Origin of the sequence: Rhodospirillum sp. A1_3_36 (assembly GCF_047263945.1) — a bacterium.
GTDB lineage: Bacteria > Pseudomonadota > Alphaproteobacteria > Rhodospirillales > Rhodospirillaceae > Rhodospirillum.
Genome location: NZ_JBLAVB010000009.1, coordinates 1 through 173,884, shown reverse-complemented (window position 1 = coordinate 173,884; position 173,884 = coordinate 1). Strand labels below are relative to the sequence as shown.

164 protein-coding genes, 2 tRNA genes and 2 pseudogenes are annotated in these 173,884 nt (G+C 61.8%); 123 read left to right on the top strand and 45 right to left on the bottom strand.

The window, feature by feature from the left end; translation table 11 throughout:
* Nucleotides 1–51: 51 nt before the first annotated feature.
* On the bottom strand, nucleotides 52–3,324 hold the full coding sequence (locus ACLIRY_RS18335; protein ID WP_413206870.1) for a hypothetical protein: 3,273 nt from the start codon (nucleotides 3,322–3,324) through the stop codon (nucleotides 52–54).
* 839 nt (nucleotides 3,325–4,163) lie between these two features.
* Here ACLIRY_RS18335 and ACLIRY_RS18330 point away from each other — a divergent pair.
* Nucleotides 4,164–5,822, top strand: a complete 1,659-nt coding sequence (locus tag ACLIRY_RS18330) for a methyl-accepting chemotaxis protein (RefSeq protein WP_413206872.1) — start codon at nucleotides 4,164–4,166, stop codon at nucleotides 5,820–5,822.
* A 28-nt stretch (nucleotides 5,823–5,850) separates the two neighbouring features.
* Here the strand turns inward: ACLIRY_RS18330 and ACLIRY_RS18325 are convergent, their stop codons facing one another.
* The 5 genes from ACLIRY_RS18325 to ACLIRY_RS18305 all read right to left on the bottom strand — a co-directional run bounded on the left by ACLIRY_RS18325 (nucleotide 5,851) and on the right by ACLIRY_RS18305 (nucleotide 11,853).
* On the bottom strand, nucleotides 5,851–6,465 hold the full coding sequence (locus ACLIRY_RS18325; protein ID WP_413206869.1) for a CDP-alcohol phosphatidyltransferase family protein: 615 nt from the start codon (nucleotides 6,463–6,465) through the stop codon (nucleotides 5,851–5,853).
* A gap of 4 nt (nucleotides 6,466–6,469) precedes the next feature.
* Nucleotides 6,470–7,138, bottom strand: a complete 669-nt coding sequence (locus ACLIRY_RS18320; protein ID WP_413206868.1) for a sarcosine oxidase subunit gamma — start codon at nucleotides 7,136–7,138, stop codon at nucleotides 6,470–6,472.
* Complete coding sequence (locus ACLIRY_RS18315) at nucleotides 7,131–10,163, bottom strand: sarcosine oxidase subunit alpha family protein (protein ID WP_413206867.1); 3,033 nt, start codon at nucleotides 10,161–10,163, stop codon at nucleotides 7,131–7,133. The genes ACLIRY_RS18320 and ACLIRY_RS18315 overlap by 8 nt, the downstream gene beginning before the upstream one ends.
* 1 nt (nucleotide 10,164) lies before the next feature.
* On the bottom strand, nucleotides 10,165–10,425 hold the full coding sequence (locus ACLIRY_RS18310) for a sarcosine oxidase subunit delta (RefSeq protein ID WP_413206866.1): 261 nt from the start codon (nucleotides 10,423–10,425) through the stop codon (nucleotides 10,165–10,167).
* 180 nt (nucleotides 10,426–10,605) lie between these two features.
* The gene (locus ACLIRY_RS18305) at nucleotides 10,606–11,853 is read right to left on the bottom strand and encodes a sarcosine oxidase subunit beta family protein (RefSeq protein ID WP_413206865.1); all 1,248 of its coding nucleotides are present in this window, start codon (nucleotides 11,851–11,853) and stop codon (nucleotides 10,606–10,608) included.
* Between the two features lie 135 nt (nucleotides 11,854–11,988).
* Here ACLIRY_RS18305 and ACLIRY_RS18300 point away from each other — a divergent pair, with 135 nt between their 5' ends.
* The 5 genes from ACLIRY_RS18300 (at nucleotide 11,989) to ACLIRY_RS18280 (ending at nucleotide 17,299) form a co-directional block, all read left to right on the top strand.
* Complete coding sequence (locus tag ACLIRY_RS18300) at nucleotides 11,989–12,789, top strand: glycosyltransferase family 2 protein (protein ID WP_413206864.1); 801 nt, start codon at nucleotides 11,989–11,991, stop codon at nucleotides 12,787–12,789.
* A gap of 264 nt (nucleotides 12,790–13,053) precedes the next feature.
* Complete coding sequence (locus ACLIRY_RS18295; RefSeq protein WP_413206863.1) at nucleotides 13,054–13,734, top strand: hypothetical protein; 681 nt, start codon at nucleotides 13,054–13,056, stop codon at nucleotides 13,732–13,734.
* A 224-nt stretch (nucleotides 13,735–13,958) separates the two neighbouring features.
* On the top strand, nucleotides 13,959–14,909 hold the full coding sequence (locus tag ACLIRY_RS18290; RefSeq protein ID WP_413206862.1) for a cation diffusion facilitator family transporter: 951 nt from the start codon (nucleotides 13,959–13,961) through the stop codon (nucleotides 14,907–14,909).
* An 858-nt stretch (nucleotides 14,910–15,767) separates the two neighbouring features.
* Entirely contained in the window at nucleotides 15,768–16,259 is a 492-nt protein-coding gene (locus tag ACLIRY_RS18285; protein ID WP_413206861.1) for a hypothetical protein, read from the top strand.
* 89 nt (nucleotides 16,260–16,348) lie between these two features.
* Nucleotides 16,349–17,299, top strand: a complete 951-nt coding sequence (locus ACLIRY_RS18280) for a peptidoglycan-binding protein (protein ID WP_413206860.1) — start codon at nucleotides 16,349–16,351, stop codon at nucleotides 17,297–17,299.
* A gap of 77 nt (nucleotides 17,300–17,376) precedes the next feature.
* Here ACLIRY_RS18280 and ACLIRY_RS18275 read toward each other — a convergent pair whose 3' ends face one another.
* A complete protein-coding gene (locus tag ACLIRY_RS18275; protein ID WP_413206859.1) occupies nucleotides 17,377–19,776 on the bottom strand; it encodes a transketolase in 2,400 nt (799 codons plus the stop codon).
* Nucleotides 19,777–19,953: 177 nt separating this feature from the next.
* On the bottom strand, nucleotides 19,954–20,973 hold the full coding sequence (locus ACLIRY_RS18270) for a 1-aminocyclopropane-1-carboxylate deaminase (RefSeq protein WP_413206858.1): 1,020 nt from the start codon (nucleotides 20,971–20,973) through the stop codon (nucleotides 19,954–19,956).
* Nucleotides 20,974–21,408: 435 nt separating this feature from the next.
* On the opposite strand from ACLIRY_RS18270, the gene hppD reads away from it, so the two are divergent.
* Entirely contained in the window at nucleotides 21,409–22,485 is a 1,077-nt protein-coding gene (gene hppD / locus ACLIRY_RS18265; RefSeq protein WP_413206857.1) for a 4-hydroxyphenylpyruvate dioxygenase, read from the top strand.
* A gap of 237 nt (nucleotides 22,486–22,722) precedes the next feature.
* Here hppD and ACLIRY_RS18260 read toward each other — a convergent pair whose 3' ends face one another.
* The 3 genes from ACLIRY_RS18260 to ACLIRY_RS18250 form a co-directional block, all read right to left on the bottom strand.
* On the bottom strand, nucleotides 22,723–23,826 hold the full coding sequence (locus ACLIRY_RS18260; protein ID WP_413206856.1) for a DUF2218 domain-containing protein: 1,104 nt from the start codon (nucleotides 23,824–23,826) through the stop codon (nucleotides 22,723–22,725).
* 65 nt (nucleotides 23,827–23,891) lie between these two features.
* Nucleotides 23,892–25,049 carry an ABC transporter substrate-binding protein gene (locus tag ACLIRY_RS18255; RefSeq protein WP_413206855.1) on the bottom strand — a complete coding sequence of 386 codons (1,158 nt, stop codon included), beginning with the start codon at nucleotides 25,047–25,049 and terminating at the stop codon, nucleotides 23,892–23,894.
* A gap of 13 nt (nucleotides 25,050–25,062) precedes the next feature.
* Nucleotides 25,063–27,219 carry a TonB-dependent siderophore receptor gene (locus ACLIRY_RS18250; RefSeq protein ID WP_413206854.1) on the bottom strand — a complete coding sequence of 719 codons (2,157 nt, stop codon included), beginning with the start codon at nucleotides 27,217–27,219 and terminating at the stop codon, nucleotides 25,063–25,065.
* Nucleotides 27,220–27,606: 387 nt separating this feature from the next.
* Between ACLIRY_RS18250 and ACLIRY_RS18245 the strand changes: the two genes are divergently transcribed.
* From ACLIRY_RS18245 to ACLIRY_RS18235, 3 genes are all read left to right on the top strand, one after another.
* Nucleotides 27,607–28,248, top strand: a complete 642-nt coding sequence (locus ACLIRY_RS18245; RefSeq protein ID WP_413206853.1) for a TetR/AcrR family transcriptional regulator — start codon at nucleotides 27,607–27,609, stop codon at nucleotides 28,246–28,248.
* 163 nt (nucleotides 28,249–28,411) lie between these two features.
* Nucleotides 28,412–29,920, top strand: coding sequence for a PLP-dependent aminotransferase family protein (locus ACLIRY_RS18240; protein ID WP_413206852.1), 1,509 nt, complete (start codon nucleotides 28,412–28,414; stop codon nucleotides 29,918–29,920).
* 118 nt (nucleotides 29,921–30,038) lie between these two features.
* Nucleotides 30,039–31,421: an aspartate aminotransferase family protein gene (locus tag ACLIRY_RS18235; protein ID WP_413206851.1), complete on the top strand. Its 1,383-nt coding sequence runs from the start codon at nucleotides 30,039–30,041 to the stop codon at nucleotides 31,419–31,421.
* A 439-nt stretch (nucleotides 31,422–31,860) separates the two neighbouring features.
* Here ACLIRY_RS18235 and ACLIRY_RS18230 read toward each other — a convergent pair whose 3' ends face one another.
* Genes ACLIRY_RS18230 through ACLIRY_RS18215 form a run of 4 tightly spaced genes read right to left on the bottom strand, consistent with a single transcriptional unit; the run spans nucleotide 31,861 to nucleotide 39,379 of the window.
* A complete protein-coding gene (locus tag ACLIRY_RS18230) occupies nucleotides 31,861–33,600 on the bottom strand; it encodes a hydantoinase B/oxoprolinase family protein (RefSeq protein WP_413206850.1) in 1,740 nt (579 codons plus the stop codon).
* On the bottom strand, nucleotides 33,597–35,717 hold the full coding sequence (locus tag ACLIRY_RS18225) for a hydantoinase/oxoprolinase family protein (protein ID WP_413206849.1): 2,121 nt from the start codon (nucleotides 35,715–35,717) through the stop codon (nucleotides 33,597–33,599). Before ACLIRY_RS18225 ends, ACLIRY_RS18230 begins: the two co-directional genes overlap by 4 nt.
* Nucleotides 35,718–35,732: 15 nt before the next feature.
* Complete coding sequence (locus ACLIRY_RS18220; protein WP_413206848.1) at nucleotides 35,733–38,519, bottom strand: molybdopterin-dependent oxidoreductase; 2,787 nt, start codon at nucleotides 38,517–38,519, stop codon at nucleotides 35,733–35,735.
* Nucleotides 38,520–38,521: 2 nt separating this feature from the next.
* Nucleotides 38,522–39,379: an FAD binding domain-containing protein gene (locus tag ACLIRY_RS18215; protein ID WP_413206847.1), complete on the bottom strand. Its 858-nt coding sequence runs from the start codon at nucleotides 39,377–39,379 to the stop codon at nucleotides 38,522–38,524.
* A gap of 246 nt (nucleotides 39,380–39,625) precedes the next feature.
* Between ACLIRY_RS18215 and ACLIRY_RS18210 the strand changes: the two genes are divergently transcribed.
* The 10 genes from ACLIRY_RS18210 (at nucleotide 39,626) to ACLIRY_RS18165 (ending at nucleotide 49,638) form a co-directional block, all read left to right on the top strand.
* A complete protein-coding gene (locus ACLIRY_RS18210) occupies nucleotides 39,626–40,459 on the top strand; it encodes a ferredoxin--NADP reductase (protein ID WP_413206846.1) in 834 nt (277 codons plus the stop codon).
* Nucleotides 40,460–40,822: 363 nt separating this feature from the next.
* Nucleotides 40,823–42,349, top strand: a complete 1,527-nt coding sequence (locus ACLIRY_RS18205) for a 6-hydroxynicotinate reductase (protein ID WP_413206845.1) — start codon at nucleotides 40,823–40,825, stop codon at nucleotides 42,347–42,349.
* Entirely contained in the window at nucleotides 42,346–43,242 is an 897-nt protein-coding gene (locus ACLIRY_RS18200; protein ID WP_413206844.1) for a UPF0280 family protein, read from the top strand. The genes ACLIRY_RS18205 and ACLIRY_RS18200 overlap by 4 nt, the downstream gene beginning before the upstream one ends.
* Nucleotides 43,235–43,819 carry an amino acid synthesis family protein gene (locus ACLIRY_RS18195; protein ID WP_413206843.1) on the top strand — a complete coding sequence of 195 codons (585 nt, stop codon included), beginning with the start codon at nucleotides 43,235–43,237 and terminating at the stop codon, nucleotides 43,817–43,819. The genes ACLIRY_RS18200 and ACLIRY_RS18195 overlap by 8 nt, the downstream gene beginning before the upstream one ends.
* Nucleotides 43,816–44,400: an amino acid synthesis family protein gene (locus ACLIRY_RS18190; protein ID WP_413206842.1), complete on the top strand. Its 585-nt coding sequence runs from the start codon at nucleotides 43,816–43,818 to the stop codon at nucleotides 44,398–44,400. Before ACLIRY_RS18195 ends, ACLIRY_RS18190 begins: the two co-directional genes overlap by 4 nt.
* A gap of 108 nt (nucleotides 44,401–44,508) precedes the next feature.
* On the top strand, nucleotides 44,509–45,711 hold the full coding sequence (locus ACLIRY_RS18185; RefSeq protein WP_413206841.1) for an ABC transporter substrate-binding protein: 1,203 nt from the start codon (nucleotides 44,509–44,511) through the stop codon (nucleotides 45,709–45,711).
* Nucleotides 45,712–45,821: 110 nt separating this feature from the next.
* Nucleotides 45,822–47,684 (top strand): ABC transporter permease, encoded by a 1,863-nt coding sequence (locus ACLIRY_RS18180; protein ID WP_413206840.1) that lies wholly within the window; start codon nucleotides 45,822–45,824, stop codon nucleotides 47,682–47,684.
* Nucleotides 47,681–48,454 carry an ABC transporter ATP-binding protein gene (locus ACLIRY_RS18175; RefSeq protein WP_413206839.1) on the top strand — a complete coding sequence of 258 codons (774 nt, stop codon included), beginning with the start codon at nucleotides 47,681–47,683 and terminating at the stop codon, nucleotides 48,452–48,454. The genes ACLIRY_RS18180 and ACLIRY_RS18175 overlap by 4 nt, the downstream gene beginning before the upstream one ends.
* Nucleotides 48,447–49,148 (top strand): ABC transporter ATP-binding protein, encoded by a 702-nt coding sequence (locus ACLIRY_RS18170; RefSeq protein ID WP_413206838.1) that lies wholly within the window; start codon nucleotides 48,447–48,449, stop codon nucleotides 49,146–49,148. The genes ACLIRY_RS18175 and ACLIRY_RS18170 overlap by 8 nt, the downstream gene beginning before the upstream one ends.
* Nucleotides 49,149–49,185: 37 nt before the next feature.
* Nucleotides 49,186–49,638, top strand: coding sequence for a MarR family winged helix-turn-helix transcriptional regulator (locus tag ACLIRY_RS18165; protein ID WP_413206837.1), 453 nt, complete (start codon nucleotides 49,186–49,188; stop codon nucleotides 49,636–49,638).
* Nucleotides 49,639–49,895: 257 nt separating this feature from the next.
* Here ACLIRY_RS18165 and ACLIRY_RS18160 read toward each other — a convergent pair whose 3' ends face one another.
* Nucleotides 49,896–50,693 (bottom strand): DeoR family transcriptional regulator, encoded by a 798-nt coding sequence (locus ACLIRY_RS18160; RefSeq protein WP_413206836.1) that lies wholly within the window; start codon nucleotides 50,691–50,693, stop codon nucleotides 49,896–49,898.
* 283 nt (nucleotides 50,694–50,976) lie between these two features.
* Here ACLIRY_RS18160 and deoC point away from each other — a divergent pair, with 283 nt between their 5' ends.
* From deoC to ACLIRY_RS18120, 8 genes are all read left to right on the top strand, one after another.
* Complete coding sequence (gene deoC / locus ACLIRY_RS18155; RefSeq protein ID WP_413206835.1) at nucleotides 50,977–51,651, top strand: deoxyribose-phosphate aldolase; 675 nt, start codon at nucleotides 50,977–50,979, stop codon at nucleotides 51,649–51,651.
* Between the two features lie 165 nt (nucleotides 51,652–51,816).
* Nucleotides 51,817–52,863 carry an autoinducer 2 ABC transporter substrate-binding protein gene (locus ACLIRY_RS18150; RefSeq protein ID WP_413206834.1) on the top strand — a complete coding sequence of 349 codons (1,047 nt, stop codon included), beginning with the start codon at nucleotides 51,817–51,819 and terminating at the stop codon, nucleotides 52,861–52,863.
* A gap of 90 nt (nucleotides 52,864–52,953) precedes the next feature.
* A complete protein-coding gene (locus ACLIRY_RS18145) occupies nucleotides 52,954–54,456 on the top strand; it encodes a sugar ABC transporter ATP-binding protein (RefSeq protein WP_413206833.1) in 1,503 nt (500 codons plus the stop codon).
* A gap of 12 nt (nucleotides 54,457–54,468) precedes the next feature.
* Entirely contained in the window at nucleotides 54,469–55,461 is a 993-nt protein-coding gene (locus tag ACLIRY_RS18140) for an ABC transporter permease (RefSeq protein WP_413206832.1), read from the top strand.
* On the top strand, nucleotides 55,458–56,450 hold the full coding sequence (locus ACLIRY_RS18135) for an ABC transporter permease (RefSeq protein ID WP_413206831.1): 993 nt from the start codon (nucleotides 55,458–55,460) through the stop codon (nucleotides 56,448–56,450). The genes ACLIRY_RS18140 and ACLIRY_RS18135 overlap by 4 nt, the downstream gene beginning before the upstream one ends.
* A gap of 19 nt (nucleotides 56,451–56,469) precedes the next feature.
* Nucleotides 56,470–57,585: an aldose 1-epimerase family protein gene (locus ACLIRY_RS18130; RefSeq protein WP_413206830.1), complete on the top strand. Its 1,116-nt coding sequence runs from the start codon at nucleotides 56,470–56,472 to the stop codon at nucleotides 57,583–57,585.
* A 13-nt stretch (nucleotides 57,586–57,598) separates the two neighbouring features.
* The gene (rbsK, locus tag ACLIRY_RS18125) at nucleotides 57,599–58,546 is read left to right on the top strand and encodes a ribokinase (protein WP_413206829.1); all 948 of its coding nucleotides are present in this window, start codon (nucleotides 57,599–57,601) and stop codon (nucleotides 58,544–58,546) included.
* A gap of 237 nt (nucleotides 58,547–58,783) precedes the next feature.
* Nucleotides 58,784–59,527: a GntR family transcriptional regulator gene (locus ACLIRY_RS18120; RefSeq protein ID WP_413206828.1), complete on the top strand. Its 744-nt coding sequence runs from the start codon at nucleotides 58,784–58,786 to the stop codon at nucleotides 59,525–59,527.
* A 165-nt stretch (nucleotides 59,528–59,692) separates the two neighbouring features.
* On the opposite strand, the gene ACLIRY_RS18115 is transcribed toward ACLIRY_RS18120, so the two are convergent.
* From ACLIRY_RS18115 to ACLIRY_RS18105, 3 genes are all read right to left on the bottom strand, one after another.
* Nucleotides 59,693–60,928 (bottom strand): NAD(P)/FAD-dependent oxidoreductase, encoded by a 1,236-nt coding sequence (locus tag ACLIRY_RS18115; protein ID WP_413206827.1) that lies wholly within the window; start codon nucleotides 60,926–60,928, stop codon nucleotides 59,693–59,695.
* Nucleotides 60,928–61,251 carry a 2Fe-2S iron-sulfur cluster-binding protein gene (locus ACLIRY_RS18110; RefSeq protein WP_413206826.1) on the bottom strand — a complete coding sequence of 108 codons (324 nt, stop codon included), beginning with the start codon at nucleotides 61,249–61,251 and terminating at the stop codon, nucleotides 60,928–60,930. Before ACLIRY_RS18110 ends, ACLIRY_RS18115 begins: the two co-directional genes overlap by 1 nt.
* Nucleotides 61,252–61,431: 180 nt before the next feature.
* Nucleotides 61,432–62,601: a cytochrome P450 gene (locus ACLIRY_RS18105; protein WP_413206825.1), complete on the bottom strand. Its 1,170-nt coding sequence runs from the start codon at nucleotides 62,599–62,601 to the stop codon at nucleotides 61,432–61,434.
* A gap of 137 nt (nucleotides 62,602–62,738) precedes the next feature.
* Between ACLIRY_RS18105 and ACLIRY_RS18100 the strand changes: the two genes are divergently transcribed.
* Nucleotides 62,739–63,656 carry a helix-turn-helix domain-containing protein gene (locus ACLIRY_RS18100; protein WP_413206824.1) on the top strand — a complete coding sequence of 306 codons (918 nt, stop codon included), beginning with the start codon at nucleotides 62,739–62,741 and terminating at the stop codon, nucleotides 63,654–63,656.
* A gap of 193 nt (nucleotides 63,657–63,849) precedes the next feature.
* Here the strand turns inward: ACLIRY_RS18100 and ACLIRY_RS18095 are convergent, their stop codons facing one another.
* Nucleotides 63,850–65,013 carry a GGDEF domain-containing protein gene (locus ACLIRY_RS18095; protein ID WP_413206823.1) on the bottom strand — a complete coding sequence of 388 codons (1,164 nt, stop codon included), beginning with the start codon at nucleotides 65,011–65,013 and terminating at the stop codon, nucleotides 63,850–63,852.
* A 211-nt stretch (nucleotides 65,014–65,224) separates the two neighbouring features.
* Nucleotides 65,225–65,617: a hypothetical protein gene (locus ACLIRY_RS18090; protein WP_413206822.1), complete on the bottom strand. Its 393-nt coding sequence runs from the start codon at nucleotides 65,615–65,617 to the stop codon at nucleotides 65,225–65,227.
* 408 nt (nucleotides 65,618–66,025) lie between these two features.
* Between ACLIRY_RS18090 and ACLIRY_RS18085 the strand changes: the two genes are divergently transcribed.
* Nucleotides 66,026–67,156 (top strand): GNAT family N-acetyltransferase, encoded by a 1,131-nt coding sequence (locus ACLIRY_RS18085; protein WP_413206821.1) that lies wholly within the window; start codon nucleotides 66,026–66,028, stop codon nucleotides 67,154–67,156.
* A 250-nt stretch (nucleotides 67,157–67,406) separates the two neighbouring features.
* Here ACLIRY_RS18085 and ACLIRY_RS18080 read toward each other — a convergent pair whose 3' ends face one another.
* From ACLIRY_RS18080 to ACLIRY_RS18055, 6 genes are all read right to left on the bottom strand, one after another.
* Complete coding sequence (locus ACLIRY_RS18080) at nucleotides 67,407–68,249, bottom strand: class III extradiol dioxygenase family protein (RefSeq protein ID WP_413206820.1); 843 nt, start codon at nucleotides 68,247–68,249, stop codon at nucleotides 67,407–67,409.
* A 4-nt stretch (nucleotides 68,250–68,253) separates the two neighbouring features.
* Nucleotides 68,254–68,607 carry a protocatechuate 4,5-dioxygenase subunit alpha gene (locus tag ACLIRY_RS18075; RefSeq protein ID WP_413206819.1) on the bottom strand — a complete coding sequence of 118 codons (354 nt, stop codon included), beginning with the start codon at nucleotides 68,605–68,607 and terminating at the stop codon, nucleotides 68,254–68,256.
* Between the two features lie 182 nt (nucleotides 68,608–68,789).
* A complete protein-coding gene (locus ACLIRY_RS18070; protein ID WP_413206818.1) occupies nucleotides 68,790–69,662 on the bottom strand; it encodes an amidohydrolase family protein in 873 nt (290 codons plus the stop codon).
* A gap of 16 nt (nucleotides 69,663–69,678) precedes the next feature.
* Nucleotides 69,679–70,737 (bottom strand): 4-oxalomesaconate tautomerase, encoded by a 1,059-nt coding sequence (locus tag ACLIRY_RS18065; protein ID WP_413206817.1) that lies wholly within the window; start codon nucleotides 70,735–70,737, stop codon nucleotides 69,679–69,681.
* Nucleotides 70,730–71,404, bottom strand: coding sequence for a 4-carboxy-4-hydroxy-2-oxoadipate aldolase/oxaloacetate decarboxylase (locus ACLIRY_RS18060; RefSeq protein WP_413206816.1), 675 nt, complete (start codon nucleotides 71,402–71,404; stop codon nucleotides 70,730–70,732). Before ACLIRY_RS18060 ends, ACLIRY_RS18065 begins: the two co-directional genes overlap by 8 nt.
* Entirely contained in the window at nucleotides 71,404–72,138 is a 735-nt protein-coding gene (locus tag ACLIRY_RS18055; protein ID WP_413206815.1) for a PIG-L deacetylase family protein, read from the bottom strand. Before ACLIRY_RS18055 ends, ACLIRY_RS18060 begins: the two co-directional genes overlap by 1 nt.
* A gap of 135 nt (nucleotides 72,139–72,273) precedes the next feature.
* Between ACLIRY_RS18055 and ACLIRY_RS18050 the strand changes: the two genes are divergently transcribed.
* From ACLIRY_RS18050 to ACLIRY_RS18005, 10 genes are all read left to right on the top strand, one after another.
* Complete coding sequence (locus ACLIRY_RS18050; RefSeq protein WP_413206814.1) at nucleotides 72,274–73,551, top strand: LysR family transcriptional regulator; 1,278 nt, start codon at nucleotides 72,274–72,276, stop codon at nucleotides 73,549–73,551.
* Nucleotides 73,552–73,757: 206 nt separating this feature from the next.
* On the top strand, nucleotides 73,758–74,708 hold the full coding sequence (locus tag ACLIRY_RS18045) for a DUF1932 domain-containing protein (RefSeq protein ID WP_413206813.1): 951 nt from the start codon (nucleotides 73,758–73,760) through the stop codon (nucleotides 74,706–74,708).
* The gene (gene ligA / locus ACLIRY_RS18040) at nucleotides 74,705–75,112 is read left to right on the top strand and encodes a protocatechuate 4,5-dioxygenase subunit alpha (protein ID WP_413206812.1); all 408 of its coding nucleotides are present in this window, start codon (nucleotides 74,705–74,707) and stop codon (nucleotides 75,110–75,112) included. Before ACLIRY_RS18045 ends, ligA begins: the two co-directional genes overlap by 4 nt.
* Nucleotides 75,102–75,947 (top strand): class III extradiol dioxygenase subunit beta, encoded by an 846-nt coding sequence (locus ACLIRY_RS18035; protein WP_413206811.1) that lies wholly within the window; start codon nucleotides 75,102–75,104, stop codon nucleotides 75,945–75,947. The genes ligA and ACLIRY_RS18035 overlap by 11 nt, the downstream gene beginning before the upstream one ends.
* A gap of 44 nt (nucleotides 75,948–75,991) precedes the next feature.
* Nucleotides 75,992–76,936 carry a Gfo/Idh/MocA family oxidoreductase gene (locus tag ACLIRY_RS18030; protein ID WP_413206810.1) on the top strand — a complete coding sequence of 315 codons (945 nt, stop codon included), beginning with the start codon at nucleotides 75,992–75,994 and terminating at the stop codon, nucleotides 76,934–76,936.
* A 21-nt stretch (nucleotides 76,937–76,957) separates the two neighbouring features.
* Nucleotides 76,958–77,950: an aldo/keto reductase gene (locus ACLIRY_RS18025; protein ID WP_413206809.1), complete on the top strand. Its 993-nt coding sequence runs from the start codon at nucleotides 76,958–76,960 to the stop codon at nucleotides 77,948–77,950.
* A 122-nt stretch (nucleotides 77,951–78,072) separates the two neighbouring features.
* A complete protein-coding gene (locus tag ACLIRY_RS18020) occupies nucleotides 78,073–79,107 on the top strand; it encodes a TRAP transporter substrate-binding protein (protein ID WP_413206808.1) in 1,035 nt (344 codons plus the stop codon).
* A gap of 89 nt (nucleotides 79,108–79,196) precedes the next feature.
* Nucleotides 79,197–79,706 carry a TRAP transporter small permease gene (locus tag ACLIRY_RS18015; protein WP_413206807.1) on the top strand — a complete coding sequence of 170 codons (510 nt, stop codon included), beginning with the start codon at nucleotides 79,197–79,199 and terminating at the stop codon, nucleotides 79,704–79,706.
* Nucleotides 79,703–80,989, top strand: coding sequence for a TRAP transporter large permease (locus tag ACLIRY_RS18010; RefSeq protein ID WP_413206806.1), 1,287 nt, complete (start codon nucleotides 79,703–79,705; stop codon nucleotides 80,987–80,989). Before ACLIRY_RS18015 ends, ACLIRY_RS18010 begins: the two co-directional genes overlap by 4 nt.
* A gap of 10 nt (nucleotides 80,990–80,999) precedes the next feature.
* On the top strand, nucleotides 81,000–81,404 hold the full coding sequence (locus ACLIRY_RS18005; protein ID WP_413206805.1) for a bacteriohemerythrin: 405 nt from the start codon (nucleotides 81,000–81,002) through the stop codon (nucleotides 81,402–81,404).
* Nucleotides 81,405–81,447: 43 nt separating this feature from the next.
* On the opposite strand, the gene ACLIRY_RS18000 is transcribed toward ACLIRY_RS18005, so the two are convergent.
* Nucleotides 81,448–81,627, bottom strand: a complete 180-nt coding sequence (locus tag ACLIRY_RS18000; RefSeq protein WP_413206804.1) for a type II toxin-antitoxin system HicB family antitoxin — start codon at nucleotides 81,625–81,627, stop codon at nucleotides 81,448–81,450.
* A gap of 41 nt (nucleotides 81,628–81,668) precedes the next feature.
* On the opposite strand from ACLIRY_RS18000, the gene ACLIRY_RS17995 reads away from it, so the two are divergent.
* Nucleotides 81,669–81,824 carry a hypothetical protein gene (locus tag ACLIRY_RS17995; RefSeq protein ID WP_413206803.1) on the top strand — a complete coding sequence of 52 codons (156 nt, stop codon included), beginning with the start codon at nucleotides 81,669–81,671 and terminating at the stop codon, nucleotides 81,822–81,824.
* Here the strand turns inward: ACLIRY_RS17995 and ACLIRY_RS17990 are convergent.
* From ACLIRY_RS17990 to ACLIRY_RS17980, 3 genes are all read right to left on the bottom strand, one after another.
* Nucleotides 81,817–81,951 carry a hypothetical protein gene (locus ACLIRY_RS17990; RefSeq protein WP_413206802.1) on the bottom strand — a complete coding sequence of 45 codons (135 nt, stop codon included), beginning with the start codon at nucleotides 81,949–81,951 and terminating at the stop codon, nucleotides 81,817–81,819. The two genes, ACLIRY_RS17995 and ACLIRY_RS17990, sit on opposite strands and share 8 nt — an antisense overlap.
* Nucleotides 81,952–82,029: 78 nt before the next feature.
* Nucleotides 82,030–83,391 (bottom strand): IS66 family transposase, encoded by a 1,362-nt coding sequence (tnpC, locus tag ACLIRY_RS17985; protein ID WP_413206801.1) that lies wholly within the window; start codon nucleotides 83,389–83,391, stop codon nucleotides 82,030–82,032.
* A gap of 500 nt (nucleotides 83,392–83,891) precedes the next feature.
* Nucleotides 83,892–84,854 carry a HEPN domain-containing protein gene (locus tag ACLIRY_RS17980; protein WP_413206800.1) on the bottom strand — a complete coding sequence of 321 codons (963 nt, stop codon included), beginning with the start codon at nucleotides 84,852–84,854 and terminating at the stop codon, nucleotides 83,892–83,894.
* Nucleotides 84,855–84,999: 145 nt separating this feature from the next.
* Here ACLIRY_RS17980 and ACLIRY_RS17975 point away from each other — a divergent pair, with 145 nt between their 5' ends.
* The 10 genes from ACLIRY_RS17975 (at nucleotide 85,000) to ACLIRY_RS17930 (ending at nucleotide 95,123) form a co-directional block, all read left to right on the top strand.
* The gene (locus tag ACLIRY_RS17975; protein ID WP_413206799.1) at nucleotides 85,000–85,221 is read left to right on the top strand and encodes a type II toxin-antitoxin system RelE family toxin; all 222 of its coding nucleotides are present in this window, start codon (nucleotides 85,000–85,002) and stop codon (nucleotides 85,219–85,221) included.
* On the top strand, nucleotides 85,214–85,567 hold the full coding sequence (locus ACLIRY_RS17970; protein ID WP_413206798.1) for a helix-turn-helix domain-containing protein: 354 nt from the start codon (nucleotides 85,214–85,216) through the stop codon (nucleotides 85,565–85,567). Before ACLIRY_RS17975 ends, ACLIRY_RS17970 begins: the two co-directional genes overlap by 8 nt.
* A 326-nt stretch (nucleotides 85,568–85,893) precedes the next feature.
* Nucleotides 85,894–87,378 carry a SulP family inorganic anion transporter gene (locus ACLIRY_RS17965; protein WP_413206797.1) on the top strand — a complete coding sequence of 495 codons (1,485 nt, stop codon included), beginning with the start codon at nucleotides 85,894–85,896 and terminating at the stop codon, nucleotides 87,376–87,378.
* 146 nt (nucleotides 87,379–87,524) lie between these two features.
* On the top strand, nucleotides 87,525–88,379 hold the full coding sequence (locus ACLIRY_RS17960) for a universal stress protein (RefSeq protein WP_413206796.1): 855 nt from the start codon (nucleotides 87,525–87,527) through the stop codon (nucleotides 88,377–88,379).
* A 36-nt stretch (nucleotides 88,380–88,415) separates the two neighbouring features.
* Nucleotides 88,416–89,243 carry an IclR family transcriptional regulator C-terminal domain-containing protein gene (locus ACLIRY_RS17955; protein WP_413206795.1) on the top strand — a complete coding sequence of 276 codons (828 nt, stop codon included), beginning with the start codon at nucleotides 88,416–88,418 and terminating at the stop codon, nucleotides 89,241–89,243.
* Between the two features lie 136 nt (nucleotides 89,244–89,379).
* On the top strand, nucleotides 89,380–91,554 hold the full coding sequence (locus ACLIRY_RS17950) for a malate synthase G (RefSeq protein ID WP_413206794.1): 2,175 nt from the start codon (nucleotides 89,380–89,382) through the stop codon (nucleotides 91,552–91,554).
* Between the two features lie 260 nt (nucleotides 91,555–91,814).
* Entirely contained in the window at nucleotides 91,815–92,258 is a 444-nt protein-coding gene (locus tag ACLIRY_RS17945) for a GlcG/HbpS family heme-binding protein (protein WP_413206793.1), read from the top strand.
* A 98-nt stretch (nucleotides 92,259–92,356) separates the two neighbouring features.
* A complete protein-coding gene (locus ACLIRY_RS17940; protein WP_413206792.1) occupies nucleotides 92,357–92,689 on the top strand; it encodes a DHCW motif cupin fold protein in 333 nt (110 codons plus the stop codon).
* A 126-nt stretch (nucleotides 92,690–92,815) separates the two neighbouring features.
* Entirely contained in the window at nucleotides 92,816–94,120 is a 1,305-nt protein-coding gene (locus ACLIRY_RS17935; RefSeq protein WP_413206791.1) for a glycosyltransferase, read from the top strand.
* Nucleotides 94,113–95,123, top strand: coding sequence for a lysylphosphatidylglycerol synthase transmembrane domain-containing protein (locus ACLIRY_RS17930; protein WP_413206790.1), 1,011 nt, complete (start codon nucleotides 94,113–94,115; stop codon nucleotides 95,121–95,123). The genes ACLIRY_RS17935 and ACLIRY_RS17930 overlap by 8 nt, the downstream gene beginning before the upstream one ends.
* Before the next feature lie 9 nt (nucleotides 95,124–95,132).
* Here ACLIRY_RS17930 and ACLIRY_RS17925 read toward each other — a convergent pair whose 3' ends face one another.
* A complete protein-coding gene (locus tag ACLIRY_RS17925) occupies nucleotides 95,133–96,644 on the bottom strand; it encodes a helicase HerA-like domain-containing protein (RefSeq protein ID WP_413206789.1) in 1,512 nt (503 codons plus the stop codon).
* Between the two features lie 694 nt (nucleotides 96,645–97,338).
* On the opposite strand from ACLIRY_RS17925, the gene metK reads away from it, so the two are divergent.
* The 3 genes from metK (at nucleotide 97,339) to ACLIRY_RS17910 (ending at nucleotide 102,126) form a co-directional block, all read left to right on the top strand.
* Nucleotides 97,339–98,517 (top strand): methionine adenosyltransferase, encoded by a 1,179-nt coding sequence (metK, locus tag ACLIRY_RS17920; RefSeq protein WP_413206788.1) that lies wholly within the window; start codon nucleotides 97,339–97,341, stop codon nucleotides 98,515–98,517.
* Between the two features lie 648 nt (nucleotides 98,518–99,165).
* Nucleotides 99,166–99,732, top strand: coding sequence for an SIS domain-containing protein (locus tag ACLIRY_RS17915; RefSeq protein WP_413206787.1), 567 nt, complete (start codon nucleotides 99,166–99,168; stop codon nucleotides 99,730–99,732).
* A gap of 363 nt (nucleotides 99,733–100,095) precedes the next feature.
* A complete protein-coding gene (locus ACLIRY_RS17910) occupies nucleotides 100,096–102,126 on the top strand; it encodes a putative bifunctional diguanylate cyclase/phosphodiesterase (RefSeq protein WP_413206786.1) in 2,031 nt (676 codons plus the stop codon).
* 265 nt (nucleotides 102,127–102,391) lie between these two features.
* On the opposite strand, the gene ACLIRY_RS17905 is transcribed toward ACLIRY_RS17910, so the two are convergent.
* A complete protein-coding gene (locus tag ACLIRY_RS17905) occupies nucleotides 102,392–104,353 on the bottom strand; it encodes a methyl-accepting chemotaxis protein (RefSeq protein WP_413206785.1) in 1,962 nt (653 codons plus the stop codon).
* 337 nt (nucleotides 104,354–104,690) lie between these two features.
* On the opposite strand from ACLIRY_RS17905, the gene queA reads away from it, so the two are divergent.
* From queA to queG, 3 genes are read left to right on the top strand one after another with little or no spacing between them, the layout of a single operon-like run.
* Nucleotides 104,691–105,743 carry a tRNA preQ1(34) S-adenosylmethionine ribosyltransferase-isomerase QueA gene (gene queA / locus ACLIRY_RS17900; protein WP_413206784.1) on the top strand — a complete coding sequence of 351 codons (1,053 nt, stop codon included), beginning with the start codon at nucleotides 104,691–104,693 and terminating at the stop codon, nucleotides 105,741–105,743.
* Nucleotides 105,740–106,867 (top strand): tRNA guanosine(34) transglycosylase Tgt, encoded by a 1,128-nt coding sequence (gene tgt, locus ACLIRY_RS17895; protein ID WP_413206783.1) that lies wholly within the window; start codon nucleotides 105,740–105,742, stop codon nucleotides 106,865–106,867. Before queA ends, tgt begins: the two co-directional genes overlap by 4 nt.
* 9 nt (nucleotides 106,868–106,876) lie before the next feature.
* A complete protein-coding gene (gene queG / locus ACLIRY_RS17890; RefSeq protein WP_413206782.1) occupies nucleotides 106,877–108,055 on the top strand; it encodes a tRNA epoxyqueuosine(34) reductase QueG in 1,179 nt (392 codons plus the stop codon).
* Nucleotides 108,056–108,358: 303 nt separating this feature from the next.
* Here the strand turns inward: queG and ACLIRY_RS17885 are convergent.
* From ACLIRY_RS17885 to ACLIRY_RS17875, 3 genes are all read right to left on the bottom strand, one after another.
* A tRNA-Ala gene (locus tag ACLIRY_RS17885) sits at nucleotides 108,359–108,434 on the bottom strand.
* 202 nt (nucleotides 108,435–108,636) lie between these two features.
* Nucleotides 108,637–108,712: transfer RNA gene (locus ACLIRY_RS17880), tRNA-Ala, on the bottom strand.
* Nucleotides 108,713–108,944: 232 nt separating this feature from the next.
* Nucleotides 108,945–109,280 (bottom strand): TIGR02300 family protein, encoded by a 336-nt coding sequence (locus tag ACLIRY_RS17875; RefSeq protein WP_413206781.1) that lies wholly within the window; start codon nucleotides 109,278–109,280, stop codon nucleotides 108,945–108,947.
* 301 nt (nucleotides 109,281–109,581) lie between these two features.
* Here ACLIRY_RS17875 and aroA point away from each other — a divergent pair, with 301 nt between their 5' ends.
* From aroA to ACLIRY_RS17850, 5 genes are all read left to right on the top strand, one after another.
* The gene (aroA, locus tag ACLIRY_RS17870; protein WP_413206871.1) at nucleotides 109,582–110,967 is read left to right on the top strand and encodes a 3-phosphoshikimate 1-carboxyvinyltransferase; all 1,386 of its coding nucleotides are present in this window, start codon (nucleotides 109,582–109,584) and stop codon (nucleotides 110,965–110,967) included.
* Nucleotides 110,968–110,993: 26 nt separating this feature from the next.
* Complete coding sequence (cmk, locus tag ACLIRY_RS17865) at nucleotides 110,994–111,641, top strand: (d)CMP kinase (protein WP_413206780.1); 648 nt, start codon at nucleotides 110,994–110,996, stop codon at nucleotides 111,639–111,641.
* A 310-nt stretch (nucleotides 111,642–111,951) separates the two neighbouring features.
* The gene (rpsA, locus tag ACLIRY_RS17860; protein WP_413206779.1) at nucleotides 111,952–113,667 is read left to right on the top strand and encodes a 30S ribosomal protein S1; all 1,716 of its coding nucleotides are present in this window, start codon (nucleotides 111,952–111,954) and stop codon (nucleotides 113,665–113,667) included.
* Between the two features lie 192 nt (nucleotides 113,668–113,859).
* On the top strand, nucleotides 113,860–114,162 hold the full coding sequence (ihfB, locus tag ACLIRY_RS17855; protein ID WP_413206778.1) for an integration host factor subunit beta: 303 nt from the start codon (nucleotides 113,860–113,862) through the stop codon (nucleotides 114,160–114,162).
* Between the two features lie 100 nt (nucleotides 114,163–114,262).
* Nucleotides 114,263–114,598, top strand: coding sequence for a LapA family protein (locus tag ACLIRY_RS17850; protein ID WP_413206777.1), 336 nt, complete (start codon nucleotides 114,263–114,265; stop codon nucleotides 114,596–114,598).
* Between the two features lie 6 nt (nucleotides 114,599–114,604).
* Here the strand turns inward: ACLIRY_RS17850 and rtcR are convergent, their stop codons facing one another.
* Nucleotides 114,605–116,200 carry an RNA repair transcriptional activator RtcR gene (rtcR, locus tag ACLIRY_RS17845; RefSeq protein ID WP_413206776.1) on the bottom strand — a complete coding sequence of 532 codons (1,596 nt, stop codon included), beginning with the start codon at nucleotides 116,198–116,200 and terminating at the stop codon, nucleotides 114,605–114,607.
* Between the two features lie 271 nt (nucleotides 116,201–116,471).
* Here rtcR and ACLIRY_RS17840 point away from each other — a divergent pair, with 271 nt between their 5' ends.
* From ACLIRY_RS17840 to ACLIRY_RS17830, 3 genes are all read left to right on the top strand, one after another.
* A complete protein-coding gene (locus ACLIRY_RS17840) occupies nucleotides 116,472–118,019 on the top strand; it encodes a vWA domain-containing protein (RefSeq protein ID WP_413206775.1) in 1,548 nt (515 codons plus the stop codon).
* Nucleotides 118,020–118,484: 465 nt separating this feature from the next.
* On the top strand, nucleotides 118,485–119,717 hold the full coding sequence (locus tag ACLIRY_RS17835) for an RtcB family protein (protein WP_413206774.1): 1,233 nt from the start codon (nucleotides 118,485–118,487) through the stop codon (nucleotides 119,715–119,717).
* Between the two features lie 37 nt (nucleotides 119,718–119,754).
* Nucleotides 119,755–120,540, top strand: coding sequence for a DNA polymerase beta superfamily protein (locus ACLIRY_RS17830; RefSeq protein WP_413206773.1), 786 nt, complete (start codon nucleotides 119,755–119,757; stop codon nucleotides 120,538–120,540).
* Between the two features lie 412 nt (nucleotides 120,541–120,952).
* On the opposite strand, the gene ACLIRY_RS17825 is transcribed toward ACLIRY_RS17830, so the two are convergent.
* The 3 genes from ACLIRY_RS17825 to ACLIRY_RS17815 form a co-directional block, all read right to left on the bottom strand.
* A complete protein-coding gene (locus ACLIRY_RS17825) occupies nucleotides 120,953–121,750 on the bottom strand; it encodes a hypothetical protein (protein ID WP_413206772.1) in 798 nt (265 codons plus the stop codon).
* Between the two features lie 134 nt (nucleotides 121,751–121,884).
* Nucleotides 121,885–122,817 carry a response regulator gene (locus tag ACLIRY_RS17820; RefSeq protein WP_413206771.1) on the bottom strand — a complete coding sequence of 311 codons (933 nt, stop codon included), beginning with the start codon at nucleotides 122,815–122,817 and terminating at the stop codon, nucleotides 121,885–121,887.
* Nucleotides 122,804–126,244 carry an ATP-binding protein gene (locus tag ACLIRY_RS17815; protein ID WP_413206770.1) on the bottom strand — a complete coding sequence of 1,147 codons (3,441 nt, stop codon included), beginning with the start codon at nucleotides 126,242–126,244 and terminating at the stop codon, nucleotides 122,804–122,806. The genes ACLIRY_RS17820 and ACLIRY_RS17815 overlap by 14 nt, the downstream gene beginning before the upstream one ends.
* A 349-nt stretch (nucleotides 126,245–126,593) precedes the next feature.
* Here ACLIRY_RS17815 and urtA point away from each other — a divergent pair, with 349 nt between their 5' ends.
* The 9 genes and pseudogenes from urtA to ACLIRY_RS17770 all read left to right on the top strand — a co-directional run.
* On the top strand, nucleotides 126,594–127,895 hold the full coding sequence (gene urtA, locus ACLIRY_RS17810; RefSeq protein WP_413206769.1) for an urea ABC transporter substrate-binding protein: 1,302 nt from the start codon (nucleotides 126,594–126,596) through the stop codon (nucleotides 127,893–127,895).
* A 158-nt stretch (nucleotides 127,896–128,053) separates the two neighbouring features.
* Complete coding sequence (urtB, locus tag ACLIRY_RS17805; RefSeq protein ID WP_413206768.1) at nucleotides 128,054–128,980, top strand: urea ABC transporter permease subunit UrtB; 927 nt, start codon at nucleotides 128,054–128,056, stop codon at nucleotides 128,978–128,980.
* Between the two features lie 130 nt (nucleotides 128,981–129,110).
* Nucleotides 129,111–130,235, top strand: a complete 1,125-nt coding sequence (gene urtC / locus ACLIRY_RS17800) for an urea ABC transporter permease subunit UrtC (protein ID WP_413206767.1) — start codon at nucleotides 129,111–129,113, stop codon at nucleotides 130,233–130,235.
* A gap of 12 nt (nucleotides 130,236–130,247) precedes the next feature.
* Nucleotides 130,248–130,994, top strand: coding sequence for an urea ABC transporter ATP-binding protein UrtD (urtD, locus tag ACLIRY_RS17795; protein WP_413206766.1), 747 nt, complete (start codon nucleotides 130,248–130,250; stop codon nucleotides 130,992–130,994).
* A gap of 11 nt (nucleotides 130,995–131,005) precedes the next feature.
* The gene (urtE, locus tag ACLIRY_RS17790) at nucleotides 131,006–131,695 is read left to right on the top strand and encodes an urea ABC transporter ATP-binding subunit UrtE (protein WP_413206765.1); all 690 of its coding nucleotides are present in this window, start codon (nucleotides 131,006–131,008) and stop codon (nucleotides 131,693–131,695) included.
* A gap of 182 nt (nucleotides 131,696–131,877) precedes the next feature.
* Nucleotides 131,878–133,110: a formamidase gene (fmdA, locus tag ACLIRY_RS17785; RefSeq protein ID WP_413206764.1), complete on the top strand. Its 1,233-nt coding sequence runs from the start codon at nucleotides 131,878–131,880 to the stop codon at nucleotides 133,108–133,110.
* Between the two features lie 88 nt (nucleotides 133,111–133,198).
* Nucleotides 133,199–133,576 carry an FmdB family zinc ribbon protein gene (locus ACLIRY_RS17780; RefSeq protein ID WP_413206763.1) on the top strand — a complete coding sequence of 126 codons (378 nt, stop codon included), beginning with the start codon at nucleotides 133,199–133,201 and terminating at the stop codon, nucleotides 133,574–133,576.
* 63 nt (nucleotides 133,577–133,639) lie between these two features.
* Nucleotides 133,640–134,098, top strand: a pseudogene (locus tag ACLIRY_RS17775) (transposase); the annotation flags it as partial.
* Nucleotides 134,099–134,237: 139 nt separating this feature from the next.
* Nucleotides 134,238–134,959: pseudogene (locus ACLIRY_RS17770) on the top strand (IS701 family transposase); the annotation flags it as partial.
* A gap of 106 nt (nucleotides 134,960–135,065) precedes the next feature.
* On the opposite strand, the gene nadC reads toward ACLIRY_RS17770, so the two are convergent.
* Genes nadC through nadA form a run of 3 tightly spaced genes read right to left on the bottom strand, consistent with a single transcriptional unit; the run spans nucleotide 135,066 to nucleotide 138,596 of the window.
* Nucleotides 135,066–135,974, bottom strand: a complete 909-nt coding sequence (gene nadC, locus ACLIRY_RS17765) for a carboxylating nicotinate-nucleotide diphosphorylase (RefSeq protein WP_413206762.1) — start codon at nucleotides 135,972–135,974, stop codon at nucleotides 135,066–135,068.
* Complete coding sequence (locus ACLIRY_RS17760; RefSeq protein WP_413206761.1) at nucleotides 135,971–137,602, bottom strand: L-aspartate oxidase; 1,632 nt, start codon at nucleotides 137,600–137,602, stop codon at nucleotides 135,971–135,973. Before ACLIRY_RS17760 ends, nadC begins: the two co-directional genes overlap by 4 nt.
* A gap of 1 nt (nucleotide 137,603) precedes the next feature.
* Nucleotides 137,604–138,596 (bottom strand): quinolinate synthase NadA, encoded by a 993-nt coding sequence (nadA, locus tag ACLIRY_RS17755; protein WP_413206760.1) that lies wholly within the window; start codon nucleotides 138,594–138,596, stop codon nucleotides 137,604–137,606.
* Nucleotides 138,597–138,807: 211 nt separating this feature from the next.
* Between nadA and ACLIRY_RS17750 the strand changes: the two genes are divergently transcribed.
* The 3 genes from ACLIRY_RS17750 (at nucleotide 138,808) to ACLIRY_RS17740 (ending at nucleotide 144,205) form a co-directional block, all read left to right on the top strand.
* On the top strand, nucleotides 138,808–142,086 hold the full coding sequence (locus ACLIRY_RS17750; protein WP_413206759.1) for a tetratricopeptide repeat protein: 3,279 nt from the start codon (nucleotides 138,808–138,810) through the stop codon (nucleotides 142,084–142,086).
* 1,283 nt (nucleotides 142,087–143,369) lie between these two features.
* Entirely contained in the window at nucleotides 143,370–143,663 is a 294-nt protein-coding gene (locus ACLIRY_RS17745; RefSeq protein WP_413206758.1) for a helix-turn-helix domain-containing protein, read from the top strand.
* Complete coding sequence (locus ACLIRY_RS17740) at nucleotides 143,663–144,205, top strand: hypothetical protein (RefSeq protein WP_413206757.1); 543 nt, start codon at nucleotides 143,663–143,665, stop codon at nucleotides 144,203–144,205. The genes ACLIRY_RS17745 and ACLIRY_RS17740 overlap by 1 nt, the downstream gene beginning before the upstream one ends.
* An 87-nt stretch (nucleotides 144,206–144,292) precedes the next feature.
* On the opposite strand, the gene ACLIRY_RS17735 is transcribed toward ACLIRY_RS17740, so the two are convergent.
* Nucleotides 144,293–144,544, bottom strand: coding sequence for a hypothetical protein (locus ACLIRY_RS17735; protein ID WP_413206756.1), 252 nt, complete (start codon nucleotides 144,542–144,544; stop codon nucleotides 144,293–144,295).
* 156 nt (nucleotides 144,545–144,700) lie between these two features.
* Here ACLIRY_RS17735 and ACLIRY_RS17730 point away from each other — a divergent pair, with 156 nt between their 5' ends.
* Nucleotides 144,701–145,162, top strand: coding sequence for a hypothetical protein (locus ACLIRY_RS17730; RefSeq protein WP_413206755.1), 462 nt, complete (start codon nucleotides 144,701–144,703; stop codon nucleotides 145,160–145,162).
* Between the two features lie 18 nt (nucleotides 145,163–145,180).
* Here ACLIRY_RS17730 and ACLIRY_RS17725 read toward each other — a convergent pair whose 3' ends face one another.
* Nucleotides 145,181–145,609, bottom strand: a complete 429-nt coding sequence (locus ACLIRY_RS17725) for a hypothetical protein (RefSeq protein ID WP_413206754.1) — start codon at nucleotides 145,607–145,609, stop codon at nucleotides 145,181–145,183.
* A gap of 85 nt (nucleotides 145,610–145,694) precedes the next feature.
* On the opposite strand from ACLIRY_RS17725, the gene ACLIRY_RS17720 reads away from it, so the two are divergent.
* From ACLIRY_RS17720 to ACLIRY_RS17500, 45 genes are all read left to right on the top strand, one after another.
* Nucleotides 145,695–147,833 carry a Mu transposase C-terminal domain-containing protein gene (locus ACLIRY_RS17720; RefSeq protein ID WP_413206753.1) on the top strand — a complete coding sequence of 713 codons (2,139 nt, stop codon included), beginning with the start codon at nucleotides 145,695–145,697 and terminating at the stop codon, nucleotides 147,831–147,833.
* Nucleotides 147,834–147,905: 72 nt separating this feature from the next.
* Nucleotides 147,906–148,646: an AAA family ATPase gene (locus ACLIRY_RS17715; RefSeq protein ID WP_413206752.1), complete on the top strand. Its 741-nt coding sequence runs from the start codon at nucleotides 147,906–147,908 to the stop codon at nucleotides 148,644–148,646.
* Between the two features lie 2 nt (nucleotides 148,647–148,648).
* On the top strand, nucleotides 148,649–149,281 hold the full coding sequence (locus ACLIRY_RS17710; RefSeq protein ID WP_413206751.1) for a hypothetical protein: 633 nt from the start codon (nucleotides 148,649–148,651) through the stop codon (nucleotides 149,279–149,281).
* Nucleotides 149,274–149,612 (top strand): hypothetical protein, encoded by a 339-nt coding sequence (locus ACLIRY_RS17705; RefSeq protein WP_413206750.1) that lies wholly within the window; start codon nucleotides 149,274–149,276, stop codon nucleotides 149,610–149,612. Before ACLIRY_RS17710 ends, ACLIRY_RS17705 begins: the two co-directional genes overlap by 8 nt.
* Nucleotides 149,605–149,802 carry a hypothetical protein gene (locus ACLIRY_RS17700; protein ID WP_413206749.1) on the top strand — a complete coding sequence of 66 codons (198 nt, stop codon included), beginning with the start codon at nucleotides 149,605–149,607 and terminating at the stop codon, nucleotides 149,800–149,802. Before ACLIRY_RS17705 ends, ACLIRY_RS17700 begins: the two co-directional genes overlap by 8 nt.
* The gene (locus tag ACLIRY_RS17695; RefSeq protein ID WP_413206748.1) at nucleotides 149,792–150,031 is read left to right on the top strand and encodes a hypothetical protein; all 240 of its coding nucleotides are present in this window, start codon (nucleotides 149,792–149,794) and stop codon (nucleotides 150,029–150,031) included. Before ACLIRY_RS17700 ends, ACLIRY_RS17695 begins: the two co-directional genes overlap by 11 nt.
* The gene (locus ACLIRY_RS17690) at nucleotides 150,028–150,264 is read left to right on the top strand and encodes a hypothetical protein (protein ID WP_413206747.1); all 237 of its coding nucleotides are present in this window, start codon (nucleotides 150,028–150,030) and stop codon (nucleotides 150,262–150,264) included. The genes ACLIRY_RS17695 and ACLIRY_RS17690 overlap by 4 nt, the downstream gene beginning before the upstream one ends.
* Before the next feature lie 116 nt (nucleotides 150,265–150,380).
* Complete coding sequence (locus ACLIRY_RS17685) at nucleotides 150,381–150,902, top strand: host-nuclease inhibitor Gam family protein (RefSeq protein WP_413206746.1); 522 nt, start codon at nucleotides 150,381–150,383, stop codon at nucleotides 150,900–150,902.
* A 1-nt stretch (nucleotide 150,903) separates the two neighbouring features.
* Entirely contained in the window at nucleotides 150,904–151,155 is a 252-nt protein-coding gene (locus ACLIRY_RS17680) for a hypothetical protein (RefSeq protein WP_413206745.1), read from the top strand.
* 88 nt (nucleotides 151,156–151,243) lie between these two features.
* Nucleotides 151,244–151,441, top strand: coding sequence for a hypothetical protein (locus ACLIRY_RS17675; RefSeq protein ID WP_413206744.1), 198 nt, complete (start codon nucleotides 151,244–151,246; stop codon nucleotides 151,439–151,441).
* A gap of 52 nt (nucleotides 151,442–151,493) precedes the next feature.
* Complete coding sequence (locus ACLIRY_RS17670; RefSeq protein ID WP_413206743.1) at nucleotides 151,494–151,664, top strand: hypothetical protein; 171 nt, start codon at nucleotides 151,494–151,496, stop codon at nucleotides 151,662–151,664.
* Nucleotides 151,661–152,284 carry a hypothetical protein gene (locus ACLIRY_RS17665; RefSeq protein WP_413206742.1) on the top strand — a complete coding sequence of 208 codons (624 nt, stop codon included), beginning with the start codon at nucleotides 151,661–151,663 and terminating at the stop codon, nucleotides 152,282–152,284. The genes ACLIRY_RS17670 and ACLIRY_RS17665 overlap by 4 nt, the downstream gene beginning before the upstream one ends.
* Nucleotides 152,284–152,721, top strand: a complete 438-nt coding sequence (locus ACLIRY_RS17660) for a regulatory protein GemA (RefSeq protein ID WP_413206741.1) — start codon at nucleotides 152,284–152,286, stop codon at nucleotides 152,719–152,721. Before ACLIRY_RS17665 ends, ACLIRY_RS17660 begins: the two co-directional genes overlap by 1 nt.
* Nucleotides 152,714–153,412 (top strand): hypothetical protein, encoded by a 699-nt coding sequence (locus ACLIRY_RS17655; protein WP_413206740.1) that lies wholly within the window; start codon nucleotides 152,714–152,716, stop codon nucleotides 153,410–153,412. Before ACLIRY_RS17660 ends, ACLIRY_RS17655 begins: the two co-directional genes overlap by 8 nt.
* Before the next feature lie 312 nt (nucleotides 153,413–153,724).
* Entirely contained in the window at nucleotides 153,725–153,943 is a 219-nt protein-coding gene (locus ACLIRY_RS17650) for a hypothetical protein (RefSeq protein WP_413206739.1), read from the top strand.
* 3 nt (nucleotides 153,944–153,946) lie between these two features.
* Entirely contained in the window at nucleotides 153,947–154,492 is a 546-nt protein-coding gene (locus tag ACLIRY_RS17645) for an ORF6N domain-containing protein (RefSeq protein WP_413206738.1), read from the top strand.
* A complete protein-coding gene (locus tag ACLIRY_RS17640) occupies nucleotides 154,485–154,673 on the top strand; it encodes a hypothetical protein (RefSeq protein ID WP_413206737.1) in 189 nt (62 codons plus the stop codon). Before ACLIRY_RS17645 ends, ACLIRY_RS17640 begins: the two co-directional genes overlap by 8 nt.
* Before the next feature lie 18 nt (nucleotides 154,674–154,691).
* Nucleotides 154,692–155,063 carry a hypothetical protein gene (locus tag ACLIRY_RS17635; RefSeq protein ID WP_413206736.1) on the top strand — a complete coding sequence of 124 codons (372 nt, stop codon included), beginning with the start codon at nucleotides 154,692–154,694 and terminating at the stop codon, nucleotides 155,061–155,063.
* A 125-nt stretch (nucleotides 155,064–155,188) separates the two neighbouring features.
* The gene (locus ACLIRY_RS17630) at nucleotides 155,189–155,767 is read left to right on the top strand and encodes a glycoside hydrolase family 108 protein (RefSeq protein ID WP_413206735.1); all 579 of its coding nucleotides are present in this window, start codon (nucleotides 155,189–155,191) and stop codon (nucleotides 155,765–155,767) included.
* Between the two features lie 25 nt (nucleotides 155,768–155,792).
* Entirely contained in the window at nucleotides 155,793–156,002 is a 210-nt protein-coding gene (locus ACLIRY_RS17625) for a hypothetical protein (RefSeq protein ID WP_413206734.1), read from the top strand.
* Entirely contained in the window at nucleotides 155,959–156,204 is a 246-nt protein-coding gene (locus tag ACLIRY_RS17620) for a TraR/DksA family transcriptional regulator (protein WP_413206733.1), read from the top strand. The genes ACLIRY_RS17625 and ACLIRY_RS17620 overlap by 44 nt, the downstream gene beginning before the upstream one ends.
* Nucleotides 156,201–156,512: a hypothetical protein gene (locus tag ACLIRY_RS17615; protein ID WP_413206732.1), complete on the top strand. Its 312-nt coding sequence runs from the start codon at nucleotides 156,201–156,203 to the stop codon at nucleotides 156,510–156,512. Before ACLIRY_RS17620 ends, ACLIRY_RS17615 begins: the two co-directional genes overlap by 4 nt.
* The gene (locus tag ACLIRY_RS17610) at nucleotides 156,505–156,810 is read left to right on the top strand and encodes a hypothetical protein (RefSeq protein ID WP_413206731.1); all 306 of its coding nucleotides are present in this window, start codon (nucleotides 156,505–156,507) and stop codon (nucleotides 156,808–156,810) included. The genes ACLIRY_RS17615 and ACLIRY_RS17610 overlap by 8 nt, the downstream gene beginning before the upstream one ends.
* A 3-nt stretch (nucleotides 156,811–156,813) precedes the next feature.
* Nucleotides 156,814–157,407, top strand: a complete 594-nt coding sequence (locus ACLIRY_RS17605) for a phage protein Gp27 family protein (RefSeq protein ID WP_413206730.1) — start codon at nucleotides 156,814–156,816, stop codon at nucleotides 157,405–157,407.
* Nucleotides 157,382–158,803: a phage terminase large subunit gene (terL, locus tag ACLIRY_RS17600; RefSeq protein WP_413206729.1), complete on the top strand. Its 1,422-nt coding sequence runs from the start codon at nucleotides 157,382–157,384 to the stop codon at nucleotides 158,801–158,803. Before ACLIRY_RS17605 ends, terL begins: the two co-directional genes overlap by 26 nt.
* A complete protein-coding gene (locus ACLIRY_RS17595) occupies nucleotides 158,800–160,242 on the top strand; it encodes a DUF1073 domain-containing protein (RefSeq protein ID WP_413206728.1) in 1,443 nt (480 codons plus the stop codon). Before terL ends, ACLIRY_RS17595 begins: the two co-directional genes overlap by 4 nt.
* Complete coding sequence (locus ACLIRY_RS17590; protein ID WP_413206727.1) at nucleotides 160,232–161,515, top strand: phage minor head protein; 1,284 nt, start codon at nucleotides 160,232–160,234, stop codon at nucleotides 161,513–161,515. The genes ACLIRY_RS17595 and ACLIRY_RS17590 overlap by 11 nt, the downstream gene beginning before the upstream one ends.
* The gene (locus ACLIRY_RS17585; RefSeq protein WP_413206726.1) at nucleotides 161,499–161,759 is read left to right on the top strand and encodes a hypothetical protein; all 261 of its coding nucleotides are present in this window, start codon (nucleotides 161,499–161,501) and stop codon (nucleotides 161,757–161,759) included. The genes ACLIRY_RS17590 and ACLIRY_RS17585 overlap by 17 nt, the downstream gene beginning before the upstream one ends.
* 249 nt (nucleotides 161,760–162,008) lie before the next feature.
* Entirely contained in the window at nucleotides 162,009–163,286 is a 1,278-nt protein-coding gene (locus ACLIRY_RS17580) for a DUF2213 domain-containing protein (RefSeq protein WP_413206725.1), read from the top strand.
* Nucleotides 163,287–163,290: 4 nt separating this feature from the next.
* A complete protein-coding gene (locus tag ACLIRY_RS17575) occupies nucleotides 163,291–163,743 on the top strand; it encodes a hypothetical protein (protein ID WP_413206724.1) in 453 nt (150 codons plus the stop codon).
* 10 nt (nucleotides 163,744–163,753) lie between these two features.
* Entirely contained in the window at nucleotides 163,754–164,707 is a 954-nt protein-coding gene (locus tag ACLIRY_RS17570) for a DUF2184 domain-containing protein (protein ID WP_413206723.1), read from the top strand.
* 3 nt (nucleotides 164,708–164,710) lie between these two features.
* The gene (locus tag ACLIRY_RS17565) at nucleotides 164,711–165,037 is read left to right on the top strand and encodes a hypothetical protein (protein ID WP_413206722.1); all 327 of its coding nucleotides are present in this window, start codon (nucleotides 164,711–164,713) and stop codon (nucleotides 165,035–165,037) included.
* Nucleotides 165,038–165,244: 207 nt separating this feature from the next.
* Nucleotides 165,245–165,643: a DUF4054 domain-containing protein gene (locus ACLIRY_RS17560; RefSeq protein WP_413206721.1), complete on the top strand. Its 399-nt coding sequence runs from the start codon at nucleotides 165,245–165,247 to the stop codon at nucleotides 165,641–165,643.
* The gene (locus tag ACLIRY_RS17555; protein WP_413206720.1) at nucleotides 165,640–166,197 is read left to right on the top strand and encodes a hypothetical protein; all 558 of its coding nucleotides are present in this window, start codon (nucleotides 165,640–165,642) and stop codon (nucleotides 166,195–166,197) included. The genes ACLIRY_RS17560 and ACLIRY_RS17555 overlap by 4 nt, the downstream gene beginning before the upstream one ends.
* Nucleotides 166,194–166,550, top strand: a complete 357-nt coding sequence (locus tag ACLIRY_RS17550; RefSeq protein WP_413206719.1) for a hypothetical protein — start codon at nucleotides 166,194–166,196, stop codon at nucleotides 166,548–166,550. Before ACLIRY_RS17555 ends, ACLIRY_RS17550 begins: the two co-directional genes overlap by 4 nt.
* A complete protein-coding gene (locus ACLIRY_RS17545; protein ID WP_413206718.1) occupies nucleotides 166,547–167,104 on the top strand; it encodes a hypothetical protein in 558 nt (185 codons plus the stop codon). Before ACLIRY_RS17550 ends, ACLIRY_RS17545 begins: the two co-directional genes overlap by 4 nt.
* Nucleotides 167,105–167,112: 8 nt before the next feature.
* Entirely contained in the window at nucleotides 167,113–168,576 is a 1,464-nt protein-coding gene (locus ACLIRY_RS17540; RefSeq protein ID WP_413206717.1) for a DUF3383 domain-containing protein, read from the top strand.
* A 13-nt stretch (nucleotides 168,577–168,589) separates the two neighbouring features.
* On the top strand, nucleotides 168,590–169,048 hold the full coding sequence (locus ACLIRY_RS17535) for a phage structural protein (protein ID WP_413206716.1): 459 nt from the start codon (nucleotides 168,590–168,592) through the stop codon (nucleotides 169,046–169,048).
* Nucleotides 169,049–169,064: 16 nt separating this feature from the next.
* On the top strand, nucleotides 169,065–169,505 hold the full coding sequence (locus ACLIRY_RS17530) for a phage tail assembly chaperone (RefSeq protein WP_413206715.1): 441 nt from the start codon (nucleotides 169,065–169,067) through the stop codon (nucleotides 169,503–169,505).
* Between the two features lie 2 nt (nucleotides 169,506–169,507).
* Nucleotides 169,508–169,678, top strand: coding sequence for a DUF6889 family protein (locus ACLIRY_RS17525; protein ID WP_413206714.1), 171 nt, complete (start codon nucleotides 169,508–169,510; stop codon nucleotides 169,676–169,678).
* Nucleotides 169,679–169,689: 11 nt separating this feature from the next.
* Nucleotides 169,690–171,639: a hypothetical protein gene (locus tag ACLIRY_RS17520; RefSeq protein WP_413206713.1), complete on the top strand. Its 1,950-nt coding sequence runs from the start codon at nucleotides 169,690–169,692 to the stop codon at nucleotides 171,637–171,639.
* Nucleotides 171,636–172,181, top strand: coding sequence for a phage baseplate protein (locus tag ACLIRY_RS17515; RefSeq protein ID WP_413206712.1), 546 nt, complete (start codon nucleotides 171,636–171,638; stop codon nucleotides 172,179–172,181). Before ACLIRY_RS17520 ends, ACLIRY_RS17515 begins: the two co-directional genes overlap by 4 nt.
* Nucleotides 172,178–172,492: a phage baseplate plug protein gene (locus ACLIRY_RS17510; RefSeq protein WP_413206711.1), complete on the top strand. Its 315-nt coding sequence runs from the start codon at nucleotides 172,178–172,180 to the stop codon at nucleotides 172,490–172,492. Before ACLIRY_RS17515 ends, ACLIRY_RS17510 begins: the two co-directional genes overlap by 4 nt.
* Nucleotides 172,489–173,406, top strand: coding sequence for a phage protein (locus ACLIRY_RS17505; RefSeq protein WP_413206710.1), 918 nt, complete (start codon nucleotides 172,489–172,491; stop codon nucleotides 173,404–173,406). The genes ACLIRY_RS17510 and ACLIRY_RS17505 overlap by 4 nt, the downstream gene beginning before the upstream one ends.
* Nucleotides 173,407–173,452: 46 nt before the next feature.
* A partial coding sequence (locus ACLIRY_RS17500; RefSeq protein WP_413206709.1) for a Gp138 family membrane-puncturing spike protein occupies nucleotides 173,453–173,884 on the top strand: 432 nt, incomplete at its 3' end.

Sequence of the window (173,884 nt, the reverse complement as noted above, 5' to 3'; positions counted from 1 at the left end):
TGATCGGACAAACCCCGCTTACGTCACCTCGTCCGGTGGCCGTTCGGAGGCTCACATGGCCTTGGCGTCAGAGGCAATTTCGATCTTCCAGCCGCTCACCAGGGTTTTGTCCACGTTCAACCGTCCGGCCAGGTAGAATAAGCGGTCTGTTTCTGGTGTCGAATAGCCTGCGGCCTTGGCTTCGTTGGCCAGTTGGAAGCGCTCGTAGAACCAAGCCGGCATGAAAGACTGGTAGTACAGCTTCGCCTCTATGCTTGCGACCTTGCCTTTGCCCAGGGCGTCGGGGGAAATCCGGTATTGGACATGGTCGGCCCCGTCGCTTGGACTGCGGGCGAAGTCCGGATCCCCCTCCACTCCGGTTGGGTCGGTGGAAGCCATGAACTCCCGAATCATCTCGCCCTGATTTCCAATGCCGGAGTCTGTCTCCATCCCAGCGAACTCCTTTGCCGGGACCCAGCCCGGAGCCAGCAGCCGGTTGTCCTTGATGTGTGTTACCCGGTGGATGAAGCTGGTGGTGAACTCACCGGAGGCATTCTTCACCAGTTCCTCATAGATCTGGACCTGGTTGTCCTGGGTGATGACCTGGTGGTTGGGTTGGTAATCCTCGCCCGTCAGCAGTTCAGAGGGCAGGGGATCGCCATGGCTATCGGTGATCAACCCGCCTTCGTTGACCGCACCGGAGCTCCAGAGGACGGAGCCGTCCTCGCCGAAGGCGGTCAGGGCCACCCAGGCCCGACGGAAGGCGACGCCGCTGGGGAAGCGATGGCCGGTCTTGTTGACCACCTCGACATCGACCACCAAGGTGCCATCCTTGGGATCAAGGACCGTATCGGTGATCGCCACCGTTGCCACCCGCCCTTCCTTGATGGACAAGGCCATGTTGTCAATGGCCAGGTCAGACCCGTTGGTGGCTCCGCTTTCATAGTCGGCTTGATCGACCCCCAGGATACTGGGGAACTGCTGGGTCATCTCGATCATGAAGGCGTTTAGGCCGACCAGTTGGTGGCGCCGGTAGTTGGGGCGGAGGGGGATGTCAATGTCTTCTGCGGGCAGTTGGTGCTCTGCCTGGGCATAGGTGGAATCCTGGATGGTGGCGATCTGGCTGACCAGGGGATCAATGGGCTCGGGCAAGGTCTTGCCGTCCAGTTCGGTGAACTGGTTGGGCATGTGGCAGTCCTGACAGCTTTTGAAGTTGGGATTTTGGGCCGCCGTCAGGTTGTTCTTACCCGGGCCGGAGAGGGAATTGACCCATTCCAGATAAGTGGCCTGCTCGATGCCATGGGGAATGCCCTGGAAAGTGGTGTTGGGTTCCATGGCCGTCAGGACCGGATACTTGTCCTCCGTCGCGCCTATATTGGGCAGGTTGATGGTGTGGCAGGTGCCGCACATGGCGGAATCGGCGGTGAAGGGTGGGGCGCCCGCTTCCATCGGCGGAGCACCCTTGGGTGTGGTGCCCATGGCGTGTTGCATGGGCTTGGGCTTGACGTCATCGAAGGGGCCAAGCAGGTCCGTGGCTTCGGACCGTTGGTAGATGCCCGTGTTGGTCTTGGCCATGGAGTAGAGGAGGATATCTGACCGAACCATATCCTTGCTGTCACCGATCCACTTGGGGTGGTCAGCCCGGATGCCATCGGCCCAGGCAGAGGCCTCACCTGCGTCGGGCGGGGCGATGTGGTGGCAGACCGCGCAGCTGATGCCGTCCCGCGCCAACTCGCCATAGTCATGCTGGGCATAGTTCAGGGGGCCGACCGGCGGGTTGGGTTGGTTGGGCGGCGGGATGTAGGAAGGGGTTTTTTGCTCCTCCGCCGTCAGGGGTTCGGTTAGATAGAACAGGCGCGGATCAAAATGGGGGTTGAGGATGCTTCCCCCCTCGTCCAGACCCATTTGGCGCAGGCCCATGGCGCCGTGGCAGCGCAGACAGGTGTCGACCACCGCCTGTTGGGTCGTGGCGACGGCCTCTGTCGAGGCGGGCTGGCCCCCCTTGAGTTGGCCGTTCTCCTTGAGCAGGATGATCATTTCCGACTCGAGTTGGGCGTGGAAAATGGGATCCCGTCCCGCCAGTCCCATGGGGGACCAGCGCCATTCGCCGAAGGGCGAGAGGTTATAGCCCTCGCCATAGGACTTGCCCGTAGATACGAACATGGACACGCCCGAGGGCGCACCTCCCAAGCCCCCGTGACAGCCATAGCAATTGCTGGCGGTCATGTAGTGTTTGGGATCCACGCCGGGATAAACGTGATCGGTATATTCCGATGGCAGGGTGAAGGCTGTCTTGTCTGTCTCGTTGGGGTTGACCGTCATGTGCTTCAGGTCAGAGAAGGCCGCAAGGAAGGCGTCATTTGGGGCGTTTTTGGAGGGGATGGGCGCCGCATTGGTGACCGGTGCCCCATGCTCGCCATGGGCGGCGTCCACCGACAGGGGAGGCGTGAACAGGGGGCGTTGCTGGGGCGGCAGATTGAGTTGGGCGAACAAGGCCTTCCGTTCCGCCTCGGGCCACTTTTTGCTGTGTTTTTCCAGAACGGCCCAAACGGTGGTGGATGGGCCCACGGATCCGTCGGGCAGGGTCACGCCAATGGGAGACCCCTTCTCCAAAAACTCCCGGGAGCGCCAGGACTCATCGGTCTTGAACTGAAGCGCTTGCTTCCCGGGCATGAAATTGTTCAGGGACGAGAAGGTGTTGTTGTCCTCCGCCGAGGCATGGCAGCGGATACAGGTGCCCGAACCAAAGCCGGAGACGGGCACTTGCACTCCGTTGTCCACGCTGGTGGACGTGGCGTTGGGGTCCGAAAAGGAGGATCCCTTGAACGGTCCCCCATAGAACCAGCCGTCGTGGGACTCGCCGCCGCTATCGCGGATCATCACGGTCCAGCCAACCAGCAGATCGGCCAACAGGGCCTCGTAGGCTTTTGGGTCGTTTTTGAGGGAGGGCGTATCGGCCAAGACCCCATAGAGGGCCGCAGGTGGGTTGAACATTTCTTTAATGACGATGGCCCCGTTGGGGACAGGGCCCGTCCGACCGCCCTCCAACCAGTCGACCATTTCGGGGGAGTAGTGGATCCGTACCGCAGGGTGGGTGCCGAAATACTGGGATTGGATGAAGGGGCCGGTGTCGCGCACGGTTCGGTCCATTTTCCACCCTGGTGCACCAGCATACTCCCTTGCGTTGAGCCAGGGGTAAAAGACCTTAACCTCGTAATCCTGCAAGGCCATGGTGCTGGGAAGCGGAATGCTTCCCCCGGTCTGCGGCTGGGCTATGGCTATGTCACAAAAGGAAAAAACTGTAAGAAAAGCGGCACCTGACAGACTTATGAATGATGTTTTCATCTAGCCCTCCCTCTTCCTGGTTCCCAAAAGTGCACCACTTTTCTGGGGAGTGGTCAAGGAAAGAAATTAAAAGTTGTGTTCCTCTGGAATTTTTACTGCTGATATTGTTCTGTTCTGATCGTTTTCAGGACATTCATAGATTGCATTCTTATAGTGAATAATATTTTTTGTTATGAATAAGTATATCGTCCACTTAAGGGAATGTGCTCCCTAATTTTATATTTCTGATTAGGCATTGATTTTTTTATAAGTGCCATTTCTTGTGTTTCTGTTTCCTTTTGTTTTATGACTTTTTTGATTTTGAATTATTGAATTTTCGGAATTGCCAGATGGATTAAAGAATTAATGAAATGAATGTTTGGAAAATATTGTGTTTTAATGCATCGGGAAGGTTGAATTTTTTTTCTGAAAGGAGGTTGTCCCTCGCGAAATCAGTGCCTACTTTTTACTCGTGACTTGAAAAACGGTCTAGAGTGCTCCGAGATCTATAGAATGAGAGTGAAACGGGGCCAGCTTGACTCAAGCTGATCCAGTTTTACTCTAAGAATTCCAAGAAACCGTATTTTTTCAGTTTTCCAAAAATTCTCTCTTTTAAATCTTAGAGCCTAAACCGAGATAACTCTCATTATTTCAATAATTTATCCGTCATTCCCGCGCAGGCGGGACTCCAGGGTGGGAGCAGGCAACGGAGGCAAATCCCGCAACGCCAATGCGTTTGAGCACCGACACCGAAATCAACTCTGGATGCTCGTTTCCACGGGCAAGACGGACACCTTGATTTCACGGCATGGCTTTTGGGTGGGCTCTTCGTCAAGCAAAAGAAGAAGAGAGGCGTGAAAATGAGTATTTTAAATCGACTCCGAATTCGCTCCCGAATTTTAATGGGATATGGTTTGCTTCTTTCCATCATATTGGCCATGTCGGGAATTTCTTGGTATGCGATGGACGCCATTGATGATCGGGTTGCGAAAAGTGATGACGCAAACAAGCTTGTCAAGCTGGTGTTGGAAATTCGCCGAAGTGAGAAGAATCTCCTCATCCGAGGACATGAAAAATATGCCTTGGATGTAAAAGATAAATCGAAACAGCTCAAGGATGTCGCAGACGATTTAAAAAAACGTTTGGGTAAACCTAAAAATAAAGAAATAATGGATGATATATTTGTTGCGCTAAAGACATATCAAGAGAGTTTTCAGAATTTCGTAAACCTTGGAGGAGAATCAAACGCAATGATGGCGCTTCAGGATGCGGATGAAACCAGTCCCTTGGATGTCGCTGTAAAAGAAATGACCGAGGCGGCTGCTGTCATTGAGGAAAAATCAACACTAGCCCGTCAGGAATTGAAGAAGCAGATGCTTGATGTCATGTCTCTAAGCAAGACATCTTTAATCGGGATGCTCGTCGGTGGCTTGTTGTTGGGAATCATTATGGGATGGATCATTGCGCGCTCCATCACCGACCCCGTAGGTCTGATGACGGTGGTGATGGGCAAGTTGGCGGAGGGAGAAAAAGGCGTCACAGTTCCCGCCACGGAGAATACCGACGAGATCGGGGAGATGGCCCGGTCGGTTCTGGTGTTCAAGGAAAACATGATCAAGGCCGACCAACTTGAAGCCGAAGCGCGGGAGAAGTTGCGGCGGGACTTGGAGCGCAATCAAAAGAGGCAGACGTTGACGGAGGATTTTGAAGGCCAAATCATCCAAATGCTGGAAAAGGTGAGCTTGACGGTTCAGCAGGTGCACGAGGCATCCAATGGCTTGCAAGCCTCGGCAGACCAAACGTCTCGTCAAAGCTCTCTTGTCAACTCTGCGGCGACGGAGGCGTCGAGCAATGTCCAGACCGTGGCCGTTGCAACGGAGGAACTGAGTGGGTCGATTCAGGAAATCAGCCGTCAAGTTCAAGATACCACTCGTATTACCCGAACGGCCGTGGAGAGGATTGGTGACGCCAACGGCACGATGGATGGCCTTGCCGCCGCAGCCAATAAGATCGGCGAGATCATCAATCTCATCAACGATATCGCCAGCCAGACGAATCTTCTTGCGCTCAACGCCACCATTGAAGCCGCCCGGGCAGGGGATGCGGGGAAAGGATTCGCGGTCGTTGCCAATGAGGTGAAGAGCTTGGCCAACCAGACGGCCCGGGCGACGGAAGAAATCAGTGCGCAGATCGCGGGGGTTCAGACATCGACCCAACAGGCGATTTCCGCCACCAAGAAGGTCCAGGATATCATTGGCCAAGTGGACGAGGTGGTGGCCACCATCGCCTCTGCGGCTGAGCAGCAGGGCGCCGCGACACAGGAGATTTCCCGCAATGTCGCCCAGGCGAGCGATGGGACAACCGAGGTCACAACGAACATCTCCCGGGTTTCCACGGTGGCTCAGGAAACGGGCGTTCTGGCGAGCCAAATGTTCACCGTCGCCAATGAATTGCAAACGGAAGCAAAGTCTCTGCGGGATGGCGTGGATACGTTCCTCCATAATATGCGTGCCGCCTGATGGGCGGCCTTATGGGCGGTCGGGTGGGTTATCGGTCCTTGAAGGTCCAATACCCCACCCATAACCGGGTCGCGACCGTGATCAGGCAGAGGATGCCGAAGGCCGTCGCCAGCCAGGGATAGGCCTCTGGGACCAGGCAGAAAAGCGACAGGGCCGCAATGGTCTCGGTGCCTTCTGTCAGCCCACCCAGGTAGTGGATTGCCTTGGATCCCTGGCGGCTGTCGGGGTCGAGGCCTTCCTTGGCGGCCAGGGCGGCGAAGGACAGGAAGCTCGATCCGGTGCCGATGAAGGCGAACAACAGGAAAGCCGAGGGCAGGCCGTTGCGCAGGGGGTCGGCCAGGGCGAAACCCAAGGGGACAGCTGCGTAGAACAGGAAATCCAGGGTAATGTCCAGGAACCCGCCCAGGGTTGTGGGGGTCGTCGCCCGGGCCAGGGCGCCGTCCAGGCCATCCAGGATGCGATTGACGAGAATGGCGCCGAGGGCTGCGCCATACATCTGGGCCGCCAGCAGCGGGACTGCGGCCATGCCGACCAGGAATCCCAGGACCGTGACCTGATTGGCGGTGAGGCGGCGGGCTGCCAGCCATTGGGCGGTTTGGTTCAGGGCCGGGTCGACTTTGGGGCGGATATGCCGGTCCAGCATCCCCTTAGATCCGGGATCGACGGAATTCGGCGAGGGCGTCCACCAACCACCAAGCCAGATGCCGAACCATGGAGGTTCGGGCGAAAACCCGCAGACAGGGGTGGTTCGCCCCGTTGCGCCGGGGCAGGTGGGCGATCAGAACGGGAATCCCCGCAAGCAGGCTCTGGGCGCAACGCCCGATGGGGAAGGCCCGGGGGTGGAGGTCCAGGGCGCAGCCGCGCTCAAGCAACTGAATGGCATCGGGTCCCCAGACATCAACCGCGCGGCGGGATTCGCTGGTGTCGAGGGCCAAGGCATTGGTCTCTGGGGACAGCGCGGCGAAAGCCGCTTTCAGCCCGGCGAGCAGGGAGGCCCCCTGGTCCTGTGGGGCGAGCAACAACCCCTCGTCGGGACCGAGCCAGAGCAGTCGCTTCTGCTCGTCTGCGGTTAAGGTATTGGCGACCGACGGTGGGCGCAGACCGGTCACCGCCTCCACTGCCTGGGCGAAGGTCCGGTCTTCGGGGGCTCCCCGCAAGGTCAGTTGGGCCTGCCAGGGGGCTGCGTCCACCTGAATGGTCGCCGTACTCGACTGGAAAAGGCGGTCGCGCCAGTCCGCAGCCAGGGGATCGAAGCCCCTGTCTTTCCCTGACGTGCCTTTTGACCTGCGCTTTTCCGTTTCAGTCTCGTCAGCCATCGCGGCGTTGTCCTTCCGGATCCCAGAAAATCGGCTCTACCACCTGGACCTTGGCCACGTCGCCATCCGCCAGGGGGACCTGGAGCGCTTGGCCCATGCGGTCCCGCCCCCCCTTGACCAGGGCCAGGGCGATGGCGCGGCCCACCATGGGCGAGGCATAGCTGGAGGTCACATGACCCAGCATGGGCAAGGGGCGCGCGGAGGACAGGGCCTCCACGATAGGGCTGCCTTCGGGCAGAACCTGGGCCGGATCGTCGGTTCGCAAGCCCACCAGTACCTTGCGGTCGGCCCGTTGGAGGTCGCTCCGCGCCATGCCTCGCTTGCCAATGAAATCGCGTTTTTTCTTGAGCATCCCCGCCATCCCCAAATCCAGGGGCGTCACCGAGCCATCCGTCTCTTGCCCGACCAGGATGAAGCCCTTTTCCGCGCGCAGCACATGCATGGCCTCCGTCCCATAGGGGGTCAGGCCCAAGGGAGCGCCCTGGTCCATCAAGGTCTGCCACAGGGCCGGGCCGCTGCTCCAGGGGACGTTGATCTCGAAGGACAACTCCCCGGTGAAGGAGACGCGGAAGAGGCGGGCGGGGATGCCTGCCACGGCGCCCTCCCGCCAGGTCATGAAGGGGAAGGCTTCGGCGGTGAGGTCCATCTCGGGGGCCAGGGGGGCGAGAATTTCCCGGGCCTTGGGGCCAGTGAGGGCGAGGACGGCCCATTGCTCGGTGACGCTGGTCAGGCGGACCCGCAGGTCCGGCCATTCGGTTTGCAGCCATTCTTCCATCCAGTTGAGCGTCCAGGCGGCGTTCCCGGTGGTCGTGGTCAGATGGAAATGGGTCTCCCCCAACCGGGCAATGGCGCCGTCATCGGCGAGCATGCCATCGTCCTTGCAGATCAGCCCATAGCGGACCTTGCCGATGGCAAGGGAGGCGATGGGGGTTGCGTAGATCCGCTCGAGGAATTCCACCACATCGGGTCCCTGGGCGTCGATTTTGCCCAGGGTTGAGGCGTCGAGCAGACCCGCGTCCTGGCGCGCCGCCCGGCACTCCCGGGCCACGGCCTTGTCCATGCTCTCCCCAGCTTGAGGGTAATACCGCGGGCGGAGCCATTGACCGACGGGTTCGAATGCGGCTCCCTGATCCCGGTGGATATCCTGAAGGGCGGTTTCCCGGACCGTGTCGAGCAGGCCTCCCACCCGGCGCCCGGCCAGGGTGCCGAAGGTGAGGGGGGTATAGGGGGGACGTTGGGCGGTCAATCGGGCGGCCTCTGGCCCTTTGCCGTCGGCTCGGGCGAGGATCACGGCGCCATTGAGCTGGCTGGTCTTGCCCTGGTCCGTACCAAAACCGGTCAGGGTGTAGCGCTTCATATGTTCCACGCTGGTCAAGCCCTCGCGGTGGGCCAGATCGATATCCGCAGCGGTGGTGTCGTTTTGCAGGTCGACGAAGGACAGGTGGCCCGGTCGCCCGATGGGGAGCCCCCCTTTGCCCGGTTGGTCGGGGACCCGCCAGAGGTCCATGCCGTCCAGGGCGTCCGCTTCTGTCACGATTGGTGTGGGCGGTGGACCTCCGTCACCGAAACCCGCCTCCTGCGCGGCCTCGGCTCCGGCTTTCAGAGCCAGCTCCAGGGTCTGGGACAGGGCATGGGTTCCGGCTGCGGAGCCCACCACCCGGGGCAGGCCGGAACCAGGTACAGGCGTAAAGCCCCGCACGGCGGCGTTCCATGCCAGTTGGCCTCCGGCATGGCGGTACAGGTGGGCGACGGGGGACCAGCCCCCGGAAACGCAGAGCAGGTCGCAATCGATCACTCGGCGGGGGGACTGGACGCTCCGGAGATCGGGACTCAGTTGCATGACCTCCAGGCAGTCCAGGCGGTGTCTGCCGTCGGTGGCGATGACGGCGCAGCCCTTGTGGATGCGGATGCCAAGGGCTTCGGCCATGTCAACATGGGGACCGGTGGGATCGGGGCGGGCGTCGACGATGGCCTCGATCCGGACGCCCCGGCTTTGCAGGTCGATGGCGGTTTCATAGGCGGCGCTGTTGGTGGTGAACAGGACCATCCGCTGGCCTGGAACCGCCCCATAGCGCAGGGCATAGGTCCGCGCCGCCGAGGCGAGCATGATCCCCGGACGGTCGTTTTGCGGGAAGACGATGGGCCGCTCATGGGCGCCGGTGGCCAGGATGACGGTCTTGGCAGTGAACCACCACAGCCGCGCCCGGGGGCCATGGCCCCCGTGGGAGGTCACATGGTCGGTGAGCCGTTGCTCCGCCACGACGGTGGTCCCGTCATCATAGAGGCCCGCAGCGGTGGTCCGGGTCAGCAGCAGCACTTCGGGCAGCTGGCACAGCTCCTCCACCACCTCGGCCACCCAGTGGTCAGCAGGGCGGCCGTCCAGGGCGCGGGTCTGCCCCAGGAGAGACCCGCCGGGCTCGGAGCCCTCGTCGATCAAGGCCACCCGGGCGCCGGCTCGGGCAGCGGCGAGGGTGGCGGCCAATCCCGCCGGTCCGGCGCCGACGACCACCACATCCCGGTGGAGGTGTTGGTGGGTGTAGACGTCGGGATCCGGATCCTCCGGCATGCGGCCCCAGCCTGCGGCCCGACGGATCAGGGGTTCGAAGACATGGCGCCACAGGTGACGGGAAGACAGGAAGGTTTTGTAATAGAACCCCGCAGGCATGAGCGGCGCCGCGAGTCCCAGGCCCGCCAGGACATCCCGACGGACATTGGGCCAGCAGTTGACCGGATCGGCCTCCAGCCCGTGGATCAGGTCGACCTGGGTGGCCCGGGCATTGGGGACGAGGCGGGGTTCCAGGCCCAGTTGAACGAGGGCGTTGGGCTCCTCCGCCCCGGCGCTCAGGATCCCCCGGGGGCGGTGGTATTTGAAGGAGCGGCCGACCAGATGGACCCCGTTGGCGATCAGGGCCGAGGCCAGGGTGTCCCCCGGGTATCCGGTGTACCCCTTGCCATCGAAGACGAAGCGGAGGGGACGGGTCCGGTCGATGCGGCCCCCGGTTTTCAGGCGGAAGGGTTGCTCCATATCAGACCTCGTCGCCTCGGAATGGGCTGTCCAGGACCCGGTGGGTGGCGGTGTCGCGGGTCAGGGTGAACCAGCGGCGGCAGCCGTGGACATGGACCCAGCGCTCGGTCAGGGGACCTTTGGGGTTACTGCGGGTATAGAGGTAATCCCCCCAGGCGGCATCATCGGCTGTCGCCGGATCCGGTCGGGTGACGACTTCGCTTCCGTAGGAGAATTCTGCCAGCGGCCGGAGGCCGCAATGGGGGCAAGGGATCCGTTCCATGATTGAAGTCCATCCGACCTTTTGAATGACGCATTTGACTGCGATAAACGAGGACAGAATGCTTTCTGCCTTCTGTCCGAGAACGGCCGACCGGCCGCCGCGCCTTATGGCGCGTAAAAGCCTGCCTGGCGTTTGAACGCAATAAAGGAAGAAGCGGGTTCTCCCGTTTCTTCTTTTCAACTAATGCGCCACCCCTGCGGCGCCGTGTTCGTCGACCAGGGCACCGGTGGTGAAGCGCTCCAGGGAGAAGGGGGCGGCCAGAGGGTGGGGCGCGTTCCGGGCGATGGTATGGGCGAAGACATGGCCGGAGCCCGGTGTGGCCTTGAAGCCCCCGGTTCCCCAGCCGCAATTGAGGTACAGGCCCTCCACCGGGCTTTTGCCGATGATGGGCGAGGCGTCCGGCGTCGTGTCCACGATGCCCCCCCAGGAGCGCATCATCCGCAGCCGGGAGAACCGGGGGAAGAGGCTCACCAGGGCGCCCATTTGCTCGGTGATGAGGGAGAAAGAGCCCTTTTGCGCGTAACCGGCATAGGGGTCGATGCCCGCGCCGATGACCAGTTCGCCCTTGTCGGACTGGCTGACATAGACATGAACGGCGTTGGACATGACCACGCAGTCCAGCAGGGGCTTCATGGGTTCGCTGACCAGGGCCTGGAGGGGGTGGCTGACCAGGGGCAGGCGGAACCCGGCCATGGCTGCGAGGGTTCCGGCATGACCTGCGGCAACGATGGCGACCTTGGGCGCCTTGATCACGCCCCGGGTGGTCTCCACGCCGGTCACCTTGCCGCCCTCCCGAAGAATGTCTGTGACCTCGCAGTGCTGGAGGATATCGACCCCCAGGCGGTCCGCAGCCCGGGCGAAACCCCAGACGACGGCGTCATGTCGTGCCGTGCCGCCGCGCTTCTGGAGAGTGGCGCCCAGGACCGGATAGCGGGCCTCGGACGAAACGTCGAGCAGGGGGCAATAGGAGGCGAGCTTGGCCGGGTCCAGCCATTCGGCGTCGATGCCATTCAGGTCGTTGGCGCGGATCCGCCGGTGGGCCTCGCGGATGTCATGGAGGGAATGGGCCAGATTGAGAACGCCGCGTTGGCTGAACATCACGTTGAAATTCAGCTCCCGGGACAACCCTTCCCAGATCTTCAGGGAATGCTCGTAGAGGTGGGCGCTGGCATCCCACAGATAATTGGACCGGACAATGGCGGTGTTGCGGGCGCTGTTCCCGCCACCAATCCAGTCCTTTTCGACCACGGCGATTCGTTTCAGGCCGTGCTCCTTTGCCAGATAATAGGCGGTGGCCAGCCCATGGCCACCGCCACCGATGAGGATCACATCATAGGCGGCCTTGGGATCGGGGGCACGCCACAGGGGCGGCCAATTCCGGTGGTGACCCAGGGCATTGCGGATGAGGGAGAAAAACGAATGACGCATGCATGGGGCCCATCATGACGCAGGGGCGGGACAGGGGAGCAGAAAAGGAGTTTCGCCATGGTGGTGCCCTGTTGGCAAGGGGGATTGAATGGGACACTCTGAAAGCTTCCGATTTATTGCTCGCATAGGTCTTCCATGTCGGACACGCCCATCGCCGCCTCCATCATCATTCCCGTCTACAACGGCGCCGATTTGATCGGCCCCGCCGTGGCCAGCGCGACCATTTCCATCGACCATTGTGTCAAGGCCCTGGGGGCCGTTCCCCGGGAGGGTTACGAGATTGTTCTGTCCGACGATGGCTCCACCGACGACACCCTGGCCGAGGCTCACCGGGCGGCTGCGGCCAATCCCCTCGTCCGGGTGGTGGAGACCCCCGAGAACCGGGGCGCGGGGCCGGCGCGCAACCGGGGCGTGAAGGCGGCCCGGGGAGAGATCCTGTTTTTCCTGGACGCCGATGACGCCTTCCTGCCCCCCCATGTGCTGGTCTGCATGGCGGAATTGCTGCGCCATCCGGAAGCGGGATTGGTCAAGACCGATATTGACGTCGATGCCCCCCTGCATGAGGACTGGCGGCGGGCGATCATCAATACCGTGGTGTTCAACATGGCGGTCTGGCGCCATGCCCACGACGCGGTGGGCGGCTTCATGGAAGATCCGGAGTTGAAGACTTTGCGCTGCGAAGATGTGTTCTATTGCGATCATCTGATGCGCTGCTTTCCAAGCCGTCTGGTCCAGGCCCGGACCGTGCGCCACACCGTGCGCGAAGGTGGCGCCTTCGAAGGGCAGGTCTTGAAATTCTCCGTGGCCCGGTCCGAGGCGCGTGACAGTCTGACCGAAGCCCAAAGGGCGGTCTTGCCCGGTCTGCGTGCCCGCCATGAGGCCCGGGTGGCGGCGACAGGTGAAGGGAGCATCGCCCTCCCTGTCCCCCCGTGCTAGACTGCCTTCGGGGCCAACCCAAAACTTATGCGGTGACTTCAAAGGCTTCCGTCATGGCCGTGGAAACGGGCATGACGGATTGATTTCGGTGTCGGCGTTCAAACACAGGGGTGTCGCGGGATTGGCCTCCGTTGCCTGTCCCCACCCCTGGAGTCCCGCATGCGTGTGAATGACGACAAAGCTATTGAAATAACGAGAGTCATTTCGGGTCGGGCTCTGAAATTCATAAGACGAGATGTGAGATCTTGGGAAAAGGAGAGGGCGATGGGGAGGAAGGGCTTGCGGATGGGGGTTTGTCTCGCGCTCGCCTCTGCTGGTGTCGGGGCCGCTGGTGTTGGATCCGCCTGGGCCGGATCCGGCGAGGGGGAGGGCGCCTCGCCCACCGTGATCCTTGGGACCGTCCAGGGGTGCGGTCGGTCTGATGGCGGTGCGCTTGCCTGCGACGTGACCTCCGAGGGCTGGACCTACCATGCCTGGGAGGACAAGCCGCAGTCCCGTGTGACCCTTGCGGTGATCGATGCCCTGCCGGCGGGGCAAACAGTCGAGCTGACGGGGCGTGTCGTCAGCGAGGGCGACATCTCCCGGGATATGGTTCTGGAGAGCGTCAAAGTGTTCGAGGGCGAAGGACTCCAAGAACGCCTGGCTAACCTGTTGGTTGGCGCTTGGCGGAGCAGGGACGATGACCAAAGCGTCCGACGGTTTGAATCCGATGGGCGGGTTTTCGATTACTACGCCGGGGATCAGGTCGCCGGTGGAGGATTTTTCGAAATTGCGGACGCCTGCCCGTCGGGTGGACCTGAGGGGGCGGGGCCGATCCTCGTGGTCCAGGAATTCGGGGAAACGGACCCCTTTTGTTATGCGATCCTGGGGCTCGATCGGACCAGTCTGGATTTGAGTTATTTGGGACGGGGGAATACCCTTCGCTATGAGCGCGACGGGTTCTGAACCCGATGAAATGAATGACCCTTGTGTCTCGCCCTTGCTATGGCCCCCGGTTCTGATGTTTGTCTTGCGGGTGCAAAGACCTCAATACCAGAGTGAAGCTGGATCAACTTGAGTCAAGCTGGCCCCGGTTCCCTCTCATTCTATAAGTTTTAGAATATCTTCGAGGCCAAGTTTGGTCGCGAAGCGACCCAACTTGATCTCGGAATATTCTAGGACAGTGACCGATGTTCCTCGCCGATCCCACCGGGTCTCCCTCCCAGGCTTTTCGGATCAAACGGGAGCGGTTGACCCGCATGGCTGTGCTGGTCCTCTTGCCGTCACTGGCGGCTTCTCTGGTTGCGGTGCTGACATCCTCTTCCAGCGCCCTGTTGGCGGATATGTTGCTCACCCTGCTGCACTTCGGCACGGTGACGGTGACCTGGATGGTGGCCCGTCGGGCGCTTCGGCCCGCTGGGGGGCTGTTCCAGTTCGGTTTGGGCAAGCTGGAAAGCTTGGCGAGCGTGAGTGCGTCCCTGTTCATGATTGCGGCTACTGCGGCGATTATCGCTTCGGCCACCGACCGGCTTCTGGCCGGGCAACCGCCCAGGGGGCCGGGGCTATTGATTGCTCTGGTCGTCAACGGGATTTATCTGGTGGTCAACGCAACGGTACTGCACGGCTTTCTGAAACAAAGCCGCGCTGACGCCTCTCCCATCGTGAAGGCGCAGATCTCCCTGTTCACCGAGGATCTGATCTCCAATTTCCTTCTGATGGTGACCCTGGTGCTGGTCTTGGTGGTTCCCGATACGCTGGTGGGTCGCTATGCCGACCCGGTGGCGAGCCTGTTGACGATCTTGCTGATGGCGGTGATTGCTCTGCGGATGGTCAAGGTCAGCCTGGGGGATTTGCTGGACGCCGCCTGTGGTGAGGATGTGCAGATGCCGATGACCCGGGCGCTGATCAAGCATTTCAACGACTATGATCAACTGATCGCCTTTCGAACCCGCCGTGTCGCAGAGACGGCCATCGTGGAAGTCGAACTGGCCTTTCCGCCGGAAACTCCTGTGACCCGGGTCGAGGCTCTGCGCGCCAATCTTGAGGAGCTTGTCCGGCAGGAGGTGGAGAGCATTCAGGTCACGGTGGTGCCGCGGGTGACGGAAAGCGGCGTCATTCCCATGGGGGCGTTTGATTACTAGAGTGAAAAACTCTTTTGTCGTCATCCCCGCGCAGGCGCTAAGAGATGCATATATATTTTATTTATGGCTAATCATTTTTATTTCGTCATGCCCGTGAAAACGGGCATCCAGGGTTGATTTCTCTGGTGTTGGCGCTTGGCGCGTCAGGATGCGTCAATCGCCGCCGCTGGTTCTCCCCACCCTGGATTCCCGCTGTCGCGCTCACGGCATGCGTTCGGCCCGCAGGAATGACGAAGGTGCAGCGTTCTCGGATTTTTTCCGCATCCTGTTCAAGTCTCTGGGGGGCGCCCTCTGCCGTTCTTCGTTTTCTCGACGCCGAATTGGGGGTGGGGGGAGTGACTGGACAGACCGTCTGGGCTGCAGTCTTGATGGAAGGGGCTTGGCGCGGCACTTATAAAAAGTAATTTTTATTTTTTTCACCATTTAATGGAATTTGTGATTTTTTTTGGGTATCGTATCGAAAGAGTCAGATGCTGCTCGTTCGGTGCAAGCAGTTTGAAGGGGGGACGGTGGGGTGCGATGGATCCTTGTGGCCGTGTGGTCGCTGCTGGCGGGAGCCTGTTCCGTCACGTCCATTGGAGACACGGGGGACGTGCAGACAACGACCTTTGGCTTGGGCCTCGCTTCGGAAGTGGCCTGCGATAAGGCGGGACCCTTTGCTGTGAATACACGCAATCTTGGATTGTGGATAGGGGCTGGAGAGGGAGGACTCGGATATCGTGCCGCTCGTTACTTCCGTGGGGGGAATGAGTGTCGCGTGATCATTTGGGCCGAAAGTGGAACGGACGCTGAGGCGCTGAAGGACGCGTTTCAAGGGCTGGATACGATCTGTGTCGCTAAGGGATGGGGAGAACCGGAATGATTTTCAGAACAATCACATTGGTGGGGGCCGTTGCCTTGACGCTGTCTGCTTGCTCGACAGTCGAGTCATCTCCCTTAATTTTCGGTCAAGGCCTGACGGTCGGTATTTCCGTGGGGCCATCCACCGTCAACTCTACGACGCCGGAAATGACGGTGGGGGTCAAACAAACCGATGTTGCCGTTGTGCCCACAGTGGTGCCGAAGGACATTGACTTGCCCAACGGAGGTGAGTTGGGGCCGCGACAGATTACGGCTCACGGTGCGCAGACGAAGGATGGGGACAACCTCCTTGAGGGGGAGCAGGATGCCCTTTCTACCTTTGGCAGCTTTTCCAGCGATACGGCGATCAATGGGGTCAAGTTGGGCGTGTTTTTCGCGACCGGCGTGGCGGCCCAGAACTTATCGGTTGGTTTTAGTTGCGCCGTGGATGGCGTCCCAAATGCCTGCTCGTCTAGTCGTAAGACCTTGATGTCTCAGGGTGACAAGTAGCGGCCAGCGTTCAGAGTAACCGGAGCGGACAGGCCGAGGTCTCTTGAATTAAGGGTCAGTCAAAGGGTTCGTGACAGAGGGAGCAAGAGATGGCCACCGTTCCACGCATCCCCAGGGTGTCCTACGTTTCTCCTGTAACAAGAGTCCCGAGGGTCCGTCGCATCAGCCCTTCGGATCCGCCGTTGGAGCCGCTTGAGGAATCCGATGTCAAGGATGTCGAGGCGGGATCCAGTCAAGCGGTCGTTCCGGAGTCCGTGGAGAATCCGGCACTGGTGATTCCAATTCCGCAGGGAATCAATCAGGGGCTCCATTCTGCGAAAAGCGCGACCCTGATCCAGATCCTTGGTGTGCCTCGGGATCACATGGATCAGGAATGCCGTCCTGTCACCAATGACCCCCTTCTGTCATTGGTAGAGACGCGAAACGTTGGACCGTTCCGGGTAACAGGGGTGAAGCCAGCCCTCGACTCTCTCCAGAGTGTGTTCGCGCAGGTGAAGGCGAGCCTGCCCACCGTCTACGTTTCCCTGGGAACAACGGGGATGCTCTGCGCACGGTTGAAGCGAAATAACTCGGGAATCTGCAACCACGCCTGGGGAACGGCCATTGATATTAAGATCAATGGCATGCGCGATGCCTTGGGCTCCACCGCCGATGGCGGAGTGACGCTTGCGGGGCTGGCGGCCATAGCGCCGATTTTTCGCGCAGAGGGATGGTATTGGGGTGTGGAATTCGGTAACTTCGAGGATGGAATGCACTTTGAAGTCGCTGAGGAAACAATCCGCCTTTGGCAAGAGAAAGGCCTGTTTGGCGATGGGGTGAAAGCGCGTGGAGCGGCGCCTCCAGCCCTATCCCAAGGAGATGAGGGCGCCGAGGTTCGGAGTTTGCAGGAAGCGCTGGCTGCGCGGGGCTATGACCTAAGGAACGATGGCCAATTCGGTCCGTTGACCCGGGCTGCGGTTCTGGATTTCCAGGCGGCTCATGGTCTGACTGCCGACGGTATTGCCGGTTCCGAAACCCTGAAAGCGCTTAACCTCGGCTAGAGTGAAATGGGGTCAGCTTGAGTCAAGTTGGCCCCGTTTCACTCTCATTGTATGGATTTTAGAGTGCCTTCGAGGCCTCACAGACTGGCGTGAATCCCTGCTTTGATCTTGCGCCCTGCCGTCAGTCCCTGGACTTTCTCCACAATGGAAGCCGCGTCAATGCCGTGGTGGTGGTAGAGGTCGCCGATGGTTCCCGTCTGGCCAAAATGCTCCACGCCGAGTGGGATGGTCCGGTGGCCCTGGACGGCGCCCAACCAGGACAGCGTGGCCGGGTGGCCGTCGATCACCGTGATCAAGTGGCAGTGGGAGGGCAGGGGGGCCAGCAGGTGCTCCACATGGGAGACAGCCGCCGCATTGCCCCGGGAGCGGGCGCGCTGGGCTGCCGTCCATCCCGCATTCAGGCGGTCCGCAGAGGTCACCGCCAAAACGCCAATGTCCCGCCGTCCCTCTGCCAGCAGTCCTGCGGCCTTGACCGCTTCCGGTGCGACTGCGCCCTGGTAGGCGATCACCACCTCGCAATTGGGGCCGGGTTCGCGCAGCCAATAGGCGCCGTCGATGGCCCCCTGACGGAAGGCCTCGTTCACCCGTTTGCCGGGTTGGGTGATGGGATTGGTGGAAAGCCGCAGGTAGACGGAGCCGCCGGTTTCGTCCCGCAACCACGTGCGCTCGTCCGGGTCGCCTTCGCCGTCCCGTTGCAGGTAGTCGAAGGCCCATTCCAGGATCACCGCCAGTTCGTCCGCATAGGCGGGCTCGAAGGCAGCGAGGCCATCCTGGGCCATGCCGATCAGAGGGGTGCCGACGGATTGGTGAGCGCCGCCTTCCGGCGCCAGGGTAACGCCTGAGGGGGTGCCGACGACCAGGAACCGGGCATCCTGGTAACAGGCGTAATTCAGGGCATCCAATCCCCGCTGGACGAAGGGGTCATAGAGCGTACCGATGGGGATCAGTCGCTTGCCGAACAGCGAATGGGACAGTCCCGCCGCGCCCAGCAGCAGGAACAGGTTCATTTCGGCGATACCCAGTTCGATATGCTGGCCTTCGGGCGCGAAGACCCATTTGGCGGTCGAGGGGATTTTGTGGTCGATGAAGGCGTCGGACTGGGCCTTGCGGGCGAAGAGTTTGCGGCGGTTGACCCAGGGACCCAGGTTGGTCGTGCCCGTCACGTCCGGTGAGGTGGTGACAATCCGTGCCGCCAGATCGCTGTCCCCCTTGGACAGGCCGTCCAGGATTTTTCCAAAGGCCATCTGGGTCGATATCTCTCCCTCTGTCGGTGCGGGGAGGGCGGGGACGGCCAGTTTGTCGTCGTGGTAGCGGCGCGGTCCCTTGGCAAAGAAGGGCACGGTGGAGAGGAAGGTTTTCAGAGCCTCCGGGGCCTCCACGGTGGCCAGCGGCTCCCACTCCTGGCCTTGGGGGACGCCCATATGGGCCTGCCATTGCGCCATTTGGGTGGAATTCATCAGGCCGCCGTGGTTGTCCTTATGCCCGGCGATGGGCGTGCCCCAGCCTTTGATGGTGTAGCAGAGGAAACAGGTGGGGCGGTCGTGGTCGATGGCGGCGAAGGTCTCGGCCATGGTCTGGACGCAGTTTCCGCCCAGGTTCTCCATCAGCGCCGCCAACGCTTTGTCATCCCGCCGGTCAAGCAGCGCGGTCACATCGCCCTGATCGCCCAGGTCATCCAACAGCCGCTTGCGCCAGACGGCGCCGCCCATGAAGGTCAGGGCCGAATACTCCTGATTGGAGCAGCGATCGATCCAGGCCCGCAGCTTTTCGCCGCCCGGCTCCTGGAAGGCTTCCTGTTGCAGGGCGCCGTATTTGACCCGGACGACATCCCAGCCGAAGGCTTCAAAGATCTTCTCCACTCGCTCGAACAGGCCCTCGCGGACGATGCCGTCCAGGGATTGGCGGTTGTAGTCGATGATCCACCAGCAGTTCCGCAGGTCGTTCTTCCAGCCCTCTTGCAGGGTTTCGTAGACATTGCCTTCGTCCAGCTCGGCGTCCCCCACCAGGGCGACCATGCGGCCCAGGGGCTGGTCGGCGCCCCAGGACTTGGCCTGGATATAATCCTGAACCAGCGAGGCAAAGGAGGTGATCGCCACCCCCAGGCCGACGGATCCCGTGGAGAAATCCACGTCGTCGATGTCCTTGGTACGCGAGGGGTAGCTTTGGGCGCCGCCAAAGCCGCGGAAATTTTCCATCTTCTCCCGGGTTTGGTTGCCCATGAGATACTGCATGGCATGGAAAATGGGAGAGGCATGGGGTTTCACGGCCACCCGGTCCTCGGGCTTGAGCGCCGAGAAATAGAGCGCCGTCATGATCGAGACCATGGAGGCTGACGAGGCCTGATGTCCGCCGATTTTGATGCCATCCACCTTGGGCCGGATGTTGTTGGCGTTATGGATCATCCAGTGGGAGAGCCAAAGGAGCCGTTGCTCGATGGTCTTCAGGAAACGGGCATCACAGGTCTTCGACTGGGGCATGGGGCGGGATCCTGGGAGCAAGGGAGATGACAGGAAATCTCTCTGCATCACGGTATCGAGTGTTCCTCGATACCGTGACGACGCAGTCAACGCGCCTGAAGGCGCGGAAAAGTTTGCGTGGCATTCGAACGCAGGGCAAGTCCCATGGGCTCTGCCGATGGGACTTGGTGCGCCTGATTACCCCTCTTTGTAGTAGTAGCTGTAGCCGTTCAGGGCCGGGGCGCCGCCCAGGTGGGCATACAGGACCTTGGAGCCCTCGGGGAAGAAGCCCTTCCGGGTCAGGTCGGCCATGCCCTGCATGGATTTTCCTTCATAGACCGGATCGGTGATCATGGCTTCGGTCCGGGCGGCCAGGCGGATGGCCTCGTTGGTCTCCTCCGAGGGCACACCATAGGCGGGGTAAGCGTAATCGGGGTTGATGATGATCTCGTCTTCCCGAACCTTGCGGCCCAGGCCGACCAGCTCTGCGGTGTTGTCGACGATCTGGCGCACCTGGTCGCGGGTCTGGTCGACGGTCGCCGAGGCATCGATGCCGATCACGCGGTCGGCCCGGTTCTGGTTGGCGAAACCGACGATCATGCCGGCCTGAGTCGATCCGGTGACCACGCAGACGACGATGTAATCGAACTGGAAGCCCAGTTCCGCTTCCTGCTGAGCCACTTCCTCGGCGAAACCGATATAGCCCAGGGCACCGTATTTATGGACGGAAGCCCCGGCGGGGATGGCGTAGGGTTTGCCGCCCGCGTCCTTGACGGACTGGATGGCGTCTTCCCAGCTTTTGCGGATCCCGATGTCAAAGCCCTCGTCCACCAGACGGCTGTCGGCACCCATCAGACGGGTCATCAGAATATTGCCAACCCGGTCGTAGACGGCGTCATAATGGGGAACCCATTTTTCCTGGATGACCACGCATTTCATGCCGAGTTTGGCGGCAGTGGCCGCGACCATGCGGGTGTGGTTGGACTGGACCCCACCGATGGACACCAGGGTGTCGGCTCCCGAGGCAATGGCGTCGGGGACGATGTATTCCAGCTTGCGCAGCTTGTTGCCGCCCATGGCAAGACCGGAGTTGCAGTCCTCGCGCTTGGCATAAATCTGGACCTTGCCGCCCAGAGCTTCGCTCAGGCGGGGCAAGTGCTCGATGGGCGTGGGGCCGAAGGTGAGGGGATAGCGCTCGAACTTTTCCAGCAGGGACATGGTGGGACCTCTTGGGAGTGGGCGGTGAATGATGGGTTACATGATAGCGAAGGTCTGTTGATAGGTGCTTTCAATCTTGAGGGAAGAATTTCTTTCCAGATCTACTTTTTCCGATTGGGGTGAGCATTTCAGAAGTTTTCCTCTGTCTGTATGGAAGAATATTCCGAACCCCTATTGGCGAGTGGATCGTCCGCCTCGCACAGGCTATGCTGTGCCGGCAAGCAGGGGTGATCTGCGCGTGAAAAGGGGCCTTGATGATCCAGACCGTTGCCATCGCGAGGGGACCACGGACGCCGACCGGATTGGTCGAGCCCCTGGCCCTCGCCATGGGTGCGGCCCTGGCGCGTGGCGTGCGGGGGATCGCCACGGCGCCTCCGGAAGGGAAGGGACGGGTCGTGCCTCTCCTTTTCCAAATCACACTCCGGAGTATTCAATATGTCCGACGACAGCTTCAATCCCATCGGCTTGGACGGTTTCGAGTTCATTGAGTTCGCCTCCCCCCTGCCGGGGGTTCTTGAGTCCCTGTTCGAAACCCTTGGCTTCACCAAGGTGGCCACCCATCGCTCCAAGGCCGTAGACCTGTATCGCCAGGGCGAAATCAATTTCATCATCAACCGGGAGCCCAAAAGCGAGGCGGCCTATTTCGCCGAGGAGCATGGCCCCTCGGTCTGCGGCATGGCCTTCCGGGTGAAGGATTCGCACAAGGCATATGCTTTGGCCATCGAACGCGGTGCCCGGCCGGTGGAGATCCCCACCGGCCCGATGGAACTCCGCCTTCCGGCGGTACGCGGCATTGGCGGTATGCCCCTTTACCTCATTGACCGGTACGAGGACGGGGCGTCCATCTACGACATTGATTTCGTTTTCTTGGACGGTGTGGACCGCCACCCCAAGGGTTTCGGATTCCGGGTGATCGACCATTTGACCCACAATGTCTACCGGGGTCGCATGGGGTTCTGGGCCCGGTTCTATGAGACGATCTTCAACTTCCGGGAACTGCGCTACTTTGATATCAAGGGAGAATATACGGGCCTGAAGTCCCAGGCCATGACGGCGCCCGATGGCAAGATCCGCATTCCCTTGAACGAGGAAGCCCCCGGAGGGAATGGTCAAATCGAGGAATTCCTCATGGAATACAACGGCGAGGGGATCCAGCATGTGGCGCTTCTGACCGATGATCTTCCGGCCAGCATTGACCAGTTGCAGGCCGCAGGTGTTCCCCTGATGACCGCGCCCCCGGAGAGCTATTACGACATGCTGGAAGGGCGTTTGCCCGGCAACGGTGAGCCGGTGGAGGTCTTGAAGGCCCGGGGGATCCTGTTGGATGGCTCGACGGAGGCGGGGGATCCCCGTCTGTTGTTACAAATTTTCTCGGAGACCCTGATTGGTCCGGTCTTCTTTGAGTTTATCCAACGCAAGGGGGACGAAGGCTTCGGTGAGGGCAATTTCAAGGCCCTCTTTGAATCCATGGAACGGGACCAACTGCGCCGGGGGGTGATCGCGGCGAAGTGAGGTGTCGGGGAGTCTCTTGTCCGATTGAAAAAACGGGAGGCTTTCCCGTCACGGGACTTTGCCCCGTCCACCCCCCTCTGTGGCGAGGCTGGGGCCGAAAGGCCCCAGACCCCGGGCATTTATTTGTAAAAGAAAAAAGGGGGTTTGGGGGCATTTGCCCCCAAATGGGCTTGGGCATTCGTCCAAAAACACGAGACACTTTAATGTGCCGTGGTGGTCACTTTTGCGCAAAATGCGCTATGCCAGGACAGAGCCGATACCGGCTTTGACGATATCCTCTTCGCTCATGCCGCGTCGCCAGTGGGAAAAGGCGACGACTCGGGAAGGGGGAAGGCCAAGTTCGGTTCGCAGATGGGCGCGCATATCTCGGAAGGCCGTGTATTCCGCGCCGACCCAGCAGAATACATCCTCCGGGGTGTGGGGCGGATCGATGGCCCGCAGGGCCTCCGCAAGCAAATCGGTTGTGCCTGCGGGGACGCCGTTGCGGTGGAGCCAGCGGATCTCGACACCCGGCGGGGCCTTGATCTGCTGTTCTTCGGCCGGATCGGCGATTTCGATGAGGGCGATTCCCTGTGCGGAGGTCGGAAGTCCCTCCAGAATGCGGGCGATGCCCGGCAGGCCGGTCTCGTCTCCTGCCAGCAGAACCCAGTGCGCCGATTTTGGTCCATTGGCCGCCGGTCCCAGGATCCCGACAATATCCCCCGCTTCCGCAGTCGCCGCCCAGGAGGATCCGGGACCACTTCCTCCATGCAGGACAAAGTCAATATCCAGTGTTCCCGCCGTGGGGTCGATGCGGCGGATGGTGAAGATCCTGGAGGCGAGCTTGCCCGTTTCGGGCCAGAGAATGCGACCGTTGTCGTCCAGTTGGGGCCATTGGGGCGTGGTGGTGCCCTTGTCCTGGAACAGCAGCCGACAGTGGATCTGATCGGGGGTGGCGTAGCGGGCGAGGTCGCTCCCCGTGAAGGAGATGCGACGCATCCGAGGGGTCAACTGACGGATATGGCGGACGGTCAGGACGCGCAGGTCCGCTGGGGGCATGGCCCCGGGCGCATCGCCGGTCCAGGTGATCTCCAGGTTCTCCGGGCGGGTGACGAAGTCGATGAGCCCGGTCAATTCGTGTTTAAGGCGGTTGAAGGCGATGGGGTCCGGGGCTTCCACCGTGAGGTCCAGGGCAGCCTCTCGGGGAGTCATCCGGGCCGACCCGAGGGAAGATGTGATCACATGGCCGTCGCCATCGGGGTGGAGGACCATGTTATGGGCAGAAAACGAGCCCCTGAGGGTGTCCAGATAGGTCGAGACGTTTGGAAAAACGATCGTGGTTTGGGCCTTGAGAAACGGCATGGGGGTGTCTTTCGCATTCGGCTTTTTGTTGATTCGGTTGTGATGGTGGGGTGGGCCCTGCTTTCTCACTGCCCTGTTATGGTCGGCTCTGGGGACAGGCTCAGCCAGCAGGGACCCGGCAGGGGTTTCGCCAGGAACCTCCGGTTGATCTTGGTGAGCGTCTCTGTGGGGGCCAGATCCGGGAACAGGTCCGGATGGAGCCATTTGGCGGCGATCTCGACGAACAGGATGTTCAAGGGTGGAACGGTGAGGAGCCCCGTCCAGACGCCATGCACGCGTTTGTTCTGAACAGCGGGCAGCCGGGCGAAGCCGGTGCGCGCGATGAGGCGACGCAAACCTGCCCGGGCCGGGGCGGGATCGAGGCCCGGGCCAATCCCGGGGCGGATCCCTGCGGCGTAGGCGCCGCCGGAGGCGATGTACACCTCGGGCGCCTCGATCACCATTTGCTCCGGGGAGATCTTGGCATACCAGGGGGCATCGGCGGCGGAAAGCGCGCGCCCTCCGGCCTGGGTCAGAAGGTCTCCCCAGATGCGCTGGCCCGCAGCCCAACAACAATCGTCATAGGTGGACTGGACCTCGAGATAGGTTTTGATTGGAGCGCTGGCGTCGAGTGTGTCGCGGATCCTGTCGAGGTGCTCCTGGACAAAGGTCAGGAAGGCCTCTGTCTTCTCCTTCCGCGCCAGGATATGGCTCCACATCCGCAGGGTTTGGGCCAAGTGGGTGAAGGGATCGTCGCCCCCCCCAGCCTCCCCCCCGGGTTGCCGGTTGGAGGCGGCGTTGCTGAAGATCAGGGGAATGCCTGCGGCCTCCAGGTGGCGGCCGAGAAGGCTGTCGCCGAGATCGGGTGCCATGCGGGCGGTCGCGACCACAAGGTCGGGGGCGAGCGTGAGGATACGCTCAATGGACAGGCTGTCGGGGGTTTGGCCGCCAACGGTTTGGATCCTGCTTCCATCGGGGCGGGTCTCATAGTCATGGCGCACCCGGTCGCTATCGAGTGTATCGACACCCGCCCAGCCGACGACAAGAGAGGACGGATCAGGGTGTAGGACGGCCATGCTTAAGATGTCTGTCGCGTCCAACAACACGATCCGTCCAACCGGACCGGCCAACCGGACCTCCCGCCCGATGGCGTCGACGATGGGATCCGGTGCGGCCTGCGCCACCGATGGGGCCGCAGCGAAGGCGCTCAGGAGGAGGAGGACGGTTCTGCGGTCGAGTTCCATGGGCCCCGCTCCCTTACCACGTATATCTCAGGCCGAGCAGGACCTGTGCGCCATTGCCGTACTGGCAATAAAAGGCGGAACTGCAGCTGGAGTAATACTCCGTGTCGAGCAGATTGGTGACGTTCAAGGTCACCTTGGTTCCGTCCAACGTCGGGCTGAGCTGTTCGAGGTCATAGCTTGCCGCCGCATCCCACAAGGCGTAACCGTCGGTCTCGACGGTGTTGGCGTCGTCGGCGAAGCTGCTGCCCGCGAAGCGGACGCCGCTGCCCAGGGTGAGCCCCTCCAGGGATCCGGAATCGAAGGTGTAGTTGGCCCAGGCGGAGCCGTGGAACTTGGGAACGGCTTGGGGCCGCTTGCCCAGGTTTGCCGCGACGGTCGATTCTGTGACTTCCGTATTCAGGACCGTGAAGGCGCCGATGAGTTCCAGGTTTTTCGTGGCATGGCCGCGTGCCTCGAACTCTACTCCTTTGGAGCGGACTTCCCCCTGCTGGACATTGAAGCCGGGCGTGGCCGAGGGGGTCAGGACATTTTCCTGCCGGATGAAGAAGCCCGAAACCGAAAAGAGGGCATCCATGAAGGTCGGTTCGTACTTCAGACCGACCTCCCATTGTTCGGCACGGGTCGGATCGAAGGGGGAACCGTTGATGTCCACGCCGACGGTTGGTTCGAAGGAGGTGGAGAAGCTGACATAGGGGGCAAGCCCATTGTCGAACTTGTACAGCAAACCGGCCCGATAGCTCGGTGACTTACTGGACTGGCTGCTTGAGGTTCCCGCCAGACGGTTTTCGGACTCTTGCTTCGTCCAGTCATACCGGACGCCCAACACGGCCCGGAACCCACCAATGGCCAATTGGTCCTGAATGTAGAGACCTGTCTGCTGCAGGGTCTGCTCGCTGTCTATGATGGTTGTGAGGGGGCCGACTGGCACTCCGTACACAGGGTTGGTGACATCCAAGGAGGAAGCGGCACCAAACCGGTATTCCCAGTCGCTGACGGAATGTTGGAAATCCACACCGGCGATGGCCTTGTGCGCGACCGGTCCCGTGGAAAAATCGAATTGCGCGCGGTTGTCTGTGGAAATGCCGCCGACCGTTTCGATGGATCGGGCCGCTTGGCGGGGCAAAAGTCCGTTGGCGGTGATCGGTGCCGCGATCTGCAAGCTTTGGAAGTCCAGATCAATGCCCGAATAGCGGGTCTGCGAGCTGATGCTGAAGACATCATTGAAGTGGTGCTCGAAGCTGTAGCCGACGCCATATTGTTGGCGTTCGTAGCTGTCGAAACTGGGGTCGCCGACGTTGAGGCCGCGATCGAGCTTGGATTTGTACGCCTCCGGGGCGAGGAACTGTGGGTAGATCGAATTGAAGTACCCGCCTTCGGGGTCGTATTGATAGAACCCCTGGAGGGTCAGTCGGGTGTCGTCATTCGGCTCCCAAGTAAGAGCCGGGGCGATGGCCAGGCGCTCCTCGGTAACATCCTCGTATCGGGTTCCCGAACGGCGGCCAATGCCACTGATGCTATACTGCCAGTGCCCGTCGCGATCGAGGGCTCTCTGGCTGGTGAGGCCGCCCTGTAAGCGCTCGCGTCTGCCGCCTTCGATTCGGGCTTCGTTGTAAGAGGTGGCGCTGGGCGCCCGACTGACCTGGTTGACCAGGCCGCCAGGACTGGTCTGTCCATACAGAATGGCCGAGGGGCCTTTCAGCACGTCAACGTGGTCCAACAGGAAGGGGTCGATGGAGGGCAGGGCGAAGGCTTGGCCCCGGTGCAGTTTCAGACCATCCAGGAAATCCACGACCCTGGTGGAGGTGCCGAACCCACCGAAGCCCCGCATGAAGATGCTGTCATAGCGGCTGGTGCTGTCTGGCGCGGACAGAACGCCTGCCGTGTAGTTCAGCGCGTCCTTGACGCTTTGCGGGTTCTGGTCGTCGAGCTGCTTCCGCGTGATTGTGGTGATGGATTGTGGTGTCTCCAGGACAGGCGTGTCCGTTTTTGTTGCGGTTACGGCACCCGCTTCCAGATAGGTGTCCCTTGTGGACTCGTCCAAGACCTCTCCCTCCACGAGGACCGGTGAGAGGGCGGTAACCGGCTCCTGGGCACGTCCCACCAGGGGAGCCAAGAGTGTTGATGCAGTCAGAAATGCCCCATAGGTGCGTTTCGAGAAGACCCCCGTCATTCGTTTATCCTTTCCTTTCGTGCCCTCGCGGAGCGGATTCAATTGCCGTAAGAAGAATGAGTATCATTCTTAATATTGGGCTTTCTATAAGTCAAACGGGACGGTCCCGTCCAGATAACGATTGCAACCCCATGACCGGCTTTGGCGGAGGCGGAAAAGCTTGTGTGGGCGCACTCCCAGAGGGTTTTAAGCGTTGGCCCTGCCCTTCTTGTCTGATAGGAAGACCCCCATCCGCGTGTGTTCTGCGGGGAATTTGATCACCAAACCGAGAGGGGAGAGGCGGATGGCTCGTTACTCGGCGCAAGATCAACGGCGGTCCGTCACGCAACAGGAGCTCGCCCCTGGGGGAACTCCAGGGTGGCCTCACGGCTTGGGGCGGTAGGACCCGTGTCGTCACGCCCCAAGACGCGGGTGGGCCGTCCCACCAAGGAAGACGCTGCGGAAACGGCCGGCCGGATCGTCGATACCGCAGCGGGGCTGTTTGCGGCGCAAGGCTTTGCCGCGACTTCGATTGAACAGGTCGCGTCAGCATGCAGTGCGGGCAAGGATACGATCTACCGGCGCTTTCCGTCGAAGATCGCCCTGTTCGAGGCGGTTGTGGAGCGCTTACGCTTGCGGACCCTGGATCGGCTTTCCTTGGAAATCGAGTCCGCTGCGGGCGCAGGGGATGCCTTGGAGCGGCTGAGGTGCGTGGCCCGTTGGTTCCTCAGCATCAATCTGGATCCGGACATGGTCGCCTTCAAACGGATCGCCTTAAGTGAAGCCATCATCTTTGGCGAGGACCGGCACGACCAGTGGGAAGGTGACCCGATCATGGACCGGCTCGTCGCTCTCGTCACGGAAGCCCAAAAGGCTGGCATGCTTGGTGATGCTGATCCACAAGTGATCGTTTCTCACCTGTTGCATTCGATCGTCTTTGGACCGTCGAATGAAGCCATGATGGGACGAACCACCTATGCAACCCCCGAGGCCCAGGACAGGTTTTTCGACCAGGCTTGGGGGCTGTTCTTACGGGGTGTGGGATCGTAAGGTGCTTCTTTGGAGTTGAAAAAATCGGCGGATCGCGCTGTTTTGCTCATATATTGGACAGTTTAACCTTCCACGGGCCCGCCTCACTGTGGGGCCGTGCGGCGCAGGAGAGACGGGGCCTCTGGGAAGGGAGGGGTGGCTTGCTTTTTGCTTGTTCATGGACATGACTCACAGCAACCCAAGCTTGGGCAGAACCCATCCTGACGTCACTTGGATCCATATTTTCCGTGGTCTGGATCGGAATGGCCAGGGGGGACAGGGGCTCAATATCCAGATCCGGCGGGCGATCGTCTACGCTATCGAGGTGGGGCTTCTGGCTCCGGGGGATCGTCTGCCGTCCAGTCGGCAATTGGCAACCCTATTGCGGGTTGCGCGCAATACCGTGACCGCAGCTTATCAGATGCTGACGGACGATGGCCTGCTGGTCTCGCGAGAACGAAGCGGCATCTATGTCGGCGATCGCAAGGTGACGAAGGAGGCGCCCGCTCGGGAAAAACCCGCTGGGGATCACCTGACTCGACGGTTCGCGACCCAGCCCTCCCGCTTGCGGCATTTCAACAAGCCCCGGAACTGGATGGAGTACCGCTATCCGTTCCTCTATGGGCAATTCGATCCGGCGATCTTTCCCACCAACGATTGGCGCGAGGCCATTCGGAGCACGTCGAGTGTTCAGGAAATCTGTGGCTGGGCGGGGGATTTGATTGACGACGATGACCCCGACCTGTTGGAGCAATTGCGCGTGCAGGTTCTGCCGCGGCGCGGCATTTTCGCAGAGCCGAACGAGATCATTATCACCATTGGCTCCCAACAGGCCCTTTCCATGTTGGTGCACCTGCTCGTCGGGCGGAACAGTAAGGTGGGAGTCGAAGACCCCGGTTATCCCGATACCCGCAATATGGTGATCCTTGCGACGGGGAGTTGCACGCCCCTGTCCGTGGACAACGAGGGGGTGGTTCCCGATCATCGCTTTGGTCAGTGTGATTTGGCCTTTCTGACGGTCGGGCACCAATGTCCGACGACGGCGGTCATGCCCCACCATCGCCGGGAAGCCCTTCTGGAGGTGGCGAACCGCCAGGATGTTCTGCTGATCGAGGATGACTACGAAGGGGATTTGACCCTGACAGAGGGGGGGAGCCGTCCTTGTCTGAAAAGCCTGGATCGGTCAGACCGGGTCATATACCTGGGCAGCTTTTCCAAGGCTCTCGCGCCCGGCCTGCGGATCGGCTATATCGTCGCGCCCGCCGTGGTGACCGCCGAGTTGCGGCTCCTGCGACGCCTGCTGATGCGCCACCCGCCGACGAATAATCAACGGATCCTCGCGGCCTTCATCGGATTGGGACATTACCAGCGCCATATGCGGCGGGCGGCGGAGATCCTGTCCCGGCGCGCGGCCTTGATGGCGCAGCTGCTGCCCGAGGTCATGCCGGGCTGCACTTGGCGGCGGGACGGTGGTGGCAAGAGCTTTTGGGTTCGCTTGCCCGAGGGATACCAATGCCGCGCCTTCGAAGCCGAGGCCCGGGAGCGGGGTGTTCTGGTCGAGGCGGGCGATATCTTCTTCGCCAATCCGGAGGACGGGGACAGATTCCTGCGGCTGGGTTTTACCTCCATCGCCGAAACGGCGATTGAGCCCGGGCTCCGCATCCTGGGAGATATGGTGGCGACCGGGCGTTAAGCCCGCTTGCGCATAGGCCCAGATTGGTCTTTTCATGGAGCCAGTGACATACCGAGGCCATACAAGCTCCGTCGGACATGCTATTCCTTTCCGGTAGCCCATCCCTGGAGACTGTAAAATGGATAGCCTGATTTCCCCCAATGACATCGCCCATGTGGTTGACGCCGACAAGAAGCACGTCTGGCATCACCTGACGCAACATAAGCCCTATGAAGAGATCGACCCCCGCGTGTTCGTCGAGGGGAAAGGGCTTCGTGTCTGGGACGCGACGGGGCGTGAATATATGGATGGTGTGTCCGGGGGGGTGTGGACGGTCAATGTCGGCTATGGGCGGGAAAGCATCGCCAATGCCGTTCGGGACCAATTGGTGAAGCTCAACTTTTTCGCGGGCGCTGCCGGGTCCATCCCGGGCGCCCTGTTCGCCGAGCGGTTGATCAGCAAGATGCCGGGCATGACCCGGGTCTATTATTCCAATTCGGGATCGGAGGCGAACGAGAAGGCCTTCAAGATGGTGCGCCAGATTTCCCATCGGCACCACGGCGGCAAGAAAAGCAAGATCCTCTTCCGTGAGCGGGACTACCACGGAACGACCATCGGTGTTCTCGCAGCCTGCGGGCAGGACCAGCGCAAGGCCCAGTTCGGCCCCTTCCCCGAGGGGTTCGTCGCAGTCCCCCATTGCCTGGAATACCGCAGCCAATATGGCGAGATCGAGAACTACGGCCAGCGGGCGGCGGATGCCATCGAGGAGGTGATCCTGCGCGAGGGTCCCGATACGGTCGGTGCCCTCTGCCTGGAGCCGGTCACCGCCGGTGGCGGCGTCATCACCCCGCCCAAGGGGTATTGGGAGCGGGTCCAGGAGATTTGTGCCAAATACGATATCCTGCTGCATATCGATGAAGTGGTTTGCGGTCTGGGGCGCACGGGCGAATGGTTCGGCTACCAGCACTATGGGGTCAAGCCGGATTTCGTCACCATGGCCAAGGGCGTGGCCTCCGGCTATGCGGCGATTTCCTGCACGGTGACCTCGGAGCGGGTGTTCGACCTGTTCAAGGATGACCCCACCGATCCCCTGTCCTATTTCCGGGATATCTCCACCTATGGGGGATGCACGGCTGGTCCGGCTGCGGCTCTGGAGAATATGCGGATCATCGAAGATGAGGACCTGCTCGACAACACCAAGGCCATGGGCGCACGCCTGATGAACAACCTGCACGCCCTGAAGGACCGCCATGCTGTGGTCGGCGACGTGCGCGGTTTGGGGCTGTTTTGTGGGATGGAACTGGTGGCCGACAGGAAGACCAAGGAGCCGGCCGACGAAAAGCGGGTTGGCGCCGTGGTCGCCAATTGCATGGCCCAGGGAGTGATTATCGGTGCGACCAACCGCTCCCTGGCCGGGTTCAACAATACTCTTTGCCTCAGCCCAGCGCTGATCGCGACGGAAAGCGATATCGACCATCTGACCGAGACCATTGATCGGGCGATGACCGAGGTCTTTGGGTAATACCCAGGTGCGGTGAGTTTGCCTCACCGTACCTTGGAAGCGGCCAAGTGGCCGCCGCGCCTTATGGCGCGTAAAAGCCCGCCTGGCGTTTGAACGCAAGAAAAGCGGCGTGGGTTTCAACCCGCGCCGCTTGGTATAAGGGGCTTCGGTTCTGTTCGATGGAAGGGAAAAGGCCGGTGAGATTTCATCGGCCTTTCTTCTTGCCGTTGGTTGCTCCGGCCAAATCCCGTTTCACTCTAGTCACGGGGCTTTGCTCCGCCTTCCTCTTTGGCGAGACTGGGGCCGAAAGGCCCCAGACCCCGGGCAAAAAAAAGGGGGGGGTGGGGGCATTGGCCCCCAAATGGGTTTGGGCAATCGCCCAAAAAATACAAAACTGTGTCCTGTCCCCTAGCCAGGGGTGGGTGGGGAGTCCGGCTTCCACCGGCTTGAATTGGGGGGGTTAGCCTTCAATGCGGAGCTGTGCGGTGTCCGCCATCTGAACGCTTCCCCCTTCGGAGAGGACGACTCCGAACAGGGTCCGGGCTTGCTCCGCTGTATAACGGCCCAAACGGACGTCTTCCGCGACAAGCTCCGGATCCCGGTCGAAGGGATTGCCATAGCCGCCACCGCCCGGGGTTCCCACCCGGACCCGGTCGCCCGGCTTCAAGGGAATATCCTGGGCCTTCGACAGATGTTCCGGATGGATCGTCTTGCCGTCCTGGATAACGGTCACGGAATTGGCTTGCCCATCCTTGCCGCCCAGGGCGCCTTGGGGACCGAAGCGGCCATGGTCCATCACGAAGCTGGCCGTTGCATGACCATGGCGCAGCTCGATCTCGTAGTCGAGGCCGAAGCCGCCGCGCTGCTTGCCCGCCCCGCCGGAACCTTCCCGCAGCGCATAGCGATGGTAGAGCACGGGGTATTGCTGTTCCATGATCTCCACGGGCGGGGCTTTGGAAATGCCAATGGTCGAACAACCGTTCGACAGGCCGTCGTGGTCGGCATTGCCGCCGTAGCCGCCGCCGGAAATCTGATACATGACGAAGTCACGGCCCCGTGCCGGATCATGGCCACCCAGTGCGAAGTTGCCGGAACTCCCCGCAGGGGAGGCGGTCACCCGGTCGGGAAGGGCTTCGACCAGGGCGGCGAAGACCGCTTCGGCAATGCGCTGACTGACCTCGGCGGCGCAGCCGGACACCGGGCGCGGGTAATGGGCATCCAGGAAGGTGTCCACCGGCCTTACGACCTTGAGCGGTTCAAAGGCCCCCGCGCTGATCGGCACATCGGGGAAAATATGCCGCATGGCGAGATAGACCGACGACAGGGTGGTTGCCAAGACCGAGTTCATTGGCCCCATGCAGGGCTTCGAGGAGCCGGTGAAGTCGAAGGTGAGCGCGCCCGCGCGGGCGGTGACAGAGAGGCGGATTTCCAAGGGCTCGTTGACCACGCCATCGCTGTCCACATAGGCCGTGGAGCGGTAAACCCCGTCGGGAATCAGCCGGATGTTGGCGCTCATCTGCTCCGATGCCCGGCGGCGCAGTTCGCCGATGGCTTCGGTTACCACGGCATCGCCGTAGCGGTCCAGGATGCGGGCCAGGCGCTTTTCACCGACCAGCAGGGCGGCGGCTTGCGCCTTCACATCGCCGATGCGCTGCTCGGAGACTCGGATATTGGAGCGGATGATGGAGAAGATTTCGTGGTCCAGCTTGCCCTTTTTAAACAGCCGCACGGGAGGAAGGCGCAAGCCTTCCTGCTCCACCGAGGTGGCCGAGGCGGAAAAGCCGCCGGGGACCGCTCCGCCCGTATCGGGCCAATGGCCGGTGTTGGACAGCCAGCAGTAAATCTCCCCATCGCGGTAGAAGGGCATGGCGAAGCGGACATCCATCAGATGGGTACCGCCGAGGTAGGGGTCATTGACGATGTAGATGTCGCCGGGCTCGGGGGCGACCACCTCGCCGCTTTTAATCATCTCGATCAGGGTGCGGGTCGAATACTGCATGGTCCCGACGAAGACCGGCAGGCCGCCGACGCCTTGGGCGATCAGGGAACCGTCTTCCGCCGAATAGATGCCGTCCGAGCGGTCGTTGGCCTCGGCGATCACCGGGGAGAAGGCGGCGCGGGAAAAGCTCAGGTCCATTTCGTCGCAGACCTGCTGCAGGCCGGACTGGATAACGCTGAGGGTGATCGGATCGATGCTCATGCCCCGTCTCCCCAAGAGCCTGTTTCAAGGGTGATGATGATATTGCCGTCGGCGTCCTGCACGGCCCGGTCCCCGGGTTCGATGACGATGGTGGTGTCCATCTGTTCGATGATCGCCGGTCCTTCGATGGCCGCGTCCAAGGGCAGGTGGTCCCGCCAATAGATCGGCGTCTCCACGAAGCGGCCGAACCAGACTTGCCTGCTGCCGGTTTGCGCTTCGGCCAGGGTGGCCTTGCGGTCTGCGGCGTCGATCAGCAGCGACAGGTCAATTTCCTGGCGGCGCCCGATGACCGAGGTGTTCACATTGACCAGACTGGCCTTGATTTCCGGTAAGTCCACATGGAAGCGGTTGAAATAGGCCTCCTCGAACAGGGTCTGGAGGGTCTCCCGGGTGGGCCGGTCCGTGTCGAGGGGCACCCGGAGGAGGTGGGTCTGGCCGATGAACTGCATGTCGACGGAGCGCAGTTCCTTCAGCTCCTCGATCGGCACGTTTTCCTTTTCGATCAGGGCTCGGCCTTCAGCGGCCTGGTGATCAAACAGGGCGTGCACGGCCTCGATATCGAGGATCTCCAGGGGCTTGTTGACCGTGTTCACGAAGTCGTGGCGCAGGTCGGCGACCACGCAGCCCAGCGCGTTGGTGATCCCCGGACGCGAGGGAACGAGAACCCGGGGCACACCCAGCTCGCGGGCGATGGCCGTGGCGTGCAGGGGACCGGCGCCACCAAAGGCGAAAAGGGCGAAGTCGCGGGGGTCCTCGCCAAGGCTGACCGAGACCATGCGCACGGCATCGGCCATCCGGGTATTCGCGATCCGCAGCACCGCAGCGGCGGCGGTTGTCGCATCGACGCCCAGGGGGAGGCCGAGCTTTTCCAGGAAGATCCGCTCGATATCCGCAAGCGACACGGTGCTGGACACGGCGTTGAGCTTCTCTGGGTTCATGCGCCCCAGAAGCAGGTTGGCGTCGGAGATGGTCGGGCGGGTGCCCCCTCGGCCATAGCAGATCGGTCCTGGAGTCGATCCGGCACTCTCCGGCCCGACCTGCAGGAGCCCGGCTTCGGTGACGCGGGCGATCGAGCCGCCTCCGGCGCCGACCGTGCGCACATCGACCATGGGGACGTGGATCGGCATGGCATATTCGATTTCGATCTCGTTGGAGACCGCCGGTTCCGCGTTCCGGATCAGGGCCACATCGGTGGAGGTGCCGCCCATGTCATAGGTCAACAGGTCGGGGATTCCCGCCCGCCGTCCGGTATAGGCTGCGGCCATGACGCCGGAGGCGGGACCGGACATGACCGTTTTCGCGGCCTCCTTGGCCACCCGGCGGGCCGACACCATGCCACCGTTGCCATTCATCACCAAAAGGTCGTGGCGGTAGCCTTCCTGGGCGAGCTGGTCGGCGAGGCGGTCCACATAGCGGCGGAGCAGGGGTTGGACCGAGGCATTGATTGCCGCCGTGACGCCGCGTTCGAACTCCCGGCTTTCCGACAGAAGGGCATGGCCGAGGGTGATGTCGCCGTTGGGCCAGACCTCCGCCGCGATCTCTCCGGCGCGCAGTTCATGGGCTGGATTGGCGTAGGAGTGCAGGAAATGGATGACCAGGGATTCGCAGCCCTTTTCCAGCAAGGTTGCCAGGGCGTCCCGGAAGGCCGCCTCGTCGAGGGGCGTCAGTTCCTGCCCGTCGGCGTCGAAGCGTTCGGCTACCTCCAGCCGCAAATCCCGGGGGATGACGGGAACGAAGCTGCCGGTCATGCCATAGGCATGGGGCCGGGTGCGGCGGCCCAATTCCAGGACATCGCGGAAGCCAAGGGTGGTCACCAGTCCGGTCTTGCAGAGGTTTCGCTCCAGCACCGCGTTGGTGGTCGTTGTCGTGCCATGCACGATGAGGTCAAGGGTGTTCAGATCCGCCCCGGCCGAATGCAGGGCATTGAGTACGCCGAAGGCCTGATTGTCCAAGGTCGTCGGTGTCTTGGCCAAACGGACCGTCCGCCGTGTCGCGTCGAACAGCACAAGGTCGGTGAAGGTCCCGCCGACATCGATTCCGGCCACCTGGGAGGTTGCGGCTAAGGGCTCGCTCGGGGGAGCGGGGCGCGCGTCGGGGGAGGGTGGTTTGGGGCTCATGACAGCTGTGTTCCGTTAGATCGATGCAATGTCGGGGAAAGGGCCTGCCTTGATGGCTGTCAGGACCTTATCCGGGGTCGCTGGCAGGTGGCGGACCTTGGCGCCGCAGGCATCGGTGATCGCATTCATGATGGCGGGCGCTGTTGGGATCAGGGTGTGTTCGCCCAGACCCTTGGCGCCGTAGGGGCCGTGGGCATCGCCGGTTTCCAGGATCAGGGTTTCGATCGGGGGGACGTCGCCGATGGTCGGAATCAGGTAGTCATGCAGGTTTTCCGTCCGGCCCGGAAGGAACTCCTCCATCAGGGCCAGCCCGATGCCCTGGGCCACACCGCCTTGAACCTGCCCCTCGACCAACAGGGGATTGATCGCCTTGCCTACGTCGTGGGCGGTGGTGATCTTGAGCAGTTTGACCGTGCCAAGGGCGAGGTCGACCTCAAGCTCGACCATATGGGCGGCGGTTCCGAAGACGGCGTAGGGATCGCCCTGGCCATTCTCGTCCAGGGGTGCGGTCGGCGGATCATAGGACTCGATCGACTCCAGGACATAGAGGTCTCCGTCCGGATCAAGGGAGGCCAGGGAGATCTCCCGGGCGCCCGCTGCATCGCTGACCGTGATCTTTCCTTCGCTCAGGCGGATTTCGGCATCCCCGGACACATTGGCGAGGCGCAGAATCCGGGCCCGCAGGGCCTCGCCACAGAGGCGGGCGGCATTGCCGGTGATGAAGGTCTGGCGGCTTGCCGATGTCTTTCCGGCGTCCGGGGTCACGTCGGTGTCCGGCCCGACCCGCTCGATGCTGTCGACGGGGACGCCAAGTGCCGTGGCGAAGATCTGAGAGATGACCGTATTGGAGCCCTGGCCAATGTCCATGGCCCCTTGGTGCAGAACCAGCCGCCCCTCCAGGGTGATCCCGGCCCGGATCGTCGACGGATTCGACAGGGAGGTGTTGCCGCAGCCATACCAGCCACCCGCCACACCCACGCCCCTTCGGACAGGACCTCGGGTGGTGGTATTGAAAGTCTTCGCTTCCTTCTGGGCGCGGTGCCAGGGCGTTAGGAGGGCGTCGAAACAGTCGGCGATGCCCATGCCGGTCTCGAAGACCTGTCCGGTCACCGTGGGATCGCCGTTGCGCAGGGCGTTCTTGCGGCGGAAGTCCAGCCGATCCATGCCCAGCGCCCGGGCGATATCGTCATAGAGGGGTTCCTGGGCCAATGCGGATTGGGGGACACCAAAGCCGCGAAAGGCGCCAGAGGGAGCGGTGTTGGTATGGATGCCGGCGCTCCGGGCGACATAGTTCGGCGTGCGGTAGGGGCCGGAGGCGTGGATCGGCACGCGATTGGCCACGGTCGGTCCCCAACTGGCATAGGCGCCGGTGTTGAAGGTCCCATCGAATTCCACGGCAACGATGGTCCCGTCGGCCTCCGCTCCGATCCGCATGGTGATGTCCGAGGGATGCCGCTTGGTGGTCGAGGCGATGGATTCGGTCCGGCTATAGGTGATGCGCACCGGGCGGTTCAGGATCCAGGCGGCGAGTGCGACATAGGGTTGGGTGGACAGGTCCAGCTTGGACCCGAAGCCCCCACCGACCGCCGTCGGCACGATGCGAACGGCGCTATGGGGCAGTCCCAGCAGACCGGCGATCCCGTCCCGGTTCATGAAGGGCGCCTGTGTGCAGCAGTGGATTTCGATCCGGTCGCCTACCCGCTGGGCGAAACCGGCTTCGGGCTCGATATAGGCGTGTTCGATGAAGCCCGTCGAAAAGGATCCCTCGACCACGACGGCTGCGGATTTCATGGCCGTTTCGGGATCGCCACGCTTCACCAAACCCCGGCACATGACGTTTTGCTCCCGTCCGCCATGCAGGTCGGGCACATCGCGCGCCTCGTTGGGCACCAGGGCATGGGGAAGGGGGCTCCAGCTGACGGGAAAATCCCGGAGGTCGAGGGCCTTGACCCGGTCGCCCGGACCGACGATTGCCGCGACGGCCTCCCCCTTGAAGCGGGTTTCGCCCTCGGCGAACATCGGTTGGTCCTCGAAGCCGGGGATCACGCCGAAGCGGTTTTCGCCCGGAACGTCTTTGGATGTCAGAATGAGGTCAAGGCCCTGGTCCCGTTTGAACGACTCCAGGTCGCCAAAGTGGAAGGCGGCGCGGTGGTGGGGGCTGCGGATGACCCGAAGCGTGAGAGCATCCGCCGGGGCCACGTCGTCGCCAAAGCGGTCCTTGCCGGAGACCTTGGCGAAACCGTCCACACGGGCCATGGCAACGCCAACACCGCCAATGGAAGGAGGCTTACCGGAGCCCGAGCCTGAAGCTATCCCCGTATCCATCACCGCGTCGATGATCTTCCGGTATCCGGTGCAGCGGCAAAGGACACCCCCCAGGGCGTCCTGAACCTCTGTGGCGCTGGGCGTCGGGTTTTCGCGGAGCAGGGCTACGGCGGAGACCATCATGCCGGGCGTACAGATGCCGCATTGCGCCGCTTGATGGCGCTGGAAGGACTCCGCGAGGGCCTGGGCGATGGGGTCCTGGGCGACGAGGCCGCCCTGGGTCTCGACCCGCGCGCCGTCCACTTGGCCAAGGGCCGTGGTGCAGGCGCAGACCGGTTTGTCATCGATCAGGACCGTGCAGGCGCCGCAGTCGCCCGCGTCGCAGCCCACTTTGACATCCTTGGCGCCGCCCCGCTCGCGCAGGGCCTGGGACAGACGTTCGGCGGGCGAGGCCTCGATCCGGATGTCCGTCCCATTCAGGGTGAAAGAGACCCCAAACGGCGCATCCAACTCCATTTTATCGGCGGCGGCATCCATTGTTATCCCTTTCCTTCGGCGGCTGCGGTGGTGGCGGCGATGATGGCGCGGCGAATCAATTCCCGCGCCGCGTCCAAACGGTAGGAGGCGCTGGCTCGGACGTCATCTAAGGGCGACAACGGGGAGAGGTCCGCTTCGGCGAGGCAGGCCCCCAGGCGCTCTTCCTTTGGATTGAGGCCCACGAGAGCCGCTTCTACCTGGGGCAGACGGCGCGCGACGGGCGAACAGGACCCGATGGCGATTCGTGCCGATTGAATGGCTCCGGTCTCGTCCAATTCGACCGCGACGGCCACCATGGCGATGGAGATAACCAGATAGCGGCGGGCCCCCAGCTTGCCGAAGGCGGACCGCCAGGTCGGTTGGTCTGGCACCAGGACAGCCGTGACCAATTCCCCCGGGCGGAGCGCCGTTTTGCGGACTCCGGTGATGAAGTCCGCGAGCGGCAGAACGCGCCTGCCGCTCGCGCTGGCGAGTTCAACCGAAGCATCCAAGGCGAGAAGGGGGGGGACGCCGTCGGCGGCCGGCGAGGCATTGCACAGGTTGCCTGCGATGGTTCCGGCATTCTGGATCTGGATGGATCCGACCTCGCGCGCCGCTTGACGCAGGGCGGTGAACAAGGGAGGTAAATCCGCCCGGGCAATGTCGGTCCATGTGGTGGTCGCGCCGAACCGCCACTGTGCGCCGTCCCGCGTAATGCCCGACAGGTCGGGGATCCGTCCCAGGTGGACAATCGGCATCTGCGCCGGGGCACCACCGAGCGCCGGGTAGAAATCCGTTCCCCCGGCCAGGACACGGGTCGACGGATCGGCGATCAAAGAAAGGGCGTCTTCAAGCGACTTCGGGGTATGGAAGTGCATCATGGTCCCCACCACAGGTTTGGAATTCGCATGTTAGGCACAGCAAAAATGCGGATTTTTCGTTCGCATACTAACGATAGTGAGCCGCATGCGCGGCGGGCTGTCAAGTTTGATGGCGCGCTTTTTGGCATAAATTTTCTCTGCACATCATTCTGCATTTTTTGTTTGCATTTCTCCGACGAGTCATTCGTATACTAACGACATTGAAGCGCTGCGGCGTCCAGTCGAGACCATTCTGGAGATATCGCAATGTCGGACTTCCTAGAAGCTGATGCCCCTATTCTTGGCGGAAAACCGTCGCCTTTTCCCCTTCCTGCAGGGTGCCACACTCTGGCCGTGCGCGAGGTTGAGCATTATACGGACACCCTGTTCCGCTTTCGGGTATCGCGACCGATGGACTTCCGGTTTCGGTCCGGTGAATTCGCCATGATTGGTTTGCCCAATGCGGAACGGCCGGTGTTCCGTGCCTACTCCATGGCCAGCCCGGCCTGGGATGACGAATTGGAGTTCTTTTCCATCAAGGTGCCGGACGGTCCTTTGACCGAGCATCTGCAAAAGATTCAGCCCGGTGATACGGTTCTGATGCGGAAGAAGGCCACGGGCACCCTGACCAACGATTCCCTTTTGCCCGGCAAACGGTTGTGGATGTTCTCCACGGGAACAGGGATTGCCCCCTTCGCCAGTCTGATCCGCGATCCGGAAACCTACGATAAGTTTGAGACGGTTATCCTGGTCCACGGCTGCCGGACGGTTGCCGAGTTGAAATACGGGGAGAATCTCGTCGCGGCGCTCAACGAGGATCCGTTGATTGGCGAGTTGGTCCATGGGCGGCTTATTCACTACACCACCGTGACCCGGGAACCCTTCGCGCGGCAGGGGCGGATTACCGACCTGATCGAAACGGGAAAGCTGTTCGATGATCTGGGCGTTCCCCGCATGGGGCCGGAAGAGGATCGGGTCATGATTTGTGGCTCCATGGACATGCTGAAAGACACCAAGGACCTCTGCCTGAGCCACGGTTTGACGGAAGGCACGAACAGCCGCCCGGCTCAATTCGTCGTCGAGCGCGCCTTTGTCGATTAAGGGGGGCGATGGATACGGTACACGACAGTGTCTCGCGTTTTTTTGGGCGATAGCCCAAACCCCCATTTTTTTGGCCTGGGGTCTGGGGCCTTGCGGCCAGTAAGTGCCTGGGGTCTGGGGCCTTACGGCCAGTAAGTGCCTGGGGTCTGGGGCCTTACGGCCCCAGTGGGGGACGGGGCAAAGCCCCGTGACGGGAAACATCCCCTGTTGTGTACAGTGGTCGATGAAGGGCTCGTGGTGCGTTGCAGTGAAAATGCCCGGAATTTAGGCGTGGGTTTCTCACTGCAATTTTTATTGACACGTTTTTCTCAAACATGTTCGTATGCTAACGAATACGGGCATGCCAGCCGGGGAGTCAGGACAGTGACGGTCGCCGACGACAAGCAACAGAAGATCCGGTGTGATGCCTGTCCAGTCATGTGCTACATCGCCGATGGACGGGCGGGCGCCTGTGACCGCTATTCCAACGACAATGGTCAATTGGTGCGGTTGGATCCCCATAAAATCCTCGAGCATCGGGTGGAAAGCGGCGGACAAGCCGTTCCCTTCCTTGAGCGGGCCCTGCTTGAGCAGGAACCGGACGGCGGACTTCAGCCCAATGCCGAAGCCTTCGTGACCGCCATTGGGGCGGGCAGCACCTATCCGGACTACAAGCCCGCGCCCTTCATCGTGTCGTCCGAGGTGGATGGCGTCGACATGGTCACCGTGGTGACCGAAGGCATCTTCAGCTATTGCGGCGTGAAAGTGAAGGTCGACAGCGACCGGCACCTGGGGTCCGAATGTGCGCCCGTGCGGGTCGGTGGCGAGATTGTCGGCCATGTCACCACCTCCGAATATGGCAGCCAAATGCTGTCGTTGGGTGGGGTCAATCACCTGACTGGCGGCTCCAAGAAGGAAGGGCGGATCACCTGTTCGGCCATGCTGGCCCTGTGCAACGGTGAAGCGGTGGAGCTGACCATCGACGGGGGCGCCCGCATCACGGTTCAGGCGGGCAAGGCGCCGATCATCAACGATGTCCTGGAAGAGCGGATGCGCGTGGGTTGCGGCTCCGCCACGGTTGGCATGTTCGCCGCCCAGTGGAAGGGGCTGGTTGACGAGGTGGTTGTGGTCGATGACCACATCACCGGTGTGATGTCCGAACACCAGGCCGGAAAGGTCATCGGTTGGGAACCGACCGGCATTCGGATCAAGGGGCGGCGGTCGACACCGGGGCGCTATTTCCAGGTCGCCGAACCCGGCAACGGCTGGGGCGGCACGGATCTGGACGACCCTTTGAAAATCCTGGGTGCCTTCGATCCCGCCGTCGCCAAGCCCGGCCTGTCGCTGTTGATGGTCTCCACCACGGGCGAACATGCCGCTTATTTCGAGCTCGACGGGGATCTGTTGCCTGTTGAGAAGGAGATTCCCGAACGGCTTCTGCCTTCGGTGAAGCGGATCGAAGAGAATTGCGAACCCGCCCTGACATCGGTGCTGTTCATGGGGGGAGCGGGTGGGTCCCTGCGGGCCGGGGTGACCGAACATCCGGTTGGCTTGACCCGGTCGGTGCAAAGCGCGCTGACCTCGGTCAGTTCGGGTGGCGCGCCCGTGTATGTCTGGCCGGGCGGTGGTATTACCTTCATGGTCGATGTTACCCGCATGCCGAAAAATGCCTTCGGCTACGTGCCCACACCGGCCCTGGTGGCGCCAATCGAGTTCACCATGCGGTTGGAGGACTATCGCGCCCTGGGCGGGCATATGGACTATGTGATGCCGCTCGCCGACGTGCTGGCCGGAAAGGTCGGGACCCAGTGTGATCATATTTTGAAGGAGCGACGCATGGTAACGGCGCCCGGTGACACGCCCCTGCCGACCCGGTCCGAGGCCTATGCCTGGAAGAGGACGGAACCGTGAGTCATCTGGCCGGGTCGGAGGTTCCTTTGGCGTTTCCGCTCGCGGATCAGCGCCGCTTGTGCCTTCGGTACGGCCCGATTGAGCTTGTGATCGAAGCCGAGGGACCGGTGCCAGAGGTCCGTAAAGCCTATGCCCAGGCCCGCGCCGCCTTCGACACTGTTCTGTCGGACCTGATCGAGGACTTGCCCCGATTGCGGGCCGAGGAGGGGCCCTTGCCAAAGGGCGCCATTGCCCGGCGTATGGTTGCGGTCACCGCGCCCTATCGGCCCACCTTCATCACCCCTATGGCGGCTGTCGCGGGCGCCGTCGCCGACCATATCTTGGCTCGGCTCGTCGACGGACGCCAATTGGCCCGGGCCTATGTGAACAATGGTGGCGACATTGCTCTGTTCCTGCGGGAGGGGGCCTTTCGGGTGGGCATCTGCGACAATCCGGAAACCGGAGAAGCGGGCGGCATCGTCGAGATCACGCCGGAGGACGGTATCGGTGGTATTGCCACCAGCGGCTGGCGGGGACGCTCCCACTCCCTGGGCATTGCCGACGCGGTGACCGTTCTGGCCGCAAGCGCGGCGGAAGCCGATGCGGCAGCGACATTGGTTGCCAATGCGGTTGATGTGCAGAGCGTGACCTCGGTGCAGCGGGTTCCCGCGCGGGACTTGGCACCGGACAGTGACCTGGGCGATCGGCCCGTGACGGTCGCTGTTGGCCCGCTGTCCCAGGACGAGGTGCGGTCTGCCCTCGCCCATGGCGAAGCGGCAGCGCGTGACTATCTTTCCAAGGGACTGTTCCGGGCCGCCTATCTTGCGCTGGCCGGAGAGCGCCGGACCATCGCGCCGCAAGACCATCTTACCCCCTTAAAAATACCTATCCGGAAGGAAGCCATCCATGCCTGAGCCGATCCTGCGCAAAAGCGTGATTGTCGTCGAAGAGATCTTTCACGAAGGGGGAGCCATTGCGGAGACACCCTTGCGCCGCGTCGCGGCCCTGAGCGTGATCAAGAACCCCTTCGCCGGGTCCTATGTGGAGGATATCGCCGGGTTCATGGAAGACTTGAAGCCGCTGGGTGTGAAGATGGCCAAGGACATGATCGCCGCCCTGGGGGGGGATGCCTCCGTGGTGGAGGGTTACGGCAAAGGGGCCATTGTGGGCACGGCGGGCGAGCTGGAACACGGGGCGCTCTGGCATGTGCCCGGTGGCTATTCCATGCGGGAGATCCTGCCCGAGTCCAATGCCATCGTGCCCTCGACGAAGAAGCTCGGTGGCCCGGCAACCCGGCTTGATGTGCCGATTACCCATTGCAATGCCTCCTATGTGCGCTCCCATTTCGATGCGATGGAGGTTGGTCTGTCGGACGGGCCAAAGGCCGATGAACTGCTGCTGGCGCTGGTCATGACCACGGGGCCGCGGATCCATGCCCGGGTCGGTGGGCTCAAGGCCTCGGAGATCAAGGGCGAGGACGGGCTGCGATGAGCATCCAGATCCGCAAGCTGGTGACCTTCGTCGAACGGACGGAGCGGGAGATGGATCAGATCCTGCCGTCTCCGGCGGTGCGGGGCTGGTGTGCCGCGGTGATCGCCAATCCCTACGCGGGCGTCTTCCATGCCGACCTGTCCCTACTCGTCGATGGAGGCGAGGAACTGGGCGGCTTGCTGGCCGCCAAATGCCTCGCCGCCTTGGGCGTGGAAGCGGAGGCGGTGCAGGGCTTCGGCAAGGGCGCGATCGTCGGCGAGAACGGGGAGATCGAGCATGCGGCGGCCCTGCTGCATCCCCGTCTCGGGGCGCCGCTTCGCGCGGTTCTGGGCGGTGGCAAGGCCCTGGTTCCCTCGTCGAAGAAAATGGGTGGTGTGGATGTGACGCTCGATATTCCGCTCGGTCACAAGGATGCGGCCTATGTGCGCACCCATTTCGACGCCATCGAAGTGAGGGTCGCGGATGCGCCGAAGGCCGATGAGATCCTGGTCGCCATCGCGTTGTCCTTGGGGGGACGACCGCTGGCGCGCGTCGGTGGGTTGACGCATGATCAGGTGGTGGGTGCCGACGGATTGAGGTGATCATTCCGCCGGAAGCAGGAGGGCGGGGGAACCGCGCTTCTGTGCATATGCAGTCTTGGGTGAACCGGTTGAAAAACCGCGCAGACAACAAACTGGAGTGTGGGACAGATGAAAATGTTGAAAGTCTTGGCGGCTGCGACCGCCGCATTGCTTGCCGTCGGAAGCACGGCGCATGCCGCCGACAGCATTAAGATTGGGGATATCAATCATTACAAGCGCCTTGCCGCCTTCGCCGAGCCCTACAAAAAGGGCATCGAGCTGGGTTTGGCGGAGATCAATGCCTCGGGTGGCGTTCTTGGCAAACATCTTCAGTTCATTTTCCGCGACGACGATGGCAAGCCCGGCGATGCGGTGAAGATCGCCGAAGAGCTGATGACCCGGGACGGTGCGGTCATGCTGACCGGCTCGATCCTGTCCAATGTCGGGTTGGCTATTTCCTCCTTTGCGGCCGAGAAAGGGTACATCTACCTCGCCTCCGAGCCCCTGGCCGATGCCCTGGTCTGGCAGTCCGGCAACCCCTATACCTTCCGGCTGCGCACCTCGACCTATGTGCAGGCAGCCATGCTGGCGGAAGAGGCCGCGAAGACGGACGCAGTCACCTATGCGACCATCGCCCCCAACTACGCCTATGGCACGGCGGCTGTCGAGGCCTTCAAGGAAAACCTGAAGAGGCTGAAGCCGGATGTGAAATTCGTCGCCGAACAGTGGCCGGCCCTGTTCAAGATCGATGCCGGAGCCGAGGTTCAGGCCATCGAAGCGGCCAAGCCCGATGCAATTTACAACGTGACCTTCGGCACGGACCTGCAGAAATTCGTCCGCGAGGGCACGACCCGTGGCCTGTTCGAAGGCCGCAAGGTCTACGGCCTGCTGACCGGTGAGCCCGAATACCTGGAACCCCTTGGCGATGAGGCTCCGGAAGGCTGGTATGTCACCGGCTATCCCTGGTATGCCTTCACCTCCGGTCCGGAGAAGGCTTTCGTTGACGCCTATATTGCCGCCTATCCGGAAGAAACGCCGAAGGTTGGCAGCCTGGTTGGCTATTCCACCGCGAAGACCGTCGCCGCCCTGATCGAAAAGGCCGGGTCCACCAAAACCGAGGACCTGTTGGAAGCCTTCAAGGATCTCAAGGTTGCCGCGCCCATGGGCGAAATCACCTATCGCGCGCTCGATCACCAGTCCACGATGGGCGCCTATGTCGGCACCCTCGCCCTGAAGGATGGCAAGGGGATCATGGTGGATTGGAGCTACAAGAACCCCGAGCCCTACATGCCCAGCGACGAGGACATCAAGGCCATGCGGCCCGCGAACTGATCGGTTCCCCTTCCGTCCGTCCACGCCCTGGCCCTGGTTTTTTGGGGGGGGCGGACGGGAGGTCCTTTCGGCCTAAACCTCCAGCATTATGAAGCGGAAGTCTGAACGCTATGGGTCTTTTTGTGGCGCAACTCCTGACGGGTCTTGCGAACGCGGCGGCGCTTTTTCTCGTCGCGTCCGGACTGTCGCTGATCTTCGGTGTGACGCGGATCGTGAACTTCGCCCACGGCTCCTTATACATGCTTGGAGCTTATATTGGCGTTGTTCTGATGGGCATTCTTCCGGGGGCTGTTGGCTTCTGGGGGGCCATTCTTTTATCTGGACTGATCGTCGGCGTGATTGGCGTCATTATCGAGATCTGTGTCCTCCGCCCGGTTTACCGCGCACCGGAGCTGTTCCAACTGGTGGCGACCTTCGGTGTGATCCTGGTGATTCAGGACCTCGCTCTGATGATTTGGGGGGCGGAAGATCGCTTGGGGCCGCGCGCCCCCGGGCTGAAATCCGTCGTTCGGATTCTGGGCGAGCCCGTTCCGCAATATGATCTGGCACTGATCGCCATCACACCGTTTTTGCTCGCGGCACTCTGGTGGTTCATCACCAAGACGCGGGTGGGGATCCTGGTCCGCGCGGCCACGCAGGACCGGGAAATGGTCGGTGCCCTGGGCGTCAATCAGTCCTGGCTGTTCACCGGCGTCTTCTTTCTTGGGGCGGCGCTGGCCGGATTGGGGGGCGCGATCCAGCTTCCCAAGGGCGGTGCTGACCTGCTGATGGACCTCAACATTATCGCTCCGGTTTTCGTTGTCGTTGTCGTTGGCGGTATGGGGTCCATTCCCGGCGCCTTTATCGCTGCCGTGTTGATCTCGGTCCTCAATGTGTTCGGTGTCGCCTACCTGCCGCAAAGCACGCTTTTCCTCATGTATGTGGTCATGGCCGTGGTTCTGATGGTTCGACCCTATGGCCTGCTCGGGCGCGAGGAGAAGGCCGGAGAGCATGGACAGATTGGTGAACCGGAACGGCCGATCCGGCCCGCCGGACCCAAGGTCCGGCTGCTGGTCCTCGGTCTGATTGTTGTCTTGGCCCTGGTTCCGGTGTTCGGCTCCAGCTTCTCCCAGGTGCTGATCACCGATATCCTGATCTTCTGCCTGTTCGCCATGTCGTTGCAGTTCATCCTTGCGGGAGGAGGGCTGGTCAGTTTTGGTCACGCAGCCTTCTTCGGCGGGGGCGCCTATGTGGCGGCCTTGCTGGTGACCTATACCGATACACCGATGGAGCTCGCCTTTCTTTTCGCGCCCCTTGGGGCGGGTCTTCTGGCCCTGGGGATCGGTTGGTTCTGCATCCGCCTCAGCGGGGTGTATTTCGCCATGCTGACTCTGGCCTTCAGCCAGCTTGTCTGGTCCCTGGTTTTCCAGTGGGGCGATGTCACCGGAGGCGATGACGGCTTGGTCAATATCTGGCCGTCGAGCTGGCTGTCGGGAACCACGGCTTACTACTACTTCACCCTCGCCTTCGGAATCGGCGGCATTCTGGTTCTGCGCCATATCATGCATTCGCCCTTCGGCTATGCCCTGCGGGCAGGGCGGGACAGTGCCCGCCAGGCCGATGCAACGGGGATTGATGTGAAGAAGGTTCAATGGGCGGCCTTCGCGCTGGCCGGGGCCATGGCCGGTCTTGCCGGGGCGCTGTTCGTCTTCTCCAAGGGATCGATCTTTCCCAACGAACTCGATATCGCCAAAAGTTTCGACGCGCTGATCGTCGTCTTCCTGGGGGGCGTCAAGACCCTGTCGGGTGCCGTCGTCGGGGCGGCGTTCATGGAAACCATTCAGGACTGGCTGACCCGCCTGGAATATTGGCGCCTGGTGCTGGGCCTGCTGATTATCGCCGTTGTGATCATTGCGCCTGACGGGATCGTCGGGTCCCTGCGGCGGCTGGGGGAGAAAGTGGGACTGATCCGCGAAGGGGAGAGCACGCGATGACGGCTGTTCTGCGAGTACAGGGCCTGACCCGGTTCTTCGGTGGCGTGCGGGCGGTGGGCGGCGTGGAGTTCGAGGTCGCTCCGGGCGAGCTGAAGGCCCTGATCGGGCCGAATGGCGCGGGTAAATCCACCTGTTTCAACATGCTGATGGGGCAACTCCGGCCCTCCTCGGGCGAGGTTTTCCTCAATGGGAAGCGGATCACCGGCCTTCCACCCCGGGATATCTGGCGGCGGGGAGTCGGGCGGACCTTCCAGATCACGGCTACCTACCAGAGCATGACCGTTGCGGAAAATGTGCAGATGGCCTTGATTTCCCACCATCGCCGCCTGTTTTCGTTTTTGCCCTATGCGAGAAACCTTTATCGGGAAGAGGCCTTGGCCCTTCTTGATGTGGTGGGGATGGTGGATCAGGCGGACCGGTCCTGTGCCGTTCTGGCCTATGGTGACTTGAAGCGATTGGAATTGGCCATCGCGCTGAGCCATGATCCGACCCTGCTGCTGATGGACGAGCCGACGGCGGGCATGGCCCCCAAGGAACGGATTGCGCTGATGCAGCTCACCGCAGATATCGTGCGGGATCGCGGGATCAGTGTGCTGTTCACCGAACACGACATGGACGTTGTCTTTACCCATGCCCACCACATCATGGTGTTGAACCGGGGAGAGCTGATCGCCGACGGGACGGCGGCGCAGGTCCGCGCCAATGCCCGGGTGCAGGAGGTTTATCTGGGCGGTGGGACCCTTTACGCGGCGGAGGACGCCCATGCTTGAACTCGAAGGCGTCAACAGTTTCTATGGGAAAGCCCATATCCTCAATGACCTGGGGTTCACGGTCCAGGGGGGCGAGGTCGTCGCCCTTCTGGGCCGGAATGGGGCCGGTAAAAGCACGACGATGAAATCGATCATGCAGCTTGTACGGCCCAAGACGGGCCGTGTCCGCTTCGCCGGGCGGGATATCACCGGTTTGCCGCCCTATAAGGTCGCCCGCCTCGGTCTCGGCTATGTTCCCGAGGATCGCCGGATCTTCACCGATTTGACCATCCAGGAAAACCTGGAGGTCGGGCGCCAGCCCCGGCGCGAAGACACCCCCCATTGGACGGTGGAGGCCCTGTTCGAGCTGTTTCCCAACCTTTTGGAGCGGCGCGAAAACCGGGGCAAAGAGATGTCCGGCGGCGAGCAACAGATGTTGACCATTGCCCGCACCCTGATGGGCAATCCCCGCCTGTTGCTTCTGGATGAACCCTCAGAGGGAATCGCCCCGGTGATCGTGGAGCAGATGGCCCAGACCATCCTGAAACTGAAAGCCGAAGGGCTGACGGTCATCATTTCCGAACAGAACCTGCATTTTGCCAAAATTGTTGCCGATCGCGCTGTCATCATTGAAGGGGGGGAGAAGAAATTTGATGGTTCTTTCCTGGAGCTGGAACAGCAACCCGAGATCCGGGATGCTTATTTGTCCGTGTGATGGACCAACGCGTTTGGGTCGAGGATAGGAAAAAAATGTGACGGATCCTGAAGACAAGCAGGCCCCGCAAGGGGACACGCCGGTCTATGTGATCGACGAGCAAGTCGGCTATTTGCTGCGAAAGGCCTATCAGCGAAACGCAGTCATCTTCGGCGAGAAATTTCAGGGGGAGCTGACGCCGACCCAATTCGCCCTGATCGCCCGATTGAGGCACCTAGACTCCGTGTCTCAAAATGAATTGGGACGCAGGGTGGGGCTGGATGTGGCCACCACCAAGGGGGTGGTCGACCGGTTGTTGGGGCGCGGTCTGATCCGGAGCGATCGGGATCCCAATGACCGGCGCCGCCAGTTGATTTCCCTAACCCCTGAGGGGGAGCGTTTGTTTGACGCCAATGCGGGGACGGCCCTTGACGTGTCCGCGGAAACCCTTGCCCCGCTCACGGTGGCCGAGCGGAAAACCTTTCTGAGGTTGCTGAAAAAGCTTCAATGAGGCGAGGAGGCGTCTCCCTTTCCACAGTATACGACAGGGGGGCTTTCCCGTCACGAGGCCTTGCCCCGTCCCCCACTGGGGCCGAAAGGCCCCAGACCCCAGGCAGTTATCGGCCGAAAGGCCCCAGACCCCTGGCAGTTACCGGCCGAAAGGCCCCAGTCCCCAGGCTTTTATTTGTAAAAGAAAAAATGGGGGTTTGGACAATCGCCCAAAAAATATAAGACACTGTCGTGTATCGCGCTTTCTTTTCCTTCCCCTCATTGGGAAGGGCGGAAGGGGCGGCCGATGTCGCCGCGCAGCAGTGTGGCGTTGCCCAGGGCCGACGGGGCCGCCTTCTCTGGCATGGCGCCGTTGTCCACACAGACATAATCAAAGGCTGTTGTGTCGCTGAAAAAGACCGGCTTCACCACGCCGAATTTTGTTGAGTCCACCACCAGGACTTTGCATTCGGCATTGGTCATGGCGAGTTGTTTGATCGCCACCTCGTGAAAGTTCGAACAGCTCACACCCCGGTCCCGGTGTATGCCACCGGCCGAGATGAACGCCTTGTTGATCCCCATCCGACCCAAGGTCTCCAAGGATTCGGCGCTGGAGAAGGAGGCCGAGGATCCGTGGTACAGGCCGCCAAGCAGGATCACCCGGACCCCGGGCTTTTTGCAGACAATCTCCGCCACGTTCATCGCATAGCAAATGACCGTGAGGCCAAGGTTGGACGGAAGCAGACTGGCCAAATGGGGCATGGTCGTTCCGCAGTCCACGAAAAGGGTTTCCTGGGGCTGGACCAAATCGACCGCCGCCTGACAGGCCGCCCGTTTCTTGTCGGCGTTGCTCTCCCGTTCCTTGTTCAGAATATAGCCCATGCCCCCGGGGCTGTTGGGTTCCAGGGTGATGTGACCGCCCAAATAGGTGAAGCGGTCCCGGCTTGCGTTGATGTCACGCCGCACCGTCATCTCAGAGACACCCAACATGTCTGCGGCATCCTTTAAATGAAGGAAGCCACCCGCTTCGAGAACGCCACTCAAGTATTCGAGTCGCTCAACTCTTTTTTTGAACATGTTTCGTCCCTTCGTCGCGGAGGCAGGATGATGCCGTTATGTTGCTATGCACAATACACATATTGCTGTGCAGCATCGCGTTCCATGACTTCTCAATCTCCCCCTTCCCTTATTTGTTGTCGCTGGAAGCCCCAGAGTTTTGGGCCTGTCACGTCCTTTGGGTATTGACTGATGATTTCACCTTGACGCGGTTTCCGTCAATATGGAATTCTTGTGACAAGAAATGTTAGAAATGTAACACATTGGGGAGCGTCCTGAGGGTCGTCCCCCTGGGAGTGATCCGATGACCGACCCAACCTCGGTATCCAACGCCAAGGATTTGGCATCTTATATCGACCATACCCTGTTGAAGCCGGATGCCTGTCCGGAGGCGGTGGAGGCCCTGTGCGCCGAAGCTGTGGACCACGGGTTCAAGGCGGTTTGCGTCAACCCTCTGTTCATTCCCTTGGTGACGCGATGCCTTGCCGGATCCCCGGTGGTTCCCTGCGCCGTCATCTGCTTTCCCTTCGGGGCCGATCCTTCGGTTATTAAGGCGGCGGAAGCCTCTTGGGTTGTGGAGCAGGGCGCGGGAGAGGTCGATATGGTCATTCCCATCGGCTTGCTGAAAGCCGGTGAGGATGCCCTGGTGCGGGAGGATATCGCCTTGGTCAAGGCGGCCTGCGGGTCGGCGGTGCTGAAGGTCATTCTCGAGACGGCGTTGTTGACCCAGGAGGAAAAGGTGCGGGCCTGTCTGTTGTCGAAGGAGGCGGGAGCCGATTTCGTCAAGACCTCCACCGGTTTCGCAGGGGGTGGGGCGACTGTTGAGGACATCGCCCTGATGCGGGAGACTGTGGGGCCGGACATGGGCGTGAAGGCCTCCGGGGGCGTGCGCACCACCGAGGACGCTCGACGCATGATTGCAGCGGGGGCCACGCGCATTGGCGCCAGTGCCAGTATCGCAATCATCGGCGCGGCTTAGGGGAAACCTCGCGCAGACTCCGGCGGGGAGGGTGGTTCCGTCTCCTGACCGCCGAACATAAGAAATGCGACGGAACACCACGATGCGGAAAAGTCCGGCCAACAGGGCGCTTCATGGTCCGCATGAAAAAAATGAACTGGGATACGTACTCCAAGGAGATCAAGGATGAACAAGCTTCTCTCTTCCCTCGTCGTTGCGGGCTCGTTGTTGTCGGCGCCTGCCTTCGCCGAGGACGTGGTTCCGACCCCCGATGGGATCAAAACCCTGACGTCCGAGGCCACCGGTAAGACCTATTCCATTGCGACGGTGGTGAAGGTTGACGGCATTGCTTGGTTCGATCGCATGCGCGATGGAGTGAAGCAGTTCGGCGGCGACACCGGCCATGATACCTGGATGGTTGGTCCCAGTCAGGCCGACGCCGCAGCCCAGGTGCAGATCGTCGAGAACCTGATCGCCCAGGGCGTTGATGCCATCTGCATCGTTCCCTTCTCCGTCGAGGCTGTCGAGCCCGTTCTGAAGAAGGCCCGGGATCGTGGCATCACCGTCATCGCCCATGAGGCCTCCAACATCCAGAACGCGGACTATGTCCTGGAAGCCTTCGACAACCGGGCCTATGGCGCCAAGTTGATGGAAGTTCTGGGCGGTTACATGGGCGGCGAAGGAAAATACGTCGCCACCGTCGGCAGCCTGACCTCCAAGTCCCAGAACGAGTGGATCGACGGCGCGGTGGCCTATCAGAAGGAACACTTCCCGAAGATGGAAATGGCGACCGATCGCCTGGAAACCTATGACGACGCCAACACCGACTACAACAAGCTCAAGGAAGTTCTGACCACCTACCCGGATCTGAAGGGTATCGTTGGTGGTCCCATGCCGACCTCTGCGGGCGCGGGTCGCCTGATCGCCGAGCGGGGTCTGCAGGACAAGCTGTTCTTCGCGGGCACCGGGCTGGTCTCGGTTGCCGGTGAGTATCTGGCCAAGGGCGACATCCAGTACATCCAGTTCTGGGACCCCGCCGTTGCCGGATATGCCATGAACATGCTGGCTGTCATGGCGCTCGACGGGAAGGCCGACCAGATCAAGGCCGGTCTCGACCTGGGCATTCCGGGCTACACCGATCTCTCCACGCCCGAAGGGGGCGCGGCCAACCTGCTCTATGGCCAGGGTTGGGTCGGTGTGACCAAGGAGAACATGGACAAGTACGACTTCTAAAGATCGTCTCGGTTCAGGGAAGGGTGGTGGCCGCGCCGCCACCCTTTTCCATCCCTCCTTCCCCTCCATTTCAGCCATGGCGGACGTGTCATGACAGACGCCTTTATCGAGCTTCGGGGCATCCGCAAGGAATTCGCTGGGGTGCGCGCCCTGGACGATATGTCCCTGACCATCCGCGCGGGCGAAATCCATTGCCTCGCCGGTGAGAATGGGTCTGGCAAATCCACGATCATCAAGGTCATGTCCGGTGTGTATCAGCCCGATGCGGGCGAGATCCGGATCCAAGGCAAGGCCGTTCATCACCTCAACCCCATCGCCTCCATCGACCATGGCATTCAGGTGATCTACCAGGATTTCTCGCTCTTCGGGAACCTGACGGTGGCTGAGAATTTGGCCATGAACACCCAGTTGCGCGAAAAGCGCCACTTGATCAATTGGGGCCGGACCCGCGCCATTGCCCGGGAAGCGGTGGACCGGATTGGGGTGCCCTTGGATCTGGACGCCGAGGTTGGGGCTTTGCCCACTGCGGGCAAGCAATTGGTAGCCATTGCCCGGGCGCTGATGTCCGACGCGCGGTTGATCATTATGGACGAGCCGACCACGGCCCTGACCCGCCGCGAAGTGGAGACCCTGTTCCGCATCGTCAAGGATATCCAGTCCCGGGGCATCGCCGTTCTTTTCGTCAGCCATAAGATGCGCGAGATGATGGAGATCAGTGAACAGATCACTGTCATGCGCAACGGATCCCTGGTGGCCGATGGACCGGTTTCCGACTTCGACGAAGCCTCCCTGACCCGCCATATGACCGGGCTTGATATCATCAACAAGCCCTATCTCTGGACCCCCGGCGACCGTGCCGAGGAGGCCCCGCGGCTGGAGGTCTCCGGACTGGGGCTCTCGGACGCCTTCGAGGATGTGGATCTGACCATTCGGGCGGGCGAAATCGTCGGGCTGTCGGGCCTGCTGGGATCCGGTCGTACGGAATTGGCGCTCTCCCTGTTTGGCATGATCCCCGCAGATCGGGGGGTGATCCGGGTGGATGGCAAGGCGGTGACGCTCGATACCACCCAACAGGCCATCGCAGCGGGGATCGCCTATGTTCCCGAGGACCGGTTGAGTGAGGGCTTGTTTCTGACTCAAGGCATCGATCGCAATATCCTCTGTACCTCCTATGACTCCCTTGCGCCGGGGATGACCATCGACCAGGGCCGGGCCAACCGTTTGGTGGGTGAGACCATCGAGGCCATGCAGATTGCCACACCGTCGGGGGCCAAGCTGGTCAAGGAACTGTCCGGCGGCAACCAACAGCGGGTTGTGCTGGGGCGGTGGCTGTTGACCGACGCCCGGGTGCTGATCCTCAACGGTCCGACCGTTGGCGTGGATGTGGGCTCTAAGGCGGAAATCCACCATAAGATCCGTGACCTGGCCATCGAGCATGGTTTGGCGGTGTTGATGATTTCCGATGATGTCCTGGAACTGGTCCAGAACTGTAACCGTATCGTGCTGATGCACCGAGGCCGCCTGACCGAGGGACTCGACTGCGCCACCACCTCCGAGGAGGCGGTCAGCGAGAAACTCAAGGCCTTTACCTAAGGGGGGATGACCATGGCTTGGCTTCGGAGATCGGAGGTGGTCATCGCGGGTATTCTCTTGCTCGCCATGATCGGGATTGGTCTGGTCAATCCGGCCTTTTGGCAACCGGATAACCTGTTCAGCCTGCTTCGCAGCAATGTGATCATCGGCATTATGGCGCTGGGCGTCCTGATGATCATGATTTCAGGCGGTATCGACGTGTCCTTTCCCGCCTTCGCCGTGGCGGCCATGTACCTGACCGTGAAGGGCATGCTATGGACCGGATACGACGGGGTGGCCCTGCCGTTCATGACGGCGGCGACCATGGGCGCCCTGTTCGGCTGCCTGAATGCCTTCTTCGTCTATAAATTCCGCATGATTCCGCTGATCGTGACCCTGGGCACGGGGAGCATGGTGCGGGGGTTCCTGCTGGGCGTCGTCGGCACCAGCGTGATCAACATCAACAAAATGCCCGATGTGCTGATCGAGTTCGCCAAGGCCGATGTCATTTCCATGACCAAGGCCGATGGCACCACCTATGGCCTGACCGCCATGGTCTTGATCTATTTCGGATTGGCGATCCTGGTGCACCTGATCCTGCGCTACACCATGATCGGCCGCGGGGTTTACGCCATGGGCGGAGATCAGGAGGCGGCGAGCCGGGCCGGTTTCGACCTGCGCAAGGTGATCTTCTTCATCTATTGCTTTGCCGGGGCACTGGCTGGCTTCGCTGGTCTGCTCCATAGCGGCATGATCTGGCTGGCCAACCCCCGCGACTTCGTCGGTCTGGAACTGGATGTCATCGCCGCAGTGGTTCTGGGCGGCGCCTCCATCTTCGGCGGACGGGGGACGGTCCTGGGGACCATGTTGGGCGTGTTCATGCTGGTCATGGTCAAGAACAGCCTGATCATCATGAAAATCGACACCACCTGGCAGCGGGTCGTGGTGGGCGTGATCATCGTCATCGCCACCGCCGTGACCGCCTGGCGGGATCAGAAGCGGAAGGCTCGGGGAGACCGGACATGACCAAAAAACTGGATTTCCGCGCCGTTCTTAACCGGGACAACAATATCGTCCAGTTGATCGTGATGACGGTCCTGATCTTCGTCATCATGACGGCGCTGAGCCCGGACAAGTTCCTGCGCTACTATAACTTTGAATCCATCACCTACATCTTTCCCGAACTGGGTCTGCTGTCGATCGCCATGATGATTGCCATGCTGACCGGAGGTATTGACCTGTCGGTGGTGGGCATTGCCAATCTGTCGGGAATCCTTGCGGGGATCCTGTTCAAGAAGTTGGCCGACGAGACCGGCGTGGCCGACACGGGCTTGGCCGTGGTCCTGCTGGGCGGTGTGGTGGCCCTGGGAACGGGCATGGTGGCCGGTGCCCTGAACGGGTTGCTGATCACCAAGGTGAAGATTACCCCTATTCTCGCAACTTTGGGCACGGGACAGGTCTTCACCGGTCTGGCCATCGTCCTCACCGGTGGCCCGGCGATCGTCGGCTTTCCCGACCTATGGTCCTGGGTGGGCAATGGTAAGCTGTTGGGCTTGGCGACCCCCTTCGTTCTGTTCGTGCTGATCGCTGTCGCCGTGTCCTTCATCCTGGTCCGGACGCCGTTGGGTGTGAACCTGATGCTCATCGGGACCAACCCCAAGGCGGCCCTTTTCGCCGGGTTGAAGCGGGAACGGATGATCTTCTACAGCTACATGATGACGGGGGTGCTGGCCTCCATCGCGGGCATCATGCTTTCGGGGCGGACCAACGCGGCCAAGTCCGATTATGGAACCTCCTACCTGTTGCAGGCGGTGCTGATCGCCGTGCTGGGCGGGACCAATCCGGCGGGCGGCAAGGGTCGGGTGCTGGGGGTGTCCATCGCTGTGATCGCCTTGATGCTGCTGTCCAGCGGCTTCCAGATCCTGCGGTTCTCCAACCACTTGATCGACTTCATTTGGGGGGCCTTCCTGCTGCTCGTGATTGCCATCAACGCCTTTAAGAACCGCGCCCGTTAAGCGCGGTATGGAGGAAATCATGTCCGTGACCACGGCCATTCAGCTCCGCCGATCCTTCTTTGGAGAGGCCGAGCGCGTCCTCGTCGAAGCCCATGGCATGTCCGCCAGCCTGTTCCGCTATGATAGCGGGATCGAGGCCCTGCGGCTTACCAACAGCCGGGGCCATCTGGTGGTTCTGCCGTTTTACGGCCAGATGATCTGGGATGCGGTCTTCGATGGCGTCGACCTGACCATGTCGAACATGTTCGACATGCCCCGTCCGGCCCAGGAGATCGTCGGCACCTATGGCTGTTTTGCCTTCCACTCGGGCTTGCTCGCCAATGGTTGCCCGGGTCCGGAAGATGCGCACCCCCTCCACGGCGAGATGCCCTGCGCCCCGATGGATGCCGCCGGGCTGGAGGTGGGCGTGGACGCCGAGGGTCCCTTCCTCGCCGCCATCGGTTTACGGGAATATGTCATGGGTTTCGGCGCCCATTACGCGGCCCGGCCCAAGGTGGTGCTCCGCCCCGACAGCGCCCTGTTCGACATGGAGATGTCCGTGGAGAACCTGTCCGGCGCGCCCATGGACCTGATGTACATGTGCCATGTGAACTTCGCCTTCGTCGAAGGGGGGCGGATCATCCAACCCGTGGCCTTCACGCCGGACACGACGGTGGTCCGCACCAAAGTGCCCGCCCATGTGCCGCGCAGCCCCGCCTATGACGGTCTGCTCGAAGCCCTGGCCAAGGATCCCTCGGTCATGGAGGTGACCGACGAGCCGGAGCGTTACGATCCGGAACAGGTCTTTTATGTCCGGGGCGCCGGGACGGGCCCCGATGGCCGGACGGCGCAGATGTACAAGCGGCCCGAGGGCGATGCCTTCCACATCGCCTATGATCCTGCGAGCTTGCCCAAGACCGTGCGGTGGGTACTGGTGAACAGCGACCAAAAGGTCTGCGCCTTCTGCTTGCCTGCCACCTGCGAGCCCGAAGGGCATGCGGCGGAACGGGCCAAGGGCAATGTTCAGACCTTGCCGGGCGGCGAAAGTCGGCGCTTTTCCGTACGCTTGGGCTATTTGACTGCGACCGAAACCAAGGCTGCGGAATGCACCATTCAAGCCATGGCTGCAGACTGCGCCATTGAAGCAATGAAATAAGGGAGAGGTCGTCATGGCCGGAAAGAAAATCGCCGTGGTCGGCAGCAACATGGTCGACCTGATCACCTATACGGACCGCATGCCCGCCCCGGGCGAAACCATCGAGGCCCCGCGCTTCGAGATGGGCTGTGGCGGCAAGGGCGCGAACCAGGCCATCGCTGCGGCGCGCCTGGGGGCAGAGGTGATGATGATCACCAAGGTCGGCGACGACATATTCGCCGACAACACCATCCGCAATCTCGAGACATCGGGCATCGACACCCGCTTTGTCGAGCGGGTTCCCGGCACATCCAGCGGCGTGGCGCCCATTTTTGTCGAGCCCTCGGGCGAGAACTGCATTCTGATCATCAAAGGGGCCAATGCCCACCTGTCCCCCGCCGACATCGACCGGGCGGAGGAAGCCTTGAAGGACTGCGCCCTCATCGTCATGCAGCTCGAGGTCCCCTTGGAGACCATCTACCATACGGTGGCTCTGGGGGCTCGCCATGGGATCGAGACGCTGTTGAATCCCGCTCCAGCTCCGGCGGAGCTTGATGCCTCTCGGATCGAAACTCTGACCTTCCTTGTGCCGAACCAAACGGAACTGGCGACCATTTCGGGAATGCCGGTGACCAACGAGGAGGATGCGGAAAAGGCGGCGCGTCATTTGGTTGAGAAGGGTATCCGCACAGTGATCGTGACCCTGGGCGGCCGAGGGGCGCTTCTGGTCAGCGCGGGCGCGGAGACCCGGCGGATCGAGGCGATTGCCGTCAAACCCGTGGATACCACCGGTGCCGGAGATGCCTTTATCGGCAGCTTTGCCCGCTATTACGTGGAGAGCGGAGACATGGGCGGGGCGCTTCACAAGGCGGTCCGCTATGCTGCAGACAGCATCACCCGGCCGGGAACCCAAAAATCCTATGCCAGCGCGGAAGACTTTCAGGCCTTTTTGGCAGGATTGGAGGCGTCGCCCTCGGCATGACTACTGTTGGGGTGCCGTGGGTGAGAGTGAAACACGATACGCGACAGTGTCTCGTCCTTCTTGGGCGATGCCCAAGCCCATTTGGGATCAAAGGGTCCGCGACCTTTGCGGGTCTGGGCAGAGCCCAGAAACTGCGCAGCACAGTTTCCGAATTTTCGAGGAAACGGTGTATAAGAGTGAAACTGGATCAGCTTGACTCAAGCTGATCCAGTTTCACTCTAGACCTATGGAAGAGCAATGGCAGGGCGGTTCGAAGCGAGAGATCAAGGCAAGACGGTTTCGGCCCCTGTTGCGTCAGATCGGGGGGGACGGGGTGGCGCACGGCGGGTCCATGATGTGCTCCGCGCCGAAATCTTGAACCTGGAGTTGGATCCGGGGAGCCCGCTGGATGAGAGCCATCTTTCCGAACGCTTCGGCCTGTCTCGCACGCCAGTGCGGGAGGCGCTGGTCTGGCTTGCCGCCGATGGCCTGGTTCAGACCATTGCCAACAGGTCAGCCATTGTCGCTCCTATCGATTTCCTGAACCTTCCGGCCTTCTTCGACGCGCTGACTCTGATGTACCGGATGACGACCCGTCTGGCTGCGGAGTTCCACCTTCCCGAGGACCTGGATGGCATCCGCGCCCACCAGGAGTCCTTCCGTGCGGCAGCCGAAGCCCGGGATGCCCTGGCGATGATTTCCACCAACCGAGACCTGCATGCTGCCATCGCCGAGGCAGGTCGCAACTCCTATTATACTGCGCTTTTCCTTCGTCTGCTGGATGAGGGGCGGCGGATTTTGCGTCTATATTACGCGTCCTTCGACGACCGCCTCCCCGGTGCCTATGTGGAAGAACACGACGAGATGATCATTGCCATCGCGGTCCGGGACGTGGAGCGCTGTGACCAATTGGCGACAGCCCACGCTGACCAGATCGTCCACCAGATCCGCAGCCATATTGCGCGGGACCAGCGGCGGGATGTGGTGTTAAAGGGACGATGAAGACCGAATCATCGGTCCTCCTGTCCTTACTATTGAGATCAAATACTTGAAATATAGAGGCCGTTGATTGCCAGAGTAGACGACAGGGGGTGTTTTCCAGTCACGGGGCTTTGCCTTCCATCAAACGGGGGATCGGGGGCGGTGGCCCCCGAAGTGCCGCGACACCTACCCCAACAGATCCTTCAGCTTGAACCCGGCATCTCCGGCCTGTTCCACCGTGGGAGAGAGGCCACTCGCCAGGAGTTTCCGAGCCATGATGTGATCTGCAGCCTTATTCACGGAATCCACAGCCTTTAACACCCCGTCGCGGAAGTGGAAGAGCGAGAACTTGCCACTTTCCATGTCGCCACGGAGGACCTCTTGGTCTCCCTCTTCTCGCAAGCCTGCCATCTGGAGTTTGATGTCGTACTGGTCACTCCAGAACCAGGGGACGGCGTCATGGGGGCGGTCTATTCCGGCGATGGCTGCGGCCACGCTTCGCCCTTGGTCTGCGGCGTTCTGCACGGATTCCAACCGCAGCTTCTTCCCCGCAAAGGGGTGTTCGTGCAGGGCCACATCTCCGGCGGCATAGATGAATGGATCTTCCGTCCGCCCTTGGATGTCCACGATGATACCATTGTCGCAGGACAATCCGGCGGCCTTGGCCAAGTCTTCGTTGGGGATCACACCGATGCCGACGACCACCAGCCCGGCAGGAATGCTCCGTCCATCGGCCAGGGTTACGCCGGTGACACGACCGCCCTCTCCGGTCAGGGCCGAGACCTGGGCACCACAAAGAACCGTGGCTCCGTGGGCTTCATGAACCTGGGTGAAATAGGCCGAGAGGGTGGGCGAAACCACGCGGCCCATGACCCGGGGGGCGGCCTCGACGACGGTAACGGCCTTGCCGAGCTTGCGGGCCACGGCGGCAAACTCCAGGCCGATGAAGCCGGCGCCGATCACCACGGTATCTTCGGTTTGGGCCATGTCGGCCTGAATCCGGTCTATGTCCTCGAGGGTGCGGAGCATATGGACGCCTGCCAAATCGGCACCGGGAACGGGTAGGGGGCGGGCCCGGGCGCCGGTGGCCAGGACCAGGGCGCCATAGGGTTTGACGGTGCCGTCCGAGAGCGTCACCGTCCGCGCCGCCCGGTCGATGGAGACCGCCGAAACGTGGAGGTGGGTGACGATGGCGTGTTCGGCGTAATACTCCTCTGTCCGGAATTTCAGGCGGAGGCGATCCGTTTCCCCAAGTAAATAGGCCTTGGAGAGGGGAGGACGCTGGTAGGGCACTTCCGGCTCGTCGCCGACCAGGGTGATGGCGCCCTCATAGCCGTCTTGGCGGAGGGCTTCGGCCACCTGATAACCCGCCTGTCCCGCACCGACGATAACAACACCGGGATCTTCGGTGAGGGCGGGCATCAGCTTTGGGCCTCGGGCAGGCGCAGGATCAGGCCGTCCAGGGCGGCGGTGGCTTTGATTTGGCAGCCGAGGCGGCTGTTGGCTTCCCGTGGGGAAACAGTGCAATCCAACATTTCTTCCTCGGTCTCCGAGGGCGGGTCCAGCTTGTCGAGGAAAGCGTCGTCCACATAGACATGGCAGGTGGCGCAACCGCAGGAGCCGCCGCACTCCCCTTCGATCCCATCAACGCCATTGAGCGTGGCGCCCTGCATCAGGGTCCACCCCTCGGGCAGGTCCACGACATGTTCGGCGCCGTCGAATTCGATATAAGTCACCTTGGGCATTTGAAACCTCCGGAATTGGGAATTTTGCCTCCGGTCGTGTTGCTCCGGGGGCATAGGTGGTGTCCAGGTCATCGTCTCGATTCCCCCAAGACGGGGGTCCGGGGCCTCAGGCCCCGGCGGGGGGCGGGGCAGAGCCCCGCATGGGTCGGAAAGGGAGTATAGGGGCGTTTTCCCTTTCCGTCAGGTGACGGTGAGCACCAGTTTGGAAGGGCTTCGGAAGTTGGACGACGGCACCCAAGGCAGGGTTTCCTCGACCCGGGTGAAGTCGGGGAACACGGCCAGGAACTCGGTGAAGGCGATGGCGCAGGTCAGGCGAGCGATCTGGGTTCCCAAGCAGGCATGGACGCCGCCGCCAAAACCGAGATGGCCCTTGGGCTTGCGGGTGATGTCGAAGCGATCCGGATCAGGGTAGCGGCGTTCGTCCCGATTGCCCGCCCCATAGGCCAGCATGACGAAGTCCCCGGCCTTCATGGTGACGCCATGGGCGGTCACATCCTTGGTCAGGCAGCGGCGGAAGCGCTGGGCGGAGGTGTTGAAGCGCAGGCTTTCCTCGATGGCGTCGGGGATCCCCTTGGGGTCGGCGACCAGGGCGCGCCGAGCCTCGGGGTAGTCGGCCAGGTTCAGGGCCATGACGCTCATGAAGCCCGACAGGCTTTCGATACCGGCCATCAACAGGGTGCCGATGGTATTGCGGATCTCCTGATCCAGCAGCTTCTCCCCGTCGATTTCTGCGGTGATGAAGTCGGACAGCAGGTCATCGCCGGGGGCCTTTCTCCGCTCGGCCACCAGCTTGTCCGCATAGGCCATGATCCATTGGTAGGCGGCCAGATGCTCGGGTCCCTTCTGGCGGGTCTTGGCGTCGGTCTGGGCCATCAGAACGGCGTTCTTGCGGACTTCGGCATGGTCCTCCTTGGGCAAGGCGAACAGGCTGAACAGCAGGTCTACGGTCACGTTGGAGGAATAATCTGCGACGAAGTCGAAGCTCTTCTGGCCCTTTAACGCGGCGAGGTGGGTCCGGCAGATCTCGCGGATTGGCTCTTCCAGGTGGGTCAGGGCTTTCTTGGTGACGGCCTTCTGGATCAGGGCGCGCAGGCGGTCATGGCGTGGTGGATCGGTGGTGCCCAGGGTGGCGCCCGCCCGGCCCGGCAGTTCGCTGACCAGATTGCCCTTGGCCGAGGAATAGGTCTCCCAATCATTGAGCGCGTTGAGGATGTCATCATAGCGGGAATAGACCCACATACCCGCTTCCTCGCACCAGAAGGCGGGATACTCGTCCCGCAGGATTTTGTAAGCGGGGAAGGGGTCTGCGTCGTTTTCGGGGGAAAAAGGGTCGAAACGGAACTCGGGCATGGTGTCTCCCTGCCTGTCGGCGGTTTGTTGCTTTCTTATGGGAAGAACAGTAGCCCCCAGTCCCCTCGAACCGGAATGGACGGAAGAAGCAAAGTCTTGTACTTTTTCTTCATTCTCTCCCTGCAAAGGATGCCGCGATGCACCCAAAATCTCCGGCGCCGGTGCCCTTGATCGAATCCTATGACCTCTACGGCGAGGCGGGGGTTGGGGACGATCCGGAGTTCGTCCATATCGAGGATATCCGCTCCCGCTCGCGTCTGTATCAATGGCGAATCACGCCCCATAGCCACCGGCGCATGTTCCAGGTCGTCTCTGTGGACCGGGGCGGGGCGGAGGTCTGGCTGGATGGGGCGACCCAGCGCATGGAAGGCCCTGCGGTGGTGTGCATTCCCGGAGGGGTTGTTCATGGCTTTACCTTCGAGACGGACACCGAGGGCTGGGTTCTAACCGTTTCCGAACTTCAACTCATCGATGCCCGCTACCGCCGGTCCCGCAAATTGCTGGAGCCCTTGTTTCAGGCGCCTCTGATCCTGTCGTTGGAGGGCGCGCCCGGGGATGCGGCTTGGTTGAACCGGACCTTGGAGCAGATGAACGTGGAGTTCCATTGGCCGCGAATGGGGCGGGAAAGCATGTTCGAATGGTTGATGCGCATGGTGCTGATGACGATTCGTCGGCGGGTGGAGGACCAGACGGTCCGGGCTGCGGATACGGGTGACCGGCGAGCGCGCTTCGTCCGCTTTCGTCAATTGGTGGAGGACCATTTTCGCGAACATTGGCCCGTGGCCGCCTATGCCGAGGATTTAGCTGTGAGTCAGGCGGTGCTGAACCGCCTGTGCCAGGGCTTCGCAGGCAAGGGCGCGGGCGATGTGATCCAAGACCGGGTGATGTTGGAGGCCGAACGGCTGCTGATTTACACCTCTGCCAGCGCCGCTCAGATCGCCTACGAACTGGGGTATCAGGACCCTGCCTATTTTTCCCGTGCCTTCAAGCGGCGCAAGGGCATGGCGCCGGGGCGGTTCCGGGCCGTGCGAATGGAGCGGCCGTTTCCGGGGTAGCGGAGCCGCGCCCACAACTTGGAGGCTCCCGGGAGCCTCTTGGCGGGGGCGTTCGGCGTGCAAGCCACGGTGCCGGGATCTGTTCCATGTCGTTCCGGTGGACTTGGCCTCAGAGCACTCTAAAATCTATATAAATAGAGTAATAAATAAAGTGAAACGGGATCAGTTTGACCCAAGTTGATCCCGTTTTACTCTAAGAGGGGGGGTGGATGTGGTCGGACAGGACAATTTGGTCTCGCCCCCTTTCCTTCGCTTGGTAGAGCGCGAAGTCGGCGGCCTGCCGGATTTTATCGGCATCGACGTCACTTTTCCTGTCCAGATGAACGAGACCGCCGGAGACGGTGATAATGCCATGGGGTGGGTTCTTCTCGTGGACAATGGCCAGATTCCTCACGTTCTGGAGGATTTCGTCGGCCAGGGCGACGGCGGCCTTTTGGTCAGAGCATTGGAAAAGGCAGACGAACTCCTCGCCGCCGATGCGGAAAAACCCGTCTCCCTTTCGCTTCAGGCTGGCGCCGAGGGCGGCGCCAATCGCAATCAGGGCTTCGTCGCCTTTGATATGCCCGTAAGTGTCATTATACTTTTTGAAGTAATCAACATCCAAAAGGAGCATCTGCAGAGGCAGGGATTGCCTTCGGTTTATCTCTAGAAAGAGGGTCATCTGCTCGTCGAAGGCCCGCCGGTTCCCCAATCCTGTCAGGGCATCCGTTCGCGACAGGGCATTCAATTGGGCCCTTTGCCGGGCGAGAGAGGCAAGTAAGAAAAGCGCGATAATCAAAAGTGCGGTGACAATCCCGATCGCCCAGGACACCGTATGGGCATAATGGCTCAGAAGTCTCCCTTGGGCTGCATTTTCTTTGTAAACGGTATTTTCTGTCACTGTCCGGAGATAAACGGATTGGTCGTCAATTGTTGTTAGGTCTTTCTCGAGTTCTTCAATCGTCTGTTTTGAAAATTTTTCGTTTCCTGAAAGGATGGATTGAACATTCTTTAATTGATCTCTTAAGATGTGACTTTCACGAAGGACATTTTTTAGTGTTCCGTCTGTATAGGGGGTTCTTTTTGTAATTGATGTGAGGAGTTTCCATCGATTTGTTAGTATGTCGAGTTCGTGGAGGATGTCTTCTCTGGAGTATAGGGAGGGGTCCTTTAGATGAATGTGCAGTTTAATGAGAAATGTATTTGTTTGACTATAGGTGTTGTGGCTGTCGATGATCAATTCTGTCGGGTAGGCCTCCATCTGTTGGCGGGTTTTACCAAGGACGAGGTTATTGAAATATATGGCTGTCATGGACAGCGCGATAAGGGCGAGGCTCAGGACGACCCTGGTGTGCCGTCCTGTAATGTAGGTCAACATGATCTTGACCTATTCTGTCTTCTACATGGGCGGGAATATGGGCTGTTTTTCAAGAAGCAACGCGTTCGGCAGGATCGACGGAAGGGTTTCCGATGCGCGGCACGGGTGTTCATATCGTTTGTCCTTCCGTCCAAGCGCACGGAATGCGATCATATACTTCGAAATGTGGATGTTTACATGAATTCCGGAAAAGTGGCTTCGGCTCTTCCATTCAATTCCATGGGACTTCCCGGATTTCAATTAGCCCCCAGATCCAAACGTCTCCCAAAGCTTCGCCAGTCATCAGCTTGTCCACTTCGTTTGGCCAAAGAAGCCAGAAAGGACCCTTGTTCCTGGTGTCCAGAAGCTGTCCATCCAGGCTGTAGGCGACAAGGGCGGTGTCCATCCCCTCCTGTGTCTTGGGTGATAGGGCGATTTTGTATCCATTGTTGGCCGTTAAGGTCAGGCGTTTGTAAGAGGCGTTCTCACCGTAGCGCGCCAGGAGATCGACAAGACGGATCCCGCGAAAAACGCCTTCCGTCGTCCAACGGGTCTCCATGCGGACATCCCATTGCGGAAGCTCTGCGAGGTCGGGAAGGCCGATGATCTTGCCGTCTATGGTCATTTGGTACGATGTGTTTTTGGGTAAGTCCACCTTGCCTGCGACGGGCTTCAACTCCGCGGCGAGGGATGGGAAGGATAAAAGCACTAGCCCCAGAAAAATATACATCAAAAGTTTCAATGCTTAACCCTTTCCCGCTGGGGGTTGCCGATTTTTTTTGCCTGCCTTTCGCCCCTTATGAAAGGACAAGAATATATTGCTCCTCGTTCGGGGTGCAACAGGGAAGGTGTTGGAGGGGCGCTGGGTGGCAGCGCCTTTCTCGAGGCCAGAGCGGCAGGGTCTGAAACGGTTCCGGGTGGATCCGAAGGAGCGGTTATTTCCGACGAGAGAATAGGAAGGAGAGATGACTCTTGATCAAGGTATATAACGCGTTATATGCCTTGATATAAAAAATGTGCCGGGAGATGAAATATGAAAGAAGACGTGATTCGGGTGTTGGGGCTTCTCTGTCTCGGAACCCGACTCAAACGGGCGGGGGAACGCCTGCAAGCTGATACCGACGAGATTCTGAAAGCGGGTGGCGTGACCATCGCTGCGGCTCAGTATCCCTTTCTGGCGAGCCTCGACCGTCTGGGGCCCTCGACTCTGGGCGACTTGGCGGAGGCAGTGGGGGTCAGTCAGCCCGGTGCGACCCGGACGGTCAACCGGTTGGTTGAGCTGGGGCTTTTGGAAACTGTCTCGGGCGAAGGGGATCGCCGTCACAGGGTTCTACACTTGACTGCCGAAGGTCGACGGTTGGTGAGGGTCGGCAAGGACGTCCTTTGGCCCAGGGTGGAGGCCGCTGTGGCGGATCTTTGTGCCGGATTGGGTGGGAGCTTGCTTGGTCAGTTGGCGGATCTGGAGGATCGCCTGTCCGTCCGATCCCTAACCCAGCGGGCGCGGCATCCGTTGGACCGCCCGATCTGGACGGCACTGACCACCCGTCACGCCCATTTGGCCGAGGGGGGCGCCCATGCCCGGCGCTATCCGGGCGATACCAGTCCGTTTGTCGCAACCCGAGATGAGGGGCCGGACAGTCTCGCGGCCCTCGCCGCTTTGGGGGGAGCGATGGTGTTTCTCCAGGTCGATCCGGTGGTCCTGCCCGCCGGAATGACCGCGATCAAGACCGCGATGGGCGTGCAGATGGTCGCGGAAGGTGCTTTTCCGGCGGTGGAGGATCCGGAAATCGGACCCTTGGGTCCGGAAGATGCGGCGGATATGGCCGCTTTGGCGGATCTGACGAAGCCGGGTCCCTTTACCTTGAAGGCCATGGACCTGGGCGGCTTCTGGGGGATTCGGAAGGATGGTCGTTTGATCGCCATGGCAGGCGAGCGCCTCAAGGTTCCGGGTATGACAGAACTGAGTGGTCTCTGCACCCATCCCGAGGAGCAGGGAAAGGGCTTGGGGAAACGCTTGCTGGCTTATGTCGCGGGCCAAATCTCCGCCCGAGGAGACAGAGTGTTTCTGCACGCCTATGCCTCAAACCGGGACGCCATTCGTCTCTATGAAAGCATGGGGTTCCGCGAGCGGTGCCCGGTTCATGTGGCGATGATCGAGGGGTGAATGGCTGACAGAGTTTTGGGAGATTGCCCAAGCCCATTTGGGGGCAAATGCCCCCAAACCCCCCTTTTTTCTTTTACATATAAGAGCTTGGGGTCTGGGGCCTTTCGGCCCCAGTGGGGGACGGGGCAAAGCCCCGTGAGGAGGAGCATAAAAAGAGCCGCCGGATCCGAGAATCCGGCGGCGGAGAGGAATTGGACGGGCTTGGATGGCAAAGCCCGCCCAATCGGGCATGTGCTGACTGATGGCTTCCCTACTCCGCCGCTTCCAGCACCATGGTCCCGGCGGCGGTGTTGGAAATGGGGATATGGTAGTTGGAATAGAGTTGCTTCACCTTGCCGCCGAGCGCGCCGCGCATGGTCAGCCACAGGATGAATTCCGCTCCCTGCGCACCGGCCAGCCGGACGAGGTCGTGGATGCTGTACTCCAGGAAATACGCGGGGTCATCGACGATCTTTTCCATGCAGGTCAGATCGAATTCCTTGTTGATGAATCCGGCCCGCTCTCCGTCGAGCTGGTGGGACAGGCCGCCGGTACCGATCACCACCACCTTCTTGTCCTCCGGATAGGAGGCCACCGCCCGTCCGATGGCCTGACCCAGCTTGTAGCAGCGGGCCGGGGAGGGCAGGGGGTGCTGCACGGTGTTGATCATCACCGGAACCGTGGCGATGTCCGTATAGGTGAAGTTCGGCCAATAGAGCTGCATGGGCACGGAAAAACCATGGTCCACGGCCATTTCCTGGCAGGTCACCAGATCGAAATCCTCGTGCACCACGCTGTTGATCAGGTGCCAGGAGAAGGCCGGATCGCCCTTGAAGGGAGGGATTACCGGGATGCCCCAGCCCTCGTCCTCGTTGGTGTACTGGGGGGCGGCACCGAAGGCGAAGGTCGGTTGCTTGTCCAGGAAGAAGTTCAGGCCATGATCGTTATAAATAACGATGGCAATGTCCGGCTTGACTTCGGCCAGCCACTCCCGGGCGGGGGGATAACCGTCGAAGAAGGGCTTCCAGTAGGGATCCTCGAACAGGTTCTTGTGAATGGCGTTGCCAATGGCGGGGATGTGAGAGGTGGTCAGGCCACCAACGATACGTGCCATGGTCTCAGTCTCCCGCCCGCAGAAGTTTTTCCTTGAATTCCTCAAGCGTCACACCCGTTTGCTGGGCGCCGACGTCCTGCACGGTCAGGCCGAACATCCCGGCGAATTTGGCCAGATAATAGATGTTCCCGCCTTCGCGGATCAGGTCGAGGACCACCTTGTCCCGGATGGCCTGCCTTTGCGGCTCGGTCAGGCCGAACTTTTCCATATAGGCTTCCTGGTCGGCCAGGAATTCGTCGCGGGCCTCCTTGCCGTTGAACGAGTAACACATCTTGTTCAAGGCATAGCCCTTGATGGCGGCTTCGCCATCAAAGATTGGCGTGCCGAAAATCGGCTCCTTCGTCTGCGTCGCTGTCATGATCGCTCACTCCCTGCGATTGTACTTTTGGTGTCTTTGGTGGGCGAGCGGGACGCGCCTTTTGGCGGCGCTTATCCCTGGTTTCTGTACCTGGCCTGTTCAGCCCCGATAGAGGCCCATGAGGCGTTCAGCCCCAATAGGGGCCCATGGGGCGTTCAGCCCAAATACAGACTCATGGGGCGTCAGCCCCAATAGAGGCGCATCGGGTTGTCGACCAATAGGGCCTGTTGCTTTTCCGGTGTATCGGCGATGCGGGGGATGACATTCACCAGCAGGCCGTCGTCGGGCATGTGCGATTTCATGTTCGGATGGGGCCAATCCGTGCCCCAAAGCACCCGGTCGGTAAAGCTGTCGACCAGCTTTTTGGCAAAGGGCGCCACATCCGAATAAACCGGCGGGCCTTCGGCGCTCAGGCGTTCGGGGCAACTGACCTTGGACCAGATCGTGGGAACCTCGGCCATCAGGTCGACGAAGCGTTGGAAGTCCGGGTGATCGACCCCCTTGGTCACGTCCGGGCGGCCCATGTGGTCCACCACCAGGGGGGTGGGCATGGACTTCAGGAAGGGGATCAACCCCTCCAGATCCGGAGCTTCGAAATAGACCACCACATGCCAATCCAGCTTGGCCACCTTTTCGGCAATGCCGAGGAAGACCTCCTTGGGGGTGGCGTCCACCAGACGTTTCACGAAGTTGAAGCGCACGCCGCGCACCCCGGCCTCGTGCATCTCCTTCAGGTCGTCCATGGTGATGTCTGGACCGACGGAGGCCACACCCCGTGCCTTGCCATCCGAGGCCTTCAGCGCATCGACCAGGGCCCGGTTGTCCTTGCCATGGCAGGTGGCCTGGACGATCACATTGCGCTCGAACCCCAAGTAGTCGCGGAGGGCGAAGAGTTGGGCTTTCGACGCATCGCAGGGGGTGTATTTGCGTTCGGGGGCGTAGGGGAACTCCGCAGCCGGGCCGAAGACATGGCAATGGGCATCCACGGCGCCCGGGGGCGGCGTAAAGCTCGGCTTGGAAGGGCCAGGGTGAAACGGCAGGTAATCGAGATCCATGGTTTCCTGTCCAGATTCAGGGCGCGAAAACGACGCCGTCGAAGAGTTTGCGGGCGGTGCGCAGGATGGCCGCATCGGTCACCGCGCCCTGCGCGTCGGTCTCCACCACCACGCCCATGGCGCCGATGGGATGCTCCACATCCAGGGTTTTGCGCGGACCCTCGGGGATCACGGCCAACCCCTGGGCCGGGGAGCCGGGCAACAGGCAGGCGGTGGCCACGCTCACCGCGCCAAGCACGCCGATGGAGGCATGGCACCGGTGGGGAATGAAGGTGCGGGTGGAGATTGCACCGCCCTGGGTGGGGGGCGAGACCATGCTCATCTTGGGCACGGATTTGTCCGTCACGTCCCCCAGGTTCATCATCGGCCCCACCTGGAGGCGGATGGATTCCAGCTTGGCCTTGAGGGCGTCGTTGGCCTCCAGCTCTTCGCGGGTTTCCCTGCCGGTGATGCCCATATCCGAAGCCCGCAGGACGACGACGGGCATGCCGTTGTCGATGCAGGTGACCTCCACGCCGTCAATGACATCGACGACATGGCCCGTTGGCAGAAGGGCGCCGCAGGAACTGCCCGCCGTGTCCTTGAAGGTCACAGGGATCGCCGCCGCCGTACCAGGCACGCCGTCGATGCGGGCCTCGCCGGCATAGGTGACGACCCCGCCCGGTGTGGCAACCTTGGCCACCGCCGTTTGTCCGGTGTTCTCCATATAGATGGAGACGGTAGTCTCCCCCTCCGTCGCGGAGACGAGGCCGCGTTCAATGGCGAAGGGGCCGACACCGGCCAGGAGGTTCCCGCAGTTCTGGGCGTCGGTGACAATGGCCTGATCGACGAAGACTTGAAGGAACAGGTAATCGACATCCACCCCCTCGCGCTCGGATCGCTTGACGACGGCGACCTTGGAGGTCAGCGGATCGGCGCCGCCCATGCCGTCGATCTGCCGGGGGTTGGGCGAGCCCATGACCCCCAGCAAGAAGGCGTCCCGGCCCGGGATGTCGGCGGGCAGATCGGTGGCGAGGAAGTACCCCCCCTTCGAGGTGCCGCCGCGCATCCACATGCAAGGTGCGGCATTAGACATAGGTCAGCCCCTTTTCGGCCAACCGCTCGCGCATGCCATAGATATCCAAGCCCAGCTCTCCGGCGGCCAGACGGGCGCGTTTGTCCTCTTCCTTGGCTTCCCGGTCCAGCGCCTTCTTTAGGACCTCTTCGGCCTCTTCCCGGCGGACGACGCAAACCCCATCGTCATCGGCAACAATGATGTCACCGGGGTTCACCAGGGCATTGGCGCAGACAACGGGAATGTTCACCGAGCCAACGGTTTCCTTGACCGTACCCTGGGCGAAGACCGCCTTGGACCAGACGGGAAAGGCCATCTGGGTCAGGTCGCGCACATCGCGGACTCCGGCGTCGATGATCAGTCCCACACCACCGCGCGCTTGCATGGAAGTCGCCAGCAGGTCACCGAAATAGCCATCCTCGCAGGGGGAGGTGGGGGCGAGCACCAGGATGTCGCCCTCCTTCACCTGCTCGATGGCCACATGGACCATCCAGTTGTCTCCGGGCGGGGCGGAAATGGTGACCGCAGAGGCGCCCAACCGGGCTCCGGAATAGATCGGACGCATATAAGAGGCGAGCAGGCCCTTGCGGCCCTGGGCCTCGTGAACGGTGGCCACGCCGCGCTCGCCAAGGGCCTTGACGATCGCGGGATCCGCCCGCTCGATGTTTTGAACGACGACGCCACCCATCACAGTTCATCCACGGTGCGGGGGTAGATGGACTGGAAGCCCTCGGCGTATTTCGCCGCCCGGCCCCCGGCCATGCCACCCGAATTCCGGCGGAAGTGGTTGGCGCGGTTCTCCGCCTGGTTCTCGTAATAGGTCCAAAGGTGCTCCTGGCCCTTCATGGCCTGGATGGCGGCCCATTTGTTGTCCCAGACATCAGAGATGTCGAGGAACACGTCGGGCTTCCATCCCATCTGCTCGGTCTGGTGGGGTTCGAACAGGTAGAGCTGGGGGGCGCCGAGGACCTTCTGGCCGGGATTGTGGCCCCAGGCCTGGGCGATCATCCGGCATTCCATGGCCACCTTGGTGGCGTACATGTGGTCGGTGTTATAGGGATCATAGGTGGAGTGGCTGAGCATGAAGGTCGGTTGGACGGCGCGGATGATGTCCACCAGTTCGAACTTCTTGTCGGTGTCCAATTCCAGGGGGTAGTCCCCCGCGTCCATGAATTTGATTTCATGGGCGTTCAGCGCCTGGGCGGCGGCTTCCGCTTCCACCCGGCGGGCGGTCTTGACCTTCTCCAGGGTCATGCCTTCCTGCTTCCACAGCTTGGCGGACTCGCCGCGCTCGCCATAGGACAGGCAGACGATGGTCACCTCGTAGCCCTTCTTTTGGTGCAGGGCGATCGCCCCGCCACACCGCCAGACAAAGTCGGCGGAATGGGCGCTGATCACCAGTGCCGTCTTTTTATCGCTCATGGACGCCTCTCGCTTTCGCGTTTTTTCGATGGTGCCACTATCGACCCCGGCGCGCCGATTTCCCATTCCATTCTCCAACAGATGATATAACTTTATGCTATAGTGACTTCGCAAATGCGAAAGATGGAATGTTCGATGAATGAAATTTCCAATAGCTCTCCGTCTTCTCAACCGTCTTCCGTCTCCGCCTCTTCCCTGGGGGCTCTTCCCAACTTTCGCCACCTGCGGGCTTTCGCCGAGGTGGCGCAGTGTCGCTCCATCAGCGATGCCTCGACCCGGGTGCATCTGTCCCAGCCCGCCATCACCCAGGCGCTCGCCAAGCTGGAGGAACAGGTGGGGGCGCGACTCTTTGACCGGCACAGCGATGGGGTTACGGCGACGGAGGCGGGTGCCCTGTTCCTGACCCGGGTTGAGCGGGCGCTCTCGTTGGTTCGCCAGGGGGCCAGGGAGGCGGTGCGCCTGGGGGCCCGCAAGGGAACCCGGGGGTTCGCCAATTTCGACCAACTGCTGACCACTGCTCAAATGAAAGCGCTTGTGGCCGTGTCCAAAGCGGGGAATTTCAGTCTCGCGGCCCGGTCCATTGGCCTATCCCAGCCGACACTCCACCGGGCCGCCCGGGATCTGGAGCGGCTATCCGGCTTGAGTCTGTTCGAGAAGACAGGTCAGGGGATCTCGCTGAGTCCGTCCGCCGATGCGCTGGCCCAGGCGGTTCGTCTGGCTTTCACCGAGCTGGAACAGGGGTTCGCCGAAATCGAGGAAGCCCGGGGCGTGGATGCCGGGCGAATCGTGGTTGGCGCCATGCCCTTGCCCCGGGCTTTTATTTTGCCGACGGCCATCAACGCTCTGCTGAGTGAGCGGCCAGAGGTGCGGGTTAGCGTTGTCGATGGCCCCTACGAGGATCTGTTGAGTGGCTTGCGGCAAGGGGATCTGGACCTGCTGGTTGGCGCCCTGCGGACCCCCGTTCCCATTGGGGATGTGGTTCAGGAAGCCCTGTTCAGCGACCCCCTGGCCGTGGTCGCCCGAATCGGCCACCCCCTGGCGGGCAAGGTGAAAGTGACCGTTGAGGATCTGGCGGCCTACCCCTGGGTGATCCCCCGGGAGGGAACGCCCACCCGCCGCCATTTCACCACCATGTTCGGTGGCCTGGGTGAGCCTCAGGGGCTGGTGGAGACGGGCTCTCCCATGCTGATTCGGGGGTTGTTGCTGGATAGTGATCGTTTGACCCTGATCTCCCTGCACCAGATCCGGTTGGAGGAGAGAATGGGGCTTTTGGTGCCTCTGGATGTGGATACGCGGGGTACCCTGCGGCCCATTGGCGTGACCCACCGCCGGGACTGGAAGCCCACGGTCACGCAGAGTCGCTTCCTGGATTGTTTGCGCGCTGCGGGGGAGATGGCCCGGCGTGGGGAGTGAGGGGGGAGTGAGGGGGGAGGGGTGTTCGATGGCGCAAGAATGCTGCGGTGCGATAGGGGAGGGGGAGATGCATTATTCGGTTTCATTATTCAAAAAATGAATAGGGTGTTATCTCTATCAATTGTCTTCGATCGGGATTGAATGGTAGGTAGGACGAATGACCCGGAGAAAACCGGGTGGTGAAAACCGACTGCGGGAGAACCAATGTGAACAGGGAAGCCGCCGAAGGCGGGGCATCTGATGGGGCCGCGAAGATCGCCCTGATTGGGTTCGGCGAGGCCGGTCAGGCCTTCGTCAAGGGGTGGGGGGCCAATTGCGCCGCCCGGACCTGGGTCTTTGATATCAAGACGGACCACGTCGACGCGACTGTTCGGGAGGCCAAGCGCGCCGATTATGTCTCCTTGGGAGTCACCGGGTGCGCCAGCCCGGCGGAGGCCCTGGACGGCGCCGCCCTGGTTGTCTGCGTTGTGACGGCTGATCAGGCGGGCAAGGCGGCGGAGGCTGCGGCCAAGCGCATCGCTCCGGGCACCTTCTATTTCGACTGTAATTCCTGTGCGCCGGGCACCAAGCGCAAGAATGCCGAGGTTATCGAGGCCGCAGGCGGGCGCTATGTCGATACGGCCGTGATGGCGCCGGTCTATCCCAAGATGCATAAAACGCCCCTGCTGCTGAGCGGCCCCAATGCCGCAGAGGGCCTGACGGCCCTCGCGGGGCTGGGTATGGATAACGCCAAGACCGTGGAGGGACCCGTAGGCTCCTCTTCCTCGATCAAGATGATCCGCTCGGTGATGGTGAAAGGGATGGAGGCCCTGGTCCTGGAATGCGTTCTGGCCGGGCGCCGGGCCGGGGTCGACGGGATGGTTCTGGACTCGCTGGATGTCACTTATCCGGGTTTCGACTTCAAGGCCAAGGCCGCTTACATGATGGAACGGGCCATGACCCACGGGATCCGCCGGGCCGCTGAAATGCGCGAGGTCGCCCTGACCGTCGAGGACTTGGGCCTGGGCGGGGCCATGGCCTCGGCCACCGCAGGGTGGGAGCAACGCATCGGCGATTTGGCCATCAAGGCCGAGGGCGATGATTACGGGAAACTGGCCGACGATCTGCTCGCCGGACTCTTCCCCGCCGAACTGTTCCCCAAGGAGGATGCGGTATGAGCGGCGACTATAAGGATATCCCCGGGACCTATGTCTTCGACGCCAAGCAGTCCCGCAAGGGCTACCATCTGAACATGTTCTGCATGTCCCTGCGTCAGGCGGTCAACCGGGAGGCTTTCAAAGCCCACGAAGGTCTCTATCTGGACCGGTTTCCCATGACGCCGGAGCAGAAGGATGCGGTTCTCAATCGGGACTGGAATGGCATGCTCCGCCTGGGGGGCAATATCTATTATACCTCCAAGCTCGCGGCCACGGATGGCATCAATTTCCAGCAGCTCGCGGCCATCATGACCGGCATGGAGCAGGAGGCCTATCGGGAGATGATGCTCAAGGGCGGGCGCTCCATCGAGGGCAATCGCAGCAAGGGGGAATGGAAAACGGGGGAGATGACGCATGGCGGCTAAGATTGTCGGCGGTTACGCCACCTCCCACGTTCCCGCCATCGGCGTGGCCATGGATACGGGCAAGACGGAAGAAGACTATTGGAAGCCCGTTTTCAAGGGCTATGAATTCTCCCGCAAGTGGATTGAGGACCTCAAGCCCGACGTGGCCATCGTTGTGTACAACGACCATGCCACGGCCTTCTCCCTGGAGATCATTCCCACCTTCGCGCTGGGCTGTGCGGCCCAGTACATCCCGGCGGACGAGGGCTGGGGGGCCCGCCCCGTGCCGGTGGTCGAGGGCCATCCGGATTTGGCGTGGCATATGGCCCAATCCATCATTCTGGACGAATTCGACCTGACCATCGTCAATGAGATGGAAGTGGACCACGGCTTGACTGTGCCCCTGTCCTTGGCCTTTGGTCAGCCAGAGGCTTGGCCCTGCCCGGTGATTCCGCTGGCGGTGAATGTGGTCCAATACCCGCCGCCCACGGGCAACCGCTGCCTCAACCTGGGCAAGGCCATCCGCAAGGCCGTCGAGAGCTTCGACGAGGATTTGCGCGTTGTCATCTTCGGCACGGGGGGCATGTCCCACCAGCTCCAGGCGGAGCGGGCAGGGTTGATCAATGCGGACTTCGACAATGCCTTCCTCGACAAGCTGATCACTGATCCCAAGGCGGCTGCGGCAATTCCCCATGTGGACTACCTGCGGGAAGCCGGGTCGGAAGGGATCGAACTGGTGATGTGGCTGGTCATGCGTGGCGCCCTGGGCGACGACGTGACCCTGCGTCACCGCCACTATCACGTCCCCGCGTCCAACACTGCGGTGGGCCACCTCGTGCTGGAACCGGTGGAATAGGGAAATCGTCCACCGGAGATCCGAACCGAATGGAGACGAAAGAGATGAGACTCTGTGTTGCCGGTGCCGCAGGCGCCTTTGGCCGCAAGCACCTGGACGCCCTGTCCAAGATCGAGGGGGTGACCGTTACCTCCGTGGTTGGCGGGGGGCCGGACGACATCGACGCCTTCGCCGCCGAGCGGGGGATTCCCCATGCCACCAAGGACCTGGCGGAAAGCCTGGCCCGGGACGACGTGGATGCGGTGATCCTGGCCACGCCGACCCAGGTCCATGCCTCCCAGGCTATCGCCTGCCTCAAGGCGGGCAAGCATGTGATGGTCGAGATCCCCATGGCCGACACTCTGGCGGACTCCCGGGAATTGGTGAAGGTGCGGCAGGAGACGGGTCTGGTGGCCATGGTCGGCCATGTGCGCCGCTTCAATCCCAGCCACCAGTGGATCCACAACAAGATCGTGGCCGGGGAATTGAAGATCCAGCAAATGGATGTACAGACCTATTTCTTCCGGCGCTCCAATCTCAATGCGCTGGGCGAACCCCGGACCTGGACCGATCACCTGCTGTGGCACCATGCCTGCCATACGGTCGACCTGTTCCAGTACCAGACGGGGGAAGTACCTTCCCAGGTCTTTGGCCTCCAGGGCCCCACCCATCCGGAGCTGGGCATCGCCATGGACATGAGCATCGGCATGAAGGCGCCCTCGGGTGCGCTGTGCACGCTGTCCCTGTCATTCAACAATAACGGTCCATTGGGCACATATTTTCGCTACATTTGCGACAATGGCACCTACATTGCCCGCTACGACGATCTGTTCAATGGCAAGGAAGAGCCGATTGACCTGACGGGCGTTGCCGTTTCCAACAATGGCGTGGAGCTGGTCGACCGGGAATTCGTCTCGGCAATCCAGGAGGGGCGGGAGCCCAACAGTTCCGTGGACCAGGGTCTGTCCGCCATGGAAACCCTCGACCGGATCGAGAAGAGCTTTGGCTAACTGTGAACAGGAGACCCCGTGATGTTGCGCCGTTCCCTTGGACCCTTCGACGTCGCTGCCATTGGCTTGGGCTGCATGAACCTGTCCCATGCCTATGGGGAGCCCGTGGAAAAGCAGGCGGCCATCCGCCTGCTGAACGAAGCCCTCGACCTGGGGTACGACCACATGGATACGGCGGCGCTTTATGGCTTTGGCGCCAACGAGGCCTTGATTGGCGAGGCCATCTCCCACCGGCGCGCGGACTACATGCTCGCCAGCAAATGCGGCATGCGCAAGGGACCGGACGGCAAGCGGGAGATCAATGGCCGTCCCGAGGTGATCAAGGAGACCTGCGAGGACGCCTTGCGCGCCCTCAAGACCGACGTGATCGACCTCTATTACCTGCATCGGCGGGATTTCTCCGTCCCCATTGAGGACAGCGTCGGTGCGCTGTCCGACCTGGTGGCGGAGGGGAAAATCCGCCATATCGGGCTGTCGGAGATTTCGGCGGAGACCCTGCGCAAGGCCCATGCGATCCATCCGGTGACGGCCGTGCAGACCGAATACTCGCCCTGGACGCGGGAGGCGGAAATCGCCGTCCTGTCTACCTGCGCTGAACTGGGAACCAGCTTTGTCGCCTTCAGCCCCGTGGCCCGCGGATTTCTCACCGACTGTCCGCCCGACATGGCGACCCTGTCGGAGCGGGATATCCGCCGGGGCATGCCGCGGTTCCAGCCGGACCACTATCCGGCCAACCTGACCCTGCTTGAAGGCTACAGGGCCTTGGCCAAGGAGGCGGGCTGTTCCGCCGCCCAATTGTCCCTGGCCTGGGTTCTGGCCAAGGGCGCGCATATCCACGCCATTCCAGGGACCGCCAATCTGGAGCACCTGAAAGAAAACCTGGAGGCCGCCAAACTGTCCCTGAATCCGGAACTGGTGGCGCGCGTTGACGCGATGGTGAACAATCAGACGGTCAGCGGCCCCCGGTACACCTCCGCCACCATGGAGGAAATCGATACGGAGGCCTTTGCCTAAGCCGATTGATCGTTCCGTGTTCCACCTATCCACTTAGTCCCGCTGCCCGGCACGGCGATTTTGCAGTACCGGGGACCCACCAAGTAACCAACAAACAGATGACCTCGACAGGGAGGATTTAGATGTTCAAGAGCTTTACCCGCGCCGCACTGGCTGGCGCGATCGCCCTGGGTACCGTCTCCGGTGTGGCGTCCACCGCCTCGGCCGCAGATGTCACCCTGCGTTTCGCCCACTTCTGGCCAGCCGTGGCTGGTCTGCCCACGAATCTGTTCGATGTCTGGGCCAAGAAAGTGGAAGCGGATTCCAATGGGCGCATTGCGGTTGAGATGTACCCCTCCGCCACTTTGGCCAAGCCCCCGGCCCAGTATGACGCGGTGAAGAACCGGGTCGCCGATATCACCGCCACCGTTCTGGGCTACACCGCCAACCGCTTCCCCTTGACCCAGGTGGTCGAGGTTCCGGGCATTTCCAAGAACGGTGTGAACGGCTCTTGTGTGCTGGAAAGCCTGTATGAAGAAGGCAAGTTGGGCGACGAGTACAAAGAGACACACCCCCTGTTTTTCTTCACCCACGGTCCCGGGAACCTGCATACCAAGGACAAGCTGATCCAAACGCCGGAGGATTTGAAGGGCCTGCGGATCCGTCGCCCGACCACCCTGCTCGGTTCCGTTCTGGAAAACCTGGGTGCCCAGCCCGTGGGGATGCCTGCGCCGGAATCCTACCAGTCCATGCAGCGTGGCGTCATTGACGGCGTGGCTCTGCCCTGGGAGGGGATGATTTCCTTCCGTTTGAACGAATTGGCCACCAAGCACACCGAAACCGGTGGCCTGTACACGATCTCTTTCGTGATGACCATGAACAAGGACGTCTACGACGGGCTGCCCGATGACCTGAAGAAGGTGATCGACGACAATTCCGGTCTGGAGTGGGCCAAGAAGGCCGGTCAGGTCTTCGATGACATGGATGTGAAGGGGCGGGCCCAGGCCGTCAAGGCGGGACACCAGATCTACGTTGTTCCCGGTGGCATGGATAACCCCGACTGGAAGCCGGTGAAGGAGGCTGCGGTCGAATCCTACTTGGCCGAACTGGACGGCAAGAATCTGCCCGGTCGGGATGTCTACGCCCGCGCCGTCGAGCTGTCCAAGAGCTGCCAGTAGAGGCTCCCTCCGTCGGATGGGGGGGCGGCGATCGCCCCCCCGTCCTTTTCGGGGCTTTTTAAGCCTGGCTTTGTGGGGGAGTGGATACCGTGAAAGCCATATTTACCGCAGCACACCGTTTGGCCCATGGCATGCATAGGGTTGCGGGTGTTCTGATCGTGCTGATGGTCCTGACCGTGCTTCTGGACGTGCTGTCACGCTTCGTTTTCGGTGCGACTGATGGTGCTGTCGACTTCACCTTCCGGGGGGGCGTGGAAATCGTCAGCTATTGCCTGTTGTTCATGGTGCTGTTTTCCCTGCCCTTTTCCGTGGCACGGGGGCAGGTCATCGTCGACCTGTTCACCGAGAATATGAGTGAGCGACTCAAGGGGATCCTGTCGGGCGTCTATCTGTTCGGCTTTGGTCTGCTGGGTCTGGGTATGGCCATCCGCTTCTATGAGGCGATTGGGCAGGCATTTTCCACCGGAGAGACCACCCAGGATTTGGTCGTGCCGCTCGCCCACATTTATATCGTTGTGACCTTCGCTGCGGCGGTGCTCGCCCTGCGTGGCTTTTTGGTCGGCCTGGAACATATTCTTGAAAGTGGGAAGCGGTCATGAGCGCCTCTGTTATCGGCTATCTCAGCATCGGCGTCATGCTGGTGATGATCGCCCTGCGTATGCCCGTGGCGCTTGCCATGGGGGCAACGGGGTTCATCGGGTTCGGTCTGATTGTCAGCTTTGACGCCAGTATGTCGATTCTGGAATCCGGCCCCTTCGAGACCCTGTCCAACTACGGTTTCAGCCCCATTCCCATGTTCATCCTGATGGGTGTCTTCGCCAGTAAGGCCAAGATGTCCGCCGAATTGTTCTCCGGAGCCCGAACGTTGTTCGGCTCCTGGCGCGGCGGCATGGCCCTGGCGGCGGTCTGTTCCTGTGGTGTCTTCTCGGCTATTTCCGGCTCCTCGCTGGCAACCGCGGCTTCCATGGCCCGGGTGGCCCTGCCGGAAATGCGCAAGCACGGCTATTCCCCCGGTCTGGCCACGGGGACCCTGGCTGCGGGGGGCACCCTGGGCATCATGATCCCGCCCTCCATCGCCCTGCTGCTCTATGCCTTGATCACCGAGCAATCGGTGGGCGACATGTTCATCGCGGGTGTCATCCCGGGCCTTCTGGGATTGGTGCTCTATTGCGTGACCATTGCCGTGACCGTCTGGTTGAAGCCCGATCTGGCCCAGCCCGGAGAGTCCTCGACCCTGAAGGAAAAGATCGTCGGCTTGAAGGGGTTATCCGGGTTTGGAGCCATCTTCGCCCTGATCATCGGCGGCATCTACGGTGGCCTGTTCACTCCGACCGAAGCCGCCGCCGTGGGCGCCGGGGGGACGTTCTTCATTGCCCTGTTCCGGGGGATGACCTGGACGGATTTCAAGGACGCGGTGGAGGAAACCCTGTTCCTGTCGGCGATGATCTTTTTCATGATCATTGGCGCAGAAATCTTCGGCTATTTCCTGTCCGTCTCGCGTATTTCCTTCACCCTGGCGGACATGGTGGCGAGCATGAATCTGGCGCCTTTTGCGGTGCTGCTTTGTGTTCTGGCGCTGTATATGGTCCTGGGGTGCGTCATGGACTCGCTGGCCATGTTGCTGCTGACCGTGCCGGTGGTCTATCCGGTGGTTATCCAGGCCGGGTTTGATCCGGTGTGGTTCGGCATCGTCTCGGTTATTACCGTGGAACTGGGCCTGATCACGCCGCCGGTGGGAATGAACGTCTTCGTCATCAAGACCGTGGCGCCGGAGGTGCCCATCACCGAGATCTTCAAGGGGGTGTTTCCCTTCGTCCTGTCGGATCTGGTACGTCTGACCCTTCTGATCCTTTTCCCGAGCCTGGCGCTCGGACTGCTGTAGGACCAAGACCATGCGCCGTTTCGAGTGGAAAGACAGCTATAGCGTCGGCCATCCGGGCATTGACGCCGATCACCAGGGCCTCTTCCAGCTCATCCGTGAGCTGGAAGAGGCGGACATCACCGACGGGTTGTTGGGTGCGATCCTCTCCCGGCTGGAGGATTACGCCCATACCCACTTCACCCGGGAAGAGGACCTGATGAAGCGGGGCGGCTTTCCCGGGTTTGATGACCACATCAAGCAGCACCGCAACTTCGAGGAATGGCTGAAGACGGTGAAAACCACCTATCGCCGGGCCAGCGAAAGCCCCTTCCAGGTGGGCGATCTGGTCAACGAGTTCCTGGAGAACTGGCTGATCAAGCACATCATGGAAGAGGACATGGCCTATCGGGAGTTCGTGGCCAAGGTTCGGGACTGACGCCTTGTATAGGGGGCGGGGGGGGGCTGCGATCTGGAGCCGCCTAATCGACGGCGTTCTTCAGAACCTCTTCCGCCCATTGATTCAGGCTTTTCCCGGCGAGTTCGGCGGAAATGACCGCCTTTCGGTGGGGCTCTGGCGAGATCCGGAACATAACCCGACCGGAAAACGGCTTTTGGGGATCCTTACCGATCTTGACGCAGGTCTCCAGGTAGTCGTCCACGGCTTCGTGGAAGGCGTTCTTGAGGCCGTCACGGTATCGGCATGAAAACCGATAGGGTCTTGAATACCGGCAAGATGTCCGACGAAGAGTTCGTCCTCGGCATCGAACTCGATACGGGCACTGTAGCCCTTGTAGGTCAGCGCCTTCATGGCGTCACTCCGATCTGTTCCAAAAAGGCCCGGGCGTCCTTCACCTGATACCGCAGCCTTCGATCGCGTTGACTCCCGCCGCCAGCAACAAAGCCTCGATATCGTTCCAGGCGATGGTCCCGGAAACAGGGTCGCGAAAGAGGGCGGCCAGGGTCATTTCATGCTTGCTGTTCATGCAAGCGGTTTGGTGCTCCGTTTCGTTATGCGCAAGCGGATTTCGCGTAACTGCTCAGGTGGCTGGCAGTAGGGCGGCTCAGGCGAGCGCGAACGTTCCGTTCACGAGATCGCGCATAGCGGCCAGTGGGGCTTGTCCCTTGAGCTTGGCGGTTCCGGTGACGGATCTGTATCCGGCATGGACTTGCGAGCCCCAGTTGGATCGGAAGCCATTGGTGACTTTCCGGAAGATCGCTGACGGCCTGATTTCCCGTTCGGAAATATTATTCGTCGGCGGAACGCGCCGATCCATGAGAAAGACGAAGAACTTGGTTCGCCACGCCTTGATTTGGCGCTGGAGGGTTTTTCCGGCGGGATGGGCCACGGGTATGGTCAGCAGGCCGTCCAATCGTCGCTCAGCCCTGGCCGCGTCGTTTTTCAGCGTGCTGTCCTTCAGGCTCTCTCGTCGCTTGCCGACGCGGATGGCCCAGCGGAGATGATCCCGGATCCGGGGAGCGAAGACGCTGTCTCCGCAATCAATGGCGTATTGGACATCCCGGAGCACATGGGCAAGGCAAACCTGATGGGCCTGGGCCAGATCCTGTTGCCCGGCATAGCGATCCGAGATCCAAACCTCGGGCCGGTGGCCGTCCAACACGGTTTCGGCCACGCTCTTGGCCCGTCGGGGCGCGATGTCATGGAGAACCGCGTCCTTGGCGAGGAAAACCCAATGCCAGTGGGTCACGCCGTCGATACGGGTCGTGGTCTCGTCCGAGGCGATGACCTGGGCCTTGACCAACCGCTCGCGGATCGCGGCCCGGGCTTTTTCCATTGCCGTGGTCGTCGCTCGGAAGATATTGGAGATCGCCCCCTCGGAAATCTTCAAGCCGAAGAGATCCCGGGACAATCCCGCCAGACGCTCGAAACTCACATGATGGCTGTGATGGAGATAAAGTAAGAAAGACCGGATTCCCGGGCCAAACGGGGATCCCGGAGGTTTTCCCGGAGGAGCTTCGGCCCGATACCGTTTCCCACATCCACTACATCGCCCACCGAACAGTTCAACCCGCGTCACGATGGGGCGGATTTCGGGAAGCTCGATATGATCATAGCGGTGGCGGCACCGTTGCCGATCCACCGAAACCGTCGTCCCGCAATGGAGGCAGGCCTTGGCGACACAGCGTTCCGTTCGGTCGGGATCGTCGCTCAAGGAGCGGGTGGTACCAGGGCGGGAAGGCCGAGGCTTCTTCTTGCCCTCCGCCTTATCGTCCTTTCGGTTTTTCCGACCAGGACCGTCCTGAGAGGGTGGGGTATGGGAGTTCGATGACGTCTTCTTCGGCTTTTTGAGCGCCGCTTCAAGTTCGGCGATCCGCGCCGCCTGACGCTCGATCAGCGCCATCTGATCCCGGATCAGGGCGTCCTTGTCCGCGTCTTGCAGGGGATATCTGTACGGCGCTTTCATAAATAGGTTGAATCACAACCATCAGCCCAAGCCAACCCTTTTGCGCCAACACCGTGAGCAGTTACAGGTTGCCGTCCCCGATCCGGGTAATGGTTCAACTATATTTATGCCACTAGTAGTGCTGGCACTTATGCCTCCGGCGCTCTGAGCGACGGAAACGTTTGCTTATAGAACAATTCCCATTCCCATTCCCATTCCCATTGCCGAAAATAACCAGAAACGCACTCCCACAGTCACCCCCATTCCTGCAAATGGTAGGTAAAGTACGGTCACGATTATAGGATTCTGTCAAAAAAAATAAATCAACTAAAAATTGGCGTCTGATTTCGAAGTAAGGTCGTCTTCTTTGTTTCCACCAACATGGTCCGCAGCTTCTCTAGAGGAGAGATATCCCGTGAAACCAAGTTGTTACTATTCTAGGACCTGTAGGGGAGCCACGGATTTGAGGGGTGTTTTTAGGCGGGTCGTGATTATCCAGATTTGATGCGGCATGTTGCGGTCTACTCCAGCGCGGCCAGATGGTCGGTGCAGGCCGCTTTCACCAGATCGTTCAGAAGTACGGCGCGCTCGGTGAGCCACGTCAGTTGCTCGTCCGTGATCGTGAAGTGTTCGGAATAGCGGGCGTCCACATAGGCTGTCTTCAGGACCTCGAAGGCCGCGCGGTGTTTGCTCACCCGCAGGAGGCCCGGTTCGCGGGGCCAAGCGGCGATCAGGCGCGGGTCCCGCGTCTCTGCGAACGATCGTAGACGTTTGATGTCGTGGATGGGTGGGACGTAATGGGTGAAGGTCAGCAAGACGCAGTTATAGGCCCGTTCCACCGATTGATGGAGGAGGAAGGCGGCGTCATTGCGGTTTCCCTGTTTCATGCAGAAGCTCACAATCTCCAGGGCCCCGCTGATCTTCGGGAACCAAAGATCAAAATAGCCCCGTGAAATCTCGGCATGCCGTTCGGGTGTCAGGATTTTGGCCTTGGCAAGTTTCCTGGCGCCCTTTCTTTCGTAGAGCGCGATGCCGTCGGTTTTTATGTCGGTGAAAAAATAGTGCCCCTCGGAAAGCTTGTCGTTCACGTCGCTGATCGAATGGACGATGAAATGGACATCTCGATCAATGCGTCGGAGTAAGACCTCGCGGAGCAGGCGGTCCTCCGCGTCGTACCAATATTCGATGAAGTCGGTCAGATGTTCATTGTTGACGATGATCAGCAGGTCGTAATCGCTTTTGTAGCCGCTGTCGGGATCGTCCACCCAGGTGCCGCGGGCGAAGGAACCGAACAGGATGATGTTCGAAATCTGGCCGCCCCGGGTTTTCTCGGAGGTTTTGCGGGCCATGACCCGCTCGAATTCCTCGAACAGAATCGCGACCACGTTCTCAAGCTCGCGCTGGTAGCGCCGAGGCAGGGGATCGAGGGTGGTTTTAAGCTGGTTCAAGGGAGTCCCCGTGGTTCGCGTCTTGTCGTTTTGCATGATCCCATCGATGGCCGCAAAGACAAGAGGGGAAATGGAGTCGCTATTTAGTCACCAAGAGAGATATTTTGCCTTGCTCATTCTTATCTCTACAGGAGATAGTCGCCCCATGGACATTACGTGGACGAAAGTGGCGCTAAAGGAAATGCGGAAGATCCCGACCAACATCCGCGCTAAAATAATATCCAAGGTCGAAGCGTTCGCAGTCGCGCCCTCCACTCAAGCCAATAATGTGAAGGCGCTCAAGGGGCGCCCGGAAAGCCGCCTCCGTGTTGGCGATTATCGCGTGATTTTCACCATCGAGGATGGCACAGTTACCGTTTTGGTCGTCCACACCGTTCGCCATCGGAGTGAAGCCTATGACTGAACCCAATCCCAGTCCCATGGAGGAAACCGTCACCATCGCCAAGGCGACATACGACGCCATGGTGGATCGCTTGGAAGATCTGGAAGATCTTCTCGCGCTTAAGGAGGCGGAAAAGAGCGAGCGCCTTCCCCATGCCATGGTCAAGCGGCTATTGATTGATGGGGATAACCCCGTGAAGGTCTGGCGGGAACACCGGGGCCTGACCCAATCGATGTTGTCCCAAAAATCGGCTGTCCGGCAAGGCTACCTCTCCGAAATCGAGAGCGGAAAAAAAACCGGGTCCGTCGAAGTGTATAAGGCCCTGGCCCGGGCTTTGAACGTTGACGTTGATGACCTGATCACTTGACCGCTCACGGGTGTCCCCCTCCTCCCCCAAAAAGAAAGGGGGTCTTGGGCATCGCCCCAGTTGGGTTTGGGCGAAAGCCAAAGGTTCCGGAACCAAAAGAAGCCCCCCTTACCCCTTTGCTTCGCACTTGCAATAACCCTCCCATGCCGATAGGGTTCCGGCGAACGGGCGACGCATCGGTGTCGCCTTTTTATTTTTCCGTCAGGTGCCAGGCAAACGGGCCAACTCCAGGGGAGCGCGACATGGCGTCGCTCTTGTCCTGCGGGCTCTCCCCCTATTGGCTCTCCTTGGTGTCTGGCCCACGTTCCGAATCGGGAAGCCGCCCCATGATCGAACCCTACCGTCTGAAGGCCGATTGGCTGTCCAATATCCGCGGCGATGTCCTCGCCGGTCTGGTTGTGGCCCTGGCCCTGATCCCGGAAGCGATTGCCTTCTCTGTTATTGCGGGGGTGGATCCCAAGGTGGGGCTGTACGCCTCAGTCTGTATTGCCATCACCATCTCCTTCACCGGGGGACGCCCGGGCATGATCTCGGCGGCGACGGCGGCGACGGCCCTCCTGATGATCGATATCGTGCGCGACCATGGTTTGCAGTACCTGCTTGCCGCCACGGTGGTGACTGGCGTGGTGCAGATCATTTTCGGGTTGCTGAAGCTGGGGCGCTATATGCGCTTTGTCTCCCGCGCCGTGATGACCGGTTTCGTTAATGCACTGGCCATTTTGATTTTCATGGCCCAATTGCCCGAACTGGTCGGGGTGACCTGGGAAACCTATGTCCTCTGCGCTGGCGCGCTGGCGGTGATCTACCTGTTCCCCTACGTGACCAAGGCCGTGCCCTCGCCGTTGGTGGCGATCCTGTCCATGACCGTTCTGGCCGTTTTCCTGGATCTGGATGTGCGCACCGTGGCCGACTTGGGCGCTTTGCCCGAAACCCTGCCGATTTTCTCCCTGCCCGATATTCCTTTGACCTGGGATACCCTGTGGACGGTGCTGCCTGTCTCGGTGACCATCGCCATGGTGGGGCTGTTGGAATCCCTGATGACCGCCCAGGTGGTCGACGACCTGACCGATACCGAAAGCAACCGGGACCGGGAGTGCCGGGGACAGGGCCTGGCCAATATCGTATCCGGTTTCTTCGGTGGCATGGCGGGCTGTGCCATGATTGGTCAGTCGGTGATCAACGTGAAGTCTGGCGGGCGGGGACGGCTGTCCACCCTCTGTGCCGGTGTCTTCTTGATGGTCCTGCTGATCGCCCTGTCCGACTGGGTGAAGCTGATCCCCATGGCCGCTCTGGTCGCGGTGATGATCATGGTCTCCATCGGCACCTTCTCCTGGAAGTCCCTGACAGATGTGCGTGTCCACCCGATCAGCACCAGTCTGGTGACCCTGGGGACGGTTTTGACGACGGTTTTTACCCACGATCTGGCCAAGGGCGTCCTGGTCGGCGTGCTGCTCGCCGCGCTGTTCTTTGCCCGCAAGGTGGCGCGTTTCCTGCGCATTACCTCGACCATCGACGCCGAGGGGCGCCATCGGGTCTACACCGTCGAAGGACAGGTCTTCTTCGCCTCCGCAGAGGCCTTTGCCAAGGCCTTCGACCTGAAGGAAGCGCTGGAGAAAGTGACCATCGATTTGACCGCCGCCCACATGTGGGACTTGTCCGGCGTGGGCGCTCTTGACAAGGTGGTGCTCAAGTTCCGCCGCGAGGGGGCCGAGGTGGTTGTCGTCGGCCTGAATGAGGCCAGTGCCACCATGGTTGACAAGCTGGGGGTCCACGACAAACCCGGAGCCATCGACACGGCCATCGGGCATTGAAAATTCAAACCCTGCGGGGCCCTGCCCCGCTCCCCGCCGGGGCCTGAGGCCCCGGACCCCCAGTCATGGGATCAAAGGGTCCCCGACCCTTTGCGGGTCTGGGCAGAGCCCAGGGTTTTTCAAGGTTACAGGGAGACGTTCGGACCATGCCTCATATTCTCGTCTGCACCGATGGATCCGTGTACGCGCAGAGCGTCTACGATCACGCCGGTTGGGCTGCGGCCAAGATCGGCGCCTCGGTGGAGGTGCTCTACGCCATTGATCACAAGCGGGGCCATGCGGACTCCTCTGACTGGTCGGGCAATATGGGCGCAAACGAGCGGGAGGACCTTCTGGCCCAACTCGCCGACCTGGACGCCCAAAAGAGCAAGATCCTCCAGGCCCGGGGTCGGCAGGTTCTGGCCGATGCTGACTCTCACCTCAAGGAAAAGGGCGTGGCTGAGGTGCGCCAAACCCTGCGCAACGGCGGCCTGATCGAAACCGTCGCCGAGATCGAGGACCGCGCCGATCTGGTGGTCATCGGCAAGCGTGGCGAGGCCGCCGACTTCGAAACCATGCACCTGGGCGCCAACCTGGAACGGGTGGTGCGCGGCTCCACGAAGCCGGTCCTGGTGACCTCGCGGGCTTTCAAGCCCATCACGAAATGCCTGATCGCCTATGACAGTGGCCCCAGCGCGCGTAAGGCCCTGGAACGGGCCGCCGAAGGCAAGCTGCTGGAAGGTCTGGACATTCTTTTGCTGCGGGTGGGTTCCGACACTGACGAGAACCACCGCTCCCTGGAGGAGGCCAAGGGCTGGCTGGAAGCCAAGGGGCGAACCGCCACCACCCGTCTGGTTCCCGGCGAGGCCGATGAGGTCATCGCCAAGGTGGTCAAGGAGGAGGGGATCGACCTGATGGTGGTCGGCGCCTATGGCCATTCTCGCATCCGTCACCTGATCATCGGCAGCACCACCACCACCCTGATCCGGTCTTGCCAGATTCCCCTGCTCATGTTCCGGTAAGGGGATCTTCCCTCTCCCCACCAGGACAATCCCGTCATGACTAAGTCCCCTGTTCCCCCTCTGCGTAAACGCCCGCCAAAGGGTGAAGAGGGGGAGCGGGGGGGACAGGTGCGCTCTCTGGTCAAGGCGTTGAACATCCTCTCGGCCCTGGCCGAGGGTGAGGGCGGTTTGACCCTGACCGAGGTGGCTCAGAGCCAGGGCCTGCCGCCCTCCACCGCCCACCGCCTGTTGACCACCTTGCAACAAGAAGGCTTTGTCCGCTTCGATGGGGAGCATGCCCTGTGGTCCGTCGGTGCCCGGGCCTTTACCGTGGGCGCAGCCTTCGCCCGGGACCGGGATCCCGTGCGCATTGCCCGCCCCATCATGCGCCGACTGATGGAAGACGCCGGGGAAAGCGTGAACCTTGCCGTGCGCGAGGGGGGAGAGGCCATTTTCTTGGCCCAGGTGGAATGCCGCCAGATGATGCGGGCCCATACCACCCCAGGCACGCGGGTGCCGCTCCACTGTTCGGGTGTGGGCAAGGCCCTGCTCTCCGCCCTGGGGCAGGAGGATTTTGACCGGTTGATCTCCCGCCATGGTTTGCCGCAGCTCACAGAGCGCACCCTGACCGATCCGGAGGTTCTTCGCAGGGACCTGATTGTGAGTGCGGAACGGGGCTATGCCATCGACGACGAGGAACATGCCGTGGGTCTGCGCTGCGCCGCCTCCGTCATCTTCGACGAGGCGGGAGAGCCCGTCGCGGCCCTGTCCCTGTCCGGCCCCGCAGCGCGCATTTCCGACGAACGTTTGCAGCGCATGGGCCAAATGCTGCGGGAGGCTGCCGCCCTGGTGACAGGGGATTATGGCGGGAAAAAATCTGTATAACTGACTGTTATATAATTGGAAAATGTCTAATTCCGAATTGTGAAAATGTCTCCAATTTAGCTTGTTTTCGCAAAGGCACCGTGGCTTCCTAGGGGCACCAAAAGGCAACCCCCAAGACCAAGAGGAGCAGGGAGCCGTGTCCGAGACCACCACCACCCATGGTTTGACTGTCGCCACCGTCCTGTATGATTTCATCAATACCGAGGTTCTGCCCGGAACGGCCGTGGAGCAGGAGACGCTCTGGGCCGGTCTGGCTGCGCTGCTGGGCGAGATGACCCCGCGCAATCGGGCGCTGCTCGCCATCCGGGACGAGATGCAGACCAAGCTGGACGGATGGTTCGGTGCCCGCAAAGGCAAGGCCATTGACGTTGCCGAACAGAAGGCCTTCCTGGAGGAGATCGGCTATCTGCTGCCCGAGGGGTCAGAGGTCGCCGTGGGCACGGAGAACGTCGATCCGGAGATCGCCACCCTGGCCGGTCCCCAACTGGTCGTGCCGGTGATGAACGCCCGCTATGCGCTCAACGCCGCCAATGCCCGCTGGGGCAGCCTCTATGACGCGCTTTATGGCACCGATGCCATCCCCGAGACGGAAGGGCGCGAGAAGGGTCGGGGCTTTAATCCCGTTCGGGGCGCAGCGGTGATCGCCGAAGCCCGCCGGGTCCTGGATCAGGCCGCGCCGCTTGTCACGGGCTCGCATACGGAATCGGCAGGATACGCCGTGGTGGATGGCGCCTTGGCGGTGACCCTGCCCGATGGCTCCACGACGGGATTGGCCGAGCCCTCCAGCTTCGCGGGCTATTTGGGGGAGGCTGTGGCCCCGACCGCCATCCTGCTGCGCCATAATGGGTTGCACCTGGAAATCGTCATCGACAGGAACCATCCCATCGGCAAGGACGACCCCGCCGGGGTGGCCGATCTGGTTGTCGAATCCGCCCTGACCACCATCCAGGACTTCGAGGATTCCGTCGCTGCGGTGGACGCCGAGGACAAGGTCCTGGCCTACCGGAACTGGCTGGGTCTGATGGATGGCTCGCTCACCGCCTCTTTCGACAAGGGGGGGAAAACCCAGACCCGGACGCTGAACGGCGATCGAATTTTCACGGCGCCTGATGGGGTCGAAAAGGTGACCCTGCCCGGACGGGCCGTTCTGCTGGCGCGCAATGTGGGCCACCTGATGACCAACCCCGCCGTCTTGCTGGCCGATGGCTCCGAGGCTTTCGAGGGGCTGCTGGACGCGGTCTTCACCAGCTTGATTGCGCTCAAGGACTTGCAAGGGCACCGGGGTAATTCCCGCACAGGCTCCATCTATGTGGTCAAGCCGAAGATGCATGGGCCGGACGAGGTCGCCTTCGCCAGTGATGTCTTCGCTCGGGTGGAGGACCTGCTGGGCCTGCCGCGCAACACCGTTAAAATGGGAATTATGGACGAGGAGCGGCGGACCACCGTCAACCTCAAGGAATGCATTCGGCGCGCCAAGGATCGGGTTGTTTTCATCAACACGGGCTTCCTGGACCGGACGGGCGACGAGATCCACACCTGCATGGAAGCCGGTCCGGTGATCCGCAAGGGGGATATCAAGGGGGCGCCCTGGATCGCCGCTTACGAGGACTGGAACGTGGATATCGGCCTGGAATGCGGCCTGCGGGGCCATGCCCAGATTGGCAAGGGCATGTGGGCCATGCCCGACCTGATGGCCGATATGATGAAAGCCAAGATCGGCCACCCCCTGGCCGGGGCCAATACGGCTTGGGTGCCGTCGCCGACCGCAGCGACCTTGCACGCCTTGCATTACCATGCGGTCTTCGTGCCCGCCCGGCAGGAGGAATTGGCCAGCCGCGCTCGGGCCTCCCTGGAGGCTATCCTGACGCCGCCCCTGGCTGATGGGGCCAACTGGAGCGAGGCGGAGATCCATGCCGAGTTGGACAACAATTGCCAGGGCATCCTGGGTTATGTCTCCCGCTGGGTGGAACAGGGGGTCGGCTGCTCCAAGGTGCCCGACATCAACAACGTGGGTTTGATGGAGGACCGGGCGACCCTGCGGATCTCCAGCCAGCATATCGCCAACTGGCTCTACCACGGTGTGGTCAGCGCAGACGAGGTCCTGGAGACTTTAAAGCGCATGGCCAAGGTTGTGGATGGCCAAAATGCAGGCGATCCGGACTACCGGCCCATGGCCGCCGACTTCGAGGAGAGCGTGGCCTTCCAGGCGGCGTGCGATCTGGTGTTCAAAGGGCGCGAGCAGCCCTCCGGGTACACGGAGCCGGTGCTTCACCGTCGCCGCCGGGAAGCCAAGGCCAAATACGGGCAGTGAGATCCTGGGCTGTCGCCCAGACCCACTTGGGGGCAAATGCCCCCAAACCCCCATTTTTTCTGAAGAATGGGGGACGAGGCATAGGCCCGCATTTGGTGTTTCAGGACTAGAGTGTTCCGAGATCAAGTTGGGTCGCTTTGCGACCCAACTTGGCCTCGAAGATACTCTAAAATCCATATAATTAGAGTGAAACGGGGCCAGCTTGACTCAAGCTGATCCCGTTTCACTCTAAACCCCGTTTATCGACCAAAGGAAAATCCATGTTCAAGAATTCCATCAGCCTTGCCGACGCCGACACCATTGCCACGACCGCCTTGTCCGAGGGCTCCAACAAGGGCTTCAATCCGTTGACCGTCGTGGTCCTGGATAATGCGGGCGTGATCAAGGTAATGAAGCGGGCCGACGGTTCCAGCCTGACCCGCCCGGAGATCGCCGTGGGCAAGGCCTATGGCTGCCTGACCCTGGGCTTTGGCGGCCGGGAGATGGCGCGCCGGGCGGAGAAAATGCCCGCTTTCATGAACGCCCTGACCGGTTTGGTCGAGGGCAAGGTGGTCCCCGTCCAGGGCGGTGTGCTGATCAAGGACGCCGAGGGCTATATTGTCGGTGCCGTGGGCGTGACCGGAGATCTGTCGGCCAATGACGAGCTTTGCGCCGTCGCGGGCATTGAAGCCGCGGGGTTGGTTGCCGATACCGGCGATGCCTGAGGGTCCATTCCGTGGGGGCGGACGGCGTCGGCCCCTGCACCCCTTTCGGTCCTTCCTTCAAAGATCAGGCAGATTGATCTGTCGCCAGAGGACGTCCCATGAAACTTCCCGAGCAACCCTTCAGCCTCACCGACTGGAGCGCGGTTCCGGTCACGGAACACCCGGGAGAGACAGGCAAGGCCCTTTGGAGGACCCTGACCATGGGAGATGTGCGAATCCGTCAGGTGGAATACACGGCAGGATATCTTGCGGACCATTGGTGCGATCGAGGCCATATTCTCTATGTCCTCGAGGGGGAGCTGGAGACCGAGCTCCGTGACGGTCGACGGTTCACCTTGACCCCTGGCATGAGTTATCAGGTTTCGGATTTCGGCGACCCCGCCCACCGCTCTTCGACCAAGACCGGCGCGAAGTTGTTCGTCGTGGATTGACGGACTTCTCGCTGAGGCTCCTGGACAGGAGGTCCTTTCCTGTCATTCGACTGCCCTTTTCGGATGCGTCTTTCCGGGTTCCCATGATAAACGCCCACTCGAGATGTGATCGTCGAGAGTTGCGCTATGGTGGATTTGACTCGGCCCCTGTCCGTGGGCGTTTTGGTAACCCTGGAACTGTCCCCTAAGGCGGGGGGCCATGTGAAGTGCTGGGAGCGTTTTGCGGAGGCTGCCGTTGCTTTGCCTGATACCTTGGACCTGACCGTCTATTTTCTGGGAAAGCAGGAGAGCACGACGGTTCTTGCGGACACCGTTCGCTTTCGTCAATTGCCTGCGGTCCTGGGGACCGACCGGTTTTCTTTTCTCGACCAGGGGGCGGGGAATACGGATCTGGCGGGGTACCATAAGGGCCTCGCCCACCATCTGGTCCACCATGACGTTCTTCATGGGACCGATACCTTTTCCTTCAGTCGCACCGCGCGGACCGTCGCGAGGACGCGGGGGAAGGCCCTGGTCCATTCCATCCATACGGACCTGCCCAAATTCACCCGGGTCTACTCGCGCGAGATTATCGGGCGGTTTGTTGGGCATGGGGCCTTCGGGCATTTTGTCCTCGACCGATTAGGGGTGCCTGACATGCTGGGACGGAATGCCGAGGGGAAGATCAAACGCCTGCTGCGCGGTGCCGACCGGATCCTGGTCTCCAAGAGGGAGGACCGGGAGCTTGTCCGGGATCTGGTCCCACCGGAGCACCTCACCGACTTGCGGCGGGGGATCGATAAGACGTTTTTCAACCCGGCCAAACGGGATCGGCGCAAGCTTTATGAAACCCTCGGCGTGCCAGAAGACAAACCCGTTCTTCTCTTCGTGGGGCGGGCCGATGACAGCAAGAACGTGATGACCATGGCCAAGGCCGCACGGATCCTGCTCGACCGGGGAACCCCCCTCCATGTGCTCTGCCTGGGTGAAGGTGCGCGGATGGCCGATATCCGGACCCTGTTGGGGGACAACGGCACGCTGCCGGGCAACCGCCCCCAGGAAGACCTGTCTTGGATGTACGCCAGCGCCGACCTGTTTGTTTTCCCCTCGGAAAGCGAGGTCACGCCCAATGTGGTGCGGGAAGCGAGGGCCTCGGGTCTGCCGGTTTTCCTGTCAGCCAAGGATGGGGGGGCTCAGTTTGTGTCGCAAAACGGGGGAGACGGTATGTTACTGGACAGTCAGGATCCGACCCTGTGGGCCGATGCCTTGGACCCCTTCCTGACCGATGCAAGTCGTCGGAAGGCCATGGGGGCTGCTGCCCGAACCATCGTCGAGGCCGCCTATCCCTCTTGGTTCGATGTGCTCCAGGACGACCTGATGCCTGCTTGGACCGGCGCGGCTTTGGACAAGGGGCTGGTTCCGGCCCGACAGGACATCTCCCCCCATGGCTAAGAAATCTCCCCTCTCCTGGTTTGTGACCCTGTTGAAGGCGGGCGTATCCCTGGGAGTGCTCGGCTATATTTTCTCCGGCGTGGATTTCGGGGCTCTTTGGGCGCGGATGAATGGCAGCGTGGCCCTAGCCGGTCTGGGGGCCCTTGTTTTGCTGCAGCTTCAGGCCATGGGCGGAGCCATGCGCTGGAAACTGGTGCTCTCGGCCCATGACAGGGTTCTGGCCTATGGGGCGGCTTGGCGGAATGTGCTGCTTGGTCTGTTCTTCAATCAGGCCATGCCCTCGACCGTCGGTGGGGATGCGGCGCGTGTCTGGAATGGATACCGGTTGGGGCTGCCCCTGGGCCTTTCGGCCCGTTCCATCGTCGTGGACCGGGTCTGCAGCTTTCTTGGGCTCGTCGCCCTTTGCGCCATCGGATTGCCCACCCTATCGGAGAAAGCCAGGGATCCTCTGGTGGCCCATGGGTTGACCACCCTGGTCCTGGGAGGGTTGGGGTGTCTGGTGATCCTTTTGTCCCTGCGCCATATGCCCCGGGCGCTGGCCACATGGAAGGGGGCGGCGCCGTTCGTTTCCCTCTCCCAATCGGCCTGGCTGACCCTGTTTTCCCGGCGGACAGCCGCGCCGATCCTGGCTCTGTTGATCGCCCCCCATTTGATCGATATCACCGTGGTTTGGCTTTATGCCCGGGCCATCGGGTCGGAGGCGACCCTGGTCCAAATGGCTCTGGTTTTCCCGCCTGCCATTCTGGTGGCCGCAGTCCCCGTTTCCATCGCCGGATGGGGCCTGCGCGAGGGAGCCCTGGTCCTGGGGTTTGGCGTGGTGGGACTGCCCTCCGATCAGGCGGTGGCTGTGTCGCTGCTGTATGGGTTTTCTGCCGTGATTACGGGGGTGATCGGTGGGGGGCTTTGGGCTGTGCGGGACCCGGACGGCATGGCCGCCCTGTGGAAGGGGCGGGCCAATACCACAGAGGCTGACCGGGAGGACGCGAGGACGGAAGCCCCATAATTGGGTCCCTTATCGGCTTCTGAAAATGGATCCAAGGAGGCCGCGGACGATTTCCCGCCCCAGGCTGCGGCCAACGCTTCTGACCACGCTTTTCATCGCGGTCTCCGCGATGCTGTCCGATCCTCTCCGCCTGGAACCGGAAGATCCACTTGAGGGGACGCGGGAGCGTCCCTTCTTTCCCTTGCCCTTTCCTTTGCCCCTTGGGCTGTCGTCTTCGTCCTCCGGCCCATCCGCGACGCGGGCTTCGGCTCGGGCGGTCAGGATTTCATAGGCGGACTCCCGATCCACGAAGCGGGCGTAATGGGCGCTGTCCGGGTGGCTGGCGATCAATCGGGCGCGGAGGCGGTCGTTCACCGGGTTGAGGGAACAGGCCGGGGGTCGGATCAGCGTGCGCTGGACCACCGTGGGCGCGCCCCTGTCATCCAGGGTGGACACGAGGGCTTCCCCCGTGGCCAGTTCGGTGACAACGGCTCCGGTATCAAAGGCCGGATTGGGGCGGAACCCATCGGCCACGGCCTTGATGGCGGTGCGTTCTCCAGGCGTATAGGCCCGAAGGCCATGTTGGATCCGCGTGCCCAACTGGGCGAGAATAGGATCGGGAATATCCCGGGGGCTTTGGGTGACGAAGTATATGCCCACACCCTTGGACCGGATCAGTCGGGTCACCTGGGTGATCTTGTCCACCAGCGCCTTGGGCGTGTCGGAGAACAGCAGGTGGGCTTCGTCCAGGAACAGGGCGAGGACCGGCTTGTCGGTGTCGCCCACCTCTGGCAGGTCTTCATACAGCTCGGACAGAATCCACAGCATGACCGTGGAATAGAGCAGGGGTGTGGCGATCAGTTTGTCGGCCACCAACAGATGGATGGGGCCTTGGCCGTGGGGACCCGGGCGCGCCAGATCGGCGACCTCAAGCGAGGGTTCCCCGAACAACCGGTCGCCCCCCTCATTCTCCAGGGCGAGAAGGCGCCGTTGGATGGCCCCGACGGATGCGGGGGAGACCATGCCATGGGTCGCCCGGATTTCCTGGGCGTTATTGCCGATATGGACCAGAAGGGCGCGCAGGTCCTTCAAGTCGAGGACCAGCAGACCTTCCTCGTCGGCGAGGCGAAAGGCGATATGCAGCACCCCTTCCTGGGCATCGGTCAGACCCAACAGGCGGGACAGAAGGACCGGTCCAAGCTCGGAGACGGTGGCGCGGGGCGGCATGCCGCGGGTGCCTTCCAGATCCCAGAAAACGGTGGGGCTGTCATGGAAGAAATAATCCTCCAACCCGACATCCTGGGCACGATGGGTCAGGAAATCCCGGGGCGAGCCCGCTTCGGCAAGGCCGGACAGGTCCCCCTTCACATCGGCGACAAACACGGGAATACCGGCTTCAGAATAAGCCTGGGCAAGCACCTTCAAGGTTACGGTTTTGCCCGTTCCCGTGGCCCCGGCGATCAGGCCGTGTCGATTGATTTTGTCGAAACGTTGGGTAACGGGACCTTCGGGTGAGGCGCCGAGGAATACTGCGGAGGTCATAGAGGCCTCTCCCCTGGATAAGCGTTTACGGAAAACGGCGGGGATCATGCCATGGGGCAGGCTGGTTCGTCTCGCTTTTCCGGGGCATGGACGAGGTCGTACATAAATCAAGGAGTTAAGCGAAAGTCCCAGGGCTCTGCCAAGGAAGAGTGGCAACGGAAGCAGGGGGGACGGACAACACCTCGACTAACGACACTGGAGGCCATCGACAGTATTCTCACTCAATGTGGTTTTTTAGAGCAAAAAAAAATAATTTCAAACCTTAAATAATAGAAATTCACTGATAAACTCTTGGGTGTGACCAAATTGGTGAAATTTCGGTATCAGGTGGGAGCATGGGGCTGTATTTTATGAGGAGCTGGATGCTTTTTGAGTGTCGTCTAGGCCGGTGATGGGCGTTGTGAGCTTTCGATGTGATCGGTTTGTGTCTTTTTAATGTATTTTAGGCTTTTGGTTGTCAGAATTGGTTGAAAACTTATTCCCCAAAGTGTCATTTAATGTCGCGGGCTTGATCTCCCCATCAGGAATGTCATGCTGCAATCCAGCCGTCAGGCAGGCGTGCCAATGGGTCGGCGAGTTGACCGGAGTGGAGTCAACATCCGGCCACGAAAACGCATATGTGGGCGATTTGCCGAGTTGAGACAGGGTCTTTTCTCGTGCAAATCGGTTTAGGGACAAGAAGGAAAGGAAAACCATGTCCGAAAGCTACATCTTTACGTCAGAATCGGTGGGCGCAGGCCATCCGGACAAGCTGGCAGACAACATCTCCGATGCCATTCTCGATGCGATCTTGGAGCAGGATCCCTCCGCTCGGGTGGCCTGCGAGACCATGGTCAATACGGGTATGGCCATCCTGTCGGGCGAAATCACCACGTCTGCCCAGGTGGATTATACCGATGTGGTGCGTGCCACCATCAACGACATCGGCTACAACGACCCGCGCATGGGGTATGATGGGAATAGCGTTGCGGTGCTGGTGGCCATGGATAAGCAGTCCCCGGACATTGCCCAGGGCGTGGACGAGGGCGCCGGTTTGCACTTGGATCAGGGCGCCGGAGACCAGGGCCTGATGTTCGGCTTCGCTTGCGACGAAACTCCGGAGCTTATGCCTCTGCCGATCCAGCTTGCCCACCGGCTGACCGCGAAACAGGCCGAGGTCCGCTCCTCTGGTCGGTTGACGTGGCTGCGGCCGGACGTGAAGTCTCAGGTGTCTATCCGCTACGACAATGACAAGCCGGTGGGGATCGATACCATCGTTCTGTCGACCCAACACGACGAGGATGTGTCCCACGACAACCTGCGTGAGGCGGTGATCGAGGAAATCATCAAACCCGTTCTGCCCGCAGAATTTGCCAAGGACGACATCACCTTCCATGTCAATCCGACCGGTCGGTTCGTTATTGGTGGTCCCGTCGGGGATTGTGGTTTGACCGGACGGAAAATCATCGTCGATACCTATGGCGGCATGGGGCGCCATGGCGGGGGAGCCTTCTCCGGCAAGGATCCCTCCAAGGTGGATCGGTCTGCGGCCTATGCCGCCCGTTATGTGGCAAAGAACATCGTCGCCTCGGGTCTGGCCAGCAAGTGCGAGGTGCAGATTTCCTATGCGATCGGTGTGGCCCAGCCGACCAGCGTTTTCGTGAACACCTTTGGGACTGGTAAGGTCGACCACAAGGTTCTTGAAGGCTTGGTGCGCGAGCACTTCGACCTGCGCCCCAAGGGCATCGTGCAGATGCTCGACCTTCTGCGCCCGATCTACCGCCCGACTGCCTCCAATGGCCACTTCGGCCGCACTGGGGAGTCCTTCTCTTGGGAGAAGACCGACCGCGCCTCGGTGCTCGCCGGAGCGGCGGGTCAGGCGGCCGCCGAATAAGAAGTCGCCCGACTTCTGACATCTCACCCCTTGCGGTCTGTCTGTCGGCCGCAAGGGGCTCTTTTTTGCTACAGCATAGTTAAAGATTTCGCGTGTTGTTCTGTGATTTTTCGAGGGCTTGTGCTGCACAAGGACTCCGGATCTTTCGCATCCGACAAATAGCCCTTGAGGGTGGTTTTTACCGATGCAGACCCTTCGCCGTTCCAATATGGATAACATCGGCGCAGACGTTCACTGCGCTTCCGTTGAAAGGGATCTGTATGGTTGCCTATCGCAAGCCTGCCTGAATACAAAATGAGAACGCTGTGGTTCTGCCGGACCTGAATGAGGTCTGAGCCGGGGGACGGATACAGCTTTCTCCCTTCCTAGAGTGATTTTAGAGTGCTCCGACGCAGGCAAGAGGTGCAATGGTCAGTGCACGAGGGATTTGTTTATGCATCAACTTTCCACACTCCGGCAGAAGCCTTCGTATGGGTCGATGCACTCGCTGGGTGTGGTTTGGACTGGTGGATTGGAAAAGACTGGAAATCGTCTCTGTTCAATGGCACTCGGGTTGGGTATCAGAGGCATTGAGAGAGGCTTGTTCCGGATTGGACCCTGGTGAGGTGATGATCGGTGCCTCCGGATCCTCTTCAGGAGAACAGAAACTTGGAAAAAGAGATTAAAGCCTATTGTCAGGAAGCCGCCGCAGGATTCTTGGCACTGGCGGACTTGGCGCCGGATATCCGGAACGCGACGGAGCAAATGATCGAAGCCCTGCGCAATGGTGGCAAGATCATGTTCTGCGGCAATGGGGGCTCAGCAGCGGACGCCCAACATCTGGCTGCCGAGCTGGAAGGGCGGTATCTGTTGGACCGTCCACCCTTGCCCGGCATGGCCTTGACGGTGAATACCTCCTCGCTGACGGCCATCGGCAACGATTACGGGTTCGAGGACGTCTTTTCCCGGCAGGTTCAGGCCCATGGTCGTCGGGGGGATGTGCTGGTGGCCCTGTCCACCAGCGGCAATAGTCCCAATGTGGTGAAGGCGGTCACCATGGCGCGGGATATGGGTGTGGTGGTCGTTGGTCTGACCGGGGAGAGTGGTGGCAAAATGGATGGTTTGTGCCATGTCTGCCTGAAGGTACCCTCCCGATTTACCCCTATGATCCAGCAAATGCATATCGCGGTGGGACATATGCTCTGCGGGTTCGTCGAGGAAGCCCTCGTCAAATAAGGGGAAAGAGCTTCTGGCCAATATACGCTTCAGGAAGCTCTCCCCTCCCTTTGAAACCGCGAATGCACCGACGCTTTCAAGAGATTTATCGGATGGTGGGCGAGCTTTTTGTGTGTGCATCAACTTTCTAAACTCGGGCGGAATCCTTCGGTCGGGTCGATACAAGAGGGGGCTTCCATTCGAAGGGCTTCCCCTCCCTTGGATGGGTATTTCTGAAAACAGTCAACACACGTCTGCCCAGATCATCTTGTTTGCGTTACACTTGGTTCTCCGATCCCAGATCGGGGGGAGTGGCGGTGGGCCAGGGTGTACCAGTTGCTCGGCAAGTATCTTCCAATCTGAAAGAGTGAGGGTGCGGCGTCTGTGTTTGGGTCTTTCCTGGCGGTTCAACAGGCATGGCGGGTGCTCGGTGTCAGCTTGATGGCGGCGTTCATCGTTCTTCTCGTCCAATCCCATTGGCTGGCTTCCGTTGCGGAGCGGGATCACCAAGCGATGCGGGAGCGGGTTGGGCTTTCGTTGGAATCCGGTTTGGCCAAGGCTCTGTGGAATTATGACGAGGAAACGGCCAAGGCGATTATTTCCGATGGCCTGCGCTCCAATCCCATTCGGATGATCGAAGTTCAGGACGCGGACGGTATGACCTTTGCCCGGGTCGATGGGCTTGTGAAGAAGGAAGCGCCCCTATCCCTTTGGCAGGATTATTTAGGCTGGTTGGTGACGTTGAACGGGGAGCAGACCCTGGAGTTGACCTTTACCAGCCCAGTTGATACCCGCCATCGGAACGTGATCGTGGGGCACGCTCGGATCCTTTATGACAAGAACCATTTTCTGCGGTTGATCTCCGACAGGTTGGCCGATCAGGCCCAAGGGATTCTGTTCGTGGTGCTGGTGGTTGCCCTATCCACCAGCGCTGTGTTCCATTGGTTCGTGTCCCGCCATATCATCCGAGTGTCTAAAAAACTGTCCGATGTGGATCCAGAGGATCCTGCGGCGACGGTCCTGGATGTTCCAAGCGGCCATCGGCGCAACGAGTTTGGCCGGATGGTGGACCGGTTGAACCGGCTGCTGCGCCAGTTGGCCCGGGTTCAGTCCGAATTGCGGCGGCTGGCCACCCGTGACACCCTGACCAACCTTCCCAACCGGGGCTTGGTCCTGGAAATGCTCGACCGGGCCATTGACGAAGCTCAGTTGGAAGCCACCCGTTGTGCCGTCTTGTTCCTGGACCTGGACATGTTCAAGCATGTGAATGACAGTCTGGGCCATGGGGCTGGAGACGAGGTTTTGAAGGAGGTGGGGAAGCGGTTGGCTGCGGAATTGTCTGGTCTGGGTGCCGTTGGACGGCTGGGTGGGGACGAATTCGTTGTCATGATTCCCGAATACGACCGGGAGGAGGATTTGGCCCGCCTCGCTCGACGGCTGATTGCCACGGTGAAGCGGCCGGTCAGCCTATCGGGAACCCTGGTCCATCCCAGCACCTCGGTTGGAATCGCTTGCCATCCCCTGGATGGATCCAGCGCCCAAGCTCTCTTACGCAGCGCAGATACCGCGCTCTACGCCGCCAAATCCGGGGGAGCGGGGCAATGGGCCTTCTTCAATCGCTCGATGACGGAAGGTGCGCTGGATCGCTTGCGAACCGAAGCCAAATTGCGGACCGCAGTGGAGGCCGAAGATCTGGTGCTGCATTTCCAACCCAAGCTGGATCTGGAAACAGGCCGGATTACCGGGTGCGAGGCCTTGGTCCGCTGGAATAGTGAGGGGGAGATGGTCCCCCCTGGCCGTTTCATTCCCATTGCTGAGGAAACGGGCCTGATCTACGACATCGGCATGTGGGTCCTGCAGGAGGCTTGCCGGGCGCATAGTCGCTGGATGGCCCACCTGGGTGAGGTGACCGTGGCGGTGAATATCTCGGCGCGTCAGTTGAAGGAAGACCGGTTCCTTGGGGATTTCCTGTCGATCCTGGAGCAATACGGCATCGATCCACACCATTTGGAGCTGGAGGTAACCGAAAGCGTCATCATGAGCCGCATCGATGTGAGTGCCCAACTTTTGGGGGAGATCAAGGCCCATGGTGTGCGTTTGTCTGTGGATGATTTCGGTACGGGGTATTCGTCCCTGGCTTATCTGAAGATGCTGCCCCTGGACATCCTGAAAATCGATCGGGCCTTTGTGAATGATCTACCCCAGGATACATCCATCCCGCGCATGATCATCAGTTTGGCCGACCAATTGGGATTACGGACGGTCGCCGAGGGGATCGAGACACAGGCCCAATTGGATTGGCTTCGGGAAAACGGCAGCCATATGGCCCAAGGATTTCTGATCGGTCGGCCAATGCCGGAAAAGGACTTCGTCTCCTTCGTCAACGACTACAACAAGCGCGCGGCTGATTTGTAAACATAAGGAAGGCTGGTCCATCGACACACGACGCTGTTTCGTCTTTTTTGGGCGATTGCCCAAGCCCATTTGGGGGCCAATGCCCCCAAACCCCCCTTTTTTTTATTCCGGGGTCTAGGGCCTTTCGGCCAATAAATGCCTGGGGTTTGTGGGGCCTTTCGGCCAATAAATGCTGGGGTTTGGGGCCTTTCGGCCCCAGTGGGGGAAGGGGCAAAGCCCCGTGACGGGAAAGGACCGACTGTCCTATGCAGTGGCTCAACTTGATCTAAGCGGTACGAACCTGGTCCAGGAAGCGTTCCACGGCCTGTTTCAGGAAGTCCGCTTCGTTCTGTAAGGCCTGTGCGGCTTTGGAAACATTGCGGGATTCCCCATCGGTTTGGTTCGCGGCCTGGGAGACGACCATGATCCGGCGGGTTACTTCACCGGTTCCCGAAGAGGCTTCGTCGATGTTGTGGCCGATTTCGTCTGTGGACCGGGATTGTTCCTCCACGGCGCTGGCGATGTCCCCGCTGATGGCGTTGATCTCGCCAATGGTTTCCGCGATGGTCTGGATCGCCGTCACCGCATCACCGGTTTCCTTTTGGATGGATTGGATCTGGGCTGTGACCCGTTCGGTGGCTTGGGCCGTCTGATTGGCCAAATTCTTGACTTCGTTGGCGACAACGGCGAAGCCCTTGCCCGCTTCGCCTGCCCGGGCGGCCTCGATCGTGGCGTTCAGGGCCAGCAGATTGGTCTGGCTGGCGATGCCATTGATCAATTGCAGCACTTCGCCGATCTGGCCAACGGCGTCGGCCAGACCTTGGACCTTTTCGTTGGTGCTTTCCGCTTGCTGCATGGCCCGGGCGGCGATTCCCGAGGAGTGTCCCACCCGGTCTCCAATTTCCGTGGCCTTTGTCGAGAGCAGTTCGGTATTGTGGGCCACTTGCTTGACATTTGCCGCAGCCTGCTCCGAGGCCGTAGCGACGGAGGTGGCCTGCTGGCTGGCTTGGAGAGCGCTTTTCTCCAGGCTGCTGGAGGCCCCTCCCAGGGCGTTGATTGCAGAGGCAACGGTTTGCAGGATCCGTTTGATATCAACGTCGAATTGCCGGGTCAGGGCCTCCATGCGATCGGCCCGTTCGGCCAGACGCCGTTCCTCCGCCCGCTCCCGGTCCAGGGCCTCCTGGCGCTCTATGGCGTTTGCCTTGAAGACGTCAAGGGCTTTACCCATGGCGCCAATTTCGTCGTCCCGGTCGCACTGGGGGATGGCGACGGAGAGGTTGCCCTGGGCCAGATCGTTCATGCTCGCGGTGATGCTGCCCAAGGGGCGGGCGATGATCCGGCTGATGAGAACCCGCAGCAGGACAATGGTCAGGGCCAGGGCGATCAGGGTGGCAATCACCGCAGACTGTCGGAAGGCGGTCAACCCCCCTTCGGCCTTGTCCAGGTCAATGGACAGGGCCAAGTGCCAATCAACGGAGGGAAGCCCCGGGATTGGAAGGAAGGTGACAAGGCGGTTGCCCTCCTTGGTCGCCACGTCCTGTATGGTTTGGTCTACGCTTGGTGTGTCGGTGGGGAAAAGGGCGTTGAGGGAGTGACCGATCAAGTCCTGCTGGGCATGGACCAGAATCTTGCCGGTCCCGTCCACCAGGAAGCTTTCCCCCAAGCCGTTCAGGTTGATGCCCGAAAGCATGGTCTGCAAGGTTGTGATGGCGAAGTCCGCGCCCACCACGCCCGCCAGGGCGCCATTTCGAAGGACCGGTGCCGCCGCAGTGACCACCAGTTTCTGGGTTGATGCGGCGATATAGGGCTCGGTCAGGGCGACGGTTCCCGTCGCGACCACCTGCTTGTACCAGGGGCGCACCCTGGGATCGTAGTCCGCCGGGCTGGGCGGGTTTTTGGGAAACTTACCAAAGCCACCGTCCTTGTCTCCGTAAAACACCAAGTCGAAGGTGTCTGACAGGGCCTTGCGTTCAAACAGATCCGAGACGTCGCTTCCCGCCTTGCGGTCCGCGACAGAGGAGGCGAAATAGCGCATTAAAACCAGACGCCCGGCCAGCCAATTTGACACGCCATCCGCAGTGGTCTTGCCCACGTTGGCCAGGGATGTCTCCACGTCCTCGCGGATGACCCGCTGTTGGCGGATATCGTTGTATGCCGAAAAAAGTACGAAGATCAGGATGATCAAGAAGGCGACCGCGACCAGGATCCGTGTTGAAATAGTGCTGGATTTTAAAGATGGAAAAACCATCATGCGGCTCCATTGAGATCGAGGCGGGACAGGGCTGCTTCCTCCTGTCAGGCACTGGGGCCGGACGGGGGGCCGGGCTGTGATTCGAATTCGTTGGGGAATTGACTTAAAAAACGTCATAAATCGATAACGGGGGTACGGTACAGGAGGGTGCCCAGGGCATCAAGCGACTTCGTCTGGCGGCACTGCCGCGCTGTTGCCCCTATTGGGTGATTGGCTGTGGAGATACCTTTATGCTTTATTCCGCATCGGAAGACTTGGTAAAGCACCGCAGCGGTACGGACTTTACCGCGAGCGGATCCTTTCTTTTCCCTATGATGATGGCGGTTAAAGCCCGATGCGCGTGGACCTGTTTGATTTCGACCTTCCGCCGGAGGCCATCGCCGACCGACCGGCTAATCCCCGGGAGTCCGCTCGCTTGCTGTTGGTCGATGGGACGGACCGGCGGGATCTGGGGGTGAAAGACCTGCCTGGGCTTCTGGGATCGGGGGATATTTTGGTTTTCAACGACACCAGGGTGATCCCCGCCCGATTGTTCGGAACCATTGGCGAAGGCAAAATTGAGGTTACTTTGCACAAGCGCCTGGGGCCGGACCGCTGGGCCTGTTTCGGGCGCCCGGCACGCAAGCTCAAGCCCGGGGTTGCTCTGAGCTTTGCCGAGGGGTTCTCGGCTACCGTGGTCGAGCGGGGCGAGGGGGGCGAAGCCACGCTTGTCTTTGACCGAAGCGGCGCAGCCCTGATGGCGGCCCTGGAAGCCCATGGCCATATTCCCCTGCCGCCCTATATCAAACGGGCCGATGACGCCCGCGATCGGTCCGATTACCAGACCGTTTATGCCCGGGAGGACGGAGCGGTGGCGGCGCCCACTGCGGGGCTGCACTTCACGCCGACCCTTCTCGATGCCCTGGAGGCACGGGGCGTTTCCCGCGCCATGGTCACCCTTCATGTGGGGGCGGGGACCTTTCTGCCGGTCAAGGTCGATGATACCGCTGACCACCAGATGCATTCGGAAATCGGTCGTGTGACGGCGGAGACGGCTGCGGCGATCAACGCCACCAAGGCCCGGGGAGGCAAGGTCGTGGCCGTGGGCACGACGGCCCTGCGTCTACTGGAAAGTGCTGCGACCGAAGACGGAACCCTGCTTCCCTTTGAGGGAGAAACGGATATCTTCATCACGCCGGGCTACCGCTTCCGGATTGTCGACCGGCTGATGACCAATTTCCACCTTCCCCGGTCAACCCTGTTTATGTTGGTCTCGGCCTTTGCCGGATTCGAGACCATGCGCGCGGCCTATGCCCATGCCATCGCGACGGGGTACCGCTTCTATTCCTATGGGGATTCCAGCCTGCTGACGCGGGTGGATCCCGAAACCCAGGATCGTGCACAATGACCGCCTTTTCCTTTGCCCTGTCGACCACCGATGGTGCGGCCCGCCGGGGTCGGATCGAGACCGCCCATGGTCCCATCGAGACGCCGGTCTTCATGCCTGTGGGGACGGCGGCCACGGTCAAGGCCATGACGCCGGATGCGGTCCGCTCCACCGGCGCGCAAATCGTCCTGGGCAACACCTATCACCTGATGCTGCGCCCCAGCGCGGAACGGATTGCGGCCCTGGGAGGGTTGCATAAATTTATGAACTGGCCGGGGCCGATCCTGACCGACTCCGGCGGTTTCCAGGTCATGTCCCTGGCCAAGCTGCGCAAGCTGACCGAGGAAGGCGTGACCTTCCAGTCCCATATCGACGGCAGCAAATACCTGCTGACGCCGGAGCGCTCCATGGAGATCCAGCACCTGCTGGATGCGACCATCACCATGGCCTTCGACGAATGCCCAGCCTTTCCCGGGGACAAGGCGGCCATCGCCGAAAGCACGCGGTTGTCCATGCGCTGGGCCAAACGCTCCCGGGAGGCCTTTGTGGCGCGAGAGGGCTACGGGCTTTTCGGCATCAACCAAGGGGGCGTCCATGAGGACCTGCGGGCCGAAAGTGTCGAGGCCCTGACCGATATCGGCTTTGAAGGCTATGCCCTGGGTGGGCTGGCCGTGGGCGAGCCCCAGTCGGAGATGTTCCGGATTCTGGATCGCACCTGCCCCTTGCTTCCCCAAGACAAGCCGAGGTACCTGATGGGGGTGGGCAAGCCCGAAGATATCGTCGGGGCCGTGGCCCGGGGCGTGGATATGTTCGATTGCGTCATGCCGACCCGCTCGGGTCGCACGGGCCAGGGGTTTACCCGGCGCGGCGCGGTGAATATCCGCAATGCCCGCCACCGGGACGACCCCCGTCCCCTGGACGAGGCCTGTTCCTGCCCGGCCTGCAGCCAATTCAGTCGGGCCTATATCCACCACCTCGTGCGGTGTGAGGAGATCCTCGGCCCCATGTTGCTCACTTGGCACAACATTCAGTATTACCAAGACCTGACTCGGGGACTGCGCGAAGCGATCTCGGAACACCGCTTGGCCGCCTTCATCGCCGACTTCGAGGCCAACCGGGCGCTCGGGGATATCGAGCCGTTGTAGGGAGCCTCCATGGCCAAGTCCCCAGCCAGTCCGGAGGAGATCAAGGATGCGATCCGCAGCCGGGCGCAGGCGCTGGGGTTCGACGCCTGCCACTTCACCCGGGCCACCCTGCCCGATAGTGTGCGCGCCGATCTGGACAGGTTCCTGGCGGAGGGGCGGCAGGGCGCCATGGCCTGGATGGCCGATACCCGGGAGAGGCGGGGCGATCCTCAAGCGCTCTGGCCCGAGGCGGTGACGGTTCTGGTCCTGGGTTTGTCCTACGCGCCGGGCCATGACCCCCTGGCCCTGCTCGACCATCCGCAGCGGGGAGCGATCAGCGTTTATGCCCGGAACCGGGATTACCACGATGTGGCCAAGGGGCGGGCGAAGACCCTGGCTCAATGGCTGATCTCCCGCCATGGGGGGGCGGTGAAGGTTTTCGTGGATACGGCCCCGGTCATGGAAAAGCCGCTCGCCGCCCGGAGTGGTCTGGGCTGGCGTGGCAAGCATACCAATCTGGTCAGTCGCAGACATGGTTCCTGGCTGTTTCTGACCGAAATTTTTTCGACCCTGGACCTGCCACCGGATGGGGAGGAGGGGGACCATTGCGGCAGCTGTACCCGTTGCCTGGATCACTGCCCGACGGGGGCATTGACCGGACCCGGGCGCATCGACGGGCGGCTTTGCGTGTCCTATCTGACCATCGAACATCCAGGACCGATTCCGCGTGATCTGCGGCCTCTCCTGGGAAATCGGATTTATGGCTGCGACGACTGCCTGGCGGTTTGTCCCTGGAACCGATTCGCCTCGCCGACCACCGATCCCGCCTTCCTGCCCCGGGTGGAGTTGACGGCACCCCGGCTGGCCGATTTGGCGGCGCTGGACGACGGGGGATTCCGGGCGGTGTTCTCGGCCTCGCCCATCAAACGGATCGGGCGGGGGCGGTTTGTGCGGAACGTGCTGATCGCCCTGGGCAATAGTGCGGATCCATCCATGGTTCGAATCGTGCGGCGGCTACTGGATGACGCCGACCCTTTGGTTCGGGGGGCCGCAGTCTGGGCCTTTGGCCGGTTGGCGCCAGAGTCGGAGGTTCTGGCTTTGGCTTCGATCCGGTCAACGGCGGATTCGGACGAGACCGTGCGGGCGGAATGGCGAGAGTTGGTTTATCGGGAAGGGGACAGGGCGGATGCGGAGTCGCATTTTCCGTGATTGGGGGAAGGGGCTTCCCGGAATGGCAGCGTATTAAAAATACCCGCGACGCAGAGCGAGGCGGGTTTTGAAACTTGGTGGAGGGGATCGGACACAGTCCGAACCCGAGACAAGCGGCCGACCGGCCGCCGGGCGAAGCCCGCCCCATCGGAGGCGGTCGCGAAGCGACCTGCCGCGAGATATGGAAAATTGTGGAGGGGATCGGACACCGTCCGAACCCGAGACAAGCGGCCGACCGGCCGCCGGGCGAAGCCCGCCCCATCGGAGGCGGTCGCGAAGCGACCTGCCGCGAGATATGGAAAATGGTGGAGCCGAGGGGAATCGAACCCCTGACCTCTTGAATGCCATTCAAGCGCTCTCCCAACTGAGCTACGGCCCCATCTGTGTGATCTTGGTTTTTTCTAGCGGGTTTTGATCCCGTTGGAAAGCCCCAAAGCCTTGGGAAGTATCAATTTTTCGCCCGGCCTATGCCGTTTCCTGCTCCCAGTTTCTGACCGTCCTATTTGGAAGGAAAGCCTGGGACCCAGCGGTAATGAGCCATTAAAAAACCCGCCTCACGGAATAAAGCGGGTTTTGAAACGTGGTGGAGCCGAGGGGAATCGAACCCCTGACCTCTTGAATGCCATTCAAGCGCTCTCCCAACTGAGCTACGGCCCCATCTGGGTGACTTTGGTATTTTTCGGTGGGTTTTGATCCCACTAAAACGTTCCAAGGTCTTGGAAACTATCGGTTTTTTGCTTCGGTGTGAGCCGCAGCATCGTGCCGAGGACGGGTTTTTAGACCTCGTCGCGGAGTGAGGCAAGAGAAAAATGCGCCAGCTCGCTTTTTTTTGGAAAGAACGGGTGATCCCTCCGGGATCACCCGACCTGTCGGTGTGGTTTTTTGGGCCTTAGTCGTCGTTGTCGAGCTCAAGGTGGTCCTTGACCTCTCCAAGGTCATCGTCGTCCTCGCCCAGGTCCGATGTGTCTTCGATCAGGTCTTCGTCCTCATCGTCGTCATCGACGGTCAGGTCGTCGTCCACATCCAGATCCTCATCGTCCTCGGGCACCGCTTTGGCAGTTGGCTTGGGCGTGTCCTTCTTCGGGGCCCGACGCGGTTTGACGACGGCCTCGATTTCGAAGACAGCCTCACACTTCGGACAAACAATGGGATCTCGGCGCATGTCATAAAAACGGGCGCCACAATTCAGACAGGTGCGTTTAAAACCCCATTCAGGTTTGGCCACCTTTTGCTCTCCCTACTGGCGTTCGGATCAATTCCGGACCTTGTCTCGAACAGTCGTTCCGCACAAGGCGAAATGGGCGGGGCGACCCCAAAAAAGTGAGGGGGCGGGTCTCGGAGCCCGCGCTATTGCCACTTTCTTATGGCCTTTGTCAAAACCAAATCACCATGAACCCCATTCCAATCGCATTTGGGGGCACCGGGAGGGGAAACCGGGGATGAGAGAAGACTGTCGGGCGGGCTACCCCCGGGCGGGAGGCTATGCTAAATAGCGCCCCCATTGGATGCCCCATAGCGAGGATATGATGAGCCAGACCCCCTCCCAGTCGCCCGAGCCGGAGGCCGGACCCCTTCCCCTCCGATCGCGTCGGGGTGGCGCACTCTCAGGATCCGTCCGGGTGCCCGGAGACAAGTCCATTTCCCACCGCTCCTTGATGCTGGGGGGGCTTGCCGTGGGACGAACCGAAGTCACCGGTCTGCTGGAGGGCGAGGATGTGGTCGCGACAGCCAAAGCCATGTCCGCCATGGGCGCCAAGGTTCAGCGGGTCGCCGATGGCGCGCCCGATGGTGGCCCCCTCTGGCTGGTGGACGGGCTGGGCGTTGGCGGACTGATGGAGCCCGCCGACGTGCTGGACATGGGGAATGCCGGGACCGGTGCGCGGCTGTTGATGGGGCTGCTTGCCACGCATCCTTTAACGGCGGTGATGACCGGGGATGGGTCCCTGCGCAAACGTCCCATGAAGCGGGTGACCGATCCTCTGGCGTTGTTTGGTGCCCGGTTTTTGGGGCGGTCGGGAGAGCGTCTGCCCATGGCCGTGCAAGGCTGTGCCGAACCGCTCCCCGTCACCTATCGGGTTCCCATGGCCAGTGCCCAGGTGAAATCAGCGGTGCTGCTGGCCGGGTTGAACACCCCGGGGGAGACAACGGTGATCGAGCCCACGCCTACCCGGGATCACACGGAACGGATGCTCCGCCATTTTGGCGCGGATCTGCGCGTGGAAGAGGGGGAGGACGGCGCTACAATGATCACCCTGGTGGGCCAGCCAGAGTTGACCGGCAAGGCCATTATTGTCCCTGCGGATCCTTCCTCCGCAGCCTTTCCCCTGGTGGCGGCGATTCTGGTGCCGAACAGCCATGTCACCCTGACGGGCGTGGGCATGAACCCCCAGCGCATTGGCTTGATTGAGACCCTGCGGGAAATGGGGGCGGACATCTCGATTCGGTCCCCGCGCGAGGAGGCCGGGGAGCCCGTGGCCGATTTGGAGGTGCGTGCTGCCCCCTTGTCGGGTATCGAAGTCCCTGCGAGCCGGGCTCCCTCCATGATTGATGAATATCCCATCCTGGCCGTGGCTGCGTCCATGGCCAGGGGAGAGACCCGGATGCACGGCCTGGCTGAATTGAGGGTTAAAGAAAGTGACCGCCTGACGGCCATGGCCGAAGGGCTGGCCGCCTGTGGTGTTTCTGTGGAGGTGGACGGCGACACTCTGATCGTCCATGGCAAAGCCGAGCCCCCCAGGGGCGGAGCGACCGTGCCGGTCAACCTGGACCACCGCATCGGCATGTCCTTCCTGATTCTGGGACTGATTACGGAGGAGCCGGTGGCCATCGACGATGGCCGGGCCATTGACACCAGTTTTCCCGGCTTTACCTCCCTGATGGCGGAGCTGGGCGCTACCATTGAACCTGTCTAAATGGACCTGTCGTTTAGGAGACTCCTTTGATCATTGCCATTGATGGACCCGCCGCATCCGGCAAGGGGACTCTGTCCCGGCGCTTGGCCGGTCGGCTGGGTTATGCCCATTTGGACACGGGCAAGCTCTACCGGGCCGTCGGCATGGCTGTACTCCGTGCTGGGGGAGACCCGACCGATCCGGCCACGGCGGAAGCGGCGGCCCGCGCCCTGGATGTCGAGACCCTGGGTGACGCGGCGCTGACCTCGGACGAGGCCGGAATTGCGGCCTCGAAGGTGGCGGCTATTCCTGGGGTGCGCGCGGCGCTTCTGGATTTGCAACGGGCCTTTGCCGCCAACCCGCCCAATGGGTGTCGAGGGGCGGTGTTGGATGGTCGGGATATTGGCACCGTGGTCTGCCCGGATGCCGATGCGAAGTTTTTTGTGACCGCCAGCATGGAAACCCGCGTGCAGCGGCGACTTCAGGAGTTGCAGGCCAATGGCCTGGATGTTAAGGAAGATGACGTTTTGCGTGACATGACGGAACGGGACGCCCGCGATAGTGGGCGCTCAATTGCGCCGATGGCCCAGGCCTCGGATGCGGTTGTTCTCGATACTTCCAACATGAGCGCCGAGCAGGCACTCCATGCCGCGCTCGCCGCTTTGGCCGAAAAGGCTGTCGAAAGCCGGGGATAATCAAATGGTTATCCTGGGTTTTTTGGCAATCCGGTCAACCGCTGGACCCCCTACCCGGAGAGGAATCCCGGGACTCCCCCATGGGCGGAGTCCTCAGGGAATTACCGCTTTTCCGGTCCCCTCTCTCAGAGGGGATGGACTCGTACAAGCTCCGACTCTTTTGGAGAGGCGGCTCGTACAAGCTCCGACTCCTTGCGTAACCCGTCAGATCGGCTCCGTTAGGGGAGGTCTGACATCCCGATCTCAAGACCGTCGGAACCAACCGGCTGGCCTGAAAAAAACATGACGAGTAGAAAGGAAGATCTGAAATATGGCTAACGCAGCCCTCGAAATGCCCGAAATGGACGAATTTGAAGCCCTGCTGAACGAGCAGCTTGGCGAGTCCGGTGGGCTTGAAGGCTCGGTGCTGACTGGCACCGTTATTGGCATCAACGGTGATTTTGCCGTTGTCGACGTGGGTTTGAAGTCCGAAGGCCGGGTTCCCGTCAAGGAATTCGCCCGTGGTGGCGACGATGCCGAGCCGCGGATTGGCGACACCGTGGACGTGTTCGTCGAGCGTTACGAAGATCGCGATGGTCTGATTGTCTTGTCGCGTGACAAGGCCCGCCGCGAGGAGGCCTGGAACGAGCTGGAGAAGGCGTTCAACGACAGCCAGCGCGTCAAGGGTCTGATCCACAGCCGGGTCAAGGGTGGCTTCACCGTCGATCTGTCCGGTGCCATTGCCTTCCTGCCCGGTTCCCAGGTGGATATCCGCCCCGTGCGCGACATCACCCCGCTGCTGGGCCAGCCGCAGATTTTCCAGATTCTCAAGATGGACCGGGCCCGGGGCAACATCGTTGTCTCCCGCCGTGCCGTTCTCGAAGAGACCCGCGCCGAGGAACGCTCCAAGCTTATGGAGACCCTCAAGGAGGGCGAGGTCCTCGAAGGTGTGGTCAAGAACATCACCGATTACGGCGCCTTCGTGGACCTGGGCGGTGTCGATGGCCTGCTGCACGTCACCGACATTTCCTGGAAGCGCATCAACCACCCGACCGAAGCCCTGTCCATCGGCCAGAGCGTCAACGTTCAGGTCATCCGCTTCAATGCCGAGACCCAGCGCATCAGCCTGGGTATGAAGCAGCTTGAGGCCGATCCCTGGGAAGGCGTCGCCGCCAAGTACCCCGAGGGCACCAAGTTCCTGGGCCGCGTGACCAACATCACCGATTACGGCGCCTTCGTGGAGCTGGAGCCGGGTGTCGAAGGTCTGGTGCACGTGTCCGAGATGTCCTGGACCAAGAAGAACGTCCACCCGGGCAAGATCGTCTCCACCAGCCAGGAAGTCGAGGTCATGATCCTCGACGTCGATCCGGACAAGCGGCGGATCTCCCTGGGTCTGAAGCAGACCATGTCGAACCCCTGGTCCGAATTCCTCGAGACCCATCCGATCGGCACCGAAGTCGAAGGCGAGATCAAGAACATCACCGAATTCGGTCTGTTCATCGGTCTGACCGGCGACATCGACGGCATGATCCACCTGTCCGACCTGGACTGGAGCCGCTCCGGCGACGAAGCGGTGAAGGACCACAAGAAGGGCGATGTGGTGCGCGCCAAGGTGCTGGACGTGGACGTCGAGAAGGAGCGGATCAGCCTGGGCGTCAAGCAGTTGGGCGAGGATCCCTACCGGGAGGCCACTGCCGATCTGCGGAAGAACCAGACCGTGACCTGCATCGTGACCATGGTTCAGGACAACGGCATTGAAGTGGACGTGAACGGTGCCACGGGCTTCATCCGCAAGTCCGACCTGGCCCGCGAGCGCGCCGACCAGCGCCCCGAGCGCTTCAATGTGGGTGACAAGCTCGACGCCAAGGTCACCAACATGGATAAATCCAACCGTCGCATGACCTTGTCCATCAAGGCCCGTGAAATGGACGACGAGAAGCAGGCCATGGCTGAATACGGCTCCGCCGACTCGGGTGCGTCCTTGGGAGACATCCTCGGCGCCGCGCTGAAGCAGGCTCAGGCGAAGGCCGAAAAGTCCGACGACTAAGGCGTTTCGCCTTCAGACACCGCAGAAATTGGGCGCCGCCGGGGAAACCGGTGGCGCCTTTTTTGTTTCAAGACCGGGAGTTCTGTGAAAAATGCTTTCAAATGAGCGGCTTGCTTGACGCTCCCCTTTCCCCATGGCACGCTCTTTCAAGCCTGTAAAGGCACTCATGGGTGGAAAGGGGCAGTTGGGGCGATGACAAAGTCCGAATTGATCGCGCGGTTGGCGGAAAAAAATCCTCACCTGTATCAACGGGACGTGGAGCGGATTGTCTCGACGATTTTCGATGAGGTCGCCGATGCTTTGGCTCGGGGAGATCGGGTGGAATTGCGGGGCTTCGGGGCCTTTTCGGTCAAGCGGCGGGATGCCCGCGTGGGGCGCAACCCCCGCACCGGCGAGACCGTGGACGTGGATGCCAAGGCTGCGCCCTATTTCAAGACCGGCAAACAGCTCCGTGAAATGTTGAACGGGGGTGACGCTGGGGACGACGACGAATAAGATCCCCCTGCCGTTGGGCGGTTGGCGTTCGACGGGTCGTCGCATTTTTGAAGAGGCCCATTTTTGAAGAGTCCTTGGGGGCTCTGGGAAGGGAGACACCGTGAGAAAGCTTGTGTTTTGGCTGATTGGCCTTCCGTTGGCGGTGATTGCCGCCGTGTTCGCCGTGAACAACCGGGACGCGGTTTCGGTCAGCCTTTGGCCCACGCCTTTCTCCGTCGACCTGCCGCTCTATTTGCTTTGCCTTGGGGCTCTGGTCATCGGCTTGGTGGTCGGGTCTTTGTTTACCTGGATTGGGTCCGCCAAGCTGCGGGTGCGCCTGCGGGACCGGGATCTCGAAATCCGTGGCCTGAAGCGGGATCTGGACAAGCGTGTGGCCGAGAACCAGAAACTTGTCGAGGTCACCGAGGCGCAACAGGCTTTGCCGCCTGCGGCTTGAGGGGTTTCATTGTACCTGATTCCAGTCTAGTTCGAAGCGGGCGAGATATTTTCTCAGGCGGTCGGCGTCGTTGCTGGAGACTTTGCGTCGTTTCGACGCTGCGAACAAGGTGCGGCCTGCCTCGGAGAGGCTTCGGCTCTTTCGGCAGACTCGGACCACCTCCGAGAGTTGGACGCGGTCAAACGGATCGATATCGGCTAGACGGTCTGCGCCGAGAAGGGCGCTGAGGCCGTCGTCTGTCGTGGCCGATTGGCCCAGGGACCACAGCTGTTTGAGGCGCCCGATCTCCAAAGTAACGCAATCTCGGTCGATTCGGCCCCGGGGCGAGAGGGTGGCCATGCGGGTTACGCTGGCTGCCAAGTCCCGGAAGTTGCCCGACCAGCGCGCCTCCGGAGAGACTGCAAAGGACAGATAGAGGTCCCGGGCCTCCTTGTTGAAGCCGATCCGCTCGCCCTCCCGTTCGGCGAAACGGTCCAATTCGTAATCCAGGTTGGGTTCGATATCCTCCCGTCGGTCAGCGAGGCCGGGAAGGGAGAAGGTCCATAGATTCAGGCGCGCGTAGAGGTCCTCGCGGAAGGACCCTTTGACCACGGCTTCCCCTAAATCGCGGTTGGTTCCGGCAATCAGCTGGAAGTCGCTAGAGACCGTCTCGTCCATCCCCACCGGGGTGAAGCGTTTGTCTTCGATGGCGCGCAGGATGATCGCCTGTTCATCGGCGCCAAGTTCACCGATCTCATCCAGAAACAGCATTCCCTTATCCGCCGAAAGCAAAAGCCCTGCCCGGTCGCCAATGGCTCCGGTGAAGGCGCCCTTCCGGTGCCCGAACAGGGTCGACATGGCTCCGTCGCCTTTCAAGGTGGCGCAGTTCACCTCGATAAAGGGGCCGGAGATCTGGTGCTTCAGGCGCTTCAGTTCGTGGATCCGCCGGGCAAGTTGACTCTTACCCGCGCCTGTCGGTCCCATCAGAAGGATGGGCGCCCGGGAGCGAGAGGCCACATGTTCGATTTCGTCGATCATGCGGTTAAAGACCGCGTTTTTTGTCTCGATCCCGGATTTGAGGAAGGACGTGTTCCCGCTGGTCGTGGCGGCGAATCGGGTAGCGATGCTGTCGTAGCGGGACAAGTCCAGGTCGATACTGGTCCAGACACCGGGCGCCCGACCATCGCCGCTGCGCCGGGCAGGGCTGGTCTGGAGCAGTTTGCCAGGTAGGTATCGCGCCTCGGTGAGCAGGAACAGGCAGATCTGAGCCACATGGGTGCCGGTGGTGATGTGGATCAGGTAATCCTCGGCTTCCGGATCCAGGGGTTCGGCCAGGGCGAAGTCCAGAAGCTTGCCGTAAACCTCCTCGAAGTCCCAAGGGTTCTCAAAGTTCAGGTGTCGTCGCTCTACCCGGGTTTCGGGCGACACCGAAGCCACATCGTCGGCCACGAAACGCGCCAACCGCTCATGTTGTTCCCCGTGGAGCAGGAGGAAGCGGTTGACCCGCAGGTCCTCGTGCATGGCCAAGGCGACCGACGGACGCCACTGGTTCCACCGTGAGGGCCCGAACTTGCTTGCGTCCAGTGTGGTTCCGAGGAAGCCAATGACCGTGAGGGGTTTCATTTCTATCCTGTAGGATAAAAAGAGATACCATACAATCAGAAAATCGAAGTTTCTTGGCTCATGTGCCTATGGCTTTCATCTGATGACGCGAAGGAAAATACTTATAAAACAGATGTTTAAATGATTTTTCCGCGAAAATTCCTTCGCTTGGCACGTTTCCTGCTGATGTAAGTTCGTCACGGTCGATGGTCCGGTTCGATAGACGGACCGGTGGGGTGGTTGGAATGGGCCAATCGCCCCGGAGCGGGGCAAAGCCAGGAGGAGGACCGTTATGGCAAACAGAAGCCTTTTCTCATCCCTGTTCGCGACTCCGGGGCGGCGCCCCGACAGTGAGAACCGGGAAGGGGCGCCAGCCTACGGCCTTGGCCATGAGGGCAAACTGGCTCAGCTCGCCGCAACCGGAACCCTCAGCGATACTTTCTATGGGCGGGCCGATGGGCAACTGGCCGATGTGTTGGAGGTCGCCCGCGCGGTCGATCCGTGGTTTGTGGCTCAAGCGGCGGTCTACGCCCGGCAAACCGGGGCAATGAAGGATATGCCCGCCCTGTTGACGGCCTATCTGACCGTGGTTGATCCCGATCTGGCGTCCCGCGTTTTCGCCCGGGTTATCGACAATGGTCGCATGCTGCGCAGCTTCGTGCAGATCATGCGGTCGGGTCAGGTGGGGCGATCCTCCCTTGGAACCCGTCCCAAGCGGTTGGTTCAGCGGTGGTTGGATCAGGCGTCGACCCGCACCCTTATGGCTGCGGCGACGGGTCAGGCCCCCAGCTTGGCGGACATCGTCAAGATGGTTCACCCGAAGCCCGGTGACGCCACTCGGCGTGCCTTTTACGGTTGGCTGCTTGGTAAGCCCTATGATGTTGAGGCTTTGCCGCCGGAGGTCGCGGCCTTCGAAGCTTGGAAGCGGGACCCCTTGCGGGACCTGCCTCCGGTGCCCTTCGAATGGTTGACAGCTTTTCCGCTGACCAGGGAGCAATGGGTGACCATCGCCAGGCGCATGGGCTGGCAGGCCCTGCGGATGAACCTGAACACCTTGGCGCGCCACGGCGTGTTCAAGGAGGAGGGAGCAACGGGTGTCGTCGTCGCACGGCTATCCGACCGGGAGGCCCTGCGTAAGGTTCGGCCCATGCCCTATCAGGTGATGGTGGCCTTGAGTCAGGTCGAGGCGGGTGTTCCGTCAGAGGTCCGAGCTGCCCTGGAAGAGGCTTTGGAGCAGTCGGTGCGTCGGGTTTCCCGTTTGGGCGGACGGGTTGTGGTCTGTCCGGATGTCTCGGGCTCCATGACCATGCCCGTGACTGGATACCGCAGGGGAGCGTCTTCGGTGGTTCGTTGCGTCGATGTGGCGGCTTTGCTCGCTGCGGCGATCCTGCGTGGGACTCCCCGTGCCCGGGTGCTGCCTTTCGCCTGTGACGTTGTGCCTTTGAGGTTGAACTTGCGGAACAGCGTGGCGGTCAATGCGGCGCGTTTGGCTTCGGTCTGCGGTGGGGGGACCAATGTGTCTGCTCCCTTGGCCAAACTGAACGCGGAGCGGGCCAAGGTCGATCTGGTGGTGATCGTGTCGGACAACCAATCCTGGGTGGATGCCAACAGCTATGGGGCGACGGCGACGATGGGCGAATGGAACAAGCTGAAGCGCCGGAATCCGGAAGCCAAGCTGGTCTGCGTTGATATCGCGCCCTATGGCACAACCCAGGCGCACAGCCGAGCCGACATCTTGAATGTGGGCGGGTTCTCTGACGCGGTTTTTGACGCGATCGCCCGCTTCCATGCGGGAGAGACGCGCCATTGGGTAGAGGTGGTCAAACAAACGGAGGTGTGACGCGTTAAGGGGCCATGGCGAATGCTGGCGGGACTCCATGTCTCCAAAGCAAAGGCCCGACGAGGAAAGCGCTCTGGATTCGTCTGGAGAGATGCGGGTTCGAATCCCGCCGCCGACACGTAGCTTAAGGGCCGCGTCTCGCTCCTTCTCGTCGCCATGGCCCCTTCTATTTCGCATGCCGAAGACGATAGGGGCGAATGCCCGACGGACTACATGGACTGTCACTCCCCAGGTCGCGGGTTCGAGCCCCGCCGGACCGATAAAAACCGGTCCGTAGCTCAGTTGGTAGAGCAGGAACCGTCCGTCGCACTTCTCGTCGCCCCGTTCCGATCAACAAGGTTTTGAATGAAGAGGTCGGCGAATGCCGATGGGACTCCATTGGTCAGGCCTTCGGGTTTGGGTTCGACTCCCAAAGTCTCATCAAACGCTCGTCGCCGACACTTCAGAACGAAAGGAATTTTCACCATGGCTGAACGAGCCTATGACGTTGAACTGGTTGAGGGAGGTGTTCCGGTCAAAATGTGGACCCGGGGTGTTCCCGTCGAGGACGGCGCCCGGGAGCAGCTCGCCCAAGCGGCGCGGATGCCCTTCATCTTCAAGCATATGGCCGCCATGCCCGATGTCCATGTCGGCCTGGGTGCCACCGTCGGATCGGTGATCCCGACCAAGGGCGCGGTCATCCCGGCGGCGGTCGGGGTGGATATCGGTTGCGGGATGATGGCGGCGCGGACCTCCCTCAAGGGGGGCGATTTACCCGATACCCTGGAGGAGCTGCGCGCTGCCATCGAGCGTGCCGTTCCCCATGGCCGGAGCGCCCGCATTGGCCGGGGCAAGCGGGATGTCGGATCCTGGGGGGATCCGCCGCCAGAGGTCACGGCAGCTTGGGCCACCCTCGTCGATCGCTTCGATCGGATCACGGAAAAATATCCCCGGTTCAAGAGCACCAACAACCTTGTTCACATGGGCACTCTGGGAACAGGAAACCACTTCATCGAGGTCTGCCTGGACGAGGAGCAGCGGGTCTGGATCATGCTCCATTCCGGATCCCGGGGGGTGGGAAATGCCATCGGAACCTATTTCATCGAGCTGGCGCGGCAGGACATGCGGCGCTGGTTCATCAATCTTCCCGACGAGGATTTGGCCTATTTCCCGGAAGGAACCATTCATTTCAACGACTACGTCTGGGCGGTGCACTGGGCCCAGGATTTCGCCGCCCTGAACCGCCAGGTGATGATGGGCGCGGTCATCCGAACCCTGCGGGAGGTCATCGCCAAGCCCTTCGAGGCCGAGGTGGAGGTGGTGAACTGCCACCACAACTACGTCTCGCGGGAGCATCACTTCGGCGAAGACATCCTGGTCACCCGGAAGGGGGCCGTGCGGGCCGCCAAGGGCACTATGGGGATCATTCCCGGCTCCATGGGGGCGCGGAGTTTCATTGTGCGGGGCTTGGGGAATGCCGAGGCGTTCGAAAGCTGCAGTCATGGCGCAGGCCGGGTGATGTCCCGGACCAAAGCCAAGAAACTGGTCAGCCTGGAGGAGCATATCGCCGACACCGCCGGTGTCGAATGCCGGAAGGATGAGGGTGTGCTGGACGAAACGCCCAAGGCCTACAAACCCATCGATGCCGTGATGGCCGCCCAGGCGGATCTGGTGGAGATCGTCCATCGGTTAAATCAGGTCGTCTGCGTGAAGGGGTGACACCTTCTGCGGGCGTAAGAAAAAAGGAGACAGGACCATGGCCGACCCGATCAACGCGACGACCCGGCGGGATATCGAGAAGCGCTTGGCGGCCCTTGAGGTCGAGGAGGGAGTCCGGGTCCTGTTCGCTGTGGAATCCGGCTCCCGGGCTTGGGGATTTCCCTCCCCCGACAGCGATTATGACGTGCGGTTTGTCTATCGGCGGCCAAGGGATTGGTACCTTTCGCTGCGACCCGGACGCGACGTGGTCGAAAGACCCATCACGGACGAGATCGACCTGAACGGATGGGATGTCCGCAAGGCCCTTGGGCTGATGCTGAAGTCCAATGCGGTGGTCAGTGAATGGCTGGCTTCGCCCATCCGCTACCGGCCAGACGACCCCATGGTGGCACGGTTGGCGGATTTGGCCGACCGCAGCTTCGATCCACGGGGCCTTGCCCACCATTACGCCAGCCTTGGCTACAACGCGGTCAAGCGGTGGGTGGAGGGCGCCAAGGAGGTGCCGGTGAAGCGGTATTTCTACGTTCTTCGTCCGGCGCTCGCCCTGCGGGCCTTGCGGCTTGCGCCAGGGGTGAGGCCTCCCATGGAGCTTGGGGCTTTGATGGCCGCAAGCGACCTCCCCCCGGCGACCGTTGGTCTGATCGAGGATTTGGTCGCGCGGAAGCGAGAGGCCCGGGAGCAGGACTATACCCGGCGTCCGGCGGAGCTGGACCGGCTCGTCCTGGAGGAATTGGGGCGCGCCGAGGATGTTCCTGCCCGCAAACTGACGCCGGAAGTCTGGGCGGCAGCCAACAGGTTTTTTCTGGACGTGGTCAATCAATGATCGAGATCGAAGGCGTGGGGACGGGCTCAGGTGAACCCGTTCCTATCGGCCTGATCAACATTCGAACGCTTTTCCGCACCCTGTTAGGGCGGTTTGATTTTCACGTCACGGGATACGCCAGTGTCTCGTGTTTTTTGGGCGATTGCCCAAGCCCATTTGGGGGCCAATGCCCCCAAACCCCCATTTTTTCTTAGCCTGGGGTCTGGGGCCTTTGGCCAGTAAATGCTGGGGGTCTGGGGCCTTGCGGCCCCAGTGGGGAACGGGGCAAAGCCCCGTAATGGGCGGGACCTCTAGAGTGAAACGGGATCAGCTTGAGTCTAGCTGGCCCCGTTTCACTCTCATTATATAGATTTTAGAGTCTCTTCGAAGCCAAGTTTGGTCGCAAAGCGACCCAACTTGATCTCGGAATACTCTAAGGCGCGCAATAGGCGTCGATGGTGGCGGCGTCAACGACCTCCCAAGGGGCGCCCTTAGTCATCAGGTACTCACTGGCGCCATATTTGGGCGTATCCGGGTTCCAGTCATAGGTGTAACCCAGTCGGGTCCAGGGCGCCCCCCCGGGGGCGTAGGACGCCGTATAGGTGTCGTTGAACCAGCCGATATAATTGTCGACGCCCTTGACCTTGGGGTTCACGGGCATGCCGTTCTTTTCGGTAAAGGCGACATTGCATTTGGTGTCGTTGGTTTCCGGGTCGGGGCAGGGGCGGAACAGGTCGTTCCGGTCCACCCAGAACTCCACGAACATGTCGTAGGCATTGGTGGGGACCAGACCCAGGTGCTCCTTCAGGCGGGTTTCCAGGGCGTCGCCGGTCAAGCCCGTAGCTTTGCAGAACTCCTGCACCTGCGGGGCAAGGGTCACCCAGCTATAGATGCCGGTCGTCACACCCTGGGTCACGCCTTTGTAGTACTTGTCATAGGACGACTGGGACATCAGGGAAACGACCTTGAGCTGCTGTTTTTTGGTCCGATCACGCCATTGCAGCTTGCGGTTCCGATCGCTGATGGGGAAGAGGCCCTTGTAGACGTTCGCCGGGGATTGGAGGCTGGCATCGGTCAAGGACACCTGGAAGGCAACCTCGTCCAAGGATGGCGGCGCAGGGGCGAGCACGGCGGCGTCTGGTGCTGGGGCCGTCTCTTTGGCGGGCAGGGTGGCGCAGCCGACCAGCAGGGCGAGAGCGGCGGCGCTGGCGACAAACATGGATGGCTTCACTGGATCTCTCCCGGTCGAGTATGTGAAAATACTCCATATAAAATTGCATAAAGATGACCGGAATTCTATGCAATTAGTGGTGGATTTTTGTTGGTATTTTCTCTGCTTTGGTCGGTTTGGATGCCAGAATCGCGCTATCCGGTGATCGTTCGTCGCAGGGCCATGGCGATGGCTGCGGCCCGATTCTCCACGCCCATTTTCGCGTAGGCTTGTTCCAGGTGTTTGTCGATGGTGCGTGGGCTCAGGCCGAGGATGTCGGCAATATCCCGATTTGTCTTGCCCCGGGTTGCCCAAAGGACGACCTCCGCTTCCCGTGCCGTCAGGTGCAGGTGGTCTTGGAACCGGCGGGCCTCGTTCGCGCTTTCGACCGTATCCAGGCGAAGCAGCACCTCGTTGGCCGAGAGCTCGGTGACAAGAAGGATCTGGCACCGCTCTCCCAGGGCGGGGGCGTCGATTGAAAGGGGCATCCTTTGGGCTTCCGGTCTGTTTGCGGCCAGTTGTTCGTCCATCCAGATGCGCCAATGGGGCGGCAGGGAGGGACGGATTTCGGCGCTGTGGTCGTCATCCAGACTGTCGAGGATCCGTCGCGCCGCCGAAGTCGCCCACAGGATCCCGCCGTTCCGGTCTACGGCGAACAGCCCCCGGCCCGAGGCATCCAAGGCCATGCGCACTCCACTGGTCATCCGGGCGTTATCCACATGAACCCTGATCCGTGCGACCAGTTCCTCGGTGATGATGGGCTTGGTCACATAGTCCGTGCCCCCGGCCCCCAGGGCGCGAACCACATGTTCGGTTTCCGTCAACCCGGTCATGAAAATCACCGGAACATGGGCCAAGTCAGCCCGGCTTTTCATTGCCTTGCAGGTTTCGAAACCGTCCAAACCCGGCATCACCGCGTCCATCAGGATCACATCGGGGGTGACTTTCTCGGTTAAGGTCAGGGCGGAGGCCCCGTCGGTGGCAACCAGCACATCAAAGGCTTCTGTTTCCAAGGCTTCGCAGAGGAACCCGAGGGTACCGGGCGTGTCGTCGACGATAAGGGCCAAATCGCGTTTAGGGTGAAGCATGGGGGGCGTCTCCGGGGTCGACGGGAGGAGTCGGGGCGGGATCCGTCTGGACGGGGACGGATCGGGCGGCCTCTCCCAGTTCCTTCAGGGCAAAGGCAGAGAGCATGGACCGCATGCGGTCTGTCCAAGGGCCGGATTCGGGCATGGCCTCGTTGATGCGGGTCAGGGCTTCGCCAATTCCGCGGACATGACCGATGGCGATGGCTTCGCGGAGGGCCGAAACCAGGGTGTGGGGAAGGGGCGGGGGTGGGGGCGGGGGGCGGTCCGAGCCGGAGGGGGCATCCCCGGCGGATGGGACCGTTGCTCCCTCCCACCGCAGAGCCAGCAGGGCGCCGATGGTTTCGGTGAGCTGGATGATATCGATGGGCTTCACGAGGAAGGCATCATGGGGGTCGGCCAAGGCGCCCCCAGGTTCATATTCATGGGCATTGGCCGAGACCATGACGATGGGCACGCCTTTCAGAGGACCTTCCCGCAACTCCTCGGCAAGGTCCCAGCCGTTGACGTCGGGCATGGAGATGTCCATCAGGACCAGATCGACGGGGGTTTCCCGCAGGATCTCGCGGCATTGCGCGCCATTCTCAGCGGCGATCAGATCGAAGCCGAGGGGGAGTAGGACATCCCGGGTCAGGGCCCGGTGGGCGTCGTCGTCGTCCACCACAAGGATGCGCTTCGGAGGGCCCTCGTATCCGGTCTGCGCCCGGGGGGAAGCAGAGGGGCGGCGTTGACCGGACAGGGCGGGCAGGAACAGCCGGACGCGGAAGGTGCTGCCCTGGCCCGGAGTGCTCTCGACCAGGACTTCCCCACCCAGGATTTCCGTCAACAGTTTGGTGATGGTCAGTCCCAATCCCATGCCCGGCTGGAGGTTTCCTTCCGCCCCCCCCCGCTCGAAGGGAAGGAAGACCCGCTCCAGGTCCGCCTGCGGGATTCCCACGCCCGTGTCCGCCACGGTGAACTCCGCCACCTCGCTTTTCAGGCGGACGGACAGGGCGACATGGCCCTTGTCGGTGAACTTCACGGCATTGCTGAGCAGGTTGAACAGAATTTGGCGGAAGCGCTTTTCGTCCGTATGGACAAGGGCGGGCAGGTTGTGGGGGGGCTCGTAAAGAAATTCCACGCCTTTGACCTGGGCCTGCATGCGGAACATGTCGGCGAATTGCCGCAACAGTTCGGGCAGACGCACCTCGTCCGTGTTCAGGGTCAGCTGTCCCGATTCGATGCGGGAGATGTCGACCAACCCCTCGACCAAGCCGCTCAGGTGCTGGGCGCTTTGGCGGATGACACCAATGGCGTCCCGGCGGTGTTTGGGAATGCTCTCGTCCCGGGACAGGATCTGGGCGTATCCGGAAATGGCGTTCAGCGGCGAGCGGATTTCATGGCTGACGCCGATAATGTAGCGGCTTTTGGCGAAATTGGCGGCCTCGGCGGCGTCCTTGGCCTTTTGGAGCTGGGCGTCGGTCCGCTCGTGGGCTTCGATTTCCTGGCGAAGGAGGGAGGCTTGGCGCTCCGCCTCCTCCAGGGCGACCCGGCGGCTTTCATTGGTCAGCATGAACAGCAAACCGATCACCGAGCCAATCAAGCCGATGACCAGCACGGCCATCCACAGGGTTCGGTCCGAGGAAGGGTCCAGGGCCGCCTTGCCCAACAGGGTTTCATGGCGCAGGAAAGACAAGACGGCGCCCATACACAGGCAAATCGTCACCAGGGTGGTCGCCAGGCGACCGCCCCGGGTGGCCAGCGCGTTGACCACCCAGGCCGGAGCAAAACGCCGGGCGAAGGCCCGGGCTTGGGCCGGAAGGCGGGCGCGCTCGGGTTTGCAGATGTCGTGACAGCGGGCATCGAGGGAACAGCAGAGGGAACAGATTGGACCCCCATAGGCGGTGCAATGGGCCATGTCCTCCCGCTCGAAGGCATGTTCGCAGATGCAGCAGAGGATCCCTTCGCCGGGACCCGACTCCAGGGTGTTCTCTCGGGCGATGTAGTAGCGGCCCTTGGTCAGGAACGCGATGATCGGGGCGGAGACCAGGGCGCTGCCGAGGGCGACGAAGGCGGTGAAGGCCGAGGCCAACGCGCCGAAAACGCCCAGGTGGGCGAGGATCGCCAGGGTGATGGCAATCAGCATGGCCCCCGTGCCGACGGGATTGATGTCGTAAAGGTGCGCCCGCTTGAATTCGATATGGGCCGGGCTCAGGCCCAGGGGTTTGTTGATCACCAGATCGGCGAAGAGGGCACCGACCCAGGCGATGGCCACGACGGAATACAGGCCCAGGATATGCTCCAGGGCTGAATAGACGCCAAAGGTCATCAGCAATAGGGCGATGACCACGTTGAAGACCAGCCAGACCACCCGACCCGGGTGGCTGTGGGTCAGGCGGGAGAAGAAATTCGACCAGGCGATGGACCCGGCATAGGCATTCGTCACATTGATTTTGAGCTGGGAGAGAATGACGAAAATCCCCATCGCCGCCACGGCACTGGCGGGCGAGCCGAGCATCTTCTCGAAGACCAGATTGTACATGGTGGTCGGGGCGCTGGCGGCGTCGGTGGGCAGACCCGCTTCAATGCACAGGAAGGCGAGATAGGAGCCGGCCAGCAATTTCAGGGTACCGGGAAGGATCCAGCCCGGACCGGCCCCGATCATCGACAGCCACCAGATGGCCCGATTGCCCTTTTCCTTCTTGGGCAGGAAGCGCAGGAAATCCACCTGCTCGCCAATTTGCGCGACAAGGGAGGCCACCACCGTCGTGGCTGCGCCAAAAGCCAGGATGTTGAACCCGTCTCCGAGGCCATTTTGGGCGATGCCCTTGAACTGGGTCCAGTCCTTGAAGGAGTCCGGTTGGGTGATCCCCAGGAAAACGAAGGGGATCAGGTGCAGCACGACCCAGAGCGGCTGGGTCCAGACCTGGAACCGGCTGATGACCGTGATGCCATGGGTGACCAGGGGGATGACCACCAGGGCGCCCAGGAAATAGCCGAGGATCTGAGGCAGACCCAGCCACATCTCCAGGGCCATGGCCAGGATGACGGCCTCGAGCGCAAAAAAGATGAAGGTGAAGGAGGCGTAGATCAGGGAGGTGATGGTCGACCCGATATAGCCGAACCCGGCACCCCTTGTCAGAAGGTCGATATCCACACCGGCCCGCGCCGCGTAATAGCAGATGGGCAGGCCTGTGGCGAAGATCACCAGGGCGAGGACAAGGATCGCCGCCGTTGCGTTCTCGAAGCCATAGCCGACGGTAATGGCTCCGCCAATGGCCTCCAGCGCCAGGAAGGAAATGGCGCCCAGTGCCGTATTGGCCACCCGGGCCGCAGACCAGCGCCGCGCCCCCGTCGCCGTGAAGCGCAGGGCGTAATCCTCTAGGGTTTCGTTCGCCACCCAACGGTTATAGCGCCGCCGGATGCGCAACACGCGTTGACGTGCGGCCATCCCAGTCGATCCCATCGACGTCACGCCGAATCCTTTCATCCCAGTCGGTCTTCTTTTTGCCCTCGAAGGGTTCCGCGTTGCGGTCAACCTGTCGAGCCCGTTTGCGTGGAAAGAAAACGACAATGCGCCATAAAGTATTGTTTTTTAATGCTATTTCCAACCCTGACACCCACAGTATCTTACTCTGCGCGAGGGGGATATACGCGAAATCGCGTATGGCGCGGCGCAGCAATTCCGACGGAGGCTGTTGGGGATGGCGCGGCTCCCAGGCCCCGCTCCGGCCCTGAAGAGGGATCGGGAGTGGACGGGGGGCGGCCCACCCGCAACCCCCGACACGGGAGAGGAAAGAATGACCCTCCGCGATTATCGAACCGCTCCGGGCCACGCCCCGACCGACCGAGCCCCCCTTTGCGTCACCCGACGGACGGTGATGGGCGCGCTGCTTGGCCTCGCCGCCCTTCCCCTGCTGTCCCTTGGCGCCACGCCGTCCTGGGCCGCTGACCCGCCGACCGCAGAGGTCAATACCACCGGCCTGGCGGTGACCGATGACACGGTTACGGTGGGTATTCTCCACTCCATCACCGGCACCATGTCCATTTCCGAGACCGGGTCCGTTCAGGCCGAAAAGCTGGCCATCGACCAGATCAACGCCATGGGGGGCGTGCTGGGCCGCAAGATTGAATACATTCAGGAAGACGGCGCCAGCGATTGGCCGACCTTTGCGGAAAAGGCCAAGAAGCTGTTGGTGCAGGACAAGGTTGCCGCCGTCTTCGGTTGCTGGACCTCGGCTTCCCGCAAGGCGGTGCTGCCGGTCTTCGAGCAGTACAACGGCATGCTCTACTACCCGACGTTCTATGAAGGTCTGGAAGAGTCCCCGAACGTGATCTACACGGGTCAGGAAGCGACCCAGCAGATCCTGGCGGGCATCGACTGGGTGGTGGATACCAAGGGCGCGAAGAGTTTCTACCTGCTGGGGTCCGACTACATCTGGCCGCGCACCTCCAACAAGATCGCCCGCAAGCATATCGAGAAAAAGGGCCTGAAGGTCGTCGGCGAGGAATACTTCCCACTGGGCCATACCCAGTTCAACTCGGTCATCAACAAGATCAAGCTGAAGAAGCCGGACGTGATCTACGCCATCATCGTCGGCGGATCCAACGTGGCCTTCTACAAGCAGCTGAAGGCTGCTGGTATCGACATGACCAAGGAAAAGCCCCTGCTGCTGACCATCTCGGTGACCGAGGACGAAATCCGCGGCATCGGTGGCGAGAACATGCAGGGTGCCTATGCGGCCATGAAGTATTTCCAGTCCCTGCCCAACGAGAACAACGTCAATTTCGTCGCGGCGTTCAAGAAGATGTGGGGCGATGACATGGTGATCGGCGATGTCACCCAGGCCGCCTACCTGGGCCCCTGGCTGTGGAAGGCTGCCGTCGAGAAGGCCGGGAGCTTCGACATCGACAAAGTCCGCGAAGCCTCCCCGGGCATCGAGTTGACCACCGCTCCCGAAGGCTACGTGCGGATCCACGAAAACCACCATCTCTGGAGCAAGACCCGCATCGGGCATGCCCTCGCCAATGGCCAGTATGAGGTCGTCTACGAGACCAAGGAGCTGATGGAGCCCAACCCCTTCCCCGAAGGCTACCAATAAGCCCTGACGTTTGGACGCGGCGCGTGGAAATCCGATACCCCCTTTCCCCGCGCCGCCTCCCACAGCCAGGGCGGGTGACGGCCCCGCCCTGGCTTTTCCCCCCCCGCCTTTACCGTCCTTACCGACCCATTCCGTCCTCACCGCCAGGGAGTCACACCATGTTCGACGGCTACACGATGGGAGAACTGGGCGCGATCTTCGCCATGCAGGGGTTCGCCGGTCTGATCCTCTTTTCCGTCTTCGTTCTGATGGCCCTGGGATTGGCCATCATCTTCGGGCAGATGGGCGTCATCAACATGGCGCACGGCGAATTCATGATCCTCGGCGCCTATGTCACCTACCTTTGTTCCACGTTTTTCTCCGAATACCTTCCCGGCCTGTTTGGGATCTATTTCTTTGTCGCCATGGGATTGGCCTTCCTGGCCAGTGGTGCCCTTGGGGCCTTTGTCGAATGGGCCTTGATCCGGCACCTCTATAACCGCCCCTTGGACACGCTTTTGGCCACCTGGGGTCTGAGCCTGATCCTGCAACAGGCCTATCGCTCCATTTTCGGTGCCCGGGAAGTGGGGGTCAGTCTACCCGACTGGATGATGGGCTCGATCCAGCTTACCGACCTGATCGAGGTGCCCCTCAACGGTGTTTTTGTCATGGTCCTGACCTTGCTGATTACCCTTGGCGTGGGCCTTCTGATGTACCGATCCCGCTTCGGAAAACAGGTGCGGGCCGTGGTGCAGAACCGGACGATGGCCGGAGCGGTCGGCATCAACACCGAAAGGGTGGATCGGGGCACCTTTGCCCTGGGCTGCGGCATTGCCGGGGTGGCGGGCAGCGCCTTTACCATGGTGGGCTCCACGGGGCCGACGGCGGGGCAGTTGTACATCGTCGATACCTTCCTGGTGGTGGTCTTTGGTGGCGCCCAGAGCTTGCTCGGAACCATTGCTTCGGCCTTTGCCATCTCCCAGTCCCAATCGACCATGGAATTCTTCCTGTCGGGCTCCATGGCCAAGGTCCTGACCCTGCTGGTCGTCGTCGGCATCCTGATGCTGCGTCCCCAGGGGCTGTTCGTTCTCAAGGTCCGGCGCTAGAGCGGGATGAGGAAAAATGGGCACCGGTTTTCCGTCCTCATTCCGCTCTAACCTATTGAAATTGATCCCTGTCATGGGTTCTGGCCTGTACGGCCAAAACCCGGGGCAGTGATCTAGGGAGGCTCCCGCTATGATGCGCAAACTCGATTTTTCGGGGCGGGGAGCCCTTGGGTTCCTCCTCCTCGCCGTCCTGATCTTCCTGGTCTTTCCCCTGGCCCTGGATGCCTTCCGCCTGAATATGGTGGGCAAGTATCTGACCTATGCTTTCGTGGCTTTGGGCTTGGTGCTCTGCTGGGGCTACGGCGGGATCCTGAGCCTGGGGCAGGGGGTGTTCTTCGGCCTGGGGGGCTATTGCATGGCCATGTTCCTCAAGCTGGAGGCCTCCAGCCCCGAGGCCACGGCCATCCAGTCCACTCCGGGCATTCCCGACTTCATGGACTGGAACCAGATCACGGCCCTGCCCTGGTTCTGGGAGCCGTTCCACTCCCTTCCTTTCACCGTGGTCGCCATCGTCGCCGTCCCTGTGATCTTCGCCTTTATCCTGGGGGTGGCCATGTTCACCCGCCGGGTGGGTGGGGTGTACTTCGCCATCATCACCCAGGCCATGGCGGCGATTCTGTCCATCCTGATCATTGGCCAGCAGGGCTACACCGGGGGGGTGAACGGCATTACCGACCTGCGCACCCTGCTGGGCTGGGACATCCGCACCGATAACGCCAAGGTCATCCTGTATTTCCTCAATGGCGGTCTGCTCTTCGCCTGCCTGTTTCTGGCCGCCTGGGTGAAGAACACCAAGTTTGGCCGCATCCTGGTTGCCATGCGCGGCAAGGAAGATCGGGTGCGCTTCTCCGGTTACGACGTGGCTGGGTTCAAGATCTTCATTTTCTGCCTCGCTGCCGGGATCTCGGCCATTGGTGGGGCGATGTTCACCTTGCAGGTGGGCTTCATGTCGCCCTCTTTTGTCGGCATCGTGCCGTCCATCGAGATGGTCATTTTCTGCGCGGTTGGAGGGCGCCTCTCCATCCTGGGCGCCGTCTACGGAACCCTGGTGGTCAATTACGCCAAAACCACCCTGTCGGAATCCTTCCCTGAGCTTTGGCTGTTTGCCATGGGCGCCGTTTTCATCGGTGTCGTCATGGCCTTCCCCAATGGCCTGGCGGGCCTGTGGAGCGACCATGTCGCCCCCCGTCTTCCGGGCAAACTGGGCGGGCGAGGCGCAAAAGCGGATGCCGAAGCCCCGGCCCCTGCGGAATAAGGAGAGAGGACCATGTCCAGCAATACGGATTTCCTGCTCGCGGTGGAGGACCTGACCGTGTCCTTCGACGGGTTCAAGGCGGTGGATGGCCTGACCTTCTACGTCGATGAAAACGAGATTCGCGTGATCATCGGTCCCAATGGGGCAGGCAAGACCACCGTGCTCGACCTCATCTGTGGGCGCACCAAGGCCTCCAGCGGGTCGATCAAGTACCGGGATCGGGAACTGACCGACATGCGCGAACACCAGATCGTGCATGCCGGGGTGGGGCGCAAATTCCAGAATCCCTCCATCTACGAGGACCTGACGGTTTTCGAGAACCTGGAGATTTCCTTCCCGCGCGGTCGGACGGTCTTCGGAGCGCTCGCGTTCAAGCGGGATGCCGAGGTGATCGATCGGGTGGAGGAGGTGGCGGAGTCCATCTTCCTCGCCGATCAGCTCAACCGGCGGGCGGAGCTGCTCAGCCATGGTCAGAAACAATGGCTGGAGATCGGCATGTTGCTGATCCAGGAGCCGGAACTGTTGATGCTCGACGAGCCGGTGGCGGGGATGAGCGTGGCCGAACGGATCAAGACCGCAGAGCTGCTCAACCGCATTGCCAGCAACCGCTCCATGCTGGTGATCGAGCACGACATGAAGTTCGTCGAGGACATCGCCCACAAGGTGACCGTCCTTCACCAGGGCAAGAAGCTTTCCGAGGGATCCATGGAGGCGGTTCAGGCCGACCCCAAGGTCATCGAAGTCTACCTCGGACATTAAGGAACCCCGCCATGCTGCACGTCGACAACCTGCATGTGGCCTATGGTCAAAGCGAGGTCATCCATGGCCTGGATTTCACCGTGGGCGAAAACGAGATCGTCGCCATCATGGGCCGCAACGGCATGGGCAAGACCACGCTCATGAAGTCGCTCATGGGGGTCGTGGGCACCGCATCGGGTGCCGTGACTCTGAACGGGACACCGGTCACGGACATGAAAAGCCACCAGCGGGTTGCCGCCGGATTGGGCTATGTCCCCCAAGGGCGGATGATTTTCACCGCCATGACGGTCGAGGAAAACATCGAAACCGGCCTGACCGTGACCGGGGAGCGCAAGGTCCCCAATGATGTCTACGAGCTGTTTCCGGTTTTGCTCGAGATGCGCAAGCGCCGGGGCGGCAACCTCTCGGGTGGTCAGCAGCAACAACTGGCCATCGCCCGGGCTCTGGTCAGTCGGCCCAAGGTCCTGCTGCTCGACGAGCCGACGGAGGGGATCCAACCCTCCATCATCAAGGAGATGGCGCGCACCCTGCGCCGGATCCGGGATGAGAAGGGCCTGAGTATCATCGTCTCCGAACAGGTGCTCAGTTTCGCCCTGGATATCGCCGACCGCGTTTTGGTGCTGGAGAACGGGCAGCTGGTCCACGACAGCCCCCGCGACGGCATCGACGAGGCCAAGGTGGCCAAGTTCCTGTCTGTTTAAGGTTTTTGTATCTCACGGCAGTCCGCTTTGCGGACGCCTCCGATGGGGCGCGCTTCGCACGGCGGCCAGTCGACCGCTTGTTGTCGGTCGCCTGTTCAGGGGGTCGGACATTGTCCGCTCCCCTCCACCTCCGTCCCAAGCCCAGATGCGCCACAAACCCCAAGCCATAAAAGGAAAGTCCGATGGCGAAAACCCTGATCAAGATCGACCGCTCCAAGTCCCCTTACGAGCATGACCAGGTGCACAACCGCTGGCACCCTGACATTCCCATGGCGGCCATGGTCAAGCCCGGTGACGATTTCGTCCTCGAGTGCTTCGACTGGACCGGCAAGCAGATCAAGAATGACGACGATGCCGCCGACGTGCGGGATGTCGATCTGTCCCAGGTCCACTTTCTGACCGGTCCCGTGGGGGTCGAGGGTGCCGAACCCGGTGACCTGCTGGTGGTCGATATCCTCGATATTGGCGCTTTCCCCGATGAGCAGTGGGGTTTTAACGGCTTCTTCTCCAAGAACAACGGCGGCGGCTTTCTGGACAACCATTTCCCCGAAGCCCAGAAGTCCATCTGGGATTTCGAGGGCATGTACACCAAGTCCCGCCATGTGCCGGGCGTCCGCTTCCCCGGTCTGATCCACCCTGGGCTGATCGGTTGTCTGCCGTCCAAGGAGATGCTCGACACCTGGAACACCCGCGAAAAGGAGCTGTTCGATACGGATCCGGAGCGGGTGCCGACCCTGGCCTGCTTGCCCTATGCCGAGACCGCCCATATGGGCCGCCTGACCGGCGAGGAAAAGGCTGCCGCCGCCGCCGAAGGTGCGCGTACCGTGCCGCCCCGCGAACACGGCGGCAACTGTGACATCAAGGACCTGTCCCGGGGATCCAAGGTCTACTTCCCTGTCTATGTGAAAGACGGCGGTCTATCGGTGGGCGATTTGCACTTCAGCCAGGGCGACGGTGAAATCACCTTCTGCGGCGCCATCGAAATGGCCGGCTGGATTCATATGAAGGTCGAGTTGATCAAGGACGGGATGGCGAAGTATGCGATCAAGAACCCGATCTTCAAACCCAGCCCGATCACGCCCAAGTACGATGACTATGTGATCTTCGAAGGCATTTCCGTCGATGAAGGAGGCAAGCAGCACTTCCTCGATGTCCATGTGGCCTATCGTCAGGCTTGCCTGAACGCCATTGGCTATCTGAAAAACTTCGGATACTCCGGCGCCCAGGGCTATGCCATTCTCGGCACGGCGCCCGTGCAGGGCCATATCTCCGGTGTGGTGGACGTGCCCAACGCCTGCGCCACCCTGTGGATTCCCACGGGCATCTTTGACTTCGACATCAACCCCAATGCCGATGGTCCGAAAAAGGAGCTGGATGGCTCCATCGATGTGCCCTTGGCACCTGACCTCGCGTAGGGGAGGATTGGCTGCCCCCGCCCGTCTTTTCGGGCGGGGGCAGCGCTTTTGAGTGAACTGCTTGCTCTCGAACGACCGGAGGCCCGCCATGCCCGTCTATGATTACACCTGCCCCACCTGCGGCCCCTTCAACACCCTGGCGACGGTGGATCAGGCCTGGGATGACGCCGTTTGCCCCAAATGTTTGGGCGAGGCGCCCCGGGACATTCGCACCATGCCAAACCAGGGCCTTTTGGATGTGGGCACCCGAACCTCCTTGGCCCGCAACGAGAAGGCCCGCGAGGTGCCTTTTTCGAAGGAAGGATGGGGGGAGGAGAAGGCGCGCCGCGCCCATGACGCCCGCAAAGGCCATCGCCACGGTCCTGGATGCGGATGTGGGGGGGAGGAGACGCCGACCCGTACGGTGGTTCGGCCCGATGGCTCCAAGTATTTCCCCGGGGCCCGGCCTTGGATGATCAGTCACTAGCATTACAGTTGCATTTTTTGACGACATCTGACTCTGTGAGTTTCTATAATTCGGAGGTCATGGATGACGGGTGCATCGATTGAGGCGATGCTTGAGCTTTGGGCGTCTTCGCTGCGAGCAGTGAAGGCGCGGATGCATCCGCTGTTCACCCAGGACCGTGTAGCGGTTTACGTGTAGCGGTTTTTGGACGGGTTGCTGGGGGAGGAACGCCGCAAGACGGGCTGGGTGCGGGCGGAGGCGGCCGGTGATCCGGGTCCCTGGCGGCAACAAGCCATTCTGGGTCGCGGGCGTTGGGATGCGGAAGCGCTGCGCGACATCGTGCGCGAGTACGCGCTGGAGACGCTGGCCGAAGAGGACGCGGTTCTGGTCATCGATGAGACCGGCTTTCTGAAGCAGGGCAAGGCGTCGTGCGGGGTTGCGCGCCAGTACACGGGTTCGGCGGGCAAAATCACCAATTGCCAGATCGGGGTGTTCGCCTCGTATGTATCGCGCCATGGCCATGCCTTCATTGATCGGGCGCTTTATACCCAGGTGCGGTGAGTTTGCCTCACCGCACCTTGGAAGCGGCCAAGTGGCCGCCGCGCCTTATGGCGCGTAAAAGCCCGCCTGGCGTTTGAACGCAAGAAAAGCGGCCTGGGTTTCAACCCGCGCCGCTTGGTATTATCTGCCACGGGCCTGGACGGGCGCTCCCGAGCGCCTGAAGGCGGCGCATGTGCCCAGTGATGTGGGATTTGCGACGAAGCCACGGATCGCGTGCCGGATGATTGCGCGCGCGGTCGCTGCGGGGGTGCCGTTCTCCTTCGTGGCGGCGGACAGCGTCTATGGCACGGGAGAGATCGAAACAGTGCTGGGCAAGGGGGCAAGGGCTACGTCTTGGGTGTCGCCGCCAATCATGTGTTCCGGTCCTGGGGCAAACCGCAGCCCGTCGGCGGCACCGCCGCCGAGATCGCCCAACACCTTCCCGAGAGCGCCTGGCGGCGGCTGTCGGCGGGCGAAGGAACCAAAGGGCCGCGCCTGCACGACTGGGCCTATCTCGACCTGGCCGACCTTGAGGCCGACGAATACAACAGCTCCCTCACCGGGGAGTGGACACGGGGCCTGTTGATCCGCCGCACCATCGCCGACGGCGATCTCGCCTTCTTCTCCACATGGTGCCTCACGGGCATGCCGATGGAAAAGCTGGTGTCGGTGGAAGGCCATCGCTGGGCCATTGAGGACAGCGTCGAAACTGCCAAGAACGAACTCGGTCTCGATCACAACGAGACACGCTCCTGGTACGGCTGGCACCGCCATGTCTCCCTCGTCATGCTCGCCTTCGCCATGATGGCCGTCATCCGACACCACGCCAACGCCACGGAAGCACACAAAAAAACGCTGTCTCGCCCCCCCTCACCCCTCCACAAGAACGAACTGAGGGTCTGGGAGGCCGCTGCCTCCCAGCGGGGGCATGGGGGCAGCGCCCCCATAGTATCGATCACCACCCACTCCCCTATAGAACATCGATATCCAACCCCAGGTCCAAGCTCGGCGCGCTGTGGGTCAGCCAGCCGACGCTGATCACGTCCACGCCCGTTGCCGCGATGGCCGGAGCGGTCTCCAGCGTCACGCCGCCCGAGGCCTCCAGGGTCACCGGCGCTTTGGCCCTCTCCCGCGTTTGGGCCCGGGTCAGGGCGACCGCTTCGCGCAGCAGGTCCGGAGCCATGTTGTCGAGCAGGACCACATCCGGCCCGGCCTCCAGGGCTTCGGCGAGTTGGGCCAGGGTGTCGACTTCCACTTCCACCTTCACCAGATGGCCGACGAAGGCCCGGGCGCGGGCGATGGCCTCGGTGACGGATCCGGCCACGGCGATGTGGTTGTCCTTGATCAACACCGCGTCATCCAATCCGTAGCGGTGGCTGGAGCCGCCGCCCGCGCGCACGGCGTATTTCTCCAGGCCGCGTAGGCCAGGCGTGGTCTTGCGCGTGCAGGTGATGTGCACCAGATGGGGCTGCACCGCCGCCACCAGCGCGGCGGTGGCCGTGGCGATGCCCGACAGGTGACCGGCGAAGTTCAGCGCCACCCGCTCCGCCGAGAGGATCGCCCGGGCCGGGCCGGTGAGGGTCATCAGATCCTCTCCCGGGGCCAGCACCGCTCCCTCGCCCTTATGGACCGCACAGGTTACCGAGGGGTCCATCAGGCGGAAGGCCATCACGGCAGCCTCCACCCCTGCGGCGACGCCGGGTTTTCTCGCACGCATCACGGCGGTGGCCTGGGCGTCGGCGGGGATGACGGCCTCGGTCGTGATGTCGCCCCGGCGCCCCAGGTCCTCGGCCAGGGCGGCGCGGACGAGGGGCTCAAGCAGGAGGGCGGGAAAGGGCGCCATTGGGAGAGCCCGGGGGAGGATAGGGGAGGAGGTCATGCTTCTTGCGCTTTCATGGCGGATTGGATCGGCGCGCCCAGGCTGGCGAGCACCCCGGCCAAGGTCAGGCGGGAGGACCGGGCTTCGGGAGCGGTGTCGGGGAAATCCAGGCGCAGATGGGCGCCCCGGCTCTCCCGCCGCTCCAGGGCGGCCTGGGTGATCATCAGGGCGAGCAACGACAGGTCACTCCCGCCCCCTTGACCTTGTCCCTGGCCCTGGCCCTGACTGGCGATGCGGGAGAGGAGGGTCTCGCGTGCCGCTTCCAGCCCCCGGGCCTCGCGGACCACGCCCAGGTGGGCGTCCATCAGATGGCGGACCGGAGCCGGGGCGAGATCCTCCACAGCCGCATCCACCAACCCGGCGGAGCGGGTCGAGAGGCGTCCGGGCGTGGCACGCAGAGCCTCGGACAGGCGGCGGGCAAGCACCACGGCCTCAATCAGGGAGTTGCTCGCCAAGCGGTTGGCACCATGAAGGCCGGTGGCTGCGACCTCGCCGCAGGCCCAAAGGCCCGGGACCGAGGTCCGCCCCCGGTCGTCCACGGCGAGGCCGCCCATGTGGTAATGGGCCGCCGGGCGCACGGGGATGGGCTCGCGGGCCGGATCCAGGCCATGGGCCTGGCAATGGCCGTAGACCGTCGGGAAATGGAGGGCAAAGTGGTCTCCCAGGGCGGCGCGGGCGTCGAGAAACACCGAACCACCCCGGGCGATCTCCGCTCCCACGGCCCGGGCGACCACGTCACGGGGGGCCAAGTCACCGCCGGGCGTTCCCGCCATCAGGGGGGCGCCCGCTGCGGTGATCAGGGTTGCGCCCTCGCCGCGCAGGGCCTCCGACGCCAGGGGCAGGGAGCCGGGACCGAGGGGCTCTGTCCCCGGCTCCTTAGTCCCCAGGGCGATGGCGGTGGGGTGGAACTGGATGAACTCGATATCCCGCAGCACCGCCCCGGCCCGGGCGCCGAGCATCAATCCCGCCCCCCGGGAGGAGATCGGATTGGTGGTGGAGGCGAAGAGCCCCCCGACCCCGCCCGTGGCCAGGACAACGGCCCGGGCGGACAGGGTTTCGGTCCGCCCGCCTCCGTAGCGAACCACGGCGCCGGTCACCCGCTCGCCGTCACGGGTCAGGCCAACGACGGAAACGCCATCACGCACCGCGATCCAGGGGGCACGCAAAACCGTCTCGGCCAGGGCGGCGAGGATGCGCGCGCCGGAGCCGTCTCCGCCCGCATGGAGCACCCGGCGGCGGGAATGTCCGGCCTCCAGGGCCAGGGCAAGGCACCCGTCGGTTCCCCGATCAAAACGGGTGCCCCAGGCTTCCAGGGCGGCGATGGCCTCGGGCGCGCCGTCAGTGATCAGGCGGGCGACCCGGGCATCGGTCAGCCCCCCTCCCACGGCGAGGGTGTCTTGGGCGTGGAGGGCCGGAGCATCATCGGCGCCCATGGCCGCAGCGATCCCCCCTTGCGCCCATTCCGTGGAGCCACCGGTTCCCAGGGGGGAGGTGGTCAGGACGGTAACCGGCAGGGGCGCCAGGGACAGGGCCGTGGAGAGTCCCGCAATGCCGCCCCCCACGACCAGGACCCGGTCCTTGCTCCCTTGGGTGGGGTCCTGCCGTCCCCTGTCTCGCGGGCCGGGCATGTCAGCGGCCCACCGCGAGCATGCGCTCGACGGCCAAGCGGGCACGGTCGACGATGGCCGGGTCGATGGTGACTTCCGGCGCCAGGGTTTCCAGGGACTTGCGGATGTTGGCGAGCGTGATGCGCTTCATATGGGGGCAGAGGTTGCAGGGACGGACGAAGTCCACCTCGGGCGCCTGGGCGGCGACGTTGTCGCTCATGGAACATTCGGTAACCATCAGCACCTTGCGGCCCGAAAGGCCCTTGGCCCGGGTGATCATCTGCTCAGTGGAGCCGACGAAGTCCGAGGCCTCGATCACGTCCGGTGGGCATTCGGGGTGGGCGATGACCACCAGACCGTCATGGGCCTCGCGGAACTGGGTGATTTCTTCACCGGTGAAGCGCTCGTGGACCTCGCAATGGCCGGTCCAGGGGATGATCTCCACCTTGGTCTGGGTCTGGACATAGGCCGCCAGATATTCATCGGGCAGCATGAGCACCCGGTCGACGCCCAGGCTTTCCACCACCTTCACGGCATTGCCCGAGGTACAGCAGATATCGGATTCCGCCTTTACCTCAGCCGAGGTATTCACATAGGTGACGACGGGCACACCGGGGTATTGGGTGCGGAGCTGGCGGATGTCCGCCGCCGTGATGGATTCGGCCAGGGAGCATCCGGCCTCCATATCGGGCATCAGCACGATCTTGTCCGGGTTCACCAGTTTGGCGGTTTCGGCCATGAAGTGGACCCCGGCCATGACAATCACCTTGGCGTCGGCCTCCTGGGCCTTGTGCGCCAGGGCCAGGGAGTCGCCAACGATGTCGGAGACCCCGTGGTAGATGTCCGGCGTCTGGTAGTTATGGGCGAGGATGACCGCATCCCGGGCGGCCTTCAGACGCTCAATTTCGGCGATTTCCGCCGAGAGGGCGGGCCATTCCAGCGGGGTGACCCGTTCGCGGAGGGCGGCCAGACGATCGCCCTCCCCACCCGGCCCAAAGCGTCCCTCGAAACCCATCGTCGCCTCCTTATACTCATTACGAGTATTTTATAGGTAAAAATGAGACGGGATCCACGCCCGTCTATTATGCACAGTCTGAGTATAAATAAGCCTGGTTGTCAAGGGGGCGGGGTGCCGGAAGGAAGGCAGCACCCAAACCATTGGACGTTCATTCGAGAAAAATCAATTATGGCCGACAGCCACCCCGCCTTCGGATGGAGCCGTATTGATGCCTGTACAGGGACCTTCCCCCGCCATTTGGATCGACCGTCCCCAGGAGGCCATTCTCGCCGACTGGTTGGCAGCGCATCAAAGCCGCATGACGGTGATCACCGGGGCCGGTGGCGCGGGGAAATCCAGTCTGCTCGCGCGCTTCCGGACCCTCTGCGCGGAAAAAAAGGTCCCCGTGGCCCTGCTGGACCTGAGCCGCTTCCGGGGAACGGGCCAGATTGAGGGCCCGCCCTTCCTGGCTGTCGCACGCACGGTCCATACTCCCAAATTCGACGCGGTGCGGCGGGTGCTGCTGGACGGCCCCCCCGATGGAGACCCCGGCGCCCTGGACGCCTTCTTCCCGGACATCGAGAAGGCGCTGGCGGAAGGGCAAAAGCTGACCCCCGACATGCCCCCCTTGGTTGGCGCCTTCCTTGTCTTGGCCGTACCCCTCGCCAAACTCGGCCAACGCGTCCGCCAGGTCCTGGGAAACAAGCGCAAGGCAAAGGTCCGCAGTTTCCCGGAAAAGGCCCTATTGGAAGCCCTCCTTGAGGATTTCTCCAAGGGAGGCGTCTTGCTGGTGGACACCTGGGAGGCAGCCCCGGACCTCGCCATCGGCACGCGGCTCTATTTCGAAACGGGCGAGGTGGGCGCGCGCCTCCCCTCCCAAACGGACCCTGTTCCCCTCCCGCAGTATTTCGGGGATGTGGCCAAGCACCTTCTCGCCGAGAGTCCCAGTCTGGTGGTTGCCGTTGGACGCACGGACATCGGCGCCACGGAAATCGTCGGGGTGCAATATCAACGCCACGGTACGATGACTCCCTTCGATGGACCGGAGATTCACGCCTACCTGAGCCGCGCCCTCCCCGACCTGCCGCCCATCCCTGCGGACCTTCTGGCCGACATCGCGGAGCGGACCTTGGGCAACCCCCTCTGGGTCGACTACATGGCGCGGACCATCCAGGACGACCGAAGCCGGAGCCCCAACTGGTCCTGGCAAGACTGGCCCCTTGTCCTGGAGCGGTTCGAGAAGGGGGACCGCTATGGACTCCTCGCCTTCCTGGCCCAAAGGGTCACCGGCCACGATGAGATCTGGCGCCTCGCCATCCCCCATCTGATCCCAAAGGAGGACTTCGCCCTTTTCTTCAACGGCCCCCCACCCCTGTCCATCGAGGATTACGCGGCGCGCGGCATCCTGACCGAAGCCCGTTTGCCCGGCCTCTTCACCCTGCATGACGAGGTCCGCGAAGCCCTACGGCTTTACGCCAAACACAACAGGCTTTGGTACGGCGACGAAGCCCAGACGGTCAGGAACGCCCTCACCGCCTCTTTCGACAGGCGAACCCACTGGACCCCGGAGGAGAACGCAAAGATATTCGCCGACTTTTTGCACCCCCCACCCGAGACTCCCCCGGCCTTGAGCCCCCTTTTCATGGAAGCCGGCTATTTATCACTTTTGGCGGATTCCAGAAGCCATGCGCTTTCTCCGAATATCGACCCGGAAGTCTTCTGGAAAAAAATCACAGAAAACCTTTCTCTCACAGTGAAACAAAAAAGACATTTATTACAAAGAGCTCCAGAATTGAGCCCTTTTCAAATAAGATCCCTATTGGATGTTTTCGAAGAGGAGAGAAGCAGCCTTAATGATCTTCTGGGACCGGAGTTGGCACGTGAAATCGCCACCATGTCGTCCAAAGGAGAGCTCCCTCAATCTTGGGAGAACAACGAACCTTTCCTCTTGTCCCTGCTAGAGAAGCTTGGAGAAAATGCCGTACTCCTCACATACTTAGGATCCTGCGACTCGGTTCCTCAAGATGAGCGATACGCCTATTTCAATCGCGCCCTCGCCGTAGCTCCGAAAAACGCGGACACCCTCGGAAACTTCGCTGTTTTCATGGAAACCGTCCGCAAAGACATGGACGAGGCCGAGAACCTCTACAAGAGGGCCATCGAGGCAGATCCCAAGCACGCGGACACCCTCGGAAACTTCGCTGTTTTCATGGAAACCGTCCGCAAAGACATGGACGAGGCCGAGGACCTCTACAAGAGGGCCATCGAGGCAGATCCCAAGCACGCGAACACCCTCGGAAACTTCGCGGATTTTATGGAAACCGTCCGCGAAGACATGGACGAGGCCGAGAACCTCTACAAGAGGGCCATTGAGGCCGATCCCAAGCATGCGAACAACCTCGGAAATTTCGCGGATTTTATGGAAACCGTCCGCGGAGACATGGACGAGGCCGAGGTTCTCTACAAGAGGGCCATCGAAGCCGATCCCAAGCACGCGACAGCCCTCGGAAACTTCGCGAATTTCATGCGCACCGTTCACGGAGACATGGATAAAGCCGAGGACCTCTACAAGAGGGCCACCGAGGCCGATCCGAAGCACGCGACAGCCCTCGAAAGCTTCGCGCTTTTCATGAAAAACGTCCGCAGAGACATGGACAGGGCCGAGGACCTCTACAAGAGGGCCATCGAGGCAGATCCCAAGCACGCAAACACCCTCAGAAATTTCGCGCTTTTCAAGCACACCGTTCGCGGAGACATGGACGAGGCAGAAGACCTCTACAAGAAGGCCATCGAGGCCGATCCCAAGCACGCGACAACCCTCGGAAACTTCGCGAATTTCATGCACACCGTCCGCAAAGACATGGACGAGGCCGAGGACCTCTACAAGAGGGCCATCGAGACCGATCCCAAGCACGCGAACACCCTCGGAAACTTCGCGGTTCTCATGCACACCGCTCGCGGAAACATGGATGAGGCAGAAGACCTCTACAAGAGGGCCATCGAGGCCGATCCCAAGCACGCGAAAAACCTCGGAAACTTCGCGAATTTCATGCACACCGTCCGCAGAGACATGGATAAAGCCGAGGACCTCTACAAGAGGGCCATCAAGGCCGATCCCAAGCACGCGAACACCCTCGGAAACTTCGCAGGGTTTTGTTTTTCCCAGGGACGAATGGACGAGGGCCGTGATCTCATCGTCCAGGCCTGGGAGGGGGAGGGTCGGTTTCCTTCCCTCGACCTCGAACTAAGCTTTTATGCTTGCGCCCATGGTCCGGACGTTCGCCTGTCGTCCCTGGGTATGGCGAAAAAGCTGATCCTGGACGGCGTCCGGTCGCCCGGTTGGGATCTGTCCGGCAACACGGCCCGCGCAAGGGACGACGGTCACCCCTGGCCCGATCTGCTGGACACCCTCGCCGCCGTTATCACCGAAGAAACGCCCGCCGAAGCGTTGGACGCCTTCGCCCCCTGGCGCGAGGCCACACCCATCGAACCGGCCAATCCCTTCTGACCGGTTGCGGGGAGAAATAATTTCGCCGACATCCTGTAACCCGACAGATGGTGTTGGAGGCTAAGGGAATACTGGGACTGGGTGGGATAAATTGGGATTTATCGAATGAGATCAATGGATTTTGGCCGACCCAGCCTCCCCAAAACTCCAAAACCAAGTGACGGTCAAAAATCGACGAAACGACAGATGGATTTGGAGTGAGTGTGTGCTCGGCCCGAGCGAGTGCGATTATCAAAATGACCAATAGCTGCGCTAGGGCTAAGGCAGAGACGACGCAAATTGCAAGGCGACTGAGGCAGAACGCCTCGGATTTGCAAACTGACGGGTTGGTTTGCTTTCCTGATTTCCCATCTTGAAATAAAAGTTGTTCTAATTCAAGGACTTCCTTTGTGGTGTCGGTCATTGGCACTTCCCGTGTATATCCAGACCCCATGCCGTCGACGGCAAGGTGGAGCGTTGAAATGACATCGCGGGGTAGGTTCGACCGACATCGAACCTGCTTCCGGGCGGCTGACACTGCCCTTCGCCGATAGGCGAACACAAATTAGGGTAAAGTGTTCGCGTTTTCGGGAGTAGTGGGGGAAAACCCCTATCTCAAGAACAGATTTAGATAGCTGTCCAGGTCAGGGTTTGCCTTGTTGTTGCGGGCATCCCAAAGGATTTTACACATAAGGAGCACGGCCCTGGCCTTGGGTTTCGGCTCTAGAGTTATCTTCATTCGGTCAAGTCTGGCCTCGATCATCAGCACAGCCCTCTCAATGAGATCTATGGGTATGCTGTCCGTTGGTGTCGCACTTTCCGTGCCCTGCGATGGCTGGGAAGTGCGGTAGCGCGGCTCTCGTCCCGAAATCAACCAATCAAGCGTTACGCCCGCATGGTCAGCGATCCTGGTTAGGTGTCGAGCCTTCGGAATCGCTCCTTCATTCCATGCGCGATTCCAGGTGGCGCTAGGGATGCCCACATCCTTGGCCCACTCGAAGGGCTTCTGTCCGCCAACCAACTCCCCGAGACGAGATCTGAAACCGGAGTTAGTTTCTTTTTCGGAGTTCAATGGCCTAACCCCGAAGTTTCTAACGCGATAGAGACATGATTTCGGAGTTCCATATAGATCAACATTATCAATAACATAACAAGATTTCTCCGCTGAGTTCGAGGAAATAAACTCCGAAACGGATTTTTGCCGTTGAACGGCTCCGTTTTCGGAGTTAATCTTTCCTCGTTCGTTAAAACGCAGACCCAAAATTAACCGGCCTGGCAGGGCCGGTCTCGAGTGAGGATGAGGCATGGCGAAAGCCGTCGATTGGTCGCCTGAAAAGATCCGGTACGAGTTGAACACCAGGGGCTGGACCTTCGTGTCCGTGGCCCGGGCCTACGGCCTATCGGACAGTTCCGTCCGTCAGGCCGCCCGCCGCCCGCACTTCGATGCCGAGCTGGCTATCGCTGAGTGCCTTGATCTTTCCCCACGCCAGATCTGGCCGAGCCGTTATCGAACCGATGGCGCCCGCCACCAGCCTCAACCGTCCCGCAACTATACGGACTACCCGCGGTTCGCGGCGAGTCAAAAGAGGAGTGCGTGATGCACATGGACCCCAACTTACCGGGGGCGGTTGTCCGCGAAGTGCGGGCGCTCCGTTCCTTCGAGCCCTGGTGCGCCTGCGCCTACATAGACACTTCTGTGTCTTTTCGGCTGCCCGCTTGGGCCGAAAATGATGGCCCCTTCAGGATTGACTTTGCCATTGGTGGCCCCGCCTGGAGCGGCTTCCTTTGGATTGAGAGCGCGAATGGAATCCTCTCCCCCTTGGTGATCATCGATAGCGCGCCGGGCGATGTTTGGCGCCGGTTCGATGACCAGGAGATCCGCGAGCATCAAACCTGGATCGCCGCCCGCGACCGGCAAGGTTTTCGCCGCGCCCTTTCCGTGGCCCGGGCCTTGGTCGGAACCGCTGCGGAAGTGCGTCTGGATATGGATGGCGTCCACATTTTCGCCGGACAGGAGCACCGTCGCCTTGATCGCTGGAAGTGGCTTCGGCGCGCGGCACCCAAGTCGGTCTCGCCCATGCCCAAGGTGGCGGCGGAGCGGATTTGTACCAATCGGATTATTTGGGGGGCGTCCCGATGAGTGAGCCTCAAGAGAGTGCTGAGTTCTCGGCTCTCAAGCTCGTGATGCGACAAGACGTGGCGCAGAAGGATTGGCGCGCCCAACTTCTCAAGGAGCATCGCCGGGTTCGGGCGCGCCTTGGTCAATTTCCCCAAGTGCCTGCAACTGATAGCGAATATCCAGAAGAGCCTGCCCATAGTGGCTTGCCCTCTCGTGTGGCGGGAGATTGCTGATGTCGTCCCCCAGAAACTCAGCGAGCGTGGCCGCGTGGTTTCGGAAGAGCACGTTCAGTAGCATCGTTTGGTGCATGAATGCCGCTTCCAACGCCCTTAGCTTCGCCTTCACTTCGTCGTCTCCCATCCTCTTTCCCTTCCTGGGTTTGGGTTGCGCCCCCAGTGTAGGGAAAGCCCTGGTGGCCGTCATGGTTGTTTTTTCCTCCCGCCATGACGGTCGCCGGGGCACTTTCGCGCGGAGTGCTGCGTAATGGCTAAGCGGCGCGACATCGGACCCGACAAAATGGACGATATGTTCCCCGAAACCCTTCGGGTCGAGCAGGTCTATCCGGTGCGTCGGCCAAGGGAGGAAGTCGCGCCGCTCGATTTCGACGCCAAGCTGGCCCGGGCGCTGTCCCAGGCCTGCAAGGAATGCCCGCTTTCCCGCGAGGATATTGCGGCCCGAATGGGGGCGGTCATGGACCGCCCCACCTTCTCCAAGCACATGTTGGATGCCTACACCAGCGAGGCCGGGGCTGCCGACCGCGCCATATCGGCCCGTGCCCTAAAAGCCTTCGTCCGAGTGACCAAGGCCACCTGGATCTGGGACCTGATGGTCGAGGACGATGGTTGCATCGTCATGGAAGGCGAAGAAGCCCGGTGGGCACAACGCGGCCTAATCCGGCAACAGATCGAGGAGCTGCGCAAGGCCGAGAAGGCTTTGTCCAAAGAGGCTCCGGTCAGGGTGCGGAGACGGCGGTCATGAGAAATCTGGAACCCATTTTCACCCCTCAGGGGTCAGGGGATTCTTGCCGGGAAGAGGCCAAAATGGAACGTCACCAGCCCCAAGGATGTCCCAATACGCGTCTCCGGCCAGGGAACCCATCATCCGATAACTGCCGCCGGGGTATAGGCCGTGCCGATCAACGGCATCAAGGATATGCTGTCCCTGGAGAAGGTGGTGATATCCTGCCAGTGAAAGCTGCGCTCGCAGAACAGGGTCCTTCCATGCTTTCTTCCGCTGACGCTGAGAGGGTGTCGCGGCAACAAAGGCGGATATCTGAGGCGCGTATTTACGCATCCACTCCGTCCACTCCTTATGGGTCACCCCCTCCAGGCTGGCGCGCAGGTCTTCGACTTGCTCTGAAGAGAGGGATTCGACGAGCTCTTGAGCGAGCGTTCGGCAGGCATGCGCGTAGTTGGCTAAGGACATCTCCCCTCCATGATTTGTATCTCTGGACGTTGCCAGAGGTTGAGCCGATCCGCAAGAGAAGCGCGGACGGGAATGGCGGTGCGCCATGAAGGACTGGTTTTCCGCCGCCGAACTGGTCGAACTGGGGTTGCCGGGATTGCCGGGAACCGAACGGGCGATACAGCTTCGAGCAAGTCGCGAGTCCTGGCCCCATCGCGCCCGCGCCGCCAAGGGCGGCGGTCGCGAATACCCCCTCGCCGCTCTGCCCGAGGAGGCGCGCCTGGAGTATGCCCGCCTCGCCGCCGAGGAAGCGGGCTCCTATGAGCGCCCAAGCGAACCCGTGGCGCCGAAGCGGCGGGCCGCCCGATCGGCCCCGACCGTCAATGCCGCTACCCTACCCGAAAAGACCCTTGCCCTGGCCGAGGCCAAGGCGGCTGTGGTTCGTGCCCTTCAGGCTTTCCGGGCCGTGGCCGGGATCCCCAAGGAGCGGGCGCTGCTGGACTTCTGTGCCGCCTATTGCGCGGGGTATGTCCAGGTGGCCCCCTGGATCCGCGAGCAGGTCAGCCGCGTGTCCAAGAACAGCCTGCGGGATTGGGAAAAGACACTGGCCGAGCATGGCCTTGTCGGGCTTGTGCCGAGCTACGGCAACCGTAAGGGCTCCGGTCGGATCGACCAGGACGGGGAGATCCGGTCGTTCATCCTGGGCTTGATCGCCGAGAAACCGCATGTCCAGGCGATCACGATCCACAAGGGGCTCAAGGCCCGGTTCCCGGAAAAGGACCTGCCCGCCGAGCGCTCGATCCAACGGTGGGTTACAGCCTGGAAAGTCGACAATGCCCAGCTCTTCGAGAAGGTTCGCGACCCGGACGCATGGCGCTCGAAATATAAGGCCGCCTCGGGCTCCCGCTCAGAGGGGATTGTCCGGCTTAATCAGGTTTGGGAGTTGGACTCTACCCCCGCCGACCTGCTGCTGGCCGACGGTGCCCGGCACTCGCTGATCGGGGTCATCGACGTTTACACGCGCCGTCTGCGGCTCTTGGTCTCCCGGACCTCCTGTGCAGCCGGGGTCGCGGCGACCCTGCGCGGGGCCGTGGTGGCCTGGGGTGTGCCGGAGATGGTGCGGATCGACAACGGGTCGGACTATGTCTCCCGCCACATGCGCCGCGCCTACGACAGTCTGGGCATTGAAACCCACATCTGTCCGCCCTTCACGCCCGAAGCGAAACCGCACATTGAACGGTCATTTCGCACCTTCTCGCACGGCCTACTGGAGTTGCTGCCCGCTTTCGTCGGTCACAATGTGGCCGAGCGCAAGGCGATTGAAAATCGCAAGTCCTTTGCTCAGCGCCTGATGTCGAAAGACGAGGTGGTCGAGGTCCGGATGGCCGCCCCGCAGCTCCAGGAGTTTTGTGACAAGTGGTGCGCCGACCTGTACGCCCATGAGCCCCACGGCGGCCTGAATGGCCAGACGCCGTTCCAGGTGGCGGCGGCCTGGACCGCGCCAGTCAAGCGCATTGAAAATGAGCGGGCGCTTGATGTTCTGCTATCGCCGACCGACGGCGACGGTTGGAAGACGGTTACGAAGAAGGGCATCCGCGCCGACAGAGCATCTTTTGACCATGCCTATTTGGGCGGGATGGAGGGGCAGCGGGTTCAGGTCCTCTTCGACGACGCCGACTATGGCTACATCTACGTCTTCGACGATGCTGGGGAATTCGTCTGCAAGGCCATGTGCCCCGAGCGGACAGGCGTGTCCCGCGCTGAGGTCGCGGCCACCCGCAAGGCCCACCAGACCCTCGCCAACGCCGAGGGCATGAAGATGCTCAAGAAGGCGAAGGCCGAGGCCCGGGTTGTCGATGTGGTGCCCGAGATCCTGGCCATGAAGGCCGAGGCGGCGGGCAAGCTGGCTCAATTCCCAACCCCCACTCAAGCCTATTCCACACCCGCCCTTGAGCAGGCCGCCCGGGCCGCCCGGGTTCTGCCCGAGCCGCCCCCGGCCCGCACCGCCGAGGACGAGGCCAAGCGCCGCGCCCTGCGCGATGATCTGCGGGTGGTGCCAAAGGTGGTCGATGGCCGCGCCGAGAAGCGCGCGCGGGTGGAACGGGGGCTGGATGTCGAGGGGAGGATGGAGGCCGGGGAGCCGGTTCATGCCGACGATGCCCGGTGGTTCGAGACTTACCGGAATCATCCGGAGTTCAAGACCGCGAAAGAGATGATGAAGGACTTCGGGCGACTGGTCGTTTGACCAGCCGCCCAGGTGAAAACGTCCACCTTCGACCGCGCGAGGCAAGGGGGACCGCTAACAAGGAAAAGGATCATGCCTTTGGATCAGACTGTCAATACCCGAGGAACCATCGCTCCGCTCCGCAACGTGACGCTGTTCACCGAGGCGGTCGACAAGGTGGTTAATCGCCCCCGCCACCTGCCCTCCATGGTCACCTTCCACGGCCCATCGGGCTATGGGAAGACGTTTTCCGCCACCTATGCCGCCAACAAATATCGGGCCTACTACCTGGAGGTCGGCGAGTCCTGGACCAAGGCGAAGTTCCTGAAGGCCCTTTTGGTGGAGCTGGGGCTTCAGCCCCGGGGCACGGCGGCGGATATGGTCGATCAGGTCATCAATCAACTGGTGGTCACCGACCGCCCTCTGATCATCGACGAGTTCGACCACGTGGTGCGGCGGAAGTACCACGAGACCATCCGCGAGATCCGCGACAAGACGGGCGCCCCGATCATCCTGATCGGCGAGGAGAACCTGCCCCACCAGTTGCAGGCCAGCGAGCGGTTCCATAACCGGATGCTCGATTGGGTTCCGGCGGTGCCCGCCGATGCCGAGGACACCATGGCGCTCGCCGATCTGTACGCGCCGGGCGTCGAGATTGCCCCGGACATGGCCGCCTACCTTTCCGACGCGGCCCACGGGCGGGTGCGGCGCATCTGCGTCAACATCGAACGGGTCCGGTCCGAAGCGTTGGTGAATGGCTGGACGGTGGTGGACCGCGCCACCTGGGGCAATCGCCCGCTGTTTACTGGTGCCCCGCCGAGCCGGAGGGCCTGAGGATGGTCCGGAAACCCATCGATGGGCGCGTGACGCTCCGGGTCCGAGTCCCCCATGGCCGCGAGGATTTTTGGCGGATCATGCGGGAGCGGAAAAACTTTTCCCTCGCCGATCTGTACGGGGCGAGCCACGCCCCCCGTGACAGTATCCGAGCCTACGTCCACAGCCTTGTCTTGGCTGGGTTTTTGAAGGTGGAGGCCGAGCCGTCGGGCTCTGACCCTCGCATGTACAAGCTGCTCCGCGATCAGCCATCGGCGCCCAGGGTTCGCCGGGACGGGTCCATCGCTGTGGACCAGGGGCTGGGCCGGGATTGTCTGTGGAGAACGATGAAAATGCTCGGCGACTTCAATTATCGCGAGCTGGCCATTCAGGCGTCGACCAGTGAGATCAAGGTTCAACCGTCCGCCGTCAAAATATACGTCGGGCACCTGCATCGGGCTGGATATTTGGCGCTCGTGTCCCCGGCTCACAGCGGTGCGGGCGAGTGGGCCAGGATCGCGAGATATCGTCTCCTCCCATCCATGAACACAGGGCCTTTGGCGCCCCAGATCCGGCAGACCAAGTGGGTTTGGGATCAAAACCGCCGCCGCCCCATGGGCGAGGGGACAGTGGAGGAGGAGTCCGCGGATGAATGATCGGCCCGATTGGATCAAGGCCCTCGCCGACGCCTGCGAGGCCAGCAGTCAGCGCAAAGTGGCCAAGGTCCTGGAGGTCTCGGCGGGCGCGGTGAACGCTCTGGTGAACGGCACCTATAAGGCCAAGAACTGGTCGGACATGGAAAACCGCGTCCGGGCTCGCCTGATGAATGGAACTGTTCAATGCCCCGGTCAAGGCCAGGAAATCGCCATGACGGTTTGCGCCGATTGGCGCACCAAGGCCCGGGTTGTCGCCGCCACCAGCGGCGAGCGCGTGCGGATGCGTCAGGCCTGTTTGGCCTGCGGGAAAAATGGAGGTGGTGATGTCTAAGGAGGAAGATCTGTACGAACGCTGGTGCGAGGCTCGGCTGAAGGAGACCGAGGCTGAACTGAAGGAACTGAGAGCCGAAAAGGCGCTGGCGTCGGCGCGGAAGGCGCACCTGAAGGCCATGGAGGTCACCCGAGCCGCCTACGAGGCCTGGGACGGTGCGCGTTGCCAAGGCGCCGATGATGCTCAGTGATGACCTCCGCAATCTCGTCGAGTTCGTCCGCAGCCGTGTTCGGGGCGAAGGCGGTGTGGTCCTGGCCAATGCGCTTGAGGACTGCCGAGCCCAAGCCCTTGGCTTGGAAGGGTGGTTCCCGCGTTCGGATACCCTGCCCGATGGTGTCGTGGACCTCGCCCAGGCCCGCCATGACCGCGAGAGCAAGCGCGCCACGGATTTTCCCCCGACCGGAGGAAATGCCGCATGAAACTCACCCACCGTGATCCGAGGACCTTGGAGGAGTACGAGGTGGCCCAAGCCATGCTCGCCGTCAATCGCCTCCTTGATCATTCTCCCTCAACCCTTCCACCGTCTGCGGTGGCCGTGGCCCTCATCAATTTGGGCGTTCAACGCGCCCTGGCCATGGGCGCGACGACAGAGGTTGTGACGTACCTGCGCGATGTCGCGCTCGCCCTCGCGCCCCCTGGGGGTGCCGCATGAGGCTCGCCCCCACCCACCGCGCCCGCCGCCGCTTCTGGCATGGCATCCGCAATCGGCTGGCCTGGGTGGCCGGTTGGTTCCTGTTTCCCCTGTTTCTGATCAAGAGGATCTGACCCATGACCAGCCTTGCCGACATTGAAGCCCTCACCAAAAAATACTCGGACGCGCATCGCGCTCTGAAGGACGAGGTCGCGGGCCTAGAAGATGAAATCAATGCAATCAAGCGCCGCCGGATCGCACGCCTGCGGGCGCTGGTGGACACCAGCGCCACAGCCTATGCCGTTTTAAGTGCCGCGATAGAGGACGCCCCCGAGTTGTTCGTGAAGCCCAAAACCCTGGTGTTTCACGGCATCAAGATCGGTTTTTCCAAGGGCAAGGGAAAGCTGGAGTACGCGGACGCCGCCAAGGTCGTTCAGCTCATCCGGAAGCATTTCGAGGACAAGTTCGACGATCTGGTGAAGGTCGAGGAAAAGCCGGTGAGAGGCGCCCTTAACCTGATGTCCGTCGCCGAGCTGCGGAAGATCGGCGTCACCGTCGTTGAGGCTGGAGACGAGGTTGTGATCAAGGCGACCGATGGAGAGATCGACAAGATGGTCGATGCCCTGCTGTCCGCAGCCAAAGACGAGGAGGCTGCGTGATATGGCCAACACCCTCGACCTTAATCAAGGCGCAGATGAATTGATCCTGCACGCCGAGGTTATCGCGAAATCCTGCGGTATCGGCGTGGACAACGCCTTCGTGCCACTGTTCGCCGCCGTGTGTCGGGCTTCTCAAAAGCACGGCACGGCCAGCTTCCTTGCTGCTGCGATGATTGAGAATCTGCCCATGGTTATTTCCGACGCCAACGGCTGCGTGACGTTCAATGGAGGTGGAGAAGTGGAGTTCGATTGACGGAAAGGAAGCCCATCCCTCCCCGAAGCCCTCCTGGGTGGCGGGCCTTGGGGTGGTCCCCAGAAATCACGGTTTGGAGGATTCCGAAATGATCGACGAGGCATCTCTTCTAGGGTTGGTCCGCGTGGCCGAAGTCATCGCCCAGGATCAATGTGGCGGCTTTTGTCAGGCCCATGAGGTCTTGCTGGCCGCCACGATGATCGCGGCGGCGCGACATGACCGCACTGCTGATCTTAATCAGCTTTTTGTCGCCCATGGGGGCTTCACGATTCCGGTTGGGCACTGACCCTCGGTCCCCGTTTGACGCATTAGGCCATCATGGATTTGGAGAAGGATCGATGGAAAAGGACGTGTTGGATTTTCGGGTCAAAGTGATGGAGAGCGTGGCTGCGGTCTGCGTCGGGCATCCCGAAATCTTCGCCGGTCTCTTCGCCGAGATCCTGTTCATTGTCGAGCATGGCCCCGAGGCGCCCAAGCCCAAGCCCAAGGGCGAGGAGGATTGCCGATGACTGGTTTAGGCCTCTTCGGCCACCTGAACGGCGTCGAGACTGCCGCTCGCTACGCCACCCTTGAGGAGCAGGCCCGCGCTGCCGAATGTTTCGAGACTCCCCCCTGGGCCGCCGCTCAAATCCTGCGGGTCGAGTTGCTGACCCGTCGGGTGATCGATCCCTGTTGTGGGACCGGGGTTTTGAGCGAAGCGGCGCGGGCTGCGGGGTACGAGGTGGACTCCTGGGATCTCCATAACTGGGGCTATCGGGGAACAGAATGGATCGGCAGGGACTTTCTGACCGTCGGGCAGGCCCTGCCGGAGTTCTCGGTTTTCATGAACCCGCCTTTTTCCCTGGCTTGTGAATTCGTCGACCACGCCCGGCGGCTCGGCGCCCGGAAGATCCTGGCGTTTCAGCGCTACGCCTGGCGCGAAAGCGATGCCCGCCGCCGCTGGTGGGCGAGGAACCCGCCCGCCCGGATCTGGCTTTGCGGGGACCGGGCAAATTGCTGGCGGTTCGATATCCCGCCGGAACGGCGCCAAGGCGGCGCCCCCACGGCCCATGCATGGTTTGTCTGGGAAGCCGGGCATAAAGGCGCCGAACTTGGTGGCGCGATCTATAAGACCGGAGGAATCGAGTGATGACGACCTCGCGCAAAACCTTGATCGCCGCTGTCCACGCCGGGGCCAAGGATCTGGCCATAGACGAGGACGCGCGCCGAGACTTGATGGAGCGGATCACGGGGCATCGCTCTGCGGCGAAGTGCACCGATGGCCAGCTTGGCGCCATCCTGGACGAATACCGGAAGCTGGGCCGTAGGCCCGCCGGTCGGCAGGGCTTCAAGCCCGCCGCCAATCCCCTGGCCCGGAAAGTCCATGCCCTGTGGGGCGAGCTGAAAAAGCGCGGTGCCGTCACGGGCGGGCGCCCGGCCCTGCGTAAATGGTGCGGGCGCCAGTTGCAACCGGACGAAACCGTGCTGCTCGATCCCGACCTTTTGCGGAATGACCAATTGAACAGACTGATCGAAGCCCTGAAAGGCTGGGTGGCGCGGGTGGAAAAGGAACAGGGCCATGACTGATCTCGTTACCGGATTCTCATCGCCGTTAAACGCTCAGGATCTGATCGTCGACCAGGACCCGCGTATTAAGGACGTTCGGATCGGCGAACGCCTGGGCATGGCGCAACCGCTTGATATCCGGCGCACAATTGTCAAGAATACCGAGGAACTGGGCCGATACGGACCAATTCGCGCGGTGTGCGAAAAGGTCTCTCTGGGCTCCGGCGCCGTCCGCGAAGTCACTGCCTACTACCTCAACGAAGGCCAGACCCTCCTCCTCTGTATGCTGTCGCGGACGGCGCGGGCGGCGGATGTGCGGCAGGAAGTGATCGAGGTGTTCCTGGCCCATCGGCGGGGCATGTTTGCCGTCGCGCCCGCTTCCGCCACGGACCCTTGGACCCAGATGGTTGCGCGTCTGGACGCGGTGGAGCGGGCCATCGGGTTCGGGCAATCTCACCCCGCGCCGGTCCTGTCGGATGCGGCCACCCATTTTCCGATCTGGTTGAACGGGCGTCGTCCCGGCTTCTGGAGTGATACGGAGGTCCGCGAGGCCGTCACCCGGCTCCACCGCGAAGTCACCATCAATGCGGCGGTTTCCATGCTGATCGATCAGTTCGGCTCGGCCCGCACACCCAGCCGCTCCGCCTTGGGCCGCTATTGGCGGCGGCTGGACGAGGCGCGCGGCAATCGGTTCGGGCGGACGGGGTCATGACGAACCCGGCTCACCCCACCTTGATTTTCAGCCGCGTGGGGCGTACCGTCTTCCTTGGAGGAGTAAGAACCTCCAGAAATGGACAGAACGGATGGTCGCCCCGAAAGCTCGCGGCCATTTTCATGCCCGGAGTCCATCCGGGTAATGACCCGCTATGGCGGGAGGGCGGCGAATACAATACCCGAAAGGGGAATAAGCCCGCTCAGGTCCTGTTTCTGTCCAGGTTTCTGGGTTCTTACCCTCCCGCCACCAGTGCGGTCGTAAGAAGCCTTTCTGGTGGTGTTTTTCAACGCCTAGCAGAAGGCATGTCTCATGACCAAGCTGGACCGTGCCCGCCAATTGGTGGGCATCCGCCTCGCCGACGCCGTTGCGCGTTCACGGGGGCATTACCCCCATCTCGTTCACCTGCTGCTGTCGCGCACGCGACACGATCGGAGCTTCCACGAAGCCCTGATCCGAACGGCCTGCGCCGATTTGGCGCTTTCGGTCGCCGACCCCGACACCATTCCATCCAGCTTGAAGGGATCCTGAGTCATGACCATTCCCACCATTACGACCGTTCAGTCGAAAATCGTGACCCTGCCCGGTCGTCCGCCCCTCATGCTGGATGCCGATCTGGCGATGTTCTACGGAACCGAGACCAGGGTGATCAACCAAGTGGTCAAACGCAATCTGAGTCGCTTCCCGGAGGACTTCGCCCTTCGGCTCACGGAGGTCGAGGTGGGTGGCTTGAAATCACAAAATGTGATTTCCAAGGATTCCAACCACTTACCCCGCGCCTTCACCCAGGCTGGCGCCCTGGCCCTGTCCGGGGTGCTGAAGACGCCCCGTGCGGCGGAGGTGTCCGTCATGGTGTTTCGGGCCTTCGCCGAACGGGCGCCAGCCCGGTCTACGCCCCGCCAATCTCCGAAGGATCTGACGCTTTTGTTGACTCCCGAGGCCAGAGGGGTTCTCCGCTATCGGCGTTTGGGCTTGGTGACGTCGGAAATCGTCAAGTTGACCGGGCGCCGACCCACCTACGTCAAGGATACCACGGCCCGTCTGCGCGCCATCGGCCTGCTGGGAGCGTCCCATGTCTGACCGTTGGATTGATCCGAAAGCGGAGGAGATTATCAGGGCCTGCGTCGATCAACTGCTTGGGCAAAAGGCAGAGGGGACGGTTGTCCCGTTTCCCATGGACCGCATCGCCCACCCCGACCGCGTCGGTCTTCGCCTCCGTCACCGGCGCGCCGGACCTTTGGGGCCGCGCCTCGTTCAATGACTTTGGCGGGGGGCGGCCATGAGCCGCCCCCGCACTCTTCCCATCGGCCTTGTCCGGATCGCCGAGGTGATTGGTGAGGACAAGGCGGAACTGCTGGGCAGGGCCATTGGTGGCGTAGAGACCTATATACCCGTGCGTGCCGAAGCCGATCATCCTCTTGCCCAGGTCGTTGGTTTCGCTGACATGGAAAAATTATGTGCGGCGTTTGGCGCCCAGCGACTAGATATTCCTCGTGGCGTCTACTCTCGCATGGTCAAGGCCGCGATTCACCAGAACCCCGGCCTCAGCAACCGTCAGGCAGCCTTGCAACTGGGCTGCACCGAGCGGTATGTTTCGATGGTCCGGAATGCGGGCAAGGCCCGCGATGACCGCCAGGGCGACCTGTTCTAGGTCCCCTCCCCCGGAACTGTTCCGGACAAGCCTCACCCCCCACATACCGACCATACTCCGAACCGTAGCGCGGCCATCCGCGCCCCCGGTGTTTAACGCCGCTGTTCAATGGCTCGGAGGGTCCCGTGAATAATCCGGTGAATAGTCTGTCGCCCGACCGGGTTTGGGCCTTGGCCCGGGCCGAGGTCCTGGCCCACGAGGGCGACTTCGTCAATCACCCCGCCGATCCCGGCGGGGCGACGAACCATGGGGTGTCCCTTCGCTTCCTCCGCTCGCTCGGCCTTGAGCTGGGCGATGTGGACGGTGACGGCGACATTGATGTCGATGACATCAAGGCCCTGACGTCGGACGATGCCGCCGAGCTGTTTCACCTGAAATTTTGGGGTCCCTGCGGTTGCGATAAAATCGCCGAAATCTCCCCCATTTTGGCCATCAAGCTCTTTGACGTGGCCGTGAACGTGGGGGTTCGGCAGGCGGTCAAGCTGCTCCAGCGGGCGACCGTACCCCTTGGGGTTGGCGTGGTGGATGATGGGATCGTGGGGCCGCAGACCCTTTCGGCCATTCGCGCACTTCGCGGTCACCTTGTTTCTGAACTCTGCCTTCAGCAGCGCCGGTTCTATCTGGCCTTGATCAAAAAAAATCCGGCACTCAAGGCATTCGAAGCCGGTTGGCTCGCCCGCGCCCGCTGGATTCCCTCGATCTGATTTCCCAAACCTCAAGGAGAGCACTGTGAATAAAAATTGGTACCAGTCCCGCGCTGTGTGGGGCGGTTTAATCGCAACCGTCGGGGGCCTTCTCCAAGCGTTCGGCTTCCCCATCGATGACCAAACGACCGCCGCCGTGGTCGATATCGCAACGCAGCTCGGAACGGCGGCGGGTGGCGTGCTTGCAATTTATGGGCGGCTCAAGGCCCAGCGGCCCATCGGCTCCGGTGGCTGACGATGGCGACCGTGCGCAAGCGGAAATGGAGCGGCACCTTGCGCAAGCCTTGAGCGCCCATAAGAGCCGACAGCAGGTCAACGGGACTGGGTTCTGTGAGGATTGTGGGTGTGAAATCCCGCCGAACCGCCTCGCCGTTCTGCCCTGGGCTGCGCGATGCCTCGACTGCCAGGGCGATCACGAAAGGGACATGCGGGCATGACGGTTCAACTTGAGTTCTATCAGTTCATCGGCCTGCTCGTTGCCTTTTTCGGGTTCGTGTTTGGTGCCGGAAAGCTGCTTCTCAGTCAGATCGGGCAGCGGCTCGACGAACGGTTCTCCATCGTCGAAAAGGCGACCAACGATCTGCGTGACCTGGAAAAACAGTTCATGCAGCTCAAGGCCGATCTACCGGTCGATTATGTCCGCCGGGAAGACTACGTGCGTGGGCAATCGATCCTGGAAGCCAAGATGGACGGATTGGCCATTAAACTCGAAAACGCCCAATTGCGAGGACTGAACCATGGTTGATCCGGCGAAGGCCCGGCGTGAATACCTGCGCTGGCTGATCATTCTGACGCTGAATAATGCCCGACCCATCGGCGCCTATGAAGGGCCGGTGTTGACCGTTGCCCAGGCCGAGTTCCCGGATGCCACGGCCTTGGAGCTGCGCAAGGAGTTGGACTACCTCGCCGACCGCAAGTTGGTGGATCTACGCAAGGAGCCCACGGGCCGGTGGTTTGCCGAGTTAACCCGGTATGGGGTTGATCTGGCCGAATACACCATCGACTGCGCGCCGGGCATCGCGCGCCCCGCGAAGTATTGGTGAGCCATGGGCCGCCCTTCGACCATTCGCCGTCTCCGGCCAGACATCAAGGATCATATCGACGCGGTTCTCGCGGCGGATTCAATGACCTTGGACGAACTCATTGGCGATTTGCGGGAACGGTTTCCCGAAGACGCTGGCCAGGGCGACCTTCCGTCGCGGTCAGCGCTCGGGCGATACGGTCAGAATCTGAACCGGCGGCTTACGGCGATCCGGGCGAGCACCGAGGCCGCGAAGATTATCACGGCGGGGGCCGAGGATAGCCTAGATGCCCGATCCGAGGCCTTAACGGCCATGATCCAGACCGAACTGTTCGAGTCCATCATGGCGCTTCAGGAGGCCAAGGCCGAAGACGTGGAACAGGGTGAGCGGGTCGAGCTGCTGTCGAAGGCCGCGAAGAACATCGCGACCCTGACACGCTCTTCGGTGAACCTCAAAAAATTCAAGGCCGAGGCGGAGGAGCGGGGCCGCAAAAAGGCCGAGGAGGAGGCGCACAAACGCCTGGCCAGCCTGATGCCGGAAGATGGCCGCGACCCCAAGGAGATGACCACGGCGGAGCTTGAGGAGGCGATCCGTGAACGCATCCGCCCCCGACCTTAGTCCGCTTTTGGCCGAAAGGGATCGGCGCAGGTTCGAGGCCGAGCTGGCCCGGCGAACGTTCGGCGGTTTCGTCGGTTACACGCGCCGGGACTATATTTGGTCCCGGTTTTCGCGCGAAGTCTGCGCCGCTATCGACCGGTTTCTGGATGACGTGCACAAGGGCAAGCGACCGATCCTGGTTCTTCAGGCGCCGCCCCAGCATGGCAAGTCCGAGCTGGTCAGCCGCATGCTGGCCCCCTACATCTTTGGTCGCTGGCCGAATACCCGGATCGCGGCCTGTTCCTATTCGGCGGATCTGGCCAAGGACATGAACCGCGATGTGCAGCGGATCATGATGGCTTCAGAGTTCAGGGAGGTCTATCCGCGTAGCGCGCTCAACACGAGGCGGGCCGCTCATGTCGAGGGCGAGGCCCTCCGCAATTCCGACCGGTTCGATATTGTCGGCAAAAAGGGCTATTACCTCGCCACGGGCATCGGCGGCCCCTTGACGGGTAAAAGCGTCGATATCGGCATTATCGACGATCCGATCAAGAACGAGGCCGAGGCGCGCTCCCCCGCCGTGAAAAAGGGGATCAGGAGCTGGTATGAAACCGTCTTCCTGACCCGCCTCTCGAAGCGGTCGGGTCAGATCATTATGGCCACGTCCTGGGCGACGGACGATCTCGCGGCGACGATTCTGAAGGACAATCCGGACGCGGTTCACCTGAAATTCCCGGCGATCAACGACAACGGGGAGGCCTTGGTTCCGGAGCTTCACCCCCTGGAACAACTTCTTCAATTCAAGAGGCTGATGGCGCCCGCCAAATGGTCGGCGCTGTTCCAGCAGAACGCCGTCCAGGACGGCGGCAACATCTTCCAGGAAGCATGGATCCAGGAGTGGTTCCCCGCCGATCTGCCACCGGTTTTCGACGAAGTGATTCAATCCTGGGACATGACCTTCAAGGATACCCTGGGGTCGGACTTCGTCGTCGGACAGATTTGGGGGAAAAGGGGCGCGGCATACTACCTTCTGGATCAAATCCGCGACCGCATGTCGTTCACGGCCACGGTCGAGGCCGTCCTGGTTATGACAAAGAAATGGCCCGAGGCCCTGGCCAAGCTGGTGGAGGACAAGGCCAATGGACCGGCCGTAATCAGTACCTTGAAGAATACCGTGCCGGGCCTGATCCCCATTGAGCCAGATGGATCAAAGGTAGCACGAGCCTCGGCCGTCACGCCGTTGTGGAAGGCCGGAAACGTGTATGTGCCGCGCAATGCCGTGTGGCGCAGGGATTTCGACGGCGAGGTGATCGCCTTTCCGGCCGGGTCGAACGATGATCAGGTCGATGCCATGACCCAGGCTCTGCGCTATTTCGTCGGCGATTCCCTGGCCATTTGGGAGACCCTTGGACAATGAGCCCGCCCCGCCGCGCATCAGCCGCGTCCCGTCCCGCCCGTCCCGCCAAATCCTTCCTGGGTCGCGCCCGCGTCCGCGATGGCTTCGACAATGTCACGGCCCGGCTTGGCCTTGGCGCCGACAATATGTTGGCCGGGTCGACATACCGGAAAAACCGGATCCTCGACCGGACCGAACTGGAAGACATGTACCGCACCAGCTGGGTTGTCGGTCGCATGGTCGAGGTCGTGGCCGAGGACATGGTTCGCGCTGGGCTCGAAATCAAAGGCCCGATGGCGCCGGAGGATATCGACCGGCTTCATGCCGGTTGGCGCGAGACGGGGATTCCGGGGCGCCTGTCCGATGCCATCAAATGGGGCAGGCTGTACGGCGGCGCCCTGGCGATCCTGTTGATCGACGGGCAGGCTTTGGACGAACCCTTGGACCTGGATAGCCTTGGCGAAGGCAGCTTCAAGGGCCTGATCGTGGCCGACCGCTGGCAGGTGACGCCGTCCGAGGAGAAAATCCGCGACCTCGGCCCGATGCTGGGTTATCCGGCCTATTATACTCTCGACGACGTGGCCGGGTTGGACCGGCAAAGGGTTCACCATAGCCGGGCCTTGCGGTTTGTCGGGGTCGAGCTGCCCCGGTATGAAAAGCTAAGGGAGCAGGGCTGGGGCGCGTCCGTCGTTGAGCGGGCGTTTGATCGAATCCTGGCGCTCGATTCTGCGACGTATGGCTCGGCCAATTTGATGATGAAGAGCTTCCTTCGGGTCTTTTCGATCAAGGATTTCCGCCGGATTTTGGCCCAGGGCGGCCCGGCGGAATCGGGCCTGATGAAAATGATGGACATGGTCCGCCAGACCCAATCCAACGAGGGCATCACCATCGTTGATTCCGAGGACCAGGTCAGCGCGATCAACTGGTCTTTCGCCGGTGTCTACGATGCCCTTCAGGCCTTCGCCGAGCAGATCTCGGGCGCCTCGGGCATTCCCTTGGTGCGCCTGTTGGGTCAGGCGCCCAAGGGCTTCGCGACGGGCGACAGCGACCTGCAAATGTATTATGAGACCATCTCGACCGCGCAGGAGGATGACCTGCGCGGCGCGGTCGGCTTGCTGTTGGAGGTACTCTACCGCTCGGTGTTCGGCACGGCCCCGCCGGACGGTTTAACGTTCAGCTTCGCGCCACTGGCCAGCCCCTCGCCGCTGGAGAAAAGTCAGATCGCGACGGCGGATTCCCAGGCCATTGCCGCCCTGGCCGCCGGAGGCATCATCGACCATCCCCAGGCCCTGGAGGCTCTGCGCGAAAGCGGGCGGGTCACCGGGCGGTTCGCCGGGATCCGGGATGAGGACATTGAAGCGGCGCGGGAGGCCAATATCGCCCCGCCCCTGCCGGAGATGCCGGAGATGCCGGACGAAGATCCCCTTTCCCTGACGCCCGGCCCGGCCCATGACGCCTGAGGTCAAGGCCCCCACCCGCCCGGACCCGGCCCAGCCCTGGCCCGGGTTGGCGTGGTCCTGGACCGATCAGGCCAAGAAGGCCGATGGGGATTTCCAGCCCGCCAAGGCCGCCGAACGGACCTATGCCAAACAACTGGGTTCTGTGGCGGGGCGGGTCAGGCAGATCACGGCGGGCGGTGGGGATCCCGATCAAAAGATCAGGTTGCTGCGGGCCTATGCCGCTACCCTGAACGCCTGGGCCGAGGCTGCGGCAACCGTTATGGTCGCGGCGGCGGCGCGGAAGAACGATCAGGTCTGGCGCCGTCAGTCCGAGCGCATCGGTCAGGGCTTGCGTGAGCATCTGACCAGTTCGGTCAATGGCGTGACCCTGCAAAAGCTGATCGCGGTTAATGCGGGCAATATGAAAAGCCTTGCCAGCGATGCCGCCGACCGGTTGGCCCATTTGACCCAGGAAGCCCTGGTGACCGGTATGAGGCCGGAGGAGTTGGCCAAGAAGATTGAAGCTGCCGGGGATGCCACGGGCGCCCGGGCGCGGACCTTGGCGCGGACAGCGGTGTCCAGCGCCAACACGGCCCTGACGAAACAGCGGGCGCAGGGGATCGGCGGGACCGGATATATCTGGCGCACGGCAAGGGACGGCGGTGTTCGGGAGAGTCATGCGGCCATGGAGGGGAAGTTCATCGAATGGGACCACCCACCAACCATCGACGGGTATACGGCCCACGCGGGGGAGTTCGCCAACTGCAGATGTTATTGTGAGCCGGTGGTACCTCGCCCCGGCGGGGGCAGACCCATTGCCCAACCCCTGCCCACGGAAGAATCCACCGGTGGCAAGCCGACGTTTTTGTCTCACTGGGAAAAGCACAACAAGAAGGTGGTGCCCTATGAACCGGGGCAGCCCTTACCGGGGCATGGGCAGGCGACGGCTGACATCCGTAAGTTGACCGAATACGCGCTGAATAAAAACCCTGACAAGGCCCGTGTTTTTGCGTCAGCCCTGGGAATGGACGAGCGGCACGCCGAGGACCTGCGCGCACAACTGCTCAGGGGTTTGGCCGGTGCCCGCACTGAACGGGGCGTGCAGGATCATCATGGTGAGCGATTTGTTGCATTCGTGCCCGTTCAAGGGGCGAATGGGCAGGTGGTTGAGGTTCGTACCGCGTGGATCTATGATCGCAGGGATGGTCGGCAAGCAGAGGCGCCCCGGCTCGTCACGGCCTACATCGATTCCAAACGCGCCCCAAAGGCAACAGGAGGTGACCGTGTATCCTGAGTTGACCGACCTGAGACTGAAGGAGAGGGTTGTGGGTACCGATATGAGTACCGGTGAACCGTTCGATCTGGCTGCGGGGCTTAAGGGGACCGTCATCATCTCCAGTCCATCGGTGCCGGATAGTCAGATCGTGGAATTCGTGGTTCCCGGGCCGAATCACGCCGACGACCTTTATGATCTGTTCTATGTTGAAGCCGACCTGCACGACAGCCAGGTCGAGGCCGTGACCGGGAAAACCGCCTAGGTTCCCCGCAGGGGGCTCTTCGGTGCCCCCTGGCATGGTTGGGGCTCCCGATGCCGCCCCGGCGATCCTGCCCCGTTCAATGGGTGTTCAATGGGGCCATCTGGGGCGCTCCCGATCCTGGGGCTTGCGCCCGCCCCTCCGGAACCTGGACGTCCCCCACCTTCCCCCTGGCCCGGAACTGTTCCGGGCAAGCCAGTCCCCGGGCCGACCGGTAGTCTCCTCCTTGTCGCAACTCAAGGAGCGGACCCCGTGCCCCTCATCCTCGTTTCCACCAGATTGTCGGATCGCATTTCTGAGACCCCCGAGGGGTATCTGTTGTGCGAGGGCGTGGCCCTGGCGCGGACCGGCGACCTGGAATACCTGCCCGAGGAAGTGCCGGTCACGCCGGGCGATGGGGATACAATTTTAATCGAGCGGGGGGAGGCCGACCTGTTCGACAAGGCCACAATGGCCAGTTTCGAGGGGCGGCCCCTGACCGACGGCCATCCGGACGACGACGTAACCCCTGAGACCTGGCGCGAGCTTGCCTGTGGCGTTGTTCAGAATGTTCGCCGCGGCCAGGGTCCGGAGGCTGATCTGCTGCTCGCCGATCTGCTGGTGACCGACGCGGACGCCATTAAGGCGGTCAACGGGGGTCTGCGCGAGCTGTCCTGTGGTTACGACGCCGAATACATCGAAATCGCCCCTGGTCGGGGGCGGCAAACCCACCTGCGCGGCAACCATGTGGCGCTGGTTTCCGAGGGCCGCTGTGGCCCCCGCTGCGCCATCCGCGACCGGCGCACTAAAACGAGGGATCACCGCATGACGAAGACGAAAAAGCCCGGACTCCTGGCGACCCTCTTGGGGTCCGCGGGCGTCCGCAAGGCCATGGACGCCGACCCCAGGGTCAAGAAGGCCCTCGACGAGGCCCTGGTCGAAGGTCAGGCCGGGGACGAAGATCCGGAGGAAAAACCGGTCCCGGCGACGGACGAGGGGGAGCCGGGTCTGGCCGAAGACATGGCTGAGATCAAGATGCTGCTGCGTTCCTTGGTTGAAAAAATGGGGGCGACGGGCGACGAGGATCCCGAGGTGATGACCGACGAGGATTCCGAGGACACCCAGGATGAGGACCCCGAGGATGCCCAGGATGAAGACCCCGAAGCCACCCAGGATCGCAAGCCGCGCAAAACCGGGGACAGGGCCACGGCCACTCTGGTTCGGGATGCCGCGATCTTGTCCCCGGGCCTTATCGCCAGTACCGGTGATCGGGCCTTGACGGTCAAGCGGGTCGCACTGCGGGCCGCCATGAAGGACGGCGCCGTGGCCCGGGCCGTCAAGGCCATCGCCCGCGATGGCATCGACCGGGCGACCGGCCCAACCCTCGACGCGGCTTTTTCAGCGGCGGTCGAGATCAAGCGGGCAGCGGCCAATGGCCGCACCGCCGATGCCCTGACCCGGGGCGACGCCAAGGGACGCGCGGGGGCTTATGACACGCCCGCCAGCCTCAACGTTCAATTCGCGGAATACCGCAAGGGTTTGAAGGGATAACCGCATGCCTACCTATACCATGTCCATGCCCAGCGGCTTTGCCGGGGGCGTCAGTCGCCGGGCCGAGGCGACCCTCGAACCAGTGCCGCTTTCCGCCGAAACGCCTTTTGGTGCCCCTTTGGCCTTGGCGGCGGGAAAGGCGGGCGCGGCGGTCACCGCAGCCAGCGTCACCGGATTTCTGGCCCGGTCTTACCAAACCGGGGCCGGGGTGAACGGGGATTCCGCAGGCACCGGGTCCATTCAGGACCAGCTGAAGCGCGGCTATATGTCCGTGCGCCTGTCCGCGACCGAAGCCACGGCGGCCGTTCGGGGAGGCGCGGTCAAGCTGATCGAAGCCGACGCCGGTGGGTACGTCACCGGTGAACTGGCAGTCTCCGCCGGTGTCGCCATCCCCGGCGCCACCTTCATGGGCCCCCAGGATTCCGACGGCACCGTCGAAATCGCCTACAATATCTAAGGAGCCGACGATGGTTGGAATTCGAACATACGATCGGCGGACCCGGGATGAGGCCGGTGCCTTCCTGGTCGGTGAACTGGAGCGCCTGGACCAAACGTTCAATGCGCCACTGATGGAGGTCACGTGGCAGCGCGACATCGACCTGCGCGAGGATATCGCCATGGAGGATGAGGTGTCATCCTTCACAATCAGCGACTTTGCCGCCGCCGGTTTCGCGGGCGCCGGGAAAAGCTGGATCGCGGGCGGCTCCACGGCTATTGCCGGTGTCGACGTGTCCACGGCCAAGATCGGCCAGCCCCTGCATCTGTGGGGTCAGGAGGTCGGGTTCTCGACCATTGAACTGGGTAAGGCCGCGCGCACCGGGCGACCGATCGACACCCAGAAGTACGACGCGATGCAGATGAAGTACCAGCTCGATACGGATGAAATGGTCTATATCGGCGATCCGGTGGTCGGCGCCACGGGCCTGTTGAACAATCCGGCCATCGCCCCCTATGGCTTCGCCCAGGATTGGTCGACGGCGACGCCCGCCCAGATCCTCGACGATATCAATGGTTTTCTCCAGTACGCCTGGGTGCGGGCGGCCTATGCGGTGGCCCCGGATCAACTCCGACTCCCCCCGGATCGCTTCGCCCTCCTCCTGAAGCCGGTTTCCGACGCGGGTTCGATTTCCATTCTGAAGTACGTCTCAGAAATGTGCGTTTCGGCGGTTCAGAACGGGCGCCCCCTGGAGATCCTGCCCTTGAAATGGACGACGGGCCGGGGTGTCGGCGGCCTGGACCGGGCTTTGGCCTACACCCGCTCCAAGCGCTATGTGCGCTTCCCCTTGGTGCCGGTCCAAAAGACACCGGTGGAGATTCGCGGGCTCCAGCATCTGACGGTCTATTACGGCCTGCTCGGCCAAGTCGAGTTCGTCTACCCGGAAACCGTGTCCTACGGGGACATGGTGGCCCTGGGAGGGTAAGTGATGCCCCGAGAGATCCACGTCACCGAGCCCTTCGCCCTGGGGTCGCGCCATTTCGGCAAGGGCACCCACCTTGTGACCGAGGCCGAGGCGCGCCATCCGTTTTTCGAGCCCTGTTATCGGGCCGGGCGGTTCACGGTTGCCGTGACCGTCGAGGCGGGCGATCTGGTCACGGCCATCGGCCAGCTGAATCCGAAGAACTCCGAGCATTTCACCAAGGCGGGCCTTCCGGAGGTCAAGGCTCTGTCCGAGGTGGCGGGCCGGGCAGTCACGGCGCAGGAACGGGACGCGGCCTGGGCAGCCTTTCAGGCCGCCAAGGGTTCCGAATAACCGCATTATTCCAGGGGAAGGCGCGGGATTTGGCCGCACGGACGGCCTTGCCCAGGAGTGGAGCGACTCCCGTCAGGGGCCACCCCAAAACAGCGCCCAGGCCGGGACCGGCTCGAGGCGGCAGCGAGGCCGCCAACGCCAGTCCCCGGGATCCGATCACCGGACCCCGGGGACACCAATCCTTTCCTTGATCCTTAGAGGCCAGCCATGACGCCCGCCGAATTCCGCGACATGATCCCCGCCTTCGCCGACGCCACCGTCTTCCCGGATGCGACGGTGACGCGCTGGCTCGCCTTCGCTGAAAAGCGGTGCCCGCTGGAGCGGTGGCAGGATCTCCAGCCCCACGGTATCGCCTTTCTCGCGGCCCACCACTTGACCCTCGTGATGGCGGCCTCGAAGGCCACCGATGGCACCGGCGGCCTGGATGCTGCCGGGGGTGGCGTGGTGTCCGAAAGCAAGACGGTCGGGTCGATCTCCACCTCGGTCTCCCGCGCCGGGGCGGCGGCCACAGCCGACATTCGGGCAGGCGACTACAACTCGACCAGCTGGGGAAAACAATACTGGTCCCTGGCCTCGACCATCGGCGCTGGGGGAGTCGTGGCATGATCCCCGACATCACTGTTCAAGGCTCCGACTCAAGGGAAATGGAGGCGCGGATTAAGCGCGCCATGACGCTCCTGAAGGGCTCCGAGCTGTTAGTGGGCATCCCGGCTGAAGAGAACACGCGGGAGGGCGAGCCCATCGGCAATGCGGCGATTGGCTACATACAGGAATTCGGCGCGCCCGAAGCCGGGATCCCGGCCCGTGCCTTTCTCTATCCGGGCATGAAGGCGGCGGCGAAGGACATCACCGATCTGCTCGCCGACGCGGCGCGGGCGGCCCTGCGGGGGGACGCGGGCGGCGTCATGGCGGGGTTCCATGCCGCCGGGCAGGTCGCGGTGAACGCGGTTACAGCCAGGTTCGTCGACAACGATTGGCCTGCGCTGTCTAAGGCGACATTGGCGGCGCGGTGGCGGGCACAAACCCCTCAGCCCCAACAGCAGGCGGGCCAGAGGCGCAAGCCGCGGCCAGTCCAGGCGCCCGATAAGAGTAATCCATTGATGGATAGCCGGTCTCTGATCCGGTCCATCACCTACGTGATTCGGAGGCGCGGTCAATGAGCTTGGATCTGTCCGCCATTCTGTCCGACCCGGAGTTCACCGAACCCTTGACCCTGCGGGTCACCGCCGAAAGCGTCGACGCCCATGGGCGGCTTGTGGAGGCTGCCGAGGTTTTGCACGAGATCCGGGCCAATATTCAGATGGCCAGCCCGGAAGAGCGGGAAAGTCTGCCCGAGAGCGCCCGCGACAAGGCGACCCTGGCGGTCTGGACCATGATGGATCTGGACACGCTGGGCGAGGGCGCAGCGATCCGCTTTGATTGGCGGGGGACCGACTATCTGATCCAGGCCGTGGAGCCGTGGCCGAAGGGCGGCTACGTCCGAGCGCTCGCGACGCAGGAAGGTGTTCAATGAGCAACGACAGCGCCACCGGCGGCTTCCTTCCCTTGGATACGGGCCTGACGGCTTATGCCCAAGAAGACGCGATCTGCGAGACCATCGCAGCCCTGTCCGGCCTGCCCGGCGGCATGGTCCGCCCGCGCTGGCAGCCCAAGCCGCCCCCACAACCCGCCGAGCATGAAAACTGGTGTGCCTTCGGTGTCATCGATGAGCAACCGGAGGGGGTCTCGCTGACCCATAAACCCGGTCTGTCCATCCTCCACTCCGAAGATCGGCTAACGATCATGGCCAGCTTCTACGGGCCTGAGGCCCATGCCAAAGCCAAGGCAGTCAAACTGGGCTTAGGCGTTAAGCAAAACCGCGAGGTTCTGTGGAGGGCGGGCATGGTGCTGGTCAAGGTCGGTGGGATCGTCGCGGCGCCGGATCTGGTCGGACAGAAATGGGTCGGTCGTCAGGATCTGAGCGTCACGCTGCGCCGCGGCGACGATGTCGCCGTTCCCATTCGCGATCTGGTTGAGGCCCCGGTTGTCCTTTCCGGAGCCGCACTCACCGTCACCGCCAATTCATAGGAGCCGTCATGGTCAAGGAGCTGTCCGTCGACCGCGTTGTCAACGTCACCATCAACCTCCAGCCCCTGGCGGCAGCCCGACGGAATTTCGGCGTGCTGCTGATCGCCGGGGCGTCGTCCGTGATCGATCAGGCCGAGCGCATCCGGACCTATACGGACCTGGATGGCGTCCTCGCCGATTTCGGCACCTTGTCGCCGGAATACGCGGCGGCCGTCGTCTTCTTCGGCCAAAGCCCCCGCCCGAAAATCCTGCGCATTGGACGCTGGGTCAAGGCCGATGCCCCTGCCATCCTCCGGGGCGCGGCATTGACCACCGAAGAAGCCGATATCGGACAATGGACCGGAATCGATGCCGGATCCTTGACCATCACCGTTGGCGGTGTCGAGCAGACGGTTTCAAATCTCGATATCAGCGCGTCAACGACCCTGGAAGGCATCGCCGCGATTATCGATGCGGCGCTGGGTGGCGTTGGCGCGGGCCTGACCTACGACGGCGAGCGGTTCATTTTATCCACGGCGGCCACCGGCGCCGCAGCCTCTTTGGGATGGGCCACCGGAGCTCTGGCCGCCCAGATGAAGCTAACCGTCGATACCGGCCTCGCGCCCGTGGGCGGTGTGGGCGCCGAAACGCCGCTCCAGGCCGTGGCCGATCTGGCCGATCTGGCGAGTGACTGGTATGGGGTGACCTTCGCCGATCCCGATTTGACCGTCGACCAACACATCGCGGTTGCCGGGTACATTCAGGCCAGCGCCAAGGCCCGGATGTACGCCGTGACGATCACCGATACCCGGGTCATGGATTCGACCTATGTCCTGGATCTGGCCAGCCGCCTCAAGGCCCTGGGGTATACCCGGACCACGGTGGCCTATTCGGCCAATCCCTATGCGATCATCTCGGCCTTGGGTCGGGCCTTCACCGTCAACTTCAACATGAACCGGTCGACCATCACGCTGAAGTTCAAGCAACTGGTGGGGATTGTGGCCGAGGGGCTGCGCGAAACACAGGCACTGGCGCTCGCAGGCAAGCGCTGCAACGTCTTCGCGGCCTACGACAATGATACGGCCATTTTTCAGGAAGGCGTGATGTGCGGCGACGCCTATTTCGATGAAATCCACGGCCTGGATTGGCTGGCCAACGCCATCCAGGTCTCGGCCTATAATCTGCTCTATCAGTCGAAAACCAAGATCCCCCAGACCGACAGCGGCGTGAACCAGATCATAACAGCCATCGAAGGCGTCCTCGCTCAGGCCGTGAGCAACGGCTTGATCGCCCCGGGCATCTGGAACGCCGATGGGTTCGGCCAGCTGGAGCGCGGGGATCGACTTGACAAGGGCTGGTATATCTATGCGCAGCGCGTGGATGACCAGGATCAGTCGGAGCGGGAGCAGCGCAAGGCGCCACCGATCCAGATCGCGGCAAAGCTGGCCGGTGCGATCCACAGTCTCGACATCGCCATCGACGTGAACCGTTGAAGGAGAAAGGGTTATGCCCGCCTATTCATTCTTAGACGTCCACGCGGCCATCGATGGTCCGGGGGGCAATATCGCCATCGGTGGTGAAGAGTCCGGAACCGCGTCCGAGGGGATTTCCATCGACCCGACCGGGGACAAGAACGCCATGACGGTCGGCGCCGATGGGTCGGTCATGCATACCCTGCGGGCCGACAAGTCGGGCACCGTCACCATCAATCTGCTGAAGACAAGCCCGGCCAACGCCCAACTCCAATCCCTGCTGACCTACCAGGAAGGTTCGTCGGTCCGGTGGGGACGAAACACGATCACCGTTCGGGATACCGCCCGGGGCGATACCTACACCTGCACCGCTTGCGCCTTCGCCAAAGACGCCCCGAACGGCTACGCCGAACAGGCCGGAAATGTCGTGTGGGCCTTTCACGCTGGCCGGATCGAGCGCCAGCTCGGCACCGGCACACCGGAAAAGTCATAAGAGATAAGAGGACGCCATGGCACTTGAAGAATTCACCGTCGGGGCCCTGACCCTGAAGCCCAAAAAAATGGATGCCCGGAAGCAATTCCATGTCGCCCGGCGCTTGGCCAGCCTTTTGGCCAAAGTCGACGGGCTGCCTGTCGGCTCTTTCCGGCCTGCTGGATCGGCGACCGAGGCCGAGGCGCTCAAGGTCGCCGGAGCTATCGGCGAGGCCGTCTCAAGCCTGCCCGACGAGCAGGTCGACTATATCCTCGACGCCTGCCTCGACACCGTCGAGGTTAAGCAAACGGGCGGGGGCTGGGCGCCCCTGCGGGCCAGGGGGGTCCTTATGTATCCCATCGATCTGCCGACGCTGCTGATTGTCGTCGGTCGGGTTCTGTTGGGCAACCTCGCGGGTTTTACGGACGCCCTGCCCGGGCTTGGGCCAGCCCTGGCGGGCCTGACATCAAATGGGTGAGCATGTCTAACGGCGAAGACTGGCTCTATCGACCTGTCCTCGCCGGGTGCTGTCGAGCCGAAAGCCTGATGGATGGGACCTTGGATCTGGCGGACGTCGCCGATCTGAATGAGGCGCTGGACGTGCGGGACGAAAACGAACGGCGCGCTCGGGACTGGGCGAAGGCGAAATAGGAGAGGCTGTCATGCTTGGCGGTGTGATCGCGGAATTCCTGGCGAAAGTCGGGTTCCAGACCGACGACAGTTCAATGTCCAATGCCCTATCCAAGGTCAAGGGCTTCGGAATTGCCGTGGGTGTGGCCGCCGGTACAGCTGTCGCCGGAATCCTGGCTATCGCCAACAAGTACGACGAACTGGGCGCCTCATCCGACGCCCTGCGCATCTCCGCCGATCACCTTGCAGAACTGCGCTACGCGGCGGAAGAGGCGGGCTCCAGCGCCGAAGCGTTGAACGCGTCGTTGGCCGGTATGATTTCGACACGGCCCTACATCACGGATACCGCTAAGGCGCTGGAAGAAGCGCGGGGGCGCATGGCGGGCATGGGCAAGGCTGCGCGCGAGCTTTATGCCCAGCGCATGGGCATAGATCCTGCGTTGATTCCCATGCTGACCGCCGATGTCGGCGCCTTAACCGCCGAATATCGGTCCATGGCCGGGGTGGCGGGGATCGGCGCCCAGGCCGCCGCCGAGTCCGCCCGGTCTCTTTTGGCAGAAATCACGCGGCTGAAGGCCATGGCCGGGCTGGTGGCCGATGCGGTCGGCGTTGCTCTTTTCGACAAGCTGCGCGAGGGGTTCGAGGGTCTGCGCCGAAAGATCACCGAAAACTTCGACCGCATCCGCGCCACCCTCGAAACCTTCCTTGCGTTGGTGCTGCGCGTGGCCGGTTCAGCCATGGCCTTCATTGGCCGCCTGATTGAATGGGTCATGAATCTGGCCGATGCTTTTTTGGGGTTGGATAAAAGTCAGAAGATCGCGGCGGCAGCCGTGGTGGGTCTGCTGGCCGCCTGGCGGTTGCTTAATGCCGGATTTTTAGCGACGCCATTAGGCTGGATCGTCGCTGGCCTCATCGGTCTGATTGCGTTGATTGACGATTTCCAGACCTATCTTGAGGGTGGGAAAAGCCTGATCGACTGGGGTCCCTGGGCGGGCACAATTGAAAAGGTCTGGGGCCTCTTAAAGCCCCTGGTGGGGCTTCTTAAGGGGCAGTTCGTGGGTGCGCTAACCCTGATCGGCGCCGCTGTCCGTGCGACGGTGGACTTGATTATCGGGCTGGTGGACATCGCGGGCAATGTGGTCAAGGGTGTGGTGGCCCTGGTCACCGGCGACTGGCAGGGCGCGGTTGACGCCTGGATGGCGATTGGCGAGACGATGGCGGGAACCTTCCTCGCCATCTGGCACGGTCTGGCCGAGGGGATCGCCGGGTATTTCGGCGAGGCGGGTGCGGCGTTCAAGGCGGCCTTCCCCGATTTTACGGCCTGGGGTGAGAGGGCCGTGGCCGTGATCACTGGCGTCGCGGCCATCCTGTTCCAACCTATCGCCGTCGCCCTCGGCCATTTGTCGGCGCAGGTTGACCGGTTCATTGCCTTCGTGAAGGCGGTCTTTTCCGGCGATCTGCAAGGCGCCGTAGACGCGGGCAAGGCGATCATCGTCGGCTTCGCCGATGGCTGGATTGCAACCATTAAGGCCATGATTGATACCCTGCTTAGTCTGTTCAAGCCGATGTGGGCGGGGATCGAAGCGGCCTTTCCCGATTTCGCGGGCTGGGCGGAACGGTCAGGGAAGGCAATCGCTGACAGTATTGGCAGCGCCCTCCGCTGGGTTGGCGATCAGGCCCGGAAGGTTCTGGATTTTCTGCCGGACTCCGTGTTGGACGCGGTCGGTCTGGGGTCCGCGCCAAAAATCGACCAACCACCGGTCACTCCCGACTTATCCGCCCCGGCACTGACGCCTGCGTCGGTCTCGGCGGGGCCGGGCGCGGCATCCGACCCGGAAGCCCGGCCTGTCACCATCAACCAGAAGACTGAAATCACCGTCACCACCACCGGCGATGCGATGGCCGCCGGTCGGGCGGTCGCCCGGGAGCAGGATGGGGCGGCGGCGAACGCGGCCCGGTATATGACCGGGGCGATGCGATGAGCTGGGCACAGCAAACCGAACCGGTGACGGTGATGCCCGAGCGCCACATCGGCGGCATAACCGCCGATGTGGTGATTGAGGAGACCCATGAAGACGGTCTTGAGGTCACGGAATTCCCGGTGGAGCAGGGCGCGGTCATTTCCGACCATGCCTACCTCAAACCTCAATCCCTGACCCTGCGCATCGGCATATCGGATTCCGGCGTCAATGCCACCGAAGGCGCCAAACGCAGCCAGGAGTTCTACGACAAGCTGCGCGAACTTCAGGGCAAGCGCGAGCCATTCGATATTGTTACGGGGAAACGGCTGTACACCAACATGCTTATCGTGACCATTTCGACCACAACGGACCAGGATACCGAGAATGCCTTTATCGCGACCGTTGACTGCCGAGAGGTGATCATTGTCTCGACCTCTGTCACCACGGTTCCGCCCCGCGCCCGGCACCGGGCCGGAAACCAAACCGGCGGGGTGTCGGACAAGGGGAAAAAACAGCCTCAGGCGCAGAAGGAAAGCGCATTAAAAAAGGCGTTCGGACGATGAGCTGGATTATACCTCTCACCCCGGAACCGCAGACCTTCACGGTCACCCTGGTCGGTGTCGAATACCGCCTGACCATTCGGTGGGGCTGGGCGAATGAAGGTGGCTGGTTGCTGGATCTCGCCAAGGCCGAGGACGACGTGCCTCTCGTCGCGGCCATGCCTTTGGTCACGGGCTGCGATCTGTTCGCCGCCTATGGTCATCTGGAAATCGGCGGGGCGGTGTGGGTGTCATCGGCGGACGATGAACCGGCGGGTGAGGACGATTTAGGCACCGCCGTTCGTCTGGTTTTTCAAACGGAGGATGGGGCATGAGCGGGGACCGTCAATGGATCCGAACCTGTTCTCTCCTGGTCGGCCCGGGATCGGGCGAAGGCCTCGACCTGTCCGGGTTGAGGGTCCAATTCCAAACTATCAAGGGCGATATTGAAACGCCGAACAGCGCCACGATCACCATCACCAATTTGTCGAAAGAAACCGCGAGCCGGATCGGCGGTGAGTTCACGACCGTGTTTTTATCGGCGGGCTATCAGGGTAACACGGGCCTGATTTTCTCGGGCAACATCCGGCAGGTCCGGATGGGCCGGGAAAACGGAACGGAGTCCTGGTTGGAGATCACCGCAGCCGACGGCGACCATGCCTATGCCCACGCCACAGTCTCCACGACGTTGGCCGCAGGTGCGCGGCCGGTCGATCAGGTGGCCGTCGCCGGGAAATCCATGGCCGAAAAAGGCGTGACCACAGGCCATATCGCCGATATCGGCGGCCAGCCGCTGCCACGGGGGAAAGTCATGCACGGCATGGCGAGAAAATACCTGCGCGATGTGGGGCAGGATCGCGGCGCGGTCTGGTCGATCCAGGACGGGGCACTGCAGATGGTGAAACTGGCGGGTTATCTGCCCGGCGAGGCCGTGGTGCTGAACCATGAAACCGGCCTGCTGGGCGCGCCTGAGCAAACCGATCAAGGCATCAAGGTCACCTGCCTGTTGAATCCTCGGCTGCGGATCGGTGGGAGGATCAAGCTGAATAACGAGTCGATCCAGCGGGCGAAGACGCCACTGACAATCGGGGCCTGGAACAAGTCGGCGATGATCGACAGCGATGGGATTTACCGCCTGATCAAGGCGGACTTCAAGGGTGATACTCACGGGCAGGATTGGACCGCCGACCTGCTCGCCATCGGCATGGATGACACCATGCATATTCCTCTGGACCAGATAGGATTTTGAGATGGATCGGCGCGAGAGGCTTCAGGACCCCATTGAAAGCAACCGCATGGCCCAGGACGGCCGACAGGCCGAGATCTGGACGGCGCTTCCGGGGATTATTCAATCCTACGACCCTCTGGCGATCACCGTAACGGTCCAACCATCTCTTAAAGGTATCCTGACCGACGGGCGTGGCAAAGCGACCGAGGTAACCCTGCCTCTGCTGGTCGATGTTCCGGTTTGTTTTCCCTGCGGAGGCGGCTTTACCTTGACCTTTCCCATCAAGCCGGGAGACGAGGCAATGGTGGTCTTTTCCAGCCGATGCATTGATTCCTGGTGGCAGTCCGGGGGCATTCAGGATCAGGCCGAGCAGCGGATGCACGATCTATCCGATGGTATGGCGATTGTGGGTCTACGCAGCCAACCGCGCGTTTTAAACCCCGTGGCCGATCCGGAAAACGTCCAACTGCGCAGTGACGATGGCGAGCAGCACATCACC

Bases quoted from the DNA above. Each gene is read 5' to 3' on its own strand.
- fmdA (WP_413206764.1), top strand. From the start codon at position 131,878: ATGGCGAAAACCCTGATCAAGATCGACCGCTCCAAGTCCCCTTACGAG.
- ACLIRY_RS18220 (WP_413206848.1), bottom strand. From the start codon at position 38,519: ATGGATGCCGCCGCCGATAAAATGGAGTTGGATGCGCCGTTTGGGGTC.
- ACLIRY_RS18225 (WP_413206849.1), bottom strand. From the start codon at position 35,717: ATGAGCCCCAAACCACCCTCCCCCGACGCGCGCCCCGCTCCCCCGAGC.
- ACLIRY_RS17685 (WP_413206746.1), top strand. From the start codon at position 150,381: ATGACCAGCCTTGCCGACATTGAAGCCCTCACCAAAAAATACTCGGAC.
- ACLIRY_RS17960 (WP_413206796.1), top strand. From the start codon at position 87,525: ATGCCTCATATTCTCGTCTGCACCGATGGATCCGTGTACGCGCAGAGC.
- tgt (WP_413206783.1), top strand. From the start codon at position 105,740: ATGACCGCCTTTTCCTTTGCCCTGTCGACCACCGATGGTGCGGCCCGC.
- tnpC (WP_413206801.1), bottom strand. From the start codon at position 83,391: ATGAAAGCGCCGTACAGATATCCCCTGCAAGACGCGGACAAGGACGCC.
- ACLIRY_RS18115 (WP_413206827.1), bottom strand. From the start codon at position 60,928: ATGCCCGCCCTCACCGAAGATCCCGGTGTTGTTATCGTCGGTGCGGGA.
- ACLIRY_RS18310 (WP_413206866.1), bottom strand. From the start codon at position 10,425: ATGGAACGGATCCCTTGCCCCCATTGCGGCCTCCGGCCGCTGGCAGAA.
- urtB (WP_413206768.1), top strand. From the start codon at position 128,054: ATGTTCGACGGCTACACGATGGGAGAACTGGGCGCGATCTTCGCCATG.
- ACLIRY_RS17725 (WP_413206754.1), bottom strand. From the start codon at position 145,609: ATGTCCTTAGCCAACTACGCGCATGCCTGCCGAACGCTCGCTCAAGAG.
- ACLIRY_RS17665 (WP_413206742.1), top strand. From the start codon at position 151,661: ATGACTGGTTTAGGCCTCTTCGGCCACCTGAACGGCGTCGAGACTGCC.
- ACLIRY_RS18280 (WP_413206860.1), top strand. From the start codon at position 16,349: ATGGCCACCGTTCCACGCATCCCCAGGGTGTCCTACGTTTCTCCTGTA.
- ACLIRY_RS17640 (WP_413206737.1), top strand. From the start codon at position 154,485: ATGTCTGACCGTTGGATTGATCCGAAAGCGGAGGAGATTATCAGGGCC.
- ACLIRY_RS17605 (WP_413206730.1), top strand. From the start codon at position 156,814: ATGGGCCGCCCTTCGACCATTCGCCGTCTCCGGCCAGACATCAAGGAT.
- ACLIRY_RS18190 (WP_413206842.1), top strand. From the start codon at position 43,816: ATGAGCATCCAGATCCGCAAGCTGGTGACCTTCGTCGAACGGACGGAG.
- ACLIRY_RS17905 (WP_413206785.1), bottom strand. From the start codon at position 104,353: ATGGTTTTTCCATCTTTAAAATCCAGCACTATTTCAACACGGATCCTG.
- ACLIRY_RS17980 (WP_413206800.1), bottom strand. From the start codon at position 84,854: ATGCAAAACGACAAGACGCGAACCACGGGGACTCCCTTGAACCAGCTT.
- ACLIRY_RS18330 (WP_413206872.1), top strand. From the start codon at position 4,164: ATGAGTATTTTAAATCGACTCCGAATTCGCTCCCGAATTTTAATGGGA.
- ACLIRY_RS17570 (WP_413206723.1), top strand. From the start codon at position 163,754: ATGGTTGGAATTCGAACATACGATCGGCGGACCCGGGATGAGGCCGGT.
- ACLIRY_RS18275 (WP_413206859.1), bottom strand. From the start codon at position 19,776: ATGCCCCAGTCGAAGACCTGTGATGCCCGTTTCCTGAAGACCATCGAG.
- ACLIRY_RS18335 (WP_413206870.1), bottom strand. From the start codon at position 3,324: ATGAAAACATCATTCATAAGTCTGTCAGGTGCCGCTTTTCTTACAGTT.
- ACLIRY_RS18230 (WP_413206850.1), bottom strand. From the start codon at position 33,600: ATGAGCATCGATCCGATCACCCTCAGCGTTATCCAGTCCGGCCTGCAG.
- ACLIRY_RS17830 (WP_413206773.1), top strand. From the start codon at position 119,755: ATGGCCGACCCGATCAACGCGACGACCCGGCGGGATATCGAGAAGCGC.
- ACLIRY_RS18235 (WP_413206851.1), top strand. From the start codon at position 30,039: ATGGATAGCCTGATTTCCCCCAATGACATCGCCCATGTGGTTGACGCC.
- ACLIRY_RS17505 (WP_413206710.1), top strand. From the start codon at position 172,489: ATGAGCGGGGACCGTCAATGGATCCGAACCTGTTCTCTCCTGGTCGGC.
- ACLIRY_RS17720 (WP_413206753.1), top strand. From the start codon at position 145,695: ATGAAGGACTGGTTTTCCGCCGCCGAACTGGTCGAACTGGGGTTGCCG.
- ACLIRY_RS17990 (WP_413206802.1), bottom strand. From the start codon at position 81,951: ATGAACAGCAAGCATGAAATGACCCTGGCCGCCCTCTTTCGCGACCCT.
- ACLIRY_RS17575 (WP_413206724.1), top strand. From the start codon at position 163,291: ATGCCTACCTATACCATGTCCATGCCCAGCGGCTTTGCCGGGGGCGTC.
- ACLIRY_RS17745 (WP_413206758.1), top strand. From the start codon at position 143,370: ATGGCGAAAGCCGTCGATTGGTCGCCTGAAAAGATCCGGTACGAGTTG.
- ACLIRY_RS17735 (WP_413206756.1), bottom strand. From the start codon at position 144,544: ATGGGAGACGACGAAGTGAAGGCGAAGCTAAGGGCGTTGGAAGCGGCA.
- ACLIRY_RS17710 (WP_413206751.1), top strand. From the start codon at position 148,649: ATGGTCCGGAAACCCATCGATGGGCGCGTGACGCTCCGGGTCCGAGTC.
- ACLIRY_RS18090 (WP_413206822.1), bottom strand. From the start codon at position 65,617: ATGACCATAGACGGCAAGATCATCGGCCTTCCCGACCTCGCAGAGCTT.
- ACLIRY_RS18110 (WP_413206826.1), bottom strand. From the start codon at position 61,251: ATGCCCAAGGTGACTTATATCGAATTCGACGGCGCCGAACATGTCGTG.
- ligA (WP_413206812.1), top strand. From the start codon at position 74,705: ATGAGCGGCGACTATAAGGATATCCCCGGGACCTATGTCTTCGACGCC.
- ACLIRY_RS17995 (WP_413206803.1), top strand. From the start codon at position 81,669: ATGAAAACCGATAGGGTCTTGAATACCGGCAAGATGTCCGACGAAGAG.
- urtD (WP_413206766.1), top strand. From the start codon at position 130,248: ATGTCCAGCAATACGGATTTCCTGCTCGCGGTGGAGGACCTGACCGTG.
- ACLIRY_RS18120 (WP_413206828.1), top strand. From the start codon at position 58,784: ATGGCAGGGCGGTTCGAAGCGAGAGATCAAGGCAAGACGGTTTCGGCC.
- ACLIRY_RS18320 (WP_413206868.1), bottom strand. From the start codon at position 7,138: ATGGCTGACGAGACTGAAACGGAAAAGCGCAGGTCAAAAGGCACGTCA.
- ACLIRY_RS17660 (WP_413206741.1), top strand. From the start codon at position 152,284: ATGACGACCTCGCGCAAAACCTTGATCGCCGCTGTCCACGCCGGGGCC.
- ACLIRY_RS17930 (WP_413206790.1), top strand. From the start codon at position 94,113: ATGGCTAAGAAATCTCCCCTCTCCTGGTTTGTGACCCTGTTGAAGGCG.
- ihfB (WP_413206778.1), top strand. From the start codon at position 113,860: ATGACAAAGTCCGAATTGATCGCGCGGTTGGCGGAAAAAAATCCTCAC.
- ACLIRY_RS18070 (WP_413206818.1), bottom strand. From the start codon at position 69,662: ATGGATCTCGATTACCTGCCGTTTCACCCTGGCCCTTCCAAGCCGAGC.
- ACLIRY_RS17645 (WP_413206738.1), top strand. From the start codon at position 153,947: ATGACCATTCCCACCATTACGACCGTTCAGTCGAAAATCGTGACCCTG.
- ACLIRY_RS17975 (WP_413206799.1), top strand. From the start codon at position 85,000: ATGCGGAAGATCCCGACCAACATCCGCGCTAAAATAATATCCAAGGTC.
- ACLIRY_RS17610 (WP_413206731.1), top strand. From the start codon at position 156,505: ATGGTTGATCCGGCGAAGGCCCGGCGTGAATACCTGCGCTGGCTGATC.
- queG (WP_413206782.1), top strand. From the start codon at position 106,877: ATGGCCAAGTCCCCAGCCAGTCCGGAGGAGATCAAGGATGCGATCCGC.
- ACLIRY_RS17695 (WP_413206748.1), top strand. From the start codon at position 149,792: ATGCTCAGTGATGACCTCCGCAATCTCGTCGAGTTCGTCCGCAGCCGT.
- ACLIRY_RS17740 (WP_413206757.1), top strand. From the start codon at position 143,663: ATGCACATGGACCCCAACTTACCGGGGGCGGTTGTCCGCGAAGTGCGG.
- ACLIRY_RS17530 (WP_413206715.1), top strand. From the start codon at position 169,065: ATGGCACTTGAAGAATTCACCGTCGGGGCCCTGACCCTGAAGCCCAAA.
- ACLIRY_RS18210 (WP_413206846.1), top strand. From the start codon at position 39,626: ATGTCGGACTTCCTAGAAGCTGATGCCCCTATTCTTGGCGGAAAACCG.
- ACLIRY_RS17730 (WP_413206755.1), top strand. From the start codon at position 144,701: ATGGACGATATGTTCCCCGAAACCCTTCGGGTCGAGCAGGTCTATCCG.
- ACLIRY_RS18010 (WP_413206806.1), top strand. From the start codon at position 79,703: ATGAGCGCCTCTGTTATCGGCTATCTCAGCATCGGCGTCATGCTGGTG.
- ACLIRY_RS17540 (WP_413206717.1), top strand. From the start codon at position 167,113: ATGGTCAAGGAGCTGTCCGTCGACCGCGTTGTCAACGTCACCATCAAC.
- ACLIRY_RS18290 (WP_413206862.1), top strand. From the start codon at position 13,959: ATGTTCCTCGCCGATCCCACCGGGTCTCCCTCCCAGGCTTTTCGGATC.
- ACLIRY_RS17680 (WP_413206745.1), top strand. From the start codon at position 150,904: ATGGCCAACACCCTCGACCTTAATCAAGGCGCAGATGAATTGATCCTG.
- ACLIRY_RS18180 (WP_413206840.1), top strand. From the start codon at position 45,822: ATGGGTCTTTTTGTGGCGCAACTCCTGACGGGTCTTGCGAACGCGGCG.
- ACLIRY_RS18065 (WP_413206817.1), bottom strand. From the start codon at position 70,737: ATGTCTAATGCCGCACCTTGCATGTGGATGCGCGGCGGCACCTCGAAG.
- ACLIRY_RS18080 (WP_413206820.1), bottom strand. From the start codon at position 68,249: ATGGCACGTATCGTTGGTGGCCTGACCACCTCTCACATCCCCGCCATT.
- deoC (WP_413206835.1), top strand. From the start codon at position 50,977: ATGACCGACCCAACCTCGGTATCCAACGCCAAGGATTTGGCATCTTAT.
- ACLIRY_RS17525 (WP_413206714.1), top strand. From the start codon at position 169,508: ATGTCTAACGGCGAAGACTGGCTCTATCGACCTGTCCTCGCCGGGTGC.
- aroA (WP_413206871.1), top strand. From the start codon at position 109,582: ATGAGCCAGACCCCCTCCCAGTCGCCCGAGCCGGAGGCCGGACCCCTT.
- ACLIRY_RS17650 (WP_413206739.1), top strand. From the start codon at position 153,725: ATGACCAAGCTGGACCGTGCCCGCCAATTGGTGGGCATCCGCCTCGCC.
- urtE (WP_413206765.1), top strand. From the start codon at position 131,006: ATGCTGCACGTCGACAACCTGCATGTGGCCTATGGTCAAAGCGAGGTC.
- ACLIRY_RS17935 (WP_413206791.1), top strand. From the start codon at position 92,816: ATGGTGGATTTGACTCGGCCCCTGTCCGTGGGCGTTTTGGTAACCCTG.
- ACLIRY_RS17670 (WP_413206743.1), top strand. From the start codon at position 151,494: ATGGAAAAGGACGTGTTGGATTTTCGGGTCAAAGTGATGGAGAGCGTG.
- ACLIRY_RS18185 (WP_413206841.1), top strand. From the start codon at position 44,509: ATGAAAATGTTGAAAGTCTTGGCGGCTGCGACCGCCGCATTGCTTGCC.
- ACLIRY_RS17705 (WP_413206750.1), top strand. From the start codon at position 149,274: ATGAATGATCGGCCCGATTGGATCAAGGCCCTCGCCGACGCCTGCGAG.
- ACLIRY_RS17815 (WP_413206770.1), bottom strand. From the start codon at position 126,244: ATGGCCGCACGTCAACGCGTGTTGCGCATCCGGCGGCGCTATAACCGT.
- ACLIRY_RS17555 (WP_413206720.1), top strand. From the start codon at position 165,640: ATGATCCCCGACATCACTGTTCAAGGCTCCGACTCAAGGGAAATGGAG.
- ACLIRY_RS17955 (WP_413206795.1), top strand. From the start codon at position 88,416: ATGACTAAGTCCCCTGTTCCCCCTCTGCGTAAACGCCCGCCAAAGGGT.
- ACLIRY_RS18035 (WP_413206811.1), top strand. From the start codon at position 75,102: ATGGCGGCTAAGATTGTCGGCGGTTACGCCACCTCCCACGTTCCCGCC.
- ACLIRY_RS18085 (WP_413206821.1), top strand. From the start codon at position 66,026: ATGAAAGAAGACGTGATTCGGGTGTTGGGGCTTCTCTGTCTCGGAACC.
- ACLIRY_RS18240 (WP_413206852.1), top strand. From the start codon at position 28,412: ATGACTCACAGCAACCCAAGCTTGGGCAGAACCCATCCTGACGTCACT.
- ACLIRY_RS18060 (WP_413206816.1), bottom strand. From the start codon at position 71,404: ATGGGTGGCGTCGTCGTTCAAAACATCGAGCGGGCGGATCCCGCGATC.
- ACLIRY_RS18100 (WP_413206824.1), top strand. From the start codon at position 62,739: ATGCACCCAAAATCTCCGGCGCCGGTGCCCTTGATCGAATCCTATGAC.
- ACLIRY_RS18170 (WP_413206838.1), top strand. From the start codon at position 48,447: ATGCTTGAACTCGAAGGCGTCAACAGTTTCTATGGGAAAGCCCATATC.
- ACLIRY_RS18195 (WP_413206843.1), top strand. From the start codon at position 43,235: ATGCCTGAGCCGATCCTGCGCAAAAGCGTGATTGTCGTCGAAGAGATC.
- ACLIRY_RS18150 (WP_413206834.1), top strand. From the start codon at position 51,817: ATGAACAAGCTTCTCTCTTCCCTCGTCGTTGCGGGCTCGTTGTTGTCG.
- urtA (WP_413206769.1), top strand. From the start codon at position 126,594: ATGACCCTCCGCGATTATCGAACCGCTCCGGGCCACGCCCCGACCGAC.
- ACLIRY_RS18020 (WP_413206808.1), top strand. From the start codon at position 78,073: ATGTTCAAGAGCTTTACCCGCGCCGCACTGGCTGGCGCGATCGCCCTG.
- ACLIRY_RS17615 (WP_413206732.1), top strand. From the start codon at position 156,201: ATGACGGTTCAACTTGAGTTCTATCAGTTCATCGGCCTGCTCGTTGCC.
- ACLIRY_RS17675 (WP_413206744.1), top strand. From the start codon at position 151,244: ATGATCGACGAGGCATCTCTTCTAGGGTTGGTCCGCGTGGCCGAAGTC.
- hppD (WP_413206857.1), top strand. From the start codon at position 21,409: ATGTCCGACGACAGCTTCAATCCCATCGGCTTGGACGGTTTCGAGTTC.
- urtC (WP_413206767.1), top strand. From the start codon at position 129,111: ATGATGCGCAAACTCGATTTTTCGGGGCGGGGAGCCCTTGGGTTCCTC.
- ACLIRY_RS17970 (WP_413206798.1), top strand. From the start codon at position 85,214: ATGACTGAACCCAATCCCAGTCCCATGGAGGAAACCGTCACCATCGCC.
- ACLIRY_RS17560 (WP_413206721.1), top strand. From the start codon at position 165,245: ATGACGCCCGCCGAATTCCGCGACATGATCCCCGCCTTCGCCGACGCC.
- ACLIRY_RS17780 (WP_413206763.1), top strand. From the start codon at position 133,199: ATGCCCGTCTATGATTACACCTGCCCCACCTGCGGCCCCTTCAACACC.
- ACLIRY_RS17510 (WP_413206711.1), top strand. From the start codon at position 172,178: ATGAGCTGGATTATACCTCTCACCCCGGAACCGCAGACCTTCACGGTC.
- ACLIRY_RS18250 (WP_413206854.1), bottom strand. From the start codon at position 27,219: ATGACGGGGGTCTTCTCGAAACGCACCTATGGGGCATTTCTGACTGCA.
- ACLIRY_RS18270 (WP_413206858.1), bottom strand. From the start codon at position 20,973: ATGTCCCTGCTGGAAAAGTTCGAGCGCTATCCCCTCACCTTCGGCCCC.
- ACLIRY_RS18055 (WP_413206815.1), bottom strand. From the start codon at position 72,138: ATGAGCGATAAAAAGACGGCACTGGTGATCAGCGCCCATTCCGCCGAC.
- ACLIRY_RS18075 (WP_413206819.1), bottom strand. From the start codon at position 68,607: ATGACAGCGACGCAGACGAAGGAGCCGATTTTCGGCACGCCAATCTTT.
- ACLIRY_RS17550 (WP_413206719.1), top strand. From the start codon at position 166,194: ATGAGCTTGGATCTGTCCGCCATTCTGTCCGACCCGGAGTTCACCGAA.
- ACLIRY_RS18295 (WP_413206863.1), top strand. From the start codon at position 13,054: ATGGGGAGGAAGGGCTTGCGGATGGGGGTTTGTCTCGCGCTCGCCTCT.
- ACLIRY_RS17760 (WP_413206761.1), bottom strand. From the start codon at position 137,602: ATGCCCGGCCCGCGAGACAGGGGACGGCAGGACCCCACCCAAGGGAGC.
- queA (WP_413206784.1), top strand. From the start codon at position 104,691: ATGCGCGTGGACCTGTTTGATTTCGACCTTCCGCCGGAGGCCATCGCC.
- ACLIRY_RS18025 (WP_413206809.1), top strand. From the start codon at position 76,958: ATGTTGCGCCGTTCCCTTGGACCCTTCGACGTCGCTGCCATTGGCTTG.
- ACLIRY_RS17595 (WP_413206728.1), top strand. From the start codon at position 158,800: ATGAGCCCGCCCCGCCGCGCATCAGCCGCGTCCCGTCCCGCCCGTCCC.
- rpsA (WP_413206779.1), top strand. From the start codon at position 111,952: ATGGCTAACGCAGCCCTCGAAATGCCCGAAATGGACGAATTTGAAGCC.
- ACLIRY_RS18215 (WP_413206847.1), bottom strand. From the start codon at position 39,379: ATGATGCACTTCCATACCCCGAAGTCGCTTGAAGACGCCCTTTCTTTG.
- rtcR (WP_413206776.1), bottom strand. From the start codon at position 116,200: ATGAAACCCCTCACGGTCATTGGCTTCCTCGGAACCACACTGGACGCA.
- ACLIRY_RS17545 (WP_413206718.1), top strand. From the start codon at position 166,547: ATGAGCAACGACAGCGCCACCGGCGGCTTCCTTCCCTTGGATACGGGC.
- ACLIRY_RS18030 (WP_413206810.1), top strand. From the start codon at position 75,992: ATGAGACTCTGTGTTGCCGGTGCCGCAGGCGCCTTTGGCCGCAAGCAC.
- ACLIRY_RS17520 (WP_413206713.1), top strand. From the start codon at position 169,690: ATGCTTGGCGGTGTGATCGCGGAATTCCTGGCGAAAGTCGGGTTCCAG.
- ACLIRY_RS18140 (WP_413206832.1), top strand. From the start codon at position 54,469: ATGGCTTGGCTTCGGAGATCGGAGGTGGTCATCGCGGGTATTCTCTTG.
- ACLIRY_RS17690 (WP_413206747.1), top strand. From the start codon at position 150,028: ATGAAACTCACCCACCGTGATCCGAGGACCTTGGAGGAGTACGAGGTG.
- ACLIRY_RS17965 (WP_413206797.1), top strand. From the start codon at position 85,894: ATGATCGAACCCTACCGTCTGAAGGCCGATTGGCTGTCCAATATCCGC.
- ACLIRY_RS17635 (WP_413206736.1), top strand. From the start codon at position 154,692: ATGAGCCGCCCCCGCACTCTTCCCATCGGCCTTGTCCGGATCGCCGAG.
- ACLIRY_RS18255 (WP_413206855.1), bottom strand. From the start codon at position 25,049: ATGGAACTCGACCGCAGAACCGTCCTCCTCCTCCTGAGCGCCTTCGCT.
- ACLIRY_RS18130 (WP_413206830.1), top strand. From the start codon at position 56,470: ATGTCCGTGACCACGGCCATTCAGCTCCGCCGATCCTTCTTTGGAGAG.
- metK (WP_413206788.1), top strand. From the start codon at position 97,339: ATGTCCGAAAGCTACATCTTTACGTCAGAATCGGTGGGCGCAGGCCAT.
- rbsK (WP_413206829.1), top strand. From the start codon at position 57,599: ATGGCCGGAAAGAAAATCGCCGTGGTCGGCAGCAACATGGTCGACCTG.
- ACLIRY_RS17620 (WP_413206733.1), top strand. From the start codon at position 155,959: ATGGGCGGCTCAAGGCCCAGCGGCCCATCGGCTCCGGTGGCTGACGAT.
- ACLIRY_RS17835 (WP_413206774.1), top strand. From the start codon at position 118,485: ATGGCTGAACGAGCCTATGACGTTGAACTGGTTGAGGGAGGTGTTCCG.
- ACLIRY_RS18285 (WP_413206861.1), top strand. From the start codon at position 15,768: ATGATTTTCAGAACAATCACATTGGTGGGGGCCGTTGCCTTGACGCTG.
- ACLIRY_RS17655 (WP_413206740.1), top strand. From the start codon at position 152,714: ATGACTGATCTCGTTACCGGATTCTCATCGCCGTTAAACGCTCAGGAT.
- ACLIRY_RS17945 (WP_413206793.1), top strand. From the start codon at position 91,815: ATGTTCAAGAATTCCATCAGCCTTGCCGACGCCGACACCATTGCCACG.
- ACLIRY_RS18260 (WP_413206856.1), bottom strand. From the start codon at position 23,826: ATGCCGTTTCTCAAGGCCCAAACCACGATCGTTTTTCCAAACGTCTCG.
- ACLIRY_RS17715 (WP_413206752.1), top strand. From the start codon at position 147,906: ATGCCTTTGGATCAGACTGTCAATACCCGAGGAACCATCGCTCCGCTC.
- ACLIRY_RS17565 (WP_413206722.1), top strand. From the start codon at position 164,711: ATGCCCCGAGAGATCCACGTCACCGAGCCCTTCGCCCTGGGGTCGCGC.
- ACLIRY_RS17590 (WP_413206727.1), top strand. From the start codon at position 160,232: ATGACGCCTGAGGTCAAGGCCCCCACCCGCCCGGACCCGGCCCAGCCC.
- ACLIRY_RS17535 (WP_413206716.1), top strand. From the start codon at position 168,590: ATGCCCGCCTATTCATTCTTAGACGTCCACGCGGCCATCGATGGTCCG.
- ACLIRY_RS17840 (WP_413206775.1), top strand. From the start codon at position 116,472: ATGGCAAACAGAAGCCTTTTCTCATCCCTGTTCGCGACTCCGGGGCGG.
- nadA (WP_413206760.1), bottom strand. From the start codon at position 138,596: ATGGGTTTCGAGGGACGCTTTGGGCCGGGTGGGGAGGGCGATCGTCTG.
- ACLIRY_RS17750 (WP_413206759.1), top strand. From the start codon at position 138,808: ATGCCTGTACAGGGACCTTCCCCCGCCATTTGGATCGACCGTCCCCAG.
- ACLIRY_RS17940 (WP_413206792.1), top strand. From the start codon at position 92,357: ATGAAACTTCCCGAGCAACCCTTCAGCCTCACCGACTGGAGCGCGGTT.
- nadC (WP_413206762.1), bottom strand. From the start codon at position 135,974: ATGACCTCCTCCCCTATCCTCCCCCGGGCTCTCCCAATGGCGCCCTTT.
- ACLIRY_RS18160 (WP_413206836.1), bottom strand. From the start codon at position 50,693: ATGTTCAAAAAAAGAGTTGAGCGACTCGAATACTTGAGTGGCGTTCTC.
- ACLIRY_RS18300 (WP_413206864.1), top strand. From the start codon at position 11,989: ATGTCGGACACGCCCATCGCCGCCTCCATCATCATTCCCGTCTACAAC.
- ACLIRY_RS18325 (WP_413206869.1), bottom strand. From the start codon at position 6,465: ATGCTGGACCGGCATATCCGCCCCAAAGTCGACCCGGCCCTGAACCAA.
- ACLIRY_RS17700 (WP_413206749.1), top strand. From the start codon at position 149,605: ATGTCTAAGGAGGAAGATCTGTACGAACGCTGGTGCGAGGCTCGGCTG.
- ACLIRY_RS18305 (WP_413206865.1), bottom strand. From the start codon at position 11,853: ATGCGTCATTCGTTTTTCTCCCTCATCCGCAATGCCCTGGGTCACCAC.
- ACLIRY_RS18050 (WP_413206814.1), top strand. From the start codon at position 72,274: ATGAATGAAATTTCCAATAGCTCTCCGTCTTCTCAACCGTCTTCCGTC.
- ACLIRY_RS18315 (WP_413206867.1), bottom strand. From the start codon at position 10,163: ATGGAGCAACCCTTCCGCCTGAAAACCGGGGGCCGCATCGACCGGACC.
- ACLIRY_RS18175 (WP_413206839.1), top strand. From the start codon at position 47,681: ATGACGGCTGTTCTGCGAGTACAGGGCCTGACCCGGTTCTTCGGTGGC.
- ACLIRY_RS18145 (WP_413206833.1), top strand. From the start codon at position 52,954: ATGACAGACGCCTTTATCGAGCTTCGGGGCATCCGCAAGGAATTCGCT.
- ACLIRY_RS18095 (WP_413206823.1), bottom strand. From the start codon at position 65,013: ATGTTGACCTACATTACAGGACGGCACACCAGGGTCGTCCTGAGCCTC.
- ACLIRY_RS18105 (WP_413206825.1), bottom strand. From the start codon at position 62,601: ATGCCCGAGTTCCGTTTCGACCCTTTTTCCCCCGAAAACGACGCAGAC.
- ACLIRY_RS17820 (WP_413206771.1), bottom strand. From the start codon at position 122,817: ATGCTTCACCCTAAACGCGATTTGGCCCTTATCGTCGACGACACGCCC.
- ACLIRY_RS18005 (WP_413206805.1), top strand. From the start codon at position 81,000: ATGCGCCGTTTCGAGTGGAAAGACAGCTATAGCGTCGGCCATCCGGGC.
- ACLIRY_RS18135 (WP_413206831.1), top strand. From the start codon at position 55,458: ATGACCAAAAAACTGGATTTCCGCGCCGTTCTTAACCGGGACAACAAT.
- ACLIRY_RS17515 (WP_413206712.1), top strand. From the start codon at position 171,636: ATGAGCTGGGCACAGCAAACCGAACCGGTGACGGTGATGCCCGAGCGC.
- ACLIRY_RS17925 (WP_413206789.1), bottom strand. From the start codon at position 96,644: ATGACCTCCGCAGTATTCCTCGGCGCCTCACCCGAAGGTCCCGTTACC.